This window comes from Ulvibacter litoralis (assembly GCF_900102055.1).
GTDB classification, from domain to species: domain Bacteria; phylum Bacteroidota; class Bacteroidia; order Flavobacteriales; family Flavobacteriaceae; genus Ulvibacter; species Ulvibacter litoralis.
Map to the genome: position 1 here is coordinate 748,743 of NZ_FNBA01000001.1, position 230,686 is coordinate 979,428.

Below are 230,686 nucleotides of genomic sequence, written 5' to 3' on the forward strand. Positions count from 1 at the left end.
TTTGTCTATTTCATCTATCGCTGTTTTAAATTTACGACTCGCCAAGTCATAATTTCTTGCAAAGCCTTCTTTAAACGTATTTATTTTATCTTCAAAATTGGTAATATCAATGTTTTGATTTTTCATCAAATTTAATTCAGCCTTGTATTCCATTGAATTCATAGCAGCATTCCGAAGAAGGGTAATAATAGGAATAAAAAATTGAGGACGTACCACATACATTTTATTGTATTTGTGCGATACATCTACGATGCCAGTGTTGTAGAACTCATTTTCAGCTTCAAGAAGAGACACCAATACCGCGTACTCGCATTTTTTATCATTTCTATCTTTATCCAGTTTAGCGAAAAAATCTTCATTCTTCTTCTTAGTCGCAGTTTCATCATTTTCATTCTTCATTTCAAACATAATTGAAATGATTTCATTCCCTGCGGGATCCGTTTCTTTATAAATAAAATCGCCTTTACTCCCGCCTCTTGAATCATTGTCTTTTTCAAAGTAGGAATGTTGAAAAGCAGTTGCTCTCAGTTTGTTGAATTCCGTTTCACAATGTTGTTCCAGAGTTTCACCCACCATTTTTGTGGAAAGTTTCTGCTTAAAATCTTTTAATCGCGCAATTTCATCATCTTTCATTTTGATGGTTTCATCTTTCACGATTAGTTTATTGGTAAACTGTTCTTTAATAGACTTTTCAAGGAGTTGGGTTTGTGTTTCTTTAATTTTTAGGTCATTTGCGAGATTGTCACGTTCTTTTTCAATTTGTTTTATTGCTTCGGAAACATCTAGCATTTTCTGAATCTTTGCCTGTTGTATTTGAGATTTCATGGTAGCGATTTCTGTTTCTTTTTTGGCTAGTTTTTCAGCAAGATCGGTAGCGTTATTGGCTTTTAATAGACTTAGTTCTCTGTCTTTTTTTGCCAATGCTTCTTGAAATGAATTTTTTGTTTTTGCTTCAGCAAGTTGAACAGCGCTTTGTTTCTCCTTTTCAGCAAGTGCCAGTCTATTGTTTAGTTCTTCCTCAAATTGATGGTCTCTAACTTGTTTCAGGATGTCGGCAAAACCAGCTTCGTCAACTTTAAAAGCTTTTTTACAATTTGGACATATAATCTCGTTCATAATCTGTTTTTCTTAAATGCATTATATAAGGTTCTACGCACATTAAAGGGGCTCTTTTTTCGACTAAGTATTCACTAAAACAAGAGGTTTTCCTTAAAAATCCCCATGCGACAGAGCGTCCAATGGGGATGTATAAAAGTAACTAAATATTTATGGATTAAATACAGAATGGACTGTTTCCTGATTTTAGAATCGTGTTTGTATGGGAAGAGCTAACTCTCTTCATTTGTTTTCTTCTAGACATTAAAAGTACCTCAGATAAACGGATTCATAATATTCCCAACCCTACAAATAAAACACCTTTTCTGGATAATTTGTTACGGATTTCCTCATTCCAAAGAGGCTTCAATCAAAATTGTTTTAAATAAAAAAAACCACTCAAAAATGAGTGGGTTTTTAGTTCCTAGTCTATAGGAAATAAGGTTCGTGGGCTACAACTTAAATCTTAACGGTAGCTCCCATTATTTTTAAAAATTCTCGTATAAAACTTGGGTGTGCTGGCCAAGCAGGAGAGGTGACAAGATTACCATCTACATACACGCCATCTGCAGGGATTGATTGGAATTCTCCTCCAGCTAGGGTTACTTCTGGCCCTACTGCAGGATAGGCTGTTAGCTTTCTTCCTTTTACAACATCTGCAGCGGTTAAAATCTGAATTCCGTGGCAGATGGCAGCGACAGGCTTATTGGTTTTGAAAAAATACTGTACTAATTCAAGCACTTTTTTATTGAGTCTTAAATATTCTGGAGCTCTTCCTCCTGCAATGACCAAACCGTCATAATTTTCAACAATCACCTCATCAAAACTGTAATTCAATATAAAATTATGCCCTGGTTTTTCTGTATATGTTTGGTCTCCTTCAAAATCGTGAATGGCGGTTTTAATGGCATCTCCCTTTTTTTTGTCTGGGCAAACTGTGTGAACTACATACCCTACCATCTCAAGCATTTGAAAGGGAACCATTGTTTCATAATCTTCTGTAAAATCTCCTGTTAAGAATAGAATTTTTTTCATTGTTTTTCTTTTTCGGTTTATTAATTGGTCTGGAAGTACTTCCAACAGTTTGTATAGAAGTACCACCCGATTAAATTACAACTATTTATAGAAAAACAAAAAAGGTCAAAATGATTCAACAAGGTACTGCTCTTAATACAGAAGTAAATCATTTTGGTTTCAACTCTAATTTTAATAAAAACAAGGTGTTTGTAGATTTTATATATAAAGATACAGAAGCATCAAAAGTATTAGAACTTGGAGACCAAGTATTAGAAATAAACACGATTGATTTCACCAACATCACTACTAAAAATAAGTGTACGTTTTTCAACAATGGTATTATACCAAAAGAGGCTGATCAAATAGTAATTAAAGTAGCGAGAGATGGAAAAGAATTTGAATTTGAATTGAAAAAAGCGAGGTTACTTTAAATAAACATAGCGAAATTTTTTATCTATTGGCGTTACAGTTTTAATAAGCACCCTTGTGTTCCTAAATAGTATCATTTCTCTATTTTTTTAATTGGAAACAGCTTTCTAAATACGTTAGCAGTGCCTGCTGGAAATAGAATTCATATTAATTCTGGAACCTTACAGTATTATATATGAGATGAAGAAATGATCGTGCAGAAGCTAGGAGTATTGATTGATGCTTTTGTCTGCTATACTTAAATCAAAAACCCCACTCAAAAATGAGTGGGGTTTGTTTTATTATATTTCAACTTCATTACTCTGGAATTTCTTCCAAGAGGTTCTTCGCTTCTTGATATCCAAAATATTGATTCGATATTACTTCATTTAATTTCTTTTTCGCCTCTGAATAAGCTCCTTTTTTAGTTTGCAGCAATGCTAAATACCAATACGCTCGTTCCGATTCAATAGCATCAAGTTGTTGTAATTTTACAAATGTATTCTCAGCGTCTTCAAACTGATTGAGCTCCAATTGTGAAAGACCTAAATAGATATACAAAACCGCATCAGGATCTGGATGTTGCGTAATAAAACGCTTCAGCGTTTCAGTACTTTTTACAAAATCTCTTGCTTCAAATTGTTGTTGCGCTAATTTATTTAAATTTTGTGCATCGGAATCGCCTCGAACTACAAATGTGGGAAGGTCCTTAAGATTTACATGATTTGCATACAATTCTTCAGGAGTAACATCTCTATTCATTAAAAAATAAATAGGAATTAACAACACCAAAATCATTGCAGCAACTGCCATCCAATTTTTTCTAGATTTTATAGGAATCACAGGTGTTTCAGAAGTGGGTTTTATTGCGCTAGAAATGGTTTCTTTCCAGTCTTCTATAGGTTCTTCTTCAAACCATTTTTCATAGGTATTTACCTTGCTAGAGGATGCTTCAGAAGTGCTTGCCCAACGGTCTTCTTGGAACGTGTCAAACAATTCTTGCTCAAAAGCTAGTTCTTCTTGAAATTCAGAGTCTTGTGCAAGACGTTTTTTGAACTCCATTTCTTCTTCAGGGGTTGAAAATTCATCCCTTAAATAAGCCGCTATAAGATACTCATTTGTCTGTTTCATAACTGTTTTAATACATTAGAGCGCTTATCTCCTAAAATCAATTGTTTTAATTTCGCCTTGCATTTAAAAACACGTTGCCTAGCGACTGTTTCAGAATTATACTCCATGACTTCTACCATATGAGCATACGAAGCTTTATTGAAGAACAATGTTAGAATTTTTCTACAGTTTTCTGAAATCTCAGTCAATTTCTCTTCAAAGAGTTCCCAACGTTTTTGTTCCATCAATGCAAGCGCCATATCTGTGCTCTCTTCATAATGTTCCTCTAAGTTATCTTTTGTTACCCTTCCTTTTGATTTATTTAATTCTCTACGCCATAAATTTCTACAAACGATATACAAATAACCTTCAAAACTTTTCTTGATAATGAATTTTTCCTTTTTATAACGCACTGCAATTTGTAATAATGCTTTCTGAAAAATATCTTCTGCATCATATTCGTTGCCTTTGTTTTTCATGACAAAAGCCCTAATCTTAGGAAAACTAGTTTGATACAAAATACGAATCTCATTAGAATTACCGCTTTCTAAAGCTTTTAGAAAATGTGCACTATCTGTCATAAGCATACTATTGTAATAACAAAAATAAAAGATTATATTAGATTGGGTAACAAAATGAAGGTTTCTTAAACAGTGGGGTATAAACCTTAAAATTGTTTTCTATGAAATTTTTAAAATCTATTAGTATTGTCGTACTTTTAATCACAGCTTTAAGCTGCAGTAAAGAAACCGAAGAAACTTTTTTTGATGAACCCCTAGAAGCAACGGTTACACAAAATAGAGGTGGCGATTCAAGAGAACTCCTCCTAATATGGAGAAAAGGGCTAAGTAATGCCGACAAACATGCCATAAGAACCCGTTACATGGAAATTAAGTTCTTAAAAGATTGGTACGTTTGTGAAAACGAAGATGTTGAAACTTGGGAGTTTTATTGTGGTGAGGAAGGTGTCTGGTGCCAAGGAAAAGAGAGCGATACTCCTGTGGAAACTGGAGATGATGTACAACGTATCGCGCTTGACATGACTTGTGCTGATATCGAATAAAAAAAACATTTTTTATATTTTAGTTTGGCTATATGTACTGCTTATGAACAGCAATACATATAGCCAAACGTATTTTAATGACTATCAAAACTTAGACAGCAAATTAGAAGATGTACATCGAGATTTGTTAACGGATAGCCTTATAAATCTTGCAATTACGAAACAAGCTTATCAAGAAGCCGTAAAAATTGCCCATAAACATTCAATAGAAAAATATAGTGCTAACGACTACGAGGCAGCAATTGCCTACGGATTTGTTGAAATAGAAATCCTTGAAAAAAACAAACTTGACCGCAATGAATATGTTCAGGCATTGTACAATGTAGGGCGCTTCTATTATAAAAATGATGATTTTGAACGTGCAGCATTTATGCATCAAAAAATTGTGGACCTAAATCATTCAAATCAAACTAAGGGTAGATCTTATTGTGAAATTGGACGAAGTTATTTTGCCAAAGGAGATTATTACAAAGCGGTTGATTTCTATCGCTTCGGAATTGCAGCACTGGAGAAAGCCAACGACCCTATAACAACCATCCGTAGCCTTATTCAATTGTCTAACATCTATGAGCAAATAAATACTTCTGAAAGTCTTCAAGAAAAATTCAAAGCCCTTAACCGAGCACTGAAGCTTAGTGAAGAGACTCAGTTGCCAAAATTAGATCAATATGCTTTATACAGTAGTTTAGCTTCTTATTTTCATAATGACGAAACATTCGATTTCCAAAAAGCAAAACTATACTTGGGCAAATCCCTTGAAATTGCCCTTTCGTCTAATGATGATAAAAATGCTGCCAACCTTTATTCCAACTTAGGAAACCTGTATGATTCAGCTAAAAAAGATAGTGCTTATTATTATTATCAAAAAGCCTTAAGATACTTTAAAAATGAGGGAGAAGCAATTCGAACTTTCAACAATTTAGCGTCTTTTCACATCAAAAGAAAGCAATACCAAAAAGCACTTATTGAGAGCCATAAAACAGTCTCTTATGTAAGTAAAATGAACAATTCTTCAGACAGTTTCCCAACCATAGAATCTTTATTGAATACGCCCGATAAATATTCTGTGTTGCGTGCATTGCTTTTAAAATCGACTTCTTATTTAGGGATGAATGATGAATTTAATGATTCTATTGTAGTAAAAAAGGCTTTTAAAAATTTAAAGATTGCCGATGAAGTAATTGATTTTTTACTGAAAGAAAGCACAGAAGTCGCTTCTAAATTTCATTGGCGAAAAACCGCTTCAGATATCTATGCTAAATTAATTCACTGTGCGTATTTAATGGATGACAGAGATTTATTTTTTCATTATGCTGAAAAAAACAAAGCTTTTTTACTCACTACAAGTGTATTAGAAAATGCTAAAAAGAAACAACTCCCCGATTCTATTCTTCCAATTGATCTTCAGTTTCGCAAAAACATTGTAACCGCTCAAAAAGGAATAAACGAACTAACAGATTCAGCAAAAAAAGATTCGATGGAACGGGATTTATTTCAACTTAAAGAAGCATATCGATCTTTTCAAGAAACTTTAGCTGAAAAATTTCCCTCCCATTTCCTATCGAAAAATCAGGCAAAGGTATTCAAGCTTTCTACCATACAAAAAACATTAGACACTACTAAAGTATTCGTTTCAATTACGTGGAATGAAGCGGATGAATTTATGAGTAATGCCTATGTTTTGTTGGTTTCCCAAACTGAAACACGTGCTTATCTCATTAAGGACCTATCTCGTCTAAAAAATCTAGTTTTAAAGTATAGAGAAGCTATCTCAAAACCTTTTGATAAGAAAGAAGATCGCAGTCATTTTATTAATATTTCAAATGAGTTGTATCGCACTCTTTTTCCTTCGGAAGTCATTCAACATTTTATAAAAGATAAGCACTTGATTATTATACCCGATGGTCATATGCAAAGTATTCCTTTTGAATCGCTTATTACAGAAAAAGCCTCACAAACTTATTTAATTGAAAAACACGAAATAAGTTATGTGTATTCCGCCTCCTTTCAGCTTCATAATAATTCGTTGACTCGTTTGGCGACAAAGGGTTTTGTTTCGTTCTCCCCCATCACTTTTCCGAACACTTCGCTGGATAATCTCAGCTATTCAGAACAAGAGATGGAACACATAGAAGAGCATGTTAAAGGAGATTTTTACTTCCGAAGTGAAGCTACAAAAAGCCAATTTTTAAAAGAATATGGACAATATCAAATCGTACACCTAGCCACGCATGCTAATGCTACAAAAAATCCATGGATTGCATTTAACGACTCTATTGTTTCATTAACAGAATTATATACTGCTCCTAACAATGCAGAATTAGTGGTATTAAGCTCTTGTAACACAGCTGTTGGTGAAGTTTCTGAAGGGGAAGGTGTCCTTAGTTTAGAACGAGGTTTCTTTTACTCTGGTGCTCATGCTGTTGTTTCTTCTTTATGGAACGTAAATGATAAAAGTGCAACGACAATTCTTGGCGGTTTTTATAAAAATTTAGAAAAAGGAATGTCTAAATCTCAAGCATTACGAAATGCAAAATTAAATTATCTAACTTCTCACACATTATCCCAAAAATCTCCTTATTACTGGGCTCCATACATCATTGTAGGTAATACAGACCCCGTTTCTTTTCTCCCTCAAAAGTCAAAATTTACATGGCTATGGGGAATTGCATTTTGCGCAATCATTTTTCTTCTCTTCAAAAAAAAATTAAAAAAATAGGGTAACAAACTTTTCCTTCTGGTAACACTAAGATAAATAGTGCGATTACTAGATGGAATTTAACCCTATGTATCACATTCAAATTATACTGATACCCCTACTGGTAATCTCTACTATTTTAAAAACAAGTTAAAGTTTATTAACAAATAGTAAGTGAAAGCAAAACAGGGATCAAAAATGGATTGATCATCCAACGTCGATATGGTTGTACAACGACATTAAAAAAAAAAGACCCGAGTCATTTTATGAGAATATTACCGAAAATCGCAAAGAGTAGGTGTAAAAACTAAAACGCAATTAAACAAAGTAATTATGAAAAAAAATATTCTAAAATTAGCATTAGTAGCAGTAGCAGGTATGGTTTTATACTCATGCTCTAAAGACAACGAATCTCTTCCAATAGAAGCCAATATTGTTCAGACTGTAACTGCAGACAGAACAAATTTAAATGACTGTTTCATCGTTTCTGACAACCCTTATAATTATGTGGGTGAAATACACAACGAAATTATCCAAACTTTCGTGAACGAATATCCAGAAGGAATAAGAGACTTATCTAGACTAGCATTAACGATAGACGATATGGCTCTTAGTAATAACAACTACCGTCAAAAATTTGGAGACTCACATAAGGCTACAAATCCTCAAGTATTAATAGATGGAATGCGTGATTTTGAAAACAACTTCCATGGAATGATTGACAACATAGATACTTCTAGAGAAGTAAAAGACCGTTTAAAGCAATTAATTGACTTTATGCTTCGTGAAGGAAACTCAGAAAAAGAGCCAAACTACACTAATTTTGATTCTGAATTAGCGCGTTTTGAAAGTGGAATTATGAACAGTAATGATTTCAATCAAGAGGAAAAAAAGCTTCTTCTTTATTCTACTTCTGTTGCTCGTAACTCATCTTGTTTTTGGAATAATTACTACAACACAGGTAATAAAGCTTCATCTCAAACACAGGATGGTGTAAGCATGAAAAGAAAATGGTGGCAATGGGTAATTGTTGCAGCAGCTGATGTGGGTGGTACTATGGCTGGCACTGTAGCTACAGGTATTTCAGCAAGTGGAGCAGCACATACATATACTGATCCTGATAAAAAATAAAATTAAAACATAAAAAAAGGAGCGCTATGCCATAGCGCTCCTTTTTTATATTAATATTCTCTATGAAAACAAATAAACTTCTATGGATTATAGCCATTGTGTTGCTTCCGCTTCTAACAGGTTGTGGAAACAATGATGGTTTTGACGGACACCTCTATATCGTTTCTAGAAATACAGATTCTAAAGAGGGTAACTTAGTATTAAAATACAATCTAAGTGACATTAAAATTTCTCACATAGGAGTGGCATTTAGTACAGATAAAGATGCTCCTGTTTATAATGTAAGTTATGGAGAAGTAAATGAAGCTAATTCTGCACTACTGAAAGAAACATTAAGCGAATTTTGGATCTCTCCAAATCCAGAAGACAATCGGTTTTGGGAATTTACAATAAGTAAAGAGGAATATAAAAGAGCCAAGAAATATATTGAGAGCCAAGAAAAAGAAACCATCTATTTCGATTTCTCTCCAGATACTGAATTAGGTATGTATTGTTCCGAATTTGTATATACAGTTTTAAATAAAGCCAATTCTGAGCGATTCAAGAGTGAACCTACTTGCGAAAAGATGAAAGGATTTGAGCGAATGGCTACTAACGAAGATTATCTATGTTACCATCCTGCCGATTTCTTTCTAGCATATAAGCAGAACTCACTCACAACAAACAAAAGGCTTATTGAAGATTAAAAAAACTTCAACACATAGAATCTGCTACTTTTATAACTAACAACTCTTTTTTTTAACTTATCCAACCTGAAGTCTTATTTCTCTACTCACTTAATTCTAAAAACCCCCACTCGTATTGAGTGGGGGTTTTCGTTTTTTCTTTTTCATAAACTTAAACCATTCTTTTGTTAGCCTAGCTTTAGTTTTTAAGAACTCTTTTTATTTGTGTTCCTTCTTCTGTTTTTATTTTTAAAAAGTACACACCCTCATTAAGATCTGCTAAGTTGATAAAAGCATTCTCCTCTGAAACCTCTTTTGCTTTCACAGCCCTTCCTTGAACATCATACACTGTTATTGATTGAATTAAAGCGTCCCCTTTTACAAAAACAATGTCTTTGGTTGGATTCGGAACAACTGTAATTGTTTCCGTTAAATCAAAATCATTCGTTCCTAATACTCTAAACGTCGTTTCAGCATTGTTCGTTTCTATTGGAAAATTAAAGTCGAAATAAATATTTGCTCTCGCTTCAACATTATCTGTTGGCGTTAAATCTCCTTTGGTTATCATTTTCAATAGAATGTTTCCATGGCCTCCTGTATCTAATTGAATATTTTGGAAGTAAAATGTAACTTGGTTATCAATAATACTCACATCCACAGTGTGAGATGCATTTAGAATTTGTAGTGTGTTAATATCAAAATCTGTAGCATCAATTTCGGTAGTTATTACAACATTTTCCGCAGCAGCTGTTCCTATATTTTCAAAATTAATTGCATAATGTAAATACTCCCCTATAAATAGCGTAGGAACCTCATCACCTTCAATACATACTATATTATTAGGATCGTAAGAGCCTACAGCTATCTCGTCATAAATAAATATATTATCATTTGGAGTTTCATCGCCTGTAATTGGGTTTATAGTTGCATTATACGTCAATACATCACCAATATTCACTGGAGGTGTCTCTGTTGGTCCATTTACATTCAAGGTAATAATTGTACTACCATTTTGAAAGGGCTGCAGGTCTGTAAAATTAAACGTAAGAGAGCCAGTGCTCTGATTGTCTGGTGGAGTTGTTGCTGAAATAAAATCCAACACTGTATCATCGTATGAAAACAAAACATCTCCAGATAAGGTTTGGTTTCCTTTGTTTTTATAGACCAACAGGTATCTTGCATTAAAACCTGGCCTTGCGAAGTTGATAGGAGAAATAATTACTTCTAAATCTGGATGCACACCGTTTGCAACTACACAAAAATCTTGCAGGGTCGTACTATTGTCAATTACTGGTACTCCTACATTTGCTGGAGATGGGCTCACAGTAAAGTAACTAGGATTTTCTAAATTAGGAGTAAGAGAATACGTTCCCGTTTGTGCCACATATAAATTATATATTCCCTGACTATTGGTATACACTGTTGAGTTTGTTGAAGTCCCATTTAAATCTACTAAGAAATTCATATAAGGAACATTTAAATCTATAACATCACAACCGTCTGCTGCTGCATCATATTTTGCCGTTCCTGAGATGGTATTATAATCACCTCCCGGAGGTAAAGTACAATAAGAATTTACAGGATAGTCCAATCCCGCAAATGATTGAATCTCGACCACTTGATCTTGGTCTGCACATACATACTTCAAACTCGGATTGTTAGCTGTAATCCAATTTTCAAACCAACTACCTGCTCCCATGTTACTGCTCTCATCGCTTCCATTTTTAAGAAAAACGGTTTCTAACAGTGGGTTATTGATTAAATACAATGCCGTTAAATTGATATTAGCTGTAAAATCTAAAGTAGTAAACAAATTATTCCAACATGCTATTTGTGTTAATAAGGTATTATTAGACAGATCTAAACTCGTTAACGAATTCATACCACAATCTAAATTCGTTAAGCTTGTATTAGCAGAAAGATCTAAAGAACTTAGGTTATTGGTTCCGCATTGCAAATCTTCTAATAAAACATTTGCAGACACATTTAAAGTTGTCAATTCATTTTCGCCACATAATAGTTCTTTTAGCCCCGTACATCCTGAAATATTTAAGGACGTCAAATCATTATTAGCGACCCATAAATCTTCTAAATTCGGATGATTCAGTAAAGACAAAGAGGTCAAGTTATTATTGTTTGCTAGTAAGTTTGTGAGATTAACATTCGCACTTACGTCTAGAGAAGTCAAGTCGTTAGAACTGCAATTCACAAAATTTAGATTTGTGTTACTGCTTACGTCTAATGTACTTAATTGATTGTTGTTACAAATCAAACTTGTAATGTTTGTAAAAAACTGAATTCCCTCTAGATCAGCAATAAGTGAACTGGAAACGTTTAGCATAGGCATTACAGCCGCTGCTTCAGTTTCTTGAATTTCTCCATCTGTATTTGTATCTATTCCTAGTGAAATTAATTTTGCTTTAAAATTGGCATCAGGAATATTCACAATTTGTGCATTTGCAAAACCAGTAACGAGAACTAATAATAATAGTAGTTTTTTCATGGTGTTTAATTTTCAATAAATATAAATGTCTTTTGTTGTTAAAATATCGGTTAATGAGCATATACTAGTTCCCACTTAGAATTCGCTACATGGATTTCAAAATGTGTTGTAGTCGCTCTCTTTTTCTTTGAGAAATAGGCAAATGACTGCCATCTTCCATAACGACATACCCTCCATCTTTTTTAATATAAGACTTCAAATATGTAAGGTTAATTAAATGCGATTGGTGTATACGTTCAAAGTTGTGTTCGGCTAATAGCTCTTCATACTCTTTTAAGGTTTTTGAAATCAAAACCGTTTTATTGTTTTTAATATAGAACTTGGTGTAATTGTCTGTGCTTTCACATCGAATAATATCATTTATATCAAACAAATGAATTCCGTCAGAAGTCGATAAAGCAATGCGTTTAAAATTGTCCACATTTTTTCTAATGTTTTCCAAAAGCAAATCAATGTGAGAAAAATCATTTTTCTTCTCTACCACAGCTTCAATTTTTTTAATTACTTTTTGCAATTCTTCTGGATCTACAGGTTTCAACAAAAAATCAAGTGCGCTAAATCTAAATGCTTTAATAGCATACTGTTCATGAGCTGTAATGAAAACAATATTAGAATTGATGGCATTATTTTTCTCCGCAACTTTTTCCAAAATATCAAAGCCAGTACCATCATTTAATTGAATATCTAAAAAAACAACTTGTGGCTTTAAAGTATCAATCGCTGTAACACCTGTTGCCACACTATCTGCCTCCCCTATAATTTGTATGTTGGGTGCAAACAGTGCAAGAAGTTTTTTCATTCCTTCTCGTAAATTTTTATCATCGTCAATTAAAATAGCATCTATCATATGTTTTTCTGAAATATCCGTGTTCTGTATTATATTAATTTTCTATGTATTGCAATGGCAACGTTAAAACAACTTTAGTCCCAATAATTTTGGCGTCTTTGGTCAGTTCTTCAATCTCTATGGAAGCTTCTTTATCTGTAACCTCAGCAATCATCTCCAACCTCTTTTTTATAATATCTAAAGCCATAGATTTGTGCGCTAGCACAAAATTTTCTTTGTTTTTAAGTGATTGATTTATGCCTACTCCATCGTCAATAATAACACAATTTAAGGCTGTTTTTGTTACTGAAAAATCAATGGAAATAACTCCCTGTGTCTTTTTAGGTATTACACCATGAATAATAGCGTTTTCAATAAAAGGCTGAATTAATAGCGGAGGAAGCGCTACATCATCTTCAATATTTGAGTCTTTTTGAATACTGAAATTGAATTTATTATTAAACCTTAACTGTTCCAACTCTAGGTAATTTTGCAAGCTTTCAATCTCTTTATCAATGGGTATTAAAGATTCTTTTGAATACTCAAGTGTTAATCGCATCAGCTTTGAGAATTTTGATAAATACTTAATTGCAGAATCGGTACCATTTTGAACAATAAAACTTGAAATAGATCCTAAACAGTTAAACACAAAATGAGGGTTCATTTGTAAATGCAATGCTTTTTGTTCATATTCGGCAAGTTCTTTCTGAAGAGTTAACGTCTTTTTAAGCTGGCTTCGGTTATAAATTAAAAATCCAATTCCAGCTAATAGTAACACAATTAAAGCTCCAAAAAGCAATTGGGTCCTTGTTGTTTTTACTTTTTCTTTTAAGAGTAATTCTCTTTTACTATTGGCTTCCTTTTGAAGCAATTCTTTCTTTTCAAACTCATAATTCATAGCGGCTTCAACCGATTTCCGAATGTCACTTTCTTTTGTTAAGCTATCCTTTACAACACTAAACTTTTTGTAATGCAACAATGCTTTTGAAACCTCCCCTTTCTGAGCATAGATATCACTTAGGAGTTTTTCTGAAACTGCTTTTTGTTCTAACACATTTATTTTAGTTGCTAACTTTAATGCGGTTTCAGCCATCCTTAGCGCTTTGTTATCTTCTTTCTGATCTAAGTGAAATTGAGCCAAATGAAGATATGTATCTGCTAAACCGAAGCTGTCATCTATACGTTCAAAAGTAGTAATTGCTTTTTCCCAATTCTCTTGAGCCAATGCAACGTCTTTTCTAAGTACATAATACGCTCCTAAATTATTATACCATTCTCCTAAAGCTCGAGGATTTGGATATTGATCTAAATATTGTTTTGCGGCTGTATAATTTTCAAAGGCTTCATCTAATTTATTTTGTTTCACATAAATATTAGCAATATTGGTCAGGGTGATTCCACTATTAGGATCTTGAAATTTTTCTTGAATGTTCTTAGCTTTTATAAAATAAATAAGCGCTTTCTCATCTAACGATTTAGACTTATAAACAACCCCAATATTATTGTATATTTTAGAAGTTTGGCCTTCATCCTTTAATTCTTCATACAACTTCGCAGAAATTAAATAATATTGTAATGCCTTATCGTAGCTGCTTTGTTCAGAAAAAACGATTCCCATACCACCATAAGCTTTCGCTATACCTTGGGTGATTTCTTTAGCAGGTTGGGAGGTAGTCTCTATCCCTTCAAAAACAGTTTTAGCCCACACAAAGTGGTCTAACGACTTTTCATAATTCCCTAGAATAATATAAGCCGTTCCAATGTTTAAGTATGCTTTTCCTTCTTCAATCTTAAAGGCATTATTTTTAGCTAATTGAAGCGCTTTTTCACCATATTTAAGCATCTCATTAGGGTCACTATATTTGTATTGATCTGAAAGGGCATTCAATAATTCAGCACGTTCAATTACACTGGTGGTTTCATTGATTTTTAACTGAAGACTATCCAATACATTTTGTTGCGCATGAAGATTTATAAAAAAGAAAAAGAGAAGGATAGATTTTAATTTCATAATATTTCAATTGTATAACGAATGTACTATTAAGAATTCTAGCAAATAATGATGAATGAGAATTTGAGGGTTCTCATCGAGAATTTGAAAATAAAAAAAGCGCTACGTTTATATTTTTCCTCTTAGCTTTTAGCTGAAGGATATCTCTCTTTTTTTCAGAAACAAAACTTTTTATTCAAAAAACACAAAATACGTAATTACCCGTATAGCAATTCTTTATTTTTAGACATACATTTAAATAGTTGCTAATCAGTATTTTAATAAATACTCCGTCTGCTTTTTTTTGTATATCCTATTGTTTGTAATATACTAAAAAAGGTGCCGATGGTCCTTAAAAAATTATCATGGAAAATGTAAAAGTAAGTTCTAAAAATCTCCCTACGCTAAATGTACAAACTGAATATATCACTTTATGGAATACAATTCGTAAAGAGGAAGAAGAAGTACAAAGTATTTTTAATCTACAAGGTAATATGTTTCATTTTATAAAACCTACTGCCGATATAAAATCATTTCATATTTATGTCGCTTGTGATGCTTCAAGGAATCTTCATTTTTATTTTATTTCTTCAAGCGATGATGCCAATAAAAAATTTAATTGGGTGTACTCTTCTCAAATTAAGCAGTTAAAATATAGTCTTCCGCAAAGTACTCAACCGCCTACTGAAACGAAGTTTATCGATTGGTCTTCAGCAAATAAATGGGTGAATAATTGGATTGATGATAGCAAAAGAAACGCATGGATTTCAGATAATTTTTCTGTGGATTCTGATAAAAATAATATTGTACAAGCGTTTGAAATTAATGCTAATGATTTCGAAATTAATGACATTCACAATTGTTTTTTAGCTTTAAAAAAAGATGGGTCGGGTAACTACCAAGCAGATTTAGTAGTGTACAACACGGCAACTCAGACCTTAGTGAATACTGTTTCAAAAGTGTTGAATGGTGGCGTGAAGCCTGCATTTTCATTTGAAGATTTAGCGAGACCTGTTCCTCCGTTTGGAGGTGATGGTTTAGAATATAAAAATTTTGGTGTTTTAGTTGATTTAGGAATTGTATGAAAATCTCTAAGCTTGCAGAATCACTAACCTATGCTTCACCCGTTATTCTCTTAATTGGAATTTGTATTGGGGTTTACTATTATAAGTACCTTCAGTACATCTATCGTGTTCTCTTTTTTTTTCTTGCAGTAAACCTAGGCATCGACCTATTGTCAAGATATTTAGCTTCCATGTCGCATAACAACCTATTCTTGTTTATTGTAATAAGTTTGGTAGAACTAGTTACATTTTCATTTATCTATTATCACATTATTGAAAAGAAGAAAATCATTGTACTTCTCACGGTTATTGGACTCGGGTATGTTTTAACGGAAACACTTTCTACTAATTTTCAAAATATCTTTAATTTTCAATCGTACTCAAAAGTGGTTTCTTCTTTTTTAGTTGTACTAATGGTACTCATTTACTTTATAGAAGTGCTGTATCGTGAATATAAAATTTCGATACCCTTAATCAATTTAAACCTATTGATTATGGCTTATTTTACGTTGGAATTAATCCTATTACTTCCTTTAAACTTTTTGATTAATGGAAATCAAGAATCCATATATTATATATGGTTATTGCGGACTTTAATATTGCTCATTTTTTATATAATTATGATACATTTTTTATGGAACCATGGCAAAAACCAGAAACAATTACGTTGTGGGTAATCATAACTGTATTGTTTTTAGTACTTCTTTTAACATTTATTGCGGTATTGGTTCGATTAATTTTTAAAAAAATTATTCGAACTAAAATTGCAGAGGCAGAAGCAGAAACGAAGTATCAAGAAGATTTATTAAAAACAAGTATCACAGTTCAAGAAAATGAACGGAAACGAATTGCTTCAGACATACACGACGCTTTAATAGGAAAACTAATTGCCATAAAAATACATCAAGAAAACAATTCTGATATTACAAAATATTCAGATTTAATTGACACAAGTATTGAACTGGCAAGAAACATTTCTCACGATTTAAGTCCACCAATATTAGAATACACCTCTCTCGTTGACCTTGTCAAAGAAATGATAGACCCATTAAAGTTAAAAACTGCAGTACAATTTAACATTGATCAAAGGGTGCAATATGAATACACTACAGATTTTAAAATTCAAGTGATTCGTATTTTACAAGAGCTATTTAATAACATTATAAAGCACGCAAAGGCATCTCAAGTAATTATTTGCCTAAGGGAAACAAAAAAGCAACTATTTATAAAAATAGCAGATAATGGAGAGGGATTTAGTACAGGTGAAAATGCTAAAGGATTGGGCTTAAAAAACATTAAATCTAGAGTACAATACCTTAAAGGAGCATATAAAGTTAAATCGAAACCACTTAAAGGCACCGTGTCTTTGTTAATATTTAAAGAAGTAGCGATATGAGTTCAATTCTAGTTTCAATTGTTGACGATGATTCTCTAATACTTTCCTTATTAGAGGACTTTGTGAATGCCCAATCTGGGTTCGAAGTGATATTCACTGCCACAAGTGGTGAAGAGTTTTTGTCTAAAATTAAACTGCAGGATCTAAAACCGCAGGTAGTACTTTTAGATTTTAAAATGAAAGAACTAAATGGTGCTGAAGTAACAAGTCTATTAAAACAATCCTATCCGGATATTGAGGTAATTGTGATGTCATCTTTTTACAAATTATCATTTATGGGTTTTATGCTAAAAACGGGAGTTTCAGCATTTATTCCGAAAGGAATTTCACAACAACAATTAATTAATGTGATACGAGAGGTTCACGAAAAAGGAATTTCTTTTATGCCAGATCAAGTGGACATGATGCGAGAACAAATTTCGTCGAAATCTCCAAAACCTCTTGCAGCTCGAAAAAATCCTTTAACAGAAAGAGAAGCCGAAGTATTAAAACTTATTTGCCTTCAAAAAACGGCTAAAGAAATAAGTGATAAACTTTTTATTTCTCCCAGAACTGTTGAAGGTCATAAAAGTAATTTATTATTAAAAACAGAGGCTAAAAATATTGCTGGACTTGTTATTTATGCACTTCAAAATAACTATGTTACCATTGACGAAATTCCGTTGATTTGAAGAATCCTTTTTCTTAATAAGTCATTTGATTATCTTGAATCACTGTTTAAAAAGTAGTTAAAACAAGAAAACACAAAATGTTCTATTTTGTGTTTTCTCATGAATTAAATTTAAAGAAACTAGATTAATCTAGAGTTAGATCCTCCTTGCATCGCTACTTTAGTGGCAACAACACCCATCCCCATTATTTGTAAGCTTCCTGGCTTACAAGTAACCGTTGTAGTGATTGATTTGTCTTCGTTGTGGTGGTGTGATTGAACGGCCAAAGAATGTTTCGATGAAGTATAGAAAGGCCAAACGTTAACATCTCTACTTTTTGATATCATGTGATATTCAGATTCAGAATACGTTGCATGTGACGTAACCGTTATGGTATAGCCATTAACCAAAAAGACTTGATTTGCCAAATTTTGACAAGATCCTTTAGGTCCAAAAACCTTATCCCAAGCCGCTTGACCACTCGTCCATTTGGTTGGGTTTTGATACTGATCTGTAAAAAATCCCTGTGTAAACCAACCTCCAGCACGTACTGGTAAATATGCAAACTTGTCAAAAACAGCATCCACGGTTATTCTAGAAGTAGAAGCTTTTGAATTTAACGATTCAGAAACACTACTAGACTTGACACCCCAAAATCCAACCCCAGCTTCAGAAGCGCTATTTGCCCAAGAATCACTGACATTACTATCGGCTGTAGCAGAATCAAATTTGATTTTACCTCCAGAACCTGCAGCAACTTGTTTCAATAAAGCTGCAAATGGCGGTGTATAAATTGGGTTTACAGCGATATTTCCATCAACCCAATATTTTGGGTTTGAATAATTTTTTTCCGCAAGGGTTACTAAAAACCCAGGTTTAGCATCTCCAATTACAATTTGCATATTTCCATTTAGTCCATTTACAGGATTGCTGGTATACAATGTTGCAACAGATTTTGGTGGAATACCGTCAATAAAATCATACAAACCGGATGCGTCAGATTGTACTGGTAAAACTCCTTGTATGAGTTGAAATTCTTTATTACTTAAATGAAGAGCCTCACACATTGTATTGTAGAATCCTTCTGTCGAACTTTTTAGCGTTGCTGCCATAATTTTATAATTTAACTGGTTAATAATAATCCAAAGTTATACCGCATCACTCCTTATTATTAGCGTATAATTACCTGAAAACCAGTTGTAGTACAATTACCTAATTCGAATTATTAATGAAATATTAAACTTTTTATGAAATGATTATAATCCGTTTCTATATATAGAAGACCTTGTAGAGTGTATCGTAAACCGCTTATTTTAATGAAGAATTTTTCAGAAAAGCGCATAAAAAAAACCACTATTTCTAATGGTTTTTAATACTCTCATTCCTTTTTTAGCATTTACTTCGGAAGGTTTTCTAATACGAACTAAATAAAAGAATTACTTATTTATCAAACTTGGTCAATTCCATGCGGCTTGTTAGCGCTCCATTCTTTTTATAGCTTTCTTGTTTCACCATTCCTACCCCTTCGGCTAACCAGAGCTTGGTCTCCATTTCGATAGTCATCCCCATGGTTTTCGAAATGGAGGTTTCTGTTACTAAAAAGCAGTCAAAAGTACCTGCTTCTACGGTTACACGTTCCTTTTTCTCTACTTTTCGATTTGTTTGATCAACAACCGTATTCATTTTTATACCGCCCATGTTCATAGCTACGGTTAAATTAGCATCCGGAAGCTCTTGACCTACGCTTAAGTCGTTTGGAAGTTCGATATCTGTACCGGTAATATCCATTTCAAGCCCCATTTCTGTGTATTGCTGCATCATTTGCGATGGGAACAATGATTTATAATCGATACGAACCATACCGTTCTCGCAAAGGATATTAAAATTCGTCTCAAAAAGATCTTTCCCTTTTTTATCTAGGTATTTCATATCGTAGGTAGCATTGGTGGCAGAACCTTCTGCAGTCACCTTCGATATCGTATAATCTACAGTCCCTTCTATTTTTCCTTTTTTATTATAGTTGGTGTATTGAAAGGCGGTTCCTTCTTCGATGGGATAAAATTTACTACAATTACTCTGGGAGTATGCGAATGCCGTTGTAAGTACTGCCGCAAGTGTAAGTAAAACACCTTTTTTAAGTTTTTTCAATGTTGTGTTCATCTTTCAATATTTAAATCAATTTATAAATACATTTAATTTATGGAGGTTCCGAAGTAATCGCATTCGCCACCCATATCAGTATGTCACTAAGATACAAATAAATAACATTTAAAATAAAGTTGTTTGGAAACGTACTTAAATGAAGAATCTTTCAAAAAAAGGCATAAAAAAAGCCACTATTTCTAGTGGCTTTTTGTTTTCGCTCCTCTTCTTGGGCTCGAACCAAGGACCCTCTGATTAACAGTCAGATGCTCTAACCAACTGAGCTAAAGAGGAATTTCATATAGAAAATTAAAAGAATTAATCTTTTAGCGGTTGCAAATATAATTTAATTTTAAAATGTCGCAAAACAATTTCGCTTTTTTTTAATTAAAAATTGCGCGATAGATATCGTTCCCATTTGCGAACAGTACCAAAGCAATTAAAATAAAGAATCCAATCATTTGTGCATACTCCATAAACTTATCATTAGGCTTACGTCCTGTTACTATTTCATACAGTAAAAACATTACGTGCCCTCCATCTAATGCTGGGATCGGCAGGATGTTCATAAACGCTAAGATAATCGATATAAGCGCGGTTGTTTCCCAAAAGCTCATCCAATCCCATGTGTCTGGGAAAAGGTTTCCTATGGCTCCAAAACCACCAACTTGTGTCGCTCCTTTTTTGGTAAACACATATTTAAATTGCTTTACGTAATCTTTTAATATGTTGTATCCATAACTTACCCCTCCAGTAATACTTTCGCCTAAACCGTAAGTAAGATGCGTTCCTTTTCCTTGTAGTTCCTTCGCAAAATTTTGAACGCCAATTTGACCTGTTTCAGTTGCTGTAACTTTTAAAGTATCTATCTGACCGTTGCGCGAAACAACAACCGTATTTTCATTTCCTTTATTTTTGGTCACATTCTCTGTAAATTCATGCCAGTATTTTATTGTGCTTCCGTTTACTGCTAGAACCACATCCCCATTTTTAAATCCTGCTGCTGCAGCTGGAAATTCGGGTGCTACCGTATCAATCACGGCTTTTCTAAGTGGCTGGAACGGTTTTAAAACATCGTTTTTAAACATTATTGTTCCTGCATCTTCTGGTACCGAAAGTGTTTCAATAGTACCTTCTTTATGTTTTACTTCAACCGTAGAGACATCTCTTAAAAACAAGTACTTGTTAATTTGAGTTACGTTTTCAAAATCTTCACCATTCACTTTCAGTATATGGTCTCCATCTTTAAAACCGTACTCTTTAAATTGTTGGGCTACTGAAAATCCTTCCGGAATATCAGCATTGGTTGTAATATCTCTTCCGTAGAAGTACAACAATCCCATATAAATAACAAAACCTACTATAATATTTACGGTAACTCCACCCAACATTATAATTAATCGTTGCCAAGCTGGCTTACTTCTAAACTCCCAAGGTTGTGGCGGTTGTGCCATCTGCTCTTTGTCCATACTCTCATCGATCATACCCGAGATTTTTACATAACCTCCAAGTGGCAACCAACCAATTCCGTAAACAGTATCCCCTATTTTCTTTTTGAAAAGTGCAAACTTGACATCAAAAAACAAGAAAAATTTCTCTACACGAGTTTTAAATAATTTAGCGGGAATAAAGTGTCCCAATTCATGAAGGACAATTAAAAGAGATAAGCTTAATAATAGCTGAATTGCTTTAACGGCAAATGGACTCATAGTTTCTTAAAAAAATTAGTAAATACAATACTTGTCATACGATTCGTGAACACACTGTATTCAAAAACTGAACCGAAAACAATTTCTCTGTCAAAGCAACACGCACGACAGAAATTGAACGTGCAAAAGTAACCTTTTAAAGGTTGTGAAAAAAATTTTAAGAATAAGTCACAAATATTGAAATAGGCATTATTCACAGATTCGCAAATTCGCCTCTTCTAATTGGTATTGAAAGCAATAGCTTGTTTGTTATTTTTTTACGACAGACCGATAAACCATTCCCGCACTTGTTTCAAATTTTACAAAATGCATTCCAGAAGGCAGTCCTTCTAAATTCAATGAATTCTGAACATTAGGGACCATAATTGTTCTTCCTAAGGCATCTATAATTTCAATACGATAGATAGTTATATTGTTTGGTTTTTTAATTTGAAGTTCACTTCGGAAAGGATTCGGAAACACTAAAAATTCCGAAGAAATCTGAGAATCACTGAAGCCTAAAACCACCGAATTATTACGAGAGATTACATGTCGATCAGGATCGAATAACACTGAAGTCACTGGAAATGTTACATCCACCAAAAAGTTTTCACCATCGGTCGAATTCTCCAATACCACATCTAAAACCTCACCGTTAGCCCCACGAAGTCGTATAGGAACACCCATCTCGAAATAACTTACCGACGAGTGGCTTTGCGACTGATTAATTGTAATGGAGGCTTGACTCGCTGTGGGTTGATTCCATTCAATGGTATAGCTTGGATACCCTTCATTATAAATCCAATCGTCAAAGAACTCTGTTAAATCCTCTCCACTAACATCCTCCATTTTTGCTATAAAATCGGGTGTTTTGGCGTAATTATACGCAAAATTTGGATCACTTAAATAATTTTGAAGGCCTTGAAAGAAAAGTGCATCTCCTACTTTTTTTCGCAACATATGCAACACCATCGAAGACTTGTTGTAAGTCAGACGACTGCTAAAAATTCTATTTACACTCGTCGTATCATTGTCTGGAATATAAACGACACCATCTGTTTGAGACGTAATGCTTGATATTTTACTCTGCCTCCAAGATCTAAAAGCAGTATCACCATCTAAATTTTCAACAGTTAATCCCGTTAAATACGTAGCAAATCCTTCATTTAACCAAATATCTTTCCAGCTTCCGCAGGTAACTTTATCTCCAAACCATTGATGTGCCAATTCATGTGCAATCAAATCTCTAGAATGACTTCCCATGAACGAAACTGTTGTATGTTCCATTCCACCACCCCAACCAAACTGGGCATGCCCGTACTTTTCGTTGGCGTAAGGGTATTCTTCAAACAAATCGGTGAATAAATTCATAATATCTACCGTAACACCTGAATTAGCTTGCCAAGAGGATAAATCTTCAGGATACACATAGTTTACGATATCAAAAGGGTTCCCATTATTGGCAACCTCATGGGTGTAAACTTCATAATTGGTCACGGCTATGGCAATTAAATAAGCTGGAATAGGGTGCTGATGCTTAAAATGCGTGGTTTTCATACTACCATTTACTACCTGACTTTGCTCCAAACCATTACTCACCGCTATATATTCTTCATTGGAAGGATTAAATTGAGGCGAAGTAATATATACATCTATCATATCTATTTTATCGTTAAGATCTTGTTTGCAAGGCCACCATCCTTTTGCTCCGAAGGGCTCTGAAAGCGTCCAAATAATTGGGTCGCCATTGTGTGTTGTTTGTTCAAAAGAACCAAATCCAGAGCTAATTGGATTTCCCGAATAACGAATGGTCAACGAATCTAATACTCCAGTATTTTGTACTTGTGGTAATGTAATTACAACTTCATCATCTGTATTTTGAACATAACTTAAATTATTTCCTCTCTGAATTACTTCTGAAACGACCATGTTGTTAGTAAGCTCAAAGGTAACTTCACTAAGATTTTCTTTGGCAACAAAATGAGACGTAACATCTCCCGAAATAAAAGCAACATTAGGGTCGACGGTTAATTCAAGTCGGTGGTATTTAAGATCATAATTACCCGTGTTTAGGTTTTTTGAACCTTGTATGCTATTTAGTGCAGCCTTCGTTTCTGCCTCAACAATGGAAGGTAATTTGTCTTGAACCACTTGAGAATGAAGCCCTATAGAAAATAAAACTGCGGCGAGAAAAGTAATTTTTTTCATACTGAACTATTTAAAAAAGAAAAGATTTAAGATTCTTTAAAAATACGATAATGACTTCTGATGTTTTGTGACAAATGTCACATAACTTTGTAATTCTTATAATTATTTTTGCTTAATGCTTCAATTCTTTTCTAAATACAAGTTTTTTGCAGTCGTACTTCTTGTACTTTCAGCAATCATTATTTCTATCATTTATTCGATTCTAAACCCCGTAAAAACACTTCCTATTTTTCAACCCGCACAGGTAAATGTTGAAATGGTAGATAGTACCATTCAACATGTAAAAAAATACCACACAGTTGCCGATTTTTCGCTTCTAAACCAGAATGGAAAAACCATTACACAAGCAGATTATAAAAATAAAATTTACGTTGCCGATTTCTTTTTTACCACCTGTCAAACAATTTGCCCAATCATGACAGGCCACATGGCAGAAATTCAGGAAAAGTTAAAAAACGATACCAACGTTCTATTACTGTCACATACAGTAATGCCCGAAATAGATTCCGTAGCGCAACTTAAAAAATACGCACTAGAAAAAGGTGTTGACGATTCCAAATGGAACCTCGTTACTGGTGATAAAAAACAAATTTATACCCTAGCCCGAAAATCATACTTAGCCGCAAAAGACAATCCATACGATCAATACGACCTCATTCACACCGAAAACTTTGTCTTGGTAGACACCAAAAAAAGGATTCGAGGGTTTTATGACGGTACAGATCCAGTAGCAATTGAGCAACTTTTGGAAGACATTGCGACTTTAAAACAGGAAGACTAACTTTTTAAACGTAAATGTTTTCTTACCTGCACATTTTCACTTACTTTTGCCTTGTTTAAAATCAATCTAAATAACACAAATGTTGACTATAGCATCGTTAAAAAAAGGGCAACGTGCCATTATTAAAGAGTTTTCTATAGATGTAGTTCCTCTTAAATTATTGGAAATGGGATGCCTTCCTGGAAACGAAATTGCATTAGTTCAAACGGCTCCATTTCAGGATCCATTATACCTCAACATTAACGGAAGTCATTTAGCAATAAGAAAAGAAACAGCCGCCCAAATTGAAATAGAATTGATCCCTTAAAGATGGCAAAACAAATAAACGTAGCGCTTATTGGAAACCCGAATACTGGGAAAACCTCTGTTTTTAATAGACTTACCGGTCTAAATCAAAAAGTAGGGAATTATCCAGGGATTACGGTTGAAAAAAAACAAGGAACCTGTACTTTATCTAGATCTCTAAAGGCACATATTATTGATCTTCCAGGTACCTATAGCCTAAACGCTTCTTCTCTAGACGAAAATGTGGTTATTGAACTTTTACTCAATAAAAACGATAAAGATTTTCCAGACGTAGCAATTGTTGTTTCCGAAATTGAAAACTTAAAAAGAAACCTTCTTCTTTTCACTCAAATAAAAGACCTCGGTATTCCTACCATTCTTGCTGTTAACATGGCAGACAGAATGGAACGGAAAGCAATTTCTCTCGATGTTGAACGATTAGAGCAAAAACTGGAAACCAAAATTGCCCTTATTAGTTCTCGAAAAAATACTGGTTTCGACACCCTTAAAGAGCTTATTACAAACCACGCTACAATCTCAACAAAACCGTGTTTAAATGCTTCTGCCATTGCGCCCGAATATTTTGATCGCCTTCGGAAAGTGTTTCCAAACCAAGATTTATACAAATTATGGTTGGTTATTACGCAAGATGTTAACTTCGGAAAGTTAGAGCGTAAAGAACTACAAGGCGTTGCAAGTTTTAAAACAGAGTCGGAAAGCACTCTGAAGCGTTTGCAACAGAAAGAAACCATTGCGCGTTATCAATTTATCAATGGAGTTTTAAAAGAAACGCTTACCATAGATACCGCCAATGCGAAAGACTTACGAAGCAGATTAGACCGCGTACTCATTCATAAAGTATGGGGGTATTTTATTTTCTTCGGAATCTTACTCTTAATGTTCCAAGCTATTTTTGATTGGAGTAGTTATCCAATGGACTTTATAGATAGTACGTTTGCTTCCCTTAGCGAATGGATGAAAACAACGCTTCCTCCTGGTGACTTTACCAATTTGATTGCTGAAGGAATCATTCCAGGACTGGGCGGAATTGTAATTTTTATTCCGCAGATTGCCTTTTTGTTTTTCTTTATCTCCATTTTGGAAGAAAGTGGTTATATGAGTCGTGTCGTCTTTTTAATGGACCGTATCATGCGTCGTTTCGGATTAAGCGGAAAGAGTGTTGTGCCTTTAGTTTCTGGTACTGCTTGTGCTATTCCAGCAATCATGGCAACCCGAAACATTGAAAACTGGAAAGAACGCCTTATCACGATCTTAGTAACACCCTTTACAACCTGTTCGGCAAGATTGCCTGTGTACCTTATCATTATTGCACTTGTAATTCCTGAAGGTCGCGTTCTAGGAATCTTCAGTTACCAAGGATTAACGTTAATGTTTTTATACTTGCTAGGTTTCGGAGCCGCCATATTTTCGGCTTACCTTCTCGATAAAATTCTTAAAATAAAAACCAAAACATTTTTTGTGGTCGAAATGCCCAATTACAAGCTTCCGATGCCTAAAAATGTGCTTATTACCGTGATCGAAAAAACCAAGTCGTTTGTACTCGGTGCTGGAAAAATCATTTTAGCAATTTCTATTATTCTTTGGGTATTAGCTTCTTACGGACCTGGTGACTTCAACAAAGCAGAAGCGATTGTAACCCAAGAAAATGTTACGAATAACCTTTCCGAAGAAGAACTTGAAACCAAAATTGCATCTTTCAAATTAGAAAATTCGTACATCGGTATTCTTGGAAAAGCGATTGAACCTGCTGTACGTCCGTTAGGATACGACTGGAAAATTGGAATTGCACTTATCAGTTCGTTTGCCGCTAGAGAAGTATTTGTAGGGACACTTGCTACCATTTATAGCGTGGGAAGTGAAGATGAAAAAACCATAAAAAATAGAATGGCCGCAGAGGTAAATCCCGTATTAGGAACTCCATTGTTTAATTTTGCAAGCGGAATTTCACTATTACTCTTTTACGCCTTTGCCATGCAATGTATGAGCACGTTAGCCGTTGTAAAAAAGGAAACAAACAGTTGGAAATGGCCTATGTGGCAACTCTTTGCAATGTCTGCCATTGCGTATGTAGTCGCATTAGGTGCGTATCAATTATTAAAATAAAAGTTAAACGTTATGCAAACAATACTTGTATTACTAACATTTTGCCTCGCATTGGGCTATGTTCTTAAAAAATTTGTTTGGAACCCTATTTTTGAAGCCCGTCAAAAAACGACAGGCACTTTAGATGGAGGAAAAACAAAATGTGGGAAATCAGATTGTGGGTGCCATTAATTTCTTATTTCCCTTCGGAAACTAATAACGCATAGTCACGTTCGCCGTTATCTTCAGATGATGGATACGGTGTTACCGACAAACATTTTAGCGTATATCCTTCAGAAGAAATCAAAGTATTCTGAACTTCTTTTCCAAAGACCAATTCAACTTCTTTCGGCTCTTTCCCATCCTCTGTAACCGAGGCTAAGACTTTTACCTCTCCCGCCCAAATACAAGTTGTATTTTTAGGACAACGCGAATCGGCAATTACTTTTATAAAGGTAACCGAGGCTTTCTCAAACTGCACGGTTTGTCCCACAGCTACCTTTACCCCAATTTGAGGCACTTGTATCGGGTCTTCTTGTGAAAAACCAACCGTAACGATTAAAAGTAGGAGTATGATTAATGACTTTTTCATGATAACTTGTTTTTTGTTCTTAAAGATATAGGAAAAAATGATGCCAAACTTTTAAGTTTCAGTAAAGCTTGGGTGCCAAAACAAGAAATGACCTCAACTAATTTGTGATTTATCCCCTAAATAAGAAGAAATCATCCTTAATGTGTTCAATGTGTTCGTCCTTGTTGGTAAGGATGTATTCAATCGCTAAATTGGTAAATTCTTCGCCTTTTTCAGTAAGGGAAACAACATCGTTTTCAATACGAATCATATTGTTTTTTGTCGCAAAATCTAACACTCCCTTAGACCGTAGTTTTTTCCAATTTATGTGTTCGTTTAAGTGATTTATGTGGCGTTCCTCTTCTTCGGAATGGTTGTTTAAATGCAACAAAAAAGTAATTAAAGAAACCTCTTTTCGTTGTTGTTTTTGACGGTACAACACCGCTAAAAGTCCTTTGCTTGGTGCAAACAAATACACCAGTAAAAAAATCAATCCGAGCACCGTGGTCATAGATCCCGAAATTGAAGCATCCAACCAATGCGCTAACCAATAGCCAGCAATAGCTGCAAAAACCCCAAAACAAATGGAGAGTCCGAGCATTTTTTTGAGATCACTCGTAAGCAAATACGATGTCGCTGCGGGTGCAATCATTAAGGCTACGACTAATATCGCTCCCACGGCATCAAAAGCACCCACCACTGTAACCGACGATACCGACATGAGTCCGTAATGAAGTACCAATGGAGAAAAACCCATTGCCGAAGACAAGCCCGTATCAAACGTACTTACTTTTAATTCTTTAAAAAACAGAAATAATAAAACCAATGTAATTAGAAGCACGGTTCCCATGACCCACAATGATTTTGGCCCTAAGTCCACCCCAGAAACAAGTAATCTATCGAAAGGCGCAAAGGCCAGTTCGCCCAACAACACGGCATCCACATCGAGATGCACATCATTTGCGTTTTTAGCAATTAGAATCACCCCAATGCTAAACAACGCTGGAAATACAAGTCCGATGGCGGTATCTTCTTTTACCAGATTCGTCTTTTGAATGGTTTCTACCAAAACAACAGTGATAACACCCGTAATTGCTGCTAGTAAAATTAAAAGTGGTGAATTAAGATCTTGTGTAATAAAAAACCCAATTACAATTCCGGGTAAAATCGCATGACTAATCGCATCGCTAATCAGCGCCATTTTCCGAAGCACTAAAAACACTCCCGGAATCGCACATGCAACCGCCACAAGTGACGCTATTAATTGTATTTCGATTTGTGGATTAGTCATTTTTTAGCTGTTGGTTATACATATCCTTTGCTTCGTCAAACCCCTTTTGGGTAAGTGCCCATTGCTGTCCCGATATTGTGATCCATTCTTTCTCTTCTAAGGTTCTAAGCGAGCCTTTTGTATAACCATGAAAATTATTCAAAATTCGAATGGCGTGTGGATGCGAAATATTTTCGTGAGACTCAACAATCCCGTACATAAACTGAAGCGTTTTTTTAAGCTGTAAATCTTTTCTGTTTTTTCTGAAACGAATTTCACGAAACAACAATCCGCGACCTGGCGAGAAGATAAAAGAGAAAATTACAAACACTGCTGCCACCAAAACAATAACCGGCCCTGTTGAAAGGTTATTCTGTGTTGCACTTATAGCAGTTCCTAATACCCCTGAAAAGGCACCAAAAATAGCCGCAAGAAAAACCATAAATCCTAAACTGTTTGTCCATTGTCGCGCCGCAGCTGCAGGAGCCAATAATAAGGCACTCATTAACACAACCCCAACCGTTTGTAATCCTAAAACAATGGCGAGTACAATAAAAAAGGTGATGAGAACATCTATAAACCGAGTATTAAACCCCAATGTTTTGGTATAATCGGGATCGAATAATAGAATTTTAAATTCTTTCCAAAATAACAAGAGAATAAAAAGACAAACACCCGTTACAATAATCATGATTTTTACGTCACTTTCAACAAGAGTTGCCGCTTGTCCGAAGAGATATTTGTCCAACCCTGCCTGATTTGCATTCGGCATTTTCTGAATAAACGTTAGCAGTAACATTCCGAAGCCAAAAAACAAAGACAAAATCAATCCTAAAGCCGTGTCTGTTTTTAAATGGGTTTTGGTAATCATTCCCCGAATCCAAAACGTTCCAATCAAACCACTTACCAAGGCTCCCAATAACAATACATTACTATCTTTTGTTCCCGTTATTAAAAAGGCAATCGCAATTCCAGGAAGTGCCGCATGCGACACAGCATCGCCCAATAAACTTTGCTTCCGAAGTACGGCAAAACTCCCCAACATACCACAGATAGCCCCCAACACAGCTGTTCCCAACGTAATAGTACGAAGGGTGTAATCTGTAAATAAGAGGTTAAAATATTCTGTGATGGTCATTGCTTATAGTTTATTGCTAAATTATTCTTTTAATTTTCTTTTAAAGCCACTGATCATTTTGGTGATTTGTGATCAAAAATTATGTCTTTTGTTTTTTACAAGCGAAGCGTCCTAAAAGCTACTAACTACTTATTAACGGCAACTTTGTAATTAATTCCGTAGGTTTTAGTTAGGTTATCGTCGTTAAAAATTTCTTTTACAGGACCCGTCGCGATTTTTTTCACGTTTAAAAAAGTCACCCAATCAAAATACTCGGGAACAGTTTGTAAATCGTGATGCACTACAACTACCGTTTTTCCTGCTTTTCGCAATTCTTTTAAAATATTGATAATGGCTATTTCGGTGGTCGCATCTACGCCTTGAAATGGTTCGTCCATAAAATAAATAGAGGCATTTTGCACCAAGGCTCTCGCCAAAAACACCCGCTGCTGTTGTCCGCCGCTTAACTGACTTATTTGTCGGTTTTTGAAGGACAGCATTCCCACTTTTTCCAAGGCTTCCAAGGAGGCTTTCTTTTCCTTTTGTCCCGGACGTTTAATCCATCCTAAGCTTCCGTAGGTTCCCATCATCACCACATCAATGGCCGTGGTTGGAAAATCCCAATCGACACTTCCTTTTTGTGGTACGTAGGCAACTAACTTTCGTTGTTTTTCGTAAGGTTTTCCATAAATAGCAACACTTCCAGCAATGGGTTTGATAATACCCAAAATGGCTTTTATAAGCGTTGATTTTCCTGCGCCGTTAGGACCCACAATTGCCATGAGCACTCCTTCTGGAACGGCTAGATCGATATCCCAAAGCACCGGCTTATAATCGTACGCTACGGTAAGATCATCTACACTTATAGCTAATTTAGTTTCATCCATACTTTTGCTTTTTAACGAAGGGCATTTACAATGATGTTCACATTAGAGGTAAACATTCCTATATAAGTTCCTTCTACTGAATTTGCATCACCCAAAGCATCACTGTAAAGCGAGCCTCCTATGACAACTTCATGATTTTTTGAAAGCACCGCTTGTTGCAAAGCTTCAATCGTTCTACGCGGCACAGAGCTTTCTATAAAGATAGCTTTTACTTTGTTAGTAATGATAAATTCGGAAAGGCGTTGCACATCTTGTACACCTGCTTCCGTTGCAGTCGATATTCCTTGTAAGCCAACAACCACGAATCCGTATTCGTTTCCGAAGTAATTAAAAGCATCGTGTGCAGTCACTAAAATTCTTTTCTCCTTCGGAAGGGTTGCAATTGTCGCTTTTACTTCTTCTTCTAAGGCATCTAACTTCTTCTGAAAGGTAGCGTTATTCGTTTTATAAGCTTCCGCATTGATTGGATCTTCTTCTGAAAGTACCTGTGTTACTTTTTCAGCAAATTGTTTAAAAAACTGAATGTTAAACCACACGTGCGGATCGTAATTGGACGCGAAATATTCCGAAGCAATCAACTCCTTTTTGTTTAAAAAATCACCCAAAGCGACCGTCTTTTTTTGCTGTGCTTCCATTTTTTCAAACACCTCTACAAGTTTACCTTCCAAATGCAACCCATTGTAAAAAATAACATCGGCTTGAAACAATTTAGACACATCACCTTCGCTTGCTTTGTACAAATGCGGATCTACACCAGCACCCATCAAACCTTCTATTTCGATCAAATCACCACCAATATTTTTTACCAAATCGGTCACCATGGTCGTGGTGGTTACTACTTTAAGTTTTCCAGAGGTTTCGGTGGAATTTTTACAACTTATAACCGTAAGAACGAGCAGTATACTGAGTATTTTTTTCATGTTATTTATTTTGGGATTCGGAAACTAACGCCTGCACTCACCAAAAGATCTTGTCCTTCGGTAAAGCTCCTACCTATGGTAGCGTCTAGCTGTATGTTTTTCTTTATTAAATAGGTAATTCCGGCGTCACAAAAGTGATTCGCCTTGCTGTTTTCTAGTAGGTCTCCATAAACTTCGGCATAAAGGCCAATATTGTCGGTAAGGCTATACCCGTACGCCAATGTATATACGTAGGCCGCCTCTGGAGAGTCATTTCCCCATTGTGCCCCTAAGTTATAGCCAATACTCGATGCTTCACTAAGCGTGTGTGCTGCTGAAAATCGAAAATCGACTCCTGTATTTTCAGGGCGAAACGCTGTTGCCGCTAAAAAGGGCATTTGTATATGACCTAACAAAGCAATTTCGGGCATCCACCCATTTTCTTCAAGTAATTCAACCTTCATTCCTAATAAAAGAGGCGAAAAACCACTTGCCACATCCGCTAACTGACTATTAGTAAAAGTGGTTCTTGTTTCTTCTAAATTCCAGCCAACCCGTAGTTCAAAATTTTTAAAGAGTCCGTACCGTAATAAAGTTGTATTGTACCCAATTGTTTCAAAATGAGACTCTGTTTCTTTAAATGACTCGTAAAAAATTCCAGTTTCAACTTGTAACGAATGTAAAGGTACTGCTCGCGACGACTCTGTTGCGTCGGGTCTGTCGGTTACCAAATCTTCAACAGTCTCGTTTTCTTGTGCGACACTTAAGGAGGGAGCTGCTAATAGAAAAATTACCATACACTTTTTCATAGCCTTAATTTGTTTGAACGTATAGGTTTTCTGCTATCTTGTTAGATATAAAAAACTGGTCTCTTCCTACTAGAATCACCATAGAACCGTCAAAAAACTCTTTTCCAAGCACGGTTATTTTGGTTCCGATACTGATTTTCTTTTTGTCCAGATATTGAAGGTATTCTGTCGTAGTTTCTTTTACACCAACACAAATGCCTCGCTGGTTTTTATTTAATTCTGAAAGCAGTTTCTTTTCAGTCCGTTTCATATTTCCATGCTTGTCTGGAATAGGATCTCCATGCGGATCGAAATCTGGATTCCCAAGGAATTTATCAAGGCGGGTTACTAACTCGTCCGATTTTATATGCTCAAGCTGTTCTGCAATTTCGTGCACCTCATCCCAATGAAAGTTCAGCTTTTCAACTAAAAATACTTCCCAAAGCCGATGTTTTCTGATAACGGCTGCAGCCACTTTTTTTCCTTGTGCGGTCAATACGGCTCCTTTGTATTTTTTATAGGAAACCACTTCTTTATCTGCCAATTTCTGAATCATATCGGTTACCGACGATGGTTTCATTTCCATTCGATCGGCAATGGCATTGGTACTCACTTCCCCTTTCAGTTCGTGCTCCAAATGATAAATAGTCTTTAAATAATTTTCTTCTGCATGTGTAAACATACGGCAAAGGTAAATCTATTTAATGCGTTTACAAAAACTTATTTTTAGTCTAACCTAAAAATAGAGCCATAAAAACACCTTATTACATAAAAAACAATACGTTTAAATGGTATTTATCCTAAAACCCGCGTTCCTTTTGAAGCTGTTCGTAGGCTTCTTGCACCTTTCTAAACTTCTCTTCAGCACCTTTTTGGTAGGCTTCATCCATGTGTTGTAGTTTGTCTGGATGGTATTTTTTTGCCATTTCGCGGTACGCTTTCTTTACATCAGCATCGGTAGCAGTCCGTTCTATTTCAAGAATTTTGTAGGCGCTATCTGGATTTTTAAAGAACATGGCTTTAATGCTTTCAAAATCACGGAAATTGATTCCTAAAAAGCCTCCTATTTTATTAATTTCATTTACTTCAATTTCAGTAACCACGCCATCTGCATTGGCTATGCTAAACAAAAAGTGAAGCACTTGCAATCTAGATTCATAGCGCATTCGTTGGCGCAACACATTACAAATATTCACTGCGGAAACCTCTCGCTTCTTAATAACTTCATTAAAAACCTTAAACGTTGCGTTTGCACGTTCCTTTCCGTAGGATTGCACAAAATACTGACGTACAAAATCCAATTCGCTCTGACTCACCGTACCATCTGCTTTAATCACCAAAGAAGCAAGAGAGAGTAGGTTTAATTCAAAATCGGCAGGAGTTACCTCCGCTTTTTGTTGCTGAAACACGTTTTGAAATCCACCACCGTCTTTCTTTCCAAAACTTTCAATAACAGTTCCCACTATAAAGCCAATAACAGCTCCAGGAAATCTATATAGTAAATAGCCTAAAATGGCTCCCACCCAACGAATCATATTTTTTGTAATTTATAGTATGTATTAGCGACCAAAGGTAGGATTTTCAATGTAAACTATACAGCCTTTTGCTAGTGTTCGTTTTTAAAATTAGCACTTATTTAACGTAATTGCTTGCTGTGTAAAGCTGAAAACGCACCTTAAAAACCCTCTAAATAAGTTATCTTTGTAGCAAATTTGTTACATTAATTAAACACTTTTATTATGTATCCACCAGAATTAGTTAAACCAATGCGTGAAGACCTTACCAATATAGGTTTCACAGAATTACATACAGAAGAAGACGTACAGAATGCATTAAGCAAAGAAGGAACAACACTAGTGGTTGTAAATTCTGTTTGTGGTTGTGCTGCTGCTAACGCACGTCCAGGAGCAAGAATGTCATTACAGAATGCAAAAACTCCAGATCATTTAGTGACTGTTTTTGCAGGTGTTGACAAAGAAGCTGTAGATGCTGCTCGTGCACAAATGGTTCCTTTCCCTCCAAGTTCACCGTCTATGGCGTTGTTTAAAAATGGAGAGTTAGTACACATGCTAGAGCGTCATCATATTGAAGGCCGTCAAGCCGGAATGATTGCTGAAAACTTAAAAGGTGCTTTTGACGAGTTTTGTTAATCGCTTTTCCTGTTAAAGGACTTTAAAATAGTTATATCACTTTTCCGTAATCTATTCTATTATAGTATGTCAACCTGAACTTGTTTCAGGTTCGCAACGCAACTATTTTATTATCTTCTTGATGTGATTCCGAACTAAATTCGGAATGACACAAAAATAATCGTCTATGATATACTACGGATATACAAAATTTATAAGACCGTTTCTAATTAATTGGAAACGGTTTTTTATTTTTGACACGCAATGAAACAACTTTCTAAAATACTCTCGTATCCTTTCACCGTTCTATTTTATTTCTTTTTCGGTCTAAGCATGCTCTTTTTTCACGCATTAGAAGTCATCTGTCTGCGTTTATTTGGCTACCATGCCTTTAAAAAAAGTGTCGATTATTTTAATTGGACCATTTTACGGTGTCTAAACGTATTAGGGACCCGTTTTACCATGACAATTCTTGAGCCGCTTCCAGAAGATGCTCCTATTATTTTTGTTTCCAACCACCAAAGTATGTGGGACATTCCGCCCATTATCTGGTACCTGCGAAAATTTAGTCCCAAATTTGTTTCTAAAATTGAATTAGGAAAAGGACTTCCTGGAATTTCCTATAATTTACGCCACGGAGGTGCTGCGTTAATTGATCGGAAGAACCCGAGACAGGCCATTACCGAAATGACGCGTTTTGCTAAATATTTATCAGCAACCAAGTATAGCGGTGTTATTTTTCCTGAAGGAACGAGAAGCCGAAACGGCGTTCCTAAAGAATTTCGGTACAAAGGGTTAGAAATTCTATTTAAATACGCTCCTGAAGCTTATGTAGTGCCTATAACCGTTAATAATTCATGGAAACTACAGCGCTACGGAATGTTTCCGATGCCATTAGGAGTACACTTAAAACACACGGTGCATCCTGCGCTAAAAATTTCAGATTTCGAAAATTCTAAAAGTTGTATTGAAGTGGTAGAAAAAACCATTAAAGATGCGGTAGAAAACTAAGATGGCACAGTCAAACATATCACAACCACTTATTGCTAATACGATTGCCTTTGTAAAAAAGGAACTCAAAGATGCTGAAGGCGGTCACGATTGGTTTCATATTGAACGGGTGTATAAAAATTCTCTTTTAATTGCTTCGGAAGAAAACGTAGATCCTACAATCGTTGCGTTGGGCGCCTTGCTTCACGATATTGCAGATTCTAAGTTTCACGATGGTGACGAAACCGTAGGTCCTAGGAAGGCACGCCAGTTTCTTGAAGACGAAAATGTTTCCGAAGAAATCATCCAACACGTTGTAAAAATTATTGAAAATATCTCGTTTAAAGGCGGTCATAAAAAACAAGTCTTTTTCTCTGACGAACTCTCGGTAGTGCAAGATGCAGATCGCTTAGATGCACTAGGAGCAATTGGTATTGCTCGAACCTTCAATTACGGCGGATTTAAAAACAGGGCTTTATACGATCCTGAAATTAAACCTAATTTACACCAAAGTCCTTCAGAATACAAAGCTTCAGAAGCACCTACACTCAATCATTTTTACGAGAAATTACTGCTCTTAAAAGATAAAATGAACACCCAAACGGGACGTAAAATTGCTGCAAATCGCCATCAATACATGAAAGACTTTTTAGCTCAATTTTACGCAGAATGGAATGGGGAAGCATAAAAAAGCTGTCTAAAAAATACTTTTTAAACAGCTTTAGTTTTTAAAAATTAGGACTTTAAACGTCTACTCCAAAATTGGCGTTACTGTATATCCTTCTTTTTTAAGTAGATTAATTACTCCTTTGTCACCTCCGAGATGGCCGGCTCCTACTCCATAAAACACAGCTTCCTCCTTAGATAATGCTCCAATTTTTGGAATCCAATTGGCATTTCTTTCATGTAACAATCGCTCCATTAATTCAACGTCTCCGTCAAAATACTCGTCCATATACGCATACAAATTTTGGATATCTTCCGCTTTGTAAAGTGCAATCATTTCGGCAAACATGTCTTTCATAAAGGCATCTTCTACAAGTAATTTTACAACATCGTCAATTTGATCTTCGTAGGGTTGCTTATCGAACATTCCCATCTGGAAAGCTACTGTTTCCAGACCTTTTACTTCTTTTTGTTGCGCTGCCGCCATTTCGATAAGTGTGCCTTCATAACTAGCAAATCCCTTTCCCAAATACGTCATCATCACCATAGACGACAATACCATCGGCTTAAACGAGACAAACTTGTCCATTCCCACGCCCATTTTCTCATTAAAATACGCGTCTAACCTTGCGTACTCTTGCTCGTCCATGAAATTTTTCAAGCTATTTCCTTCCGATAGCACCGATTCTTTCATCATTTCAGATTGTAAATTCGGATCGTCCATATCCAGTTCTAATACGATGGTTTCTGAACTTTCAATCGCATTTTTCACTTTTTGTTTTAGCTGAAAGTCTTCTTTTGGCAACATGTGAAACGTTCCGAATACATACGACGTTTTAATTCCGTTGCCTTCTACTTTCCACAATAGACTATTTTCTTGTTGCGCTTTTCCGTTAAAAAACACCATCATACAGATGCATGCTACGAGTACTGATTTAAAATTTTTCATTGTTTTTATGTTTTAAAGATTAGGTTTTATAATTAGCAGAACTGCCCAATTAGTTCTAGTATAAATTGAAATAAAGTTGTCATCTGAGTTAAAAAATTAATTGAACAAATAAGTAAATTGCAACGCCTATTACAATCCCGATTCCAAATTTTATAAGTTGAATTTTGCTAGTTGTTTTGTTTTTTGTTTTCATAAGTTCGTTTTTTAATGATAGTTCGTATGTGTATAGAAAGTGATTATAAAGTAGGCTACAATTGTCCATCCAATTGCTTCATACATTCGTTGGGTTGTTTTGGTTGTTTTCATCGTGATTGATTACAGTTGAAGTATTCCGTTTTTTACCTGAATCGTTTCTTGTTTTTCTTCGGAAAGGAAAGAGAATGAAACAATGTCTATTGTTCCATAAGAAGGAACCTTTTCAGAAAGAATGGCATGCACTCTTTTTGCTTCTGTTTTTACTGAAGTGATTGCACAATCACGTAATAAAAAATGTACATTTTCATTTGAAACACCCTCATCGTTAAACTGAATTCCGTAGCTAGAAATATCGATCGAAACATCTTTACAATAACAATGCTCTTTTAAAACTTGCTCCATACTAGCCGTAGTTCTATCATGCTCTTTCAACCCGCTTACAAACGAGTAGCTTAAAAAAGCGGATCCAAAAAAGATTGCTACGATTGCTGAGATTTTAAGTATGCGATTTTTTGTTTTCATAATAGTTGGTTTTAGTGATTTATTTCTGAAACCAAATTTGCGCTATAAAAACAGTATATAAAAGAGAAGCCACCCCAATTTAGGAAAAATTGGGTGGCAAAAATTAGCATCAATTTATTGATTTACAGTTGTTTACATTAAAAATGTAGTTCTAAAATTACAGGGGATTCACCCAACCCTAAATTTATAAATTTAGGGTGTAAAGGGTGTTTTTAGGTGATATTTTTGATCTCTTTGATATAGAAAGACGGGTTTAATCCAGTGTCTTTTTTGAAGTATTTTGTAAACGAATCGGCACTTTTATACCCTAATTCTTCCGCAATCGATTGTATCGAATACGATCTAAAAATAACATCATCTTTTAATCGGACGATGGCATAATTAATTCGAAGATCATTTATGTAGGTGTTGAAGTTTTTTCCGTAGTGCGCATTGATTACTTTTGAAAGATAGGACGTGTTGGTATTAATTTTTTTCGCAACGTTGTACGAGTTGCATTCTTGCTTTAAGAAATATTCTTTCTCCTCAAGCTTTCGAAGTCCGTCCAAAATTTGTTGTTTGGTTTCCTCTGGGATGTCGTTGGTCGTTTTTTCTTCCAGCACCGCATCTTTAGTGTCTATAATATCTTTTTTCTTTTCAGAAGCCTTCAGTTTGGCAATTAACGCTTCAAATTTTAATTCGTTTTGTTTCTTGGTTCTGTAAAATTTCAGCAACACAAATAACAATCCTAAAATTACGATGGTTGCTGCTAGAGAGACGTATTTCAAATAGCCTTTTTGCGCTTCCTTTTCCGTTTTTAATTCGGCTAATTCTGCCCGAAACTCCTCCAATTCTTTATTCCGAAATGAAGAGTGTATGGTGTCTTTAATCTTATTAAATTCTGTGGTCGTGTTTACATATTTTTCAAAGTAAAAACTTGCCCTTTCCAAGTTTTTCTCTTCTTTATAAGCATTGGCCAATACCTTGTAATAATCATCCATAAAACCTTCTTCTGCTTCAGAAACGGGATAGGCCGCTAAGGCTTCTTCAAGATGAAAAATGGTTTTTTTGTATTGCTTTTTACCTGCATACACCTTGGCATAAAGTCCTCCCACAATTAAACTGTCAAACTTTGATAGTGGCCTGCAATATTGTGTAGAATAATCGAAACTCTTTTTAGCGGCATCAAATTCTTTTAGCAATAGCTCTGCTTTTCCCAATTGCCAATACAAGTTTTTTGTAAAACAAGAATCTTTGTTTTCTAACGATTTTTTTAAAATCAAACTGCTGTAATGATACGCTGAATCTGCTTGTTTGGCTTTAAGATATGAATCTGCAATACTCGCTTGGGCTTTAAACAAAATCGCTTCCTTCTGAGTTTCAGAAAGAGAAGTGTCGTTTGAGCTTAACACCCGTTGAATCAATTCTTTCTGAGTTTGAATTGCAGAAGCGTAATCTCCTCCAATCGATTCAATAAGGTTGATACCAAAATAAGCAGCTTGTATTTCTTCAATATTATTATGAGCCTCCGCAATCGCCAAGCCAGCATTAAACTCATCTAACGATTTGCTTAAAACGCCTTTTTGAAGGTACACACTCGCCAACGTTTGGTGGGTTTTAAAGTAAAAAGCTTCCAATTTATTTTGATACGTATGTTCGCGAAGCTTTTCACCAAAAACTGTCGCTTTATCATACGCTGATGCCTGCAAGTAAACAACCGTGAAAGCATGATACGCTTTCCACTGATTTTCAGCATCTTTTTCTGTCGTTGCTTTTTCTAAATAAGCCCGTGAAGCCTCTAATGATAGCGTTGTGTCTACTGCTGTATTTGCATTGATAATTTCGGTTAATTCTTTGTAGGTTTTAGCAGAAAGGGGGTCTTGCTGTGCCTGACTTAAAAACGCAAAAAATAAACATAGCACGAATAAAAATGGTCTCATAACAAGTTTGTATCGAAAAGATCAAATTAGTAACAGTTTTCAAAGATACTAATTAAAATAAGCGTAGCTGCGGGTCTTTTAGTTGAAGATAATGACTTGTTTCTAGTGGTTTTTGCTTCGGAACATTTAGATATTTTTTCTTTGCAAGTTGCATTGTGTCCATCACTTGTTGTGCAATCGCACCTTCGCCTCGCATTCTTGTTCCAAACCGACTATCGTTTAAGCTTCCGCCGTGCGACTCGGCTATCTGATTTAAAATACGTTCGGCACGATCTGGAAAGGTTTTATACGCCCAATCTTTAAAAATTTCGCCAATCTGCCCATTTAATCGAACCATAATTCCTGTGACATCTATCGCGCCCAATTCTGAAACTTTTTTCACCAAAGGAAGTATTTCGTGACTCGTTAACGAAGGAATGATAGGCGCCATCATCACGCGTACCGGAATGTTATTTTTCGAGAGTATTTCTACAGCTTTTAGTCTGTTTTTAATACTAGCCGTTCTAGGCTCTAGCAGACGTCTTGTTTCTTCGGAAAGTGACGTAATAGAGATATTGACGGTCACTAAATGAAGTGCTGCCATTTCTTTCAATAAGTCTAAATCGCGCAGTAATAATGAATTTTTAGTGATAATCGAAAACGGATGTTTCCATTTATGAAGCACCTCGATGCACTGTCGTGTGATTTGAAGCTTCCGTTCTATAGGTTGGTAACAATCAGTATTTCCAGACAACACAATTGGGTGCGGTTGCCAGGATTTCTTTTTCAGTAAATCGTCTAGCAATTGCGGCGCATTCTTTTTTACTAAAATGGTACGCTCAAAATCAAGTCCGGCACCATACCCCCAATATTCATGACTATTACGCGCATAACAATACACACAGCCGTGTTCACAACCTTGGTACGGATTTGCCGAAAAATTCATTCCCACGTCGGGACTGGTTACTTTATTGACAAAGGTTTTTGGGAACACATCGATGTACTTGGTTTTGTTTTTATCTGCCAATTCGCCTTCCGCTTCGCAAAAGTTTAGATATTCATCCAACACTTCGTGTTCGTGTTCAAAAAAGCGATTGTGGATGGTACGTTGTGCTCCGCGACCTTTGATGGGTTCAGACATAAAAAAAACTTTGAGATAAATGAATATCTCAAAGTTACTTTTAAATTGGACTATTTCCTATAAAACTAGGAATATTTCCAAGTATTTTATTTTCCGGTAAAAGCGGCTTTTCTTTTATCTAAAAAGGCTTGTGTTCCTTCTTTAAAATCGGCAGTTCCAAAGCATTTTCCAAATTCTGAAATTTCAACATCGTATCCGTTTTCTCCAACTTCATAACCTGCATTCACAGCTGAAATTGCTGCTGCAATCGCCATTGGAGAGTTTCTCATAATTTTTTCAGCAAGGGTTCTTGTAAAAGGAAGTAATTCTTCCAAGGCAACCACATGATTTACCAATCCGAAATCCAATGCTTTATTGGCATCTATCATTCCTGCGGTCATAATAAGTTCGAAAGCACGTCCTTTCCCTACTAGTTCTGGCAAACGTTGTGTTCCACCATACCCAGGAATAAGTCCTAAAGACACTTCTGGAAGTCCCATTTTTGCATTTTCGCTAGCGATTCTAAAATGTGCTGCCATCGCAAGTTCAAGTCCGCCACCTAATGCAAATCCGTTTACTGCTGCAATAACAGGTGTAGAAAGCGTTGCTATAAAATCGAATAACACAGCTTGTCCTTGTGCGGCTAATTGCCCACCTTCAGAAACAGAAAAATCTGAAAACTCGCTAATGTCTGCTCCAGCTACAAATGCTTTCTCTCCACTACCGGTAAGTATGATGGCACGTATACTAGCATCCTCATCGGCTTTTTTAACGGCTTGGTGCAGCTCGTTTATGGTGTCTTTATTAAGTGCGTTTAGCTTTTCTGGTCGGTTTATCGTAATAGTAGCAATACCATTGGAAGTTTCCGAAAGAATATTTTTAAAGTTCATGATACTAAGGGTGTTTGGGTTTGTGGTTTCAAAATTACGAAAAAGCTTACAAATGTCTAGGAAATACCACTTTAAAAGTCGCTCCTTGTGCTTCATTGCTCTCTAATGTAATGACACCTTGATAGGTTTCAACGATGTTTTTCACCATGGCAAGTCCCAGTCCCATACCACTCGATTTTGTGGTAAACTTCGGCTCAAATACTTTTTCTCTGTTTTCTTCAGAAATACCGATTCCGTTGTCTGTAATTGTGATAGCTACCAAAGGTCCTTCAGAAGCTACGCGTACTTCAATACGAGGCTCTTCAGGATTTTTCTGTTCAATAGCCTGAATGCTATTTTTAATCAGGTTGGTAATCACCCGAATTAATTGTGTGCGATCAAATTTGGCGATAATTTCATCTTCTTCAGAAAAGAAATAAATGTACTCTTCGTTAAAAATGTCGAGCGACAACTTTGTAATCTTAACAATATTAAGCGTTTCGTCTTTTTGTGCAGGCATAGTCGCATAGGTTGAAAATGCCGAAGCAATAGAACTCATCGTATCTATTTGCTGAATTAATGTATTGCTATATTCCTTTAATTTCTGCTCAATATCTGGCGCCGTGGGATCAAACTTTCGTTGAAAACTTTGCACAGTTAAACGCATTGGTGTCAACGGGTTTTTAATTTCGTGTGCCACTTGCTTTGCCATTTCACGCCAGGCTGCCTCACGCTCGCTTGCTGCTAGTTGTGCGGCACTATTTTCCAACTCATCAATCATCCGATTATAAGCGCTTACAAGGGTTGTGATTTCTTGCGATGTATCGGTAATTAATATTTTTTTGTTCCGTTTGTTTAAACGTGTTTTCGTGATTATTTCACTAATATCATTTAACGAACGTGTAATGTATTTTGATAAAAAATACGCCAACCCAATGGCAATTAACATCATGAAAAAGTAAGCAATCCCTAAGCGCGACAAATTTTCTCGTAACTCTCGCTTTATAAACCCATCGTCTTCAATATAGGGAAGGTTTAAAATGGCTAGCGGCTTAAAATGCATGTCGGTAATATAGGTGTACGACGACCTGTATTCTTTTCCGTCTTCTTCAAATTCTTCTATAAATGATTTCGTAGGAGATTTTTCTAGCGCTTGTAAAGCATACGATTTCATTTTTGTGTCGGTAGAGTCGAAATAAAAAGAAGCCTTTGACGATTTTAAGTAGTTTCCCTCTAAATCGTACAAGTACATTTCTAAATTATGAATGGCTTTTAGTTCGTAAATTTTCTCTTTAAAAATCAACGGAATTTTATCCGTCTCTACAGGATAGGTTGTATTTTTAAGAATGAAATCAATGTTTTTACGGATGTTCTCCTCTTTCCGAAGCAATCGCTCTTTGTGATAATCTTTAGCTTCCTCACGATACTGATAGATAGTAACCATCGCAATTAATATCGATGCTCCCAGCAATAATAACAGCATTGATAAAAAAATTCGAAAGCGAAACGATTTATAAAATCCCATGAAATTCCATTTGTTTAAGGAATATAGCAATAATTACACCAAATGAACGCCTCTTAAAAAATCAATTTTTTTCGCGCAATCGTTTGTAAAATTTAAAGCCTAGCATAATCAATATTGAAAACAACATAATTCCAACAACCCCATAAATCCAATTGACTGCGTTTTTTAAAACCACTAGAAAAACAATTGCAAACAGGATAATAGTCGCTCCTTCATTGAACAAGCGCATAAAATTAGAAGAGTGTTTTACGACGTCCTTCTGAAGCTGTTTAAAAATACTATGACATTTAAGTTGATAGATAATTAGCAGTACTACAAAGCCTAATTTTACTTGCATCCATCCATCTGAAAGATAAAAAGGACGAAGTGCCAATAACCAAATGGCAAAAACAACGGCCAATACCATGGAAGGCCATGTGATGATATACCACAAGCGTTTTGCCATGATTTTGTACTGAGCACTCAATATTTCTTTGTCGGGAGATGGCTTCTGAAAGGCCTCAATTTGATATACAAAAAGACGCACTATGTAAAATAAGCCTGCAAACCAGGTGATGACAAAAATTAAGTGAAGCGATTTAATATATTGATATTCCATATGCTTAAAAATCTACTGAACCATTTTTACAACTTCTTTATTCAAAAAGTATCCTGTGAGTATTGTTGATAACACATCGGCAATCGGGAACGAAATCCAAACACCCCAAACCCCAAAAAACTGTGGTAAGATAATCACTAACGGAATTAAAAAGAAGCCTTGCTTGGTTAAACTTAGCAACAACGCCGGCATTGCTTTCCCGATGGCTTGAAAATAAGAAGCTCCGATTAACTGAATCGCAATAACAGGTGTGGCCGCAAAAACCCAACGCAAAGCAGAAGGTGTTCTACTTAAAATCTCACTGTTATGTGCCATTGTTTCGGCGGAAAGAGTTTTACTATTACTGATAAAAATCGACACAATTTCAGCTGGAAATATCATTATAATCGCAAAAATAAACAACGCCAAAGCACCTGAATATTTTATAGAAGTATTTATACTCTCCCGAACTCTCTGAAACTGATTGGCGCCATAATTATACCCTGCAATTGGCAAAAACCCCTGATTTACGCCAATTACTGGAAACAAAGCAAACATGAGCATTCTACTAATAATTCCGTAGGTAGCCACATCTAAGGCATCTCCTTGTACGATTAGCACATTATTTAGCAATATGGTTAATACACTTACAGTTCCTTGTCGCGCTAAGGTAACAGAGCTTAAACTGGCAATCTCGCCCACAATTTTAGGCTGCAATTTGAAATTGGTGAGGGTAAGTCGCAATTCACTTTTAACTATAAAAAACCACAATACAAAGGCAAAACAAATGGCGTACGATATAAACGTAGCCCACGCAGCACCTTCCATTCCAAAATCGAATACATTTATAAGGATGTAATCCATAAAAATATTCCCGATAGCAGGTAACATCATTGCATACATGGCGAATTTTGGTTTTCCTTCGGCACGAATTACATTGTTCCCCATCATACACATGGAGAGCATCACTATACCATACATTACAATACGGTAATAGGTAAGTGCCAAGTCTTTAAAGGAGTCGTCGGCACCAAAAAATTCGATCAAGTAATTCTGAAAAACCAATCCGAGAATGGCCAATAAACCTGATACTAAAAAAGTAAGCGTCACCTGATTTCCAAACACCTGAAGCGCTTTAGAGTCGTTTCCTGAGCCAAGCGCCCGCGACAACACGGAGCTTCCTCCGATACCAAAAGCCAATCCAATGGCGCCAATAAAAAAGGTAATCGGAATGACCACTGTAATGGCAGAAATCGCTAGCGGACCAATCCATCGGCCCACAAAAATGGTGTCTACAATCATATTTAGGGACATTACCAAAATCCCGATGGACGCTGGTACTGCTTGTCTAACCAATAATTTACTAATAGGATCGGTTCCTAAGGTGGTAGATCTTTTTCCGTTCGCCATTAAGCAATTGCTGTTTTTAAGTCTTTAAGTCGCCATTGGTCAATCCAATCGGCTAAAAGTTGTGCAAAATCGTCTCGATCGTTCAAACACGGAACAACAGTAAAGTCTTTTCCGCCTACTTCGTGAAATATTTCTTCTCCTTCCATCGCAATTTCTTCGAGTGTTTCTAAACAATCACTCACAAATGCAGGTGTAACAATGGCTAATTTTTTAGTTCCAGCCAATCCCATACGTTCTATGGTTCGGTCTGTGTAGGGTTGCAACCATGGATCAAAACCTAATCGTGATTGAAACGATGTTGAAAAGGTTCCTTCTTTCAGGTTTAATTTTTCTGCGACCATTCGCGTGGTGTCTAAACACTGGTGGCGATAGCAATATTTATGTGCTTCGGAAGCAGTTACACAGCAGCTTCCGTCTATTTTACAATGTGATTTTGTAATATCGCTTTTTCTGATGTGACGCTCTGGAACCCCGTGGTAACTGAATAAAACGTGCTCATAGTCTGCATTTTCTAAACCTTCAGCAATACTTCTAGACAACACATCGATATATTCTGGTTTCTTGTAAAAAGCAGGTAATGAACTCACTTCTAATTGCGGAAAAAATTCTTTCCGAAGTTCTTCAACTTTCACATCAATCGTTTCAGTAGTCGCCATTGCAAACTGAGGATACAACGGAATTGTGAGTACTTCTGTCACGCCTTGATCTACTAATTCTTGAAGTCCTTTTTGCAACGTCATGCTTCCGTAGCGCATTGCCAACGCAACAGGAACCGTTGTTTTTTGCTTTACTTTATCTTGCAATCGTTCCGAAAGAACAATTAAAGGAGAACCTTCTTCCCACCAGATTTTTTGATACGCTGCGGCCGATTTTTTGGGCCTTGTATTTAAAATAATTCCTCGAACCAATAAAATTCGTGCCCAACGTGGCACATCGATCACGCGAGGATCCATTAAAAATTCGTCTAAATACTTTTTAACGTCTTTAGGGTTTGTACTGTCTGGCGAGCCAAGATTGACAAGGAGAACTCCTTTCATGTGTTTAAATTTATAGATTTTTAAAGCTCACATGCTGTTCGCTATAAAACATTCCCGTAGGTGTTAAAGTTTTGAACATGCGCGTTTCAAGTATTGTAAAATTATAGAATACAAAACTACCTTTTATAAATTCAATAGTCAAAAGCTTGAATACTATAAAATCAATAGTTCCATATAAATTATTTATGAGGAAAGTCCCATCACATATTTTTTAGGAGTGGTTCCAAATTTTTTTCTAAAAGCCGCTATAAAATGACTCGCTGTGCTATAGCCTACTTTAAGACCGACTTCATTAACATTGTGCGAACCTGTTGCTAGTAATTGACGGGCGACTTCCATTTTATAATCGAACAAAAAACTAAATACGGAATCGCCATAGACTTGTTTAAATCCTTCTTTCAACCGATTTAAGGGTAAATTGATTTCTTCGGAAAGTTCCTGCAGCGTAGGAGGCTCTGCCATCCGATTGATAATTATTTGTTTCGCTTTTTTAATCTTCGCCACATTGTCTTCGTCAATTAAAAACGGACACTGCTCAATATCGACATCGGCAGGTCTGTTAAAATACAAACTCAACAACTCGTAAGCTTTTCCTTTAAAATAAAGGGGCTTTACGGAAGGATGCAAGTTGTAATTCATCAATTGATTCAAAACAATGGCCATAGAAGGCGAAATTTGAGCGTCTTTATAATACTTCCGATCCTTGTTTTCGTCACTTAAAAAAGTAATGTAATTTGCTTCCGAAGAAAACAAACCATGAAATTTTTTTATAGGTAATAATACGGATAGCACCCATGAATTGGGAACTACTGTAAGATGTAAGGGTAAATCGCGCTCTGGATTATACAACAATAACGAACTGTCTTCTTGTAAAGGCAACACGTAATTTCCTTCATTAAAACTAAAGCTTGCATTGCCTTTTATGCAAAAATGAAACTGAACAAAATTAGACCCTACTTCCCGACTAAAAAGCTGGTTTTCATGCGTTTCATTGTTAAATTTTAAGATGTAAAATCCGGTCTCAATAGCAACCTCTTCATAAAAACTTTGAGCGACATTTTTTTCTGAAAACATAACCTCTTTTGATTTTTTTATTTAGAATAGTTCTAAATTATTTTGTGTAAAAGCTATTTTACTAGGCTAAATTAGGGCATTTATATGATAAATGTCATTTTTTAGTAAAAATTAACAGCCTTCGACACTAATGATACCGATAGCGTTACTTTTTAAAATAAAATGCTCCTACATTTGCCCCGTCAGGTATAAAAATGAATAATACACAATCAACTTCTATTCACGAAGGAAATTTTTACGCTATAGGCCTTAACTATAAAAAGGCTGATGCAGAAACTCGCGGGCGCTTTAGTATTAGCGAAACTGCCCAACAGAATATTTTAGCACAAGCGAAACAAGAAAATCTCCCTTCATTAATCGTTATCTCTACGTGTAATCGTACCGAGTTGTATGGTATTGCACAACATCCTTTTCAAATTATAAAGTTGTTATGCGAACACACCAATGGAAGCATTGAAGAGTTTGAAAAAGTAGCCTACATTCATAAAAACAAAGAAGCTGTTTCGCATTTGTTCAGAGTAGGAACAGGTTTAGACAGTCAGATTTTAGGTGATTTTGAGATAATTAGTCAGTTACGTACTGGATTCAGACAATCTAAAAATTTAGGATTGATGAATCCTTATTCTGAGCGTTTGGCCAATGCTGTGATTCAGGCCAGCAAAAAAATTAAAAACGAAACGGAAATTTCTAGCGGAGCAACCTCTGTTAGTTTTGCCGCAGTACAATACATTATGGCGCGAGTGCCGTATGTTTCAGAAAAAAATATCTTGCTCTTCGGAACAGGAAAAATTGGACGAAACACCTGTGAAAACCTAATAAAGCATACCAAAAACGAGCAAATAACGCTTATCAATCGCACCAAGGATAAAGCCGAAAAAATTGCAGGAAAGTTCAATTTGATTGTAAAAGATTATGCCGACATTCAAAGTGAAATCGCCCAAACGGATGTGCTCATTGTTGCAACAGGAGCGCAAAAACCAACGATTTCTAAAGAGTTATTATACTTAAAACGTCCGTTGCTTATTTTGGATTTATCGATTCCAAAAAATGTATCGAACAATGTAACCGAGAACGAATTCGTAACATTGGTTCATTTAGACGATCTTTCAACAGTGACCGATAAAACACTAGAACATAGAGCCTCTCAAATTCCTATGGCTCAAGAAATTATTCATGAAGTAGAGCAAGAGTTTAATACTTGGGCAGAAAACAGAAAATTTGCCCCTACCATTAAGGCGTTAAAAGTGAAGTTGGCAGAGATTAAAAGCAATGAAATTGATTTTCAGCGCAAAAAAATTAATGATTTCAACGAAGAACAAGCCGAAATTCTTAGCAACCGCATCATTCATAAAATTACAACACACTTTGCAAATCATTTAAAAGACGATTCTGTTTCTACTTCCGAAAGTGTCGATTTAATCCACAAAGTGTTTCAACTTTCAACCAAATAATCGTGAAAAAAACTATTCGTATTGGTACTCGCGATAGTCAGTTAGCATTATGGCAAGCCCATACTGTTCAGGACAAATTAGAAGCCTTAGGCTATACAACCGAATTGGTTCCTGTGAAATCTACCGGTGACTTACAGCTTGAAAAACCCTTATACGAATTAGGCATTACAGGTATTTTTACCAAAACCTTAGACATTGCCATGCTCAACGGATCTGTAGATATCGCTGTGCATAGTATGAAAGATGTGCCTACCTTATTACCAACGGGTATTGTACAAACTGCCGTGCTTGAAAGAGCCTCAAGCAACGATATTTTAGTGACAAAAGGAACGTTTGCTCCTGAAAAAGCAGCGACTATTGCTACAGGAAGTCTGCGTCGTAAAGCACAATGGTTGCACAGATATCCAAATCATGAAGTAGTTGGTTTGCGAGGAAACGTGAACTCTCGCTTGCAAAAATTAGAAGACAATCCGTGGGAAGGCGCCATTTTTGCCAAAGCAGGATTGGAACGCATAGAAGTGCTTCCCGAAAATTATATCGATTTAGATTGGATGATTCCTGCACCATCGCAAGGGGCAATGCTTGTTGTCGCTTTAGAAAACGATGCATTTAGTGTGGAGGCTACTTCAAAACTGAATCATACACCTTCCGAAATATGCACTCACGTGGAGCGCGAATTTTTACGTGTATTAGAAGGAGGTTGTACTGCTCCAATTGGCGCTATTGCAACCATTATTGAAGATAAAGTTCAGTTTAAAGGGGTACTTTTTTCACTAGATGGAGTCACTAAAATTGAAGTTGAAAAAACAATTGAAACCTCAAATTACAAAGGCTTCGGAAAGAAATGTGCTGACGAAGTTTTAGCCAACGGCGGAAAAGAATTAATGGCTTTGATTAAAAGTGGTTTGGAGTGATGCACAAAAATATTTTAGCAACGAAAACCCTAACCGCTTCGCAAGAAAAAACAATGCGGAATGCTGGTTTTTCAGTTGTTTCTTATGATGCCATTCAAATTGAATTTAGTGATTTCGAAGTTCCTTCAAATATTGAAAACATTATTTTTACGAGTCAGAATGCTGTCAAATCATTTCTAAAACAGCAGTCATTTCAAGAAACAGCAGCATCAAATTGTTTTTGTGTAGGAGAAAAGACGAAAGCATTTTTAGAAGAAAATGGTCAAAAAGTATTCAAAATGACTCATTATGCTTCAGAATTAGCTGATTTCATTATAAAAAACCACAAAAACGAAGCTTTTCATTTTTTCTGCGGAAACATACGAAGTGATGTTCTTCCTTCAGAATTAAAAAAAGCGAATATTCCTCTTTTTGAGACAGAAACGTATAAAACAACACTAAATTTGAAGCATTTTGACCAAAAATGGGACGGAATCCTGTTTTTTAGTCCCAGTGGCGTTCGTAGTTTTATAGAAGGATTTAAAAATGCAGAAGAAGAAATTCCTTCTTATTCTGAAACCATCGCCTTTTGTATCGGAGCTACAACAGCTTCCGAAGCAAAAAAAAACAACTTACAGACACGTATAGCTGCCACTACAACGGTAGAAAGCGTACTCGAAAAAGCAATAGAAACGCTTACAAAGCGTAACAAAACAGACGAAAAAAGTACTAATTAAAAAACTCCTTTCTTTTTGGAGATAGCGATATGATAAAAAACGATTTATTTTTAAGAGCATTAAAAGGTGAAACTGTAGATAGACCACCCGTTTGGATGATGCGACAAGCAGGAAGATACCTTCCTGAGTTCATGGAAATTAAAGAAAAATACGACTTTTTTACACGTTGTCAAACTCCCGAGTTAGCGAGTGAAATTACCGTACAACCTATTCGTCGCTACGGAATGGATGCCGCGATTTTATTCTGCGACATTCTTGTGATTCCGCAAGCAATGAACATTCACGTTGAAATGAAACCAGGTTTAGGACCTTGGTTGCCAAATCCTATTCGTACGCAAAAGGATTTAGAAAGCGTGATTGTTCCAGATATTCACGATACGTTGGGCTATGTGATGGAAGCGATTAAAATGACCAAGGAAAAACTGAACGATGACATTCCGTTGATTGGTTTTGCTGGAAGTCCGTGGACCATTTTATGCTACTGCGTACAAGGACAAGGAAGTAAAACGTTTGATAAAGCGAAAGAACTTTGTTTTACAAAACCTACGGTAGCACACGAATTGCTTCAGAAAATTACCGACACCACCATTCTATATTTAAAAGAAAAAGTAAAAGCAGGTGTAAATGCTGTGCAACTTTTTGATAGTTGGGGAGGCATGCTTTCGCCTACCGATTACCAAGAATTTAGCTGGCAGTATATGCAACAAATTATCGATGCTTTAAAGGATGAAACTCCTGTAATTGCCTTCGGAAAAGGATGTTGGTTCGCACTCGATACAATGGCTAAAAGTGGTGCTTCGGCTTTAGGAGTAGATTGGACGTGTTCGCCTACAAACGCGCGTTACCTTTCTGGCGGAAAAATTACATTACAAGGAAACTTTGATCCCGTTCGATTGTTGAGTCCGCCGGCTGTTATTAAAAAGATGGTGAAAGAAATGATTGATGACTTCGGAAAAGACAGATATATCGTAAATTTAGGTCACGGTATTTTACCAAATGTACCTGTTGAAAATGCAGCTGCCTTTATTGAAGCTGTAAAAGAATACAAAGCAGACTAATGAATATTTGGTTGCGAATTAAGCGATTAAGCCTTTCGCAATTGACACAATTAGGTTTTTTGTTTCTGAAAAATCCATTGCTCATTTGGCCTACATTTCAGGCGACAAAGCGAACAATGGCGCTTTGCGACGGTTTATTTGGAAAGAGTCACCATAAGAGCAATCAAGCAAACGCTTTTAGACACGCCCTTTGGAATATTTTAATTTGTAAAAATGTACTAAAACGAACCAAAACCACGCAGAAAGCAGTGATTTGGGCTCAAAAAATGACACATTTGTATGAAAAAGTGACTCAAAACCCACTTTTAGACGAAAAAATGGATTTGCACAACAATGAAATCGGACAAATGTTATTTCTGAAGGTTTTTGATAAAAAGGAAGCGGAAATCATTCAAATACTCGAAAAAGAAGTCGAAAAAGCACAAAAAATAGACAAAATTGAAGATTTTGAATTAGCGACAAATAGCTTGGTTTATTTAGAAGATAAGTACACAACAGCAACGAAATGATTAAAAACATCGTAAAAGGAATAAAAGCCTACGCAGGAACTTTTAAACTAATCTCGACATTAGGGCTTTGGAAGTATTTTGGTATTCCAATGTTAATTAGCTTATTCACTGCGACGCTTATCGGGTTTGCGGCTTGGGGCTTTTCAGATAATATTGGAGGCTTTATTGCTAAAATTTGGTTTTGGGAATGGGGATCGCAAACGTTTAGAACAATTAGTGATTTTCTAGGAGGGTTAACTGTTGTAGCATTAGGTTTCATACTTTACAAACACATTATAATGGCGCTGAGTGCCCCATTTATGAGTCCTGTTTCTGAAAAAATTGAACACCATTTATTAGGAGATCTACACATACACAGAGACACTACAAATGCCGCACAGCTTTGGCGTGGTGTTCGAATTAACGTTCGAAACTTGTTGATGGAATTACTCTTTACCATTCCAATTTTACTCCTTAGTTTAATTCCTTTTGTCAATATCTTCTCGTCTGTTCTATTGTTTTTAGTACAATCGTATTATGCTGGTTTTGGAAATATGGACTACACCCTCGAGCGTCATTTTAAGTACGATGAGAGTATTCAATTTGTAAAAAGAAACAAAGGAATCGCCATCGGAAACGGAATTGTATTCATGGCAATGCTTTTAATTCCCGTGGTCGGAATTATTTTAGTACTTCCACTATCGGTGACAGCTTCCACTACCGAAACCGTTCGATTGCTTCAAGAAGCGAAAAAAGTGACTGCTTCAACAACCCCTCAAAAAAATCTTCATGTATAAATCTGATTCAATTTCGATTGTTCCATTTAAAACTGAAGACGCCGAACAATTATGCGGCATGATGTTGTTTAATAAGCTGCGGTTTGAACTGTACTTTCCGAATACATTGGCACAAAACCTATCTGTAAAAGCTTCTGAAGCCTATATTCTAAAAAAGCAAAACGAAATTAAAAACAATATAGAATTCACCTTTGCGATTAAGGAAACGAAATCAGATATTATTGCCGGAATTATTATTTTAAAAGAAATCAATCCTGCTTTAAAAGAAGCAGAATTAGCCTACGCAATAGACCAAACCTTTGGTGGAAAAGGATACACTTCTAAAGCTGTTTCTGTACTATCAGACTATGCGTTTACCACATTGGGCATAGAAACACTTCGAATTATTGTTCATAAAAGCAATGTTGCAAGTGCCAAAGTGGCTCAAAAAAACGGCTACCAATGGGTAAAAACATTGCCGAATGAATACACGCCCAAAAACGGAACGCCGCTAGATATGGAATTGTACGAACTTGAAAAACAGAGCGTTTAAAAAATTTATTATGAAAGAACAATTTGTAGCCTACATTCGAAACTTACAAAATACAATTACAGAAGGCATTGAGAAAATTGACGGTGCCGCAGTATTTAAAGAAGATATTTGGAAACGCCCTGAAGGTGGCGGTGGAAGAAGTCGTGTGATTGAAAACACCACAGATTCAAACGGTGTTTTTGAAAAAGGAGGCGTAAATATTAGTGAGGTTCACGGAAAATTACCCGAATCGATGCAACAGTATTTTGGGGTGACCGATGCTAACTTTTTCGCCTGCGGACTTAGCTTAGTGCTACATCCTATAAATCCGTTTGTGCCCACGGTACACGCAAATTGGCGATATTTTGAATTGTATAATGAGGCAGGAGAGGTTGTAAATAGCTGGTTTGGTGGCGGACAAGATCTTACGCCCTATTATTTATTCGAAGAAGATGCTACCCATTTTCATTCGGTGTGTAAAAGAGCGTGCGATGCACATAATCCTGAGTTTTACCCTAACTACAAGGAAAAATGTGATGCCTATTTTTACAATGCACACCGTGAAGAAGCAAGAGGTATTGGCGGTTTGTTTTTCGATTATTTAAAGGCTTCGGAAAGTATGCAATCGCAAGATTGGTACAACTTTGTAGCGGAAGTTGGAGATAGTTTTCTAGACGCCTATTTGCCTATTGTTGAAAAAAGAAAAGACCTTCCTTTTACGGAAGCGCAACGAAATTGGCAGGAAATTAGACGCGGTCGCTACGTAGAATTTAATTTGGTGCACGATAAAGGAACCCTTTTTGGATTAAAAACCAACGGACGTATTGAAAGTATTTTAATGAGCTTGCCTCCAAAAGTACAATGGATTTACGATCACCATCCTGAAGCGGGAAGTGATGAAGAAAAATTGCTTGAGGTATTAAAAAATCCTAGAGCTTGGGTGTAATTTCTATTTCCAAATAAGCGCCTTTTTTGAAGCGACTGTTGTTTGGTCATTAAAATGTTGGAACCGTGCTTTAAGCAATGTTTTTCTGCCATTTCGGTTTCTAGTGAATAACATCGTGGCTTTTTTTCCGTTGTGTTTTCTCCAATAATACAGAAACAGATTGGCGTCTTTTTTATGTTCGGCAAAAATTCCTGGAATGGCGTAGTAATTGGAATATCCCAACTGTTTCCGAAGCCAATTAGACTGCACAATTAAATACCTCGGATTGTCAATGGTTTGAATAATTTCGTCCAAATACGTTACAAATTGAAGTTCTTCTTGTACCGTTGCACCCAATAAATAACACGAAATCGCCCCTTTTTCAAAGGTTTCAATGCGTATTTTTAACTGTGTTTCAGGTGTGGTTATTATTTTCTTCTGACACATCGCTTGTACTACCGATGTTGCAATATTCCGAAGTTGACGGTCTTTACGACCAAATTTTAAATACAAGCGTATCGCTTTCCACAGTTTTGGTATAAACACAAATGCAAATCCTGAAGCAATGGCGTAGAAAAAGTACAACATTCCTCTGGTTAAAAAAGCACCTATATTTTTTACAAAAAGTTCGGGTATTGTAATCAAAACAAGGGCTACAAGTTCTAAAAAAGCGAATTTCACCACATCTTGATAAAGTAACTTTTTCGGTTTTACAGTTCTTTTTTTAGAGCTGTATTCAATTTTTAATTCCCGCACCAAAACAGCTCCTTCAGTAATGGCTTGATTCCATCGTTTGGATACTGCTTCTCGATGAAGCGCTAAGCTTTTCATCTTCTTATTAAGCGAATCCGCTTGTAAATCCGCGTCTAAAATTCCAAACCGATCCGATCCGTTTTCAATATAAGGAGTGCCTTCTAACGAAACGCCACAAAAAGCATCAAAGCGCCGCAATAAAAGGGCGACATCGACCCCACCTTGCTCGTGGGTTGGGTCTAAACAGGCAATATGCCAAATGTTGGCGACCTTAAAAGGATTGGTTGGGAACACCCGAATAGCACGTCCTCGCATCTGATTGGACATCACGAAAGAACCTACAAACGAAGCCAATATCAAGGTGTTAATTGCCGGTGCATCCCAGCCTTCGCCCAGCAACGATTTGGTTCCGATTAAAATTTCAATATTCCCTGCTTCAAACAGCTGGGTGATTGTGCTTACAATCTCCTTTTTCCCTTGAGTTGTAGGCGTTATTACCGTAAAATTAGTGTCTGGTAAGGGTGTTTGGTTAAAATCTGCTTCGGAAAGAAGTTTTACTAATTCTGAAACGAGTTCTTGATGCACCACAACGAGGCTTCCCGTTAAAACGGCTATTTTCGATTCTTGAACCGCAGGAATTTCACTCAATTGAAGGCGTAAATACTGGAAAATAGGAATTACCCCTAATTTGTTTATTTCTGAAAGTTTCGAAGCTTCATTAATGCTCAGAAACTCACTTCGAATGTAATCTGATAAAATCACCATTCGCAAATTGCGTTGCATGGCATCAGATTCGATGTTGACAATTTCTACAATGCTTTTAAGTTTGTTCGGGCTTTGCGATAACGAACGGTAGAGCTTCTTTTCACCTTCAAGATTTACACGCTTTTTGTCGAACCCTCCAATTTTCCGCAAGTCTTTTTCAATAGAAGAAAGCAAGGATTCATTATCTACATACGTTTCCCTTTCTGTCACTAAAAGCGGTTGTAATAACGCTTCAACCCAGTGGTAATTAAAAGAAGGATATGTTATTTTTTTGGTTGTTATTCCGAGTACGTTCGTTTTCTCTGGTGGAATAATCTTTCCGCAGGAATTTAGATAAATAAGCATTGCAGAATACAATTCTGGCTGACTAAAAATCTCTTCCAACGACGTTTCCGTAGCGCTATAAAAAGGATGCTGTGTTATAAATTGCTGAAGTTCTTCATTCTTCTGAAGGTCCAAAACAAACTGCAATAACTGCTCGCGATAGGTAATAATATCCTGAATTTGCGCTTTGGAAGGTTCTGAAAAATAGATGTAATCTTGATGCGGACATAAATTTCCTTCCTTCACCAATTCGGGCACGCCAATTTCCATATCGATAGGACCGCACAATTCAAAATACTTGGCGATTTCACTGTTTTCACTATCGTAAGGAGGCGTTGCTGTAAGCGAAATTAAGACACATTCTGGCAATTGCTTTAACGAGAAAAGTGGCTTCCACCATTCGTTTTTAAGGTGATGCGCCTCGTCTAATACAATGGTTTCAATATTCGCAGCTTCAAAAAAAGCAAGAAGTTCCGCGTCCGAACTTTCTAGATTATTTTTATAAAAAGAATGCAACGATTGATACGTAGAAAATGTAAGCGTTTCTGGATTTTTAATATCGAAAGAGGTTTCAACAGCAGACTCGTCTTTCACAAAACATTCCAACATACGCTCGTTCCACTGGTTCCGAATGGTAAGTGTAGGCGCCAATACAAGGGTCTTTTTTGAAATTTGACCAATCATTTCCAGCCCTAAAACCGTTTTCCCAGAACCAGGAGGTGCGACTACATGAAGGTGATTGTCATTTTTATGGGTTTCAAAACCTTCTAAAAACCGTTTTTGGTAGGTTCTCCATGAATATTTAAAACGAAATGTGTGTGATAGCGGGCTCAATATGCTTTTGACTCAATTTATAATAGTAAATTTGTAGCTCTAAAAATAGTCATTTCTATGTACCCATTACGAAGAAACCGCAGATTACGTCAAAGCGATGCCATTAGAAGCCTCGTGAGAGAAACCATTATCACTCCAAACGATTTTATAGTCCCTCTTTTTGTTACTGAAGGGAAAGGAATTAAAGAAGAAATTGCTTCTATGCCGAATTACTACAGGTATAGTCTAGATCTATTAGCTGTGGAAGCAAAAGAATTATGGTCGTTAGGCCTTAAATCGGTCTTATTATTTGTGAAAGTATCAGATTCGTTGAAGGATAATTCTGGAACTGAAGCTTTAAATGTAGATGGATTAATGCAACGCGCCATTAAAACGGTTAAAAATGCGGTTCCTGAAATGTTGGTCATGACAGACGTTGCCTTAGATCCGTATTCTATATATGGTCACGACGGAATTGTTTCCGGAGGAAAAATTTTAAACGACGATTCGAGTGCTGTTTTAGCCGAAATGGCCTTATCACACGCAAAAGCGGGCGCCGACATTGTAGCACCGAGTGATATGATGGACGGTCGTATTTTTGAAATGCGTACCCTTCTGGAAGACGAAGGTTTTTACGACACCGGAATTATGAGTTACAGTGCAAAATATGCTTCTGCTTTTTACGGTCCGTTTCGTGATGCTTTAGATTCTGCTCCTGTCGATATTCAAGACATTCCGAAGGACAAACAAACCTATCAAATGGATTATGCCAATCGCGATGAAGCCATTCGTGAAACCCTGATGGATATTGAAGAGGGCGCCGATATTGTCATGGTAAAACCAGGATTGTGCTATTTAGACATTGTTCGAGACATCAAAAACGCTGTCGATGTACCTGTTGCTGTATATCAAGTAAGTGGCGAATACGCGATGCTGAAAGCTGCGGCTGAAAGAGGCTGGTTGAATCACGACGCTGTGATGATGGAACAAGTAACTGCGATTAAAAGAGCGGGTGCTAGCATGATGGCAAGCTATTTCGCGAAAGATGTTGTCAAGCTAATTTCTTGATTGTGAAAAAACTCTTACTAATAACCTTCTTTCTTTTTGCCGTGAACTCATTTGCGCAACAGGCGAATGCAAAAGACGCTTTCTTAGTAAAATGGGAAAATTCTAAGGATTATTTGATTGCAATTTCCGAAGCAATGCCGGAAGACAACTACAGTTTTAAACCTACGGAACGGCAAATGAGTTTTAAAGAACAGCTCATTCACATTAAAGGCAATATGGATTGGCTCAGTACAAGTTACTTCTCTGAGGAAGAATTTAAAAAGGAAGTTTCAGATATACCGGCTACAAAAAAGGAGACTATTGCATTGGTATCTAACGCTTTTGATTTTGTTTCAGAAATAATTAAAAACACTTCCGAAGCAGAACTAAATGAAACTGTTTCGTTTTTTTCTGGCCCTAAAAGCAAGCTTCAAATCTTAAATCTACTACAAGATCATGTGACACATCATAGAGGACAATTGATTGTTTATCTTAATTTAAATGAAATTGAGCCTCCTCAATATGTTGGGTGGTAAAACTGATTTCTTAGTTTAACGCAAAATCTTTAATTATTTTTTTACCGCCAAGGTCGTAGTTTAGTCCGATGGTGGAAACCACATTGCCGTTAATTTCGGTATTTTGATCAAAATTTTGTCCAAACGTATAGGTCAGTAATAGGGTATCGGTTAGTTTATATTCTAGGGTCAACACCGCTTTTAAATCTTCAATGTTTTCTTCGGAATTGGTCGTTTCAAATGCGCTACTTGTAGAAGAAGTTACATTCTGAAAACGGAAAATAGCTTCTCCTGAAAGAGAAAATCGTCCTGTTTGAAAGGCAATTTTAGCACCCGCATCTATATTTTGAGTTTCGCTATTGGTAGCAACGATTCTATTTTCAAGATAGCGTACCACTCCTAAAAATTCGAATTGATCGCTTTTGGTACGGTACGAAGGTGTGAGCCAAACGCCCCATTTGTGAATGTAACTGTTGTTAAATTTACTCTCTTGAAAATCGAGTGCCATCGCAGAAGAAAATTCTAAATAAAAGCCTTTGTAATTTGTTTCTTGTTCAACAATTAATGCCTCCACTTTAGCCGCTTTTTCTTTCAGTTTTTGCTCAATACCGACAGTTTTGTCTGATAGAATTTTACTTAGATTTTTAAAAACTTCTGCTGCAAATGTATTGGGCGCCTGAATTAGATACACCTCTTCAAACAATGAGGGAAGCACTTCTTCGGTATAAATTTTTCGAGCCATTTCTTCTACTTCAGTACTTAGGTCTTGGGTGTCAAAAAACAGTTCTAATTCAGCATTAAATTTTTCTTTTAGTTCATCGGCATCATTGATGGATGGGTTTTCTGCCAACACTTGGAATAAAGGTTGGTAAGCTCCTAAAATGGAACGTTGTGTTTTCTTTAATTCTGAAACCGCAGTCATCAGTTTTGAGCGATTCTCTTTGGAAGGGCTTCCTTTAAAAAGAAAAGTTCTGTACCCAATTCCCATTCTCGTTCCATTAACAATACTATCTAACTCCGAGTTTATATCGATGGTGGCAATAGAAACTGATGAATTCTGCAATACATTACTCGCTATGTTTTTTGAATTAATTAGATCTTCAAATGAAAGTTTTGGATGTGCCGCCAACCAAAAAGGAGTAAACTCTAAGGCGACATTTTGCGGAATTGAAAAGCCTTCAGTATTGCTTAAATTTTCGAACAAACTGGCCTGAAAAGCTTCATACGAAGTGGGACGTGCAATTTCTGCCGGTTGTATTCCCAAAATGGTAAACGCAGGTGAAGACGGCGCTTTCAGCTCGGTTAAGTCAATTTTCTGACTCTGAACCAACGCAGTACAAAACAGAAAGAGTATCGTTACAAAAAATGAAGTCTTTCTCATTATGTAAAATATATTTGAGTTGAATAAAAAATAGTTCCGTTGTCCTCCGCTACTTCTTCCCTATAGGTTGCTACTTCAATATTGTTAATCAAATACGTAATACTCGTGGCATTAGTATGTTGGTTTGTATCTGTTACGATGGAACCAATAAGAATGAATTTTCCCTCCATTTTAGCACCCGTTCCAACTTGAGTGTTTACTAAGTTTCCGGTGTGGTAGTTTCCCTCTATATCTTTAAAAGAAGAACTTCCGTCTTGTCCTTCCCCAAATTTTATAGTCAAATAATATCGTTTCCCTGAGTCTACATTAAAGCTAATGTCGTTTCTAATTAGTTTCATTGGTTTTCGATTTTTATGCTGTTGATTATTGTATCAAAAACAAGCACGTTTGGATACTCAATCACTACAACAAGGAGTAATACCGTTTTTTAATCTTAAATTTCAATTGGGGAAAAGACTAACGATGCGCTAATTTACACCATACAATGTTCAAATATAGGTTTTATATGATCTTTTGAACAGCTATTTAAGCATCTTATTTATAGCGCTTAACACTTTGATATTGAATTAAATGTATGGATTTTTAATTACTTCAGCAATTTTTTATAAATGCAGTCTTAAAAATGAATATCAAACCCAAATCTAAAGTCAATAGAATCGTTAGTACCATCTAGAGTGCTATAACTTAAATCGCTTTGCACCTTAAGTTTATGGCCTACAAGGTATTTTGACCCTCCTAGCGTATATTGTTTTCTTGTAAAATTGGTAGTACTGTAAAGATCTAAGGTTGTACATCGTCCGGCAATTTCGTAGTTATTTTTAAACAAATATCCTGCTTGAAAGTTAAGAGCATTTCCAGTTAACACCCTAGCACCGGTCGGGGTTGTCCCATCTACATCTAGTGCTATAGGCTGGGCTGCTTCTCTGTTAGCATATTCAGCCATAAAAGAGAACCCTTGGTATTTAAACATAGCATCGGCAAAAATAGTGGTAATGTTTGTCTCATATAAGGAGCCATCAGATTTCAACATATAATCTCCTAAACCGCTTCTTTCTCTTACTGCATTTTCATTGAAATTATAGGTAAAGCCAACCATTAATTTGGGATGAGCCTCTCGTTGTAAATCTGCCTGAATATAATCGCCCTTCGATATAAATTCACCGAAAGGCAAAAACTCTAAACGTCCTGTATACTGTAAGCCTCCATTGTTTCCCTCTGTTACATTACGTCCTTCACCTTGGGTGATGGCAAGTTTTTCTCGCATTAAAAATTGATTTCCTAGAGTTGTTTTATGACGTAGTTGAATTCCTAAATCACGATCAATATTAAAACGACTATTCAATAAAGAGCGGTCTATAAGTTGAAGATTGGCAGAAGACACCACACGCTCTATGTTTCCGGGTAACTTAGCTTGCCCTGCCCAAAGCTCAAAGTCTTTAGCAAAATTCCACATAATTACCGCATCAAAAATAATATTTGGGGTGTCTCTGTTATATTGGTTTGCGCCAGCAACATCCCTATTTGATAGGCCTAATTCAAGTTTAAATTTTAGTTTTGGACTATAAGCAAACCCATCAAATTTAAGTCGGGCACGGCGTACCATAAAATTATGTTCTGGACTTTCATATTGTAACCCGTCATGATTCCATGAAGATTCTGATCGGACTTGAAATCTTGGCGCAAATTTTATACTAAAAGAGCTGTCTTTTGCCGTAACGTTTATGAGTCCTTTCCCAAAAGAAGTTGTACTTATTTCTTGTGCGTTTACTGAAATAAATATGCTTATAAGTAAGACAAATGTAACTTTAAATTTCACTTTGATAATGGCTTATTTGTCGCTAAAAGTAGCTAATTAATATGTTAACAAAACGTTTCCTTAATGTTAATATAAAAAACACGAACAAATTCTTAAAAATGAAGCGATAGGGTTTTTCCCTTAAAACAACCATTTCAGAACAAAGACTCAAATAATTAGCAAAATTTTAAACTTTTAAAAAAATTAATGATATACATTTGTCGCGTGAAACATTTAAAAACATTCGGAAGTATCTTTTTCCTTTTAGCCTTTCTTCTGGCTTCAAGTCCGACTGTTTTTGGTTTTTCTGAAACTGTTACTGAAACTTCTTCAAAAAAGACAAATACGTACAAAGCGGCTTCAACCGACAGCACGATTTATTTTGAAGAAATTAATGGTTCTGAAGGGTTTCACCATTTTTTAGAACTTAATTATTCACCTTCTCCTTTCATTTACTCAAAAACCTACGAACTAGGCTTTGAAAAAAGAAAGCGGATTTCTTATATCAATTCTGCCCATGTTCCGGACCAACGGATACGCATAGGGCAACACATTTTTCCATTCCATTTTTTCTGGTAATTACTTGTATATCTTTCGTTTAAATCCTTTTAAACAAAGGTCATTTCCTCGTTTTACGGGATTTGTATGCAATAAAATTATTCAAATTAAAAAACATAGTACCCATGGAAAAAAGTTCAATCATCACAGATATTGTACTAACATTATTAGTTGTAGTACCCATCGCTTATCTTATATTACACATTTCAGGAAGAGATAAAAAAGTACAAAAAACCATTACGAATCTCGCTACTTCAAACGGTTTAAACTTAAGCAATTTTGAAATTAGTGGAAATCTCGTTTTAGGAATTGACGACACTCATAAAAAACTAATTTATTCAAACAGAAAACGACTTGAAGACGATTTTAAAGTAGTCGATTTAGCCGAGTTAAACGAGTGTAGAATTAAAACCACACACCTCACTAAAACAACGCTAGGTTGGGTTGGATTAGAGTTGGTAGGGAAAAATTCTAAACAGGAAATTGTTTTTTATGAAGAAGAAAATGAAGAAGGACCACACATTGAGTCTGGTGCTTGTCTGCAACTTGCAAGAAAATGGGAGAAACTAATTACTCCTTTAACCAAAGCAGCATAAGTAAAAGAAAAGAGCTGTCTAAAAAGTAAAAACAATCCGTTTGTCTAGTCGAACGGACCATAAAACATACTTTCTAGACAGCCTTTTTTTTTGTATTTTGGAGCCTCCTCACAAAGCTTCAAACTATGAAAACCGCTTACTTGGCTACTGTTACCGGAACGCTCGAAATTAAAGGAGACGAAAATGGTCTGGCTTCTGTCTATTTTTTAGATTCTGAAATACCTTCTTCGGAAGAAATCCCTTCAGAATTACAAGCTGCTGTAACACAACTTACCGAATACTTTGAAGGAAACAGAACAATCTTCAACCTACCCTTAGCTCCTGAAGGTACCGAGTTTCAGAATAAAGTTTGGAATCAATTACAAACAATCCCTTTCGGAAAAACAACTTCTTACCAACAAATGGCAAACCAATTAGGCGATCCTAAAGTGATTCGCGCAGCTGCTTCTGCCAATGGAAAAAATCCGATTTCTATTATAATCCCATGTCACAGAGTAATTGGCAGCGATGGTTCTTTAACAGGATACGCAGGAGGATTGCATCGTAAAAAATGGTTACTTGCACACGAAAGCCCCGTAACACAAGGATCTCTCTTTTAAAATTTATAACCTTCTCTTTCTTTATGAAATATCTAAAACGTATTTTTCAATACACCGTTTCCCTCCTTACATTGGCTTTCATTATACTGTACATCGCTGGATATGGGTACATTATCAAAGGGATTCAAGTAGTCTATCTTACAGGACACACCACGGCTTTTATCACCGATCACGTTTATTTTGAAAACGAGATTATTAGACCAAGCAATCAGCCGCAACTATGGAAAAATCATGAAGATTACAACACCGTTCCAGCTACCGAAACGCTTTCAGAAACAAATGAAAAACTTGGAACCGTTGCCTTTCTCATTATAAAAGACGATCGTATTTGGTACGAGAAGTACGCCGATGACTTCGGAAAAGATTCGCACACCAACTCTTTTTCGATGGCTAAAAGTATAACCTCCGCCATGCTAGGAAAAGCCATTCAAGACGGTTTTATTAAAAGTTTAGACCAGCCTGTTGCCGATTTTTATCCTCAATTTGACCCTGCTTTAACGGTGGGCGATCTTTCTTCTATGGCTTCGGGTCTCAATTGGGATGAGTCGTATTCGAGTCCGTTTAGTCTAACAGCGCGCTCCTATTTTGGAAAAGATTTAGCAAAAACAATTCTTTCCTTAGAAGTGACCGAAACTCCTGGACAAGCATTTAAATACCTCAGCGGAAACACTCAATTACTAGGAATGGTGATTGAAAAAGCAACCGATAAAAAACTGGCGACCTATCTTTCTGAAAGTTTTTGGGAACCTATGGGTGCAGTACAAGCTGCTTTTTGGCAAATAGATGACGGTGAAAACCGATTGGTAAAATCGTATTGCTGTATTGCTAGTAATGCACGTGATTTTGCGCGCTTCGGAAAGTTATACAACAACAAAGGCGCTTGGAACGGAAAGCAACTTTTGGACTCCTCATTTGTAGCAACCTCAACCACTCCTCGTTTTGAAAATAGTCCAGAATATGGCTACGGGTTTTGGCTCAGTGATCATTTAGGCAAAAAAATTATTGTGATGCGTGGTATTTTAGGGCAGTATGTAATTAGCATTCCTGAAGACGATGTCATTATAGTTCGTCTCGGACATCAGCGTGGAAAGCGTACCGAAAAGCCATTCTCTAGTGACTTTTATACCTATGTAGAAGAGGCATACGCCATGTTGGAATCGAACTAGACTTTTTTTTGTATTTTTAACCATCACTCCTCTATTTTAGTACGTTCAAACTATGCTTAAGAGAATTTCATTGGAACATATCCTCTTTCTGGATATTGAAACCGTTCCGCTACACGCAAATTTTAACGATCTAGACGATACGGGAAAATTACTTTGGGAATCAAAAACGCAATACCAACGCAAAGATGAATTTACACCAGAGGAGTTTTACGATCGTGCAGGAATCTGGGCCGAATTTGGTAAAATTGTCTGTATTTCGGTGGGCTATTTTAAAATCACAGGAGACACCAGAAATTTTAGAGTTACTAGTTTTCACGGAGCAGAAGACACCATTTTAAAAGAGTTCAAAAACTTACTTGAAATTCATTTTAACAGACCCCATCATTTATTATGTGCTCACAATGGAAAAGAATTCGATTTTCCGTACATCGCACGACGCATGGTAATTCTCGGGATTGATCTTCCTCCTAAATTAAATCTCTTCGGAAAAAAACCCTGGGAAGTTCCCCATTTAGACACCTTAGAATTATGGAAATTTGGCGATTATAAAACCTTTACTTCTCTTAAGCTTATGACTCATGTTTTAGGTATTCCGTCACCAAAAGATGATATTGATGGAAGTCAGGTTCGCGATGTTTTTTACAAAGAAAATGACATAGATCGTATTGTTATCTATTGCGAAAAAGACACCATTGCGGTGGCTCAAGTGTTTCTTCGCCTTCGGAATGAGGACCTCTTAAATGAAGATGAGATTCTTTCCGTTTAACTTTTTTGCAAACGTTCAAATGTAGTTAAAACGGCTTGAATGCTTAGAATTTTGTAAATTTCAAGGTATATTACGTAAAAATTGAAAAAAATGAAATTGAAAAACACAAAAAAACTATCACTAGTATTGTTTTCTGTAGGTGCTCTTTTAGTTTATTCTTGTAAGGAAGACCCGAAAACGAATGATAAAACGACAAAAACCGAGACAACTTCTCCGGCAGAGACTAAAACTAAAACGGCAACTCCAATTAAAACAGTAGATGGTGTGGCGTTAAACCCTGCTCATGGACAACCAGGACATCGTTGCGACATATCGGTTGGAGCGCCTTTAAATGGCTCATCGACACCCGTAAAGACCAACACCCAAACGTCTGACGTTATTTTAAATAATGGTACTAACAATACTACTACATTGCCAAAAGGCACATTAAACCCAGCTCATGGACAACCAGGACATGACTGTGCTGTTAAAGTTGGTGATCCTTTATAATAAAGACCATAAATAACATACATTAAAAAACCCGTAAGCATACTGCTTACGGGTTTTTAACTAAACTATAATTTACAACAATTACTCTCTAACAAAACGTTCGATGAATTTTTCATCACCCGCGTTTACTTGAAGTATATACACTCCTGTTTGTAAAAGAGAGACATCAATTGTATGCTCAAAAGCACTTTTTGCAACAACTTGTCCTACTAAGTTATACACTACATAGTCCGTTGCTGTGGCACCTATTACTTCAACATTTAAAGTGGTTCCTTGTACTGGATTTGGATACAGGTTTAATTTTGCATCCGTAGCTCCTAAAACAGTTGTGTTTGTGCCACCCATAACTCCTTGGTTAAATGGATTGCTTCCGCCAAGAACAACAAGATAGTCCTCAACTTCACCGTAGCTAAACGATTCACATGATGTTGGAATTCCGTTGTATTTCATTGAAACACGCATTCTTGTAGGTCCTGCCGAAGCACTTCCAGGTACTGTAAAGCTTCCTGAAACAGAGGTAGCAGTAGATGCACTTCGAGAGTACACCAATTCACCAGAGTCCCCAAAATCACCATCACGGTTGTAATCAATCCATACTGCATACCCTTCAGAATAAACAGTTCCTGTCCAAGCGGGTGTAATAGTAATGGTATTTGTTCCGCTTAAATTTGTAGAAATTGACGTATAATCACCATATCCACCTGCTGAAGCTCCTGTTGCATTGTTAATGCTTCCAACTTGCACACGTTGAATGTACTCATCTGAGGTATTATTACCATTAGAAGCACAATATCCAGTTGGAGGCGTTCCTCCACCACCACTTCCAGTAGTTACACTTACATTATCAATCGCAATATCTGCTTGCCATGTAGTTCCGGTTACTCTGTTAAAACGCAATTGTACATTTCCTCCTGCATACGCTGAAAGATCGATTGTTGCGCTTAACCAGCTATTTCCTTTGTTTCCAGATTCGCTCCAAAGGCTTGTCCAAGACCCACCGTTATCATCACTTGCTTCAACAGCAATACTTCCCATGTCGTTTGCACCATACATATGGTAGCTAAAATTAAAGTTAGCAGCTGAAACGGCACTTAAGTCTAAACAAGGAGAGTTTAAAATGGCACTCTTACTTGGATAATTTGGAGAAGATGCTTCTACATATAGATACCAAGATCCTGCAGCACCACTAGAAGGTCCTGTGTTACTTGAAGGTGTTCCGCTAGCATCACGTGTCCAATCAATATCATCTGCCGATGATTGTGACCAAGCTCCTAATCCACTTTCAAAACTTTCAGAATAAGGGAAAGAAGAAATTCCTCCCGTACAAGCACTTCCGCCACCACTTCCAGTTGTGGAAATAGTTGCTGTATTACTATACCCAGAAACATTTCCAGCGTCATCTTTTGCACGTACTCTAAATGAATATGCCGTAGAAGCCGTTAAGCCTGTAATTTGAGCTGTGGTTCCTGTAACTGTTCCTAAGTTTGTCGTTCCTTGATACACATCGTACCCTGTCACGCCAACATTATCTGTTGATGCATTCCAAGCAAGGTCTACTGTTGTTTGTGTGGCTCCAGAAGCGGTAAGACTTGCAGGAACTGAAGGTGCTTCTGTATCTGCTGTAGCGCCTCCTAAATTCACTGTATAATCCTCAACTTCACCGTAATTAAAGGTTTCACAAGAAGTTGGAATTCCATTGTATTTCATAGAAACACGCATTCTTGTTGCCGTTCCAACCGTACCAGTAGGTACTGTAAACGTTCCGCTATTTGGTGTGTTTGTGGATGCCGCTTTAGACCAAACTTGCTCTCCCGCATCACTAAAATCATTATCACCGTTATAGTCAATCCATACCGAATATCCTTCAGCATACGTAGAACCTGTCCATGTTGGAGTTACTGTAATTGTATAAGATTCCCCTTCTGTTAAGTCGGTAGAGATACTTGTGAAATCTGAATAAAATTGTGCTCCAGACGCATTATTAATTGTATTTAATTGTACACGACTAATATATTCGTCGTTTACATTGGTACTTGCAGAAGCACAATAATTGCTTCCACCGCCGCCACCGCCATAAGCGGCACCAACACCAACTGCGTGCCATGCATTTGTAACTGCAATTTCTTCAGGGCTATCTGCTCCATATAAATCGATGGCAGATTGTATCGCTCCCGTGCGCGCATTTGCAAAAGTAGAATTCGCAGAAAGGTAGTTGTTAATCGTTCTGTACGATATTGCTGCTGCTTTGGTCATTCCAATTCCTGAAACATTGTAAGCACTTCCAATATCGTTTGTTCCTGATCCACCAACTACACTTAAGTAAAACCAAAAGTTTAACACACCTGAATTGGTATGTACACCACAATAATCATTACTGTTTGTAGGAGTCCCACAATTCGGATTGATCCAATAGGTTCCTCCATAAGTATCTGGCTGACTTCTAGCATTTGGATTGCTCATTGAACGCAACCCAACAGAACCACTTCGTCTGTCAATTTCATCACCAATTAACCAAATGGAAGCATCTGGATTTGCATCGTTCCCATTTCCTTTTGCATAATGCTCAACCGCAGCTCCCCAAATATCTGAAAACCCTTCATTTAATCCACCAGATTCTCTTTGGTAGGCTAAGTTTGCGGTATATTCTGTTACTGCATGTCCTATTTCGTGTGCCGCCACATCGATAGATGTTAACGCATCAAAATATCCATTTCCTTCGTTTCCGTTTGAACTTCCGTCACCATAAGACATTACAGAACCATTCCAAAAGGCATTATCGTAGTTATTATCTACGTGTACATAACTACGTATTTGTGCTCCAGAACCGTTATAACTATTTCTGCTGTGAACATTTAACCAATAATCGTACGTTTTCATAGCACCCCAATGTGCATCCAATGCAGCATTGTCTTTGTTTGCACTGTGCTCTGCGCTTGTCCAATTATTATCGTTGTCTGTAAATTGTTGATAATTGTTTACATACGGATATGACGTATTTGTTGGAGCCTGATTTAAGGCATCACGTGTATATACTTTTCTACTAGCATCGCTTAAAATATAGCTAGAACCACTCAATGCCGTTTCAATGGTTTGCGTGCCGCTATAACGCGTTGCTGCTGTTCCGCTAACCAACATGAATGTGTCTTCTGCGTCAATTCTTTCACAAAACGTTTCTTCTGTTTCAACAGTAGCGCGTACTTCGCCCACATGTCCAAAGGTAGTAGCGTGCTTAATAATAGCATCGTAAAATAACGCTTGTCCGTTGTTGGCGTCTATGTACAAATTACCACGACTCATTGGGTTGACTGCAAAAATGTCAAACTTATAGGCTAGTTTATACGATGTAATATCGGCAACATCTCTTCCACTGTTAAAGTCTGGAAGGATCACCAATTCGCCTGTAGGCTTCTGGTAATTATCCATTTCTAAAGCAGCATCAGGAAACTCCCACATATATTTTTGTGCGCCTGTATGACTAATTGCTCTGTTAAAGGCTTGTATATTACTAATGCCTGGAGAAACGGTAAAATCTTCGTTAATTGGATAGTATTCTGTACTAATGGATTTCACTTTTCCTTCAGCACTATGTAAGTTAACAGTTCCGAATTCTACTTTAACACCTTTAAAGTATTGTTGTAATTTTTTGTGTGTAAATCCTAATTGATCTTGTTCTTGTTTAATGGTTGAGAAGGAAATCTCTGGGGAGGGAGCTAAAACTTCAGCAAGAACAGCGGTAGTGTTTTGGAGTGAGTAATTTTTGGAATCATCAAACACAAGCAGGCTTGGCGGTTGTTTGATGTTCTTTTTCTCATCAGTTTTGTTTTGTGAAATCACTTTTGTCGATGTCGCAGAAAAAATAAATGCAGACAAAGAGAAAAGAAAAATCATTCTCTTAGTTTTTTTCATAATAAATTAGTTAATTATTAATAAATCGGTTTGTTTATTAAACTATCTACTAAATAACTGTAAATTTCTTAAACTATAAAGTTTTTGACGTTAAAATTTTTAACTTTTACTTAACATTCTGGTCGTATTTATCTGTCAATCATCGTTTTTTGGTAGCATTCAAAAGATTTGTAGAAAAATATTCCGCATTGTTTTATCTTTGAACTAATGGCAGAAAAAACTTTATTAGACGTCAATTCTCTTTCAATTTCCTTCGGAAACAAAAAAAACCTTGTTGAAGTAATTCACAACATATCATTTACAATTTCTGAAAATGAAATTCTGGGCATTGTCGGTGAGTCTGGCTCCGGAAAATCTGTAAGTTCGATGGCCATTATGGGCTTGTTACCCAAAAAAACAATTTTAAAAGGGGCAATTCTATTTGAGGGTAAAAATCTTCTGACTGAAAAAGAAAAAAACCTTCAGTTGCTACGAGGCAATGACATTGCCATGATTTTTCAAGAACCGATGAGTGCCTTAAACCCTTCTTTACGTTGCGGTAGTCAAGTCTCTGAAATCCTTCAGCAGCATCTAAAAATATCAGCTTCCGAAGCAAAAAAAGAAACGATTGTACTTTTTGAAAAAGTAAAGCTTCCACGTCCCAACGAAATTTTCCGAAGCTATCCGCACCAAATTAGTGGCGGACAAATGCAGCGGGTTATGATTGCTATGGCCATTGCATGTAAACCCAAATTACTCATCGCCGATGAACCAACAACCGCTTTAGATGTTACGGTTCAGAAAGAAATCATGCTTTTGCTGAAAGAGCTTCAAAAAGAAACAGGAATGAGCCTTCTTTTTATCTCTCACGATTTAGGTTTGGTTTCTGAAATTGCAGATCGCGTTTTGGTCATGTACAAGGGTGATATTGTAGAGTCGGGTACTGTTTCGGCATTATTTAGCACTGAAGGAGTCGGTCCACAAAACGATTACACCAAAGCATTATTAGCCTCTAGGCCTACCATGAAAGAGCGGTTACAAAAACTGCCCACCATAGCCTCTATCGCAGATGCTAGCTTTGTTCCGAAAGTGGTAAGCGCGTTACAACGTTCGTTGCGACACAAAAAAATATACACCAAAGCACCTTTATTGGAGGTTTCCAATCTTAGAAAAGAATACGTTAGCAATCCTAGTTTGTTTCGACCTAAAACAACAGTAGCCGCTGTAAACGGAGTTAGTTTTTCAATTTTTGAAGGCGAAACGGTCGGTTTGGTTGGTGAGTCTGGCTGCGGAAAGTCCACGTTGGGGAAAACAATTTTGCAATTAGAAAAAGCAACTTCGGGAAGTATAAAATACCGCGGAAAAGAAATTACGGCTTTAGCTCCTTCTGAATTAAGAGTGCTTCGGAAAGAGATACAACTCATTTTTCAAGACCCGTATTCATCGTTAAATCCGAGAATTATTATTGGGGAAGCATTGATCGAACCGATGAAGGTTCACAACATCGGTGCTTCTGAAAAAGAACGAAAAGAAAAAGTGCTCACACTACTGAAGCGCGTAGGATTGGATGAAACTTTTTTTTACCGATACCCACACGAACTTTCTGGCGGACAACGACAACGGGTTGGAATTGCACGCACCATTGTTATGGAGCCTAAACTCGTTATTTGTGACGAATCGGTTTCGGCATTAGATATTTCGGTACAAGCGCAAGTTTTAAACCTCTTAAACGAATTAAAAGACGACTTCGGATTTACCTATTTATTTATCTCACACGATTTAGCCGTTGTAAAATACATGGCAGATCAACTATTGGTTATGAATGCGGGTCAGATTGAAGAAATTGGTGACGCGGATGAAATCTATGAAAATCCGACCCAAGAATACACTAAAAAATTAATTGCTGCCATTCCGAAAGGAATGTAAAAAAAAAAGCCCGTTCTAACCTCACAAAGAACGGGCAAACCTTTATCTGTATCGTAAGCAGATTCGGGGGTAAAAAACTCTGAAAAAAATTAAATCAATAAAAACACTTTTTTTGCCACATACAAGACATTTCTTAACAGATGTGCTGTATTTTTCATGGTCTTTAATACATTTTGCATAAGTAGGTTAATTCGTTAGTTTTGGGACTGCTAATATCAAAAAGAAAAGCGTTTATAACGATTAAAAGCCTTAAATTTCGTTGAAATACACATAATTTTAACATTTTGAAATAATTGTACCGTAAATTCCTACTTTTCAAGGCATTGAAGTTAAAAGTTTTTGTAGGTGAAAAGAAGTGATTTTTATCCTTTTCGTTTCTTTTTTGTAGAGAGCACATCCTCAACAGGATAGTAAGAACGTCCGTAATTTGATCGCTTGTCTTCTCCCAATCGTTTAGCAACTTGATTGGTCATTTTAATTACAAATGCTTCTTCAGCATTTGGAAAGGATAAATCGCGACCGTCATGATCCACTTTTTCATTACGAGGAGAGTGATCTTGTTTACGTTCGTGGTAATCTTCTGTTTGGTATAATTCGTTATAGCAATGAATCAATTCGTGGGAAAGTAAAGCAACAGGAGAATTAAACCCCTTGTTACTTTGAAACCATTTTTTTCTGTGGTTTTTTCTAAAAACGGCGCCATGTGTATCTAAAAACATCACACTATTCAATGCTGGATTGTACGCGTTTTTCGGACCTGAAACAATCGAAATTTCATGCGCTGTATCTGCCACCAACACATCAATAATATCGACGTGCTTCATTTCGCCATCATCTTCAAAAGATATGGTAAGCAAACTGTTTTTATATAAATAGTCGATGGCTTTTAACGTATTCCGAAGAAAACGATCATCAATCGCTTCATAGTCTCTTTCTTCTTGATACGCGTAGGTTACAAACTCATTGCTTAAGGTTCCTATTCTCATTTAAAAGGACATCTCTGGAATTTCTCCTTCAACGATTAAATCCCCTTCGGTGGCTGCAATAATTTCTTCTACTGAAACACCTGGCGCACGTTCTAATAACTTAAAAGAGCCATCTTTTACTTCGAGTACAGCAAGGTTAGAAACAATTTTTTTTACACAATTTACCCCTGTTAATGGAAGCGAACATTGTTTTAAAACTTTAGATTCACCGGCTCTATTGGTATGCATCATGGCAACAATGATATTTTCAGCAGAAGCTACCAAATCCATTGCGCCACCCATTCCTTTTACCATTTTTCCAGGAATTTTCCAGTTGGCGATGTCTCCATTTTGAGAAACTTCCATAGCGCCTAAAATAGTAAGGTCTACGTGTTGTCCACGAATCATAGAAAAGCTCATCGCAGAATCGAAGAAAGACGCTCCTGGAAGGGCAGTAATGGTTTGTTTTCCGGCATTAATTAAGTCTGGATCTTCTTCTCCTTCAAAAGGGAAAGGACCCATTCCTAAAATTCCGTTTTCACTTTGAAAATCTACTTCTATATCGTTGCGTACAAAATTCGCCACCAAGGTTGGAATCCCAATTCCTAGGTTTACAAAGTAACCGTCTTTTACTTCTTTCGCGATACGCTGTGCTATTTGTTCTTTACTTAAAGCCATTATCTTTTTCTTACGGTTAATTGTTCGATGCGTTTTTCGTAATTCACTCCTTGAAAAATTCGTTGCACAAAGATTCCTGGAATATGAATTTGATTCGGGTCTAACTCGCCCGCAGGTACCAACTCTTCGACCTCAGCAACGGTAATTTTTGCAGCACCGCACATATTTGGATTAAAGTTTCTAGCGGTTCCTTTAAAAATTAAGTTTCCGGCTTCGTCTCCTTTCCATGCTTTTACAAAGGCAAAATCTGCTTCAAAAGCTTTTTCCATCAAATACATTTTGCCGTTAAATTCGCGCGATTCTTTACCTTCTCCCACTTCGGTTCCGTAGCCTGCTGGAGTATAAAATGCAGGAATTCCACTTTGAGCGGCTAAGCAACGTTGCGCTAAGGTTCCTTGTGGAATAAGCTCAACTTCCAGCTCGCCACTTAACATTTGACGTTCAAACTCGGCATTTTCGCCTACGTATGAAGAAATCATTTTCTTTATTTGATGTTTCTGAAGTAACAATCCAAGACCAAAATTATCAATCCCTGCGTTGTTTGAAATACAGGTTACATTTTTTACATCTTGTCGTACTAATTCGGCAATTGCATTTTCTGGAATTCCGCTTAAACCAAAGCCTCCTAACATAAAAGTCATGCCATCTGCAATTCCTTTACATGCTTCGGAAACATTTGAAACCGTTTTATTAATCATAGTTCGTATTTTTCAGAAGGAACATATCACTTTCAGAAAGCCTTCTAATTTTTTATAAAAATACTGAAATTGATGCGATAAAAAAACCTCGCAACTGTATGAAAGTTGCGAGGTTTGTTCTTTATTTTATTCCGAAGAAATATTAGAAATCAAATTCGTCAGGTATTTCTTCTACATCGTTATTATCGTCTTTCCATTTTGAGCAATCTGTCTCGATAGATAGGTTTGAAGGTTTTTTAAATGCCTTGTCTGACACGTCTAACTCAGGATCTGCGTAACATTTTTTCATGTACAATCCCCAAACAGGCAATGCCATCGTAGCACCTTGTCCGTAAGTTGTCGTTGCAAAGTGTGTCGCACGATCTTCACCACCAACCCATACGCCAGTTACTAAATTAGGAACCATTCCCATAAACCAACCATCACTGTTGTTTTGAGTTGTTCCTGTTTTACCTGCGATCGGGTTTTCGAAACCGTACGGATAGCCTGTAATCACATTTTTATACACTGAATTTCCAGTAGCCCATTTGTGACGTAATCGCGTTCCAGAACCTCCTTGTGTCACACCTTCCATAAGACTTACGGTTACATAGGCCGTTTCGTTGCTAATTACATCTTTCGTTTCGGGTACATTCTGAAACAATACCGTTCCATTTTTATCTTCAATTCGTTGAATCAGTGTTGGCTTTACATACACGCCTTCATTTGCAAACGTACTGTAGGCTCCCACCATTTCGAAAAGTGAAACGTCTGGCGTTCCCAATGCGATTGAAGGCGCTTCTGGCATGTTCTCGGTATCAACACCCATTTTCTTTACCAAATCGATCACAGGTCTTGGTCCAACACGATCAATTAATCGAGCTGTTACAGTGTTTATAGAATTTGCCAATGCATACTTTAAGGTAACCATTCCGCCATAGCTTCCTCCCGCATTTTTAGGACACCATTCTTTCAGTAAACCATATTTTCCCGTCTGAATACAATACGGAGTATTTGGTAAGGTATCGCAAGGCGACATGTGCATTTGATCTATGGCAGTCGCATATACAAAAGGCTTAAAGGTAGAACCTATTTGGCGCTTTCCTGTTTTTACCATGTCGTACTTAAAATGTTTGTAATTGATCCCTCCAACCCAGGCTTTTACTTCTCCTGTTTGAGGCGTCATTGACATTAAAGACGATTGTAAAATAGATTTGTAATACCGAATAGAGTCTAACGGTGTCATGATGGTATCTTTATCGCCAGACCAAGCAAATACACGCATTTCCGATTTTTCCTTAAAACTCGCTATGATGTCTTTTTCAGACTTCCCTTGTTTTTTCATCATTTTCCAACGATCACTTCTACGCATTGCAGTATTGAGGATGCTTTCAGTTTCAGCTTCGGTGATATCTCTAAAAGGTGCTGTTTTATTTTTAACGTTTTGTTTGTCAAATTCTTTTTGAAGATTGGCAAGATGTTCGTCCATAGCTTCTTCGGCATAGGTTTGCATTTTCTTATCAATCGTAGTATAAATTTTTAAACCATCGCTATACACGTTGTAACTAGACCCATCCGATTTTGGATTTTCTTTGATCCAATCGGCCATAAAGGCGCGCGCATATTCTCTAAAATATGTCGCAAGACCTTCATCATGACCTTGAGCTGTATATTTTAATCCTAACGGAAGCGCTTGCAAGGAATCTTTTACCGTTTCAGAAATGTAATCGTACTTTTCCATTTGTGAAAGCACTACGTTACGTCTTTCTAACACACGTTTTGGGCGTCGTAACGGATTATAAAGAGATGAGTTTTTAAACATTCCCACCAACATTGCCGATTCTGAAGTCGTTAACTCAGAAGGGCTTTTGTCAAAGTAAATATGAGAAGCAGATTCAATTCCAACCGCTTGATTCAAGAAATCGTACTCATTAAAGTACATTGTTAAAATTTCTTCTTTGGTATATCTACGCTCCAGACGGGTAGCAATAATCCACTCTTTTATTTTCTGAAACCCTCTTTCTAGTTTACTACTCGAAACTTTTTCAGTAAAAAACAGTTTTGCCAATTGTTGAGAAATGGTACTTGCTCCTCCTTTTGATCCTAAAAAGACAAAAGCACGAACAGTTCCCTTTGCATCAATTCCAGAATGCTCATAAAAACGAGCATCTTCCGTAGCAATTAATGCTTTTATAAGATGGTCTGGCAAGGCTTCATACGGAACAGGCGTTCTGTTCTCTTTGTAAAATTTTCCAATTGTTTGCCCGTCTGAAGAGATAATTTCAGTAGCGAGATTTTTTTCTGGATTTTCAAGGCTCGTTTCGTCTGGTAAACTTCCGAAGACACCCCAAGATGCTAATAAAAATATTAAAACGACAAAGCCAATTGCAGCGGCAAATAATTTCCAAAAGGTTTTTTTATGCCTTGCTGTTTCGTTTTGTGGTTTCTTTTTTTTCTTTGTTTGTTGTTTTGCCATAAAACTATTGTTGTGAGGTTTCTTCAATACTAAAGCCAACGTCTGTAATGCCTTCTAAATTTGTAACGCCTTCAACAGTTCCGTTATTGCGAACAGCATGGCCAATAGATAAGGTATACGTTCCTTCTTCTAAAAAGGAAACTTGTTCTTTATACCAAAGCTTGCTTTCCTTTACACTACCAATTCCCGTGCCTAACCACGTTCCGTCTGGATTTGCCATTCTATATTCTAACGTATCTGTAATGGTTTTTCCGTGCGGAAACTCCATAGAAACTATTAAAAATAGATTGTTAAACTTATACGAATTTGTATTTCGAAGGTGTAAAAACACATCGTATTTTTGCAACGAATCTAACTGCGGAATCTGAAAAGACACTACATTATCTTTATTCCAAACATCTGGCATAGCTTGCATTTCGCTCACCACTGTTTTAGAATCGCAAGAAACAAGAACTACTAAAAAAAATATAATAGCAATACTACTTCGCATCATTGGGCGGTTTTCTATTTCTACTTTTTGGTTTATTGGTGCGTTGAGGCTTCTTTGCTCCTTCTGCTTTTGGTTTCCCTTCTGCTTTGTTTTGACCTTGATTTTTAGGACGATTTTGCGCCTTTCTAGGTGGTCTACTTTTCGTCTTAGTGGCCGTTCCGCCTTGCTTAGTATTCTCAGCCGTTTTTGCTCCTTTTGGAGGGTTGGTACCTTTTGGCTTGTTAGATCGCTGTGGTCTTCCTTGCTTTTGTGCTTGGTTTTTAGAACGACGTTTGTTATTGCTCCTTTTTTGTTTAGGACGATCAAAACGTGTTAAACTATCTTGCCCAACAACATTGCTAAACAACTCTTTATCGGGAACGATTGTTTCTTCAATAAACTCTTCAAGACTGGCTACTTTATTCCCTTTTTTATTGATGGCAATAATTTCGTTTACCTTTTCAAGACTTAACTGGTGCCAGTTCATACCTTCTCTCTCGTAAGCGTACCAAAGCAATCCTTTAAAAATATCTGTTTTCTGACAAACAGCCATTCCTTTTTCAGTTGCTAATTTTACATCGCTCTTCGGAAAGCCTTCCAATGCATCTAAATAGGTGTCTAATTCAAAATTTAGGCAGCATTTCAGTTTTCCACATTGTCCTGCTAATTTCTGAGGATTTAATGACAATTGTTGGTAGCGTGCTGCGGAAGTATTTACAGATCTGAAATCTGTTAACCATGTAGAACAACACAATTCACGCCCACAAGACCCAATACCTCCTAAACGAGCTGCTTCTTGACGGAAGCCTACTTGTTTCATTTCGATACGCGTGCTAAATGTTCGTGCAAATTCTTTAATAAGCTCTCTAAAATCTACGCGTTCTTCGGCAGTGTAATAAAAAACGACTTTAGACGCATCTCCTTGAAATTCGACATCGCTAATTTTCATTTGCAATCCTAAACGAATCGCAATTTCTCTAGATCTTTTTTGAACGTCGGCCTCACGGTCGCGCACTTTTTGCCAGATATCGATGTCTTTTTGAGAGGCTTTTCTATATATTTTGGGAAGGAGCTCCGGATTTGGATTTTCCTTCTTCTTTTTCATTTGTACACGAACGAGTTCTCCCGTTAGGGTAACAATACCTATATCGTGACCCGACTCGGCTTCTGTAGCAACCGTATCGCCAATACTTAGTGTTAAATTTTCAGAATTATAATAGAAATGTTTTCTTCCATTTTTAAAACGCACTTCTACCCCTTTAAAAGGTTCCATGTTTGCAGGAAGCGACATATTTGAAAGCCAGTCGAATACCGTTAATTTATTACAGCCATCAGTTCCGCAAGTACCATTGTTCTTGCATCCTTTTGGCTGTCCGTCAGTACCTGTGGCACAGCTTGTACAGCCCATATTTTTATATATATAAAGGAGGAGTTTTAAAAAACAGTTAGGTTACAAAGGTTTTACTCAATCGCATAACAAACTAAAAAACAATCTATTGCGCTTTTTAGTTGCTCAAAATTTCTTTGAAACTTATTTAGTTAACATCCTCACGAAAAATTAAACAATTTATTTAATCCGTAAAGATACCAAATTTAATGGAACGCTACTTTTTAAATTTCAGCTTTTCTGAACGGCCTTTTTTGAAAATTTTGTTGCTATTTGGAATGCCTTGTCGCAGTCTTTTTTGCTCTTCTTGAGGAAGTTGTATAATCTCTAAACACTCATCACTACACGTATTTTGCATTTTTGAAGCACAGCTTTCACATTGAATAAAAAGCAAATGACACGCTTCGTTTTCACAATTTACGTGGGTATCGCAAGGAGCACCACATTGATGACAATTGGCAATGACATCATTGGTAATCCGTTCGCCACGACGGTGATCGAAGACGAAATTCTTTCCTATAAATTTATTTTCTAAGCCTTTATTCTCCACCTGTCTTGCGTATTCAATAATACCGCCTTCCAATTGGTAGACTTGCTTAAACCCTTTGTGTTTGTAATACGCACTGGCTTTTTCACAACGAATCCCACCCGTACAATACATCACTAATTTTTTATCTTCTTTATGGTCTTTTAGGTCTTCCTCAATAATATCGAGCGAGTCTCTAAACGTATCTACATCGGGCGTAATAGCACCTTTAAAATGCCCTATTTCACTTTCGTAGTGATTGCGCATATCGACCAAAATGGTGTCGGGATCTTCCAACAATTGATTAAAATCTTCAGCCGCAACGTGAACCCCTTTGTTGGTAACATCGAACGTATCATCGTTTAAACCGTCGGCAACAATTTTGTTTCTAATTTTTACTTTCAGCTTCAGAAAAGATTTTAAATCATGCTCGATAGCGATGTTCAATCTGACGTCTTTCAGAAATGAAATTCCGTCCAAAAACTCTTTAAACTCATTAAATCTAGTTGCAGGAACGGAAAGCTGCGCATTAATCCCTTCGGATGCGACATAAATTCGACCTAGGACTTCCATTTGGTCCCACGCAATAAACAAATGATTTCTGAAAATTGTGGTGTTGCCTATTTTGGCATATTGATAAAAAGAGAGTGTAAGGCGTTCTTCGCCAGCGTTTTCTAATAGTTCCGCTCTCTCTTTTGCACTTAAGGTATTGTACAGTTGCATGCTATACTTTTTTTAGTGAAAAGAATGAATAAATATTTTAAATCGCTGCAAAAATAGTGTTTTATGCGTTGTTGACAAAAAAACCGATTAACCCATTTTTACTTTTGCTGTAAACGCAAAGAAATAGTATTTTAGCCTATCGACTCCTTCACTAAAAATTGGAATTCATGAGCAACGAAAAAGACGCAAAATTAAAGGCTTTAAAGCTAACTTTAGATAAATTAGACAAAACATACGGTAAAGGAACTGTAATGAAAATGGGCGACAAAGCCGTTATTGAGGTGGAAACCATTTCGACAGGATCTTTGGGCTTAGATGTCGCATTGGGTGTAGGCGGATATCCTAGAGGTAGAGTTATTGAAATTTACGGACCAGAATCGTCTGGTAAAACAACTTTAACGCTTCATGCAATCGCAGAAGCTCAGAAAAAAGGTGGAATTGCTGCGTTTATTGATGCAGAACACGCTTTCGATAGAAATTACGCAGAAGCATTGGGTGTAGATATTGAAAACCTTATTATTTCGCAACCAGACAATGGAGAGCAAGCATTAGAAATTGCCGACAACTTAATTCGAAGTGGTGCCATAGACATTGTGGTTATTGACTCGGTAGCTGCCTTAACACCTAAAAGTGAAATTGAAGGTGAAATGGGTGATAGTAAAATGGGACTGCACGCACGTTTAATGTCGCAAGCGCTTCGTAAACTAACGGGTTCTATTAGCAAAACAAACTGTACCGTAATATTTATCAACCAATTACGTGAAAAAATTGGAGTAATGTTCGGAAACCCAGAAACGACAACTGGTGGTAATGCACTTAAGTTTTATGCTTCGGTACGTTTAGACATTAGAAGATCTACTCAAATTAAAGATACAAATAGCGAAGTACAAGGAAACAAAACTCGTGTAAAAGTGGTAAAAAACAAAGTAGCACCACCTTTCAAAACAGTTGAGTTTGATATTATGTACGGAAAAGGTATTTCGAAAGTAGGAGAAATTATTGACTTAGGTGTCGATTTTGAAATCGTTAAAAAGAGCGGTTCATGGTTTAGTTACGACGACACCAAATTAGGACAAGGACGCGATGCTGTAAAAAACTTACTGCTTGACAATCCAGAACTTATGGATGAGTTAGAGCAAAAAATTAAGGCCTCTATCGCGGCTCTTAATAGTTAAAAAATAATTTCCCCAACGCAACCCTTTTAATTAAGTTGCATCTACTCAGCGTAGAACCTTGATTAAAATGGTTGCCACTTACCAAATAATGTAAGTAGCTACAAATTAATATTAATTCACGGGACTGCACTTGACTTTAAACGAGCTCATCATACAATGTAAGAAGCAGGATATTAAGGCGCAAGGGGAGCTGTACAAGAAATATTCGGGTACATTACTTTCTATCTGCCTTCGATATTCTCCTAATTATGCTGAAGCTGAAGACAGTTTGCAGGATTCATTCCTTACTATTTTCAAAAAAATTGATCAGTTTAAAGACAAAGGTTCTTTTGAAGGCTGGATGAAACGGATTACCGTGAATACCGTGCTTCAGAAATACCGAAAACAACGTGTTTTTGACATTAATAGAGAAGATCAAATTGAAGAGGAAGCCGATGTTGAGATTGAAGATGAAGGCATTCCATTAGATTTCTTACTGAAAATTATTCAGGAATTACCAGATCGCTATCGCTTGGTCTTTACGATGTATGTCATGGACGATTATTCGCATAAAGAGATTGCCGAATTGTTAGGAATCTCAGATGGTACGTCTAAATCAAACCTAGCAAGAGCACGAATGATATTGAAAACAAAAATTGAAGATTATAAAACTCTTAACAGACAGTAATAAAATTTAGTTTTAACTTAGTAAACTGCCTTTAAGGCATCTAATAAAAAAGAAACCTACAATAAGTAGGGAAACAATGAAAAACAAAAAGCACATAGACCAGCTTTTTAAAGATCGCTTCGAAAATTTTGAGCCGACGCCTTCTCCACATGTTTGGGGAAATATTGAGGCGCAACTTACAAACGAGAAGAAAGATCGCAAAGTAATTCCGCTGTGGTGGAAATTTGCTGGTGTCGCTGCGCTTGTTGCATTGCTATTTACCATTGGAAACTCTGTTTTTACTACTTCTAAGGTAGATACAACGATTGTTACTGAAGAAAAAACGATTCCTGGAACTCAAGAGCAAGACGTATTAGACACAAACACTTTACAGAATACCAACGATAAGGGTTCTAATAGTTCTATTGCTTCGGAAAATGACGCGGTTCCACTAAATGGAGATGACGCAAATGAAGTTGAAAACGCTTCAAACCCAAAAGCAGAAACTCCTTCAAACACCAAAGAAGCTGTTTATAAAAAATCAAGTCAGTACAATACAACCGTTGCTTCTGAAACAAACGCTTCCGAAGAAAAAAAGAACACTACTACAAAAAGTTCCAATAAAGCTTTCAATACTGTGTACGGCATCGACCCTACAAAAGATGTTGCTGTAAACACTTCCGAAGGAAAGAAAAACACGACACTTGTTCCTGCTTCAGAAACAGGAAATGAAACCATACTTAATTCAGAAAAAAATAACTCATTAATCAATAAAGAGCTAGGAATTTCTGAAACCATTTCGACCGAAATTGCACAAAACAATTCAACCGAAGAAACTAAAGAAGCAGCAGCAGCTTCAGAAAAGAAATCAATTCTAGACGAAATTAAAGAACAAGAAACTTTAAAAGAAGATGCCGCCGTTGCAGAAAGTAAAACCATCGATAATCGTTGGGATGTTGCGCCAAACTTTGCACCTGTGTATTACAACACATTAAGTAGTGGATCGTCAATTGACCCTTCTTTTGCAGATAATTCGCAATCGGGAGATGTAAATTTCAGTTACGGAGTGCAAATAAGTTACGCGCTTAGTGAGCGCCTTAGTATTCGTTCTGGAGTAAGCAATGTAGATCTTAGTTATGCTACCGGTGGTGTAGAACTTGGAACAGGTCCTGTTGCTGTAGCTTTAAAAAGTATTAATTATAATGGAACAGGAACAGTTGTTACCGCTTTAGACGCAGGAACTATTCGCGAAGCCAACGCAGCTCTTAATGGAGGTTTTGGAGAGATTATGCCAAAATCAACCAATGGAGAAGCTCAGATTGTTCAGAGTCTTTCGTATTATGAAGTTCCATTAGAATTAAAATACGCCGTGTTTACCAAAAAATTTGGTGTCAATCTTATTGGTGGACTTAGTACCTTATTCTTAGGAAACAATGAGGTTTCTGTAACGGCAGCCGATTTTAATAGCTCTCTTGGAGAAGCAAACAACCTATCGTCCGTTAGTTTTTCAACCAACGTCGGATTAGGATTTGATTATAAAATTTCAAAAAAGTTTAAGTTTAATGTTGAGCCTATGTTTAAATATCAACTAAATCCATATACAGACGCGTCTGTCGACTTTAAACCCTATTATTTAGGAGTTTATACAGGGTTTAGCTATAAATTTTAGGTTAGTTTTTTAGTTGGTTTGGTTATACCAAGCATTTAATTAAAACCGTTCTTCGCCATAGGACGGTTTTTTTATGCCGAATTTTAAACCGTTGGATGTTCTAACTCGTTCAAGATAATCTCACGTGTTTTCTGTTTCAACATTCTTCGGTCGTCTGCAGCTAAAATTTCTGTAGGAATCACTTCATGCACTTTTACACGCATCTTCCCTGGAGTACCACTAAAAAAAGTATATGAAAAACGCTTTTTGTTATCGTGAAACGTTAAGGGCGCAATAGGAATGTTATGTTCTATCGCTAATCTAAAAGCGCCATCTTTAAATTCGTCTAATACTACAGATTCGTCGTCTGGAACGCCGCCTTCAGGAAAAATACAAACACTTAGTCCCATATTAATTTTACGTTGCGCACTTTCAAAAACATCGCGACGGCTTTTCGGACTGTGCCTATCTACCAAAATACACGTTCTTTTGTAAAAGAATCCAAACAGAGGGATTTTAGAAAGTTCCTTCTTCCCCACAAAAACAAATGGATTTTTGGTTACATACAACATCAACATAATATCTGCCATAGAAGTATGGTTGGAGACAAACATATAACTTGCTTTCTTTTTATAGGTAGTTTCTCTTTTTATAACAGGGAGGAACCCCATTCCGAAGAGAATAATGGTTGCCCAAAGGCGTGCCAATTTAAAAAAGAGTGGGTACCACTGCTCTCTCAAGATACTAATGACTAAAAACGGAAATAATACAACGATAGGTACGGTTACTAAAATATAGAACCAAATTCTATACAGGGTATACCAAAAATACTTGATTACTTTCATGGAAGACCAAAAATAACGATTTGAAGAATGCAAATACACTAAAAAAAGTAACTTTGCTAAAAAAATTACTACCATGTCAAGAATACTTACTGGGATACAAAGTACAGGAACTCCACATTTAGGAAATATACTAGGAGCCTTAATACCTGCAATTGAAATGGCGAACGATCCTAAAAACGAATCGTTTCTATTTATTGCCGATATGCATTCACTTACGCAAATAAAAAATGCAGAAACATTACGAAACAATACTTACAGTACTGCTGCAACATGGCTGGCTTTAGGATTGGACATTTCAAAAACTGTTTTTTATCGTCAAAGTGCCATTCCACAAGTAACAGAACTTTCTTGGTATTTAAGCTGTTTTTTTCCATACCAACGTCTCACACTCGCACATTCATTTAAAGACAAAGCAGGTCGTTTAGAAGATGTAAACGCTGGTTTATTTACGTACCCAATACTGATGGCTGCCGATATTTTATTATACGACGCCGAAATTGTACCCGTAGGAAAAGACCAATTGCAACATTTAGAAATAACGCGTGATGTTGCAGCTCGTTTTCATGCGCAATTAGGAGAAACTTTTGTCATGCCAGATGCTAAAATTCAAGAAAACAGCAAGCTTATCCCTGGAACTGACGGTTCAAAAATGAGCAAGTCTAAAAACAACATTATTAATATCTTTTTAGCAGACAAAGCTCTTCGGAAACAAATCATGACGATTGAAACCGACAGTACTCCAATGGAAGATCCGAAAGACCCAGAAACGTGCAATGTTTTTGCACTTTATAAATTATTAGGCTCGGATGAAGCGATTGCAACCATGCGAAAAAATTACGAAGGTGGAAATTATGGCTACGGTCATGCCAAACAAGCGCTGTTCGAATTAATCGTAGAACGTTTCGCAGAAGAACGCAAACGCTACACCTACTATATGGAGAACCAACATGAAATTGAGAAAGCGCTAGAAGTTGGAGCTGCAAAAGCATCTTTGGTAGCTAACGACGTACTAAAAAGAGTTCGTAAAAAGCTAGGGTACTAAACCACTTGAAATAATTTACCCGGTATAGGTCGCACCACCCCTTTAAGTTCTAAACTTAACAGTAGTGTTGCGACCTTATACGTAGGCATGGTACAATGTTGCGAAATTTCATCTAATAATACTTTTTCGTGTTGGTTTAGATACTCGTAAACAATCGTTTCTTCGTCGGTAAGCGCCACAAATAGTTCAGCTTGTACTGACTTTACTGGCGTTTTATCAAGTTTCCATCCTAACATATACACAATATCGGCAGCACAGGTAAGCAATCGGGCTTGCTGACTTTTTATTAAATCGTTGCAACCTTCACTCTGACTATCGGAGGTTCTTCCGGGAACCGCAAATACTTCTCGATTGTAGGAGTTTGCAATATCGGCAGTTACCAAACTCCCTCCTTTTTCGGCAGATTCGATCACAATTGTTGCTTCGCTCATTCCAGCAATAATTCTATTTCTACGCAAGAAATTAGTGCGATCAAAGGCGTCGTTGCTCCAAAATTCGGTTAGAAACCCACCATTTTCTTCAATACTAGGGATGTACTTTTTATGAACTTTAGGATATACTTGTTCAAATCCATGGGCCAAACAAGCAATCGTTTGCAATCCATGTTCCATCGCTGCTTTATGTGCGACAATATCGACCCCATAGGCAAATCCAGAAACGATTATAGGGTCAAGGGGCGCTAACTCTTCAATTAACTGTTCGCAAAAGGCTTTTCCGTAGGTGGTGATTTTTCGGGTTCCTACAATGCTTAGTATTTTTCTCTTCGGAAGGTCAATTCTTCCTTTCTGAAAGAGTAGCATGGGACCATCTATACAATGCTTCAATTTTTCTGGGTAGTTGCTGTCTTTAAAATAACTGAAGCTAATATCATTCGCTTTCATATAAGAAAGTTCTGCTTCAGCTTCCTCTAAAAAACGGTCTGAAGACAGGTCTTTTATTTTTGAAGCACCAATGCCATCAATTTTGAGTAAATTTTGTTTCTTTTCTTTAAAAACTCCTTCCGCAGAACCTATGTGTTGGAGTAATTTTTTGGCTGAAGCATCCCCAAGATTTGGTACACGTTGTAAGGCGAGGGTAAAAACCAATTCGTTTTCTGAAATCATAAAATTCCTAACTAATTGGGGAGCAATTAAATGTACAACTTTTTTAGAGTTGTTAATAAGTTCGAGGCTTCAAAAGTGAAAAAAAGTGAAAAAAAAGTATCTTTGTTTCAATGCAAATGACCACTTACATAAACGATTTATTGTACCGATACGAATGTGTAATTATCCCTGGTTTCGGGGCTTTTTTAACACAATATCGATCTGCAAAAATTGACGAGACGTCGCATACGTTCTACCCTCCTGGAAAAGTTGTAACTTTTAACAGACAGTTACAAACTAACGATGGATTGTTGGCAAATTATGTTGCTTCAGTTGAAAATTGCAGTTATGAATCTGCGCTTCAAAACATTAGAAGCTTTACTGGGAAATTGCAATCACAATTAGCGAATAAAGAAGTCGTTTCTTTTAAAAATATTGGTGATTTTGCCTTAAATGAAGAACGTGCCATTCAGTTTACACCTTCAGAAAAAGAAAACTTTAGCACCACTTCTTTCGGACTAACTCCTTTTGTATCACAACAAGTAGTACGTGAAGAGAAAACGGAGAAAGTTGTAGAAAAAACACCGCTGTTATTCACTCCTGGAAAACGAGAGCGTTACCCATATCTAAAATATGCCGCTGTAGCTGTTGTCGCTTTATCGGTTGCGGGAATTGGAGCTTTAAAATTATATGAAGGAGAAGTTCAGAAATATAATTTTGCTGAAAAACAAAAAGCAGATACCCGATTAGAAAACAAGATACAAGAAGCTACGTTTGTAATTGAGAATCCGTTACCCACTTTAAATCTTACACTTCCGAAGCTAACTGGAAAATACCATATCGTTGCAGGCGCATTTAGAGTTGAAGAAAATGCTGCTAAAAAACGCAACGAATTACTTTCCAAAGGCTACCAGGCAAAATTGATTGGAGAAAACCAATATGGCTTGCACATGGTTGTATACAGCAGTCACCAAGACCGCTTAGAAGCTCGTAAAAGCTTGCATACTATTAAGCTTTCTGAAAATAAGGATGCTTGGTTATTGGTGCGTGATTTAAACAACTAAATTTTACTCTTTTAAAATATTTCCGCTTAGACGGTTTTGGTATCTTTGCAAAAAATTTGTGATGATTTCAAAAACCCCTAAAGAATCTAGAACTGTCGTAACCGATTTGGTACTTCCTAGTGAGACAAATCCTATTGGCAACATGTTTGGAGGTGAACTACTGGCTAGAATGGATCGAGCGGCTAGTATTGCTGCCCGAAGACATAGCCGTAGAATTGTAGTGACTGTTTCTGTAAACCACGTAGCGTTTAATAAAATGATTCCGTTGGGAAGTGTTGTTACTGTGGAAGCAAAAGTATCTAGAGCTTTTAAAACATCGATGGAGATTTTTATGGATGTTTGGATTGAAGACCGTGAAAGTGGAATGCGTTCTAAGGCAAATGAAGCCATTTATACCTTTGTTGCGGTAGATGAAATGGGAACTCCTGTGGTAGTTCCAGCACTTGTTCCTGAAACTGAGCTTGAAATAGAGCGCCATATAGCTGCCTTACGTAGAAAACAATTAAGTTTAGTTATTGCAGGAAAAATGAAGCCAAATGAAGCCACAGAACTAAAGGCTTTGTTTGAATAATTTAACCCGTTTTTGCCAAACTAAAAATACTTTAACCTACTGGTTTCATAGGGTTTACCGTTAGTATTATATTTTACTTTTTAGTTAATTTTCTGTTGGTTTTTATATCTAAATGAATATATTTGAAACTCTTTGTCTTTTTTTTAAGACTTCAAAGAGAAACTACACTATTCTAAATTAAAAAAATTAGCATGAAAAAAACTACCTTTTACAATTCAATGAAACGTAAAAGTGTATTGTTTTTTGCGATGACATTTATCTTTTCTATGTCGTTTGCCCAAAACAGTTACACCATTAAGTTTCAAGACGAAACAATTGACATTCCTGAAAACATTTCTACGTTTCAATGGAGCCAAATGCCAGAATCTTCAAAATTAGAAGAGGGGTATTATGGTTGGGTTCAATTTTATGAAACTCCAACACAAGACATTCAGAATGCATTTAAGTCTCGTAATCTAGAGCTTATAAACTACATTCCACAGAAAACATACTTGTTCTATTTTCCTGAAACAACTTCAGTATCATTTTTAGCACAAAGTGGTGTTCGTGGAATTATTGGTGTTCCTGGAACTGTAAAATTATCTACAGCACTTCAAAACCCTCCTTATGAGGATTACGCTATTGATGGTTCAAACATATTGGTAACGCTTCAACATTATAAAAACGTAAACACACAATATGTTATAAATGAATTAGCTGCAAAACAAATTTCAGTTGTTGAGCAATATGATAACTCTAATAACCTTTTACTTTCTATTCCGAACAATTGTTTAACTGATTTATCAAACTTACCGTTTGTAAAATGGGTGGAATTAATTACGGCTCCTTCTATTAAAGATGACACTCGAGGAAGAAGTTTACACAGATCAAGCAACCTTGATACACAAACAACTGCTGGTAGAAATTACACAGGTGAAGGTATTGGTGTTTTAGTTCGTGATGATGGTCGTGTAGGTCCACATATCGATTTTGAAGGACGTTTAACAAACCTAACTGGAGTTACAGGACAAAGTCATGGAGATGGTGTAGCTGGAATTATGTCTGGAGCTGGAAACTTAAACCCAGACAATCGTGGAATGGCAGCAGGAGCAACAACTTATGCTGTAAACTACATCGCTAGCTTTTTAGATAGTTTAACATTAGGGTTAATTAATGATGGAGATGTTCAAATTACAAATTCATCGTACAGTAATGGTTGTAATGATGGATATACTACTGTAACACAAACTGTAGATACACAAACTAAAGATATACCAACATTATTACACGTATTTTCTGCAGGAAACTCTAACGGAAGCAACTGTGGTTATGGTGCAGGAAGTCAATGGGGAAATATTACAGGAGGTCATAAACAAGGTAAAAATGTAATTGCAACAGCAAATGTGTTTTTTGATGGATCCTTAGTTACTTCAAGTAGCCGCGGACCTGCTCATGATGGAAGAATTAAGCCAGACATCTCTGCAAATGGACAAAACCAAATTTCGACAAACGAAAACAATACCTACCAAACATTTGGAGGTACTTCAGGTGCTGCTCCAGGAATCGCAGGTGTTTCTGCTCAATTATACCAAGCGTATGGTGAATTAAACGGAGGTGATTTTCCTCAATCTGCTTTAATTAAAGCTACGTTAATGAATACCGCTAATGAAGCTGGTAATATTGGTCCTGATTACAAATTTGGATACGGTATTGTAAACGGATTAAGAGCTGCACAGTTAATTGAAGATGGTCGTTATTTATCTGATGATATTTCACAAGGTGAAGCAAATACACATACAATAAATGTACCTGCAGGAACTACTCAAGTACGTTTTATGACCTATTGGAGTGATACTCCTGCTGCACCAAGTGCGAACCCAGCACTAGTAAACGATTTAGATATGGTTGTTACTGATCCAGCATCTGGAGCACATTTACCTTATATTTTAGATCCAACACCAAATGCAACAACTTTAGATTTACCAGCAACAAACGGTGTAGATCGTTTAAACAATGTTGAGCAGGTTGTAATTAATAACCCTGCCGCTGGAGCCTATGACGTTGATATTTCAGGATTTAACGTGCCTTTTGGACCACAAGAGTATTTTATTGTGTATGAAATTATTACTGAAAACCTTACGTTAACATATCCAAATGGTGGAGAGTCTTTCACACCTTTCGGAGCACAATCTCTTCATTGGGATGCAATTAACACAACTGAAGATTTCGATTTAGAGTACTCTACAGACAACGGAACAACTTGGTCTGCTATTACTACTGTTGCAGGAACAGTTACAAACTATGCTTGGAGTGTTCCTAATGAAGTAGGATCTCAAGTTAAAGTACGAATTACAAGTGGTGCTTTTCAGGATGAGAGTGATGATGTCTTCCACATCGCAAGATACCCAGCCGTATTACAATATGATATGGTTTGTCCAACCGAAGCTACTGTTAGCTGGAATGCAATAGACGATGCTGAATCATACGATGTATATACCTTAGGTGAGAAATACATGGAAGTTATAACCACCACTACAACAGAAGAAGCTATTATTCCAATTACAGATGTTAATGAACCTATTTGGTTTGCTGTTGTAGCTAAAAATGCTACTGAAGGTTGGGCTAGTAGAAGATCTATTGCTAAATTACATGCAGGAGGCCTTTTAAACTGTAATCTTGGTCTTGAAGAGTCTGTTTTATCTGAAGGGATTGTATTATATCCAAATCCTGCTTCAGACCAAGTAATGGTGTCTACTAAGAATAACGCATTCGAAACGTTAAACGTTAGTATCATTAACAGCTTAGGACAAAAACTATTCACAAATACATTTACAAATGTAAGTGGAACAAACCCAATAGCGGTAGATGTTTCTTCTTACGCAACAGGAATGTATTTTATGACGATTGAATCTGATGGTGTTGCTACAACTAAAAAATTGGTTGTTCAGTAAATCACCTTTCAAATTACATACTAAAAGCCATCAAAACAAAACTGTTTTGATGGCTTTTTTTTTACACATACTCTACTGAACACCTAGGATATAGCTGTGTTTTTAACAGTTACTTTCCCTTGTTTTAGACTGTAAATCAATATATTTGGTATTGTTGTGATTTTTTATCATTCATAAAAACTACTACTCTTTAATAATTTAAAAAAACGAATATGAAAAAATTTACTTTTCCTTTTTCAATAAGGCGCAAAGAAGTCTTATTTTTAGCTATGGTATTGGTGTTTTCAATATCGTATTCACAAACGAATTATGCCATACAGTTTCAAGATGAAACAATTGAAATTCCTGAAAACATTTCCACTTTTGAATGGAACCAATTACCAGAGTCTTCAAAACTAGATGCTGGTTATTTTGGTTGGGTTCAATTTTACGAAACCCCTACACAAGACGTACAAGATTTATTTAAAACACGAAACCTTCAGTTATTAGAATATATTCCTAACAAAACGTATTTGTTTTATTTTCCTGAAACTACTTCTGTCAATTTCTTAAGAAACAACGGTGTTAGGTCTATTGTCCCAGTGGATGGGACTTATAAATTATCTTCAGAATTAAAAAATCCACCCTATGCACATTGGGCTACTGATGGAGATAATATTCTAGTAACACTTCAGCACCACAAAAATGTAAACACTCAGTTTGTAATTGATGATTTGGCAAACCAACAAATTAGCGTTCGCCATCAATACAAAGGGTCTAATAACATAGATCTTTCAATCCCAAACAACTGCTTAGAGACGCTTTCAAATTTACCGTATGTGAAGTGGGTTGAATTAATTGTTGCCCCTTCAGTTAAAGATGACACCAGAGGAAGAAGTTTACATAGATCCAATGGGCTAGACACACAAACAAGTGCGGGTAGAAACTACACAGGAAGTGGAATTGGTGTTATGGTACGAGATGATGGAATTGTAGGGCCTCATATCGATTTTCAAGGCAGAATCGACAATAGCACAGCTAGTGGTTCTGGACAAACACACGGTGATGGTGTTGGAGGAATTATGGCTGGAGCAGGAAACCTTGACCCTTCTATGCGAGGAATGGCAGCTGGATCTGATGTGTATGTAGTTAATTATCAAGCAAACTTCTTAGACAGCCAAACAGTAGGCTTAATAACAAGTGGCGATGTTCAAGTAACCAATTCTTCATACAGTAACGGTTGTAATGATGGATATACTACTATTACACAAACAGTAGATACACAAACTAAGGATATTCCAACCTTATTACATGTATTCTCTGCGGGTAACTCAAACAATAGTAATTGTGGGTATGGTGCTGGAAACCAATGGGGAAATATTACAGGAGGCCACAAACAAGGAAAAAATGTTATTGCTACTGCAAATGTATTTTTTGATGGCTCTTTAGTGAATTCAAGTAGCCGTGGACCTGCACATGATGGAAGAATAAAACCAGACATCGCTGCAAATGGACAAAATCAAAACTCTACTAATGAAAATAACACATACCAAGTTTTTGGAGGAACTTCAGGAGCTGCGCCAGGTATTGCAGGAATTTCTGCTCAATTATACCAAGCGTATGGTGAATTAAACGGTGGTGATTTTCCACAATCGGCACTTATTAAAGCAACTTTAATGAATACTGCTAATGAAGCAGGAAACATTGGCCCTGATTATAAATTTGGATACGGTATTGTAAATGGATTGCGGGCTGCCAAATTAATTGAAGACGGACGTTATTTTTCTGATGATATATCGCAAGGGGAAACCAACGGACATACTATAAATGTACCTACCGGAACCACCCAAGTACGTATTATGGTGTATTGGAGTGATGTTCCTGGCTCTCCGGGAGCCAATCCTGCGCTTGTAAATGATTTAGACATGATGGTAACAGATCCTTCAAGCACAAATCACTTACCCTGGATATTAGACCCTACTCCTAATGCTACAACCTTAGATTTGCCTGCAACTAATGGTGTAGATCGTTTAAACAATGTAGAGCAAGTTTTAATTAACAATCCTGCTGCTGGAGGGTATAATCTTGAAGTTACTGGATTTAATGTTCCTGTGGGACCTCAAGAGTATTTTGTTGTTTACGAATTGATTTCTGAAAATCTTGTCGTAACCTACCCTAATGCGGGTGAAAGTTTTGCTCCAGGGGAAACAGAATCTATTCATTGGGATGCTACCAATACTACAAACGATTTCTTACTAGAATACTCAACAGACAATGGAACTAGCTGGAATACAATCACCACTGTTGCCAATGACGTAACCAATTACGGATGGACTGTTCCTACCTCTATTACTGGAGATGCTTTAATTCGAGTTACTAGCGGCGCTTTTTCTGATACTAGTGACGAAACTTTCTCAATTGCTCGTTTGGCAACCAATGTTCAAGTAACACAAGTATGTCCAGACAATGCAACTTTTGTTTGGAATGCCGTTACAGATGCTGAATCTTACGATTTCTACATGCTAGGAACTACGTATATGGACCTTGTTGGAACGTCAACAACTCCTACTATAAATGTACCTATTACAGATCCTTCAACACCTATTTGGGCCGCTGTAGTTGCTAAAAATGATACGGAAGGTTGGAAGAGCAGAAGAACCATCGCGATTAATCATCCTGGTGGATTGCTAAATTGCTCATTGGCAAACGATGTCTCTACTGTTTCTATTGATAATACACCGAGTGATTTTGCACTTGTATGTGCAGGCTCTAACGATGTCGTGATTTCTGCATCATTTAGAAATTCAGGAATGGATCCACAAAGTAATTTTACCGTTTCGTATCAATTGGATAGCAATCCGGCTGTGGAAGAAACCTATACTGCCACTTTAAATCCTGGGCAACAAGTAGCTTATAATTTTACCACGCCATTAACTATAACTACTTCTGGAGAATATACATTAACGGTAAGTGTAGCACTTGCTGGCGATGAAAACGCAAGTAATGATACAGAAACATTAGATTTTTATGCGGTTACGGAAGCGACCCCAATGGATTTGGTTGAAAGTTTTGAACCAAATGGATTTCCCCCTCCAGCTTGGGTCATTACCAATCCTGACAATGTTGATACTTGGGAAGAAAGTACTGGCGTTATAGGTCGTAATGGAACTCCAACAACCACAGCATTTGTAGATAACTACAATTACAATGCAGCAGGCGAAGAAGATGCATTTATCACAGAGATTGTAGATTTAACAACAAGTCCTACTGATGCAGCGTTGCTTTTTGACCTTGCAAAAGCACAATATTCATCTTCTCTATTTGATGGTTTACGTGTTGAAGTTTCTACCGATTGTGGGGTTACCTATACCACTGTCTATGAGAAGACTAATTTAGAGTTGTCGACTGTTTCGGGCTATGTAACCTCTAATTGGTCACCTTCTACCAGTTCAGATTGGAGAACCGAAGTGATTGACTTAAATGCATTCATTGATGATAATGTTCAAATTAAGTTTGTAAATATTAATGGATATGGGAATAGTACATTTATCGACAATATTAACATCACATCAATACTTGGAGTTTCAGAAAATAAACTAGAGGATACTGTTTCTGTATATCCTAACCCGACATCAGATACTGTATTTGTCACCTTTAAAAACAATGATTTTGAAGCTGTTTCAATAACAATCACAAACAGTTTAGGACAGCAATTACAAAACATCAATACTACAAACACAGACACTATGGCGCTAGAAGTTTCTGGCTATGCGAGTGGCTTGTATTTTGTAACTATTGAAGCTGCTGGAAGTTCAATTACGAAAAAGCTTTTAGTAAAGTAAAGCAACACTTAGTTTAAACAAAAAAGGGAGCCTAAAGAGCTCCCTTTTTTTATTTATCTGTTTAAGGAAAGTCGAGAATTTTAAAATTTCAACTTACCTTGACTCGATACTTATAATTTACATTTTATATACCCAATCTGCAGGATTCATTTTAGCATCGTTTCTATAGATGTAAAACTTTAATATTGTCTTTCCTGTGGTTGGATTGTTATAAATGGTTCCTATTTCTTGTTTGGTACTTACCTTGTCGCCTTTTTTAACGGACACTTTGGCCAGATTTCTATAAATCGTTATATAATCCCCATGACGAATATAAATGGCCTGATTTGCCCCTTTTATTTGCTGAACCTGCATGACCTCACCTTTAAAAACAGCTCTTGCTTTTGCATTTGGCTCTGTGGTAATATCGACTCCATTATTATTGGTGGTCACATTTGGAAATTGTGGATGTTGATGTTTTCCAAAATTTTCGGTAACCACTCCTTTTTCAACAGGCCAGATTAATTTTCCTTTGTTACTAGTAAAATTAGCCGCCAGTGCTTTTGCTTCTGGCGTTAACGCAAAGGTTGTCGATTTTGTAGTGGTGGTTGTAGTAGTATTGTTATTGTTTTCACTATTCGATTTTGCAATGGCAGCTCGAATTAAATCTTCAATTTGCTTCTCAATAGCATCCGCTTCTTTCTTCTTCTGTTTAATCTGTGATGCGAATGTTCCTTCGTCTTTCTTCAGGGAAGCCACCAAACGTTCTTGGTCTAATTTCTCTTTTTTCAGTTTTGCCTTTTCAGCTTGATTCTCTTTAATGAGGACTTCTTTTTTCTTTTTCTGAACAATTAAATCGTTGTTCAACTGCTTCAGTAATTCCGCTTTTTCTTTAATACTTTCACCTTGCTTCTTGCGTTGCTTTGCATATTGCTTCATATACTGAAGACGCTTGTACGCTTGTAAAAAGTTTTCCGAAGAGAATAAAAACATAATTCTACTTTGCTCCGATTTACTTTTATACGACTTGGTAATCATTCCTGCATAATCCTCTTTCAACTCCTTCAGCTCTTTTCGCAATTGGTCCATTTTCTGAAGGTTGTCATTAATGGTTCGCGTAAGTAAATTGGCCTGCTGATTGGTGACTTTTATTAAATTTTCACGCGCATTAATGCGTTGTGAAATGTCTTCCACTTGCGTTAAAATCGATTTTGCTTGGCCTCGTGTTTTAAATAATAGCGCATTAATTTGTTTAATCTCACTCAAAATAGCCACACGCCTTTCTTCCAGCTCTTTTTGCTTGTTAGGCTGTGAAAAAGCGATAGAAGTCGTTAAAAGACTAAGGAGTATAAAAAGATAAAGTTGAATCTTTTTCATGAATTATAATTGAATTTCTTCGTATCCATCTGGAATCGTAAACGGAAAACTTAGCGAAACATTGAGGTCAATTTTTTTATAGGTAAGCTGAATTTTTGTTTTCGAATCGTTCTCTGTCGCGTCAATTTCTATTTCTGAAGGATATACGGCTCCTTCAATGGTTTGGTAATCGCTGTAACGCACCGTTAACAAACGCTTTTCATTCGGTTGCGAAAGAGTTTCGTTATTTACTTTGAAATTTTCAGCGTTTAAAACAATTGAATGTATATAATCTTGATGTTGCTTTTTAGGCAATAATTTGAATGTATTTAACAACGCACTTGCATTATATGTTGAAGGTGACAAACTAAAAATGGACTGACCTAACAATATGTTCTGAGCCTTTTCAAAATCGATGTCGGTTCCTAAAACATCACTTAGCAACGCAAAATCGCCATCAAAATAAGTTCCCGTAATGGTTTCGTAATACTTTACTTCGTTGGGTGTAATAAGAACTTTTGCAAGTGTAATTCCTAAAAAAGATGCTTTAATCCAAATTATTTTGTCTTTTTCCATTCGCAAACTAGCCACAATACTCTGTTGCTTTTTCTCGTCTTGATATACTACTTGTACTCTAGAAGCAAGCGTTGTAAACGTAGGCGCTGCATTTTCATGCGATTGGATAATGTCTTTGGCTACTGCAGTTCCTGTGGTAGTACTAGTAGCTTTTTTACTGGTTCCGCAGGCACTTAAAACGGTAATAGCAACTACTAAAATAAGCGATCGTATAGTCATAGAATTAGTTCGTGTCTTTAACTTCTAACGCTTTTTTTGCGTATAAATTGGATTTCTGTGTATCTCCTTTTAACGAATAGGAAACTGAAAGTTGCTCGTAAAAGTCGCGTTCCATTTTTGGGGTGTCTAAGAGGTAGTCAATCCCAGTTTCTAAACTTTCAATAGCAGCATCTGTATTCTGAAGCTTGTTATTAGCCACACCATTTAATAAATAAATAAGTGGCTGTGCTGGGAAAATTTCCAAAGCACTATTGCTTAAAGTTAGTGCCGATTCGAATTTTTTCAAATCAATTTGCAGCAACAAGGTGTTTTTAAGCAAACTATAATTATCGGAGTCTAAAGCGATGCCTTTTTCATAAAGTGTTAATGCTTCGTCTTTACGCCCTTTGGTAACGTAATAGTCACCAAGCTTTTCATACACAGCTCCATTGTCATCGTTGGCAAATGTGGTAACGATGGTGGTAAGTTCGTTTTCGTATTGCGGATTCGCATTTACAAATTGAATAAAATCGCCTAATACTTTATACTTGCTGGGCTTATCAACACTTTCAGAAGTCATTACTTTTTTCATAGAAGCCAAGCCATTTTCAACATCGCCTTCAGTTAAGTAAAATTTATACAATGCCAAATGAGCCAATTCAGATTTCGGATTGTTTTTCAGCAATTCTTTCGCTGTTTCAAAAGCCTTTTGGGTATTTCCCTCTTCGCTGTATAAGTAAATTAAGTTCAGGTAATCTTGTTCTTTTTTAGGATTGGTATCTATTTTAGATTCCAGTTTCGTGATTTGTCCTGCTGTGTTTCCTGTATGGCGATATATCTGCTTGCGCAATGCATCTCGATAATCACTTTCACCTTTACTATCGTCCAAATCGTCCAATACTTCAATGGCTTTATCGTATTGTTTTGTTCTAGAATATAAATTGGCAAGATCTTCCTTATAATCGTCGTCAACAGCGATTAATTTAATCACCAAAGGAATGGCAGCATCGTAGTCTCGTTCTTGGTAATACACATCGTACAACGCCTCTAAAACTTCAACTTTATCCCCTTCGGTAGCTGTAACTTTCTTGAAACTTTCTTCAGCTTCTTTGTATTTTTTTAAAAACGCTTGGTTTTTACCCATTTCAAAATACACAACCGCTTTTGCTTTGGCATCCTCTTTTGCAGCGCGTTCCGCTTTTTCCAAAGCAACTAAAGCCAACTCGTAATTTTCGATTCCTTTTTGTTTTAAAGCTTCAAAAAAACTCTCCTGAAAAGCATCACTTACATCTCCTAAATCATCTGTAGGACCTTCAATTTCTTGTGCCCCTAATTGCTTCGGAAAGAGAAGTATTCCGAAGAAAAACAGGAAGTAATAGGTGTATTTCATTTTCATAAAAGTTGATAATCAAAGCCTTAGACTACGTCTGGAATAACCAATTATTTATTTTAACGATGAATAATCGCCAATACTAATGTTTGTGAAGTTTCCATCAAATGTGGCGTAATTCCCAATCATAGCATTGTCTAAAGTAGCGTTTTTAATTAGAGTGTTGGTTTGTATTATGCTATTTTTAACGGTACTGTTTTCAATAACTGTGCCGTCTCCAATAGAAGCAAATGGTCCTATCTGACTGTTTTTTAAAACCACACCTTCCCCAATAAAACAAGGTTCGATAATATTCGAATTTTCATTGCTAATACTACTCGAGATTAAAGGTTCGTTCGCTTCTGCTAAAAACCCTAACATTCTACGATTGGTTTCAATCGTCACCTCTTTGTTTCCGCAGTCCATCCACTCATCTACGGTTCCAGTTTTAAATATTTTTCCGTCGGCCATCATTCGCTTAATACCATCGTTAATTTGGTATTCACCTCCGTTAATAATATTGTGATCTAGCACATATTGAAGCTCTTTTTTAAGCACGCCAACATCTTTAAAGTAGTAAATCCCAATCACAGCTTGATCGCTTACAAACTCGGTTGGTTTTTCTACCAATTCTGTGATTTCCTCTTTTTCGTTCAGATTTACAACTCCGTACGCTTCTGGATTCTCAACTCGTTTGGTCCAAATAACACTATCGGCATCTTTGTCTAAATTAAAATCTGCTTTAATCAAGGTGTCGGCATACGCAATAACTGCAGGTCCAGAAAGAGACGGTTCGGCACACATAATGGCGTGACCTGTTCCTTTAGGGTCTAACTGACGGTAAATACTTGCTTTGGCTCCTAAATCGGAAGCTAATTGCTCTAAATGCTTAACCACATCGTCCCCAAAAAAGGCTGGATCGCCTAAAATGAACGCGATTTCTTCGATGTCTTCATTTAAAACACGTACAATATCTGCCACCAAACGGTGCACAATAGGTTTTCCTGCAACAGGAATTAGCGGTTTAGGAACGGTTAAACTATGTGGGCGAAGACGTGAACCACGACCTGCCATTGGTACAATTATTTTCATATTACATCACCCGCACAGGCGGATGTCTATTTTAATTAAACTCTATTTTTTGTGGTGTACATTCAAAAAACTTGAATATACGAACCTAATCTCTTTTTGTTGGTAAAGGATTCCTGCTTTCGCAGTAATTTTTACTTTACGCCTGTGCTTCCGAAACCTCCAGCACCGCGTTCGGTTTCTCCAAGCTCTTGTACTTCTTCCCAAACAGCGCGTTCATGTTTTGCGATGACTAATTGCGCAATACGCTCACCGTTTTCGATGGTAAAATCTTCGTTAGAAAGGTTTACTAAAATCACTCCTATTTCGCCTCTATAATCTGCATCAATGGTTCCTGGCGCATTTAATACTGTAATTCCTTTTTTGGCTGCCAATCCGCTACGAGGACGCACTTGTGCTTCGTACCCAATAGGAAGCTCTATAAACAATCCTGTTTTTACAATCGCGCGTTGTAACGGTTTTAATGTGGATGGTTCTGCAACATTGGCACGTAAATCCATTCCAGCAGAATACATCGTTTCGTACGAAGGCGTTGGATGTGCTGAAGTATTAATTATTTTAATAGTCGTTGACATATGTAACTAATTCAGTGAACTGTTAGAACTATTTGTATTTATCTTTTGATAATTCTGAGAATCTCTCTTCTTTCAGAAATATAAATAAGTAACAAAAATACCAATAATAATAGAGTTCCTATTAATAAATTTCCTGGGTATCCATAAAAGCAAATCATAGAAAAACCAATTGAGAGTAGTAAATACCCTACTATTTTCTTAATGTCGTAAGGAACGGGGTAGTATTTTCTTCCGAAGTAATACGACAAAAACATCATGCTTCCATAGGCTGCCAAGGTAGCAATCGCAGAGCCCATATAACTTATATGCTTAATCAATAGAAAATTGACGACCAACGTAACTATGGCTCCAAAAATTGAAATGTACGCTCCAAACTTCGTGCGATCGGTGACTTTATACCAAACGGAAAGATTGTGGTAAATACCCAAACACAGATTTGCTAATAAAATAATAGGAACCACTGGTAACGCTTCCCAATACGCACTGTCTTTAATCAGTAACACTTTAAAAAAGTCGATATACACAATAACAAATAGCAGTATAAAACTTCCTAAAATGGTAAAGTATTTGGTGATTGTTGCATAGGTATTTTTCGCATTTTTATGCTTGGCGTGATTAAAGAAAAAAGGCTCAATACCCAATCTGAAGGCCGTTGCGAAAAGTGTCATAAAAACACCCAGCTTGTAACAGGCTGCATAAATTCCCACTTGCGAGGCCGCTATATCTGGTGGCAAAAGGTACTTCAGTAAAATTTTATCAAATGCCTCGTTGATAGAAAAGGCGATTCCAGCGATTAGCACAGGAAAAGCATATTTTAGCATTTGTTTCCAAATCTCCCTGTCGAATGCAAAACCAATTTTAATGTATAAAGGCATCACGATCAAGAGTGTGATTCCGCTAGCGATTAAGTTTGAAATAAAGACATAAGCTATTTTATTTTCTTCGGAATAAATGGTGCTCCAAAACGAATTTGGTGCATCAGCAACAAGAATTGGAAGCAATAAAAAGAAAAACAAATTGAATCCTAGGTTGATGCAAACATTCAAAATTTTTAGCACTGCATATCGCATTGGACGTTCGTTGGCGCGAAGCCAAACAAAAGGTAAAACAACCAAAGCGTCTAAGGCTAGAATAAGTAAGGCGTAGGTTACATATTCAGTTTTAAATTCTAGTACACTTGAAAGGGACTCCCTAAAAAATAATAAAACCACTACAAAAATAAGCGTCGAAACGGTGAGCGATCGAAGTGCTGTAGACTGTACTATTGCTTTTTTATCGGCGTGTTTGTTTACGAATCTAAAAAAAGCCGTTTCCATTCCGTAGGAAAGTAATACGTTTCCTAAAATGAGGTAACTCATTAAAGTAGCGTAAACTCCGAAGGCCGAAGGGGCTAATTCTAAAGTGTAAAGCGGTACTAAAACAATACTCAACGCACGAGGAAGCACTGTTGCTAGTCCGTAAATAAAAGTTTGCTGAAAGAGTTTTTTAAAAACGCTCAAAGGGATGTGGATTTAGTGCGTAAATGTATTGAAATAAGGAATGTAACGCATTATGTTGAGGCCTTCATTCTTTGAAAGCAACGGCTAATCTCTTGTCGGTTTATTTGAGGAAGGATATGCGATCGCTTCTCTGTTTTCAATGTCACTAATTTTATAATAGTACAAAGCTCCTGAAATAGTATAACTAAGTACAGCTTCTGTATCACTTAATTGAAACGGAAATGCCGCTGGAGGTGTGTTTTGCGCTTCTTTAACAGGATTGCTGTCCATGATTACCCTTTCGTTGTTTTTCCCTTTAAAATAGCCTGTAATTTGCAAAGGAACGTTGGGTTTTGTTTTGGTGTCTTCTATTTTGTTTCTGAAAAATAATTGCTTCATTTCAACATCTTCATTGATAGAACTAAAGGTAACAAAAAGGTTGGTTCCAGAACCTCCTCCTTGAACGCCAGCTACCCAATCTTGTGCGTAAACTTCAGAAATAATAAAGGGTGGATTTTTTTCAAACACAATGGCTGTATTAGTTGTTGAACTTCCGCAGTTAGAAACACTCAATACTAAAAAAGCGAGTGCACAAATACTTACTATAAATTTTAATTGCTTCATACGTCTAAAATTACGATTTTAATTTGAATGAATAAAGGTCAAAAAAAAACCTTCAGAAATATCTGAAGGTTTTTTTTATAAATTGAAAGCTATTACCCTGCCAATGCCTCTGCACCACCAACAATCTCAAGGATTTCGTTCGTAATAGATGCTTGACGTGCTTTGTTATACTGTAATTTAAGTGCATCACGTAATTCGGTAGCGTTATCGGTTGCTTTGTGCATGGCTGTCATACGAGCACCGTGTTCACTTGCTACAGAATCGCGAAGGGCTTTAAATAATTGTGTTTTTAAACTCTTCGGAATTAAACCTTCTACGATTTCTAATTTTGAAGGTTCGAAGATATAATCTGGTGTTGCTGTAACTTCTGTTGCTTTTGGCGGAAGAATTGGTAAAAATTGTTCCGTTATTACAATTTGAGTTGCTGCATTTTTAAAGTTGTTATACACCAAGATAATCTTATCGTAGGTTCCTTTAGCGTACAGATCCATTAACTTTTCAGCAATTTCAGCAGTAGCATTAAAAGACAGCTCATCAAAAATAGCATTGTTATTTTCAATAACGTTTCCAGTCTTTTTAAGAATATCGTTTCCTTTTTTCCCTAGCGTTAAAAAATCTACTTGTTTTCCTGCATATGCTTCTTCAAGTAACACTTTTGAAGCTTTTACAATATTACTATTGAAAGCTCCTGCAAGTCCACGATTAGATGTGATAGAGACTACTAGTACTTTGTTTACCTCACGTTGTTCTGAGTATTTACTTCCCGTATCACTATCTAAGGTTGCACTTAAATTCTGTAATAACTCGGAAAGCTTTTCAGAGTAAGGACGCATTGCTGTAATAGCGTCTTGGGCTTTTTTCAATTTTGCAGCCGATACCATTTTCATGGCAGAGGTAATCTGCATCGTTGATCCAACCGATGATATTCTATTTCTAATTTCCTTAAGATTCGCCATTCTTCTTTGTTATGGTCATTCCGCATTAATTGCGGAATCATTATAATTGAACCTCTAATTTTGAGTTTGCACATCCTGCAAATACAGGATGTGCAAACTCTGTACTATTTTTTATATTTAGCAGATAAGTCTGCAGCAACAGTAGTAATTACATCAATCGTTTCGTCAGTAAGTTTCCCTGCTTTCAACGTGTCTAATGTACCTCTGTGCTTTGCATTCATCATCTCTAAGAAATCTCTTTCAAATTCTTTTACTTTCGCAACAGGAACGTCACGTAATAAGTTTTTAGAACCTGCATAGATAATTGCAACTTGATCTTCTACTGTAAAAGGATCATTTTGAGCTTGCTTTAAGATCTCAACGTTACGTTTTCCTTTTTCAATTACATTTAAAGTAGCTGCATCTAAGTCAGAACCAAACTTTGCAAACGCTTCTAATTCACGGAAGGCTGCTTGATCTAATTTTAACGTACCAGATACTTTTTTCATGGATTTAATCTGTGCGTTACCCCCAACACGAGATACCGAGATACCTACGTTAATTGCTGGACGAACCCCAGAGTTAAATAAATCTCCATCTAAGAAGATTTGACCATCTGTAATCGAAATTACGTTGGTTGGAATATATGCAGAAACGTCACCTGCTTGTGTTTCAATAATAGGTAATGCTGTTAATGAACCACCTCCTTTTACAATAGGACGTAAACTTTCTGGAAGATCGTTCATTTCTGCAGCGATTTTATCATCTGCAATCACTTTTGCTGCACGCTCTAATAATCTTGAGTGTAAGAAGAATACATCTCCAGGATACGCTTCACGTCCCGGTGGGCGACGTAATAATAAAGATACCTCACGGTATGCAACTGCTTGCTTTGATAAATCATCAAATACAATTAATGCAGGACGACCTGTATCTCTAAAGTACTCACCAATTGCTGCACCAGCGAATGGAGCATATACTTGCATTGGTGCTGGATCTGATGCATTTGCTGCTACGATTGTAGTATATGCAAGTGCTCCTTTTTCTTCTAATGTTTTTGCAATTAATGCAACTGTTGAAGCCTTTTGACCCACAGCAACATAAATACAATATACTGGCTCGCCAGCATCGTAAAATTCTTTTTGATTTAGGATGGTATCAATACAAACAGCCGTTTTTCCTGTTTGACGGTCACCAATTACCAACTCACGTTGTCCTCTACCTACAGGAATCATTGCATCAATAGATTTGATACCTGTTTGTAATGGTTCTGTTACTGGTTGACGATAGATAACCCCTGGTGCTTTACGCTCCAATGGCATTTCGAAAGTTTCGCCAGTGATGGGTCCTTTACCATCAATTGGAAGTCCAAGTGTGTTTACTACACGACCAACAATTCCTTCACCTACATTAAGTGAAGCAATACGCTGTGTACGTTTTGCTGTAGCTCCCTCTTTAATTCCTTTTGAAGGTCCTAACAATACTACCCCAACATTATCTTCCTCAAGGTTAAGTACAATTCCTTCCAAACCACCTTCGAATTCTACTAATTCTCCGTATTGTGCATTTGCAAGTCCATATACGCGGGCAATACCATCACCTACGGTTAATACAGTTCCTACTTCGTCTAATGAAGCTGTTGCTTCGAAACCCGAAAGTTGTTGCTTTAAAATTGCTGAAACTTCAGCTGGTTTAACTTCTGCCATTTTTATAATGATTTACTAAATTCTCTTTTAATTTTTCCAAGTTTGTTTGCAATACTCGCATCGTATTGAAGATCGCCTACGCGAAGGATAAATCCTCCTAATATGCTTTCGTCAATTGTGTTGTGGATAGTTACTTGGCTACTTCCAGTAAGTTGTTTCACTTTTGCAAGAACTTCAGTTTCTAATTCAGAAGACAATGCTACGGCGGTTGTAACGTTTGCTACTTTTACACCTTGTGATTCGTTGTATAAACTGATATAACTTTCAGCAACACCACCTAACAAGTTAATACGTTTGTTAGTTGTTAGGATTTGAATTAATCCTTTGGTTACTTCAGAGTTGTTTTCAAATATTTTTACAAGTGCTTCTTTTTTGTCTTCTGCTTTTACAACAGGACTTTTAAGCACTGAACGCAATTCTTTGCTGCCTTCAATAGTGGCATAAACCGATTGCATATCGTCAAACACAACGTTTGCAATATTACCTTGGTTGGCCTGCTCTAAAACTGCTTTTGCATATCGTATGGCTGCTCTGCTGCTCATTGTGGGCTTAGTTTAAAGTTGCGTCGTTTAATAAGTCTTTTACCAATTTCAATTGCTTATCGCTGTTAGACAATTCGTCTTTAACAACTTTAGTGGCAATCTCTAAAGATAGGCTAGCTACTTGATCTTTCAATTCAGCAACAGCTGCTTTCTTTTCACTTTCAATAGCTATTTGTGCGTTAGCGATAATTTTGTTTGCTTCCGCTTGTGCTTCTTCTTTAGCATCAGAAACCATTTTGGATTTGATTTCACGAGCTTCCTTCATCATAGACTCACGCTCTGCACGTGCTTCTTGCAACAATTTTTCATTATCAGACTGCAAATTAAGCATTTCTAATTTTGCTTTTTCTGCTGAGTCAAGTGCTCCTTTAATACCGTCTTCACGAGTTTCGATTGCTTCTAAAATTGGCTTCCAAGCAAATTTTCTTAGTAATATTACTAATAAAATAAAGATAAGAAGCATCCAGAAAAAGAGGCCAAATGAAAATTCGTTTATTAATTTATCCATGATATACTTTTTAAAATCTGTTTAATTTAACAACAGTTATAACCAACCGTTATAACTGTTGTTAGTAGTTTTAAGCTGCAAATAAAGCAGCAAATCCAATACCTTCAATAAGTGCAGCTGCAATAAGCATAGCTGTTTGGATTTTTCCTGAAGCTTCTGGTTGACGTGCAATTGCGTCCATTGCTGAACCACCAATTTTACCAATACCTAATCCGGCACCAATAACGATTAAACCTGCTCCTACAATACTTGGAATAGTCATAATATATATATTAAAAAATTAAACATTCAATTTATTAATGAGCGTCGTGATGTTCTTCCACGGCTGCCCCAAAATACAATGCAGATAACATCGTAAAGATGTATGCCTGCAATGCAGCAACTAATAATTCTAGTAATGACAATGCAAATGCCAATAAAAATGACAGTGAACTACCTAACCAGTTTTCAAAAATAAACATAAGACCAATAATACTCATCAATACAATGTGTCCTGCAGTAATGTTTGCATACAGACGAATCATTAATGAAAATGGCTTAATAATAGTACCTAATAATTCAATTGGCGCAAGAATAATTTTCATTGGCCATGGCACTCCTGGCATCCAAAAAACGTGTTTCCAGTAATTCTTATTTGCTGTAAACGTCGTTAATAAATACGTAATTAATGCTAATCCTAAAGTAACAGCAATGTTGTTGGTTACGTTAATTCCTAAAGGTGTTAAACCAAGTAAGTTTATAATCCACACAAAGAAAAATACCGTTAACAAATACGGCATGTATCTTTTGTATTTCTTTTCTCCAATATTTGGAATTGCAATATCGTTTCTTATGTATAGAATTATCGGTTCTAGTGCACGTCCAAAACCTTTAGGCATTGGTCCTTTCTTGTAATGTTTTGCCATGTTGCTAAACATTAAAAAGATTAAGAGACTTACAACAAGAATTGTAAATACGTTTTTAGTGATAGAAAAGTCTGCGTGTATTCTTCCTTCAGGGTGGTGATCTTCATCATAAGTAAGTTCACCCGCTGCATTTGTCTTGTAAAGTTTTCCGTGGTATGATTTGTAGTAATTACCATCTACCTCAGCAACTCCTTTATCGTGCTTTAATTTTGAAGAAGAAAAAACTTTTAAGCCATCATCATAAATAATAACAGGCAAAGGAAACCCTATATATTGATGTTCGCCATTTTCATCATCATGAGAGTACAGATTAAAGTCGTAAGAATCTAATAAGTGATGTGAAATATATTCTTTAATTTCGGTCTTAAGGTCCTTAGAACCTTCGCCTTCAGTTGTAACTTCTGCCGTCATGTTAAATGATACAACAAATAAAAAAACTGATAGTAATCTTGTAAGTGTTTTTTTCTGCATTTCGGAACAGATTTATAGCGTCCTTAAAATCGGTGCAAAAATACAGTTCTTTTCTATAATGAGAAAACAATTTTATTTCTTTTTTTCTTCGGAATCTATGTCGGAATAGCTCTGATTATTAAGCAGTTTAGAAAGATAGGCAACCTCAAGGGTCAAACAGACCGCGTAGGGTATGAAAAAGGCAGCAAATTCGGCACCTGCCATCACACCATCTTCTTTATACGAAGGATAGAAAAAGAGGAAGAAAATTAAAAACTTTAATCCACTGCCTGCCATGAAAATAAAGCCAGATTGTGAACTTTTTTTCTTCAGATTGACTTTTACAATGATTAAAACGACTACAGCTAGCAGATAATTGAGAAAATACGAGAGTACTATTTTATGCTCAAAAAGTGGTTTTTCTAGACTTTTCAGAATTAAAACATGAATTCCGAAAACAAGAAGTAATGTACCTAACAGCAGTAGTAAAAAAAGAATACTCTTTCTATTCATTCCTATTTCGAATTGAGTCGATTGGTTTGATTTACTACCAAATAAAGAGAAACGGCAACTCCTATTAATGTACAAACCACAGTAAAAAGTTTTCCGCCTGTGTAGGTTAAATCGAGCCATTTGCCCAATTGAACAAACGCGTAGATAACAACTCCCATTTCAATGGCAATAGCTGAAAGAATAGCCCAACGCTTGACTCCGTTTTTGCCTTTGTTACTCATAGAAGTCAGTTTATTTGCTATTTATATGGTAGCTTTTCTATTTCTGTTTGATCTGTCGAAGTGATTTTGCGACTTGTTTTTGTCATTATTAGATGGAGAAGCAGTATTGTTTGATTTAGAATCGGAAGACTTAGATCCCTTCATAGCACAAGAAGCATTAAACGTTGCTCCTGGCTCAACGGCCAATTTCCCTACAATTACTTCACCTTCAATTTTAGCGGTAGATTTAAGACTTAATGTTCCTGAAACATCTAACCTTCCTTCAAATGTACCTTCAATATCAGCATTTTCACAAGTAAGCGTTCCTTTAATAACTCCAGACTTTCCTAAAACAACCTTAGAAGGCGTTGTTACATTTCCTTCTATATGACCATCAATCCTAAAAAACCCTTTTGAATGAATATCTCCATTGATATTGGTTCCTTCATTAATCCTGTTCTGTCCAGTTCCAGGTTCAACAGTTTGTTTTACTTTTTTGTCTGAAAACATAGTCACTTATTTTTTGGGAGTTAGTCTTATTACAATTACGCCTTTGTATTTAAATACGCATCAAGGTTTTTATGAATCTGAATTGTTTTATAGTTAGGCGTAGAAATTTCAAAATGCTCTTTTAAAATCTTATAATCTTTGTGGTCTTTTAACTGTTCTCCAAAACCACGAGCGCCAAGCTTGGTGTTGAGTCCGTGAACAACTACAAATACTACTCCTGGTGTATAAAAATCTAAAGAAACGTCCATGTTAGTATACTTGTAAAATGCAATTGCTTTCTCTAACTTCTTCTCTAAATCGGTCGCTGCTTGTTGCTCATCGGCTCTAAATTGGTAAACTAATTTAAAACTACTACTCTCTTCATCGTTTACAAAAGCTGTATCTGCTAATTTCGGCAATACATTGGTATATATATCCTGTGCTTGTTTTCCTTCGTCATCATTTGGATAGGTTAACGAAATAAAGTTCAATGCCTTTTTGTAAGCTTCAAAACCTTGTTGTCTTCCTATCGCAGTAGCTTTTAGTAATTCTAATTTTGGAACGATGTCATTTCCGTTATAAATAGTTATGTATTCGTCTGCTTTGTCTATTACCTGTTGGTAACGTGACGCTTCAAAATCTTTGTACAATGCCTTGTATTTAAACTCCGGACTAGATTCATCGGTTGCCAATGAAGAGTTCGGATTCCGAAGAATTTCAGCATAACGAGAATCGCTATGATTGTTTAATACGTCATTTTTATATTGAGTTGCTAAAGCGTTGTTTTCTAAGATTTCGTAAATCTTATACAAATTGTACTTAGAAGGAAGTACCAAACGCTCTTCAGGCTGATATCCTAATAAGGTTTCTAAGCGATTTGCCGCCAAGTTGTATTCTTTAAACTTCTCCTTATATATAAGCCCTAATTGGTAGTATGCAAAGTTTCGGTCTTTTACAATACTATCTATCACAACTTTTTCCTTCGGAATACGTGACAAATATGATTCTACATTATAGATTTCATTTTTAGAAATTGGATTCTCTGTGGCCACAACGATATCATCAATGTTCTCCAATGAACTTTGCTTGCTTGAACGTCTCCAGTTATCTTCTAACTTACGTTCTCCCCAAATTTTACGAAACTCTTGTTTTCCGTACGATACTGTTGAAGCTGTGTAGAAATAAAACTTGCCACCTGGCTTCGTTGTTCCTGTTTCTTTCTTGTTATAAAATTCTTGGTTAGCAATACCTTCAGCAGTTTCAGCATTTGCAATCGAATCTTTTATCGCTTGCGCTTTTAATTTTTCTGTATATTCAGTAAAAAAGGTACGTTGCTCTGTTTCACTCATATTCGCAATACGAATAATACTATCGTTCGTTGTTGCAATATCTTCGTACTTAATAACATCGTCTAAGTTTTCACGCTTCTTTTTAATACGACGCCATGGACGAGATTTCTCTTCTAAGTTTGTCAACGTACTATCGTAATAAGCTCCTGCTATTTTGTACTCGGCATGGTCAAAATTGATTTCAGCAAGTGTTTGGTAGTTTTTAGATTGTAGAACGCGATCTTCTTTGTACGATTGTATTGACTTATTGTAATACGTTACCGCTGTGTCAATACTTTTATTAACTCTGTAGTACTCTCCTATTTGATGGTAAATTTTATCTAAAAATGGACGGTTCTCTCTGTCTTCCTCTAAGTCTTGAAGCAATTCTAAAAATGCAACACGGTCTTCTTTATCATAATCGAAGTTCTTTGCTTTTTCTATGTATGCATTAATCATATACACACGAGGAGACTTACGATTTAAGTCGATAACCTCATCAAATGCCATGTTAGCACTGTCTTTTAGGCCTAGCTGATTGTATAACTGCCCTTTAATATATAGGTAACGTCCTTTAAGCTCTTTGTCTCTGCTATTTGAAGCCGCCATTTTCATGTAGGGCAACGCTTCTGCAATAGAATCTAAATTAATATACGCCTGCGCCATCATTGCTGCGGCATCTCCTACAACGTCTTCCTCTAACGCTTCTTCTTTAAACATTTTCTGAAGACTCTCTAACGCACCTTCTTCATTACTTAATCGAATGTTTGTTTTTGCCTTCCAAACCTTCGCGTTGTTAATATTATTACTTGTAGGATACTTGTCTAAAATGAAATTGAATGCATCTAAAGCTGGAATAAATCGAGAATCGTAATAACGAGATTTTCCTAATAGCATATACGCCTCGTCTATTTGTGGGTTGTATTCTTTCCCGTCAATATACATTGCGTGTTTCTGAATGGCCTTTACGGCTTTCTCTTCTGCCTTATTAAAATTAGCATCTTTCGATTGTCCCGGAAGTGCGTTTTCTTCATTTAACTCGATACGCTCCACAGGGAGAATTTCCCAGAAGTTGTCACGGTAGGTCAACGATAATGTTTCTTTTCCTTGGTCATACGCGACACCACCATTGTACAAGGCATTATACTCTGCCGAAACAGCATGAGCATTCCTATTTAAAAAGGTGTTTTTTTTGCGTGAACAAGCAGCTAAAACGATGACTGCCAGTAGAAATATTGTGATTTTATAGATGCTCTTCAAAATTGTTTCAATTTATATGTTATAGTAACTTAAAAGCTTTGCTTTTAGTATATAAACCGCCATTAGAACGGTAAAAATACATTTCTTTTTAATAACACACTTGCTAATGCTCTAAAATTTGAATGGGATTGCGCCTCATATTCCCTAAAAAATATATTTTTGGTTGTACTTTTGCAAAAAAATAACGCTTTGAATACTTTTTATACCCTTACTGTTTCAGAAGTAAAAAGAGAAACTCCTAATGCCGTTTCTATTACACTTCAAATTCCAAATGACTTAAAAGAGAAATTTTCTTTTAAAGCTGGTCAGTACATCACGATGAAACACCAAGCTAACGGAACCGAAATACGTAGGGCGTATTCTATTTGTAGCGCACCCAACAGCGGTGTTCTTAAAGTGGGTGTGAAAAAAGTAGAAAACGGTCTTTTTTCAACCTTTGCTAATAATGATCTTAAGGCTGGAGATACGCTCGAAGTACTTCCTCCAGCGGGTAAGTTTACCGTTAGTCCAGAGCTTGGTACCGTTAAAAATTATGCTGCGTTTGTAGCAGGAAGCGGAATTACACCGGTACTTTCAATCGTTCAAACAGTATTGGAAGAAGCGCCAAACAGTACTTTTCTATTGGTCTACGGAAACCAATCGCCTTCCGAAACCATGTTTTTTTCTAATATTAAAAAATTGCAAGAAGATTATCCAAATCGCCTTTCAGTACAATATGTTTTTAGTCGAGAGGATGCTGAAAATGCACACTTCGGAAGAATTGACAGATCGGTTGTGAATTTAATGCTGAGAAATAAGTATAAAGACACCCAATTTGATGATTTCTACCTCTGCGGACCGGAAACCATGATTGATGAAGTTTCTTCTACCTTGAAAGAAAATCACGTCAATACCAAACAAATTCACTTCGAACTTTTCACTACTTCTGAAGGTGATTTACTTGTAGAAGCGCACGACGGAAACACCAAAGTAACCGTCACACTAGACGATGAAACTGAAACGTTTACAATGCCACAAAACAAATCAGTTTTGGAAGCAGCCTTAGAAAATAAACTAGACGCTCCTTTTTCATGTCAAGGCGGAATTTGCAGTACATGTATTGCACGTGTTATAGAAGGAAAAGCAGAAATGCGTAAAAACCAAATTTTAACCGACGGCGAAATTGCCGAAGGTTTAATTTTAACCTGTCAAGCGCATCCTACAACGCCAACGTTAGTAATAGACTACGACGACGTTTAATCTGAGTCTTTTTTAAAACGTTATTTATCTGAAATTTTGAGTGTTATAAGGGGCAATTCCTTTACAATTAATCTTGAGGTATAAATCACGCTCTTCGCTTATACTCTAAAAATTTCGTAAAGGGATTCGTGTCTTTATTTTTACTTGCATGAAGCAAACTGCTAATAATCAATACCCCCGCAGCAGCAAAAGCAACATACGCTATCGTATTTTCAACATCTTGATTTGCCACACCAATCGCAATTAAAGCCCAAGCACCCACCAAAGCAAATTCACGCATATTACGTGTCCAAGTAACCAGAAGGTTAATGAGCGTTGCAACGACAATCATAAGAAGTGTCCATGTAATGGCAGAAACACCAAAACCATCCCAGTTTATTTTAACTAAATACGCGGCTACGTTGGCAATACTAGCTACAGTTACCCAACCACTATACACAACAAAGGGCCACCATAAAAATAAAATTACAGAAAATGGGGCGTCCCATAACTCCATGCGGTTGTTCCATACAATTTTGAGAAGGGACGCCAATTGAATAAAAATAATGATACACGACAGCCCTGTGTACCCGTAAATCCAACTGATAACCCAAAAGCTATTTGCAATACAGGACAAAATAAACCATCCACCTATTTGCAACACGAAATCATCATCGCGTACTTTTACAAAAAGGCTTCTTCCTTGATAAATTCCGAACGCTAAAAGCAGAAGATATATAATTCCCCAAATTGAAAATGCGTAGCCTGCTGGTGTGAATAGTGTTTGGAATCCTCCCGAAACCTCGCCAATCGTAGTGCCGTTCATCAAACCCGTGTTGGATAGGTAATTCATAATTATCGTTGCGATTAAAGCAACTCCATTTCCTATTTGCAGTGTCTTCTTCATATTTATGCGTTCTTCAAATTAAGGACGTGCTACTTTTTTTTACATTTGATTGTTTTTGAAAGCGTAGCGATATCCCAACATTTATTAACGAAAACAAGTTAAAGAATTAAGCGAAACTAACGAACAGTGAACATCCTAAAATAATCATAACTTTTTTATACTGAACCAAATGAACACAGACACATTACTAACATTTTTTGAAAGAGACCTGAACAAGTTAATTACTGAACTAGAGAGTTATAAAAATGAAAAGAACATTTGGCGCGTAGAAAAAAGCATCTCTAATTCGGCAGGGAATTTAACGCTACATCTCATTGGAAACTTGCACACCTTCATTGGAAAGGAAATTGGAAAAACAAACTATATTCGGAATAGAGAACTCGAATTTACTCAGAAAAATGTGCCACGAAACGAATTGATAGATCGTATAAATAACACCATTACTATGGTTAAGGAGTCTCTCAATTCTATTACAAACGAAGATTTAAAAAAAGAGTATCCTGTTATGAAGTTTTCTAAAATAGAAACAACGGAATATTTATTAGTCCACTTGGCGATTCATTTAACGTATCATCTTGGACAAATAAATTACCATAGACGGCTACTAGACGAATAAATTTTCAAGCATATTATCGTAATTTAAACCACAGCAAGTAGCTTCGTTACAATAGCTTCCGTAGAAATAGATGCAATTGCTTTTTCGTAACCTTCAGGAAACTTATTTCCATAAATAGACGTAGGCACTAACGGAAACTGTTCTCTATTGGCACATAATTGATGCTCCATGGGCTGATTAAATGGAACAAAGCCAGCATAGGGATGCGTTACACCCCAAAGTGTGATTGTTGGCACGCCGAACATCGCTGCCAAATGCCCGTTCCCACTGTCCATCGCCAACATTGCATCTAAATTAGAAAGCAACGCCAGTTCTTCTTCAAAAGAAAGCGTTCCTGCCACCGAACTTACATTTTCAAACGGTTTTGCAAGTGCTTTTAAAGTGGCCACTTCTTTCTTTCCGCCGCCAAACAGGAAAATTCGATATTTATTTAAAGTGTTTAATTTGGCAATCACTTCGTGCATCTGTTCTAATGGATACATTTTACTTTCAAAAGCTGCGAAAGGAGCAATTCCTATCAGCTTTTTAGGTTCTACTCCAATAAGCGCATTCAGTTTCGGAATTAGTCTTTTTTGCTGCGGAAAAACATGTGTATCCAACGCAATTGGAAGTCCGAGAGCTGTAAACACATCAGCATAGCGTTGGTGGGTGGTTTTTAACGGATGAAACAGTTTGTTTTCAGCGCGTGTTAAGGCTTTTTTCTCAGTGCGCCCTTTATCAATGGTACTTGTCGGAATGCCTTTAAAAGAAAGCGCTTTCGTAAGGATCTTAGACCGAATCACATTGTGCAAATCGGCAACGGCATCGACACCAATTTTTTTGGCTTCTTTAGATAATTTCAGTAACCCAAGTCCTTTGTGCTTTCCGTAGACATCTGCTTCCAGAAAGGTAAGGTTCGGAATTCCGTCGAACAAGGGTTTAAAAAACGCTCTCGAAACAACGGTGAGTTTAACTTCTGGATAGGTTTGAGCCACCACACGTAACACCGGAATGGTCATCGCTACGTCGCCAAGGGCAGAAAGCCGAATGACCAGTATATGTGTGGGTTTTTTCATACTAGAAGAAACTAAGTGCAACTAAAAAAAAGCTTCAGAAAAATCTATTTTTCGCCGCGTAGCACTGGATTTAACTCGTCGTCGTTGTACATTTTCATTTGCTTGTACACCTTCATGTATTTTCTACCTTCAGAAATATCTGCCAACAATTGGTCAATCGCAGTACTTAAATCAACACGTTGTTCTAGTAAAATATCCAATTTTGTCTGACACGCATTTCGGTGTGCTTCCGAAGCATTTTCGCGTGTTGCTTCTTCGTGCATATGATATACTTTCAACGCCAAAATAGACAATCGATCTACGCCCCAAGCAGGACTTTCAGTATTAATCGTAGCGTTTTCATTTGCTTTTGCATCCTTGTATTTTTCAAGAAAATAACTATCAATATACTCTACCATATCGGTACGATCTTGATTGGAAGCATCAATTTTACGTTTTAAGGTAAGTGCTGCTACCGGATCAATATTAGGATCGCGAATAATGTCTTCGTAATGCCATTGTACCGTATCAATCCAACATTTTCGGTATAACAAATGCTCCAATAATTGACTGTCTTTATCGTACGGATTTGTAAACGATTGATCTACAGTGTTAATAATGTGATACGTATCAATCACTTCGGCAAAAATTTTATTGGCTGTGGTACTGAACATTGTTTTTAGTATTTGTTATGTTTCAAAAAGATACAAAGGTATCATATTTTGCGATAGTACGAACTATCTGAGAGGTGTCTAACAAGTGAGTGATATAAAGTTTTCAGAAGGCGTACGTTATTTTTCACAATCATGTAAACCCCATTGGTCTAAACTTCTTAAAATAGTCTCCAAAGACCTCCCTCTGTCACTTAATTTATATTCTACTTTAGGAGGGACTACTGGGTACACTTTTCTAGAAAGAAGCCCGTCTTTTTCTAACTCTCTTACGGTTTGCGTAAACATTTTATTAGAAATTCCTGGAATTTTCTTTTGGAGCATTCCAGAACGCAATTCGCCATCCAATAAATGAAATAAAATCAAAGGTTTCCATTTTGTTCCAATAAGATTCATGGCATAATGTAAAGGACAATGTATTTCTTTTTTCAAAATAATAGCTTTTAACTAATTGATTTTCTTATTTTTACTCGTTTAGGTAACTATACTACTTTTTAGTAAGTTATTGCCTATAGTGCAAATATAAATTAAATTTGCAGTCTTAAATTACAACGCATGACAAATCATAAAAATTATCCGAAATCATTTTCACATATTGGAATTACAGTTCCAGACATCAACAAAGCCATAACATTCTATTCGGAAGTAATGGGTTGGTATGTCATAATGGAACCTTCTACTGTGAAAAAAGAAAAGGAAACCGCTATTGGTAAAATGTGTATTGATGTTTTTGGTGATGACTGGGAAGAATTTGAAATAGCGCATTTAGCAACCTCTGACGGAATTGGAATCGAACTTTTCTCATTTCCTAATGGAGTAAAAGAAGCTCCCGAATTTAATCCTTTCAACACAGGATTGTTTCATTTTTGCGTGCAAGACCCAAATATTGAAGAACTCATTGATAAAATTTTGGCGTACGGCGGAAAGCAAAGAATGCCAATTAGAGAATACTATCCAAACGACAAGCCTTTTAAAATGTGTTATGTTGAAGATCCCTTCGGAATTGTTTTTGAAATCTACACACATAGTTATGAACTAACCTATTCCTCTGGGGCCTATGCGAAATAACAAGTTTTAGTAGTAGTTCGTCTGAAGGTTCTGTTTCTGAAGGTTGCTTATTTTCACGTAACTTTCCGAAGAAATAGCCTCATTTATTTTAAGAAAAACACCAAAACAGGAAGCAATACGGCAAGCCATAAAAGCACTTCTTTAAACCAGAATTCTTTCGTGTTTTCTAGATAATTTGTGATGATTATTGCCAACGGACTAATAATTAAAAACACCTCAGCACCTGTTTTTTCAGGACTTGCCAACGCCATTACCATACAAACTACTAAGGTTAATACGATTAGTGCTGCGTTGGGACGTTCTTTTTTTTGCATACGTGCAATTTTGAAAAAGAACCACAATCCGGTCCAAACCAAGAAAGTGAGCAACACTGCTACAGGAATTAACAATTGCGGCTGATTATAAGCGCTAAAGTCGAGACTTATGGTCGGTTTCCATGTAAAAAACCACGCAAACGAATCAGTAGTGATAAAATAATACACGGTTCCGAGAGTAAATAAGGCACAAAAACCCACAAAAGGAATGAGTACTTCCTTATAATTATCGCCTGGTTTGCGAAATAAGCCTACAAAAAGCACAATGAAAAACAACAAGCTCCAAAAGTAGAAAAACGAAGCAAGGGTAATCCAAAGTGAGGCGTCTAGTATTTTCTTTTCAGAATTTTTATCACTTCGGAAACTTAATATTCTCCGAAACGAAAGCAGGATAAAAATAGAAGCTACCAGCAGTTTTCCTTCTGAAAATACCGTCGGCAAGGCTAGTAAAAACAGGGTAAAAAAGAGAATTCCGTAGGTATTATTTTTTGTTAAATGATTCTTCCGAATGATAAAATCTAACAACAACATTGCAAAAACGGCAATCAATCCTAACCCAATTCTTTTACCAATAATAGGGGCTGTTAAAACCATTTCCGTTTCAGAAAAAAAGACAATAAAATAGCTGGCAAAAATTAAAATACCGAGAATTAGGTAATTTATAGGATTAGATTTGCTAAAAAAGCTTGTAAGCATTGCGGTTAATTTATACTTTTGCGTTGTAAATATAAAAATATGAGTTGGAAAGCAGTTTTTGAAAGCGTACAATCTTTGACCGAAGATGTATTATTAACTCCATACAATGCATTACGCACTATGGAATTGGATAATTGGTGGATGGCTAATTTCGTATCTTGGATTTTAATGGCAATTGGATTTGTTGCCTTTATCTACTGGATGGGCGAATTGAAAAAATACGACGATAACGATGAAGAGGACAAAACGTCTACTTCTCACTCCTTTTTAGGAAAATAAAAATATTAAAAAAGCCTTTTAACAAGGCCTTTTTAACACCTTACAAATCGAAACCGATATCGGTTCTATAATACATCCTGTCAAAAGATAGTTTTTCTATGTTTTTATAGGATTTTTTTAGTGCCTTTTTGTAATCAACATCCAGCGACGTCACTGCAATAACACGTCCGCCGTTTGTGACAACTTTCCCTTCTTTTTCAGTCGTTCCTGCGTGAAAAACAATCGAATCTTCGATCGTTTCGATTCCTTTAATCTCTTTTCCTTTTTCGTAGGCTTCTGGATAACCTCCCGATACAAGCATCACTGTTGTTGCTGCGCGAGGGTCTAACTTTAATGAAACTTCATTTAATTTCTGAAGTGATGTTGCTTCAAATAATTCGACCAAGTCACTTTCAATTCTAGGTAATACCACTTCTGTTTCTGGATCGCCCATACGCACATTGTATTCAATAACCAACGGTTCGTCCCCCACTTTTATCAATCCGATAAACACAAACCCTTTGTAATCGATATTTTCTTTTTGAAGTCCGTTAACCGTAGGTTTTACAATCCGTTCTTCTATTTTCTGCATCAATACCTCATCTGCAAATGGAACTGGAGAAATCGCTCCCATTCCGCCGGTATTTAAACCTTTATCGCCTTCACCAATACGCTTGTAATCTTTCGCTGTGGGAAGTACTTTGTAATTTTTTCCGTCCGTAAGCACAAACACACTCAGTTCAATTCCGTCCAAAAACTCTTCAATCACCACCTTCGAACTCGCTACACCAAACTTGCTGTGCGACAACATATTTTCTAATTCCTGTTGTGCTTCCGCAAGATCATTCAGAATTAAAACTCCTTTTCCTGCTGCCAAACCATCTGCCTTTAATACATACGGTGGTTTTAAAGTTTCGAGAAATTGCTTTCCTTCTGCTAAGGTTTCGTCTGTAAAACTTTGATACGCTGCGGTCGGAATTTTATGGGCAACCATAAACTCTTTGGCACGTTCTTTACTTCCTTCTAAAGCAGCTCCTTCTTTCGACGGACCAATAAGATGTACATTTTTTAAGGCTTCGGAAGCTTTAAAGTAATCGGCAATTCCTAGAACTAAAGGATCTTCAGGACCTACGACTACCATTTCAATTTTGTTTGAAACTACAAATGCTTCGATTGCTGGAAAATCGGTTACAGAAAGTGCTACGTTCGTTGCAATTGTGGCAGTTCCTGCGTTTCCTGGTGCTACAAATAAAGCATCACAACGCTTACTTTGAGCTATTTTATATGCAAATGTATGTTCGCGGCCACCGGATCCTAAAATTAAAATGTTCATTGAGGTACGTTTTGTTTGAAGTGCAAAAATAATTGTTTGTAAATTGACCTACTAATTTTTTATAGATTGAATTTATTTGAAAGTACATTAAAACTGAACGGTTTTCCAATTTCGGAAGCGAAAAAGAGACTGCAAGAGATTCAGGAAATTTCGGAAGCCGACTATGAAGCCTATGTAACTAAGGCTAGAATGGACATTGTTATGTTTCACCTGAACGAGAATCCGTTCTACCAATCGTTTGTGGGAAGCAAAACTGTTCCGCAATGGAAGGACCTTCCGATACTTCAAAAAAAGGACCTTCAGAAGCCTTTAAAAGAGCGTCTTTCTAAGGGATACGCCGAAAAAAACTGTTATCAAAATAAAACGTCCGGATCGAGCGGACATCCTTTTGTGTTTGCAAAAGATAAAATGTGCCATGCGCTTACGTGGGCCGAAATTTTAGATCGTTTTGGATGGTATAATATCAATTTCAACACTTCGCTACAGGCGCGTTTTTACGGAATTCCGTTAGATACTGTGGGCTATCAAAAAGAACGATTTAAAGATCGTTTAAGCAGCAGATATCGGTTTCCTATCTTTGATCTTTCAGAAGAAAAACTGGAACTTTTTTTAGAAAAATTCCGAAGTAAAAAATTTGATTACATCAATGGATATACCAGCTCAATTGTGTTGTTTGCTAAGTTTCTAAAGAAAAAAAATATAGTATTAACCACCATTTGCCCTAGCTTAAAACAATGCATCGTTACGAGTGAAATGTTGTACGATTCGGATAAAAAACTGCTTGAAACTACTTTTGGTGTGCCTGTGATTAACGAATACGGTGCGAGCGAATTGGACTTGATTGCTTTTACCAATGCGCAAGATGAATTTGTGGTGAATAGCGAGACTTTGTTTGTTGAAATTGTTGATGAAAACAATCAGCCAGTTCTACACGGAGAATCGGGACGTATTATCATCACCTCCCTTTACAACAAAGCACATCCCTTGATTCGGTATGATGTTGGTGATACTGGAATTTTATCGCCAGCGAGTACCTTCAAAAAACCTATTTTACAGCAACTTGTTGGGAGAACGAACGACGTGGCAACGCTTCCAAGTGGGAAAACAGTTCCTGGTTTGACGTTTTATTACGTGACGAAAAGTGTGATTGAAGACGACGGAAATGTGAGTGAATTTGTAATTGAACAAACGGCTTTAGACACCTTTAAAATTACCTATGTTTCTGAAAAAGCATTGACTTCGGAAGAAATTTCAACGATTAAAAAGGCGCTCTACACCTATTTGGAAGAAGGTCTTACCCTTACTTTTGAAAGAGTATCGGTGCTCAACCGAAACAATCGCGGAAAACTGAAGCAGTTTATTTCGAACCTATAATTTTTCTATTTGTTTGGGTCTTTCAACAAAGTATTCCCAGAAAAACAAGCCTAAATAATACACAGAAGCTATTTTAGAATGGCCTGCGTAGGTTCGGTAAAAATTATAATTATGCTTTATCAGCTTAAATTTATTGGCGCTCATCGAATTGGGGTGTACGCGATAAAAAGCCAGATCTTCCTGAAGCCCAAGCGCGGGTTTACCGCTTCTTTTAATGGCTTCTAACCAAACCGCCCAATCTTGTCGTTTTCGGATGTTAGGCGCGAGTATTTTGCCTAAAACGGACGCATTGTAGATTCCTGTTAAGTTTCCGACGTAATTATTACTATGCTGCTTTTTATACGACAGTGAAGGCAATGCGATAACGCGTTTGTACAAAGAATTTCCAACCTCATCAACATGTACGTAGCTTGTATACGAGACATCGCAAGAGTTGTTTTGCATAAACTGAAGTTGTTTTTCCAGTTTTTGAGGGTGCCACATATCATCTGAGTCTAAAAATGCAATGTAGGTTCCTGTTGCTAGTTCTGTAGCGTGGTTTCTACACACAGCTGCACCACGGTTTTCGGAAGAGGGTATTACTTTAATTCGGTCATCGGTACGCGCAAAATCATTCACAAGTACTAAAGAGTTGTCTGTAGACAGATCGTCCACTACAATAAGCTCCCAATGCGCGTACGTTTGTTTTTGAATACTAGTAATGGTTTCAGAAATATAATCTGCTGCATTATACAGCGGGGTGATAATGGAAACAAGGGGGTTCCCTTTTAGATTAATATGCTTTTTCTTCTCCTCGTATGGCATTGTAAACGGTCTGAAAAACAATTTTTATATCTAATAATAACGACCAGTTTTCTAAATAGAAAATATCGTATTTCACACGGTTAATAATATCGTCGTCATTTTCTACTTCCCCTCTATAACCACTCACTTGCGCAAGACCTGTGATTCCTGGTTTGATAAAATGACGCACCATAAATTTGTCAATACGTCCCGCATACATTTCTGTGTGACTCACCATATGCGGTCGAGGCCCCACAACAGACATTTCGCCTTTTAACACATTAATAAACTGTGGCAGTTCGTCTATACTCGTCTTTCTTATAATTCTACCTACCCTAGTAACTCGTGCATCTCCCTTAACTGCTTGAAATAAATGCGCTGTTGGACTCGGCTTCATAGACCTAAACTTATAACAAAAAAACTCTTTGTAATCTAAGCCGTTTCTCTTTTGCTTAAAAAACACGGGGCCTTTAGATTCTAGTTTAATGGCAAGCGCAAGTAAGGGCGTTAACCAAGATAAAAGTCCGACAATAATTGTTAATGATAAGAGAATATCAAACGTTCTTTTTATGAACTTATTTAGAGGTTCATCAATCGGAATCTTCCGAAGAGACAAAATAGGTAAAACACCGTAGTAAGTGAAATCGAGTTTTTTAGTATAGATGTCTTTATTATCGGGTAAAAACTTTAATATTTTAAGGTTATTATCTGTGAAATCGATGAGTTTATTTAAGTTTTCGTTGTTCAATTCTGCTACGGAAGAATATATTTCATCAATATTATTTTCCATCACATAATCAAAACAATCTTGCAACGTACTCTTATTGTTTCCTTTTAAATCAAATGTTTTTTGAAGCTGATACCCTAATTCTGGACGATCTAAAAACAATTTACGCAATTGCTCTGTTTTCTGATTTAAACCAATGATAACTACTTTTCTAGTATTCCCTCCTAGAAAAAGGCGGTATTTTTTAAGTAGGTAATAAATAGCAAATTTTATGACCCCTATTAATAACATCGTTGTAAAAACATACCGTATTATATCGTATGAATCTACTTGAAGTTCATTGTAAAAACCGAAAAAAGCAAATACAACTAAAAAGAACACGATCGCTTGCTTTCCAACTAACGAGAATAACCTTGAAACATGCGTAAATCTATAAATTTCGTAAAAGCTCGATTTCAAAGAAACAACAACCCAAGCAATTGAAATAAAAAAAATATAATTAAAGAAAAGAAAGTCTTGAAGAAAAAAATTATACGCTAAAATATGAATGATAGATAGATCTATTCCATATGAAATGGGTCTTAAAAATCCCGAATATCTCCCACTTCTAAATATCATTCCTGTTTAAATTCTATTTTAGTTAATTCTTATCTTTTTTATTCGCGTGCAAAAGTACAATATGTATTGTTTCCTTTAAGCTTTTATATCATTGTTTCTTAATGGATGGTATTGTGTCAATAAAATGATAAATACAAACCCAGCATAATAAGCTCCTAACTGTCTATGAAAAACGTTTTCCATTAAAAAATAGGACGTCACTACAACTAGTAAAGCAGTTAAGAAAAAGTCTTTTCTATTTTTAATGAATAAGGAAATTAAAAATGCTGTAAAGAGTATAATTGCAAACAAGCCTGCGCTTAAATAAAAATCTATAAATTGGTTGTGTGTATTATAGCGCTCAGAAACAAATGTATTTCTTTTAACTTCATTATCAATTTCGGTGGTATAACAGTTTGCTAAGTTATCTTTTGTTCCTGCAAAACCTAGTCCTTTTAAGTTTAGCCCTTTTTCCTTTATCACAATATTAGAACAATGCCAAACAACGGTTCTAACGTCCCAAGTGAGTGAGTTTTTGATGAAATCTGTTTTGGTTATTAAAACAGATTTAACAAAACCTTCTTTCTTCAAATCTTTTGTAAAAACAGTATATACAACACAAGAGACTGTTATTAATACAAGAGTCGCTATAACTTTACGGCTTTTGTGCTTCCCATAAAATTGCCTAAGTATTATAAGAACTAGCAGTATTAATAGGGCTATTTTTGAGACAATTAGGATTAAGAAAAGTACATTGATAATAATGTTGGCTAAGTAATACCGATTATTAGGATGAAACTTTGGTTTAAAAGAATTATATGAAATTAAAATACTTAAAACTGCTAAAAAACCTAAATAGATTCTATCTATTAAAAGAGACTCTATAAGCATTGGATAATCATTAAAAATGACACTCTCCAGTTTGTTATTTACTATTATGATGTTTATTATCGAAAAAAGTATGGTCGCCAAAGATGAAAAAATAATTACTTTTTTAAGCTTGACAATATCATTTATAGGAATGTACAGAACAAATAAGCCAAGACCTACAAAGACTTTTTTAATGATATTAAAATCTGTTTCAAATCTCCCAAAAACTAGAGAATTTAAAATCAGAAAGAGAAAAAAAGAAGAGAAAAAAAGTGCTGGAGTGGTTGTGAGCTTCTTCAAATCTGATTTTGAAACCACAAAAGGAAACGCTACAACCAATATTCCTAATAAGATATTTGGCAATACCCGTAAATAATTATCAAAGGGAAGCACCAAATACATCAAAAGGAAGGCATACGGGTAAATGGCTCCAAGAAGTATTTTCATAGGGGGTTGTTAAATTTTACCGAAAGATAAAAAACTAAGCTGTAACAGCACTTACGAAGTACCGCTATTTTTTTATTTACTTAATATGTTTCGAAAAATCTTTATGCTCACTCTTTTGTAAGTCTTCTTTAGAAAGATTTTTGAAATAATTATAAGTAAGCTTCATTCCTTCTGCCCTAGACACTTCAGGCTCCCAATTAAGAATTTCTTTCGCTTTTGAAATATCTGGTTGTCGTTGTAATGGATCGTCTTTTGGTAAAGGTTCAAATACAATTTTTTGTGTGGTACCTGTAAGTTTAATGACCTCCTTCGCAAAATCTAAAATGGTGATTTCGTTCGGGTTTCCAATATTTACGGGTAAAGAATAATCACTAAGTAATAAATTATACAATCCTCTAATTTGATCATCAACATAACAAAAAGAGCGTGTTTGCAGTCCATCACCAAAAACGGTTAAATCTTCTCCACGTAGTGCTTGTCCAATAAAGGCAGGTATTACTCTACCGTCATTGAGGCGCATTCTAGGACCGTAGGTGTTAAATATTCGGGCAATTCGAGTTTCTATGCCATGAAAACGGTGGTATGCCATCGTAATGGATTCTTGAAAACGTTTTGCTTCATCGTAAACGCCTCTTGGTCCGATAGTATTTACGTTTCCGTAGTATTCTTCTGTTTGCGGATGTACCAACGGATCTCCATATACTTCCGAAGTAGAAGCTATTAAAATTCGGGCATTTTTTTCCTTCGCCAATCCTAATAAATTATGCGTCCCTAACGAGCCTACTTTCAAAGTCTGAATTGGTATTTTAAGATAATCTATTGGGCTTGCTGGAGAGGCGAAATGAAGAATATAATCAACCTTTCCTGGCACGTGTACAAACTTGGTAATATCGTGATGGTGAAATTCAAAGAATTCATTTTTAAAAAGGTGTGCGATATTTTTTAAATCACCCGTAATGAGATTGTCCATCGCGATTACCTCATACCCTTCTTTTATAAACTTATCGCAAAGATGAGATCCTAAAAACCCAGCAGCACCTGTAATTAAAACTCTCTTATTCATTAATTTATTTCTTTTCTCCCTATAGAAATATACGTAAACCCTTCGGCCTGCAAATCTTCAGTATTGTATAAGTTTCTTCCATCAAAAATTGCAGGTTGATTTAATAACCCTTTAAGTTTCTGAAAGTTGGGGGTTCTAAATATACTCCATTCGGTACAAATAAGGAGAGCATCTGCTCCTTCAGTAGCACCATACATAGAATCTGCATAAGTCAATGTGTTTCCAAATGACTTTTTAATATTAGGCATTGCTTCTGGATCAAAAACAGTTAGTTCTGCACCCTTTTCAAGTAATGCTTTCATCATATAAATTGAAGGAGCCTCTCGTATATCGTCCGTTTCTGGCTTAAACGCAAGACCCCAAACTGCAATTTTTTTACCTGTAAGATTGTTTCCTAAATAAGCTTCTATTTTTGGAAGTAACACTGTTTTTTGAGCATCATTCACCTTGATTACCGATTCTAATATTTTAAAATCATAGTCCTTGTCTTTTCCTGCTTTCCGAAGTGCTTTCACATCTTTTGGAAAACAAGAACCTCCATATCCTATTCCTGGAAACAAGAAACGTTTTCCTATTCGTGAGTCTGATCCCATACCAGCTCTAACTTTATCTACATCGGCACCTACTTTCTCACAATAGTTAGCAATCTCGTTCATAAACGTGATTTTAGTGGCTAAAAATGAATTTGCAGCATATTTTGTTAACTCTGCCGATTTCTCATCCATCACAATAATTGGATTGCCAGAACGAACAAACGGACTGTAAAGGCGCTGCATTAGTTTCGTTGCTTTATCACTACTAGAGCCAATAATAATACGCTCGGGTTTTAAAAAGTCATCGACTGCAAATCCTTCTCTTAAAAATTCAGGGTTAGACACAACATCGAAATCGCAGCTTGCATTTGCTGCAATAACAGCATGTACTTTTTCAGCAGTTCCCACAGGAACTGTACTCTTATCTACAATCACTTTATACGATTGTATTTTCTTTCCAATTTCTTCAGAAACATTTAAAACATACGACAAGTCTGCCGATCCATCTTCGTCTTCAGGTGTTGGTAGTGCTAAAAAAATAATTTCACCAAAAACCAACCCTTCATCCAAAGATGTGGTGAATTTTAAACGATCTGCTTTAATATTTCTTTCAAACAAAACATCTAAGTGTGGTTCGTAAATTGGAACAACCCCGTTTTGCATTTTTGAAACTTTTTCAGCATCAATATCAACACAAATCACTTCATTTCCGGTTTCTGCCAGACATGTTCCTGTAACTAAGCCTACATATCCTGTTCCTACAACTGTTATTTTCATTATTTCTTGTAGAATTTTTCTTTAAGTACTAAAAGTATGAATTTCGTATTACCTACTAAATACCGCTTCCACATACGTTTGGGTTCTTGTAAAAATCGATAAAACCATTCGAGTCCAGAATTTTGCATCCATTGTGGAGCACGTTTAATTTTACCTGCAAAGACATCGAAACTTCCACCAACGCCCATGATAAAATTGACCTTAGAAAGTGATTTTTTATGTTTGTGAAGAAAGTTTTCTTTTTTAGGGGAGGTTATGGCTACAAAAAGCATTTGAGCATCAGAATTAACAATATCATTAATAATATCACATTCATCTTCTTCGTTAAAATAGCCGTTTCTATAGCCTGCAATAATAGATGATCTGTATTTTTTTTTGTAAATATCCACCAGTTTTAAAACAACCTCCTCTTTTGCACCAAGAAGGTAAATTTTATAGTTTTTTTTATGGGCCAATTCCACTAAGTTAGTCATTAAATCAGGCCCAGCGACACGTTCTTTTAAGGGCACACCTAAAAAATTTGATGCCCAGACTACTGCCTGTCCATCTACATTAACAATATCAGCGTTGTTAATGCTTTCTCGAAGCTCATTATCTTTTTGCAAACTGACCAGTACAGAGGCATTAACTGCCGCATGGTGCAGCTGCCTCTTTTCAGTAATGGCTTGCTCCACCAATACCAATGTATCCTGCATGGAAAGGTTATGAATATTGGAATTTAAAAAACTGATTTGAGAACCCATGTACATTAAGAAAACTAAGTGGCAAAAGTAGAGCTAATTGTAAATATATAAAAGAAACTTTTAATTTCTCTTTTTTAAAATAATGTATGCATAGCTAGTTAGTGCAGGGATGGGATTTTTAACAAGCCAATGTGCTTTTTTTTGTTCCAAATTATCTAAAAGGGGCATTTTTTTTCTATAGTATCCATGTCCAAAAAAACCAACATATTCTATGACTTCAAAACCAAGTGCTTCAAATTTTTTAATCGATTTCATTGAAGGCCCGCGACTCCAGCTATAATATGCCGGGAATTTTTCATGTTGGTAACGATCTCTGGGATTGAAAAAATTTAATAGCGTATCCGTAAATTTTTCCGGAAACATGCGATTTACTAAAAAGGGGAGTGCATATAATGTAGAAAAACAATGAACAGTAATACCCTCTGGTTCTAACAGATCATAAAGGTTTTTATAGTAAGTTTCTCCGTCTTTTATATGTTCATTAACCATTCTGCTGAAAATAAGTTGATATTTTTCTGAATGTGTTTTAGCAATGTTAGGTGTACATAAATCTGCCTCCCAAGTTGAATATATCGTTGAAGCCTTTAAAAGTTCTTCACCCGACAAGTCATTTGTAGTATATTGGATTCCTAAACTTGAGACAGTCTTTGGTGTGAGAGTAGGGTTTGCGCCAGATCCAATTTCCAACATCTTTTTGGAGTTGTATTTTTGCATCAATTGCAGTAAAAATTCTGGGGCTTTCTCCCATCCGGGAAATTCAGATGTATATCTATACTTTATGTTCATACTGTAAAAATACTCTTATTTAAAGAAAAATAATTTTTGTATTGACAGAGAATTTGAGCAATTAAAAAATTGCTCAAATTCTACTTCATTAAATTTATTTATAATGATTTTTTTTGTCATCAATATTAATTTTATAAAGGTAAAATGCCAATGTAAAATATATAAGCCAAAAGTATGTAGAAGAATGTGGCAATTCTAAAATGACATTAAAACTTGCCCAAATCGACACTCCCACTAATGATAATAGTAAAAATTTAAGTAAATTATTTTTAACCGGCTGGGCTCCATAAAAAATCCTTCTAATTGGATAAAAAAGCAGTAAGACCCATCCTCCTAAATGGTATAACATAGTTATAAATGAATTGTGAGGAGGGACAAGGTAAATACTTTCCGGTTTTTTAAATACTAAAACAAAATCGTTTGCTTGTTTAGCGACATCTGCAGAAAGATAAGGAATACCAAAGCCATTACCATACATAATACTGAAGTTTTCCGTAATTTTTGTTAGTAATTTATTCCAATAAAATAGCCTTGCATCAGCATTTCCATCTGTAAATGACGCAACGAAAAACCATAACCCGATACAACTCAATATTGCAAATGTTGATACTAAAATCTTGATTTTTAAAGATGCGCTAATAAAAAAATAAAAAAATAAAACTATTATCACAGCCAAATAGGCAGAGTCATGACCGAAACTAAATGAAGTTATCAATAACAATAAAAAGACCCCTATTTTTTTATACCTTTTTAGAAACACAAGACCTAAAGCTGTTGCCGTTATGACTGATGGTACAGTTAAGGGCGAAAAATAATTGCGCCTTGAAAAGGGGTTTGCATCAATATCAAAAAAAATATAGAAGATATATCCCAGTTGTAAGATAGTTGCTAAAATTGCTATCGCTGCTATTATTTGTACTAAAATTTGCAATCCGTTTTTAAGCCCTGCAACAGCCTTAAATATAAAATAAGATTGAATAAGGTATCCAAACACCATAAATTGCCTAAGGTAAATATATAAATTACCTTCTGGATGGAACTTAAATATAATTGAGATTCCCAAATAAATTAATGAGATCAAACCCACTATCTCTATAGCCTTTACTCTAAAATCTGATTTAAAGGTTAAGGAAAACAAAAATGTAATTAATAAAACTACATCATGGCAATACAGGTTTGGGTAAAATGCGCTTTTAGTATATGCCCTGCCTAAAAACAAGAGAAGCAGTAAATCGAGGACGATAAGCCCAACAAAAGTTTTTTCTTTTAAAGTTAAAGAAAGATAATTAGCTTTAAAAGAATCTAAATTAAACATACATTGTTTCATTGTTTGCAAAGACCCTTTATTCAATCAAATATTTCGCAAAATTAAGGATTAAATACGCTTTTGCCTTCATGAAAAAGATTAAAATGATGTTTGAAAAAATATAATGAGAAATTTTGTTCCGAAACTAAATCCATCTTTATTAGATTAGTTTAAAAAATAAAGCTTGATTTTTACATATTAAATACTACAATTACCATCAATTATATCTTGTTGAGTAGGATTGTAACCGTTATAAGAGACATCATAGGCTCCAACATTACCATTGGTTATGAGGTTGGTAATTCCACAAAAATCCTTTAAATGATCGTTATTAAAGATTATTAGTTCCTCTACACTAAATAAGCTTGTAAATCCATCAAGATTAGTAAGATTACTGTTAGTTCCAAAATCACGTATTGTCAACTTGTCTGTAACAACACCTAAATTGTCCATACTTATTGTGGTAAGGTCATAATTACTCCCGTCAATTTCAAATACTCCTACCTGGGTAATATTATCTGCGATAAACGTTTCTAAATTAAAATTTCCACTTATACGCATATCAGCTACTTCGGTTAGATTTTCAAAATTAATATCACTAATTAAATCAGAATTAACAATATATAAGGACCCTTCTATTTTTGATAAATTACCTAAATCTAGATTAGTTAAGCTTTGGTTATCATCAAACCTCACATCTTTCGCTATAGTCATATTGCCAAAGTTTACATCTGTTAAGGAATAATTTATTTTGATAAAAAGTGATGTGGGCTCTGCTCTATTCTGTAGGCTCTCTAAATTTAAAACAGGAACTCGTGATCCCCTAAGTGTTAAGCTCTTTAAATTTGAAAGATTAGAAAACTCTATAGCAGTAAGTTGATAATTTTCGTCAATGACTAAATCTTCTGCTTTTACAAGATTATTTGCCTCAAAAGTCTCTAAACTTGGGTTTTGCTTTATTTTGCTATAGCCATTTAACTCGGTTAAATTGTTGAAGGCAATTGAAGTAATTTTAGAACAATTCTCTATTGTAAAATTATCTTCAATTTTTGTAAGTTCTTCTAATTGTATATTTAATAAGTCTCGATTTCTAGAAAACTCTAACGAAAAAAGGTGAGTAAGATTGTTAAGATTAATACTTTCAAGTATGGGATTACCAATTATTGTAACGGATGGAGGTACTTCGGGTGTACGCAAACTCTCTAAGTTAATGTGTAATAGTCTAGTATTTATAATTTCTAAGGTTTTAAAGCTCTCTAAACTATCAAATATATCTATGTTATTTAGCAATGAGTTCCCACTTATTAGTAAATTATCAACGTCAGTAAGATTATCAAGGCCTTCGAGACTCGTTAAAACGGTATTATATTGGATTTCTAAGGTTTTTACATTTCTAAGGTTTTTTAAGGAACTTAGGTCATCGATGTCATTTTCCGCAACGCAGCCAATACAGATTGTGCCCTCTACACTTGAGTATCCCATTTTGCCAAAGTCTTCTACTTCTTTTTGAGTACGCAACCATACATCACCCACATAATTACTTGTAGCGTTTGTGGAATCATCGTCTTTATTACAACCGATAATGAAGAATAGAAATAGTGAGAATAAGAAGGCTTTTTTCATTGGAAATAGTTTTTAATACAGCAGTATTAATCTTAAATATACAATTGTTAATTGTTAATTGTTAATTGTTAATTAAATTTAGTTATATTTAATTGAAATAGCAACTTTTATAATTTTGTGACATGAAAAAACTTACCTATTTATTTTTAGCCTTTGTAATCGTTAGTTGTAGTAGTGATGATACTTCACCCATTATTACATTATTAGGAGAACCTAGCGTTAATATTGCTCAACACACAAGTTATACAGATGCGGGCGCAACCGCTACAGATAATGAAGATGGAGACTTAACTTCAAGTATAGTTACCACTGGAACTGTAGATGTCGACTCAAAAGGCTCTTATATCATTAAGTATAGCGTTTCTGATGCAGCCGGTAATGCAACTTCAACTTCAAGACTAATAACTGTAGTTGAAAACGAGAAGCCTGTTTATTTGGACACAAACGGCATCACCATAAAGGCGAGAGAATGGGCGGATGTAGGTGCTATCGGCGAAATAAATGGCGTCACCTATACAGTAGTTAATAAAGCAATGTTGTCTAATATGATTGAAAATGGTGATAATGTTACCAAAGTAGCAACTACTAAAGTGACTGATATGAGCGCTATGTTTTATGAAGCTTTTACATTTAATCAAGACATTGGAAATTGGGATGTGAGTAATGTGACAACTATGAGGGGTATGTTTTATCGAGCTAATACATTTAATCAAGATATTGGAAATTGGGATGTGAGTAATGTGACAAGTATGAGGGAAATGTTTGTTTACGCTGATGCATTTAATCAAGACATTGGAAATTGGGATGTGAGTAATGTGACAAGTATGAGGGAAATGTTTGTTTCCGCTGATGCATTTAATCAAGACATTGGAAATTGGGATGTGAGTAATGTGACAGATATGAGCGAAATGTTTCATTACGCTGATGCATTTAATCAAGGCATCGGAAATTGGGATGTGAATAATGTGACTAATATGAGTTATATGTTTCTTAACGCTGATGCATTTAATCAAGACATTGGAAATTGGGATGTGAGTAATGTGACTAATATGGAGAATATGTTTAAAGACTCTGATGTATTTAATCAAGACATTGGAAACTGGGATGTAAGTAATGTGACTAATATGGTGGGTATGTTTAAAGACTCTGATGTATTTAATCAACACATTGGAAATTGGAATGTGAGTAGTGTGACTAATATGGGTTATATGTTTAATAACGCTGATGCATTTAATCAAGACATTGGAAATTGGAATGTGAGTAGTGTGACTAATATGAGTTATATGTTTAATAACGCTGATGCATTTAATCAACACATTGGTAATTGGAATGTGGGTAACGTGAATAAGATGGAGAGAATGTTTGATGACGCTGATGCATTTAATCAAGACATTGGAAATTGGAATGTGAGTAATGTGACAAATATGAGGTATATGTTTGTTTCCGCTGATGCATTTAATCAAAACATTGGCAACTGGGATGTGGGTAACGTGACTAATATGGAGGGTATTTTTAATGACGCTGATGCATTTAATCAAGACATTGGAAATTGGAATGTGGGTAACGTAACTAATATGAAGACAATGTTTTATAACGCTGATTCATTTAATCAAGATATTGGAAATTGGAATGTGAGTAATGTGACAACTATGAACGCTATGTTTGGTGGTGATTTTGGCGGTAGCTATCCATTTAATCAGGATATTGGAAATTGGGATGTGAGTAATGTGACAAATATGTGGGCTATGTTTGGTAATGCCAATGCGTTTAATCAAGACATTGGAAGTTGGGATGTGAGTAATGTAACAAATATGCGTGGGATGTTTGCTGACGTTATTTCATTTAATCAAGATTTAAGTTCTTGGAACGTAAGTTCTGTTATTGATTGTTATAGGTTTTATACTAGTAACAGCACCCAATGGACATTGCCAAGACCTATTTTTACTAATAATTGTTGGTATTAATCCATAAAAACACTTCTTTATCAGGCACTATGTTTTTATTGAATTCCAAGGAATTAATTAGAAAATGGATTTAATTAAAAAACGCTATCAAATATACGGGAGAAATCACTTAGAAGTGGATCAATTTAATTGATCCAGAATGCCCTCCAGCTTAAAGTTTCGTACATTTTCTTTTACATCTTAGAAACATGGTAAGTGGTTAAAGCAGATTTAACTAGAGCGTCTTTTGTATAAGCTATAGCCTCTTTATTATTATAAACCTTGGTTAAGTCTTGATATTTAACGGCTAATGTTTAGCCAAGACGTCATCAATTATAGTTTCGAAGTTTTTAATTAAAATTTCTTCAGTATATTTTTCATTGAATTCTTTCTTGTTGTTCTCTTTAATAATTTCTAGTTTTTGTGGGTTTTTAATTAAGTATTTCATCCTCTCTGCTAAAGCCTCTACATCCTTTTGAGGCACTAAGAAACCATTTTTATTTTCTTGCACCATACTAGGTATAGCACCATTATCTGTAGATAAAACCACCAAACCTGTTTGGTATGCTTCGAGAATGGACAATGGAAAGCATTCATTTTTATAAAAGGTGGGAAGTACAAATACATCAGATTTTAGTAAATGTTTATACTTTTTCTGGTTGAATGCTGGGCCAAATAATTTAACATTTGTTAACCCGTTTTGACTGATGTATTCTTCAAGCTGTTCTATAGTAACATCAGAGGATGGGCCTACGATATGAACTTTAAATTGATTGTCGTATTTTTTTAAATTTCGGACTGCTTCGAGGAACACCAAAATGCCTTTGTCTTTCATTAAGTTTGACAAATAGATAAAAGTAGGAATGCTGTTGGTCCTTTTAGTGTCAATTGTAGTCACATCAATTTGCTTGACTCCATTGGGTAAAAAATATGGAGTTTTAGGGTAGATATCTTTTATATCGTTCTTAAGGGCTTCAGCTAGCTGTATAACCTCAACGTTTTTAAAAACGAATTTATAGATTTTCCTTTTCAGTTTGTTCTGTATTTCATTCTTAATGCCTTTTCCGTGTAGATGAAATACGATATTTTTTCTGAAAATTTTTAAGATGCATACCGAAATTGCGTCTTTATAAAATGCGAAGCCAAGTGGTGAAAGCGTAAAATAAACAAGGTCATACTTATTTGACAGAAGTTTAACTATCAATTTAAAATATATTGAAAATGCTCCAAAAATTTTACCTAGTGAGAAGTTTCCCAGTCCTTCCATTTTATTTGACAATTGGATAGGGATGGTATCTATAGTGTATTTGTTGTTCAAAAGTTCACTTTCTGCCAACAGTTTGTTCATCAAAGAAGCTCCGTGAACTGGTGGAGGCAATTGAACCAAAAATAAAATCTTACTCTTTTTCATATCTAAGCAAAATTAAATAATAGATACTTGTAAAAAACACAATTCCTTTGTTAAGACCAAAGATGTTTTCAGTAACACTACAAATAGTGATCATGGCTATGATAGCGAATAATAAAAAATCATTGGTAGTAAGGCTTTTATAGAGTCCTGCAATTAAAAAAATTAAATATGCAAGTACTCCCAGTATTCCTAGTGTCACTAAATAATGTAAATACTGGTTATGGGTGTTGAATCGTTTATTAATACCAATTGTAAAGTTTTTCTTTTGGTACATTTCATCTAACTTATCTTGTGTGCAACCAACTCCGCTTCCAATAAGTATGTTGTTTTCTTTAAAAACTTCAAGAGCACATTCCCACTTTGCTAATCTAATATTTAATGAATTCCAATTTCTACTATGAACATCTTCTTCAATACTATAATTAAACACTTCTCCGTCAAAAACTTTTGCCTTTTGGTAAAAAATTGTGGCTGGCATTAAAATAATTATTAGGAGTACACCAAGTTTTTTAAAATTAATTTTCCTTCTACTCAATGTCGTTAAAAAGAATAGAAGCACTATAAAATAAACTGAAAGTACTGCAAATGATTGTAATAAATATATTCCAACTGCGAAAAGTATAAGGATAAGACCTCTTATTATTTTTATCTTTTTACGCTGATCCTTGAAATTATATAAGAGAATACAAGAGGAAAAAACCAGATACATTCCAAAGTAAACAGCATGAATGTCGAACGGCTTAGTAAACCTATGGTAAAAAAAATAGTTTTCATTTACTAAGTTTTCAGGGTTAAATATATATAATGATCCTGTAGACCAAAAGTTATAAGATGCTGTTGCTAAAAAGAAGAATAAAACTATTAAACACCCATAAACAAACAAATTTAATATCTTATTTATCTGCTCATTAGATATATTCAGGGTAGGCACAAAAAGAAAAAATATAATAAATGAGAGTGTTTTCTCAATCATTTTCAATCCACTCTCTAGATTACAGGTGTATGTTAATGAAAAGACAGATAAAAGAAAAAGAATGAAAAAGAAGTAATTAATGAAGTTCTGATTCAATGTCACTCTTCTTATATTCAGTAAGCTAAAAAAAATGAAAATGAAAATAGCAATATTATTTAATAACATTGGAAAAGGAATGGTGAAGATTACTAACCCAAATGAAAAATAATGAAGTTTATCAATTAGACTCTTGGACAGCATTATTTTCTTTTATATTAAGATTAATAAATAATTCCAAAAACATAATAACCGTAAAATAATCAAACCAATAATCTAAAACAAAAAAGCCAAGTGTTGTTAGTATGAGTATTCTCCCATAAGTCATTCTATTCCAATTTCTTATTGTATAAAACAAGTATATGATAAATAGAATTATTCCGAAGAAGCCAAACTCTCCTAGTATTTGATTATAAAAAGAGAAGGGCTGATTGTGCGTTCCATCCTTATAGCTGATAGCTAGTATCTTATTGTTCCACAATTGAAAGTGATTATCCTCAAATGCTTGAGATTTATATCTCATTTTCTTTGGAAACCATGCCGTGTAATCTCCAGCGGTTAAAAAAGCAGTTCTAGAAGAAAATTTTCCTGCTCCCTCTCCAAAAAAGAAACTTTTCGGACTACTTATCGCATTTTCTATGGTTTCTTCAAAAGAAATCATTTTTCTTGGAGGATCTACTTTGCTGTTAAGGTTATCAGTAAGGATAAATTTAACATAACTTAGATTGTTAGGCGTTACAATGGCCAATGTGAAAACCATTGCAGCCATAGCTCCTACTATCTTTAGTTTGGTTTTTATTCCTAACATAAAAAACACATACAGTGTTGCTATAATCGCGAATATGAAAACACCGCTCATATAAGTAGCACAAAGCATCGATATGATTGCAAGAATAACTTTCCAGTCTTTTTTATATGCATAGAACACAGTGTAAAAAGACATAATTATCATAGAAATTGAAGAGTTTGAAAACACTCCTTTTAGGTGATCTCCAGTTGATTGTCCGTATGAGAACATTGTACTTGAAAATGGATTCAATGTTTTTGTCTCTAACACCACAATTATAAACTGATACACTAACATTACTAAGTTTATAATAAAAAAGGAGTCCAAAAATTTCTTTGTGTATTCTATACTAAAATTTACTGTTATGCTTTTTATAACCAAAAAAGCCAGAAAGGCTAAAAGCCAAAAAAGGAGTGCAATTCCAGAATTTAATACATAGTTAAAAGAATAATCACTCCGAAAAAATAAGAAAAATTGAATAAAAGACATTATACTCAATCCTAAATAAAAAAATGCACGTTCATCAATTATTAATTTCTTTTTACTTAAAACTAAGATAACGACCCCGAAGAGAGCTAAGAAAAATAATTGAAATACGAGGTTTCCTGATAATAAAAATATTATCAGGAGTAAGAAATATATTATTTTCTCTTTTTTAATCATTTAATATTTACACTTGAAATTACTTTATTGTATCAAAGTCGATTTCATCAAACTCATGAATAAAACTAGTTGTTCTTTTTTCTAACTGTTCTTTTATATTTTTTTTATTATTCATAATATTATCAATATTATCAATTAGTTCTTTTTCAGAAAGGTTATGAATATCTAACAATAAGTTCTCTTGATTCAACTCTTTAACTATTCCTTGCGTCTTAAATCCTTGATAGCGGATAGGCAATATAGGAGTAGCAACGTTAGCCGCCAAAATACAAGAGTGTAATCTTGTTCCAATTAAAAACTCGCAACCTTTGTATAAATCCATCATTTCAAAAACAGATAAGTCCTTTTCGTAAAAGTGAGAAACTATATTCTGTTGTTTCAAAAGCGCTATTGTTTCATGTATTATATCGTTATCGCTTTTTCCATGATGTCTTACGGTTACTTGAGGAATAAACAAGGGGGAAAGTCCATGGTTTTGTTTTGCATGAATACAAGCAGATACAATAGATTTTATATAATTTATTTTAGCTTGCTTTGGGTTTTTGGATTCTGGAAAATGCCAATTAACCATTGTAACTCCCATATATTTCTCATTTGACGGTAAAGAGACTGAGGGAGTGTTGTTTACTTTCTTTTTTAAATAAAAAGCTAAGTCTGGAATAGTTTCAGCTTTATGTGCTAGATTGTGTTTTTCTAAAAAAGCGTAACTGACTTTCTCTCTAGCATAAATTCTACTACAATAATTTAAATATTTAGCTGCTACTTTCTCGCTTTTTTCACTTGCGAATCCACCAAAACTTTGGCCAAATATTATAACTTTCTTATTTAATTGAAAAGCTGTTTTTATTGGCTGTAATGTCCTCCATAAAAACAAGTTTCCTCTTAAATCTTCCTCTTCATTATATATAAATTGTCCTCCTTTAATTAAAATTAAATCTGCGGACTTTACATCTTGTACTGCTTTATATTGTTTTCCGCCTAAAAGCTTTCCTAATAAAGGAACAAACAATGTTAGCTTTAATTGTATGGTTTCTTTTAGTAAACGATATACAGCTAAAAGATCATAAAAAACCGACTTATCATCAGATGAATATGGGGTTGGTAATATCCCTTGCTTTATTTCAATATTATAATTAGACATAAATCTATTATGGTATTGAAATTCTGCTTTGTTTTTGTTTCTGAAAGTTGAATGCAGTGTTATTTTAGCATTTGGATACTTACTTCTCACATATTCATAACATGCCAAAGTAATGGCTAAATCACCTTTGTTAGAATCAGAATAGCCATGTGTTATTAAAATATTCATTCGGTTGTGGTTAATTTTTTTTTACTGAAAAATATTACTGAAGCTCCTATTGTTATTAAAAAAGTTATATATGTTATCATACTCTCTTCATACAAATAGTTTATTAGAAGGAATAATAACGAAATAAGAACAAATGGCAAGATTGCTTTAATTCGTTTAATTAGAAAATTATTTTCTTTAACTGAAAAAGTATTCAAACCTGAAAGAACTAACTCTCCTATGAGTATACTCAATGCTATTAACGATAGTTTATTTCCAAAGACATAATAAAACACAATGCTAGAAATAATTGTTATTCCAGCTGCCAAAATTATGTTCCTAGTATATTCTTTATCCTTGCTTAATAATAAGAGCCTTGCTCCTGTGCTCGTTGTAAAAGAAGAAACAAATCCAGCCAAACCAATAAGAAAAAATGTTGAATGGTAATTAATAAACTCTTCACTAAAAAAAACTGGAGCCATAACATTTAAAAAAAAGCCTAAAGAAATAAAAAACACCAGACCAGTTATTGATGCTATTTGATCTACTTTAAAAGCAATTTTTTCTTCTATTAATTCTTTATAGAAACTCTGAACTATGATTTGTCTAATCCCCTTAAATATCATATAAAATTTTAAGATTAAATAAATAATCGCAACTATAGATGTTGTATAAATAAGAGATACAATATTTATTAAACTTATACCAATAAATAAAAATAACACACTAGCGATTCCAAGTCCTAAATGGATCCAGTATTTTTTTAGGTTTTTTACATTAGGCTTTACAAAATAGTCTACTTGAAGACTCGAAGATACAATGAGCCCCGCCAAAATATATGCTCCTAAAATAGTTAGTCCATATATGGTAACTAAATACTCATTCCAATAAATTGAAGCAAGAAACAAAGCCATCGCTGGTATTATAACTCGAAGCATTGATACAAAAGCACCTAGTTTTGGTTTCCCTCTTGCGTATAACGCATAATCTCCATTGAGCCCAAATATTGGAGAAAAAAGGAATAATACATTCTTTGTTATTAAAAAACCGCTTAATCCAACAACAATTAAAAAAAGACTTAAAGTAAATCTAGCAGATTGGGTTGAATAGTACTCCTCTTTCCAATCATCTAATATTGCTATTTTTCTAGTAGCAGATAGCTGTAAGCCAAAAGAAATTATAGAAACAATTAAAATCACTAAGCTATCAATTTCACCAATAATTGAAATGGTTTCCTTTGGAATGTTTATTGACAAATATTTTAAAATTAAAATATTTGTCAAATGACCTATTCCTGTAAAAGCCCCAACTATAAGTAATCTTTTAATCATTTTATTCCACAGAAATCCAAGATTATTTTATTCTCCTCAATAACTAAATTTTTAAATTCACTATGAGCCACTAAAAACACAATGATATCTGCTTTTTCAATTGCCTCATCAAAAGGGGTTAGCTTTCGTGAAGGTTCATTAGTAAGATTTGGTTCTACCTCTAATGTTAAAAAACCATCCTTTTGCAAAGCATCAGAAACATGTAAGGCCGGAGACTCTCTTAAGTCGTCAATGTTAGGTTTAAACGCCAATCCCATACAAGCTATTGTTGCGTTTCTTCCTGTATCAATTTTAAACTGAAGCGCTGTGTTTTTTACTTTTTCAACAGCCCAGTCTGTTTTGTAATTATTTATCTCGCGGGCCAAACGAATAATTTTTGCTTCCTCTGGAAATTCGGAGACTATAAACCAAGGATCTACCGCAATACAATGACCTCCAACACCTGTTCCTGGCTGAAGGACATTAACACGTGGATGTTTGTTTGCTAAACGTATTAATTCCCATACATTGATATTTGCCTTGTCACAAATCATTGATAATTCGTTGGCGAAAGCAATTTGTACATCTCGGGATGAGTTTTCAACCAATTTGCACATTTCAGCCGTTTGCGAATTGGTTTTGTGCAACTCTCCTTTTACAAAAAACTTGTAAAAACGGACTGCTTTTTCAGTAGAAGCCTCGTCAATTCCGCCAATGGCACGGTCATTTTGCTCTAATTCGTAAATTACATTTCCGGGCAATACACGCTCTGGACAATACGCTATAAATATTTTATCTTTTAAATCTGGACGTGCTTCAAAAATCAGTTCTTGCACTTTTTGAGTGGTTCCGACAGGACTCGTAGATTCTAAAATAACCAAAGCGCCTGTTTTTAACGTTGGAATGATTTTAGAAACCGCAGACATCACATATGAAAGATCGGGCACGTAATCGCCTTTAAAAGGCGTTGGAACTGCAATTAAATACACATCTGCTTCTACTAAAACTGTAGAAGCCTTTAAATAGCCTTCCTTAACAACATGATGAACCAATCCGTCAAGCTCTGGCTCTACGATATGGATTTTACCTTTGTTTATCGTATCAACAACTTGCTGATTTATATCCACACCTGTTACATATATTCCTCTACTTGCAATTAAAGCTGCGGTGGGTAGACCAATATATCCTAACCCCATCAGAACCACACTGGGTTTGCTCTCCATAATTTAAAGTTTTGTTATAAAATCTATTATTCTCGAAGTAGAATTACCATCTCCATACGGATTATGAAGCATACTCATCGAATTATAATAGTTTATATCTTGAAGTAATTTTTGTGTTTCGCTGCTTATTTTTTGAGAATCGGTTCCGACCAATAAAACCGTACCTTCTTCAACTGCTTCTGGACGTTCGGTTGTGTCTCTCGTAACCAATACTGGTTTTCCTAAGCTAGGTGCCTCTTCTTGGATTCCGCCGCTATCGGTAATAATTAGATATGATTTTTCCATTAACCATATAAAAGCTGGATATGCTAAAGGCTCGACCAATAGAATAGAGTCTCTACCTCCCAAAAGTTCATGAACAGGTCCTTTAACATTTGGGTTTAGGTGTACTGGGTAAATTATCTGAACCTCTTCAGAAGTTTCAGAAATTTCTTTTAGGGCATTGCAAATATTCAATAAGCCTTCACCATGATTTTCTCTTCTATGTCCTGTAACTAGAATAATTTTTTTTGAAAAATCTACTTTCTCCTTTAAAGCTTCAATTTCAGCATCTTTAAAATTTGTAGAATTTACCTTTTCAATTCCATATAGTAAAGCATCTATGACAGTGTTTCCTGTAACTAAGATGTTTTCAGACTGCGTATTTTCTTTTAATAGATTTTCTTTTGAAAGTACTGTAGGGGCGAAATGATAATCGGCTATTTTACCCGTAAGTTGACGGTTAAATTCTTCCGGAAAAGGATATTGTCTGTCAAACGTTCGAAGTCCAGCTTCTACATGACAAACTTTTGCCCCACTATAAAAAGCAGCGATTCCTACTGCCATAGAGGTTGTTGTATCTCCATGTACATAGACATAATCTGGTAGTACTTCTTCTAACACAGACTTCATGTTTTCAATGATAGCTGCTGTTAATGAATATAAATTCTGATTAGGTCGCATTAAGTTTAAATCAAAGTCAGGAGTGATTTCGAAAAAATCTAAGACCTGATCTAGCATTTCTCTATGCTGAGCGGTTACACAAACCTTCGTGATAAAATTGTCTTTTTTCAGAAAACCTCTAACAAGGGGTGCCATTTTAATAGCCTCTGGTCGAGTTCCAAATACAATTAGGTTTGTAATCATGTTGGTTTTTCTTTTAAATATTTATCTTAAAGATTTACTGTCGATAGCCGCTTTCTCCTTTAGGTTCATGTATACATGAAGCAACCCAGAAATAAATAGAAAAAGAAATATAAATAGAATAGGAAATAAAATATATTTTTTTGTTAATATGCTTGGTTTTACTTTGTAAACATCTGGTTTACTAACCAAAACAACAATGTCTTTAGCATATGATAAATCTTCAGTTAACTCATCGTTTTCTTCAAGTAACAAAACTTTTTTATCTAACAGTCCTGAAACACTAAAGTTTTTATCCACAATAAACAATTCTTTTGAAGGAGAGGTTAGAGATTCATTAGTATTATAATTTTTAATAACCTCATCTATTTGCCCAATAATATTTAAATTATTTTCTACTCTATTTTTTAAGTTATTTATGGTTACTTCTTTAACGTCTTCAAAAAGCTCATTTTTATTTATGTAATCAAGGATTTTTTGTGGAGTTTGATTCGTAGCAACACCCGATAATTCTAAATCTAAAGTATGATATTTATATTGAGCATTGAAAGTTTCTGTGATTGAAACATCATTATCAAAATCTAAGTTTTTCATCAAAGCCTCTAAATTTCTATCGTTAGGCTCGTAATTATCTATAATATCTCGAATATCAACTACAGGATTTATTTCTATTGTATTTATTTCCATTGTATCTGAACGGAAGCCATTTTGTGTAAAAAAGATAGAGTCCCTTTCTAGCACTTTTTGCTTTAACAATGTTATTGTATTATAAACATAATTTGTAGCATTAAAATTAACTCTAACCAAAGCTTTTGTTTCAAAGCTCTGGTCGTTTTTTCTCTCTAAATAAACTCCTAGAGAAACGCCAATTACAAATAAAACTAAAATCACTATCCATTGTCGGAATATAAACTGAAGTGCAGCAAAAATTAAAACATTTAATTTTCTTAATGCCTTATTAAAAACATTAAGAATATAAAACATATTGATTTCATCATTATTGTGCTTTGGTTCCATGTTAAATTCCTTTATGGTTAAAACTATTTTTTTAGGATTATAGAAAGGCTCACTTTCCAATCCAATGGCTTTAATTTAAAAACTTGTTGTGCTTTGCTTATATCTAATAAACTATAAACGGGCCTCGCTGCAAAAGTAGAATAATGATCGGTCTTGGCAAGATTTGTCGTCTCTAATTGATTTGAATATTCTAGTATGGCTTCTGCAAAATCGAACCAAGTAGCTTCTCCTTTATTACTGAAATGATACAATCCATATGCTTCTGAATTAGACACAATCACTTCTAATAAAAGGGAAGCAAGATCATTTGCATTGGTAGGAGTTCCTGTTTGTTCTGTGGTTATAGTAAGGGCTTTGCCTTCCTTGGCGTATTTTAATATTGTATTCAAAAAATTATGCCCATATTGAGAATACAACCAAGACGTTCTGAAAATAAAATAGTTACCTCCTATTTCTTCAATGTACTCTTCGCCTTTTAACTTTGAAGCACCATACACATTTATCGGATTTGTAGCATCTGTTTCTAAATAAGGAGTTCCTTTCTTTCCATCAAAAACATAATCGGTAGACACATGTAGTAAAACAACATTGTTTTCTTTACAAACTGTAGCTAAATTCTTAACTGCTTCAGCATTGGTCGCAAAAGCAGCATCCGATTCACTTTCAGCTTTTTCAACATTGGTATATGCTGCCGTATTTATACAATAATCAAAATTGTTTTTTCTGAAATATTCTAAAACCGCCTGATTGTTTTCAATAGACAATTCTTTCCGCGTAGCGAAAGTAAAATCTAAGTCTGGGTGGGCTAAAGAAGCGTCTTTTATACATTGCCCCAACTGACCATTTGCTCCTGTAACTAGTATTTTCTTCATGAAGTGACTTCCTTGAATGTAGGAAGTTGTTTGTCTTTTTCTGAAACGATAAAATCCTTTGGAGAAAGATGCCAATCTATCGATAAGGTTGCGTCATTGTATATAATTCCACCTTCTGAAGCTGCATCGTAATAATTATCACACTTATACGCAAAAATAGCATCGTCCGTCAAAGTTATAAATCCGTGCGCAAAGCCTCTCGGCACAAACAATTGCTTATTATCTATGGCGTCTAAAATAATTGAAAACTGTTTTCCAAAGGTTTCAGAGTCTTTTCTTAAATCAACCACAATATCCAATACTTTCCCTTTTACGACGCGAACTAATTTCGCTTGTGCCATCGCTCCTTTTTGAAAGTGTAATCCTCGTAACACACCATAAGATGATTGTGACTGATTATCTTGAATAAAAGCAACATCTATTCCTGTTACTGTCTTGAATAATTTTGCGTTGAAAGTCTCAAAAAATGAACCTCTTTCGTCTTTAAAAACGCGAGGTTGGAGTATAAAACAGTCTTTTAAAGGGGTTTCTTCTATTTGTAACACTAGTATAATTATAGTAAATGCTTCTAGTACATACTTTTAAAGTAAAATACCGTTAAAGCGATTAATTATTATTTTGAAATATATTCTATTTTATAAATACCCTCAAGAATACTCATATTCGATCTTCTTTGTTATAAATACACGTTATTCATTTCAGGTACATGATTTAATGTTTTCAGAAACGTCAACCATACTACTGTCAGAAAAAAATTCTATAACAGAAAAATCTGATTTTAAAACTTCCGTTTTTTCTACCATTTAAACCTTATAAATCAAAAATTTATCACAAGCATTTTTTTCAATAAAAGTGTAGTTTGGAAGGCTTGAAATAGACGCCAAATTCTTTAAATCACCTGCATATGTAAGCTTATCTAACACAAAAATTTCATCTTGACTAGTTTCAAGAATGTATTGTACATAATTGGAACCAATGAACCCTGCACCGCCTGTTATTAATACTTTATTGTTCTTCAAAATATATTTTTAGTTTAGTCTAAAATCAATTTTAACATTTTTTCAGTGATTAAGTACGTCGGTTTTACACCGCTTGTTCCCAATCCGCCAGAAGCTAAAGTACTTCCTGTTTCTAATGGATTATCTGAGGCATAATACGCATACATTACTTTCACTTTCGGGCTAATACTCTTTCTAATTTTTGCTGCCGACTGAATGGCTTTTTGATAATGTGCTCCTTCCATTTCCAACCCAATTACATCCCAAGTTGACTTATGGAAAAATCGTAATACATCTCTATTTTGTAATGAAGTTCCTAAAACGGTAATCATCGCTCCATCACAAACATGTACATCATCATTTTCAAAATGCTTCTTTTTTAGTTTATTTTTAAACGGATAGTTATCTGCTGTCCCTTCAAAAACATGTGCCGACGGAATCATAATATCTCCCTTGCCACCTTCCAAGATTCCTGCTTTCCCCATAATCGAAACGGAAACAACATTTAAAAAATGTTTCTTTTCACTTTCATAAGGCTTCAGTAATTCGTCCATTGTTTCATACGCTTGTTCACCAAACGCATAATCCATCACTATGATTACTGGTTTTTCTTCATCTGTAAGTTCTTTATTTTCAAAAGAATACACACTTTCATCTAATTTATTAGTGTCGAATATCTGAACATCTATATTTGTACCACTAGTATCATTTATAAATGTCATTCCGTTCTTTTGCGCAAGCTTCAATACCTTGTCTCTGTGTTTACTATTAGCTGGTTTGCTTAACAGCTCATACAAAGCCATTTGACTAGAGTTTTTTGCTTCTGTAGGAAGTGCTTTTTTAGCAAATAACGTATTCATTACACTATGCATATTGGCACTAATAATGTGTATGGGACGTTCTAAAAGCCCTTGTTCTTCTAAGCTTTTCTTAATAGTTAACGCCCAACGCTCCCCATGGATGTGATGCCCCAAACGCTCTCTTAATACAGGACTAAACGTGATAATACGTTTGTTATCCGCTACAATTTCTTCAATGGCACCTTTTCCTAAGTAATAAATAATACTTAAAAAACGATGTTCATTCTTGCTATCTGCAAACGATGCATATACATCACTCACTTCTTCAAAAGTTCTTCCTAAAAAGTTAGCCGTATGCGTTAATGCAATTTCTTTTTCTTCTTTGGTAAGCTTTCCTTTCTTTAAAACTGCATTCTCAAGCTTTTTCCAATCTCGTATCACACCGCCTTTATCGTCGATCATCACCTTTTTCATAATCTTGTGAGATTCGATATATAAGAAGGTTAGGTGGGTTAAAATATCATAGATTTCTGAACGTCCTCGCGTAATCTCAATGTTCATCTGCTCTTCATCTATTCGATAGCAGTTTCTACGTCGTTTCGCAGGAATAATCGCTTCAAAATGTGAGTTTTTATACCCTTCATCACTGGTAAGATTGATAAAACGACACTCTTCAATTCCTACGGGAAGCCTATCTATAACATACAACAACCCTTGCAATTCTACTTTTTCTTCAGCAATAGAACCGTAAATTTCGGGACGTAAAATCAATAAGGATTCTCGAAGTGTTTCACCCGATACTCCCATCGGTTTGTAAAACCCTCTGTTGTACAAATGGCGCATCGTAATGTACAAGCGCTCTATGGCTCCTGTACTCTCTTGTGCGCGTGTGCGTTTGTGTGATTTATGTTGACTCATTGAAACAAAGATACTATTATTTTAATGTTGAATTTTAAGGAGTGCATCAGCAATCTTTCGATCGTTTGCCAATCGCGGAATCTTGTTCTGTCCCCCTAATTTTCCTTGTGACTTCATATAGGCCTGAAAACTATCTTTTACAAGGGGTTTTATTTTTAATTGCTGCAAAACTTTTCCTTCAATCAAGTCCTTGTAATAACTGTTTTGTTGTTGCATTAATACATCTAAAACATCTGTTACTTTCTGAAGATTTTCAGGAGCAGTTTCAAACTCTACCAACCATTCGTGATGCGGTAATTCTCCTTGCTTCGGAAGAATTTGCGGTGCCACGGTAAATTCAGAAATAGAGAAATTAAACTGTTGCATCACCTCGTTCATAGCCTGTTCTACCTCTTTCCCAATCACATGTTCTCCAAAGGCCGAAATAAAATGTTTTATTCTTCCTGAAACAATCACACGATACGGACTCGTAGACGTAAACTGAACAGTATCGCCAATATTATAACCCCAAAGTCCGGCGTTGGAAGAAATAATCATCACGTAGTTTACATCTTTCTCAACCTCACCAATGGTAAGGCGTTTCGCATCTGCATCAAAAAAAGTGGAGGCTTCTATAAATTCGTAAAAAATACCGCTGTTTAGCTGAAGCAGCATTCCTTTTTCATCTTGTTTGTCTTGAAACGCAAAAAAACCTTCACTCGCAGGATACAGCTCAATACTCGGAACTTTTCGTCCAATTAATGCTTCAAATTTTGCGCGATACGGTTCAAAATTAACACCACCGTAAATAAACAGATTGAAATTTTTAAACAAGTCTCCCACGTCTTTTCCCGTGGAAGCACGCAACCGCTCAAAATACATCTGTACCCACGACGGAATCCCACTAATCACGGTCATATCTTCGTTTTTAGTTTCTTCAACAATGGCATCTACTTTGGTTTCCCAATCGGCAATGCAATTGGTTTTCAAACTTGGCAATCTATTTTTCTGAAGGTAACTAGGCACATAATGCGCTACAATCCCAGACAAGCGCCCTAACTGAATGCCGTTTTTTTCCACCATTTCTGGACTTCCTTGTAAAAAGATCATCTTTCCGTTTACAAAATCGGCTTTTCCCGTTTCATGAACGTAGCAAAGAATAGCGTTTCGAGCCGCTTGAATGTGCGAAGGCATCGACGCTTTGGTTAACGGAATGTACTTAGCTCCCGAAGTGGTTCCCGAAGTCTTGGCAAAATACAACGGTTTTCCTGGCCATAAAATATCTTCTTCACCTGCAACCACACGATCTACATAGTTTCGTAAGGCTTCATAATCGCGCATAGGAACTTGCTTGGCAAAGTCGCTATACGAGTTGATGGTATCAAAACCGTGGTCCTTTCCGAAGTGCGTATTTTTAGCCTCCTTCAACAACGATTTAAACACTTTTTGTTGCGTCTCAACAGGGTTATTCGCCCATTTATTAATGCGACTTACAGCCGTTTTTGCGAAAATTTTAGCGCCAATAGATTTTAGTGACATAGGTACTTAATCAAAATCGATGAAATTTGTTGGGTTTGTTGGGTATCCGTTGCTCCAAAGCTCAAAATGCAAGTGAGGACCAGTCGTAAATTCGCCAGTGCTTCCCACGGTCGCAATGACTTCCCCTTCCTTTACCAATTCTCCTTGTTCTTTATTCAACGAAGCGTTGTGTTTATATACCGACAGTAAATTGTCTTTGTGTTCTAGAATCATCACATAGCCTGTATCTGCAGTCCATTCGGCAAAAATCACGGTTCCGTCCGCCGTGGCTTTTACAGGAGCATCCTTAATGGTTACCACATCTACTGCGAAATGCTTCTTTTTAGGGTCGTACCCTTCAGAAATGGTTCCTTTTACGGGAGCAAATAATACGTAACTTACTTCGGAAGCACCCGTAAGCGGATTGTATTTGTCTTCCTGAGCCACTTGCTCGCGAAGCAATGAATCTTCCTTTGAAGGCGTTAAGTTTACTTCTGAAACATCTATTTGCGCGGCTTTAATGATCGAATCTTTATTAAAATTAACCGTTTTAACGTCTCCTGTGAGCACTTTTCGAATTGAGGTAACATATTGGTCGTTTATATGAAGTGCGCGCTGTAGCGAGTCTGTTTTAAAGGTTAACTCGGTCGCTTTTTTCTTTAAAGACGTAGACGAATAACCAGGGATGTATTCTCGCAAGGGTGTAAAGGCTATTAAAAGCGTGGTAAAAGCAATCAGAAACACTGCAAAAAGACTGCTAAATACAAATACATTCAGTCGGTTTAATTTAAATGAAAACCGCTCTTCAAACGTGTCTTCATTTAAAACTACCAAACGGTACTTGTGCAGTAACTTCTTTCTTATCTTTTTAGATCGTTTCTCTTTTTTTTCCATTTTACGTGGTTGCGGACTACAAATATAAAATAAACTGTGTGCCTTAATGCTAAACTTACCTTGAAAACGTTCTATATTAGTATTTCTTATTACCTTTGTTTCCTAAATTTATTTAAAATGAGCTTAGTAATTTTACCTTTAGTTATTGGTTGGCCTCAAATTGTTTTAATAGCGGTTGTTATTTTATTATTATTTGGAGGTAGAAAAATACCAGAATTAATGCGCGGCTTAGGAAGCGGTATTAAAGAATTTAAAGACGCTTCAAAAGATGAAGACGCTGATAAAAAAATAGATGAAAAAAATTAATGTAGCTCTTATTTAACGAGCCTTCTTATTTTCTTCGGAATAAAAAACCCTGCAGATCTACGGATTTGCAGGGTTTTTTAGTTTACTGTTATTTTAGTCTTACTCTAATTTCGCCGTACGCAAAATAGATTCTAACTCAAACTGAAGGTCGCGCTTTTCTACTGAAGGTGCGTGCGTAAATCCTTCTAAAATTAGATAACGGTTATGTGCTTCATCGCGGACTGCATAATTAACAAAAGGCCCTGCCATGTATTCGTTTTTCACTTCCCAAGTTCCTTTGGTTTCAAAGGCTGGTTTGCCGTCAATTTCAGTTGTAAATAAATACGGAGCATACGCCGCTTCGGTAACAAACTGCCCGTCGTCTTCCACAGGAAGGAATTTACTTCCTATCGAATCTCTAATTTTGATAATATCGCCCACAACTTCTGTTGTATCGGTACGTATCATATCCATAGGCACTTGATAAATAAGAATATTGGTGCTTCCCGATTTCAAATCTTTCCGAATCCAATACGAATCGCTTGTTGCCTTCGCAATACGATATGCCGACGGAATTTTAAGCGTAACGCCCATGTCTTTTTGCAAAGAGTCTAATTTCATTAAGGAAACTCTTGTGCGGCGTTGTCGTTCAGAAATTTCAGAAGCGTGGTATGCTTTTATAATACGTTCTTGATTTGCTTCAAGTAATGCAATGATACCTTCTTCCGAAGTAGCGGTAATAAATGCAATGGTTTGCGGTTTAGAATACGCATCTTTTTTGATCGCTATCTTGTCTTCATCACCAATGGTAACGTACAATGCAAGTCTGTATTTTCGTGCGAATCCTGTGTAGGTTTCTGGCGGCATCTGGTTCATAGAAAACAACGGCTCGTCTTGTGGCAGTCCGTCGGTTGGTGCTGCAAAGTACTTTCTAATTTCTTCTCCAACGCTTCCGTTCCATAAATCATTAGGCGTGACAACTTGAAGGGTATTAATATTTCCAAGTGATTTTGGAAGATAGGAAGTGTCTTTTTTCCCGCTTTCATTGCAGGATACTAGCATAAAAAGCGAAATTAAACAAAGGTATATTGGTTTCATTGGTGTGGTTCTTTAAAAACTAGCCTTTTAAAATTTTAAGCTTCGTTCCTGGTTTTAATTTAGTCCCACTAATATCGTTCCAATTTTTAATATTCTGAATGCTAACTCCTGGAAATTTTTGTGAGATGCTCCAAAGTGAATCTCCGTTTTTCACGGTATACACTCTAGTATTCTCATCTGCAATAGGTTCTGGCTTCGGTTTTTTAGAAACTACTTTTCGTGGATGAATGGTAAGTCGTTGCCCTATTTTAAGATTATTACTTCGCAACCCATTCCATCGTTTTATTTGTGAAACCGTCACGCCATGTCTGCTTGCAATTTTCCCTAAATAATCACCACTTCGCACTCTATATCGAATGCGATCCGACTCTACTAATAGTTCTGGTAAAGGTTGTTCTTTCTTATTAAATTCAGTTTCAGCATAGGCATAGATTGCTTCTTCATTGGTAATAAACTTCCCAACGACGTCTACAGGCAATCGAAGCATGTATTTTTCCGAAGCAACTACAGGAATAATTCCCAATTTATACGACGGATTTAAAAACTGAAGCTCTTCAAGGTCAATATCGGCAACCTCTGCAACTTGCTCCAACGAAATTCTTTTCTTTACTTGAATGGTATCTGTTGCAATGTAAGGTATTCTTGGACCGTTACTTTTAAAACCGTGCTCTTCGGCATATTCAAAAATATACATGGTTGCTAAAAAAGCAGGCACATACCCCGCTGTTTCACGTGGAAGATACGATCTAATATTCCAGTAATTGGTGCGTCCTCCAGAACGACGAATGGCTTTTGAAACATTTCCAGGACCCGAATTATAGGCAGCCAAGGCTAAATCCCAATCTTCCAAGCTTTCGTATAAACTTTTTAAATATTTACAAGCAGCTTCCGTGGCAAGTACAGGGTCTGAGCGATCGTCTACATACGAACTCACATCCAAGTTAAACATTTTACCTGTAGCATACATAAATTGCCACAATCCAGTAGCTCCTACTCTTGAGGTCGCTCTCGGATTAAGTGCAGATTCAACAATAGCAAGGTATTTCATCTCTAACGGCAATCCGTGTTTGTCTAATTCTTGCTCGAACATCGGAAAGTAATAATCGCTCAACGCCATTAAATCTGCCATAGATCGTCTGCGATTTTTCAAATAGCCTTTAATTACACTCTCTAGCGATGGATTATATTCTACGTTAAAAGGCGTGCGCGCATTTAAAGCTTCCAAGCGTTCTTTTAAAAGTTCAGTAGGAAGTTCTTCATAGTCGACAGGCGTATAATCTTGGTTAGAAACCGCGCCATACACTTCTTCAAAAAGCTCTAAACTGTATAATTTTTGCAACCAAATGCTATCGTGTTTACGCGCCATGGCCATGTCTTCTAATGCAAAAACAGCGGTGTCCTTGATTTTAGTCGCAACAACAGTTTTTGGAAGGTCATTCGAAATTGCCTGAACCTTAATAGAATCAACAATTTGAATGTGTTTTTTCTGAAGGGAATCAACAGGTTTAATAACTTCTTCTTGTGCAACACAAAGTCCTGCCCCTAAAAAGAAAACAATAAATAAGTTCTTTAAATTCATAGTATGAAGAACGGAGCTACGCCCGTAAAATTTTGCTAAAAATAATGAAATAGCTTGTAAAATCAATAATTTAACAAAACTACTTGATAATCAAGTGAATAAAACGAAGTTTCTAGTCTAAAATAGCTTGAATCCCAGGAAGTGTTTTTCCTTCTAACATTTCAAGCATCGCGCCACCACCTGTTGAAACGTAGCTTACTTTTTTGCTAAAACCAAATTGTTTCACAGCAGCCACAGAATCGCCTCCACCTACTAATGAAAACGCCCCGTTGGCTGTAGCATCAGCAATTGCATTCCCTAAGGCAATGGTTCCAGATGCAAAGGCTTCCATTTCGAAAACACCTACAGGACCGTTCCACAAGATTGTTTTAGATTCGGAAACTACTTCTGCAAATATTTTATTGGTCTTAGGTCCAGCGTCTAAGCCCATCCAACCGTCTGATATGGTGTCTATTGACTCCACCATTGTATTGGCTTCTGCTGAAAAACTATCGGCTACAATCGCATCGACAGGTAAATGAACGTGAACATTTTTCTCTTTGGCAAGTTTCAGAATATCTAATGCCAATTCTTGTTTGTCTTCTTCAACCAAAGAGCTTCCAATTGCACCTCCTTGTGCCTTCACAAAGGTAAATGCCATTCCGCCGCCAATAATAAGGTGGTCTATTTTATCTAAAATATTTTCAATAATCGTTATTTTTGAAGACACTTTTGCACCACCAATAATCGCGGTAACAGGCTTCACACTTGAATTTAGCACTTTGTTAATGCTTTCTATTTCTGAAGCCAATAACAATCCAAAACACTTATTTTCTGGAAAAAATTGAGCAATTACAGCCGTAGATGCGTGTGCTCTATGCGCGGTACCGAAGGCATCATTTACATAGATATCTCCAAGTTTAGAAAGTTTTTCAGCAAAATCTTTATCGCCTGCAGTTTCTTCTGGATAATACCGAAGATTTTCTAACAAAATAATTTCTCCAGGCTTACAGTTTTCCACCCCATTTTCAGCAATCGACCCTATACAATCGTCTACAAACCGAACGTTTACACCTAATATATCACTTGTTTTATCCACAATATGACGCAATGAAAATTCACTTTCTTTATTCTTAGGACGCCCTAAATGAGACATCAAAATACATGAGCCTCCATCTTCAAGAATCTTAATGATAGTAGGCTTTGCAGCTTCAATTCTGCTCGCATCAGTTACTTCAAATTGATCGTTCAATGGAACATTAAAATCAACACGAATGAGTGCTTTTTTATCCTTAAAATTAAAGTCGTTTACTGTTTTCATAGAAGTGGTTTTGAGCTACAAATATAGGTTTTTTTTAGACCACAAATTACGTAGTTTTGTGTATGGATTTTTCGGAAGTATTAGGTCAAAAACATTTGAAAGCACATCTCTTAAAAAGCGTGGAAAACGGAAGGATTCCGCATGCGCAGCTATTTGTTGGTGCTACGGGAAGTGGTTTATTACCTATGGCTATCGCTTATGCCAGTGCTATTTTGTGTAGCACGCACGAAAAAGATTCGCAAGCCTACCATAATTGTGTGCAAAAAACGGCCAAGCTAACACATCCAGATTTACATTTTATTTATCCTGTAAATACCAACGACTCTGTTAAAAAGAATGCGGTTTCAGCAAATTTCACGGAAGAATGGCGAAATTTCGTAAATCAAAATCCGTACGCATCTTTATTCGATTGGTTGCAATCCTTAGGTATTGAAAACAAACAAGGGAATATTAGTGTAAACGAAGCTCAAGATCTTTTAAAAACGCTAGCGTTAAAATCGTACGAAGGGGGTTATAAGATTATGATCATTTGGATGGCCGATAAAATGAACGTTGAATGTTCAAACAAAATCCTGAAAATTGTTGAAGAGCCACCAAAAAACACCTTGTTGTTATTGTTAACTGAAAACGAAGAACACATATTAACAACCATCACTTCAAGATGTCAAAAACTACAATTTCCATTGCTTTCGGAAGAGGACATTGCAACGCAATTACAAAACAAAAAGGGCGTTGCCGAAACCACCGCTAAAAAAATAAGTAGACAAGCTACAGGCGATTTTAATAAAGCGCTCCACATTTTAGAAAACGATAGTGACGACCTTATTTTTGAAGAATGGTTTGTGTCTTGGGTACGAACTGCATTTCGCGCCAAAGGAAATAAAAAAGCCATTAATGAACTTTTAACTTGGAGTGAAAATATTGCGGGGAAAGGACGCGAAACTCAGAAAAAATTCCTCTCCTATTGTATGGAAGTTTTTAGACAAGCGCTTTTAAAAAATTACAAAGCCGATTCTCTTATTTTCTTTGAAGCAAACGATTCAAAATTCTCTTTAGAAAAATTTGCACCGTTTATACATCAAAATAATATTTTTGAAATTACAAAAGCATTAGAAGAAGCATCCTATCACATCGAGAGAAATGGAAATGGTAAAATTATTCTTACCGATCTTTCCATTCAGTTAACACGACTGATTCACAAAAAAGAGCTTGTATAGGTTTTTCTTATCATGTTCTTCTATTTTATAAACACTTTTTATAAAAAACAACCTTAAAATAAGGGGTTTTAAGCGGTTTTCTAAAATTTCCCACCCAAACACCTGTCTTTTTAATTTTCATTTCTGAAAAGAGCTACATTTGGTTATTTCGCCTTTTTGAAGCAGTAAATGTGCGAAGAATAATCTTTTGTACGTAATCCAACCAAATTTGACCACAATCCGACAAATAATGCTTTGATTGAAAAATTGGTTCCGCTTTTATATTTTTCTGAAAGTAAACTCACATAAAACGAATCGAACCACATGGGTTTTATTTTTTGAAGGGTAACTTCGGAAGAAAATAATGTCTTCATAGAAGCTTTTGAAAAATGCCAAAGGTGTCTCGGGACATCAAAAGCGGCCCAATAATTTTTATAAAACGTAGCATCATACGATTTAAAATTAGGGACGGCTATAATTAAAACGCCGCCAGGTTTTACAAAAGCTTCAATTTTCTGAAGCGTATTTTCTAAATCTGGAAGGTGTTCTAAAACGTGCCAAAGGGTAACCACATCATATACGTTTCCCTGAAGATCATCAATAGAGTTTTCCAAATCGATTCCTTTTTCCGAAGCAATTCCTCTTGCTTTTTCATTGGGCTCAATTCCAGAAACGGTCCAATTATTTTCTTTGGCTACTTTTAAAAACTCCCCTGTTCCTGCTCCAATATCTAATAAGGTTCCTGTGCTTCCCAACAATGATTTTATCAATTTTGTTTTCGAAGCCAATGAATATTTTTTGACACTTTGATACAGATTTGCCGTCAATCCTTTGTTAGTATCCGTATGCGAAATGTAAGCTTCGCTTTCGTAATACTTCGCCAATTGATCTTCTTTTGGCTGCGGAAATGTAACCAACAAATCTCTTGTCTCGTCGTGTACCAAATCAAAAGACTCCCCAGAAACAAGGAAGTCTTTTACGGTGTGTTTTATGTTTTTTTGATTGTTTTCCAAAAGTAATTTTTAATCGTTCCACGTGGAACATACATGCTAACGTCCCATATAAACTAACAACACTGAAATATCGTTTGGTGAAACCCCACTAATTCGTGAAGCTTGCGAAACGGTTGCCGGTTGAATGGCGGTTAGTTTTTCTTTAGCTTCATACGATAAGGACTTCAGCTTTGAATAATCAAAATTAGCAGGAATTTTTAACCCTTCTAATCGATTCAACTTATCAGCATTGTTCTTTTCTTTGTTAATATACCCTGCGTACTTCACTTGAATTTCGGCTTGCTGAAGTACCTCGTGATCTAATTCGTTTTCAGAAATAAATGCTTCAACAGTGTCAATAGTACGCATATCATCCATCGTAATATTTGGTCGTGAAAACACCTTAAACATTTTATCACTCTGACCCACTACGGCAGAATCTTTCGATTCTAAAATAGGATTTATCACTTCTGGAGCGACACTTGTATCTTTAAAAAACTTCACAAAAGCATCCGATTTTTTCTCCTTTTTCTCCATCATTCGCAAACGCTCATCACTAGCCAAACCAATTTTATGCGACATAGGTGTCAGTCTAAAATCGGCATTATCTTGACGTAATAAGGTTCTATATTCTGCACGAGATGTAAACATTCGATACGGCTCTTCAGTTCCTTTTGTAATTAAATCGTCTATCAAAACTCCGATATACGCCTCATTACGTTGAATGATAAATGGATCTTTTTCTTGCACTTTTAAACTGGCATTAATTCCTGCCATCAATCCTTGAGAAGCTGCTTCTTCGTATCCTGTGGTTCCGTTTATTTGTCCCGCAAAAAACAATCCTGAAACTAATTTTGTCTCTAACGTATGTTTCAATTGTGTCGGCGGAAAGTAATCGTATTCGATTGCATAACCTGGTCTAAAGAATTTCACATTTTCAAATCCTGCTACTTGACGCATGGCTTTAAATTGAACATCTTCTGGAAGCGATGTAGAAAATCCATTGATATAATATTCTACTGTATTCCAACCTTCAGGTTCTACAAATAATTGATGTCTGTCTTTATCTGCAAATCGGTTTATTTTATCTTCAATAGAAGGACAATATCTCGGACCAATACTTTTAATGGAACCATTAAACATTGGTGAACGATCGAATCCTTCTTTCAATAAATCATGAACGAGCGGACTCGTATAACTCATGTGACAAGGACGCTGTTCGGTTAATGGTTTTGTGGCATTCGAATAAGAGAATTTTTCAGGATGTTCGTCACCAGGTTGGATAATCATTTTAGAAAAATCTAACGATCGGCCATCCACTCGTGGAGGTGTTCCCGTTTTCATTCTACCCGATTCAAAACCTAAATCGACCAATTCTTTTGTAATTCCGAAGGAAGCAGATTCACCTGCTCTTCCTCCACCAAATTGTTTTTCTCCAATATGAATTAATCCATTTAGAAAAGTACCGTTGGTAAGCACCACCGTTTTTCCTCGAACTTCCAACCCTAACGAAGTACGAACTCCCACAATTTTATCTCCTTTTACAATAATTCCGGCCACCATTTCTTGATAGAAATCGAGGTTCGGTGTTTGCTCTAACATCAATCGCCAGGTTTCAGAAAAACGCATTCGATCACTCTGAACTCTTGGACTCCACATTGCAGGTCCCTTCGATTTGTTAAGCATCTTAAACTGAATGGCGGTCTTATCAGAAATAATTCCACTATACCCACCTAACGCATCTATCTCACGAACAATTTGTCCTTTTGCAATTCCTCCCATCGCAGGGTTGCAAGACATTTGTCCAATATTTTGAAGGTTCATTGTGATAAGCAATGTACTAGACCCCATATTCGCGGCCGCAGCGGCTGCTTCTGAACCTGCGTGACCCGCGCCAACTACAATAACATCATACTCTTTTCCAAACATAGCTATAAAATTGTTCCACGTGGAACATTGAATTAAATTTTGAGGGCGCAAAGATACGCTAAATAACTTAAAATCAGTAAGTTAAAAATATAAAAGGTTGATTTTCAGTGTTCTACACGAAATTACGCTTCAATAACGCTGCTTCTTCTTTAGAACGCATTAAAGCCGCTTCCGATTCCGTTTTATCCTTGTAGCCACAGTAGTGAAGTATTCCGTGAATAATAACACGATGCAATTCATTTAAAAAGCCAGTTTCAAAAGCTTCCGCATTTTCAGCAACACGATCTACAGAAATATAAATTTCTCCATGAATTTGAGTTCCCATCGAATAATCAAAACTGATGATATCGGTGAGCGTATCGTGATCTAAAAATTCTTTATTGAGATTGTGTAAGTAGTCATCGTCACAAAAAACGTAACTAATGTCCCCTTCTGCAAAATCTTCCGAAGAAATAATACTAGAAATCCATGAAGCAACGGCGGCTTCATTTTCTAACTTAAAATCGTTTTGGTAAGCAAAATCAATCATTCTTTGTCTTAAAATACGTCTGTACCTTTTGTTTATATTCTTGCCGCAAAGGTAGTGCCTCTCTATTTAAAATTTCGGTGGTATTGAAGTATTTTTTCACATCCTCGGGAGACAATCGCAACGTGTTGTCATAAGATTTACGATTGGTTCTAGATTCACGCTTTGTTTCTTGCCCTTGCTCAAAATCTGCTTTGTCTAATTTAAGTAGTTCGTATTTTAAATTAAGCATTTTCTCAAGCGTACGCTCATTAAATCCTTTATCAAGCAACTGTTGCTCTATTCCTTCCATTTCGCGCAGCAAATCACCTCCTTTGCCGTCTAAACCTTCTTTGCTTAATCGATCTTCAAGCTGCTGACGCAATTGTTGTTGTTGTTTGTAAATTTCGAACAATTCGCCATTCATGTCTTCACTATCTCCTTCGCCTTTACCTTCTCCTTTTTTACCGTCCTTCCCATCACGCCCGTTTTCGCCGCCTTCACCATTCCCTTCACCTTCACCGCCACCTTGTTCTCCTTTTCCTTTTCCTTCTTTTCCACCTTCACCCTCTTTACCTTCGCCTTCTTTCCCTTTTTCCATTCCTTCTTTCATTTTTTCTGAAAGACTTTCCTGCTTTTCAATAATATCGGGTAATTGAAAACCTTGTCCTTGACCCTGACCTTCTCCAGGTTTTGGTTGTCCCTTTCCTGAACCAGACCCCATACCGGGCATCTGCATTTGCATGTTTTTTAATAAATCACTTAATAAAATGGCTAATTCGTTCGCTCCTGTAACGGTATATTGCTGATTCGATATTCCTTGACGGAATTGATTTTGAGCCAGACGATCTAACGATTTCTCCATATTGAATTCTACCTCTGTAAGCGACTCATTAATTTTACTGCTAATTATTGGCTGACGTAAAGAGAGTGCAAATAAACTATCGTCTATATGCTGAAAGTTAAGTTTTAAATCGTTTTGCTTGGTTAGACGTTTTCCGAAGAGCGGGTTTCCATAATCCGTCTTTTTAAACTCTTCCATCAATTCTTCTTGTTCAAAAGAAAACACAACCAAGTTGTCTAAAATTTGACGCAACATTTCTACATCTTCTTCCATCGCTTCTCCTTCTCCGCTTTTCATTTGGGCTTGCATTTGTTGCCCCATTTGCTTCATCTTTTTTCCCGCTTTTTTCTGACTCGACTTAGCGCCTTCTTTGTCTTGTTTCTCTAAACTTTCGGAAGCATTTTGTTGTTCTTGTTCAATTTGTTCTTCTTCCTTTTTTTCCTCTGGAATGTCCATCGGCTTTTTTAAATCTTTATTTTCTTTGTCAAGTTTTTCTTTCTCTTCCTGATATTTTTTGAAAGCTTCATTTAATTTTTCTTGTTCTTCTTTGGTGTTTTCATCCTCTGGTTTATCGGCAAGCTTTTCTTGCTTTTCACCTAATTTGTATAATTCGTCCGCTAATTTTTCAGCTTTCTTACTTACATAATATCGTTTCGTAAGCTCTAACAATTGCTCTAAATTTTTCTCTTGATTTTTATTTTGTTTTGAAAGATTCTCAAGTTTTTCGCTTAGCTCTTCTTTATTAATTTTCTCTTGAAGCTTTTCTAACTCTTCTAATAACTTTTCGTTTTCTTTCAGCTTCTCTTGGTTCTCTTCCAAGCGTTTTTCTAATTGTTCCTTGAAAGGATCTTTCTCTTCATTTTCTGGTTGAAAATTCTCTAAATTCTCTTTTAACTCTTTGGAAAAATTCTTCATCATTTCTTCTTGCTGCTTCTGACGCTGAATGAAATTTTCTAACTTTTTCTTATCGTTCCAATTGAGTTCGTTCTTCTCTTTTTGCGTTTTAGAAATTTCCTCTAACGCTTTGTCTTGTTCTTTAAATTGCTCTAAGGTTTTGTCTAGTCCCTTAATAGAGTTGTCCTGATTCTCTAATTGTTCATTCTCCAATTCTTCTTTAGTCAACTTTCGGAAGGAATAAATGGTAGACTTGCTCGACTTAAATTTATGAATCGCATCATTGTCGAAAACCTCAAAATAATATTCGTACGCTACCCCTTCAGCCAAAGGAAGGTTTCCAGGAAACGTATATACAAATTGATCAAAATTGGTTTTGTTTAACGGTAAGACTTCCGTTTTTAGCTGTGCTTCTTGTCCTTCAGGAAAATACACCAAACGCAATTTTGTAAGTCCGTAATCATCACTCACCCGTCCTAAAAAGTACACCAATTGACTGTCGGTACTGTCTTGCTTGGTTTGTACGTCTATTTCTGGATATTCATCTTTAATAACACCCAATGCAAATGAAAGATTTTCATATTCTTTCAGTTTCTCGTTGGAGGTTGTAATGGCATAATCTAATTTTGAATAAATTCCTTTTCCGTAGCTAAATGCCTGAGATTTTTCAGAAAAAAGAAAGGTGGTATCTTTTGTTTTTAATCCAACAGAAGTGGTGTTTTTGGTTTTAACATTCCAAGTAACACGAGTCCCTTCAGGAATGGTCGCGTTTCCAGTACTTTTTAACACTTCGTCCTTTTTACCAATGTAATTCGGATAGTTTAAAACCATCTCGAAAGCTACTAAAGACGGGGTTTTCAGCACTTCCAATCGATAGGGCTGCGAGGTGACTTTATTCGCTTTAAACTGAAAATCAATTGCTTCCGAAGGTTGTAAAAAGGTATATTCAAACTGCCCTGGCGCGGTTTGTTGTAAATAATAGGTTTCGTTATTGTAGCTGATACTTGCATTTTCTGGAAATACAGTTCCTTTGGTTTCCACTTTTAAGGTAAAGCTTTTGTTTTCTATGGCATTTAAGTCATCATTTACTACGGAAAATGTAAAGGGTGCCGGCGCTTCATAGGCAGTATCGTAATTCACAACACGTTTGTAACTGCTTGAAAAAGTATCTTTCTCTCCCAACAAACTGACCAACACGAAAATAATCACGGGAATCGCAGCATATTTTAGGTATTTGGCGTTTTTTCTGAAATTAATAGCGCTTTTGAAGGGAACTGGCTGAATTTCTTCCGCTTTTTGATCAATACTGGCCAATAATAGTTCAGATTCTCTTTGATTTTGATTTAGCTGAATAACATTTAGTAGTTTATCGCTTACCTGCGGAAAATGACTTCCAATAATTGCGGAAGCTTCTTCGTGTGAAATCCCTTGCTGAAGGTTGAATAACTTCGCCAATGGAAAGGCGATAAATCGAACAAACAATCCTAACTCTACTGCGACAAAAAGCCAAAATAAAATGGTTCTGCCTGTCGGATTAAGCCATAAAAAGTACTCCACCAACAATGTAATTAATAGGTATAGGAGTCCGATGGCAAAAAAGAGAATTGCTCCCTTTATCAGCTCATTGGTGTAGTATTTTCTAATAAATTGCTCCAGCTTCTGCTGAATGATATTGAATGTACTCATTTAAATTCCTGCGAAGACAGGAATCTCTTCCTGATCTTCTTTCTAGATTATTAATACAATGTCTTCTCCTCCTTCTTTTCTGTATAGACAGAACTCCTAAATTACAATTAAATTTTAACAGCAAAAATTACTCCACAACAAATAAATTTTCAGAAAAGATAAAATCCGATGCTTTTGAAAACGAAAGATAGCGATTCCTATAAAACAATCTCTTAGTTAATTGTTACCTTTGCCCCTTCAAATAAGTTTCATCTTTTAAACCCTTTGCTTGTTTTTATAAAGTAAGAGGTTTAAAATAAAAAGATTCCCGCCTGCGCGGGGAATGTTATGTCTCAAAAAGTACGTGTACGTTTTGCTCCAAGTCCAACGGGGCCGCTTCATATTGGTGGTGTTAGAACCGCTTTATTTAATTATTTATTCGCTAAAAAACACGGAGGTGATTTTCTATTGCGCATCGAAGATACCGATCAAAATAGATATGTTCCTGGTGCCGAAGATTATATAATTGAAGCCTTAAATTGGTTAAACATTCCGTACGATGAAGGTCCCGGAAAAGAAGGAGATTGTGGTCCGTACCGTCAAAGTGAACGTAAAGAATTATACAAACAATACGCAGATCAATTATTAGCCTCTGAAAATGCTTATTACGCTTTTGATACTGCTGAAGAGCTTGACGCACACCGTAAAGATCATGAAGCGAAAAAGAAAACGTTTATTTATAATTGGCACAATCGCTTAAAATTAAAGAATTCGTTATCTCTTTCTAAGGAAGAAGTACAAGCTAAAATTGCTGCTGGAGATGCGTATGTCATTCGTTTTAAGTCGCCAGAGGCTGAAACTTTACACTTAAAAGACATTATTCGTGGTGGCGTTCAAATTGACACCAACGTTTTAGACGATAAAGTTTTGTTTAAAAGCGATGGAATGCCAACCTACCACTTAGCAAATATTGTGGACGACCATTTAATGAACATTACGCACGTTATTCGTGGGGAAGAATGGTTACCATCTATGGCATTACACGTATTATTATATCGTGCTTTTGGTTGGGATGCGCCTAAATTTGCGCACTTACCTTTAATTATGAAGCCAGAAGGAAAAGGAAAATTAAGTAAACGTGATGGTGATAAAATGGGCTTTCCTGTATTTCCGCTCCAATGGAAAACGGCTGAAGGAGATCTTTTTGCTGGATACAGAGAAGACGGTTATTTACCAGAAGCGGTTGTTAATATGTTAGCGTTTTTAGGATGGAATCCTGGAACCGAACAAGAAATTTTCAGTTTAGAAGCCCTTGTACAAGCGTTTGAGTTAGAGCGTGTACACAAAGGAGGTGCTAAATTTGATCCTGAAAAAACAAAATGGTTTCAACATCAATACCTTCAAGAGGTTGATAATGCTACTCTTGCTGAACAGTTTTCTTCCCTTCTGAAAGAGAAGAACATCACCACAACTTTAGACCTTCCGTTTATTGTTTCTTTGTTGAAAGAACGCAGTACTTTTCTGAATGATGTATGGGACCAAGGAAGCTTCTTCTTTCAAACCCCATCATCGTACGACGAAAAGGCTTCCGCAAAAGCATTTAAGCCAGAAACGCCTGAGTTATTGTCTGAAGTAGTTACTTTAATGAAAGGTGCCAGTGACTTTTCAGCAGCAACTCTTTCCGAAGTAATAAAAGGATGGATTACAGCACAAGGAATTGGTTTCGGAAAAGTAATGATGCCACTTCGATTGGCGTTAGTTGGTGAAATGAAAGGACCAGATGTGTTTGATATTGCGGCTATACTTGGTAAAGAAGAAACTATTCTTCGTATCGAAAATGCAGTTCAAAAACTTGCTTAAAAATAAATAGTAGCTGCGAGTGTAATCGTACTGCTATGCCCTTCAAAATCGGTGTTTTCAATATTTTTGTCATTAAACTTGTCAAAAATATTGGTGACACCGTATTGATATAATGCACTTAGTCTAAACGACTTTAATCCTGCCGTAATACCTCCTGCAACGTGAAAGTTGATGCGATTAATGTCTTGTATATCATTTGCAGTAAGCGTGGTATATCCGTCTAAAATGTAATCGCTGTACCGTTCGTTGTCGAGATTCATTTTACCATTTACATTTAAAATGGGACCAAATTCTAGACTGAAATGATGCTTTACAATGTTTAAACTTCCAAGCAATCCTATTTGTGCAGACTGAATTTGATATTTTATAGATTGCGGATCGGTTTTAAGAAGATCATTTCCTCGAATTCCAATTTTATTGTTGTAAAAACTAATTCCGTAAATTAAATCGAAACTTCCACGAAAGGAACCTCTTGTGGTAAATCCACCTTCAAACCCTTGGCCTTGTTCTGTTTCAAAATTAGAAGTGCTAATATCAAAAAACGTAAAACCTCCTGTTAACCCAAGTCGGTTGTACTCTTCAAAATTTCGTTGTGCGTCCATTTGCTGAAAACTGAACACTAAAAAAGTAACAAAAATCGCTTTTTTAAGACTCATAAGGGGATATTGGGTAAGGTTCATAGACAAAGCTTTATTTTTGTATCTTCAACAAACGTAACTAATTTAATTTTTATATACTATGGGTTGGTCTATTCTTCTAATTCCTTTTTTACTTTTTGGGTTTTTTATATTAATCTCAAGTTTCTTCACTGTAAAACAACAAACTGCCGCTATTATTGAGCGCTTCGGAAGGTTTTTAGGTGTTCGAAACTCTGGTCTTCGGTTTAAAATTCCGATGGTAGATCGTATTGCAGGACGTATTAATTTAAAAATTCAACAATTGGATGTACTGGTTGAAACAAAAACGAAAGATGATGTGTTTGTTCGCCTCAAAATTTCTGTTCAGTTTCAAGTATTGAAAGAAAAAGTGTACGATGCTTTTTACAAACTTGAGAATCCGCACGATCAAATTACGTCCTATGTTTTTGATGTAGTTCGTGCTGAAGTTCCTAAAATGAAATTGGATGATGTTTTTGAACGTAAAGACGATATTGCAATTGCAGTAAAACAAGAACTAAATGAAGCAATGGTGAACTATGGGTATGATATTATTAAAACTTTAGTCACCGATATTGATCCTGACGTACAGGTAAAAGCAGCTATGAACCGTATTAACGCTGCCGAACGTGAAAAAGTAGCTGCAGAGTATGAAGCGGAAGCAGAACGTATTAAAATTGTTGCCAAAGCACGTGCGGAAGCAGAAAGTAAACGTTTGCAAGGACAGGGTATTGCCGATCAACGACGAGAAATTGCTCGTGGTTTGGAAGAAAGTGTGGATGTTTTAAATAATGTAGGGATTAATTCTCAAGAAGCTTCAGCATTAATTGTGGTAACCCAGCATTATGATACCTTACAATCGATTGGTGAAGAAACAAATACCAATCTTATTTTATTACCAAATTCACCACAAGCAGGAAGTAATATGCTAAATGATATGATTGCATCTTTTGTTGCGAGCAATCAAATAGGTGAGGAAATGAAAAAGACAAATGCTGCGAAAGGCATTACAAACAAAAGAAGAAAAAAGCCTACACCTCCACCACCTCCAACAGATTCGTTTGATGACGATGATAGTGATGGTATGGATGATGTTATTATTTAATTAGCTATTGCGCTTTTATAAAAGATGACTTGTATTAAAAAAGGCCTCCAAATTGGAAGCCTTTTTTAATTTATACTCGTTTTGTTTTTACAACAATGCTTTCGCTTCTGCAGCTAACAATTCATTTTTATCTTCTGCTGCATTCGTAATAAATTCGGATGCTTCTGCGGTTTTTTCTAGTCCATTTTTAAGTAATACCCCCAATGTTAACATGGCTGCAATTCGAGTTCCTGCCTTTTTAGCGGCCGTTGCAAATAAAGGCTCTAAATCGCTATATGGAACTTTAGTTGCCAACGCTTGAATTTCAGCTTTTACCTTTGCTTGCTTCTCTTCAGGTAAATTGGTGTATTTTTTACCAAATTGTTTGATAACCTCAATCGCTGCTCGCTGTGGCGGTGCTTGTTGTTTGGTAGGTTGTTTTTGCGCTGCTGGTTTTTGTTTTGCCCAAGAATCGCGTAACCCAACGGTTCTATTAAACACTAAATGTTCTGGAGTGCTATCTAGATCTACATTAAAATAGCCCAAACGTTGAAATTGGTAATTATCTCCCGGTTTTGTGGTGGCTAGAAAAGGTTCTACAAACGCTTCTGTAACAACCAAAGAGTTGGGATTGATAAAGTCCATAAAACTTTTGTCTTTATGACTGTCTGGCGCTTCATCGTTAAACAAACGGTCGTAAATTCGAACTTCTGCTTTAATCGCATGTGCAATAGAAACCCAATGCAAGGTTCCTTTTACTTTTCGTAGACTTGCTTCTGATCCGCTTCCGCTTAAACTATCTGGATCGTAGGTACAGTGAATTTCTGTGATGTTTCCGTCAGCATCTTTTACCACGCTTTCCCCTTTGATAATGTATCCATTTTTAAGTCTGACTTCAGAACCTAAGGTCAGTCTAAAAAACTTTCCGCTAGCTTCTTCTTTAAAATCTTCCTTTTCGATGTATAATTCGCCCGAAAAAGGTACTTCATGACTTCCCGAGTTCGTGTCTTCTGGATTATTTTCCGCAGTAAAAAACTCTTCTTTACCTTTAGGATAGTTTGTAATAATCAACTTTACAGGATCTAAAACCGCCATGACACGCGTGGCTGTCGCATTTAAATCTTGACGAACACAAAATTCTAATAAAGAAACGTCGATGATGTTTTCACGTTTGGCAACACCAACTGTTTCTACAAACTTTCTAATTGAATTTGGAGTATACCCTCTTCGCCGCAATGCTGAAATTGTAGGCAACCTTGGATCGTCCCATCCATTTACAACACCTTCCTCAACCAATTGAAGCAACTTTCGTTTGCTCATAATGGTATAACTTAAATTTAAACGCGCAAATTCGGTCTGATTAGGGATGTTTGGATAGGTTGCTTTACTATATTCATAAACATGGTCTCTAAACCAATTGTAAAGCTTTCTGTGAGGTTTAAACTCTAAGGAGCACAAAGAGTGTGAAACTTGTTCGATATAGTCGCTCTCGCCATGTGTCCAATCGTACATCGGATAAATACACCAATCGTTGCCTGTACGGTGGTGTGCTTTTTTAAGAATACGATACATAATTGGGTCCCTCATCAGCATATTTGGGTCTTCCATGTCAATTTTTGCGCGCAACACATGTGCTCCTTGCTCAAATTTACCGGCTTTCATCGCTTCAAAAAGTTCCAAATTTTCTTCTACAGATCTATCGCGAAACGGACTATTGGTACCAACAGAAGTTGGTGTTCCTTTTTGTTCGGCCATGGCTTCACTCGATTGAGAGTCTACATAAGCCTTACCGTCTTTAATTAGTAAGACAGCCCAATCGTATAATTGTTGAAAATAATCGGAGGAGTACAATTCGTTTGCCCATTGGTATCCCAGCCAAGAAATGTCTTCTTTAATAGCATCTACATATTCTTGCTCTTCTTTGGCAGGATTGGTATCGTCAAAACGAAGGTTTACAGGTGCATTGTATTTTTCACCCAAACCAAAACTAATACCAATGGCTTTTGTATGTCCAATGTGCAGGTATCCATTCGGTTCTGGTGGAAAACGAAAACGCAACGACTTAGGGTCCATTCCGTTTTTTAAATCGTTCTCAATACTATGTTCAATAAAATTAAGAGGTTCTTTTTCTTCTGACATTCTAATTACTGTCGCCTCGAGCGCAGTCGAGAGGTTATTGATGTCCTAAACAAATTGTTCTCGACTGCGCTCGAACGGACACTCAATATGTTGGTAAAGGTACATAATTCGTTAAAAAAAGTATCTTTACAAAAATAGTTGAAATGAGTACAATTCGGTTAAAAAATATTAAGATATATGCCTTTCATGGTTGTTTGGTGGAAGAAGGTAAAATAGGTTCGGATTATTTGGTGAATCTTACAGTGGAAGCTGACTTAACTAAAGCGGCAAAGACGGATGAATTGAAGGATACTGTTGATTATGTGCACCTTCAAAAAATTGTGAGAGCGCAAATGCGAGTGCGTTCAAAATTATTAGAACATGTTGGACAACGAATCATTGATGCTGTTTTTTCTGAAATTCCGTTGGTACATTTGGTAAAAGTAACGGTAGCAAAAGTAAATCCGCCTATTGGTGGTGATGTTGCTGAAGTAAGCGTTACTATGAAATCGGAACGGTAATTGAAATTAAAGTGCGTTAATTCTATTACTTTTTTTATATTTGTCACCCGTTAATTAGGGCATCATGGCCGAGTGGCTAGGCAGAGGTCTGCAAAACCTTCTACAGCGGTTCGAATCCGCTTGATGCCTCAACGAAAACCTTCAGTGAAAACTGAGGGTTTTTTGTTTGATAGAAGTTCCTAAAATCTAGTATCTTAGAGTTTAATTTCAACCCAATTCAGAAATAATGACAACTAGCAATAGTCTATTTTATTTAGAAAAAGAAGAGCCTATTAAGGGTTGTTTATTAGCCATGCGGGATTGTATTCTTGCGTGTGATGAAGCAGTTTCAGAAACAAAAAAATATGGAATGCCTTGCTTTTGTTTTAAAGGAAAAGCTTTTTGTTACCTCTGGACTGATAAAAAAACAGAAGAACCCTATTATTTATTTGTAGAAGGAAAACATCTGGTTCATCCAAATTTAGAAAGTGGTGATCGTGCTCGAATGAAGGTTTTTAGAATTAATCCAATACAAGATTTACCTGTTACCACTTTAAATGCAGTGTTTCAACAAGCATTAAATTTGTATAAAAATGGCACTATAAAAATTAAAAAATAGAACTTTTATTCAGGAAGTGGATGTACATCTTCAACGGGGGGAATTGGTTTCTCTAAAGGGTTATTTTGTCCTGGAATTCGTTCCAATCCTGCTTGAACTTCTTTTGGAAAAATTCCTTGAAGTAACATTAAAACACCAAAACCAATAATTAAAATACTCACCCATTTCTTAGTTTTAAAAGTAAATCGAGGTGTCATTTTATTTTTAAGTTTCTTAGCCAAAGTAATTTTTAATAAATCGGTAAGAAAAAAGGTTATTAAAACCGTTGCTAAAAACCAAAATACACCATTTTTAGAAGTGGTTAACGCATTCGCCATAATAATGGTTCCTATCCATCCCGCTAATACTCCAAAGTTTACAAAATTGAGTAAGAATCCTTTCAGAAATAATCCTCCTAAATTCTTTTTCACTTCAACTGCGTAATGTTCTCTCGCAATTTTTATAAATGATTTTGCGGTTCGGATGTAGGATATGACTCCGTAGGCTATTAAAACCGCACCACCAAAGATGAGTAATCCTGGATCGTCTTTAACTTTTTCTAAAATTTTACTCGTACTAAAAAAGGCAATTAGAATGAAAATAATATCGGCAACCATGGCGCCTAAATCGAAGAACACACCCGCTTTAAAACCTTTGGTTATACTCGTTTCTATGAGGGTAAAAAACACAGGACCGACAGCAAATGCCAGTAAAAATCCATAAAAAGCTGCATATAATAAACCATCAAACATACCTGTAAAAGTACAAATTAATTTACTCCATAACTTGTATTACAGCGATATGTTTACTCTACCACTTTGATCTTTCCACCGGCAAATTTCTTTTTACGAAGAGTTTCAGGTTTTCCATACAAATACACCTTACCTCCTGCTGTAACTTTCACATTGGCGTTTTCTGATGTTTTTAATTCTGCAAGTCCGCCTGCTGTTACTGAAACGGTAGCATTTGTATTTTGAAGCTCTTTTCCTAAATATTGACCGCCAGTATTTATCGTAATATCTTGATTTTTAGCAGTTCCTGTGGTACTAATAATTCCGCCGCTCACACTTTTTGCTATAAGATCTTCTACAGCGACAGGAATTTCAATATGTCCACCCTCTTGTACACGTAACTCAATATTATTTTGAGTAATTGCTTCGGAAGCTGTAATATAAGCACCTTCATTTGCGTCTAAAATAGAAACTTCTGTATAAAAAACTTCCACTTTTGTGAGCGCACCATCAAAACGTTCGTTTAATTCCATACGAATTTTTAATGTTCCGTCGTCATTAATGAATTTAACAGCTGTAGCATTTTCTCCAGTAACTACTACTTTATTTTCGGTAGATTTACGAAGGTTCACATCTATTAAATCAAATACTTTCAATTCATTAAAAGTACCTACATCTTTGGTTGTTTCTTGTCCCCAAGTGAGAGATGATAAACATAAAAAAATGCATACAGTAAGATGTTTTATATTCATTTTATAAAATTTTGAGGTTAAAATTATTGTTACCAGTTTTCTCTCCAATCAATATTTTCCTTTATTATTTTGGCAGGATTTCCAGCTATTATATTTTTTGAAGAAGAAATTGATTGTGTTACTACACTTCCTAAGCCTATTAAATTAAGGCTTTCTATGGTTACTCCAGGAGCTATAGAACAGTTTGAAGCCATATAAATGTTATCACCAATTTTTATGGATAAATCTTTTTTTCCTGTTTTGGTGTAAATAGATCCATGCGTCCATAGTTGACTTGCTTTTCCTGCTAGCCATGTATTATTTCCTATTTCTACAGAATTCCATACATCAATAAAGTGATCATTAATAATTCTTGAGTTGTTTCCTATAGAGAAAGAAGCTTTCCCCATAATTACATTTCCACTATGAATCGATGTGTTGTTTCCTATAGTAACATTACCTGCGGTGATGATGCAATTATTTTTAATAACTACATTATTTCCAATAGTTACTTTTTTAGAATTTAAAATACTTTTTCCTATAAATACATTGGTACCAATGGTATACTTAAAAAAATTTCGATAAATAAATAAGCGAACACTATTAAAAGGGCACAGCTTAATTATTTTAAAGAGAATCTTTTTTAATATTTTATTTTTCATAGGTATCTCGTAATCCGAGCATGGTAAAATCTAAATGCTTTTTAACTAAATCTGCATTTTTAACTTTTACATACACTTCATCTCCAAGAACATAGGTATTCCCAGATTTTTGTCCCACAACAGCATATTGGTCTTTATCAAAGGTATAATGGTCGTCACGTAAATCTTGCAAACGAACCATTCCTTCACATTTATTAGACATAATTTCTACGTAGATTCCCCATTCGGTCACTCCAGAAATTACACCCACAAATTCTTCCTTTTGATGGTCTTGCATGTACTTTACCTGCATGTATTTTATACTATCACGTTCGGCACTTGAAGCAAGGCCTTCCATATCGCTAGAATGTCTACATTTATCTTCGTACGTATCTTGTTTGGCCGAATCTTTTCCATCTAAATAGCGTTGTAACAATCGATGAACCATGACATCGGGATACCTTCTAATAGGCGATGTAAAATGTGTATAATAATCAAAAGCTAATCCGTAGTGTCCAATATTATTTGTAGTATACACTGCTTTACTCATACTTCTAATTGCAAGAGTATCTACTAAATTTTGTTCTCTTTTACCGTTTACATCTTTCAATAATTTATTTAACGATTGAGAAGTAGATTTTTTATCTCTTGTATCTAATTTGTATCCAAAACGTTTGATGATATTTTCTAAAGCTGCGATTTTCTCATCATCTGGCTCATCGTGAACACGATATACAAATGTTTTTTTCTGAGACTGTTTTCCAATAAATTCAGCTACACTTCGATTGGCAAGGAGCATAAACTCCTCAATCATCTTGTTAGCGTCTTTACTTTCTTTAAAGTACACGCCTTCCGGATTTGCATTTTCGTCTAGAATAAATTTTACTTCCAATTTATCGAACGAAATTGCGCCTTCATGCATTCTTTTTTTCCGAAGAATTTTAGCCAAACGATCCATTTCGATAATGGCATCTGCAATAGGTTTTTCAACCGTATATTCTGAATCTTGTATTGAAATATCTGAAGGAATGGTATGTATTTCTTCTGAAGGATTTTCTATAATATGCTGTGCTTCTTCATAGGCAAAACGAGCATCACTATACGTAACTGTTCTTCCAAACCATTTGTTCACAACTTGGGCTTTCGAGTTCATTTCAAACACAGCAGAAAAAGTGTATTTCTCTTCATGTGGTCGTAATGAACACGCACCATTTGAAAGTATTTCTGGCAACATTGGCACTACTCTATCTACTAAATATACAGAGGTAGCACGCTCATAGGCTTCATCGTCTAAAATTGTTCCTGGTTGTAAGTAATGTGAAACATCGGCAATGTGAATTCCTACTTCATAATTTCCATTGGGAAGCGTTTCAAACGACAACGCATCATCAAAATCTTTCGCATCTTTTGGATCTATGGTAAAGGTTAAATCCTTCCGCATATCCCGACGTTTTTTAATTTCTTCAGGATGAATGCTAGTATCAATTTTATTTGCAAATTCTTCTACTTCTGGTGGAAACTCATACGGCAATCCATACTGTGCTAAAATAGAATGAATTTCAGTATTGTGTTCTCCCGGCATTCCTAGCACTTTCAGAACAGATCCAAAGGGTGAATCTGCCTTTTCGGGCCAATCTTCCATTAAAACCAATACTTTTTCGCCATTTTTAGCACCGTTAATTTTATTCTTTGGAACAAAAATATCGGTGTGCATTTTATGGTCGGCCATTTCAACAAAAGCAAATTTATCTTGAATTTGAATGGTTCCAACAAATTCTGTTTTTTTACGCTCTATGATTTTAGTAACCTCTCCTTCCGTTTTTCCGCCTCGTTTTCTTTTAAAAACGTAGACTTCAACGATATCACCATTTAAGGCTTTGTTTAGGTTTTTACTACTTACATAAATATCGTCTTCTAAATCTTCAACGATAATGTATCCTTGTCCGCGGCCAGCAATATCAACTTTTCCGGTGTAGTAATTTTGAGAAGGGGTAATAATGTATTTACCACGTTCAATTTCTTGAATGGTACCTTCAATTTGGAAGGCTTTTAATTTTTTTATAATCTGATTGCGGCTGCTAGCATCGTCTACGCCTAGTTTCGCGGCAATTTGTTTGTAGTTATAAGGTTTTGAATGATCTTTTCGAAGAATAGCTAATATGCTTTGTGAAAGTCCTTCAATTTTTTGTTTTTTATTCTTTTTATGTCTTTTCGGCATTGTTTATTATTATGTATTGTAAAAGTACACTTTCTAACCCAATAGTAATAGGCTTATTAAGAAAGATTTAGTACATTGGTGCGGCTTCAAAACCACGTTATGGAAGACTTTAAAACCATTGCTATCTTTACTTTTCCTAGTGAATATGCAGTACTTAAATTGTTGTTTGATCAGGAAAATATTCAGTATGTTTTTTTACATGAAACTACCATAAGTGTGCTTCCCTTTCACTCGAACGCTTTTGGCGGAATTAGATTGCAAGTTCACAAACACGATATCGAGAAAGCGAAAAAAATCATGGAACGCTTAGACGGATCTCCCAACCTAAAAATAGTTTAATTTCTACTTATCAACAGTAATAACATATTCATCTTTTTCTTTTTTAAAATTTAAATAAAATAATGATGGTTATTATAGCTTGTTAATATGTGGTATAACTTTTTAGAATTTATCGTTGGATTTAAGTTGTCGCTATTTTTAGTACGGTTATGAACATGTTTTCAGTGGTTTTTTCTTCTGAAATATAAGAACTTATAGGTTGCTATTAACAACTGTTAATAACCCTGTCTAACAACTCATTTTTAATAAGATTTTGTGGTTTTATTGTTTAATAACTCAAATTTATACTTCATAAGTTTCGTAAAATTGATTGCTTAAAAAATTGGTTTCTATTTTAATTAAATGATATTGTAAAATCAATTGACTATTGCAACTTTATTTCTAAAAATCGCACCATTAAATATCAACATAGTTGTTAACTAAATTATCAACCTAAGGTTAAGAAATAGCTATCAATTACTTAGCTATTATTAGTTGATATGCCTTATACATTATTGTTATCTTTGTGAAAAACTACGACCATGAAAATTGCAATTGGAAACGATCACGCCGGAACAGAATACAAAAACACCATTGTTGCTTACCTTGAAAAAGAAGGACATCAAGTAACAAATTATGGTACCAACACTAATGATAGTGTGGATTACCCAGACTTTGTACATCCTGTAGCAACCGATGTTGAAAACAATGCTGTAGATTTCGGTATCATTATCTGCGGAAGCGGAAATGGAGCCAATATGACAGCCAACAAACATCAAAAAGTGCGTTCAGCTCTTTGTTGGACAAAAGAAATTACAGCGCTAGCAAGACAACACAACGATGCAAATATATTAAGTATTCCTGCACGTTTTACAAGCGAACCACAAGCCTTAGAAATGGTGAAAACATTCTTAGCAACTCCTTTTGAAGGCGGTCGTCACCAACTTCGTGTGGACAAAATAGCTTGTTCATAACCTTATAGTATGTCACATTCTCACGGACATGATCATTCCCACAATGATTTAAAAGGTAGAAACTTATTATTTACTATCTTTTTAAACGTTGTAATTACTGTTGCGCAAGTAATAGGTGGAATCATTTCTGGGAGTTTATCATTACTATCCGACGCATTACACAATTTTAGTGATGTTCTTTCTTTGGTTGTGAGTTATGTGGCCGATTTATATTCTAAGAAAGAAGCTTCTACAAAACGAACTTTTGGTTACAAACGTGCCGAAATTATTGCTGCTTTTGTAAATGCTGCTTCTTTATTAATTGTTGCTATTTACTTAGTGTACGAAGCAATTATTCGCTTTTTTAATCCACAGTCTATTGAAAGTAGCATTGTTATTTGGTTGGCGTTACTCGGAATTGTAGCCAACGGTTTTTCAGTTTTATTACTTCGGAAAGATGCGAAGGAAAATATGAATATGCGTTCTGCCTATTTGCACTTATTCACTGATATGACGGCTTCAATCGCTGTGTTAATTGGTGGTTTGTTAATGAAATATTACAGCTGGTTTTGGGTCGATAGTTTATTAACAATTTTAATCGCAATTTACTTATTAATAGTCGGTTACGATTTATTAAAACAATCGTTTAAAGTGCTTATGTTGTTCACTCCTGAAGATTTAAATATTGAAAAAATATGTGCTGCTATTTCTACCGTTTCAGAAATAAAAAACACACATCACGTTCACGTATGGCAATTGAATGAAAAAGAAACACATTTAGAAGCACACGTCGAGTTACATAAGGACATTACGATTTCAGAATTTGATATTGTTTCAGAAAAAGTAGAAGAATTATTATTCCATGACTTCGGAATAAATCACGTGAACATTCAACCAGAATACAACAAACCAGATCCTAAAGATATTATCATTCAAGATTAATTTTCTTCGGAAGCAACACCAAAACCTATGAAAATTACGGTAAAAACATTCGATCAGTTTACAATCCACGAATTACACGATGTATTTCAATTGCGAAGTGAAGTATTTGTGGTTGAGCAACATTGTGTGTATCAAGATATCGACGGAAAGGATCCAAAAGCCCTTCATGTAATTGGTACCAAAGACGGGAAAGTAGTTGCGTACACCCGTTGTTTTCAACCCGGGTTTTATTTTGAACAAGCTTCCATTGGGCGTGTTGTAGTTGCTAAAGAAACTCGAAAATTTAAATACGGTCATGATATTATGCGCGCTTCAAAAGAAACGATTAAAACACATTACAACACAACTCACATTAAAATTTCGGCACAAACCTACTTATTGAAATTCTATCAATCGCATGGTTTTCAGCAAATAGGAGAAGGATATTTAGAAGATGGAATTCCGCATATTGCGATGATTACAGCTTAATTAATTTTTTCTGAAGATTTAAATCTTCTAACATGTCATTGGTAAATTTATAATGTCCTTTCCGTGTAATTATTTTGAAACGTTGGTTTCGCATGCGCGTAATTACATCTAAAAAGCGCCACTTCGATTTTAATAACATTGGTTTTTTAGACTTTAAACTTAGTTCGAAGTAGTGTTTTATCCCGGCTCTTTCTGCAACAATATCGGGAGTTATAGTAACATCGTTGTCTTTTTTAACGTACGATTTTGGAGTTTCATACCCTTCTACATCGGCTTTAATATTTTCAAAACCTCGGTTTTCTAAATACGTAACCGATTCCTTTAAAAATGCTTCGTTTTCTTCTCTGTCTATCTGTATCATACCCTACAGTATACTGAAAATAAAGGCGAAACCCTGTTAAAAGGCTGTTAACTCTCTTTTGAAGTCACTTTTTTACTGAAAGGAATACGTAATTGTTGGGTAAAATTATCGGCATCCAAATGATCTGAAATATCCAAACCGTATTGAATTTTGTGAACATAGTCATATACAAATGTTCCGAAGAGATGATCCCAAATAGAAAACATATTTCCATAATTTGAATCTGTCCAAGGCAATTGGTAGTGATGGTGAAACTTGTGCATTACAGGCGTTACAATAATGTAACTAAGCGCTTTATCAAGCTTTGGAGGTAGCTGAAGGTTGGCATGCGTAAAATAAGTGAATAACACACTTAAAATACGGTAAAAGAAATAATACGAAATAGGCATTCCCATGACAACCACAGCTAGTAATGCAAAACTCTCCCGAATCAAAAAATCGAACGGATGATGCCGTGTACCCGTGCTAGCATCTACATTTTTATCACTGTGATGTACAATGTGTAAGCGCCACATCCATTTTACTTTATGCAGTAAATAATGTACGCCAAACTGAGCTATAAAATCGAGAACTAAAATAGAAAGTAAGAGTCCCAACCAAGTTGGAACTGTAACAAGGTGTAAGAGTCCAAACTTTGTGGTTTCTAGCCAAACAAAAATACCCACGGTGGCAATTCCAAAGAGAGCATTAATTAGCATAACGAAAAACAAGAGACCAAAGTTGGTTTTTGCATGTTTCCACTTGTTATAAGGTGTGATAACAAGCTTATAATACCCTTCTAAAATCCAAAAAAAGGCTAAACTAACAAAGACCCAACCCGCTTTCATCCAAATAGGCATTTCTTCAAAAAAGGCTAAAAAGGAGTCCAAAAAGGGTTTTGTTTAGGTTAAAACGAATATTATTTTAATATTTTCTGATAGCGTTTTGCGTCGTCTAATACTTCAATTGCAGCTAAAATTTCTGGATTGTGATCAACATGATACTCATACATTCCTTCACGGTAAAAATAACGCTTTAAAATTTCGTCACTAATAAGCGACATAATTTCAGCCTTTTTAGAAAGTACAGCTTTATCTTTCGCTTCATCTATCGACGCCATAAGTTGATTGTAACTTGCCGAAATACTTTTATCTAAATCATCATCTTCGGCTCTGCGAAGGGCTTCTGCAAACTCTTTTTCTGTTTCCGTTTCGTATTCAAAATTGTTCTTTTTCAGAAAATCGATGAACTTTTGAAAATCAGCATCCGTTAACCTAAACGAATTCAAATCTGAAATTTGATGCGAGTAATGATACTCAGTAGCAAAGTCGAAAATAGCGTCATCTTTCAGTAAAGCAGTTGTAATCGGACTAAATTTAGCTGTTTCTAACTCGATATCTGGTAATATTCCGCCGCCATCATAAACCGTTCTTCCACCCTTGGTTTTAAATGAATTGTACTCTTTAGCATCCTTTCTAACAGGATCACCATTTTCATCTCTATTCCAATAATCCAATGCCTGAATACAGCGTCCGCTAGGCGTATAATACCTAGAAATAGTTACTTTTAATTGGGTTCCGTAGGTCAGTTTTTTAGGGCGTTGCACCAATCCTTTTCCGAAGCTACGGGCTCCTACAACCACAGCGCGGTCTAAATCTTGTAAACTTCCTGAAACAATTTCACTTGCAGAAGCACTGCGACCGTTTACCAAAACCACTAACGGAATTTCAGTGTCTACAGGCTCTTTACGCGTTTTATAAGTTTTATTGTATTTTTCAATGACCGATTTAGTAGTTGTAATTACTTCTCCCTTCGGAACAAATAAATTTACCACATCAATTGCTTCGTTCAATAAACCACCAGGATTTCCACGAAGGTCTAAAACAATTTTTGTAGCTCCTTGCGATTTTAAATCTTCTAAAGCGGCTTTGGTTTCAACCGTTGTTTTACGATTAAACTTTGTAAGTACAATGTACCCAACATCGTTGTGAATAAGCTTGTAAAAAGGAACGGCATGAATGTCGATCGCTTCGCGGGTTAATGTTGTGGTGTTTGTTTTTCCTTGACGAATATAAGTTAACTCTATTTTCGAATTTGGAGCTCCTTTTAAAAGTTCGTTGGCATCTTCTTTAAAATCGGAAACATTAATAGCTCCAATTTTTATGACTTGATCTCCCGCTTTTAACCCTGCTTTATCGGCTGGATAGCCTTTAAAAGGCTCCATAATAATGATTTTATCGTCTTTTGTTCGTGCGGTGGCGCCAATCCCTGTATACACGCCAGAACTGCTTATACGAGCGTCCTCAACCTGTTGTTCGTTCCAATACATGGTGTAGGGATCTAAATCTTTCAACATCCCCTTAATGGCTTTATCCATAAGAGTTGCAGGCGTCACCTCGTCCACATAATTCATGTTAAGTTCTTTGTAGAGCGTGGTAAAGATTTCAATTTGTTTTGCAATTTCAAAAAAGTCGCTTTTAAAACTTACGGTTGTAAATAGAATACCTAAGGCGAGTATGGGAATTAGTATTTTCTTTTTCATAGTTTGTTTTTATGCGATTACAGAACCTTAAATAGGAAATGATATGTGATTTAAATTTTATTTCTTCAGCAGAAAAGATGTTTGTTTTGCTTCGGAAGGATTTACGAACCCGACGTTGTTTTCTTTTTACGCAACAGTTTCCGAAGTATAATTACACCAACTAAAACAATAACTAACAATGGCCAGAGGTATAAAATACCCAAGAAAAAGACGGAAATTCCATCCCATCCTCCTTTTAAGGAATTGATCATTTTTTGTCCGTACGATTGTGTAACGCCCGTTTCAGCAGTTAAAGTATAAAATTCTAAGGTAATAGTACTCATAGAAACTCTATTTTGAAGAAACTGTAGGCGTCCTTGCTTGGCTTCAATCTCTTCACGAATGTTTGAAAGCTCTCGTTCTATTTCGAGCATTTCTTTTACATTTCTTGCTTGTTTCAGCAATTCTAAATAGCGTTTTTCTAACTCTCTCTTTGCCTTTAATCGTGCTTCTAGATCTACAAATTCTTCCGAAACATCTTGTCTTGAAATGTCTTTTTGATCAAAATAGGAAACACCTTCAGAAACACCATTAATAAAATCCATAAAGCGTTCGGTAGGGACTCTAACCATCATATTTCTAGAAATACGGTTGTAGCCTTTCCCACTATTATCACTCTGTATAAAACCTTTGTATTGGGAAGCGAGTTGAAGTACGTTTGCGTGTGTAGCATTCACATCTTTGGTTTCGAAGACCAAGCGTGCGGTTTTGATTATTTTTTGTTCTTGAACTTCAACATCTTCCGAAATATCTGCAACTTGAATTTCTTCGCTCATCACATAGCCAGCATCTTCCATTACATCTGGGCTATATGCTTTGTTAGAACTCCCATTGGAACAGGCCAATGCAAAACCAAATAAAAAAATAATGCTAAACTTCATCCTTTAATTTTTTAAGCAATGCCTTTGTTGCTTTTTCTAGCTGGGCATATTGCGGTTTGTCTTTACTAAGATATAAAAAAAGGAGTGCAAATTTCTTGCCGTTATTTTCTGTTACTTCTTCTCTCTGAATTCGATAGGCTTCTCTTAATTGCCTTTTGATGCGGTTTCGAGTTACCGCTAATTTAAATTTCCGCTTTGGGACTGCAAATGCAGCTTGTGTTACTTGATCGGTATCTATTTCAATAAAAAGAAGTTTTAGTGGGTATTTGGTATACGACTTTCCGCTTTCAAATAACTTTTTAATAGTTTTTGAACTTTTAAGTTTTTCAGATTTTGGAAAGGAGAGACTCATGGCGTAAAAGTACAACAATAGGGTATAAAAAAAGAGGTTGTCTAAAAAAGTAGATTTTGTTGTCTGTTCGAGCGCAGTCGAGAACTTTAGTTCCTTAACTCTCGAATTGGTCTTGACTTTAATCGACCTAACAAACTACTGAATCATTACTTTTAGACAACCTCTTTACATGGTAAAAGAGAATTGTTTATTACTCTCCGTAAATATTATTTTCTGGCTTTATATCTGCCATTCTTTGGCTGGCATCAATCATCATGTTTTTCACTTTTTTACCATTGTTAATTTCGAAAACATATTCAGGATACGCCCAAGCCCAATCGGTTAATACAACACGCGTTAAGGTTGGCACTGGATTTGGTTTTTCACCACGCATCATTTGTAATGGAATATAAAACGACTCTTGTGAACCATCTTCATACGTTACATACAAATCGATAGGCATTGGCATTAATCCATTTCTTGCCAAAGTAACTTGCGTTTTAGTACCATCAAAAGCTACGTTTTTAATCTCGTAGTCAATGGTATTGGTTGTTTGTGTCCAATCGGTTAAATACCATTCTAATTCAAGTCCAGAAACCTTTTCTGCTACACGAATAAAATCGTTTGGTGTTGGGTGTTTGAAGGCGAATTCGTTGTAATAACGCTTTAAGGTTTTTTCTAAATTTTCATTACCAATCACATAGGCTAGTTGTGCTAAAAACACAGCTCCTTTACTGTACGAGCTAATACCATACCCACGATTTGTGCTGTAACGATCGGCTTGTGTAGATTGTGGTTGTTCTTTCCCACTCGTAGCAAGGTATAAATACCCTCTATACGAACCAGAATGCGGATTTGGCTTTTGTTCGTCCATGATCTCGTTCATTGCTTTATCCGAAATGTACGAGGTGAACCCTTCGTCCATCCATTCGTGTTTCAGCTCATTGGTAGCCAATAAAAATTGAAACCAGCTATGTGCTAATTCATGCGCAGTTACTCCTACTAAACTACCAAATTTTCTATTTCCAGTAATAAGCGTACACATGGCATATTCCATACCACCATCACCTCCTTGAATTACAGAGTATTGTTTGTACGGATATTGTCCAATATGTTTATTGAAATACTCCATCAGTTCAGCTGTTTTTGGCTGAAGATTTTTCCAGTTTTCAATAATATCAGGGTTGTCTTTATAGAAAAAATGAAGTGTTACTCCATTCGGTCCTGGATAGGTATCGTGAATGTATTCAGGATCTGCCGCCCACGTAAAATCGTGCACATTAGGCGCCACAAAATGCCATGTATATTTCCCTTTTTTAGGTTTCATGGTTTTTTGATTCTCGGCTTGATATCCGTGACCTACTTCTGCAGGGTTTTGAAGATATCCTGTACCTCCAATAGTATAGTCTTTATCAATGGTAATTTCTACATCAAAATCACCCCACACCCCGTGAAACTCACGACCAATGTATGGATCGGCATGCCAGCCTTCAAAATCATATTCGGCTAATTTAGGATACCACTGCGTCATCGATAAAGCAACACCTTCAGCATTGTTACGACCACTTCTACGAATTTGTAACGGCACTTGTGCGTCCCAAACCATATCGAAAGAAGTACTACTTCCTGGTAAAATAGGTGTGTTTAAAGCTACCTCTAATACCGTTCCTACAACTTCATATTGCAATGGAGTTCCATCTTGTGTTAAAGATGTTGGTTTAATGTATCCAATTTCCGAAGGTGCTAATTTTGAGATACGATCGGTTACACGACTGTCTGGATCTTCAATAGAACGTGAACGTACGTCCATTTCACTTCCAGGCTGAAAAGCATTAAAATACAAATGGTAAAAGACTCTGTTTAAGGTGTCTGGTGAGTTGTTGGTATAAACAAGCTCTTGTTTTCCTTTGTACTGATAGGTGTTTACATCCATGTCAATTTCCATCTTGTAATCGACTTTTTGTTGCCAATACGAAGTGTTATTTTGCGCAGATGTAGTTGCTACCAGAACAAGGGTTAGAATACTACTTAAAAATAATTTCATGCGTTGTTTTTTTACATTTTAGACGCCATAATAAGCGCATTGTATAAATTCACCATTTTCCCCGACTTAGAGATATTTGCAAATTTATCTTGATTAGAAGGATCTCCTCCTAAAATTACAGGAGTGTTAGAAGTAAGACCACTATCCATTATGATGTGTTTTACTTGTTTTGCTGAAAGTTTAGGGTAATGTGAACGAATTATCGCTGCTACTCCTGCAACTTCCGGAGATGCCATAGACGTACCTTGAAGGTATTCGTAAGTGTTTAAAGGTGTTGTAGACCAAATTTTAACCCCAGGAGAAAATACATCAACGCTTGACTTTCCAAAGTTAGAGAAATTTGCAACCATTTCACTTCCATACTTATAGTTTAAGGCTCCAATTGTGATAAAAGTATCACCCATTTCAGCTCCAGTTCCTTTTTGATCGTTTGGATATACTTGTTTTGTATCTAAGTTGATTCCTTCATTTCCAGCTGCATTTACAATTAATACATCTTTAGAAGCTGCATATTTAATTGCATCCCAAACCCATTCTGGATGGGTAGAATAGTACTTTCCGAAGCTAGTATTGATCACTTTTGCTCCATTATCTACTGCGTAACGAATTGCCAAAGCAACATCTTTATCGTACTCATCACCATCTGGCACAGCACGAACAACCATTATTTCAACGTTGTTAGCAACACCGTCCATACCAATACCATTGTTGCGTTGTGCTGCAATAATACCTGCTACGTGTGTTCCGTGTTTCGCATCTTCTTTTTTAGGATCTGGACCATCAACATCGTTGTTTCCGTAGTACTTGTCTGTAATGTCATCAGGATTATCTCCCAACACTCCTCTAAAGTCTTCTGTCATGTTGAAGTGTGTATCTAAACGACCTCCAAAATAATCGATTCCTCCAGTTAATTGTTTTACAACAGCTGGAACCGTACTTCCAAAGTTTAGCATTTGCGTAAGCGTTGCTATTTGTTGTTGTTCTGCTTCGGAAGGATTTGCGATAGCCGCTAAATCTTTCTTCGTATAGTCTTCTTTCCCTAATTTTTTAGTCATTGCAGCATGTGCAGGAGTTACTTGAGAAAGGATTTGTTCGTATTGAGTTTTATTCGCTAATGCTTCTTGAGAATCTTTTTCGAATTCAGCTTTTGCTTGTTGAAACATTGCAAATTCTTCACGATCTGCAGCACTAATTGAAGCTTCTGTTTTTCCGTCGTATTTCGGACTTAATTTTCTGATGATACGAACGTATTCCATATTTTCAGCAACAATATCACCTAAAAAGTTCCACCCGTGAATATCGTCTACATATCCGTTTTTATCGTCGTCAATATTGTTTCCAGGAATTTCTTTAGGGTTGGTCCAAATGACATTTTTTAAATCTTCGTGTTCAATGTCAATTCCACTATCGATAACAGCAACAATTACTTTTTGACCTTTGTTGTTTTTAATTATTTCTGAATACGCTCTAGTAACACTCATTCCAGGAACAGTGTCATTTGCCAAATCGTACATAGGCCAGTCTTTAGTCTGGTCGTCTGTTAAAGGCGTAATTTTTAGTGGAAGCGTATCTATATTAGCTATAGGAGTTGAAATAATTGGGGCGCTACCACCACCACAACTAGCCATGATGGCTGCTGAAGCTACTAAAAGTGAAGTTTTAAAAATTTTCATGTGTTTTTTGAATTAATTAAAGAGTTCGTTAAAAGTAAAGCTTTCGTTAAGGCGTACACCTTTTTCGGTATGCTTTACGGTAATTATTTGGTTGTGAGCATCGTGCTCTAAAAATAAATAGTAATTGTGGTCTGCTGCAGCCTTTAAAAATTGTTCTTTTTCGGGCATTGTTAGCAAGGGTCTGGTATCGTAGCCCATTACATACGGAATAGGCAAATGTCCAGCTGTAGGCAATAAATCGGCAGCAAAAACAATGGTTTTCCCTTTGTAATTAATATGCGGAATCATTTGTTTTTCAGTATGACCATCCACAAAAAGAAGGCTAAAATCGAGTTCGTTGGCTTCTGCAAAATCGTTCTTTTTAGAAATGGCTTCCGAAGAACTTAAGCGATTAGGACCTGCTACAAATTTTAATTGTCCACTCTCTTCCATAGGAAGGATGTTTTCTTTTAAGAAAGATGCTTTTTCACGTTGATTAGGCTGTGTCGCCCATTGCCAGTGATTTTCGTTGGTCCAAAAAGAGGCATTTTTAAAAGCTGTTTCGTATCCAGTTCTGTCTTTATTCCATTGAACACTACCTCCACAATGATCAAAATGAAGGTGTGTCATAAACACATCGGTAATATCATCGCGGTGAAATCCGTGTTTTTTTAAAGAAGAATCAATGTCAAAATCGCCCCATTGATAGTAATAATTAAAAAACTTTTCAGATTGTTTATCGCCCATTCCGGTATCGATAAGCGTAAGTCTGTCCCCGTTTTCAATAAGCAAGCAGCGTGTTGCCATATCGATCATATTATTGCTATCGGCTGGATTGGTTCTGGACCAAAGTGATTTTGGCACGACACCAAACATTGCACCACCGTCAAGTTTAAAGTTTCCGGCTTCAATAGGATATAATTTCATAGTCTGTATTATATCGTTGCAAATTACTAAAAGCGTTACAGTATGTTAAATACAACATCAATTAATTATATTATTTTTAACAAATAGGAATCAATTTTATGAAAAATACAGTCCTAAGGGAAAGCTTTAAAAACGAAAACATAAAATTTTTAAGCTTTTCTTGGTATTTAATTAGAATTGCTATTATTACATTGCCAAACTATAAGATGTACAGAAATGATTCATTTTTATTTATTAATTACTAAAAACGAGTTGTTTACAAATAAATAGATGTGTTTTATAGCACGATTCCAACTTTTTGATATTTAATACTCGTCAAAACTTACTATTTTTAATCAAAATTTAAAGAATGCTCGAACTCGCCGGAATTATTATTTTAGGAATTATAGCGCAATGGGTCGCTTGGAAATTTAAAATTCCTGCCATTTTACCGCTCATTCTTATTGGACTATTGGTTGGCCCTATTTCAACATTAATTTCTGAAGACGGTTCACAGTGGATTCGCCCAATTTGGAATGGTGAAAGTGGATTGTTTCCCGGAGAAAACCTATTCTATTTTGTGTCGCTAGCGATTGGAATCATTCTATTTGAAGGAGGACTAACATTAAAACGCGGTGAAATTTCAAAAGTCGGACCTGTTATTGGAAAACTAATTAGTATTGGAGCTGCAATCACATTTGTAGGCGCAGGACTTGCTGCTCATTACGTCTTTGGTCTTAGTTGGAAAATTTCATTGTTATTTTCATCTTTAATTATAGTTACTGGACCGACCGTAATTACGCCTATTTTACGGAATATTCCTCTAAAGAAAGATGTTTCCGCAGTATTAAAATGGGAAGGAATTTTAATAGATCCCATCGGCGCATTAGTAGCCGTTCTTATTTTTGAATTTATCGGTATCGGGGGAGGAGCAGGGTACACTAAGCAGGCATTATTAGACTTCGGAACGATTTTGCTAATCGGTTTTGCTTTTGGGTTAACGGGAGGTTTTGCATTGTATCAAGCTGTGAAAAGAAAAGTGATTCCACATTATTTACTAAATGTTGTATCCCTATCTATTGTATTATCTGTTTTTGTATTGAGCGATCAATTTGCACACGAATCGGGGCTTTTAGCAGTTGTGGTAATGGGAATGTTTTTAGGAAATAGTGATCTTCCAAGTTTGAAGGAGTTGCTTTATTTTAAAGAGTCATTAAGTGTTTTGTTAATTTCTATCCTCTTTATTTTATTGGCGGCAAATATTAGTATCGATGATTTAATGTTAATATACAACTGGAAAACAGCAGTTTTACTTGCTATTATCATTTTTGTACTTCGTCCGTTAAGTGTGTTTATGAGTACCATAGGATCTTCCTTAAAAGTTAATGAGAAACTCTTTATAAGTTGGGTAGGACCAAGAGGTATTGTCGCTGCTGGGATCGCTTCTTTATTTGGAACAAAGTTGGTAATTTTAGGAGAGCCAGGAGCCGAATACATTACCCCTTTGGTATTTTCGGTGGTGTTAATTACGGTGCTGTTAAACGCAACAACTGCGCGTTTATTTGCTAGAATTGTAGGGGTCTTCTTAGAGACTTCGGAAGGAATACTAATGGTAGGAGCTTCCAAAGTATCACGAATTATTGCGAAGTACCTTCAAAAAAGCAAACGACATGTTGTTTTGGTCGATACGAATGAGTTTAATATTAATAAAGCGAAAGAGTTGGGACTAGAAGCCATTAATGCTAATATTTATTCAGATGACTTAACCGATAATATCGAATTAAATGATGTAGGTTATTTGTTAGCAATGACTGGAAACGACGAAATTAATAAACAGGCGATTAGGCGCTTCGGAAAGCAATTTGGAGAAACAGGAACCTTTCGTTTAATCACACCAGAAGAACTTAAAAACAATGAAAATCTTTCGTCTAAAGAACTGTTTTCACATACGCATGATTATGTGAAATTTACACAAGTAGCGAGTAACTTCCCATCCATTCAAGAAATCCCTGTCGAATCTCATAACGATTTTATGCACTTATTACAGATTATTGAACAGGATGAAAATGCCATTGCCTTATTTTTGAAAAGATCGGACGGATTTTTAGATATTATTAATACACCTTCCGAAATGGAGGTTACCGAAAATTGCAACCTAGTCTACATTGGAAAGCCGATGGATTTTGAAGATTTAATGAATACCAAAAAGGAACAGGAACTGAAAGAAAAATAAAAACGAGTTCAATACGTTTTCTTTATTCAAAAGTACATCTATGACTACATTAAAAGCTTTCTTTCTCATTTGTGGTGTCTCTATCCTATTATTTTCTTGTAAAAGTGACGATGGACCTTCATGTGTAAGCTGTAGTTCACCACAAACAAGTGTTTTTCAAGTTTGCCAAGAGAGTGACGGAAACGCCTCTGTAAATGGAGAAAATACAGGTACTTCGTATGAAGTTTATATGGCAGATTTAGTAGAAGTGGGCGTAAGCTGTGGTGAGAATTAGTGAAAAGGAAAAACCCTTTTTTTGGCTTCAATTTTTGTGTAAGTGCTTTATTATACTGATATTTAAAGACTTAACACAAAAACCACACACATGAAAAAATTAGTACTTAGCACCCTTGTTGTAATAGCAATGGTCGTCACCTCTTGTAAAAGTGATGATGATACCGTAGAGGCATTAGATTGTGCTGCATTAACGATTGAAGCAGATAATGCCTCAGATGCTTACGCAGATAATCCTTCAAACGATAACTGTATCTCTTTAAGAAATTCGCTTCAGGCATTAATTAATGCCGATTGTTTTGATGCCCAAACCCAAGCATCTACCGAATTAGCAATTAGTATTTTACCTTGTAATTAAGTTGAAGCACTAGAAATTGGAGTCTAAAAAGTAAAATTTAGTGTCCGTTCGAGAGCAGTTGAGAACTTCAAGTTTTTCATTGTTAACTAGGTCTCGACTGCGCTCGACTAGACAAAATGATTAAATAATGCCTTTTTAGACTCCGTCTTTTAATCATTCAATTTAAGAACCGCCATAAACGCTTCTTGTGGAATTTCTACGTTACCCACTTGGCGCATCCGTTTCTTTCCTTTTTTCTGTTTCTCTAACAGCTTACGTTTACGAGAAATATCTCCTCCGTAACATTTAGCCGTTACATCTTTCCGAAGTGCTTTTACCGTTTCTCTAGAAATAATTTTGGCTCCAATCGCTGCTTGTATTGGAATATCAAATTGTTGTCTTGGGATTAACTGACGTAATTTTTCACACATTTTCTTCCCAATATCGTAGGCATTGTCTTTGTGTAATAATGCTGAAAGCGCATCGACAATGTTACCATTAAGTAATACATCTACTTTCACTAAGTGTGAAGCACGCATTCCAATGGGCGAATAATCAAATGAAGCATATCCTTTTGAAACTGTTTTTAAACGATCGTAAAAGTCGAAAACAATTTCAGCCAACGGCATATCAAAGCTTAATTCTACACGCTCGGTGGTTAAATAAGTTTGATTGGTTATTTCACCACGTTTTTCAATACACAGTGACATTACGTTCCCAACAAAGTCGGATTTTGTAATGATGGTTGCTTTTATATACGGTTCTTCCACTCGATTTAACGAAGAGGGCTCCGGTAAATCTGAAGGGTTGTTTACTAATATAACGGTGTCTGGGTTTTTATGTGTGTACGCTTGATACGAAACGTTAGGAACCGTAGTAATTACAGTCATATCGAATTCTCGCTCCAAACGCTCTTGAATAATTTCAAGGTGAAGCATTCCTAAAAATCCACAGCGGAACCCAAAACCAAGTGCCGCCGAACTCTCTGGTTGAAATACCAAAGAAGCATCGTTTAGTTGTAGTTTTTCCATCGAATTTCGAAGCTCTTCGTAATCTTCGGTATCTACAGGGTAAATCCCTGCGAAAACCATCGGTTTTACGTCTTCAAACCCTTCAATCATATTGGTGGTTGGCGTTTTAGAATCGGTAATCGTATCACCTACTTTTACTTCTTTCGCTTCTTTAATTCCAGTAATTAAATACCCAACATCTCCTGTTTTAATAACATCTTTAGGCGCTTGTTTCAGTTTTAAGGTTCCAACTTCGTCTGCAAAATAAGACTTTCCGGTAGCCATGAATTTAATATGCTGTCCTTTTCTAATTTCACCATTTAAGACTCTAAAATACGTTTCAACACCTCTAAAGGGATTGTAAACAGAGTCAAAAATTAAAGCTTGTAACGGCTGATCTGCATTTCCTTTTGGTGGCGGAACACGTGCAATAATGGCGTGTAGAATTTCTTCAATACCAATACCTGTTTTTGCACTTGCAGGAATTACTTCGTCTGGGCTACATCCTAATAAATCTACAATATCATCTGTAACCTCTTCAACATTCGCAGAAGGTAAATCTACTTTGTTTAATACAGGAATAATTTCTAAATCGTTTTCTAAGGCTAAGTATAAATTAGAAATTGTTTGCGCCTGAATGCTTTGTGCGGCATCTACAATAAGTAAAGCACCTTCACAAGCAGCAATAGAACGAGACACTTCGTATGAAAAATCTACGTGTCCCGGAGTATCGATTAGGTTTAAAATATAGTTTTCACCTTCAAAGGTATATTCCATTTGAATGGCGTGACTTTTTATTGTAATTCCGCGTTCTCGCTCAAGATCCATGCTGTCTAACAATTGAGCTTGTTTTTCACGAGAAGTTACAGTTCCTGTTGCATCTAAAAGTCGATCGGCCAACGTACTTTTTCCGTGGTCAATATGTGCTATAATGCAAAAATTTCTAATATTCTTCATATGCTTTTACCTCGTACCTATTAACTTGCAAATATAGTTTAAAAACGTAGGTTTTTACTATTCTTGTAAAAAATGAAAAAAACTGAAATTTATTTTCTTCAATTTTAAATAATACCCTAATTTTATCGTGAAGTTTTTTGGCAAGAAATTTCTTTCAATTCCCCGTGAAATAAACACTTAAAAAAGCTTTTATAACAAACCATACAAATTTACTTTGTTCGGCATTAACCTCACACCTGGACTTGAAAAAAAATGTTTATTATATCCTCTTATTCCTTGTAAGCACTGCCTTTTCGCAAGAAACTTCAATTAGTGGGACTGTTTTAGATTCAGAGAGTTTGCCGTTATCGTTTGTTAATGTTTTGTTGTTTGAACAAGATGCTACTGAACCTTTTAAGGGAGTTACGACCGAAGAAGATGGAACCTTTCAATTAACAAATGTTGCGCCCGCTACTTATAAAATCACCTTCAGTTTTATTGGTTTTACTACCAAAGAGCAACTAATTGAGGTTGTTTCAGAAAAAAAAGTCGGAAAAATTAAATTGGAAGCGTCGGCTGAAGCTTTAGATGAAGCTGTAGTGGTAGCAAAAAAACCAACGCTTCAAAAAACGGCTGGGAAACTAATTTTTAATGTTGAAAACACAGCACTTTCCGTAGGAAGTACTTTCGATTTATTGAAAAAAACACCCGGCGTATTGGTTGTGGGAGATGAAATTAAAATTAAATTTTCGCACCCTGTAATTTATATAAATGGGAAAAGAGTGTACCTTTCTTCTTCGGAAGTAATCTCGTTGTTAGAAAACTTAGATGCTTCCGCAATTAAATCGGTTGAAGTAATTACAAACCCCTCTGCTAAATACGACGCTGACGCTGGGGCTGTTTTAAATATTATTACGTCTAGAGCAGTTTCCGTAGGGTATAAAGGAAGCGTTACGAGTAGATACGAACAGGCGGTTTATGCAAAGTATAATTTAGGAACCTCCCATTTTTATAAAAACAATTGGGTAAATTTCTACGGAAGCTATAATTTTAGTCCTCGGAAAGAATTTAAAGACGACGATAATCACATTCGGTATTTTAACCCAGACGGAAGCACAAACTCTTTTTGGGAATCTAATTTTAATCGTACCACTCGTTCAAAAGCGCATCAAGCCACAATTATTGCAGACTTTAACCTTGCAAAAAACCAGACGTTAGGCGTTACAGCAAATATGTTTGTTTCGCCAAATATGACCTTTCATAATACAGGTCTTGCAGAAATTTATAATGGAGCCCGTGCGTTAGACTCTACCTTTACAACCTTGAGTGCTGTAGAGAATGATAAATCGAATCTAGCATTTAATGTAGATTATAAAATTGAGTTAGATAAAGAAGGCAGTACTTTAAAAGTACAAGCTAATTACATTGATTATGATAGTGATCAGGTTCAAGATGTCGCTACTGATTATTTTTTACCCAATGGAGATTTTCTTCGGAATAGTACGTTTTTAAACAATTCGTCACAAAAAACAAATATTATAACCAGTCAGGCAGATCTTACGACAAACTTGGTTGGAGGTACTTTTGAAGCTGGAATGAAATTTACAGATACAGACACCAAAAATGTTTTAGACTTTTTAGCGGGCGAAAATAGCAGCCAACAGTTTAACGAATCACTTTCTGACGATTTTGACTACCATGAAAATGTGTATGCAGAGTATGTAAATTATGCCAAAGACTGGGATAAGTGGAGTTTTTCTGCAGGTCTAAGAGGCGAGTACACCCATATTGACGCTGTTTCTAAATCGTTGGGCGAAGTGGAAACACAAAAGTATTTTGAGCTGTTTCCTACTGTAAATTTAACCCGTATTCTTAACAAAAACAGTAATCTAGGCGTAAGTTATAAGAGAGCAATTTCCAGACCTCACTATTCGAGTTTAAACCCGTTTAAATATTTTATTACTGAAAATAATTACAATGGAGGGAATCCAAACTTGGTGCCTTCCATTGAAAGTACAATTACCATTAGCTACGATTATAAAAGCAAATGGTTTTTCGAACTGTATTATCAAAATCTTAAAAATAGCTTGAGTCAGCTCACTTTTCAAGACAACGATAGTAGGCTTATTAGAAACTTAGAGTCTAATTTAATTAAAGACTTTCAATACAGCCTTGACATCGTATTTGCAGATTCATTAAAACCTTGGTGGTATTTTCATTTCACAACTTCGAGTTTTTACATGCAAAACGAATTCTATTCCGAAGCAAGTGTTGAAGAAACCTATTCGAATAATACATTGGGTTTTTATGGGTCATTATATAATAGTTTTACGCTTTCAAAAAAACAGAATCTAACAGCAAATCTAACAAGTGTGTATGTTTCAAACCTTATTTTTGGAGCCTATAATTATAAAAATCAGTTCAATACTTCTATTTCGTTTCGAAAATCTTTTTGGGATAAAAGAGCGAGCATAACCGTGGGTGTTGATGATATTTTTGACACCAATAATGCGCCTGTAATTTCAAACTATTATAACCAAGACAATGGATATTTTGCTAGAGCAGAATCTCGTTTGTTCCGACTTGGCTTTACTTATAACTTCGGAAACGCCCGCCTTCGCGACAACAACAGGTCTTCAAATATAGAAGAGGGTAATCGCCTATAATCACACACTTTTTTTTCTTTTTTAAAACCAAACAGATTATTCGCTATTTTTGCAGCAATTATGGCAAAGATTGGTAACATAGACGTTGGAGATTTCCCGTTATTATTAGCTCCTATGGAGGACGTAAGCGATCCACCTTTTCGTGCATTGTGTAAAGAACAAGGTGCAGATGTGGTATATACTGAGTTTATCTCTTCGGAAGGACTTATTCGAGACGCGGCAAAAAGTGTGATGAAACTAGACATCTACGAAAAAGAGCGTCCGGTCGGAATTCAGATTTTTGGTGCTGTATTAGAATCTATGTTGCGATCTATCGAAATTGTAGAAGCCAGCGGACCTGATATTATTGATATTAATTTTGGTTGCCCAGTGAAAAAAGTAGTTTCAAAAGGGGCAGGCGCCGGAATTTTAAAAGACATCGATTTAATGGTTTCTCTAACGGAAGCAATGGTAAAACACACCAACTTGCCTATTACTGTAAAAACAAGATTAGGATGGGATCACGATTCCATAAAAATTGTGGAGGTTGCAGAACGATTGCAAGATGTGGGTTGTAAAGCGATTTCTATTCACGGGCGTACGCGTGCACAATTATATAAAGGAAATGCCGATTGGGCACCTATTGCCGACGTAAAAAACAACCAACGTATGCACATTCCCGTTTTTGGAAACGGCGACGTAGATACGCCAGAAAGAGCTATGGAGATGCGCGACAAATATGGATTGGATGGCGCGATGATTGGTCGTGCAAGTATTGGATATCCTTGGTTTTTTAGAGAAGTAAAGCACTTTTTTGAAACCGGAACACATTGTGCTCCACCTACCATGACCGAGCGTGTAGAAGCGGCAAAACGTCACCTTCAGATGTCTATAGATTGGAAGGGAGAAAAATTAGGCGTTTTTGAAACCAGACGTCATTATACCAACTACTTTAAAGGCATTCCAGATTTTAAACAATACCGAATGAAGATGGTAACCAGCGATGAATCGGTAGATGTATTTGCTGCTTTCGATGAGGTTTTAGAAAAATTTGGAGACTTTCAGTTTAGTTAAAGCAATAACTTTTCTCTAACCCTACTTGACGCAATTTTTGAAGCCACCAAACCTAAAATTGAAATGGTGGCAAACACAATAACAATATTTATAGGCTCTAACTTTACGGGATACGGCAAAGAGGCTGTGATATTAATGAACTTAAATTTTAATTGTGCGGCAACCACTAACACACCAATTACGATTCCCAACAACCCTCCTAAGACAGTCATAAGCGTACCTTGAAGAAAGAAAATTTTCCGAATATCTTTCAAATCAGCTCCCATGTTATAGAGTGTTTTAATGTTTTTCCGCTTGTCTAAAATCATCATAATAATAGAGCCAATAACATTAAAAAGCGCGATGATGAGCACTAAGGTAAAGATGAGGTATACCGCGATATTTTCAGTATTCAGCATTTTATAAAGCGCATCGTTTTGCTGTATTCTATTTTTGAGTAGGATATCTTCAGAAAAGAGCACTTCAATTTCTTTTCTAATGTCTTTTTCTGAAACTCCTGGTGCTAGTTTTAACTCAATAGCCGAAATACTTGTAGAGTCTACTTTCAGCAAATTTCTAGCAAAATCAATATCTGAAAAAATGTATTTATTATTTAAATCTAGATTTACATCGTAAATACCTGTTACTACAACTTGTTGTTTGTTAAATACTTGAGTAGGATCTAGTTTCTGACCTTCATACGGTTTGGGTACGTATATTTCTAATAAATTACCGTAATCTCGGGTTCCTAATGACAGTTTTTGAGAAGTTCCAATGCCAATAACCACTTCATTTTGTCCGGGAATAAACCAGTAATCGTAGGCTAAAATACTATCGGTCTGAATAACATTCCCAAAGTTTTGATCGACTCCTTTTATATAAGTGATTTCATTTTTGTCTTTAAAATGCAAAAAGACACGCTCTTCAATTATTTTTGAAAACGCTTCAATGCCTTCAATATTTTTTAATTTTTCCTCAGAATTTTTGGTAAACTGAAGTGTTTTGCCATTGGCAGGAGTGATTTTAAGATCACTATCAAATACAGAAGAAAACTGAAGGCTAAAATCTTTCAGTCCTGCAAATCCTGAGAGCACAATAAATAACGCCACAGCTCCTACTACAACACCAATAGCTGCAATAATTGTTATGATGTTAATTGCATTATTGCTGCTTTTTGAAAACAAATAGCGTTTTGCAATGTACAGCGGGAAATTCACGTTAAGACCTTTTTCTTTTTTCCAGTAAGTCTGGATTTTTGATTGGATTTTCTTCTCCCTTTACGGCTTTATCAATAGTTTCGATATAATCTAATGAATCGTCGTTGTAGAACGTTAAATCAGGCATTTTACGAAGTTGATGCTTTGTTAATTGCGCGATTTGATGCTTAATTTTAGGTTTTACCTCGTTCAGTTCGGCAACAATTGGGTTTGCTTTTTCTGAAGGGAATACACTTACATATACTTTTGCTATGGAAAGGTCTACGGTAACTCCTACTTTACTTACGGAAATAAGAATTCCCTGTTGCCCCATTTCACGAAGCATGTTTTGTAATACTATGGCAAGGTCGTTTTGTAATACGCCCGCGATCTTTTTCTGTCTGTTGCTTTCTTCCATGTTGCAAAAGTAGTACAATAATTACTTTCCAAGCATATTTATAACATTGTTATGTGTTTAGAGGCTTCATTTCGCAGTTTTTTAAACAATTCTTAACATTAGAAGGGTATTTCAGTAGGAAGTTTTACTATTTTTGAAAGAGATACGATACAATATAGAATGAATAAAATTGAACATATAGGTATTGCAGTTGCGAATATTGAGGAAGCAAATAAAGTGTATAAAAGTCTTCTAGGATATGAGCATTACAAAACCGAAACGGTAGAAGGTGAAGGTGTGAAGACTTCCTTTTTTAAATGTGGCGATAGTAAAATAGAATTATTAGAAGCGACTAACGAGAATAGTCCTATCGCTAAATTTATTGAAAAGAAAGGGGAGGGTATTCATCACATCGCTTTTGCAGTTACAGATATTGAAGCAGAAGTAAAAAGATTACAAAAGGAAGGGTTTAGAGTCTTGAATGAAACGCCCAAACAAGGGGCAGATGGCAAGATTGTTGTTTTTTTACACCCTAAATCATCTCACGGAGTTTTAGTCGAACTTTGTCAAGATGCAAATATTAACGATAAATAGTTTGCAGGATTTGTAAAGAGTTTTACATTTGCAAACTGTTTTCGGTCCCATAGCTCAGCTGGTTAGAGCACCTGACTCATAATCAGGGGGTCCATGGTTCGAGCCCATGTGGGACCACTTTTTAAGTTAGTGATAAAGAGATTTAAAAATAAAAACATTTTTTTTGATGTTTTTAAGCAATTTTTACGAAAAAACAGAGTTAATAAGTTTTTAATAACTTAATTTTTTCTTTGTAATTTAAAATTAATCATTACTTTAGCCGATATATGCGACCCCAAATCGTTAAAAACATAGCTACTACAGTCCTTAGCATTCTTGCAAGCACTGTCATGCTTGGACAAGCCAGAGACGCTAGTTCAGGCCCACCCACTCCTGGAAGAGGGCCACTGCCTCCAATTGATTTATCTTTACCAATTGATTCTAATATTTTAATACTTGTCGTTTTAGGTTTAGCTTTTGGTATTTATTCTCTAGTGAAGTCAAAATTTAAGAATACTGCTTCGTAAGCCTTTTCAGGTATTTCCCTATAACATCAAACTCTAAGTTTATTTCATCACCCACACAAAACGTGTTAAAATTTGTGTGCTCATAAGTGTAGGGTATAATCGCAACACTAAATTCAGTATCCTTAGAATTTACTACTGTTAAGCTTACACCATTTACCGTTATCGATCCTTTTTCAATCGTCACATTTCCAAGCGAACTATCGTATTGAAATGTAAAATACCAACTTCCATCCGCTTCTTTAATTTTAGTACAAACCCCAATTCCATCTACGTGTCCTTGTACTAAGTGACCATCTAGACGATCTCCAAGCTTCATGGCACGTTCTAAATTTACTTTAGAACCCACGACTAAATTTTTAAGATTTGTTTTGTCAAGCGTCTCTTTAATGGCTGTAACCACATAGTTTGTGTCGTTCAGTGCCACGACTGTCAAGCAAACACCATTGTGAGATACACTTTGGTCTATTTTTAATTCTGAAGTTAATTCGCTCGCAACAGTAATGTGAAGATTTTCTCCTTCTTGACGAAGCGCACTAATTTCACCAATCGATTCTATTATTCCTGTAAACATGGATACATTTAATTACATTTGTAGTACAAAAGTAATAATTAAATAGCGTTATCGTACGAATGAGCAAGCGGGATAAAATAATAGTTGGGATTTCAATAGGAGACCTAAACGGAATTGGAAGTGAAATTGTTCTTAAGACATTTCAAGATGTTAGAATGCTAGAGTTTTGCACTCCTGTTATATTTGCTTCAGTAAAGTTACTTTCTTATTTTAAGAAAGAATATAACTTAGACGTTAATCTTCACGGAATAGACCGATTAAGTGATGTTGTTCATAAAAAGATAAATGTACTCAACGTTTGGAAAGAACCTGTTTCTATTAACTTCGGAAAAGAAGACACTGAAATTGGAGCCTATGCCATTAAATCATTAACAGCGGCAGTTTCAGCATTAAAAACTTCAGAAATAGATGTATTGGTAACTGCACCTATCAATAAATCAAACATTCAATCTGAAACGTTTAATTTTCCAGGGCATACAGATTACCTTGCACAAGAACTTGAAGGCGATAGTTTGATGCTCATGATTTCTGAAACAATGCGTGTCGGACTCTTAACAGATCACGTTGCAGTTAAGGATATTTCAAAAACAATTACTAGAGAATTAATTGATAAAAAGATTAATACTATTAACCAATCTTTGATTCAAGACTTTGGTATTGAAAAACCAAAAATTGCAGTGTTGGGTATAAATCCTCATAATGGCGATAACGGTGTGATTGGAAATGAAGATGATACCGTTTTAAAGCCAGCTTTGGACAATATTCGAAACAATGGAAAGGTAGTTTTTGGTCCATATGCAGCAGATAGTTTCTTTGGGTCGGGTAATTACAAAAATTTTGACGCCATTATTGCTTCGTACCACGATCAAGGTTTAGTCCCTTTTAAAACACTCGCTTTTGGGTCGGGAGTAAATTATACGGCAGGACTTAACAAAGTGCGTACATCCCCAGACCATGGGACTGCATACGACATTGCAGGAAAAAATATTGCAAATTACGACTCTTTTAAAGAGGCTGTTTATAGCGCAATTAAGATCTTTGAAACAAGAGAAGAATACCTTGAAATTTCAAAAAATCCCTTAAAAATAAGTCGCAAAAAAGGCTATGTAAAAAAGAATTGATAAATTAATTTGCTTTTAAAATAATTTTTTATCTTTGCACCCGCCTTATTTGTAAGGTGGTGAAGTAAAACAAGGTGGGATTATGAAGGAAATGAAAGAATTTACCATTCCTTTTGTAGGATTAAAACTAGGAGAACACCGGTTTGATTTTGAAATTAAAAAACCGTTCTTTGAGCATTTTGAGTATGACGAATTTAATGATGCAAACATTAATCTCGATGTACTGTTGGACAAAAAAACAACACTGTTAGAGTTTACGCTTTCGTATACGGGAACTGTAAATGTTAATTGTGATACCACTAACGAACCCTACAATCAGGGTGTTTCTGGAGAGTATCACTTTATTGTTAAGTTTGGTGATGTTTTTAATAATGAAAATGAAGACTTATTAATACTTCCTCACGGAAGTTATGAGGTTAACATTCAACAATACATTTATGAATCTATTATACTAGGCTTACCTAGTCGTAGAATTCATCCAGGAGTATTAGACGGCACCTTAAAAAGTGACATACTTGACAAACTTGAAGAATTAAGTCCTAACGGAAGCAATACCAATAAAGATGCAACCAAAGGCGAAACAACAGACCCGCGTTGGGACACATTAAAGAAACTATTAACGGACAAATAATATATAGTAATGGCACATCCTAAAAGAAAAATCTCGAAAACAAGAAGAGATAAAAGAAGAACACATTACAAGGCAGTTGCTCCACAAATTGCTACAGATCCTACAACAGGTGAAGCGCATTTATATCACAGAGCACACTGGCACGAAGGTAAACTTTACTATCGTGGACAAATTGTAATTGATGCTGTTGAAACAGTAGAGGCATAAATTCAATTTCTTGTTAGAAATAGACTCTCACTACCTATGTGAGAGTTTTTTTGTTTTTTTACTTTTTAAAAGTTAAAAACAATCCAATATGCAACAGTTTTTGATTAAATTTTAGTAATTTTCCTTCCTTTTAGAGGGTTTTTGCCCTCTTTTTGATGAATTTTAATTCAAATTTATGAGTACTATCACAGCAGCAATTACCGCTGTAGGGGGCTATGTTCCAGACTACGTTTTATCCAATCAGATTCTGGAAACCATGATGGATACCAATGATGAGTGGATCACTTCTCGTACCGGTATTAAGGAGCGTAGGATTTTAAAAGATAAAGACAAAGGCACTTCTTTTCTTGCTATTGAAGCAGCGAAAGATTTACTTAAGAAAAGCAATACAGACCCGAAGGATATTGATATGGTGATTATGGCAACTGCCACGCCAGATATGCCAGTCGCAGCAACAGGCGTTTACGTAGCTACTCAAATTGGAGCCGTAAACGCTTTTTCTTTTGACCTAGTCGCAGCATGCTCTAGTTTTCTTTTCGGAATGTCTACCGCAGCCAGATATATTGAATCTGGAAAATATAAAAAAGTTTTACTACTAGGTGCCGATAAAATGTCTTCTATTATTGACTATGAAGACAGAACCACTTGCATCATCTTTGGCGATGGAGGAGGAGCGGTCCTTTTTGAACCGAACCATGAAGGTTTGGGGGTTCAAGACGAATACTTGCGTACAGATGGTATCGGAAGACCACATCTTAAAATAGATGCTGGAGGTTCTTTATTACCTGCATCTGCAGAAACAGTAGCTAATAAGCAACATTACGTATTTCAAGATGGAAAAACCGTTTTCAAATTTGCGGTTTCTAATATGGCAGATGTTTGTGAAAAAGTAATGACTAAAAACAACCTTTCTGGAGAAGATGTACAATGGCTGGTACCACATCAAGCAAACAAACGTATTATTGATGCCGCAGCAAACCGCATGAAACTCCCCGAAGATAAAGTGATGATGAACATCCATAAATATGGAAATACTACATCTGCCACATTACCTTTATGCCTTTGGGATTACGAGAAAAAACTTAAAAAAGGAGATAACTTAATTTTTGCTGCCTTCGGAGGCGGCTTTACTTGGGGTGCCGTTTACGTAAAATGGGCCTACGATTCAAAATAAAAAAATAAGAACACCAACTAAACCAAATAATATGGAGTTAAAAGATATTCAAAATTTAATAAAGTTTGTGGCGAAATCTGGCGCTAGCGAAGTAAAGTTAGAAATGGAAGATATAAAAATCACCATTAAAACGGGAAGCGAAGATCAAAAAGGTGAAACAACATACATTCAACAATTGCCTGCAATGACTGCTCCACAGCAACAAATGATGGCACAACCAGTTGAAACATCTGCACCCACTGTAGCTGTAGAAGCTGCCGAAGACTCAAAATTCATTACCATTAAGTCTCCAATTATTGGAACGTTCTATAGAAAACCATCACCAGATAAACCAATGTTTGTTGAAGTAGGAGCTTCTATAGGAACTGGAGATGTTTTATGTGTTATTGAAGCCATGAAACTTTTCAACGAGATTGAAAGTGAAGTGTCGGGTAAAATTGTGAAAGTTCTTGTAGACGACGCGTCTCCAGTAGAATTTGATCAACCACTATTTTTAGTAGACCCTTCATAATATTCAAATCCCTCCTGCTTCGAACTGTCGAAATCAGGGAACAACATTCAAAAGACCTCTTTCGAATGTTGAAACTATAGAGAAATATGTTTAAAAAGATATTAATAGCCAATAGGGGAGAAATTGCGTTACGTATTATTCGTACCTGCAAAGAGATGGGAATTAAAACAGTCGCGGTTTATTCAAAAGCTGACGAAGAAAGTTTACACGTTCGTTTTGCTGATGAAGCCGTTTGTATTGGCCCACCCCCAAGTAGTGAAAGTTACTTAAAGATTTCTAATATTATTGCTGCTGCAGAAATTACAAATGCAGATGCCATTCACCCAGGATATGGTTTTTTAGCTGAAAACTCTAAGTTTTCTAAAATTTGTGCCGAACACAATATCAAATTTATCGGTGCCTCTCCAGATATGATTGATAAAATGGGAGATAAGGCAACTGCTAAAGAAACCATGAAAGCTGCAGGAGTACCGTGTATTCCAGGAAGTGAAGGAATTATAAAAGATTTTGCCGAATGCCAACAACTTGCAAAAGAAGCAGGTTACCCAGTAATGTTAAAAGCAACTGCCGGAGGTGGAGGTAAAGGAATGCGTGCCGTTTGGAAAAAAGAAGAGCTTAAAAAAGCATGGGATGATGCGAGACAAGAAGCTGGCGCTGCTTTCGGAAATGACGGAATGTACCTTGAAAAATTGATTGAAGAGCCTCGTCATATTGAAATACAAATTGTAGGAGACAGCACAGGAAAAGCATGTCATTTAAGTGAACGTGATTGTTCTATTCAAAGACGTCATCAAAAACTGACAGAGGAAACTCCAAGTCCGTTTATGACCGATAAACTTCGTAACGATATGGGGCTAGCTGCTGTTAAAGCGGCAGAATATATTAAATATGAAGGTGCTGGAACCGTAGAGTTTTTGGTAGATAAGCATCGTAACTTCTACTTCATGGAAATGAATACACGTATCCAAGTAGAACACCCTATTACCGAGCAAGTAATCGATTTCGATTTAATTAGAGAACAAATTATGGTCGCTGCAGGAATTCCAATTTCTGGAAAAAACTACACTCCAAAATTACACTCAATCGAATGTCGTATCAACGCCGAAGATCCATATAATGATTTCCGTCCATCACCAGGGAAAATACAAGTATTACACGCCCCAGGAGGTCACGGAGTTCGTTTAGATACACATGTGTATGCAGGATATACCATTCCGCCAAACTACGATTCTATGATCGCAAAACTAATTACCACAGCACAAACACGTGAAGAGGCAATTAGCAAAATGAAAAGAGCATTGGACGAGTTTGTAATCGAAGGTGTAAAAACGACCATTCCTTTTCACCGTCAGTTAATGGATCATCCAGACTATGTTGCAGGTAATTACACCACAGCATTTATGAATACATGGCACATGAATCCGCCAGAAGAAGAGTAAAAACGGTTACCGTATATAACAAACACCAAATCCAAGACAAGATTTTTCTTTTTGGTTTGGTGTTTTTTTATGAAATTTAGTCAACAAAACGCCTATGAATTTATCTTATTGGGAACGAAAAACATGGCTTACAGATATCGATTATGCAATTGTAGGCAGTGGAATTGTTGGATTAAATTGTGCATTAGCACTTCGGAAAAAACATCCTAAAAGTAAAATTGTCGTTTTTGAAAGAGGCATTTTACCTAGCGGTGCAAGCACCAAGAATGCTGGTTTTGCTTGCTTCGGAAGTTTGTCTGAAATATTAGACGATCTAAAAACGCATTCTGAAGAAGAAGTAGTACAATTGGTTCGCGCCAGAGTTGAAGGACTTCAGTTGTTACGAAAAACACTGGGAGACACCCAACTTAACTATCTAGAATACGGCGGCTACGAATTGTTTTCAGAAAACGATAACTCCCTTTTTAACACCTGTTCTTCTAAAATCAATACCATAAACAAATTACTGAAACCCGTTTTTCAAGCTCCTGTTTTTTCAACCGTAAAGAATCCTTTTGGATTCCAAAACATCCATCCAACGCTAATTTTCAGTCAGTTTGAAGGTCAAATAGACACGGGAAGCATGATGCAAGGGCTCTTAAAAAAAGCTTCAGAAGCATCTATTTTGATTCTAAATGGGGTGGAAGTCACGCAAATTTCAGAACACACCAATTCCGTTTCTATACAACTGAATCATTCCGAAGAACTTTCAGTAAAAAACCTCAGCATTGCAACCAATGGCTTTGCAAAACAATTTTTAAACGAAGATGTAACTCCAGCGAGAGCACAAGTACTCATCACCAAACCCATCAAAAATCTCGCGATAAAAGGAACGTTTCATTTAGAAGAAGGTTATTATTATTTCCGAAATATCAACGACAGAATCCTCTTTGGAGGCGGTCGAAATCTTGATTTTTCTGCGGAAGAAACCATGCAAATGGAACTCACTTCGTTGGTTCAAAACAAGCTAGAATCGCTGCTAAACACAACAATTTTGCCCAATACATCGTTTGAAATAGACCATAGATGGAGTGGCATTATGGGCGTTGGAAAACAAAAAAAGCCCATTGTAAAACGCATTTCTGATCACGTAACCTGTGGGGTCCGAATGGGCGGAATGGGGGTTGCCATAGGAAGCTCTGTGGGGCAACAGTTGGCAAATCTAACAGCAGAATGAAACGACTTTTTCACTTTCTCTTTAAAATAGTACTTCTCTTTTTGGGTATCACGGTATTGTGGGTGGTGGCCTATAAATATGTGCCTGTACCGTACACGTCTCTAATGATCATACGCTCTTTTGAAAGTGACGATTCTTTCGACTTAAAACACCAATGGAAACCGATGGATGAGATTTCAAAGCAGTTACAACTGGCGGTGATTTGTGCGGAAGACCAATCGTTTTTAAAGCACAACGGGTTCGATTATAAAGCCATTGAAAAAGCCTACAAAGGCAATCAGGAAGGGAAAAGGATAAAAGGCGGAAGTACCATCTCACAGCAAACCGCTAAAAATGTTTTTTTATGGCCAGAACGCAGTTGGCTTCGGAAAGGGTTGGAAGTGTATTTCACCTTTCTCATTGAACAGCTTTGGAGCAAAGAACGCATTTTAGAAGTGTATCTTAATAGTATTGAAATGGGTAATGGTGTTTTTGGTGCCGAAGCCGCCTCGGAGTTTTGGTTTCATAAAAAGGCGAAACATTTAACACAATACGAAGCAGCATCGATCGCCGCAATTTTACCAAACCCTCGTAAATTCAGGGCTGCACCACGTACAAATTATATTGAGTCAAGAAAGACGTGGATTGTAAAACAGATGCGTAATTATGGTACTTTTGCGTTAAAAGAACTAGAAACCAAATGACCGTTAAAGAACTGAAAGCAGCTTTGTTGGAACAGTGTTCGCAAGTAGCGGCACATCGATACCAAAAGATTAAGGAAACCATCGCAGGCATCGTAGAATCATTAGAAGAAGAGTCTAAAAGTAGTGCGGGCGATAAGCACGAAACGGGCAGAGCCATGCTCCAAATTGATCGTGAAAATGCCGGAAAGCAATTGCAAGAAATAGAAAACCTATTGGCAATTGTTCGTAAAATAGATATTTCGTCAAGTTCCGATTATACGCGTTTGGGAAGCCTAGTGTATACCAATCAAGCGACTTATTTTATCGGAATCTCAATCGGTGCAGTGGTAATTAGCAAAACAACCTATTACTGTGTGGCATTGCACTCGCCAATAGGAGCGATGCTTTCGGGTAAGAAAAAAGGAGACAGTTTTGTGTTTAATGAAAAAGAGTATAAAGTAACGAGTGTAAAGTAGGTTACAACCACACTTTTTCAGTTTCTGTTGCGTCTAAAATATCAATAGTTAATGCTAGTGCTATGTGTTTTGCTACTTTAAAAGCATCTTCCTTATCATCTGTGACGTAGGTTTCAATGTGCTTATTTTTGTTGTAAAAAAGATTTAATTTATAGACTTCAAAACCAAGATTTGCTTCAGCAGCAATAACCCTAGCTCTACTTTTTTTAATAGTTTTAAACACAGAAACATATTCTATTTCGGGAAGCTTTTTCCACGAACCAAAATTTATGGCAAACACGGAGTAAATATTACGATATCTTTTTTCTTGTAAATCTAATTCAAAACCTTCTCTAAGTGCTAGTTTTAAAGCAGCTCCTAATAAAACAAGTCCAAATAAAGTACCTTGAAAAAATAAATACACAGCAAACAACGACAAGACAATAGCAAAAATCACTTTGATTGTAGGTATAGGCTGTAAATGACGGATGTTGTAGTTCATATTTAAAAAACTAGAAGCAACACCAATGTAATAAGTGCAGGAAGGGCTTGTACAAAGAATATTTTTTTGTCGGCGGTAAGCGATCCGTAGATTCCAGCAATAGCGACGCAGCTTACAAAAAACAAGGCAATGTTGGTGTACCAAATAGGATCGGTGATAAAGAACGTCCATATAAGTCCGGCAGCTAAAAACCCATTGTACAATCCTTGATTTCCAGCCATGACTTTGGTGGGTTCAAAAAGGTCTTTAGGGAATGAGCTAAATACTTTACGTCCTTTTGTAGTCCATGCAAACATTTCAAACCACATAATATAGCAGTGTAAAAAGGCGATAATTCCAATTAATATTTTGATAGTTAGTTGCATAATTTATTGTTTTTGAAGAAAAAGAGTAGTGTTTGGTTCTAGTTCTTCGGAATGTATAAAAAACACTACTTGCGTGTTCCAAGTAGCTTCAATTAAGTAATAATGTCCTCGAAAATACGCTTTTTTTACGGTTACCTCTAGTTTTGTTGTTGCTTTTGAAGGTACAAGTTGGTGCGGAAGCAATACCAATTCTTCCGAAGCAGTTTCCGAAGAAAACAAGTCTGAAGGCAGTATAGTCACCTCACCGAAAAACCCTTTTTGATAAGCTGTTTTTAAGTTAGAGAACACCGTTTCTGGCGTTCCGCAAAGCTCTTCTTGTCCGTTCCGAAGCAATAGGATGCGATCTGCAAAAGCAAGGGCTTCATCACTATCATGTGTTGCCGTGATACACATTATTTTGTTTTCTTTTAAATAATTGAAAAGGTTTCGACGTAATTTGTTTTTTCGAAAAGTGTCTATATTACTAAAGGGCTCATCAAGTAACAACAGCTTAGGCTCATTTGCAAGTGCTTTTGCAAGCGCCACGCGTTGTTTTTGACCGCCACTAAGGTTTTTCACCAAAGTGTTTTCAAAAGGAATTAAATCGACCACAGTAAGCAATTCTTGTACACGAACGGCATCTTTATCACTATCCAAACGTGAAAGATGGGTTGCAATATTTTCAGCAACAGTAATAAAAGGCATCACATTAAATTCTTGTGCGACGAGCTTCATAAAAGTTTCGCCCGGAATTAAATGATGTGTCGGTCCCAATAGTAGCGTATTGTCCCAGTGAATGCTTCCACGATTAAGGTGTAGCAATCCGTAAACAAGATGTAAAACGGTCGATTTTCCGCAGCCACTTTCGCCTAAAATAGCAAGATGTTCTCCTGCATTTAGTTTAAAATGAATGTCTTTTAGAATTTCCTTTTCAGAATATCCAAAAGAGTCGATGCTAACATTGAGCATAAAAGCGCCTCAGTTTTAATGGTAGAATAGGAATTTCTAACGATTGTTTGTTATTCTTTAACTCCTTTAGTTACTTTTTCGGGTAATACTTCGTAGCCCATATTGTAAAGCGTAAATCCAAAAATATCGGCATATTGCTCAATTGTTTTGCTTACAGGCGTTCCAGCACCGTGTCCGGCATCTGTTTCAATACGAATTAACACAGGATTGTTTCCAGTTTGTTTTTCTTGTAGTTCGGCCGCAAATTTAAAACTATGCGCTGGCACCACACGATCGTCATGATCTCCCGTAGTAATAAGTGTCGCTGGATATTCAACCCCTTCTTTAACATTGTGCACAGGCGAGTATCCTTTTAGGTATTCGAACATTTCTTTATTGTCTTCCGAAGTACCATAATCATACGCCCATCCTGCACCTGCAGTAAATGTATGGTAACGTAACATGTCTAATACTCCCACAGCGGGCAATGCTACTTTCATTAAGTCGGGACGTTGTGTCATGGTAGCACCAACCAATAAACCACCGTTTGAACCACCTCTAATAGCAAGGTAGTCTTTAGAAGTATATTTATTGTCGATAAGGTATTCTGCAGCAGCGATAAAGTCGTCAAAAACGTTTTGCTTTTTTAATTGTGTTCCTGCATCGTGCCATTGTTTACCATATTCGCCACCACCACGTAAATTTGGAACGGCATACACGCCGCCTTGTTCCATCCATACCGCATTGGTAATACTAAAACTAGGCGTTAAGCTAATGTTGAAACCACCATATCCGTATAAAATAGTTGGGTTTTTACCGTCTAGTTTTAACCCTTTTTTGTGGGTGATTATCATAGGTACTTTTGTACCATCTTTAGAGGTGTAAAATACTTGATTGCTTTCATAGTTTTCTGGATTGAAATCTATTTTTGGCTTTCGGTATAATTCTGAAGTCCCTGAAGCAATATCGTATTTGTAAATACTTCCTGGCGTTACATAGTTGGTAAAACTGTAGTATAGTTCAGTATCTTCTTTTTTAGCACCAAATCCACCCACACTTCCTACACCTGGTAAAGCAACATCTCTCACGAGTTTTCCGTCGTAATCGTATTGTTTTACTTTGGAAACAGCATCTACCATGTATTCTGAGAAGAAATAACCTCCCGCAGTTGACGGACTCAACACATGCTCCGTTTCAGGAATAAAGTCAACCCAATTTTCAGGCGACGGGTTGGAAGCGTCTACCGTTACAATTTTCTTGTTTGGTGCGTTTAAGTTGGTAACAATAAACAATTTTGAACCCACATTTTCAATGATGTACGAATCAGAATTTGTATGGTCTAAAATCGTTACAAACTTACTGTCTGGCTTGGTTAAATCTTTCAGAAATAACTTGTTTCCAGAGGTAGAAACACTTGCCGATACTTGTAAATAATGATTGTCTTCACTTACATTTCCACCAACATACCGATGTTTTTCAGAAGGAATTCCGCCAAAAACTAATACGTCCTCTTTTTGAGAAGTTCCTAATTTATGATAGTACAATTTATGCTGATCTGTTTTTGCTGAAAGCTCACTTCCTTTAGGTTTGTCGTAACTTGAATAGTAAAACCCATCATTAGCTTTCCAAGAAAGGCCTCCAAATTTTACATCTACAAGGGTATCTTCAACAATGGTTTTAGTTTCGGTTTGCATCACCAATACTTTTCGCCAGTCGCTACCGCCTTCAGAAATACTATAGGCCAAATACCCACCATCTTCAGAAAAGCTAATGTTTCCTAACGAAATTGTTCCATCTTCTTTAAACGTATTAGGGTCTAAAAAGACTTCCGCAGTGCTAGGATCCTCACCTGTTTTATACCGATAAATGACATACTGGTTTTGAAGTCCGTCGTTTTTATAGAAATACGTATAGTCACCCTCTTTAAAAGGTGCCCCTACTTTTTCATAATTCCACAGTGAAGAAAGGCGTTCTTTCAGCTCTTCACGAAACGGAATTTTATCTAAATAGCCATAGGTAACTTCATTAACATCTTTTACCCAAGCTTCAGTTTCTGCGCTTTTATCGTCTTCTAACCAGCGATATGGGTCTTTAACGTCTACCCCAAAATAAGTATCTACAGTGTCAACTTTTTTTGTTTCTATATATTTCACAGTGGACATTTCTTTTTTAGGTTCTTCAGTTTTACAGCCAAAAATAGTAAAGACCAATATAAAAGGAGTAAGTGTTTTTATCATATCTGAGTGTTTAATCCTTGTAAATGTAAGTAAAACTACCTTTTCAAGATGTTATAAAAATGTTAGAGCCGTTTAGTTTTTCTGAAAATTTAGAACAGAGGTTTGTATACTTTCCAGTGTTTGTAGATTAAAATTACATTGATAACTGCAATTACCAAGGCTCCTCCAATGGCAGGAAGATCTAGAAACAGATGAAACAAAACAATATTTACTGAAATTGGTGCGAGCAATAACAACGCAAACGGTACGGCTTTATTAAATAAAAGCAAAAGTCCTATAATAACTTCGAGTGCACCTACAATCGGTAATACGTATCCTGTGGCTTGTAATGAGGACATAAAATTGTCAGCATCTACAGGGAGTTCTGGCATGGGCATAAAGCCGATAAATTTATTTAGTCCAAAAACGATTAATCCTAACGCTAATATAAAACGAAGGATTTTAGTAAAAGTTGAATTCATATGAGATGGTTTTAAGTGTTCCCCTTAAAGATACTTAAAAAAACAAAACTCAGCTCCAATTATTTGAAACTGAGTTTATCCTATAAAATCACTATACTTTTAATCGGTTTTAGACAAGCTTATGTGCCACTAAATATTCGGCAATTTGAACCGCGTTGGTTGCAGCACCTTTCCGAAGGTTGTCACTCACAATCCACATGTTTAAAGTGTTCGGTTGCGTTTCGTCGCGACGCAATCTCCCTACAAAAACCTCATCCTTATCGTTAGCATACAAAGGCATTGGATAGGTATTGGTGTCTGGATTGTCTTGTACTGTAATTCCTGGAGTGTCGTGTAATAATTTACGAACATCACTTAAGTCAAAGTCGTTTAAAAACTCCACATTAACCGATTCACTGTGTCCTCCTGCGGTTGGAATTCGAACTGCCGTTGCAGAAACAGAAAAAGTACGATCGTCAAGAATTTTTTGAGGCTCGCGCGCTAATTTCATTTCTTCTTTGGTGTATCCGTTCTCTTCAAACACATCACAATGAGGGATGGCATTTCTGTGAATTGGATAATGATAGGCCATTTCTCCTTTTACGCCTGCCATTTCATTTTCCATTTGTTGTACGGCTTTAACCCCTGTTCCAGAAACAGATTGATAGGTAGAAACAACAACACGCTTCATTTTATATTTTTTGTGAAGTGGAAACAATGCCAATACCATCTGAATGGTCGAGCAGTTTGGATTTGCAATAATTTTATCGGCTGCGGTTAATGACGAAGCATTAATTTCTGGAACCACTAATTTTTTGGTAGGATCCATTCGCCATGCCGATGAGTTATCGATAACGGTGGTTCCTGCTTCCGCAAATTTAGGCGCCCATTCTAGAGACGTCGATCCTCCTGCTGAAAAAATTGCGATTTCAGGTTTTGCTTCAACAGCGGTTTTCAAGCCAATCACGGTATGTGGTTTGCCCTTAAATGTAAGTTGCTTTCCTACAGAAGCTTCAGAAGCAACTAACAGTAGTTCAGAAATTGGAAAATTACGTTCTTCAAGAACTCTCAACATCACGGCTCCCACCATTCCAGTGGCACCAATAAGGGCTATTTTCATACGATTATATTATTTAAAAATTCAAAAATAGTTCAAACGAGTTTATTTCTTCAGAATAAAAGCATAAAAAAACCCTCCTGAAAACAGAAGGGTTTGGTTAAAATAAATAGTGTAGCGGTATACTACGTCTTATTTTTTAAGAGCGTCTCTTATTTCTTTCAATAAATCATTGTCTGAAGGACCTGCTGGAGCTGCTGGAGCTGGAGGTGTTTTAGTTTTGTTGTATGCTTTTACAATCATAAACAATACAAATCCAACAATAATTAAATTAATAATCGCATTAATCCATTTTCCGTACATGATTGCATTTTCTGCTTTCGTTACAGTTCCGTCTGCTGCAACTACAGCTTCGTCAAGTACTACTTTCATATCTGCAAAATCTACTCCTCCAGAGAAGTGACCTACAAGTGGCATCATAATATCGTTAACAAATCCGCTAACTACAAGGCCCATGGCGCCTGCAAGTAAAACCGCTACCGCTAAATCGATAACGTTTCCGGTCATAATGAAATTCTTAAATTCTTTTAACATGTTTGATAGGTTTATGAGTTAATAAGTTTCAAAACTACATAAAAAAGTAGTGTTTTTAACAAACAGTAGTGCATGAGGTCACTATTTTCGACATACCACACGTTTTACACGCTGAGAAACCGCTGTAAGCAACTCATAAGGGATGGAATTGATTGATTCTGAAAGCTTTTCGGCAGTTGGGTTCTTCCCAAACACAATCACTTCATCGCCTTCTTCACAGGTAATTTCGCTAATATCTACCATGATCATGTCCATACATACATTTCCAACAATAGGGGCTTTTCTGCCATGTATGGTTACCCATCCTTTTCCATTTCCAAAGGCACGACTAATTCCGTCGGCATGACCAATAGGAAGCGTTGCCGTTTTGGTTACTTCGGAAGCACTAAAGGCCCTGTTGTAGCCTACCGTTTCGCCAGCTTCAATGGTATGAATTTGAGAAATAACCGTTTTTAACGTAGCAATAGGAATAAGATGTTTGTTTTCTTCGTCGCTATTTCCAAAACCTTGCAATCCAATTCCTGTTCGAACCATGTCGTATTGTGCTTCAGGATAATTTACAATTCCGGAAGTGTTAAGGGTATGTAACAAAGGTTTGTAGCCTAGTTTTGCTGAAAGTTTTTCTGAAATACTTCGGAAACGGTCTAGTTGCTGTTGTGTAAACGGTTTTTCTGAAAGATCTTCGCTGGCTGCCAAATGTGAAAACGCCGATTTTACCACAACACTATTTGTTTTTGCAACTGTTTCAGCAATAAAAGAAATATCACTTTCTGTGAAGCCTAGTCGGTTTAGTCCCGTGTTAAATTTTAAGTGAATAGGATACTGCTTTTGTTGCTTACCTTCCGCGAATGCGATAAAATCGGTTAGCATTTTCCGAGAATAAATACTCGGCTCCAAACATCTATTAATAATGGGTTCAAAGTTGGCAGGCAACGGGTGCAGCACCAAAATAGGTGTTTCGATAGCTGCGTTTCGTAAAACCTCTCCTTCCGAAGCATAGGCAACAGCAAAGTAATCGACGCCTAATGGCACTAATTCTTTCGCCATAGCAACGGCATCACTTCCGTAGCCATAGGCTTTTACAACCGCCAAAACCTTCGTGGTTGGTTTTAATTTTGCAGTTAGATAGCGATAGTTATGAGCCAATGCCGTTAGATCGATCTCAAGGAGGGTTTCGGTAGCTTTCGACATGAATTAGTCTTTCTTTTTTGAAGATAAATCTTCAGAATCTTTAACGTCTAACTTATTTATTTTTTCACGAAGCATAGCTTTGTAGTATGCAGCTCTGCTTAAAGGTTCGTATTCTTCGGTTTCACCCAGAAGCACCAAGTCTTCACTTTTTGCTTTTCGATAGCTGTAATGTGCAAGATTTCCAGTTCGGGTACACACCGCGTGCACTTTGGTTACATACTCTGCCGTTGCCATTAACGCAGGCATTGGTCCAAACGGGTTTCCTTTAAAATCCATATCCAATCCAGCAACAATAACACGTACGCCACGATTGGCAAGGTCGTTACAGACTTTTACAATCTCGTCATCAAAAAATTGTGCTTCATCAATTCCAACGACATCACAATTATCGGCTAAAATAGGAATGTTCGCCGCGGCGGGAACAGGTGTCGATCTAATTTCATTGCTATCGTGTGATACTACATTTTCTTCGTCGTATCGAACATCGACCGCAGGTTTGAAAATTTCGACGCGTTGTCTCGCAAATTGGGCGCGTTTCAGTCTTCGTATCAATTCTTCTGTTTTTCCAGAAAACATAGAACCACAAATCACTTCAATCCAACCAAACTGCTCTTTTTGATTTACTGTATTTTCGAGAAACATATATTCATTTTAGGCAAAATATCCATTATTGAACTGCTTTTAGTCGCGAAAAGTCTGTTAAGAATGCCTCTTGTAGTAATTAATAGATTGTGTTACACAAGAAAACAAAAATAGTTGACGTTTACATAAAGGATGCGTAAATTTATAAAAACAAAATAGAGAAAAAGAGAATAATTTCAAAAGTTATGAAATGAGCCTTACGAGAAGGGTTCGTGTATTTTATTTTTTTATATCCCATTAATTTTTGAAGAAAAAACAACCCGTTTAATGAAAAATAAAATTCGTTTAGAGATTGTTGAATTAGCGAAGCAATTAATTGAAGAAGAGAAAACCTTCGATGCGACTGTCGCAAAGAAGCGTTTGGCAAAACTTCAAGAAAAAGTCACTATTTTAAGTTATTTAGAAGCGCAAATTGGAGATAGTACACCTATACCTCAGCTTTCAGAACAACCACAATCTTTAGACTCTAAAAGTTTTAGAGAAGAAAATTGGTTTAAAGAACCTGAACCTTTGCCGCAAGCTACCCATAAAGAGGATTTGGTTGAACCGTTGATTGAAAAAATTAAAGACTTGGTGGCGCAGATGCCAGAGGAGTCGCAACGCGTTGACGATTTGTTAGAAGAGGTGCTTCCGCAGAAAAAATTTGTAAAAAACGATTTGGAAGAGTTTGCTGCAACGTACCAACAAACTCCTACGTTTGAGCGTAAAGAAAAGGAAGTTCCTTCGGAAACACCAAAGGCGCCGACAAACAATACCGTTGAAGGAAAACCGAGGTCTATTAATGATACTGTTAACAAAGGCTTGCAAATTGGATTGAACGATCGCCTTGCTTTTGTGAAGCATTTATTTAATGATAGCATAGAGGATTACACTCGCGTTTTGTCGCAAATCAATACCATGGATACCTTTGACCAAGCTTCAGAATTTATTAAAGGTCAAGTAAAACCAGACTATAATTATTGGCTTAAAAAAGAAGAATATTCGGAACGGTTTATGCAAATTATAGAGAAAAGCTTTAATTAAGTGTATGGGGAAATTATACCTTGTTCCAACGCCTATTGGAAACTTGAAAGACATGACTTTTAGGGCTGTTGAAGTATTACAAGAAGTAGATCTTATTTTAGCTGAAGACACACGTACCAGCGCGAAATTATTGAAGCATTTTGAAATCACAACGCATATGCACTCGCACCATATGCACAACGAACACAAAACAACCGAATCAATCGTTCAACGCTTAATTGCTGGCGAAAATATTGCTCTTATTAGTGATGCAGGAACTCCTGCTATAAGCGACCCTGGGTTTTTGTTAACGCGCGCTTGTGTAGAAGCAGGCATTGAAGTTGATTGTTTGCCTGGAGCGACAGCATTTGTGCCAGCCTTGGTAAATAGCGGACTCCCAAACGACAAATTTGTATTTGAGGGATTTTTGCCCGTTAAAAAAGGACGTCAGACACGATTGTTGCTTCTTGCTGAAGAAACAAGAACCATTATTTTATACGAATCGCCACACAAACTTCTGAAAACACTCGGTCAATTGGTTGAATTTTTTGGAGCCGACAGAAGTATTTCGGTGTCTAGAGAGCTTACCAAATTACACGAAGAAACGGTTCGAGGTACGGCTGAAGCTGTTTTAAAACATTATGAAGCAAAGCCTCCCAAAGGTGAGATTGTGATTATTGTAGGCGGAAAAAAATGAAACAACTCTTAGCAAATATTCGAGCCTGCGAAGTTTGCAAAGAACACCTTCCGTTAGGACCAAGACCTATTGTAGCGGCGCACAAAAACGCACGAGTTATAATTATTGGCCAAGCGCCAGGAACAAAAGTGCATGAAACTGGAATTCCGTGGGACGATCCTAGTGGAAAACAACTTCGGAGGTGGTTAAACGTAACCGATCAAACTTTTTACGATGCTTCAAAAATAGCGTTGGTGCCTATGGGATTCTGTTATCCTGGAAAAGGGAAAAGTGGTGACTTACCACCAAGACCTGAATGTGCTCCACTATGGCATGAGGATTTACTTAACGAAATGCCACATGTAAAACTCGTTATTTTAATTGGAATGTACGCGCAGAAATATTACTTAGGAAAGACTGCGGAAAAAAATCTTACCGCAACCGTTAAAAATTACAAAGCATACCTTCCGAAGTATTTTCCATTGCCACATCCGTCACCTAGAAATAGATTCTGGCTAACTAAAAATCCGTGGTTTACTGAAACTGTTGTACCCGAACTTCAGAAAAAAACAAAAGAGGCACTCTCTTAAAGTACCTCTTTTAGTCTCGTGCGTTTTTTTAAAACGTACTTATTATGATTGTATTTATGATAAGACAGTATGAAGGTCACGCTTTGTAAAAGCGTACCAAGTTAAAAATCTTATTTGTGTTTTCCTTCGTTCCAGCCTGTTTTGCCAAGGTATTGGTTTCCACTTTCAACAGCGCCATCTTCAATTGTGGTTCCCATAGAGTCGTTCCATCTATTTAGGTATCCAAACAAAGAAATAACCCCTAACATTTCTACAATTTCACCTTCATTCCAGTGTTCGTACAAGCGTTTTTTAATGGTTTCATCAACTTGATTTGGCACTTGAGAAGCTTGCAACGAAAAATCTAAGGCAGCGCGTTCTGCTTCAGAAAAAGCAGGATGTGTTCGGTACTCCCAAATATTATCTAATTGTTCTTGTTCAGCTCCGTATCGTTCCGCAGCACGAATGGCATGTGCCTGGCAATAGCGACACCCTGTTGCATTACTACTTACCCAAGCAATCATTCTTTTTAACGCTGAGGTTACCCGACCTTCATTTGCCATAACGGCTTTGTTGAGATTGATAAACGCTTTACTTATAGCAGGGCGATGCTGCATGGTAAGTACGCTATTGGGACAAAATCCTAAGGTTTCATTAAAAAATTCGGCTAATTGTTTTGTGTCGTTGTCGTGATCTGCTGAGAGCGGTGTTACTAAAGGCATGGGTTTTTTTTAAAGTTTCAGAAAACCGAAAATACAAATATCAAAATGTAAAAACGAACTAGTTTAGATTTAATTTTTAAATAGAAACGGCTGCTAGAAAAATTAAATTTCTAACAGCCGTTTTTAGGATTCGTTATTTTCTTTAAAGATTATCTACAGAACAAAACTCTGTCCCAAATACCTTGGTGTTGGTCTTCACCATCGGTAAGGTTTAATTCTACGTTTAAGAGAATTTCATAAGCACAAGGCTTCAAGTCGCCAAATTCTCCTATATAACTTACCGTCCCATAAGCTTCTTCTCCGGGCGATGGAAATACAATAGGGTCGAAGGTGTTGGTCGCTCCTTGTCCTGTGAATTTTAACCAAACAGACCCTAAGTTTGGATTCGCAGCGGTATATTTTACATGAATATCATTCACAATTTTATTACAACCTCCTCCAATTAATTCTTGAAGATCGATAGAGGCAATACCTAATTCGTTACTAGCACTTGGTAACCAAGACCCTCCTTGTGGCACATTTTGATATTCGGTATTAAAAATGGCTAAGGCTCTAGAAAATCCAGCTTGTATTTCTGTAGCACTGTTTCCTTTTTCGCGCTTTAACATGCGTAGTATAAAGTACTTATTTTTTTGTAAGCTATCAGAAGGACTAGGTGCAGGAAGAACAGATGTCTCTCCAGGTTTCATTCCAGCCACGTCTATGGTATCATTTAGAACTAATGAATTTGAAATGAGTTTAATTAAAGAGCCATTGAAGCTAAAAGGAAATCCACCGGTATATTGAGGCACCTCTATCCAATTGTCTGCAGTAACCTCAACTTTAATTTCATTACCGTAAATGGTAGGAGAAGTGGTTCCGCCAATTTTAAAAGAATTATACTTTACCACAGGAAAGATCTGTGTTGTTTGTGTTGCAATTTCTGTTTTTGCAATTTGTCCAGCAACAACATCATTCCAAATTAAACCAGGAGAATTTACATCAAATGAAGGGTCGTCTACCTTTGCATATTGAAATTTGTACTCTACTGGTTGTCCGTTCAATGTTTGAGATAACGAACCTCTTAGGTCTAAAGTGTTATAAAATGCTTGGTCATTCCAACTTGCTTCTGCTTTTCCTGTAGTTCTTCCCGTAGCGGGATCTATATTTAATACAGGATGGTACTTTCTATTGTATCCAATTTGATAAAATAAAGCTGGCGGATCTTGTTGTGTCGTTGGAGCTTCTTTTAAGCAAAGGGCTACACACAGGCAATTCCCCACATTTTTTCGACTTGGTTTTTGTGCTTCGGAAGGATTTTCAGCAAAAAACTCGGAACCACTAATGGCAAATTTGAAATAAACATCTGGACCATTGTCAAAACTGAAAACAGGCGTTGTTTCCATATTAATCCAAGGCGATAAAAATGTTTTCTTGAAGTCGATAGAGCGATAGAAAATACAAAATTGTCCGTTGTTTTTAGTTGTAGCACTTCCCAAACGATCGTCGGTAATGATGTCGTCGTCCATGGCAATAACTTCAATTCCGGAGAGCGGTTGTTGCGATTCACAATTTGTTACTGTTCCGCAGATTACCCAAATGTCTAATCGTTTTAAAATATAACACCAAACACGAGAGGTTAGTTTAAAACTCCAACCTGCTTCCAAACCATTATTGGTTTCACGCCATTTAGGATGAATAATATCTATTAATACTTCAAAAGTGCTGAAGTTTTTTGGTGCTGAAGTATCGCCTTGTCCGTAGTCTGGTACTTCGTCATAAAACAAGGATACTGCAACAGCGCTGCCCGAATACTTTGTTCGATCTCCGTCTATCTTAAACTCGTAGTTTCCGTTTGCATCTGTTGTTGTTTCCGCAATAAGTTGGGCTTTTCGGTTTTTAATTTCTTTGGCTTCAAATATTTGAATAAGCTCTTTACTTTGCGCAGATGTATATGCTGTAGCTGCATTTATGTCGTCTTTTAGGCTATACAATCGTACTTTCGTATGAGCGATAGCGTTTTCATGTGCATCACAAATTGCTGTAAACAATTTGCCCTTTAGTCTGTAAATCATAACAATAGTTTTTAATGAATAAATAAATGAGTAATGTATTGATTGTGAGGTGCTAAATTAATACAGAGATGCATCTTAAGCAGTAGGTAATTAGCTGATTATTAGCGGTTAACACCTATAAATTTTTGAAGGAAAAGAACTCTTTTTATATAAGTGTATTTCCTTTTATTCTGAAAAATGAAAGATTGTAGATGGATTTCGTACTTTTAAACCTTCTACTTCCCTTATTTAAAATGACCATAACATATGCGTTGGACTTTGTATCCGAAACCCGATCCTCAAAAAATAAATGAGTTAACTGAAGCCCTTGGTATAGACTCTAATATTGCTTCTTTATTATTGCAACGAGGGATTGAAACCTTTGAAGAGGCAAAAGATTTTTTCCGTCCGAGTTTAGACAATTTGCACGATCCTTTTTTAATGAAGGATATGGATAAGGCAGTTGCTCGAATTGAAAAAGCGATTGCAAACCAAGAAAACATTTTAGTGTATGGCGATTACGATGTAGATGGTACTACAAGTGTAGCTTTAGTTGCTTCCTATTTAAAAACTTATTATCCAAAAGTTCACACCTATATTCCCGATCGCTATGACGAAGGATATGGAGTTTCATACCTCGGAATCGATTTTGCTGCCGATAATGATTTTTCGCTCATTATTGCTTTAGATTGCGGTATAAAAGCCATAGAAAAGGTGGCGTATGCTTCAGAAAAAGGGGTAGATTTCATTATTTGTGATCACCATAGACCGGGTCCAGAAATTCCAAAAGCGATTGCCGTCTTAGATCCGAAACGTGAAGATTGTGCGTATCCGTACAAGGAACTTTGTGGGTGTGGTGTTGGGTTTAAACTAATTCAAGCACTTTCAGAAAAGAGAGGTTTAGTCCTCGATGATTTGCTATTGTATTTAGATTTAGTTGCTACTGCTATTGGTGCTGATATTGTTCCAATAACGGGTGAAAATAGAATTTTGGCGTATTACGGACTTAAAGTGATTAATTCGAACCCTCGTAATGGGTTTAAGGCCATTCTAAAGCAATTAAAAAAAGAAACACTGACCATTACCGATGTTGTTTTTACCATTGCGCCTCGTATTAATGCGGCGGGAAGAATGAAACATGGAAATTATGCCGTTACCTTACTTACAGAAACCGATTTAAAATTGGCAGAAACCTACGCTGCAGAAATTGAAGTTTTTAATACCGATAGGAGGTCGGCCGATAAAGAAATTACAGAAGCTGCCTTGCTTCAAATCAAAAATAATAAAGAAGAAGACCGAAATACAACAGTTGTGTACGACCCAAGTTGGCACAAAGGAGTGATTGGGATTGTAGCGTCTCGTCTTACTGAAACGTATTACCGACCAACACTTGTGTTTACAAAAAGTGGCGACCGGCTTGCCGCGTCTGCTCGATCTGTAAAAGGGTTTGATGTGTATAATGCACTCGAGAGTTGTTCGGAACATATTGAACAATTTGGAGGGCATATGTATGCGGCAGGACTTACATTGCTTGAAAAGGATTTTGAAAATTTTAAAGCGGCTTTTGAACGTGTTGTTTCTGAAACGATAGAACCAAATATGCTTGTTCCAGAGATAAAAATTAATGAAGAGATCCATTTAAATGCGATTACGCCTAAATTCTACCGAATATTAAAGCAGTTTGCCCCTTTTGGTCCAGGAAATATGACACCTGTGTTTATGAGTCGTAATTTGAAGGATACGGGATGGGGAAAATGTGTAGGTGATGAAAAAAGTCATTTACGAATTACCGTACAACAAGATAATTCGCCACAGTTTGCATGTATTGGTTTCGGAATGGGAGATAAGCTAGCCATTGCAACAGGAGCAGAGCCTTTTAAAGCAGCGTATGTTATTGATGAGAATGAATGGCAAGGAACAATAAGTTTGCAGCTTCGGCTAAAAGATATTACGTTATAAATTAAAATTCTGTATTTTTAAGTATCCTAACAGAACCAACCTATGAAACAAATTATTATTTTTCTGCTTGTTGTTATTGTGGCCCTTATTGGATTTGGGCAATACAAAAAATACAAGCGTTTTTCAATGACGGAATATGAGTATAAAATTCCTGAAACAGTAGACATTGCAAATGCAGATAAAGGCTTGTTGTTAGATTATTACGAAGCTATTGAAGCGGTAAATGGATATGTAATTACACAATGGAGTGCCGAAAGTATTGATGTTCGTAATCCAAGTGATGATGATGATGATGTTGTCGCTGCAGTTTCAGAATATCGAAAAAAGCTCGCCAATGTAAAGTATTATGAAGGTTTACTTTCCGCTCCTGTCGCTAAAGAAGAAGTACAAACGCAAGAAGAACTTTCCGAAGTACAAAAGAAAAACAATCTCTTAAAGAAGATATTTTACGACAATCCGCAAGCAAATAGTTTGCGTTTAGGAGAGCGAAGTCCTGTCGTATATGAAGTACAACGGTTGTTGAATGAAAAAGGGGATTCTATCGTACACGATGGGTATTTTAACACACAAACATATAATGCATTACGCAATTTTGAAGAAAAAAGTAAATTATACGTTGACGGGAAATTAGATGCAATTACGTTAGAGTATTTACTGAAATAACTAGTCGTATTTTTTAAGCTGAAAGTTTTCACCATCAAACACACCGTAGGTATATTGTGAAATCCAATCGCCTAAATTGAAGTAGGTAGATTTTTCTCCAACTTTAATTTCCATAGATAAGTGACGGTGTCCAAAAACAAAATAATCGTAATGTTTGGTTTCTAATTTTCGTTTGGCGTATTGTGCCAACCATTCGTTTTCTTCGCCTAAAAAAATGGCGTCATCATCGCCTGAAATTAATTTGTTTTTTACAGAAAGATACTGCGCCAATCGCATTCCTAGTTCGGGGTGAAACCATCGAAACAACCATTTAAAGACGGGGTTTGTAAAGACTTTTTTCATTCGCTTGTAGCCTTTGTCTCCAGGGCCTTTACCATCTCCGTGACCAATTAAAAACACTTTATCATTAAAAGTGAATTCTTTTACATCGCGATAGGTTGGAATATGCAGTTCTTTTTCAAAATAATCTTGCATCCACAAATCGTGATTTCCCACAAAGAAATAAATCGGAATACCACTATCACTAATTTCGGCGAGTTTTCCTAAAACACGAACAAATCCTTTTGGGACAACGGTTCTATACTCAAACCAAAAATCGAATAAGTCTCCCAATAAAAAAATAGCGCCTGCGTCTTCTTTTACTTCGTCTAGCCACTTTACAAACTTTTTTTCGCGAGGCAGACTCTCAGCTTGCGTAGGTGCGCCTAAGTGATTGTCGCTCGAGAAATATACTTTTTTGCCTTTGGGTAGTTGCATTCGGTAAAGATAGTGAAAAGGATAAGTGTTTAGTTATCTGACGCAAACCATTGCGCATAACTTGAATCTGTTTCTTGAAGTTTTAACGAATGTAATTGAATGGTATTTGGAAGTCTGTTTTTGATTTTTTCAGCAAAATCGATTACCATCATTTCGCTAGTTGGCTGATAATCGACCAATAATACATTGTGTCCACGATCGCTTAATTCTTTCGCAAGTTCTACGTGAGGAGTGTTTTTATTGAAAACAGTTGCGTGATCAAAAACGTCTACAATTTCTTCTTTCACTATTTTTTTGAGGTCACTAAAGTCGATTACCATGCCAAATTTAGCATGTGTAGTATCATTGTTAGGCGTTCCAATTACTGTTACTGAAAGCTTATAACTATGTCCGTGAACATTTCTACATTTTCCGTCATACCCGTAAAGAGCGTGACCAGTTTCGAAAGAAAATTGTTTTGTAATACGAATGTTGCTCATTTGCAATTCTCGTGTAGACGAGTGGTATTTAATTAGTATGCGTGTAAATTTACTAGGTTTGTGCTGTAAATCAGCTTACTTCCCTTTCTTTTTTCTGCGCTTTTCGATATCCTTGAAATAGCGGTAGCTTTTATATTTTTTATAAAGGACTGCAATGATAACTATTAAACCAAGGAGCATTAGCCCATCCTTGCCGTTGAGGAATTCAAAAAATTTCATCTGTTCGTTTTCCGCAATGGCGGATGTTTTAGTATTAATGGTACAAAACTAGACGTAAAAAAAATAAAAAATTACTATCTGCGCCCTTTATATTTGTTGTAAACAACAACTACAATCACCAAAATGGCCAGAATAAGAAATAATCCTGGGCCTCCAATAAATTCTAATACTTTCATAGTTTATGATATTTCAGAAGCAAAAATACAATTATTTTATAGCTTCAAGTGCTGCGATTTTTTCTGTTGCTGAAATTTTAAAGGCTTTATAAATTGCTCGTTTTTCTTCTAGGCTGAATGTTTTTTGTTCAAACCAGTCGTGAATTGCAATTTTTTCATTTTCAATTTGTGCCTTTCTTATCACGTCGACCGTCATTAAATGCCAGTGTGTACCTTTGTCTTTATTAACAGAATATCCTATAGGTTCTACAAAAGAAGTTCTAGGTTGATTGATTAATCGCACTCCATTTTTTAAAACGGCAAGTGTTTTTGTGAGTTCTACTACTTCAGAAAAACTATAACGCATAAAGTCGTTAAAGCCTTTTTGCTTGACATTGTACATTTTATCACCTATTTGTAGTTGTCTCATAGAACGAGGTAATTTTCAAAAAAAATATGGGGAACGCAAACACTTTTTTAGAATGTTTTTAACAAAAAATCCGTGCTGTACTTCCCCAAGACAACACGGATTTAAAACTGCTATATTCTCACAAAAACAGCCTGTTTTATTTTCTTGTTTTTCAGGAATAAATAGAATTCCTTAAACACCTTTTTGGCAACAAACCTCTCTGAGTTTACTTTCGAGATTTAAAAATTTGGTTAATTAGTTGATTTTTTAAAGACATAAAAAACAGTTTTATACTTATTTATAATTTCTGTTTCTTTTTTTAGGAGTTACAAATCTACAAGGAGAACGAATTAGTATGTTATTGAAACTTCTAAAAAGAGGTTTTGGGTTGCTGAAATCTAATTCTTAGTTTTTGATTTTTTTAAAGAAGAAATTATATGAGGGATGTTTCCGAAGAAAACAGCTATTTATAAATGTTTATATTTAAATAATTTAAAAAGGTGTATGCTTTTCAGAAACTCAAAAGGATGTTTCAGCAAATAGTAATATAAAAAGAGGACATTATTTACATTTTTGTAAAGCGCAACTATATTTTATGAAAAACCTACCGTACGTATTACTCTTCACCAGCTTCTTTTTAATAAGTATTGGGCATGCACAACAAAAAGAAATTGATAGTATAAAACAATTATTAGAACTAGAGCCTGCGAAAGATTCTCTGCGGGTACGACGATTATTAGATATTTCGTATTTAAAAAGAACTTCTACTTCTAAAAACAGTGGACCTATTTTAGAAGAAGCCATTGCGCTTTCGAAAGACTTAAAAAACACTTTTTTGGAAGGAACCTCAAGGAGGTATCTAGCGCAACACTATAGGCGTTTGGGTAATTTTGAAGAGTCCTTACGAGAATCTATAGAATCGGTTAAGCTGTTAGATGCTTCAAAAGCACCTAAGGCGGATCGAATGTTATCGTACAGTGATCTTGCCATTTCGTACCAGAATACAAATTTTTTAGAAGAGGCGTTGGCAATGACCTTAAAAAATTTAGAAGAAGTAAAAGATGATCCTGTAACACCAGGAAAAGGGCGTTTTTATTTTGATGTAGGTAATGCATACAATCACCTAGCAGATTATAAAAATGCTGAAATTTATTACAATCAAGCCATAGCTATTTGTGAACAGACCGATTTTACCTACGGAAAAATGTTAATGACAGGTACGTTAGCTGCCATGTTTCGAGTTCAGAAAAAGTATGAACTTTCTAAACAGAAATTTAACGAGTCATTACCCTTTTTTAAAAAAATAGGGGATAATCGTTCTGTGGCATCTTCTACGTATCAATTAGCTCAGATTGAGACAATGCAAGGCAATCATTTAGCGGCATTGCCATTGTTAGAAGAGGCGTTAGCGCTTTATGAAGAGTTAGGGTCACTACTTTACAGACAAGAAATTAATCAGCAATTATATATTACACATAGTATTTTAGGGCAACAAGAAAAAGCAGACGCTGCAAACCAGTTGTATTCTGCCGCACGAGATTCTATTAACTCTCAAGAGGACAAAAAACGGATTGTAGAAATGCAAACCAAATACGAAACCGAAAAAATAGAAGCGGAAAAAGAAACGGCTGAAGCCACTGCGGCCCTCGCAGAAGAAAAAAGCATTAGAAATAGAAATTTATTAATAGGAACGGCACTAATAGCCGGACTAATATTATTGAGCTCGGCACTCTATTTTAGTAGAATAAAAGCGAAAAAAAATGCTGAAATTATAACGTTAGAATTACACGAAACCCAAAAACGATTGGCGCTAGAAAAACAATATAGAGACAGTGAGCTAAAAGCGCTAAAAGCACAAATGAATCCGCATTTTATTTTTAATGCATTAAATAGCATTCAGGAGTACATCATTCTTAATAAAAAGAACTTGGCTGGAGATTACTTGGGCAAATTTGCAGATTTAATACGCACTTATTTAAAACATAGCGACGCGGGAACACTCTCAATTCACGACGAAATAGACAGTTTACAAATGTATTTAGACTTGGAGGCATTACGTTTTGAAGACACATTTACATATATGTTTACTGTTTCAGAAAAGATAGATAAAGAACAGTTGCATATCCCAACAATGCTAATTCAACCGTATGTAGAAAATGCTATAAAACACGGACTTTTACACAGAAAAACGGATCGAAAACTATCAATTTGCTTTACAAAAGAAACAGAGGGTTCAATCACGTGCAGTATAGAAGATAATGGGGTAGGGCGTGAAAGAGCTTCAGAAATACAAGCACAAAACAAAAACTTACACACACCATTTGCTACAAAGGCTACAGAAAATAGACTCAACTTATTAAATTATAATAAGCAACGAAAAATAGGAGTTGAAATTATAGATTTATTTGAAGAAGATGTTAGTGCAAAAGGTACGCGTGTACTATTAAATATCCCTACTACAACGAACCAATTATGAAAGTAATAATTATAGACGACGAACCCAAAGCGAGAAATCTGTTACGCATTTTAGTAGAAGAAAATTGCTCAAAGATTACACAAATTTTCGAAGCTGGAGACCTTTTAACAGGCGTGGAAATTATTAAAAAAGAGGAACCTAGTATTGTTTTTCTTGATATAGAAATGCCAGAACATTCTGGCTTAGAGATTTTAAATTTTATTGAAAAAGATGTTGTAAATTTTGAAATTATCTTCACAACTGCTTATAGTGAATACGCAATTCAGGCTTTTCAATTATCGGCAATCGATTATTTATTAAAACCGGTGCGTCCCAATCAAGTAAAAGAAGCTGTAGATAAAGCGATAGATTTTTTAGGAAAAAGCAGGTTGAACCATAAACTAGATGAGTTAAAACAAAGTTTATCAAATAATAATTTCGAGAAAATTGGACTACCCGTCACAGATGGGATTAAATTTGTAAACTTTAAAGATATTGTCATGTTTACAGCGGATGGAATGTACACAAGTATCACTACGCTAGAAGATGAAAATCTGTGTATAAGCAAGCCATTAAAGCATTTTGTAGACCTTTTACAAAACATTCCTATTTTTTATAGGCCTCATCGATCTCACCTTATTAATTTAAAACATATTAAAAAATATGTGAAAAGTGATGGAGGCTATATTGTAATGGATACTAATAAAACAGTTTCTATTTCTAAAGAAAAACGAGAGGAATTTCTACAAATAGTAAGCAGTATTTAATAGGAATTTCAGCAAACAGAATAATTCCTTCGGAAAGTTTTTTACCCCAATTCCAGTTTTCGAAAAAGAACAAAAAATTAATTTAAAAAACTGTTTCCGTGTGGAGCAGTTTTTTTATGGGTTGTTAGGGAGTTTAGAAAATTGGTGACCCAATCATTTTGAAGCTCTTACGCCTAAAAATTGTCACTGTGTTTTCAGAAGTTAAAAGAGGTGTTTCAGAAACTAGATCAAAAACAGCCTATGTAAAAACCTTAGTTTTGACCCACTAACTAATAACAAACACAATGAAATTTTTTAACACACTTATTATTATTTTACTGATTTCCCTAACTTCTTGCGAAAAGGATTCACTTGTTGTTACTGCGAATGAAACAAATTTAACGACACATACTGCCGTTACACAATCTAGAGGGGATTTTACAGGTAAAATTAAAAGGGTAAAAATTAGAAGGAGAAGAATTGGTGGCTATAATATCACATCAAAAGCAGATGGAACAGGTGGGATTAACCATTATGAAGTGACTATAAACGAGCGGGAAGGGATTACTCCAATTCCATCAAAATTTGACCTTAATTTAAATGGGGAATTAGATGAAGATGGATTTGCATCTTTTAACTTTAAAGCACTTCGTTTTGAAGGGGATAATCCAGAAGGAAAACCATTTTTAATTGCTATGACACCAATGGATAAAAACAATAACCCTCTAGGAGATACCGAAAAAGTATGGGCTACAGTACAAGATGATGACGGGGTTGATATTAATAATGTATTAATAAAACAAACCAATGTATATGGAATTTATAAATACAAAGTGAATCTAGGCGGTGAAAACGTGGAAGACATAGCTAATGTAAGTCTTTCTGTTGAAGGATTAGATAATGAAATTAAGTTCCCAGTAGACGGAGGCGCTCTAGCTTTAGAAGCAGATCCAGATGGAACAAATGTATGGGCTACTATTGCTGTTACCTATGAAAGTGCTAGTGAACAAACAGCATTATTAGTAACTCCAGGGAATACTGTAGGTGTCTCCATTTTTTTAACCAACACTATGGGCGAACTCATAGATGAAGAGGTGCATCATATTGTAGTTACTGAAAAACCACAAGAAGAAGGAATTGTTTCTCAACCCGTAACAATCAAGTTAAAAAATAATGGAAATGGTTTTAAAATAAGAACGAAAGTAAAAGGGACAGATAAAGACAAAGTGAAGGAAGTACGTATCATTTTTGAAGAACCTTTTGAAGGACCAGCTCCCTTAGAGACTGAATATACTCTCGAATTTACTAATGAAAATGTTACTACAAGAACTTTTGTAAGTGAAACAATGAACTTTGAACACTTAGAGGAAGCAATTGGTAGTGAATACCTAGTACTTATAGATTATATTGATGAAAATGGCAACCCTGTTTCCTTTCAAACCGAACAACTAGTAATTATTGAAGGTAACCAAAATGAAGAGTTTACCATTACCGATGTAAAAGTAGAACAGCAAGAAGGAGATATTCTTTACAAAGCAAAAGCTTTTATTGACGGTCCAGAAATAGGAACCCTAGAAAATGCTACGATTACGCTTGAGCCATTAGGCGATGGAAGTCCGATAGACACCGATTTTTTAGAATTACAACTGCAAGAACAAGCGGACGAAATCTTATATTTTGGATCTCATGACTTTAAATTTGAAAACTACGATGTAGTAGATGGACAAGAATATTTAGCCACATTTAAAGCGGACAATAATGGTACCGAAACAATTGAATTAACGGCAACCATAACGGTAACCTACGAAAATGCTTCAGAGCAATAATAGTATTTATTTTACTAAAAAGGTTTTCTAAAAATAGAGTGTAAGTGTATTTGAGCGTTGTAGCTACTTGTAAGTTGTTAACGAAAAATAAGATCTCAACTCCGCTTGATCAGACAAACTAGAACGTTTTATTTTTAGAGAGCCTCTTTTTTATAATGTATCAACCTTCAATTAAGGGTATGTACTTTCTGTAGTATTTGATAACTAGCGCAATTCCTCGCCAGGCAATCCAAACTAATATCGCTGTCCATATACCAATAAGACCCCAATCCATATATTTTCCTAAATAGAGCATTGGGATAAATCCAAACAAGGTTGCTCCCAACAAGACATTCCGAAGGTATTTCATTTCTCCGAGTCCTTTAAAAATAGCATCTAATGTAAACGCAATGGCATTGATGGGCTGACTTATCAATACCATGAAAAACATTCCGTAGAACAAAACCAACACTTCTGGGTCTTTGTTAAAGAGAAGCCCTAAGGGTTTGTACAAAAGTACCCCAACGATGACTAAGAATACGGAAACGATAATATTGTAGGAAGTTACTTTTTTGGTAAGATTCCACAATGAGGTGTAGTTTTTTTCACCCAATAACTTTCCACTTAAGATGTTTCCCGCTGCGCCATAACCATCTATAAAAAAGGCGGAAAACAGCCAAATATTGATGGCAATAGCGTGTGCTGCAATAAAATTTGTACCTAAACCAGTAGCTTCTCGAACAGCCAATAACAAAGCGGTATTAAGAGCAATAGAACGGACAAACAAGTTAAAACTCATACTCACCAACCTGTTTATTTCTGGATGCAATGGAAAACGTAACCTTAAAGAAACTTCGGTCTTTTTCAATAAAAAGAGCAACGCTAATAACGCCATTAACCCTTGCGAGATAAGACTTGCCCACGCGGCACCTTTAATTCCCATTGCGGGAATATAGTCTTCAACTCCGTAGACAAAAGCGAAGTCTAGGCCGATATTGGTCAAAGCGCCAATACCCGCAATAATCATAGGCCAAAAAGTATTTTGAAGCCCTCTAAAAAGTCCGAACACTGCAAAAGTGAACAGTGTCAAAGGAAATCCCCAAACGCGAATGTTGTAATATTCGATACTGTAGGTTAGTACAAGGCCTTTCGCATTGAGAAGTTTAAAAATTTCGTCCACAAAAAAGTAGGTCGAGAGCAATACCAAGATGCTCAATCCGATGTTAAAATAGATGGCTTGGGCTGGAAAGTTGTTGAGGTCTTTGAGTTTTCCTGCGCCTAAATTTTGAGAAACGATGGCTGAAATTGCTGATCTGGTTTGTCCAAGAATCCAAATCAGCATCGATAAAAATGAACCTACTATTCCGACAGCTGCGAGCGACTCGGTTCCGTATTCTGCGATATTTCCAACAATGGCAGCATCGGTACTAGAGAGTACAGGCTCGGCGATTCCTGAGATAATTGCAGGAATAGCAAGTTGCTGAATTCGTTTAAAAGAAACTGTTGTTTTTTGCATTTTGAAGGCGCAAAGTTACGGAACAAAACGACAAGACCTTCCTTGTTTTGGATTCAAAATAGATCACAATACCTTCTCGTAGCAATAAAAAGGATGTTCACTTTGTTTGGGGAAGTAAATGTTTCCTAAACGCGTATATGCTCTTGCTTCATAGAACTTTTGATTGCGTTTGTTTTGGCTAAATGTGTCCAAACGCACCGAAACGGCTTGCTGCGCTTCCGCAAAATCTTCCGCAAAATCCATAAGTTTTTTGGCGTAGCCTTTCTTCTGAAAGTTGGGATCAATGGCCACACGGTGTATGTAATAGTGGTGCGAATCTTCCGTTAGCCAGTCTATTTGGTTGTATTCTGAATCTTTTTCCGAAGAAATAACAATACTGCCAATAATGGTGTCTTCAATCAATAGAACATATAATTCTTGGCGTGCCACATCTTTCTGAAAGGCTTGTATGGAAGGATAGTGTTCATTCCATTGAAGGATTCCTTCCGAAGTCATTTTGTCCGCACAAGCTCTAGTTATTGTTAGAATTTGTTCAATTTCTGAAAGTTTTGCCTTCCGAATCATATTTAAAAATTAATTTTGCCTAGTTTTAAATGTAAGAGAAAATATACGACTATGAAAAATATATTGGTTCCGATTGGGTCTTCAGAAAATGCAGTAAGTAATTTACAATACGCAATCGATTTGGCGCAAGAGATGGATGCGTATGTATATGTAATTTCGGTATTTCAAGAATTATCGAAGGTTGGAGGACTTACTAAGGTAAACGCGATTATGAAAGAAGATACCGTAAACCGTTTGGATGAGGTACTTTCAAAAGTAAATAAAAGAGATGTTACGGTTATTTCACATCCTATAAAAGGAGGTATTTTAGAAAGTGTGAATCGTGTAAGTAAGCATGTCGATATAGATTTATTGGTGCTTTCGCCTCGAAGTAATTCAATTCGAGAAGAGGTTTATTTAGGAAATGTTTCAGGAAAAATTTTAAAAGGAACCAATATTCCAATATTGATTGTTCCTGAAGGCGCTGTATTTGAGCAACCAACATCGATGTTAATGGCGTTTAAAAATGGAAATTTTGACAAGAAGAAAATGCTCGATCCTGTTCGCCAATATGTAAAGCATTTTGGAACGGAATTGCATTTACTTCATGTAGAAACACCAGATTCTACAGATAAAATGCTTGAAATAAGCAAGAAACTTAAAAAATTAAAAACAACGTATACCAAAGCAGAAAGCGGCACAACCTATCAAGCGGTATTGGCACATTATAAAGACCACAATCCTGATATGCTTTGTGTCGTGCGCAGAAAGCGTGGGTTTTTCAAAAAACTATGGGAGAAAAATGTGATTCTAAAAAAAGAGTTTTTTACAACGAAACCTTTGTTGGTTTTACAAGTGCAAGAATAGTTTTTTGTTTAATTTCGCTCAAATTATTGGGGGATTAGCTCAGTTGGCTAGAGCGTTTGGCTGGCAGCCAAAAGGTCATCGGTTCGACTCCGATATTCTCCACAAAACCCACAGAATTATAACTGTGGGTTTTTTTATACTTCCTAAAAAAGTAGTGTTTTTATTGCTTTTTTCTTAAGGCTTTGTTAATCGTATGCTATTTTCATTTTTTCTTTGTTTGTTTGCGCATAAATTCGTACTATGCCAAAATTGATAGTTCCTATTAATTTTCTATATACGAGAATACTTATGTAATTAAATTTACATAACTTGAAGTAGTTACACTTAAAACCTATAAAAACAAATGGAAATCTTAGAAAAAGCTCGTGAGTTTGAGCAAAGAAAGTTTTCTTTCCAAAACACAAGCGATAGAATTATAGCCTCTAGGGAAGCAAAAGAACTTATACTTAGCCTTAACGACATCTATAAAACCAATAAGGATCCAAAAATTATGGATTTAATGAAAAGTCTTACGGTTGTTAAGCGAAAAATCGAAGTGCGTTTAAAAGGCCGCACCTAATTTAATTTGTAGCGGAAAGAATTACTTTATAAAAGTACTACTTTCCGCTACTACTTTTTTCAAAGCTGTAGGGAGCTCTTCCTCAGTCCACGGGTGTGTACCACCAAAAACGTGATCTCCATTTTCAATAATTTTCAAGGTACTCTTCGGATTCCAAAAATGTAATGCTTCGGCTTCTTTGATAGTTACCGTAGGGTCATCATCTCCTTGTATGATAAGTTGTGGTTTGCTTAAGTTTTGAACCGCTCTTTTTATCGTGAAGCGTTCTTCGTTGGCTATGAAATCTTCGTAAAACTGAATGTAATGTGGCAACTGCTGTTTGGTACGTGTATTTTCAATGTATGTTATCCCCTTTTTTTGCCATTCTTTAAAGCTATCCGTGCCTTCTTGAAATCTAAGTTTGAAATCGCAAACACCTGCCCAAGTAACTACTTTTTGAACACGCTCGTCTTCTTCCGCTTTAATCAGTACAATTCCGCCGCCTCTACTGTGACCAATTAAGGATATTTTCTCTGAATTAAGTTGGGGAGAGAATTCATTTTCCGAAGAAATAAAATGTAGAATACGATCTAAATCGTCTAATTCTTTACTGAAGTTATTGTTTGCAAATGCTTCTAAATCTGGAAAATCGATAGGATCTTCTACCGTTCCTCCATTGTGAGAAAAATTAAACTTTAAAAAGAAAAAGCCTGCCTCAGCAAAGGCTTCTGCAACTAAGTCCCACGTTCCCCAATCCTTGAATCCCTTATACCCATGGCAAAAAAGAACAATGGGCTTTGGTGTTTCGTCTTCTCGATAGCAAACGTCGTAACAGATTGGTTTTTTCGCTTCTGCGGTAAGGATGTTTTGTTTTTTCAATAGCATTGTTTACATAATTTCTTTTTCAGTAAATGGAATAGAAGGATCGCAAATCTCTAAAATGAGCTTTTTTAGTTCTTCGGAATAGGTCGCCAACGTTTCTTGAGTGATTTGATGGTTTTTAGGGCCTCTAACGCCTGTTTTGGTTGCGAACTTAAGAAATCCACTCTGAAGGTTTTTAAATGATATAATACCCGCTTCTACGTCTTGAATTGGCATCTGCGCATTCATCATGAGTGTGTACGCCAAAACTTGCACCACTTTACTGTATTTATAATCGTCGGTAAGTACTTCCCAATCTATAATTTCTAGGTGGGTTTGTTCCACTTTACCTGTTTTGTAATCTATAATTCGCAATTGACCATTGTACTCATCTACCCGATCTACTTTTCCGGCAACTTTAACAGGAAAGTCTAGCTCCGGAATGGGAACGTCGACATCAAGGTTGTTTTCAATTTGTACAATTTTAATCGTGTTTCCTGCTTTTAATTCTGAAAGTTCGTAGTCTATAAAGTTAGTGACGTAGCGTTTTGCAACTTCAAAAATTAGCAAGTTTTTTCCTTTATCGAAGGTTCCGCCTTTGAAGGTTTTGATAAACTGTTTTGTGACTTCTTTCGGACTCTCTTTTTTCATGTTCAGAAGTATTTCTGAAGTTAAAAAAGAACCTTCATATGGTTTGTAAAAAGCTTCTAATGTATCGTGAACAATTGTTCCTAATGTGTTAGCTGCCACTGTTTCTTCAACTTCTTCAACTTCATTAATTTTAATGATTTTCTGATAATAAAAATCTAGCGGATTTCGAATGTAGCTTGTCAATGCCGAAGGAGAAAACCCTCTAGCAGCAATTTCTTTAATTCTAGTGAGTACCGCTTTTGTTTTTTCAATGGATCTTAATTCACTTTGTTTAATTTCAATTGAAGGAGCCAATACCACCTTTTCAATTGTGTGGTTTGGAATGTTTTCAACTTCTAATTGCAGTAAAAACCTACTTTTTTCTCCAACGTTCATTCCGTCACTAAAATTATTATAGAGTAGGGTTACATTTTTAGAACGATGTAAAAGGTGGTAGAAGTGATAGGTATAAATAGCGTCTTTCTCGGTAAATTTTGGCAATCCGAACTCTTGTTTTAAATCGAACGTAATAAAAGAAGCATTCGATTTTCCAGCAGGAAGAATCCCTTCGTTTACGGATGTTAGAATTATATTCTCAAAATCTAACACACGTGTTTCTAGAATTCCCATAATTTGCAATCCATTATAAGCGTCACCTTTAAAGTCTAAGGTTGCAGTCGCGCAGAAATCTACAAATAGGTCGTGTACTGTTTTTATACTTTTTAAATGAGCGAAGGAGCTATTTAGCGCCTCAATTTTTGAAAACACTTGATATATTTGATGTAGTACCGCGTATTCGATGGGTTTTTCTGAAAAATTATTTTTTAAACGTGACAAAATTTCTAAACATTGCCGAATGGCAGTATTGCTATTTTCTTTCCAGTCACCAAATAATACCGTTAATATGTCTCTATTCTCAGTGGTTGCAGCCTCAAGGAGTGTTTCTAAAGAAATGTGCGATTTATTCTGAGTTGTGATTGAAGCTTCAATCACATTATTATCAGGAATAAGAACAGCCGCTAACGGGTGATTTATTAAAGACAATACATCTTTATAATACCATAACTTTTTTTGACGAAGGTGAAAGTTTAAAAGCAATTCAAAAAAGGTCGTAACAGGGAATGATTTTAAAGTAACTCCCATCGTAATATTAACGGTATTGCAGTTTTGTGGTAACGAATGTAGTATGGGAATAAGTAATTTTTCGTCGGCTAATACAATCGCGGTTTTGTTTAATTCTTCTTCTGAAAGTTTAGAGAGAAGCTC

Annotated in this window: 215 protein-coding genes and 4 tRNA genes (2 of these 219 only partly in view); 86 read left to right on the top strand and 133 right to left on the bottom strand. The window is 36.0% G+C overall.

The window, feature by feature from the left end; all coding sequences use genetic code 11:
* Together BLQ00_RS03460 and BLQ00_RS03465 are read right to left on the bottom strand one after the other, a co-directional pair.
* Positions 1–1,116, bottom strand: the 5' portion of a protein-coding gene (locus BLQ00_RS03460) for a DUF2130 domain-containing protein (RefSeq protein ID WP_093140553.1). The gene continues 162 nt to the left of window position 1, outside the view; the window shows 1,116 of its 1,278 coding nt (coding positions 1–1,116); it begins with the start codon at positions 1,114–1,116; its stop codon lies off the left edge, out of view.
* A gap of 438 nt (positions 1,117–1,554) precedes the next feature.
* The gene (locus tag BLQ00_RS03465) at positions 1,555–2,130 is read right to left on the bottom strand and encodes a DJ-1/PfpI family protein (RefSeq protein WP_093141898.1); all 576 of its coding nucleotides are present in this window, start codon (positions 2,128–2,130) and stop codon (positions 1,555–1,557) included.
* A 110-nt stretch (positions 2,131–2,240) separates the two neighbouring features.
* Between BLQ00_RS03465 and BLQ00_RS03470 the strand changes: the two genes are divergently transcribed.
* Positions 2,241–2,543, top strand: a complete 303-nt coding sequence (locus BLQ00_RS03470) for a PDZ domain-containing protein (protein ID WP_093140555.1) — start codon at positions 2,241–2,243, stop codon at positions 2,541–2,543.
* Positions 2,544–2,838: 295 nt separating this feature from the next.
* On the opposite strand, the gene BLQ00_RS03475 is transcribed toward BLQ00_RS03470, so the two are convergent.
* Complete coding sequence (locus BLQ00_RS03475) at positions 2,839–3,651, bottom strand: tetratricopeptide repeat protein (protein ID WP_093140557.1); 813 nt, start codon at positions 3,649–3,651, stop codon at positions 2,839–2,841.
* Positions 3,648–4,211 carry an RNA polymerase sigma factor gene (locus BLQ00_RS03480; protein WP_093140559.1) on the bottom strand — a complete coding sequence of 188 codons (564 nt, stop codon included), beginning with the start codon at positions 4,209–4,211 and terminating at the stop codon, positions 3,648–3,650. Before BLQ00_RS03480 ends, BLQ00_RS03475 begins: the two co-directional genes overlap by 4 nt.
* A 101-nt stretch (positions 4,212–4,312) precedes the next feature.
* Between BLQ00_RS03480 and BLQ00_RS03485 the strand changes: the two genes are divergently transcribed.
* The 4 genes from BLQ00_RS03485 to BLQ00_RS03500 all read left to right on the top strand — a co-directional run bounded on the left by BLQ00_RS03485 (position 4,313) and on the right by BLQ00_RS03500 (position 9,208).
* Positions 4,313–4,693, top strand: coding sequence for a hypothetical protein (locus tag BLQ00_RS03485; RefSeq protein ID WP_093140561.1), 381 nt, complete (start codon positions 4,313–4,315; stop codon positions 4,691–4,693).
* A 43-nt stretch (positions 4,694–4,736) separates the two neighbouring features.
* Complete coding sequence (locus BLQ00_RS03490) at positions 4,737–7,412, top strand: CHAT domain-containing protein (RefSeq protein WP_093140563.1); 2,676 nt, start codon at positions 4,737–4,739, stop codon at positions 7,410–7,412.
* Between the two features lie 312 nt (positions 7,413–7,724).
* Positions 7,725–8,522, top strand: a complete 798-nt coding sequence (locus BLQ00_RS03495) for a hypothetical protein (protein WP_093140565.1) — start codon at positions 7,725–7,727, stop codon at positions 8,520–8,522.
* A 62-nt stretch (positions 8,523–8,584) separates the two neighbouring features.
* Positions 8,585–9,208, top strand: a complete 624-nt coding sequence (locus tag BLQ00_RS03500; protein WP_093140567.1) for a hypothetical protein — start codon at positions 8,585–8,587, stop codon at positions 9,206–9,208.
* 178 nt (positions 9,209–9,386) lie between these two features.
* On the opposite strand, the gene BLQ00_RS03505 is transcribed toward BLQ00_RS03500, so the two are convergent.
* The 3 genes from BLQ00_RS03505 to BLQ00_RS03515 all read right to left on the bottom strand — a co-directional run bounded on the left by BLQ00_RS03505 (position 9,387) and on the right by BLQ00_RS03515 (position 14,527).
* Positions 9,387–11,690, bottom strand: a complete 2,304-nt coding sequence (locus BLQ00_RS03505) for a T9SS type A sorting domain-containing protein (protein ID WP_093140569.1) — start codon at positions 11,688–11,690, stop codon at positions 9,387–9,389.
* Positions 11,691–11,775: 85 nt separating this feature from the next.
* On the bottom strand, positions 11,776–12,537 hold the full coding sequence (locus BLQ00_RS03510; RefSeq protein WP_093140571.1) for a LytR/AlgR family response regulator transcription factor: 762 nt from the start codon (positions 12,535–12,537) through the stop codon (positions 11,776–11,778).
* Positions 12,538–12,571: 34 nt separating this feature from the next.
* The gene (locus BLQ00_RS03515) at positions 12,572–14,527 is read right to left on the bottom strand and encodes a tetratricopeptide repeat-containing sensor histidine kinase (RefSeq protein ID WP_093140573.1); all 1,956 of its coding nucleotides are present in this window, start codon (positions 14,525–14,527) and stop codon (positions 12,572–12,574) included.
* A gap of 344 nt (positions 14,528–14,871) precedes the next feature.
* Between BLQ00_RS03515 and BLQ00_RS03520 the strand changes: the two genes are divergently transcribed.
* From BLQ00_RS03520 to BLQ00_RS03535, 4 genes are read left to right on the top strand one after another with little or no spacing between them, the layout of a single operon-like run.
* Entirely contained in the window at positions 14,872–15,591 is a 720-nt protein-coding gene (locus tag BLQ00_RS03520) for a hypothetical protein (RefSeq protein ID WP_093140574.1), read from the top strand.
* Positions 15,588–16,247 (top strand): hypothetical protein, encoded by a 660-nt coding sequence (locus BLQ00_RS17530; protein ID WP_093140576.1) that lies wholly within the window; start codon positions 15,588–15,590, stop codon positions 16,245–16,247. The genes BLQ00_RS03520 and BLQ00_RS17530 overlap by 4 nt, the downstream gene beginning before the upstream one ends.
* Positions 16,205–16,966, top strand: coding sequence for a sensor histidine kinase (locus BLQ00_RS03530; RefSeq protein ID WP_093140579.1), 762 nt, complete (start codon positions 16,205–16,207; stop codon positions 16,964–16,966). Before BLQ00_RS17530 ends, BLQ00_RS03530 begins: the two co-directional genes overlap by 43 nt.
* Positions 16,963–17,637 carry a response regulator transcription factor gene (locus BLQ00_RS03535; protein WP_093140581.1) on the top strand — a complete coding sequence of 225 codons (675 nt, stop codon included), beginning with the start codon at positions 16,963–16,965 and terminating at the stop codon, positions 17,635–17,637. Before BLQ00_RS03530 ends, BLQ00_RS03535 begins: the two co-directional genes overlap by 4 nt.
* 119 nt (positions 17,638–17,756) lie before the next feature.
* Here the strand turns inward: BLQ00_RS03535 and BLQ00_RS03540 are convergent, their stop codons facing one another.
* The 5 genes from BLQ00_RS03540 to BLQ00_RS03560 form a co-directional block, all read right to left on the bottom strand.
* The gene (locus BLQ00_RS03540; protein ID WP_093140583.1) at positions 17,757–18,728 is read right to left on the bottom strand and encodes a hypothetical protein; all 972 of its coding nucleotides are present in this window, start codon (positions 18,726–18,728) and stop codon (positions 17,757–17,759) included.
* Positions 18,729–19,056: 328 nt separating this feature from the next.
* Positions 19,057–19,776: a TapB family protein gene (locus BLQ00_RS03545; RefSeq protein WP_093140585.1), complete on the bottom strand. Its 720-nt coding sequence runs from the start codon at positions 19,774–19,776 to the stop codon at positions 19,057–19,059.
* Positions 19,777–19,978: 202 nt separating this feature from the next.
* A tRNA-Asn gene (locus BLQ00_RS03550) sits at positions 19,979–20,052 on the bottom strand.
* Positions 20,053–20,141: 89 nt separating this feature from the next.
* Positions 20,142–21,467 (bottom strand): RIP metalloprotease RseP, encoded by a 1,326-nt coding sequence (gene rseP / locus BLQ00_RS03555; RefSeq protein ID WP_093140587.1) that lies wholly within the window; start codon positions 21,465–21,467, stop codon positions 20,142–20,144.
* 249 nt (positions 21,468–21,716) lie between these two features.
* Positions 21,717–23,654 carry a M1 family metallopeptidase gene (locus BLQ00_RS03560; RefSeq protein WP_093140589.1) on the bottom strand — a complete coding sequence of 646 codons (1,938 nt, stop codon included), beginning with the start codon at positions 23,652–23,654 and terminating at the stop codon, positions 21,717–21,719.
* 115 nt (positions 23,655–23,769) lie between these two features.
* Between BLQ00_RS03560 and BLQ00_RS03565 the strand changes: the two genes are divergently transcribed.
* The 4 genes from BLQ00_RS03565 to BLQ00_RS17535 all read left to right on the top strand — a co-directional run bounded on the left by BLQ00_RS03565 (position 23,770) and on the right by BLQ00_RS17535 (position 27,015).
* Positions 23,770–24,435 (top strand): SCO family protein, encoded by a 666-nt coding sequence (locus BLQ00_RS03565; protein ID WP_093140591.1) that lies wholly within the window; start codon positions 23,770–23,772, stop codon positions 24,433–24,435.
* A gap of 79 nt (positions 24,436–24,514) precedes the next feature.
* Positions 24,515–24,742 (top strand): FeoA family protein, encoded by a 228-nt coding sequence (locus tag BLQ00_RS03570; protein WP_093140593.1) that lies wholly within the window; start codon positions 24,515–24,517, stop codon positions 24,740–24,742.
* Positions 24,743–24,744: 2 nt separating this feature from the next.
* The gene (gene feoB, locus BLQ00_RS03575) at positions 24,745–26,844 is read left to right on the top strand and encodes a ferrous iron transport protein B (protein WP_093140595.1); all 2,100 of its coding nucleotides are present in this window, start codon (positions 24,745–24,747) and stop codon (positions 26,842–26,844) included.
* A 12-nt stretch (positions 26,845–26,856) separates the two neighbouring features.
* Complete coding sequence (locus BLQ00_RS17535; RefSeq protein WP_175445405.1) at positions 26,857–27,015, top strand: hypothetical protein; 159 nt, start codon at positions 26,857–26,859, stop codon at positions 27,013–27,015.
* A gap of 4 nt (positions 27,016–27,019) precedes the next feature.
* On the opposite strand, the gene BLQ00_RS03580 is transcribed toward BLQ00_RS17535, so the two are convergent.
* The 8 genes from BLQ00_RS03580 to BLQ00_RS03615 form a co-directional block, all read right to left on the bottom strand.
* On the bottom strand, positions 27,020–27,415 hold the full coding sequence (locus tag BLQ00_RS03580; protein ID WP_093140597.1) for a hypothetical protein: 396 nt from the start codon (positions 27,413–27,415) through the stop codon (positions 27,020–27,022).
* A 109-nt stretch (positions 27,416–27,524) separates the two neighbouring features.
* Positions 27,525–28,685, bottom strand: coding sequence for a metal ABC transporter permease (locus BLQ00_RS03585; RefSeq protein WP_093140599.1), 1,161 nt, complete (start codon positions 28,683–28,685; stop codon positions 27,525–27,527).
* A complete protein-coding gene (locus BLQ00_RS03590) occupies positions 28,678–29,802 on the bottom strand; it encodes a metal ABC transporter permease (RefSeq protein WP_093140602.1) in 1,125 nt (374 codons plus the stop codon). Before BLQ00_RS03590 ends, BLQ00_RS03585 begins: the two co-directional genes overlap by 8 nt.
* Before the next feature lie 125 nt (positions 29,803–29,927).
* The gene (locus tag BLQ00_RS03595; RefSeq protein WP_093140604.1) at positions 29,928–30,668 is read right to left on the bottom strand and encodes a metal ABC transporter ATP-binding protein; all 741 of its coding nucleotides are present in this window, start codon (positions 30,666–30,668) and stop codon (positions 29,928–29,930) included.
* 11 nt (positions 30,669–30,679) lie between these two features.
* Complete coding sequence (locus tag BLQ00_RS03600) at positions 30,680–31,588, bottom strand: metal ABC transporter solute-binding protein, Zn/Mn family (protein WP_093140607.1); 909 nt, start codon at positions 31,586–31,588, stop codon at positions 30,680–30,682.
* A gap of 5 nt (positions 31,589–31,593) precedes the next feature.
* Positions 31,594–32,376, bottom strand: coding sequence for a transporter (locus tag BLQ00_RS03605; protein ID WP_093140610.1), 783 nt, complete (start codon positions 32,374–32,376; stop codon positions 31,594–31,596).
* 4 nt (positions 32,377–32,380) lie between these two features.
* A complete protein-coding gene (locus BLQ00_RS03610; RefSeq protein ID WP_093140612.1) occupies positions 32,381–33,037 on the bottom strand; it encodes a metal-dependent transcriptional regulator in 657 nt (218 codons plus the stop codon).
* Positions 33,038–33,155: 118 nt separating this feature from the next.
* Entirely contained in the window at positions 33,156–33,890 is a 735-nt protein-coding gene (locus tag BLQ00_RS03615) for a TerB family tellurite resistance protein (protein WP_093140615.1), read from the bottom strand.
* Between the two features lie 204 nt (positions 33,891–34,094).
* On the opposite strand from BLQ00_RS03615, the gene BLQ00_RS03620 reads away from it, so the two are divergent.
* The 3 genes from BLQ00_RS03620 to BLQ00_RS03630 all read left to right on the top strand — a co-directional run bounded on the left by BLQ00_RS03620 (position 34,095) and on the right by BLQ00_RS03630 (position 36,162).
* Entirely contained in the window at positions 34,095–34,505 is a 411-nt protein-coding gene (locus BLQ00_RS03620; RefSeq protein ID WP_093140618.1) for a BrxA/BrxB family bacilliredoxin, read from the top strand.
* Between the two features lie 243 nt (positions 34,506–34,748).
* Positions 34,749–35,495: a lysophospholipid acyltransferase family protein gene (locus BLQ00_RS03625; RefSeq protein ID WP_093140620.1), complete on the top strand. Its 747-nt coding sequence runs from the start codon at positions 34,749–34,751 to the stop codon at positions 35,493–35,495.
* 1 nt (position 35,496) lies between these two features.
* Complete coding sequence (locus BLQ00_RS03630) at positions 35,497–36,162, top strand: HD domain-containing protein (RefSeq protein ID WP_093140623.1); 666 nt, start codon at positions 35,497–35,499, stop codon at positions 36,160–36,162.
* Positions 36,163–36,225: 63 nt separating this feature from the next.
* Here BLQ00_RS03630 and BLQ00_RS03635 read toward each other — a convergent pair whose 3' ends face one another.
* The 10 genes from BLQ00_RS03635 to BLQ00_RS03680 form a co-directional block, all read right to left on the bottom strand.
* Positions 36,226–37,089: a TraB/GumN family protein gene (locus tag BLQ00_RS03635; protein ID WP_093140626.1), complete on the bottom strand. Its 864-nt coding sequence runs from the start codon at positions 37,087–37,089 to the stop codon at positions 36,226–36,228.
* Positions 37,090–37,404: 315 nt separating this feature from the next.
* Positions 37,405–37,806, bottom strand: a complete 402-nt coding sequence (locus BLQ00_RS03640; protein WP_093140628.1) for a hypothetical protein — start codon at positions 37,804–37,806, stop codon at positions 37,405–37,407.
* Between the two features lie 212 nt (positions 37,807–38,018).
* Positions 38,019–39,725, bottom strand: a complete 1,707-nt coding sequence (locus tag BLQ00_RS03645) for a helix-turn-helix domain-containing protein (RefSeq protein ID WP_093140631.1) — start codon at positions 39,723–39,725, stop codon at positions 38,019–38,021.
* A 52-nt stretch (positions 39,726–39,777) separates the two neighbouring features.
* The gene (locus tag BLQ00_RS03650; protein WP_093140633.1) at positions 39,778–40,845 is read right to left on the bottom strand and encodes a PA0069 family radical SAM protein; all 1,068 of its coding nucleotides are present in this window, start codon (positions 40,843–40,845) and stop codon (positions 39,778–39,780) included.
* A gap of 86 nt (positions 40,846–40,931) precedes the next feature.
* Positions 40,932–41,714, bottom strand: coding sequence for an enoyl-CoA hydratase/isomerase family protein (locus tag BLQ00_RS03655; RefSeq protein WP_093140636.1), 783 nt, complete (start codon positions 41,712–41,714; stop codon positions 40,932–40,934).
* Between the two features lie 46 nt (positions 41,715–41,760).
* On the bottom strand, positions 41,761–43,218 hold the full coding sequence (locus BLQ00_RS03660) for a sensor histidine kinase (protein ID WP_093140638.1): 1,458 nt from the start codon (positions 43,216–43,218) through the stop codon (positions 41,761–41,763).
* 61 nt (positions 43,219–43,279) lie between these two features.
* Positions 43,280–43,816: a CopD family protein gene (locus BLQ00_RS03665; protein WP_093140641.1), complete on the bottom strand. Its 537-nt coding sequence runs from the start codon at positions 43,814–43,816 to the stop codon at positions 43,280–43,282.
* Positions 43,817–43,828: 12 nt separating this feature from the next.
* Complete coding sequence (locus BLQ00_RS03670) at positions 43,829–45,205, bottom strand: MATE family efflux transporter (protein WP_093140643.1); 1,377 nt, start codon at positions 45,203–45,205, stop codon at positions 43,829–43,831.
* Positions 45,205–46,242 (bottom strand): ferrochelatase, encoded by a 1,038-nt coding sequence (gene hemH, locus BLQ00_RS03675; RefSeq protein ID WP_093140646.1) that lies wholly within the window; start codon positions 46,240–46,242, stop codon positions 45,205–45,207. Before hemH ends, BLQ00_RS03670 begins: the two co-directional genes overlap by 1 nt.
* Before the next feature lie 183 nt (positions 46,243–46,425).
* Positions 46,426–47,316 (bottom strand): AraC family transcriptional regulator, encoded by an 891-nt coding sequence (locus BLQ00_RS03680; protein ID WP_093140649.1) that lies wholly within the window; start codon positions 47,314–47,316, stop codon positions 46,426–46,428.
* Positions 47,317–47,510: 194 nt separating this feature from the next.
* On the opposite strand from BLQ00_RS03680, the gene hemA reads away from it, so the two are divergent.
* The 8 genes from hemA to hemF are packed head-to-tail and all read left to right on the top strand — an operon-like array spanning position 47,511 to position 54,197.
* Positions 47,511–48,767 carry a glutamyl-tRNA reductase gene (gene hemA / locus BLQ00_RS03685; protein WP_093140652.1) on the top strand — a complete coding sequence of 419 codons (1,257 nt, stop codon included), beginning with the start codon at positions 47,511–47,513 and terminating at the stop codon, positions 48,765–48,767.
* 2 nt (positions 48,768–48,769) lie between these two features.
* Positions 48,770–49,681: a hydroxymethylbilane synthase gene (gene hemC, locus BLQ00_RS03690; RefSeq protein WP_175445406.1), complete on the top strand. Its 912-nt coding sequence runs from the start codon at positions 48,770–48,772 to the stop codon at positions 49,679–49,681.
* The gene (locus tag BLQ00_RS03695) at positions 49,681–50,397 is read left to right on the top strand and encodes a uroporphyrinogen-III synthase (RefSeq protein WP_093140657.1); all 717 of its coding nucleotides are present in this window, start codon (positions 49,681–49,683) and stop codon (positions 50,395–50,397) included. The genes hemC and BLQ00_RS03695 overlap by 1 nt, the downstream gene beginning before the upstream one ends.
* A gap of 29 nt (positions 50,398–50,426) precedes the next feature.
* A complete protein-coding gene (hemE, locus tag BLQ00_RS03700; protein WP_093140659.1) occupies positions 50,427–51,455 on the top strand; it encodes a uroporphyrinogen decarboxylase in 1,029 nt (342 codons plus the stop codon).
* Positions 51,455–51,964, top strand: a complete 510-nt coding sequence (locus BLQ00_RS03705; RefSeq protein WP_093140661.1) for a DUF6973 domain-containing protein — start codon at positions 51,455–51,457, stop codon at positions 51,962–51,964. The genes hemE and BLQ00_RS03705 overlap by 1 nt, the downstream gene beginning before the upstream one ends.
* Complete coding sequence (locus BLQ00_RS03710; protein ID WP_093140663.1) at positions 51,961–52,740, top strand: EI24 domain-containing protein; 780 nt, start codon at positions 51,961–51,963, stop codon at positions 52,738–52,740. The genes BLQ00_RS03705 and BLQ00_RS03710 overlap by 4 nt, the downstream gene beginning before the upstream one ends.
* Entirely contained in the window at positions 52,733–53,272 is a 540-nt protein-coding gene (locus BLQ00_RS03715; protein ID WP_093140666.1) for a GNAT family N-acetyltransferase, read from the top strand. The genes BLQ00_RS03710 and BLQ00_RS03715 overlap by 8 nt, the downstream gene beginning before the upstream one ends.
* A gap of 10 nt (positions 53,273–53,282) precedes the next feature.
* On the top strand, positions 53,283–54,197 hold the full coding sequence (hemF, locus tag BLQ00_RS03720; RefSeq protein WP_093140669.1) for an oxygen-dependent coproporphyrinogen oxidase: 915 nt from the start codon (positions 53,283–53,285) through the stop codon (positions 54,195–54,197).
* Between the two features lie 3 nt (positions 54,198–54,200).
* Here the strand turns inward: hemF and BLQ00_RS03725 are convergent, their stop codons facing one another.
* Complete coding sequence (locus tag BLQ00_RS03725; protein ID WP_093140671.1) at positions 54,201–56,852, bottom strand: DEAD/DEAH box helicase family protein; 2,652 nt, start codon at positions 56,850–56,852, stop codon at positions 54,201–54,203.
* 57 nt (positions 56,853–56,909) lie between these two features.
* Between BLQ00_RS03725 and hemB the strand changes: the two genes are divergently transcribed.
* Together hemB and BLQ00_RS03735 are read left to right on the top strand one after the other, a co-directional pair.
* Positions 56,910–57,899, top strand: a complete 990-nt coding sequence (hemB, locus tag BLQ00_RS03730; protein ID WP_093140674.1) for a porphobilinogen synthase — start codon at positions 56,910–56,912, stop codon at positions 57,897–57,899.
* 2 nt (positions 57,900–57,901) lie between these two features.
* Positions 57,902–58,414, top strand: coding sequence for a DinB family protein (locus BLQ00_RS03735; RefSeq protein WP_093141900.1), 513 nt, complete (start codon positions 57,902–57,904; stop codon positions 58,412–58,414).
* 10 nt (positions 58,415–58,424) lie between these two features.
* Here the strand turns inward: BLQ00_RS03735 and BLQ00_RS03740 are convergent, their stop codons facing one another.
* The 3 genes from BLQ00_RS03740 to BLQ00_RS03750 all read right to left on the bottom strand — a co-directional run bounded on the left by BLQ00_RS03740 (position 58,425) and on the right by BLQ00_RS03750 (position 61,590).
* A complete protein-coding gene (locus tag BLQ00_RS03740) occupies positions 58,425–59,774 on the bottom strand; it encodes a hypothetical protein (protein ID WP_093140676.1) in 1,350 nt (449 codons plus the stop codon).
* Positions 59,774–60,112, bottom strand: coding sequence for a hypothetical protein (locus tag BLQ00_RS03745; protein WP_093140679.1), 339 nt, complete (start codon positions 60,110–60,112; stop codon positions 59,774–59,776). The genes BLQ00_RS03740 and BLQ00_RS03745 overlap by 1 nt, the downstream gene beginning before the upstream one ends.
* Positions 60,113–60,390: 278 nt before the next feature.
* Complete coding sequence (locus tag BLQ00_RS03750) at positions 60,391–61,590, bottom strand: porin (protein ID WP_373287745.1); 1,200 nt, start codon at positions 61,588–61,590, stop codon at positions 60,391–60,393.
* A 186-nt stretch (positions 61,591–61,776) separates the two neighbouring features.
* On the opposite strand from BLQ00_RS03750, the gene BLQ00_RS03755 reads away from it, so the two are divergent.
* From BLQ00_RS03755 to BLQ00_RS03780, 6 genes are all read left to right on the top strand, one after another.
* Positions 61,777–62,148 carry a hypothetical protein gene (locus BLQ00_RS03755; protein WP_093140684.1) on the top strand — a complete coding sequence of 124 codons (372 nt, stop codon included), beginning with the start codon at positions 61,777–61,779 and terminating at the stop codon, positions 62,146–62,148.
* A 104-nt stretch (positions 62,149–62,252) separates the two neighbouring features.
* Positions 62,253–62,723 carry a hypothetical protein gene (locus BLQ00_RS03760; protein ID WP_093140687.1) on the top strand — a complete coding sequence of 157 codons (471 nt, stop codon included), beginning with the start codon at positions 62,253–62,255 and terminating at the stop codon, positions 62,721–62,723.
* A 125-nt stretch (positions 62,724–62,848) separates the two neighbouring features.
* On the top strand, positions 62,849–63,322 hold the full coding sequence (locus BLQ00_RS03765) for a methylated-DNA--[protein]-cysteine S-methyltransferase (RefSeq protein ID WP_093140689.1): 474 nt from the start codon (positions 62,849–62,851) through the stop codon (positions 63,320–63,322).
* Between the two features lie 23 nt (positions 63,323–63,345).
* A complete protein-coding gene (locus BLQ00_RS03770; RefSeq protein WP_093140692.1) occupies positions 63,346–64,488 on the top strand; it encodes a serine hydrolase domain-containing protein in 1,143 nt (380 codons plus the stop codon).
* 52 nt (positions 64,489–64,540) lie between these two features.
* Entirely contained in the window at positions 64,541–65,254 is a 714-nt protein-coding gene (locus BLQ00_RS03775) for a 3'-5' exonuclease (RefSeq protein WP_093140694.1), read from the top strand.
* A 90-nt stretch (positions 65,255–65,344) separates the two neighbouring features.
* Positions 65,345–65,743 (top strand): hypothetical protein, encoded by a 399-nt coding sequence (locus BLQ00_RS03780; protein WP_093140697.1) that lies wholly within the window; start codon positions 65,345–65,347, stop codon positions 65,741–65,743.
* Positions 65,744–65,824: 81 nt separating this feature from the next.
* Here BLQ00_RS03780 and BLQ00_RS03785 read toward each other — a convergent pair whose 3' ends face one another.
* Positions 65,825–69,649: a M4 family metallopeptidase gene (locus tag BLQ00_RS03785; protein WP_093140700.1), complete on the bottom strand. Its 3,825-nt coding sequence runs from the start codon at positions 69,647–69,649 to the stop codon at positions 65,825–65,827.
* Between the two features lie 207 nt (positions 69,650–69,856).
* Between BLQ00_RS03785 and BLQ00_RS03790 the strand changes: the two genes are divergently transcribed.
* Entirely contained in the window at positions 69,857–71,554 is a 1,698-nt protein-coding gene (locus BLQ00_RS03790; RefSeq protein WP_093140702.1) for an ABC transporter ATP-binding protein, read from the top strand.
* 362 nt (positions 71,555–71,916) lie between these two features.
* On the opposite strand, the gene BLQ00_RS03795 is transcribed toward BLQ00_RS03790, so the two are convergent.
* The 7 genes from BLQ00_RS03795 to trhO form a co-directional block, all read right to left on the bottom strand.
* Positions 71,917–72,540: a hypothetical protein gene (locus BLQ00_RS03795; protein ID WP_093140705.1), complete on the bottom strand. Its 624-nt coding sequence runs from the start codon at positions 72,538–72,540 to the stop codon at positions 71,917–71,919.
* Complete coding sequence (locus BLQ00_RS03800; protein ID WP_093140707.1) at positions 72,541–73,197, bottom strand: CoA transferase subunit B; 657 nt, start codon at positions 73,195–73,197, stop codon at positions 72,541–72,543.
* The gene (locus BLQ00_RS03805; RefSeq protein WP_093140710.1) at positions 73,197–73,895 is read right to left on the bottom strand and encodes a CoA transferase subunit A; all 699 of its coding nucleotides are present in this window, start codon (positions 73,893–73,895) and stop codon (positions 73,197–73,199) included. Before BLQ00_RS03805 ends, BLQ00_RS03800 begins: the two co-directional genes overlap by 1 nt.
* A 142-nt stretch (positions 73,896–74,037) precedes the next feature.
* Positions 74,038–76,350, bottom strand: a complete 2,313-nt coding sequence (locus BLQ00_RS03810; RefSeq protein ID WP_093140712.1) for a penicillin-binding protein 1A — start codon at positions 76,348–76,350, stop codon at positions 74,038–74,040.
* A 4-nt stretch (positions 76,351–76,354) separates the two neighbouring features.
* Entirely contained in the window at positions 76,355–76,840 is a 486-nt protein-coding gene (locus tag BLQ00_RS03815; protein ID WP_093140715.1) for a gliding motility lipoprotein GldH, read from the bottom strand.
* Complete coding sequence (locus tag BLQ00_RS03820) at positions 76,830–78,227, bottom strand: PSP1 domain-containing protein (RefSeq protein ID WP_093140717.1); 1,398 nt, start codon at positions 78,225–78,227, stop codon at positions 76,830–76,832. The genes BLQ00_RS03815 and BLQ00_RS03820 overlap by 11 nt, the downstream gene beginning before the upstream one ends.
* 196 nt (positions 78,228–78,423) lie before the next feature.
* The gene (gene trhO / locus BLQ00_RS03825) at positions 78,424–79,455 is read right to left on the bottom strand and encodes an oxygen-dependent tRNA uridine(34) hydroxylase TrhO (protein ID WP_093140720.1); all 1,032 of its coding nucleotides are present in this window, start codon (positions 79,453–79,455) and stop codon (positions 78,424–78,426) included.
* A 167-nt stretch (positions 79,456–79,622) separates the two neighbouring features.
* Here trhO and recA point away from each other — a divergent pair, with 167 nt between their 5' ends.
* The 3 genes from recA (at position 79,623) to BLQ00_RS03840 (ending at position 82,945) form a co-directional block, all read left to right on the top strand.
* A complete protein-coding gene (recA, locus tag BLQ00_RS03830; protein WP_093140722.1) occupies positions 79,623–80,630 on the top strand; it encodes a recombinase RecA in 1,008 nt (335 codons plus the stop codon).
* 130 nt (positions 80,631–80,760) lie between these two features.
* Complete coding sequence (locus BLQ00_RS03835; protein ID WP_093140725.1) at positions 80,761–81,297, top strand: RNA polymerase sigma factor; 537 nt, start codon at positions 80,761–80,763, stop codon at positions 81,295–81,297.
* A 76-nt stretch (positions 81,298–81,373) separates the two neighbouring features.
* Positions 81,374–82,945, top strand: a complete 1,572-nt coding sequence (locus BLQ00_RS03840) for an outer membrane beta-barrel protein (RefSeq protein ID WP_093140727.1) — start codon at positions 81,374–81,376, stop codon at positions 82,943–82,945.
* Between the two features lie 83 nt (positions 82,946–83,028).
* Here BLQ00_RS03840 and BLQ00_RS03845 read toward each other — a convergent pair whose 3' ends face one another.
* Positions 83,029–83,769 (bottom strand): lysophospholipid acyltransferase family protein, encoded by a 741-nt coding sequence (locus BLQ00_RS03845; protein ID WP_093141903.1) that lies wholly within the window; start codon positions 83,767–83,769, stop codon positions 83,029–83,031.
* A 73-nt stretch (positions 83,770–83,842) separates the two neighbouring features.
* On the opposite strand from BLQ00_RS03845, the gene trpS reads away from it, so the two are divergent.
* Positions 83,843–84,811 carry a tryptophan--tRNA ligase gene (gene trpS / locus BLQ00_RS03850; RefSeq protein WP_093140730.1) on the top strand — a complete coding sequence of 323 codons (969 nt, stop codon included), beginning with the start codon at positions 83,843–83,845 and terminating at the stop codon, positions 84,809–84,811.
* Here trpS and dprA read toward each other — a convergent pair.
* Positions 84,808–85,911 carry a DNA-processing protein DprA gene (gene dprA, locus BLQ00_RS03855; RefSeq protein ID WP_093141905.1) on the bottom strand — a complete coding sequence of 368 codons (1,104 nt, stop codon included), beginning with the start codon at positions 85,909–85,911 and terminating at the stop codon, positions 84,808–84,810. The genes trpS and dprA overlap by 4 nt on opposite strands.
* 113 nt (positions 85,912–86,024) lie before the next feature.
* Here dprA and BLQ00_RS03860 point away from each other — a divergent pair, with 113 nt between their 5' ends.
* The 4 genes from BLQ00_RS03860 (at position 86,025) to BLQ00_RS03875 (ending at position 94,279) form a co-directional block, all read left to right on the top strand.
* Positions 86,025–86,957, top strand: coding sequence for an HU domain-containing protein (locus BLQ00_RS03860; protein ID WP_093140732.1), 933 nt, complete (start codon positions 86,025–86,027; stop codon positions 86,955–86,957).
* 61 nt (positions 86,958–87,018) lie between these two features.
* The gene (locus BLQ00_RS03865) at positions 87,019–87,528 is read left to right on the top strand and encodes an acyl-CoA thioesterase (protein WP_093140735.1); all 510 of its coding nucleotides are present in this window, start codon (positions 87,019–87,021) and stop codon (positions 87,526–87,528) included.
* Between the two features lie 191 nt (positions 87,529–87,719).
* Complete coding sequence (locus tag BLQ00_RS03870) at positions 87,720–90,458, top strand: S8/S53 family peptidase (RefSeq protein ID WP_093140738.1); 2,739 nt, start codon at positions 87,720–87,722, stop codon at positions 90,456–90,458.
* A gap of 212 nt (positions 90,459–90,670) precedes the next feature.
* Complete coding sequence (locus BLQ00_RS03875) at positions 90,671–94,279, top strand: S8 family serine peptidase (protein ID WP_093140741.1); 3,609 nt, start codon at positions 90,671–90,673, stop codon at positions 94,277–94,279.
* 117 nt (positions 94,280–94,396) lie between these two features.
* Here the strand turns inward: BLQ00_RS03875 and BLQ00_RS03880 are convergent, their stop codons facing one another.
* From BLQ00_RS03880 to porW, 17 genes are all read right to left on the bottom strand, one after another.
* Positions 94,397–95,635, bottom strand: coding sequence for a murein hydrolase activator EnvC family protein (locus BLQ00_RS03880; protein WP_093140743.1), 1,239 nt, complete (start codon positions 95,633–95,635; stop codon positions 94,397–94,399).
* A 3-nt stretch (positions 95,636–95,638) separates the two neighbouring features.
* Positions 95,639–96,409 carry a lipoprotein insertase outer membrane protein LolB1 gene (gene lolB1 / locus BLQ00_RS03885; protein WP_093140746.1) on the bottom strand — a complete coding sequence of 257 codons (771 nt, stop codon included), beginning with the start codon at positions 96,407–96,409 and terminating at the stop codon, positions 95,639–95,641.
* 4 nt (positions 96,410–96,413) lie between these two features.
* Positions 96,414–97,778, bottom strand: coding sequence for a tetratricopeptide repeat protein (locus BLQ00_RS03890; protein WP_175445407.1), 1,365 nt, complete (start codon positions 97,776–97,778; stop codon positions 96,414–96,416).
* A 54-nt stretch (positions 97,779–97,832) separates the two neighbouring features.
* The gene (locus tag BLQ00_RS03895; protein WP_093140751.1) at positions 97,833–98,849 is read right to left on the bottom strand and encodes a sugar phosphate nucleotidyltransferase; all 1,017 of its coding nucleotides are present in this window, start codon (positions 98,847–98,849) and stop codon (positions 97,833–97,835) included.
* Positions 98,850–98,980: 131 nt separating this feature from the next.
* The gene (dut, locus tag BLQ00_RS03900) at positions 98,981–99,421 is read right to left on the bottom strand and encodes a dUTP diphosphatase (RefSeq protein WP_093140753.1); all 441 of its coding nucleotides are present in this window, start codon (positions 99,419–99,421) and stop codon (positions 98,981–98,983) included.
* Between the two features lie 38 nt (positions 99,422–99,459).
* The gene (locus BLQ00_RS03905) at positions 99,460–100,920 is read right to left on the bottom strand and encodes a lipopolysaccharide biosynthesis protein (protein ID WP_093140756.1); all 1,461 of its coding nucleotides are present in this window, start codon (positions 100,918–100,920) and stop codon (positions 99,460–99,462) included.
* An 84-nt stretch (positions 100,921–101,004) separates the two neighbouring features.
* Positions 101,005–101,523 (bottom strand): hypothetical protein, encoded by a 519-nt coding sequence (locus tag BLQ00_RS03910; protein ID WP_093140759.1) that lies wholly within the window; start codon positions 101,521–101,523, stop codon positions 101,005–101,007.
* A gap of 92 nt (positions 101,524–101,615) precedes the next feature.
* Complete coding sequence (gene atpG / locus BLQ00_RS03915; RefSeq protein WP_093140761.1) at positions 101,616–102,479, bottom strand: ATP synthase F1 subunit gamma; 864 nt, start codon at positions 102,477–102,479, stop codon at positions 101,616–101,618.
* A gap of 104 nt (positions 102,480–102,583) precedes the next feature.
* Entirely contained in the window at positions 102,584–104,164 is a 1,581-nt protein-coding gene (gene atpA / locus BLQ00_RS03920; RefSeq protein WP_093140764.1) for a F0F1 ATP synthase subunit alpha, read from the bottom strand.
* A 2-nt stretch (positions 104,165–104,166) separates the two neighbouring features.
* Positions 104,167–104,706 carry an ATP synthase F1 subunit delta gene (atpH, locus tag BLQ00_RS03925; RefSeq protein WP_093140766.1) on the bottom strand — a complete coding sequence of 180 codons (540 nt, stop codon included), beginning with the start codon at positions 104,704–104,706 and terminating at the stop codon, positions 104,167–104,169.
* Positions 104,707–104,713: 7 nt separating this feature from the next.
* The gene (locus BLQ00_RS03930; protein WP_093140769.1) at positions 104,714–105,214 is read right to left on the bottom strand and encodes a F0F1 ATP synthase subunit B; all 501 of its coding nucleotides are present in this window, start codon (positions 105,212–105,214) and stop codon (positions 104,714–104,716) included.
* 70 nt (positions 105,215–105,284) lie between these two features.
* The gene (gene atpE, locus BLQ00_RS03935) at positions 105,285–105,476 is read right to left on the bottom strand and encodes an ATP synthase F0 subunit C (RefSeq protein ID WP_175445408.1); all 192 of its coding nucleotides are present in this window, start codon (positions 105,474–105,476) and stop codon (positions 105,285–105,287) included.
* Between the two features lie 34 nt (positions 105,477–105,510).
* Entirely contained in the window at positions 105,511–106,590 is a 1,080-nt protein-coding gene (gene atpB, locus BLQ00_RS03940; protein ID WP_093140774.1) for a F0F1 ATP synthase subunit A, read from the bottom strand.
* Between the two features lie 72 nt (positions 106,591–106,662).
* Entirely contained in the window at positions 106,663–107,082 is a 420-nt protein-coding gene (locus tag BLQ00_RS03945) for a DUF6168 family protein (protein ID WP_093140777.1), read from the bottom strand.
* A gap of 2 nt (positions 107,083–107,084) precedes the next feature.
* Complete coding sequence (locus BLQ00_RS03950; RefSeq protein WP_093140779.1) at positions 107,085–107,303, bottom strand: AtpZ/AtpI family protein; 219 nt, start codon at positions 107,301–107,303, stop codon at positions 107,085–107,087.
* A 21-nt stretch (positions 107,304–107,324) separates the two neighbouring features.
* The gene (locus BLQ00_RS03955) at positions 107,325–107,792 is read right to left on the bottom strand and encodes a bactofilin family protein (protein WP_093140782.1); all 468 of its coding nucleotides are present in this window, start codon (positions 107,790–107,792) and stop codon (positions 107,325–107,327) included.
* A gap of 35 nt (positions 107,793–107,827) precedes the next feature.
* Positions 107,828–110,359: a type IX secretion system periplasmic lipoprotein PorW/SprE gene (gene porW, locus BLQ00_RS03960; protein ID WP_093140784.1), complete on the bottom strand. Its 2,532-nt coding sequence runs from the start codon at positions 110,357–110,359 to the stop codon at positions 107,828–107,830.
* Between the two features lie 189 nt (positions 110,360–110,548).
* Between porW and BLQ00_RS03965 the strand changes: the two genes are divergently transcribed.
* Positions 110,549–111,598: a 2Fe-2S iron-sulfur cluster-binding protein gene (locus BLQ00_RS03965; RefSeq protein WP_093141908.1), complete on the top strand. Its 1,050-nt coding sequence runs from the start codon at positions 110,549–110,551 to the stop codon at positions 111,596–111,598.
* An 85-nt stretch (positions 111,599–111,683) separates the two neighbouring features.
* Here the strand turns inward: BLQ00_RS03965 and BLQ00_RS03970 are convergent, their stop codons facing one another.
* On the bottom strand, positions 111,684–112,484 hold the full coding sequence (locus tag BLQ00_RS03970) for a hypothetical protein (RefSeq protein ID WP_093140787.1): 801 nt from the start codon (positions 112,482–112,484) through the stop codon (positions 111,684–111,686).
* A 169-nt stretch (positions 112,485–112,653) separates the two neighbouring features.
* On the opposite strand from BLQ00_RS03970, the gene BLQ00_RS03975 reads away from it, so the two are divergent.
* The gene (locus BLQ00_RS03975) at positions 112,654–113,100 is read left to right on the top strand and encodes a DinB family protein (RefSeq protein ID WP_093140789.1); all 447 of its coding nucleotides are present in this window, start codon (positions 112,654–112,656) and stop codon (positions 113,098–113,100) included.
* 23 nt (positions 113,101–113,123) lie between these two features.
* Here the strand turns inward: BLQ00_RS03975 and BLQ00_RS03980 are convergent, their stop codons facing one another.
* The 3 genes from BLQ00_RS03980 to BLQ00_RS03990 all read right to left on the bottom strand — a co-directional run bounded on the left by BLQ00_RS03980 (position 113,124) and on the right by BLQ00_RS03990 (position 115,201).
* Positions 113,124–114,155 carry a glycosyltransferase family 9 protein gene (locus tag BLQ00_RS03980; RefSeq protein ID WP_093140792.1) on the bottom strand — a complete coding sequence of 344 codons (1,032 nt, stop codon included), beginning with the start codon at positions 114,153–114,155 and terminating at the stop codon, positions 113,124–113,126.
* Between the two features lie 44 nt (positions 114,156–114,199).
* Positions 114,200–114,808 carry a DUF4254 domain-containing protein gene (locus BLQ00_RS03985; protein WP_093140796.1) on the bottom strand — a complete coding sequence of 203 codons (609 nt, stop codon included), beginning with the start codon at positions 114,806–114,808 and terminating at the stop codon, positions 114,200–114,202.
* 117 nt (positions 114,809–114,925) lie between these two features.
* Positions 114,926–115,201 (bottom strand): winged helix-turn-helix transcriptional regulator, encoded by a 276-nt coding sequence (locus BLQ00_RS03990; protein ID WP_093140799.1) that lies wholly within the window; start codon positions 115,199–115,201, stop codon positions 114,926–114,928.
* 159 nt (positions 115,202–115,360) lie between these two features.
* Here BLQ00_RS03990 and BLQ00_RS03995 point away from each other — a divergent pair, with 159 nt between their 5' ends.
* Positions 115,361–115,873: a VOC family protein gene (locus BLQ00_RS03995; protein WP_093140801.1), complete on the top strand. Its 513-nt coding sequence runs from the start codon at positions 115,361–115,363 to the stop codon at positions 115,871–115,873.
* 83 nt (positions 115,874–115,956) lie between these two features.
* On the opposite strand, the gene BLQ00_RS04000 is transcribed toward BLQ00_RS03995, so the two are convergent.
* Positions 115,957–116,883, bottom strand: coding sequence for a DUF6427 family protein (locus BLQ00_RS04000; protein ID WP_093140804.1), 927 nt, complete (start codon positions 116,881–116,883; stop codon positions 115,957–115,959).
* A 39-nt stretch (positions 116,884–116,922) separates the two neighbouring features.
* Here BLQ00_RS04000 and BLQ00_RS04005 point away from each other — a divergent pair, with 39 nt between their 5' ends.
* Complete coding sequence (locus tag BLQ00_RS04005; protein ID WP_093140806.1) at positions 116,923–117,162, top strand: DUF6341 family protein; 240 nt, start codon at positions 116,923–116,925, stop codon at positions 117,160–117,162.
* 40 nt (positions 117,163–117,202) lie between these two features.
* Here the strand turns inward: BLQ00_RS04005 and purD are convergent, their stop codons facing one another.
* The gene (gene purD / locus BLQ00_RS04010) at positions 117,203–118,474 is read right to left on the bottom strand and encodes a phosphoribosylamine--glycine ligase (protein WP_093140809.1); all 1,272 of its coding nucleotides are present in this window, start codon (positions 118,472–118,474) and stop codon (positions 117,203–117,205) included.
* Between the two features lie 66 nt (positions 118,475–118,540).
* On the opposite strand from purD, the gene BLQ00_RS04015 reads away from it, so the two are divergent.
* On the top strand, positions 118,541–119,848 hold the full coding sequence (locus tag BLQ00_RS04015) for a phenylacetate--CoA ligase family protein (RefSeq protein ID WP_093140811.1): 1,308 nt from the start codon (positions 118,541–118,543) through the stop codon (positions 119,846–119,848).
* Here BLQ00_RS04015 and BLQ00_RS04020 read toward each other — a convergent pair.
* The 3 genes from BLQ00_RS04020 to BLQ00_RS17700 form a co-directional block, all read right to left on the bottom strand.
* On the bottom strand, positions 119,843–120,652 hold the full coding sequence (locus BLQ00_RS04020) for a glycosyltransferase family 2 protein (protein WP_093140813.1): 810 nt from the start codon (positions 120,650–120,652) through the stop codon (positions 119,843–119,845). The genes BLQ00_RS04015 and BLQ00_RS04020 overlap by 6 nt on opposite strands.
* Positions 120,621–121,976 (bottom strand): exopolysaccharide biosynthesis polyprenyl glycosylphosphotransferase, encoded by a 1,356-nt coding sequence (locus BLQ00_RS04025; protein ID WP_093140816.1) that lies wholly within the window; start codon positions 121,974–121,976, stop codon positions 120,621–120,623. Before BLQ00_RS04025 ends, BLQ00_RS04020 begins: the two co-directional genes overlap by 32 nt.
* Positions 121,977–122,051: 75 nt before the next feature.
* Entirely contained in the window at positions 122,052–122,546 is a 495-nt protein-coding gene (locus BLQ00_RS17700) for a hypothetical protein (RefSeq protein ID WP_139149357.1), read from the bottom strand.
* 370 nt (positions 122,547–122,916) lie between these two features.
* Here BLQ00_RS17700 and BLQ00_RS17705 point away from each other — a divergent pair, with 370 nt between their 5' ends.
* Entirely contained in the window at positions 122,917–123,201 is a 285-nt protein-coding gene (locus BLQ00_RS17705; RefSeq protein WP_139149358.1) for a hypothetical protein, read from the top strand.
* A gap of 147 nt (positions 123,202–123,348) precedes the next feature.
* On the opposite strand, the gene BLQ00_RS04035 is transcribed toward BLQ00_RS17705, so the two are convergent.
* The 6 genes from BLQ00_RS04035 to BLQ00_RS04060 all read right to left on the bottom strand — a co-directional run bounded on the left by BLQ00_RS04035 (position 123,349) and on the right by BLQ00_RS04060 (position 130,103).
* A complete protein-coding gene (locus BLQ00_RS04035) occupies positions 123,349–124,335 on the bottom strand; it encodes a UDP-glucuronic acid decarboxylase family protein (protein WP_093140822.1) in 987 nt (328 codons plus the stop codon).
* Positions 124,335–125,645 (bottom strand): UDP-glucose dehydrogenase family protein, encoded by a 1,311-nt coding sequence (locus BLQ00_RS04040; protein ID WP_093140824.1) that lies wholly within the window; start codon positions 125,643–125,645, stop codon positions 124,335–124,337. Before BLQ00_RS04040 ends, BLQ00_RS04035 begins: the two co-directional genes overlap by 1 nt.
* Positions 125,645–126,340, bottom strand: a complete 696-nt coding sequence (locus BLQ00_RS04045) for a WecB/TagA/CpsF family glycosyltransferase (protein WP_229792576.1) — start codon at positions 126,338–126,340, stop codon at positions 125,645–125,647. Before BLQ00_RS04045 ends, BLQ00_RS04040 begins: the two co-directional genes overlap by 1 nt.
* 108 nt (positions 126,341–126,448) lie before the next feature.
* The gene (locus tag BLQ00_RS04050; RefSeq protein ID WP_093140829.1) at positions 126,449–127,174 is read right to left on the bottom strand and encodes a class I SAM-dependent methyltransferase; all 726 of its coding nucleotides are present in this window, start codon (positions 127,172–127,174) and stop codon (positions 126,449–126,451) included.
* Positions 127,175–127,268: 94 nt separating this feature from the next.
* Positions 127,269–128,489 carry a hypothetical protein gene (locus BLQ00_RS04055; protein WP_139149359.1) on the bottom strand — a complete coding sequence of 407 codons (1,221 nt, stop codon included), beginning with the start codon at positions 128,487–128,489 and terminating at the stop codon, positions 127,269–127,271.
* A gap of 189 nt (positions 128,490–128,678) precedes the next feature.
* Positions 128,679–130,103: a leucine-rich repeat domain-containing protein gene (locus BLQ00_RS04060; RefSeq protein ID WP_093140834.1), complete on the bottom strand. Its 1,425-nt coding sequence runs from the start codon at positions 130,101–130,103 to the stop codon at positions 128,679–128,681.
* A gap of 122 nt (positions 130,104–130,225) precedes the next feature.
* Here BLQ00_RS04060 and BLQ00_RS04065 point away from each other — a divergent pair, with 122 nt between their 5' ends.
* Positions 130,226–132,067, top strand: a complete 1,842-nt coding sequence (locus BLQ00_RS04065) for a BspA family leucine-rich repeat surface protein (RefSeq protein WP_093140837.1) — start codon at positions 130,226–130,228, stop codon at positions 132,065–132,067.
* A 286-nt stretch (positions 132,068–132,353) separates the two neighbouring features.
* On the opposite strand, the gene BLQ00_RS04070 is transcribed toward BLQ00_RS04065, so the two are convergent.
* From BLQ00_RS04070 to BLQ00_RS04135, 14 genes are all read right to left on the bottom strand, one after another.
* Positions 132,354–133,457: a glycosyltransferase family 4 protein gene (locus BLQ00_RS04070; RefSeq protein ID WP_093140840.1), complete on the bottom strand. Its 1,104-nt coding sequence runs from the start codon at positions 133,455–133,457 to the stop codon at positions 132,354–132,356.
* A complete protein-coding gene (locus BLQ00_RS17890; RefSeq protein ID WP_093140842.1) occupies positions 133,444–134,670 on the bottom strand; it encodes an O-antigen ligase family protein in 1,227 nt (408 codons plus the stop codon). The genes BLQ00_RS04070 and BLQ00_RS17890 overlap by 14 nt, the downstream gene beginning before the upstream one ends.
* Positions 134,648–135,580 (bottom strand): hypothetical protein, encoded by a 933-nt coding sequence (locus BLQ00_RS04080; RefSeq protein WP_189342858.1) that lies wholly within the window; start codon positions 135,578–135,580, stop codon positions 134,648–134,650. Before BLQ00_RS04080 ends, BLQ00_RS17890 begins: the two co-directional genes overlap by 23 nt.
* Positions 135,581–135,935: 355 nt before the next feature.
* A complete protein-coding gene (locus BLQ00_RS04085) occupies positions 135,936–137,225 on the bottom strand; it encodes a polysaccharide pyruvyl transferase family protein (protein WP_093140848.1) in 1,290 nt (429 codons plus the stop codon).
* Positions 137,222–138,535 (bottom strand): hypothetical protein, encoded by a 1,314-nt coding sequence (locus BLQ00_RS04090; protein ID WP_093140851.1) that lies wholly within the window; start codon positions 138,533–138,535, stop codon positions 137,222–137,224. The genes BLQ00_RS04085 and BLQ00_RS04090 overlap by 4 nt, the downstream gene beginning before the upstream one ends.
* On the bottom strand, positions 138,532–139,737 hold the full coding sequence (gene wecC, locus BLQ00_RS04095) for a UDP-N-acetyl-D-mannosamine dehydrogenase (protein WP_093140853.1): 1,206 nt from the start codon (positions 139,735–139,737) through the stop codon (positions 138,532–138,534). The genes BLQ00_RS04090 and wecC overlap by 4 nt, the downstream gene beginning before the upstream one ends.
* A 3-nt stretch (positions 139,738–139,740) precedes the next feature.
* Complete coding sequence (gene wecB, locus BLQ00_RS04100) at positions 139,741–140,862, bottom strand: non-hydrolyzing UDP-N-acetylglucosamine 2-epimerase (RefSeq protein WP_093140856.1); 1,122 nt, start codon at positions 140,860–140,862, stop codon at positions 139,741–139,743.
* Between the two features lie 21 nt (positions 140,863–140,883).
* Positions 140,884–141,936 carry a hypothetical protein gene (locus BLQ00_RS04105; RefSeq protein WP_093140858.1) on the bottom strand — a complete coding sequence of 351 codons (1,053 nt, stop codon included), beginning with the start codon at positions 141,934–141,936 and terminating at the stop codon, positions 140,884–140,886.
* Positions 141,900–142,748 (bottom strand): dTDP-4-dehydrorhamnose reductase, encoded by an 849-nt coding sequence (gene rfbD, locus BLQ00_RS04110; RefSeq protein ID WP_093140860.1) that lies wholly within the window; start codon positions 142,746–142,748, stop codon positions 141,900–141,902. Before rfbD ends, BLQ00_RS04105 begins: the two co-directional genes overlap by 37 nt.
* On the bottom strand, positions 142,745–143,293 hold the full coding sequence (gene rfbC / locus BLQ00_RS04115; RefSeq protein WP_093140862.1) for a dTDP-4-dehydrorhamnose 3,5-epimerase: 549 nt from the start codon (positions 143,291–143,293) through the stop codon (positions 142,745–142,747). Before rfbC ends, rfbD begins: the two co-directional genes overlap by 4 nt.
* A 258-nt stretch (positions 143,294–143,551) precedes the next feature.
* Positions 143,552–143,767 (bottom strand): GDP-mannose 4,6-dehydratase, encoded by a 216-nt coding sequence (locus BLQ00_RS04120; RefSeq protein WP_175445411.1) that lies wholly within the window; start codon positions 143,765–143,767, stop codon positions 143,552–143,554.
* Positions 143,768–143,781: 14 nt separating this feature from the next.
* Positions 143,782–145,464, bottom strand: coding sequence for a DUF6909 family protein (locus BLQ00_RS04125; protein ID WP_093140867.1), 1,683 nt, complete (start codon positions 145,462–145,464; stop codon positions 143,782–143,784).
* 21 nt (positions 145,465–145,485) lie between these two features.
* Positions 145,486–146,982 carry a GH3 auxin-responsive promoter family protein gene (locus BLQ00_RS04130; protein ID WP_093140869.1) on the bottom strand — a complete coding sequence of 499 codons (1,497 nt, stop codon included), beginning with the start codon at positions 146,980–146,982 and terminating at the stop codon, positions 145,486–145,488.
* Positions 146,983–146,988: 6 nt separating this feature from the next.
* Positions 146,989–147,855 carry a M23 family metallopeptidase gene (locus tag BLQ00_RS04135; protein ID WP_093140872.1) on the bottom strand — a complete coding sequence of 289 codons (867 nt, stop codon included), beginning with the start codon at positions 147,853–147,855 and terminating at the stop codon, positions 146,989–146,991.
* A gap of 117 nt (positions 147,856–147,972) precedes the next feature.
* Here BLQ00_RS04135 and BLQ00_RS04140 point away from each other — a divergent pair, with 117 nt between their 5' ends.
* A complete protein-coding gene (locus BLQ00_RS04140; RefSeq protein WP_093140874.1) occupies positions 147,973–148,161 on the top strand; it encodes a Sec-independent protein translocase subunit TatA/TatB in 189 nt (62 codons plus the stop codon).
* 99 nt (positions 148,162–148,260) lie between these two features.
* Here the strand turns inward: BLQ00_RS04140 and BLQ00_RS04145 are convergent, their stop codons facing one another.
* From BLQ00_RS04145 to BLQ00_RS04155, 3 genes are all read right to left on the bottom strand, one after another.
* A complete protein-coding gene (locus BLQ00_RS04145) occupies positions 148,261–149,238 on the bottom strand; it encodes a DUF4837 family protein (protein WP_093140877.1) in 978 nt (325 codons plus the stop codon).
* Positions 149,239–149,257: 19 nt separating this feature from the next.
* Positions 149,258–150,817, bottom strand: a complete 1,560-nt coding sequence (locus tag BLQ00_RS04150) for a LysM peptidoglycan-binding domain-containing protein (RefSeq protein ID WP_093140879.1) — start codon at positions 150,815–150,817, stop codon at positions 149,258–149,260.
* A gap of 112 nt (positions 150,818–150,929) precedes the next feature.
* A complete protein-coding gene (locus BLQ00_RS04155) occupies positions 150,930–152,117 on the bottom strand; it encodes a phosphoglycerate kinase (RefSeq protein ID WP_093140882.1) in 1,188 nt (395 codons plus the stop codon).
* A gap of 62 nt (positions 152,118–152,179) precedes the next feature.
* Here BLQ00_RS04155 and BLQ00_RS04160 point away from each other — a divergent pair, with 62 nt between their 5' ends.
* Entirely contained in the window at positions 152,180–153,334 is a 1,155-nt protein-coding gene (locus tag BLQ00_RS04160) for a DNA polymerase III subunit (protein ID WP_093140885.1), read from the top strand.
* Between the two features lie 143 nt (positions 153,335–153,477).
* On the opposite strand, the gene BLQ00_RS04165 is transcribed toward BLQ00_RS04160, so the two are convergent.
* The 4 genes from BLQ00_RS04165 to BLQ00_RS04180 form a co-directional block, all read right to left on the bottom strand.
* Positions 153,478–154,326 carry a class I SAM-dependent methyltransferase gene (locus BLQ00_RS04165; RefSeq protein WP_093140891.1) on the bottom strand — a complete coding sequence of 283 codons (849 nt, stop codon included), beginning with the start codon at positions 154,324–154,326 and terminating at the stop codon, positions 153,478–153,480.
* A 36-nt stretch (positions 154,327–154,362) separates the two neighbouring features.
* The gene (gene mnmG / locus BLQ00_RS04170; RefSeq protein WP_093140894.1) at positions 154,363–156,234 is read right to left on the bottom strand and encodes a tRNA uridine-5-carboxymethylaminomethyl(34) synthesis enzyme MnmG; all 1,872 of its coding nucleotides are present in this window, start codon (positions 156,232–156,234) and stop codon (positions 154,363–154,365) included.
* A gap of 112 nt (positions 156,235–156,346) precedes the next feature.
* Entirely contained in the window at positions 156,347–156,763 is a 417-nt protein-coding gene (gene ybeY, locus BLQ00_RS04175) for an rRNA maturation RNase YbeY (protein ID WP_093140897.1), read from the bottom strand.
* Complete coding sequence (locus BLQ00_RS04180) at positions 156,756–160,163, bottom strand: DUF4175 family protein (RefSeq protein WP_093140899.1); 3,408 nt, start codon at positions 160,161–160,163, stop codon at positions 156,756–156,758. Before BLQ00_RS04180 ends, ybeY begins: the two co-directional genes overlap by 8 nt.
* A gap of 327 nt (positions 160,164–160,490) precedes the next feature.
* Between BLQ00_RS04180 and gltX the strand changes: the two genes are divergently transcribed.
* Positions 160,491–162,002 carry a glutamate--tRNA ligase gene (gene gltX / locus BLQ00_RS04185; protein ID WP_093140902.1) on the top strand — a complete coding sequence of 504 codons (1,512 nt, stop codon included), beginning with the start codon at positions 160,491–160,493 and terminating at the stop codon, positions 162,000–162,002.
* On the opposite strand, the gene BLQ00_RS04190 is transcribed toward gltX, so the two are convergent.
* Complete coding sequence (locus tag BLQ00_RS04190; RefSeq protein WP_093140905.1) at positions 161,999–162,682, bottom strand: outer membrane beta-barrel protein; 684 nt, start codon at positions 162,680–162,682, stop codon at positions 161,999–162,001. The genes gltX and BLQ00_RS04190 overlap by 4 nt on opposite strands.
* 58 nt (positions 162,683–162,740) lie before the next feature.
* Here BLQ00_RS04190 and BLQ00_RS04195 point away from each other — a divergent pair, with 58 nt between their 5' ends.
* Complete coding sequence (locus BLQ00_RS04195) at positions 162,741–163,763, top strand: SPFH domain-containing protein (RefSeq protein ID WP_093140907.1); 1,023 nt, start codon at positions 162,741–162,743, stop codon at positions 163,761–163,763.
* An 87-nt stretch (positions 163,764–163,850) separates the two neighbouring features.
* Here the strand turns inward: BLQ00_RS04195 and BLQ00_RS04200 are convergent, their stop codons facing one another.
* On the bottom strand, positions 163,851–165,881 hold the full coding sequence (locus BLQ00_RS04200) for a glutamine--tRNA ligase/YqeY domain fusion protein (RefSeq protein WP_093140909.1): 2,031 nt from the start codon (positions 165,879–165,881) through the stop codon (positions 163,851–163,853).
* A 143-nt stretch (positions 165,882–166,024) separates the two neighbouring features.
* On the opposite strand from BLQ00_RS04200, the gene folB reads away from it, so the two are divergent.
* The 3 genes from folB (at position 166,025) to BLQ00_RS04215 (ending at position 166,979) form a co-directional block, all read left to right on the top strand.
* The gene (gene folB / locus BLQ00_RS04205) at positions 166,025–166,381 is read left to right on the top strand and encodes a dihydroneopterin aldolase (RefSeq protein WP_093140911.1); all 357 of its coding nucleotides are present in this window, start codon (positions 166,025–166,027) and stop codon (positions 166,379–166,381) included.
* 58 nt (positions 166,382–166,439) lie between these two features.
* Positions 166,440–166,510, top strand: a tRNA-Cys gene (locus BLQ00_RS04210).
* 97 nt (positions 166,511–166,607) lie between these two features.
* Entirely contained in the window at positions 166,608–166,979 is a 372-nt protein-coding gene (locus BLQ00_RS04215) for a DUF1801 domain-containing protein (RefSeq protein WP_093140914.1), read from the top strand.
* Between the two features lie 5 nt (positions 166,980–166,984).
* On the opposite strand, the gene BLQ00_RS04220 is transcribed toward BLQ00_RS04215, so the two are convergent.
* From BLQ00_RS04220 to rnr, 4 genes are read right to left on the bottom strand one after another with little or no spacing between them, the layout of a single operon-like run.
* Positions 166,985–167,710 carry a LysE family translocator gene (locus tag BLQ00_RS04220; protein ID WP_093140916.1) on the bottom strand — a complete coding sequence of 242 codons (726 nt, stop codon included), beginning with the start codon at positions 167,708–167,710 and terminating at the stop codon, positions 166,985–166,987.
* Positions 167,711–167,763: 53 nt separating this feature from the next.
* On the bottom strand, positions 167,764–168,441 hold the full coding sequence (locus BLQ00_RS04225) for a head GIN domain-containing protein (protein ID WP_093140919.1): 678 nt from the start codon (positions 168,439–168,441) through the stop codon (positions 167,764–167,766).
* Positions 168,442–168,470: 29 nt separating this feature from the next.
* A complete protein-coding gene (locus BLQ00_RS04230) occupies positions 168,471–169,082 on the bottom strand; it encodes an acyltransferase (RefSeq protein ID WP_093140922.1) in 612 nt (203 codons plus the stop codon).
* Positions 169,072–171,279: a ribonuclease R gene (rnr, locus tag BLQ00_RS04235; RefSeq protein ID WP_093140924.1), complete on the bottom strand. Its 2,208-nt coding sequence runs from the start codon at positions 171,277–171,279 to the stop codon at positions 169,072–169,074. Before rnr ends, BLQ00_RS04230 begins: the two co-directional genes overlap by 11 nt.
* Positions 171,280–171,378: 99 nt before the next feature.
* Between rnr and BLQ00_RS04240 the strand changes: the two genes are divergently transcribed.
* The 4 genes from BLQ00_RS04240 (at position 171,379) to BLQ00_RS04255 (ending at position 173,960) form a co-directional block, all read left to right on the top strand.
* The gene (locus tag BLQ00_RS04240; RefSeq protein WP_093140927.1) at positions 171,379–171,618 is read left to right on the top strand and encodes a hypothetical protein; all 240 of its coding nucleotides are present in this window, start codon (positions 171,379–171,381) and stop codon (positions 171,616–171,618) included.
* Between the two features lie 521 nt (positions 171,619–172,139).
* Positions 172,140–172,571 carry a ribose 5-phosphate isomerase B gene (gene rpiB, locus BLQ00_RS04245; protein ID WP_093140929.1) on the top strand — a complete coding sequence of 144 codons (432 nt, stop codon included), beginning with the start codon at positions 172,140–172,142 and terminating at the stop codon, positions 172,569–172,571.
* A gap of 9 nt (positions 172,572–172,580) precedes the next feature.
* A complete protein-coding gene (locus BLQ00_RS04250; RefSeq protein WP_093140932.1) occupies positions 172,581–173,492 on the top strand; it encodes a cation diffusion facilitator family transporter in 912 nt (303 codons plus the stop codon).
* Between the two features lie 27 nt (positions 173,493–173,519).
* Entirely contained in the window at positions 173,520–173,960 is a 441-nt protein-coding gene (locus BLQ00_RS04255) for a GNAT family N-acetyltransferase (protein ID WP_093140934.1), read from the top strand.
* On the opposite strand, the gene BLQ00_RS04260 is transcribed toward BLQ00_RS04255, so the two are convergent.
* From BLQ00_RS04260 to BLQ00_RS04295, 8 genes are all read right to left on the bottom strand, one after another.
* Positions 173,950–174,321, bottom strand: a complete 372-nt coding sequence (locus BLQ00_RS04260; protein ID WP_093140937.1) for a hypothetical protein — start codon at positions 174,319–174,321, stop codon at positions 173,950–173,952. The genes BLQ00_RS04255 and BLQ00_RS04260 overlap by 11 nt on opposite strands.
* Positions 174,322–174,368: 47 nt before the next feature.
* Positions 174,369–175,190, bottom strand: a complete 822-nt coding sequence (locus BLQ00_RS04265) for a sterol desaturase family protein (RefSeq protein WP_093140939.1) — start codon at positions 175,188–175,190, stop codon at positions 174,369–174,371.
* Between the two features lie 29 nt (positions 175,191–175,219).
* On the bottom strand, positions 175,220–176,842 hold the full coding sequence (locus BLQ00_RS04270; RefSeq protein WP_093140942.1) for a S41 family peptidase: 1,623 nt from the start codon (positions 176,840–176,842) through the stop codon (positions 175,220–175,222).
* A 101-nt stretch (positions 176,843–176,943) separates the two neighbouring features.
* On the bottom strand, positions 176,944–177,762 hold the full coding sequence (locus BLQ00_RS04275; protein ID WP_093140944.1) for a DUF4349 domain-containing protein: 819 nt from the start codon (positions 177,760–177,762) through the stop codon (positions 176,944–176,946).
* Complete coding sequence (gene rnpA / locus BLQ00_RS04280; protein ID WP_093140947.1) at positions 177,752–178,114, bottom strand: ribonuclease P protein component; 363 nt, start codon at positions 178,112–178,114, stop codon at positions 177,752–177,754. Before rnpA ends, BLQ00_RS04275 begins: the two co-directional genes overlap by 11 nt.
* Before the next feature lie 190 nt (positions 178,115–178,304).
* Positions 178,305–180,137: a M1 family metallopeptidase gene (locus BLQ00_RS04285; protein WP_093140950.1), complete on the bottom strand. Its 1,833-nt coding sequence runs from the start codon at positions 180,135–180,137 to the stop codon at positions 178,305–178,307.
* Positions 180,138–180,148: 11 nt separating this feature from the next.
* Positions 180,149–181,810, bottom strand: coding sequence for a S8 family peptidase (locus BLQ00_RS04290; RefSeq protein ID WP_093140952.1), 1,662 nt, complete (start codon positions 181,808–181,810; stop codon positions 180,149–180,151).
* 12 nt (positions 181,811–181,822) lie between these two features.
* Complete coding sequence (locus BLQ00_RS04295) at positions 181,823–182,716, bottom strand: MBL fold metallo-hydrolase (protein WP_093140955.1); 894 nt, start codon at positions 182,714–182,716, stop codon at positions 181,823–181,825.
* A gap of 349 nt (positions 182,717–183,065) precedes the next feature.
* Between BLQ00_RS04295 and BLQ00_RS04300 the strand changes: the two genes are divergently transcribed.
* The 3 genes from BLQ00_RS04300 (at position 183,066) to BLQ00_RS04310 (ending at position 185,559) form a co-directional block, all read left to right on the top strand.
* Positions 183,066–184,928 carry a cation:proton antiporter gene (locus BLQ00_RS04300; protein WP_093140957.1) on the top strand — a complete coding sequence of 621 codons (1,863 nt, stop codon included), beginning with the start codon at positions 183,066–183,068 and terminating at the stop codon, positions 184,926–184,928.
* A 40-nt stretch (positions 184,929–184,968) separates the two neighbouring features.
* Entirely contained in the window at positions 184,969–185,202 is a 234-nt protein-coding gene (locus BLQ00_RS04305; protein ID WP_093140960.1) for a hypothetical protein, read from the top strand.
* A gap of 90 nt (positions 185,203–185,292) precedes the next feature.
* Positions 185,293–185,559: a hypothetical protein gene (locus BLQ00_RS04310; protein WP_093140962.1), complete on the top strand. Its 267-nt coding sequence runs from the start codon at positions 185,293–185,295 to the stop codon at positions 185,557–185,559.
* A 149-nt stretch (positions 185,560–185,708) separates the two neighbouring features.
* On the opposite strand, the gene lepA is transcribed toward BLQ00_RS04310, so the two are convergent.
* Positions 185,709–187,505, bottom strand: coding sequence for a translation elongation factor 4 (gene lepA / locus BLQ00_RS04315; protein ID WP_093140965.1), 1,797 nt, complete (start codon positions 187,503–187,505; stop codon positions 185,709–185,711).
* A 242-nt stretch (positions 187,506–187,747) separates the two neighbouring features.
* On the opposite strand from lepA, the gene BLQ00_RS04320 reads away from it, so the two are divergent.
* Together BLQ00_RS04320 and dusB are read left to right on the top strand one after the other, a co-directional pair.
* Positions 187,748–190,150, top strand: a complete 2,403-nt coding sequence (locus BLQ00_RS04320; RefSeq protein ID WP_093140968.1) for an outer membrane beta-barrel protein — start codon at positions 187,748–187,750, stop codon at positions 190,148–190,150.
* 60 nt (positions 190,151–190,210) lie between these two features.
* Positions 190,211–191,203: a tRNA dihydrouridine synthase DusB gene (gene dusB / locus BLQ00_RS04325; protein ID WP_093140970.1), complete on the top strand. Its 993-nt coding sequence runs from the start codon at positions 190,211–190,213 to the stop codon at positions 191,201–191,203.
* On the opposite strand, the gene BLQ00_RS04330 is transcribed toward dusB, so the two are convergent.
* Together BLQ00_RS04330 and rbfA are read right to left on the bottom strand one after the other, a co-directional pair.
* On the bottom strand, positions 191,200–192,399 hold the full coding sequence (locus tag BLQ00_RS04330) for an ABC transporter permease (RefSeq protein WP_093140972.1): 1,200 nt from the start codon (positions 192,397–192,399) through the stop codon (positions 191,200–191,202). The genes dusB and BLQ00_RS04330 overlap by 4 nt on opposite strands.
* 1 nt (position 192,400) lies before the next feature.
* On the bottom strand, positions 192,401–192,796 hold the full coding sequence (rbfA, locus tag BLQ00_RS04335) for a 30S ribosome-binding factor RbfA (protein ID WP_093140975.1): 396 nt from the start codon (positions 192,794–192,796) through the stop codon (positions 192,401–192,403).
* Positions 192,797–192,955: 159 nt separating this feature from the next.
* Here rbfA and mce point away from each other — a divergent pair, with 159 nt between their 5' ends.
* Positions 192,956–193,369: a methylmalonyl-CoA epimerase gene (mce, locus tag BLQ00_RS04340; protein ID WP_093140978.1), complete on the top strand. Its 414-nt coding sequence runs from the start codon at positions 192,956–192,958 to the stop codon at positions 193,367–193,369.
* Between the two features lie 43 nt (positions 193,370–193,412).
* A tRNA-Ile gene (locus tag BLQ00_RS04345) sits at positions 193,413–193,486 on the top strand.
* Positions 193,487–193,855: 369 nt separating this feature from the next.
* Here BLQ00_RS04345 and BLQ00_RS04355 read toward each other — a convergent pair.
* On the bottom strand, positions 193,856–194,446 hold the full coding sequence (locus BLQ00_RS04355) for a riboflavin synthase (protein WP_093140982.1): 591 nt from the start codon (positions 194,444–194,446) through the stop codon (positions 193,856–193,858).
* Positions 194,447–194,505: 59 nt separating this feature from the next.
* Here BLQ00_RS04355 and pdxA point away from each other — a divergent pair, with 59 nt between their 5' ends.
* The 9 genes from pdxA to BLQ00_RS04400 all read left to right on the top strand — a co-directional run bounded on the left by pdxA (position 194,506) and on the right by BLQ00_RS04400 (position 201,883).
* Positions 194,506–195,567 (top strand): 4-hydroxythreonine-4-phosphate dehydrogenase PdxA, encoded by a 1,062-nt coding sequence (gene pdxA / locus BLQ00_RS04360; RefSeq protein WP_093140985.1) that lies wholly within the window; start codon positions 194,506–194,508, stop codon positions 195,565–195,567.
* Between the two features lie 82 nt (positions 195,568–195,649).
* The gene (locus tag BLQ00_RS04365; RefSeq protein ID WP_093140987.1) at positions 195,650–196,198 is read left to right on the top strand and encodes a YceD family protein; all 549 of its coding nucleotides are present in this window, start codon (positions 195,650–195,652) and stop codon (positions 196,196–196,198) included.
* Between the two features lie 9 nt (positions 196,199–196,207).
* Positions 196,208–196,405, top strand: a complete 198-nt coding sequence (gene rpmF / locus BLQ00_RS04370; protein ID WP_093140990.1) for a 50S ribosomal protein L32 — start codon at positions 196,208–196,210, stop codon at positions 196,403–196,405.
* A gap of 175 nt (positions 196,406–196,580) precedes the next feature.
* Positions 196,581–197,579 carry a beta-ketoacyl-ACP synthase III gene (locus tag BLQ00_RS04375; RefSeq protein WP_093140993.1) on the top strand — a complete coding sequence of 333 codons (999 nt, stop codon included), beginning with the start codon at positions 196,581–196,583 and terminating at the stop codon, positions 197,577–197,579.
* Positions 197,580–197,610: 31 nt separating this feature from the next.
* Positions 197,611–198,090 carry an acetyl-CoA carboxylase biotin carboxyl carrier protein gene (accB, locus tag BLQ00_RS04380; protein WP_093140995.1) on the top strand — a complete coding sequence of 160 codons (480 nt, stop codon included), beginning with the start codon at positions 197,611–197,613 and terminating at the stop codon, positions 198,088–198,090.
* An 86-nt stretch (positions 198,091–198,176) separates the two neighbouring features.
* Complete coding sequence (gene accC, locus BLQ00_RS04385; protein WP_093140998.1) at positions 198,177–199,529, top strand: acetyl-CoA carboxylase biotin carboxylase subunit; 1,353 nt, start codon at positions 198,177–198,179, stop codon at positions 199,527–199,529.
* A gap of 94 nt (positions 199,530–199,623) precedes the next feature.
* Positions 199,624–200,745, top strand: coding sequence for an NAD(P)/FAD-dependent oxidoreductase (locus tag BLQ00_RS04390; protein WP_093141000.1), 1,122 nt, complete (start codon positions 199,624–199,626; stop codon positions 200,743–200,745).
* Complete coding sequence (gene mtgA / locus BLQ00_RS04395) at positions 200,742–201,428, top strand: monofunctional biosynthetic peptidoglycan transglycosylase (RefSeq protein WP_093141003.1); 687 nt, start codon at positions 200,742–200,744, stop codon at positions 201,426–201,428. The genes BLQ00_RS04390 and mtgA overlap by 4 nt, the downstream gene beginning before the upstream one ends.
* The gene (locus tag BLQ00_RS04400) at positions 201,425–201,883 is read left to right on the top strand and encodes a GreA/GreB family elongation factor (protein WP_093141006.1); all 459 of its coding nucleotides are present in this window, start codon (positions 201,425–201,427) and stop codon (positions 201,881–201,883) included. The genes mtgA and BLQ00_RS04400 overlap by 4 nt, the downstream gene beginning before the upstream one ends.
* A gap of 1 nt (position 201,884) precedes the next feature.
* Here the strand turns inward: BLQ00_RS04400 and BLQ00_RS04405 are convergent, their stop codons facing one another.
* From BLQ00_RS04405 to BLQ00_RS04445, 9 genes are all read right to left on the bottom strand, one after another.
* The gene (locus BLQ00_RS04405; protein ID WP_093141009.1) at positions 201,885–202,364 is read right to left on the bottom strand and encodes a hypothetical protein; all 480 of its coding nucleotides are present in this window, start codon (positions 202,362–202,364) and stop codon (positions 201,885–201,887) included.
* Positions 202,365–202,366: 2 nt separating this feature from the next.
* Entirely contained in the window at positions 202,367–202,729 is a 363-nt protein-coding gene (locus BLQ00_RS04410) for a DUF1304 domain-containing protein (RefSeq protein ID WP_093141012.1), read from the bottom strand.
* Between the two features lie 3 nt (positions 202,730–202,732).
* The gene (locus BLQ00_RS04415) at positions 202,733–203,677 is read right to left on the bottom strand and encodes an ABC transporter ATP-binding protein (RefSeq protein WP_093141015.1); all 945 of its coding nucleotides are present in this window, start codon (positions 203,675–203,677) and stop codon (positions 202,733–202,735) included.
* Positions 203,678–203,727: 50 nt separating this feature from the next.
* Complete coding sequence (locus BLQ00_RS04420; protein WP_093141018.1) at positions 203,728–205,893, bottom strand: prolyl oligopeptidase family serine peptidase; 2,166 nt, start codon at positions 205,891–205,893, stop codon at positions 203,728–203,730.
* An 89-nt stretch (positions 205,894–205,982) separates the two neighbouring features.
* Positions 205,983–206,354, bottom strand: a complete 372-nt coding sequence (locus BLQ00_RS04425; protein WP_093141020.1) for a DoxX family membrane protein — start codon at positions 206,352–206,354, stop codon at positions 205,983–205,985.
* A 109-nt stretch (positions 206,355–206,463) separates the two neighbouring features.
* Positions 206,464–207,453 carry an aspartate-semialdehyde dehydrogenase gene (locus BLQ00_RS04430; RefSeq protein WP_093141023.1) on the bottom strand — a complete coding sequence of 330 codons (990 nt, stop codon included), beginning with the start codon at positions 207,451–207,453 and terminating at the stop codon, positions 206,464–206,466.
* A gap of 129 nt (positions 207,454–207,582) precedes the next feature.
* The gene (mscL, locus tag BLQ00_RS04435) at positions 207,583–207,984 is read right to left on the bottom strand and encodes a large conductance mechanosensitive channel protein MscL (protein ID WP_093141025.1); all 402 of its coding nucleotides are present in this window, start codon (positions 207,982–207,984) and stop codon (positions 207,583–207,585) included.
* An 81-nt stretch (positions 207,985–208,065) separates the two neighbouring features.
* Positions 208,066–209,175, bottom strand: coding sequence for an alanine racemase (gene alr, locus BLQ00_RS04440; RefSeq protein WP_093141028.1), 1,110 nt, complete (start codon positions 209,173–209,175; stop codon positions 208,066–208,068).
* Positions 209,176–209,178: 3 nt separating this feature from the next.
* Entirely contained in the window at positions 209,179–209,817 is a 639-nt protein-coding gene (locus tag BLQ00_RS04445; protein ID WP_093141030.1) for a thymidine kinase, read from the bottom strand.
* A 267-nt stretch (positions 209,818–210,084) separates the two neighbouring features.
* Between BLQ00_RS04445 and BLQ00_RS04450 the strand changes: the two genes are divergently transcribed.
* From BLQ00_RS04450 to BLQ00_RS04460, 3 genes are read left to right on the top strand one after another with little or no spacing between them, the layout of a single operon-like run.
* Positions 210,085–210,840 carry a hypothetical protein gene (locus BLQ00_RS04450; RefSeq protein WP_093141033.1) on the top strand — a complete coding sequence of 252 codons (756 nt, stop codon included), beginning with the start codon at positions 210,085–210,087 and terminating at the stop codon, positions 210,838–210,840.
* Positions 210,841–210,844: 4 nt separating this feature from the next.
* Positions 210,845–211,516, top strand: coding sequence for a 16S rRNA (cytidine(1402)-2'-O)-methyltransferase (gene rsmI / locus BLQ00_RS04455; RefSeq protein WP_093141034.1), 672 nt, complete (start codon positions 210,845–210,847; stop codon positions 211,514–211,516).
* Positions 211,513–212,085 carry a uracil-DNA glycosylase family protein gene (locus BLQ00_RS04460; RefSeq protein WP_093141037.1) on the top strand — a complete coding sequence of 191 codons (573 nt, stop codon included), beginning with the start codon at positions 211,513–211,515 and terminating at the stop codon, positions 212,083–212,085. Before rsmI ends, BLQ00_RS04460 begins: the two co-directional genes overlap by 4 nt.
* Positions 212,086–212,195: 110 nt before the next feature.
* On the opposite strand, the gene BLQ00_RS04465 is transcribed toward BLQ00_RS04460, so the two are convergent.
* Together BLQ00_RS04465 and BLQ00_RS04470 are read right to left on the bottom strand one after the other, a co-directional pair.
* Complete coding sequence (locus BLQ00_RS04465) at positions 212,196–212,786, bottom strand: carboxymuconolactone decarboxylase family protein (RefSeq protein WP_093141040.1); 591 nt, start codon at positions 212,784–212,786, stop codon at positions 212,196–212,198.
* A 149-nt stretch (positions 212,787–212,935) separates the two neighbouring features.
* The gene (locus BLQ00_RS04470) at positions 212,936–214,840 is read right to left on the bottom strand and encodes a hypothetical protein (protein ID WP_093141043.1); all 1,905 of its coding nucleotides are present in this window, start codon (positions 214,838–214,840) and stop codon (positions 212,936–212,938) included.
* A 246-nt stretch (positions 214,841–215,086) separates the two neighbouring features.
* On the opposite strand from BLQ00_RS04470, the gene recJ reads away from it, so the two are divergent.
* On the top strand, positions 215,087–216,778 hold the full coding sequence (gene recJ, locus BLQ00_RS04475) for a single-stranded-DNA-specific exonuclease RecJ (RefSeq protein WP_093141046.1): 1,692 nt from the start codon (positions 215,087–215,089) through the stop codon (positions 216,776–216,778).
* A 42-nt stretch (positions 216,779–216,820) separates the two neighbouring features.
* On the top strand, positions 216,821–217,441 hold the full coding sequence (locus BLQ00_RS04480; protein WP_093141048.1) for a peptidoglycan-binding domain-containing protein: 621 nt from the start codon (positions 216,821–216,823) through the stop codon (positions 217,439–217,441).
* On the opposite strand, the gene BLQ00_RS04485 is transcribed toward BLQ00_RS04480, so the two are convergent.
* The 3 genes from BLQ00_RS04485 to BLQ00_RS04495 form a co-directional block, all read right to left on the bottom strand.
* Positions 217,442–218,197 (bottom strand): UDP-2,3-diacylglucosamine diphosphatase, encoded by a 756-nt coding sequence (locus BLQ00_RS04485; protein ID WP_093141050.1) that lies wholly within the window; start codon positions 218,195–218,197, stop codon positions 217,442–217,444. It lies immediately after the preceding gene.
* 29 nt (positions 218,198–218,226) lie between these two features.
* On the bottom strand, positions 218,227–218,676 hold the full coding sequence (locus BLQ00_RS04490; protein WP_093141052.1) for a 6-pyruvoyl trahydropterin synthase family protein: 450 nt from the start codon (positions 218,674–218,676) through the stop codon (positions 218,227–218,229).
* Between the two features lie 426 nt (positions 218,677–219,102).
* The gene (locus BLQ00_RS04495; RefSeq protein ID WP_093141054.1) at positions 219,103–219,480 is read right to left on the bottom strand and encodes a pyruvate kinase; all 378 of its coding nucleotides are present in this window, start codon (positions 219,478–219,480) and stop codon (positions 219,103–219,105) included.
* A 574-nt stretch (positions 219,481–220,054) separates the two neighbouring features.
* On the opposite strand from BLQ00_RS04495, the gene BLQ00_RS04500 reads away from it, so the two are divergent.
* From BLQ00_RS04500 to BLQ00_RS04510, 3 genes are all read left to right on the top strand, one after another.
* Positions 220,055–221,935, top strand: coding sequence for a histidine kinase (locus BLQ00_RS04500; protein ID WP_093141057.1), 1,881 nt, complete (start codon positions 220,055–220,057; stop codon positions 221,933–221,935).
* Positions 221,932–222,681, top strand: a complete 750-nt coding sequence (locus BLQ00_RS04505; RefSeq protein ID WP_093141060.1) for a LytR/AlgR family response regulator transcription factor — start codon at positions 221,932–221,934, stop codon at positions 222,679–222,681. Before BLQ00_RS04500 ends, BLQ00_RS04505 begins: the two co-directional genes overlap by 4 nt.
* A gap of 284 nt (positions 222,682–222,965) precedes the next feature.
* Positions 222,966–224,486 carry a hypothetical protein gene (locus BLQ00_RS04510; protein ID WP_093141063.1) on the top strand — a complete coding sequence of 507 codons (1,521 nt, stop codon included), beginning with the start codon at positions 222,966–222,968 and terminating at the stop codon, positions 224,484–224,486.
* A gap of 160 nt (positions 224,487–224,646) precedes the next feature.
* On the opposite strand, the gene BLQ00_RS04515 is transcribed toward BLQ00_RS04510, so the two are convergent.
* Complete coding sequence (locus BLQ00_RS04515; RefSeq protein WP_093141065.1) at positions 224,647–225,981, bottom strand: MATE family efflux transporter; 1,335 nt, start codon at positions 225,979–225,981, stop codon at positions 224,647–224,649.
* A gap of 63 nt (positions 225,982–226,044) precedes the next feature.
* Positions 226,045–226,545, bottom strand: coding sequence for a GNAT family N-acetyltransferase (locus BLQ00_RS04520; RefSeq protein WP_093141068.1), 501 nt, complete (start codon positions 226,543–226,545; stop codon positions 226,045–226,047).
* A gap of 51 nt (positions 226,546–226,596) precedes the next feature.
* On the opposite strand from BLQ00_RS04520, the gene BLQ00_RS04525 reads away from it, so the two are divergent.
* From BLQ00_RS04525 to BLQ00_RS04535, 3 genes are all read left to right on the top strand, one after another.
* A complete protein-coding gene (locus BLQ00_RS04525; RefSeq protein WP_093141070.1) occupies positions 226,597–227,391 on the top strand; it encodes a universal stress protein in 795 nt (264 codons plus the stop codon).
* Positions 227,392–227,419: 28 nt separating this feature from the next.
* A tRNA-Ala gene (locus BLQ00_RS04530) sits at positions 227,420–227,493 on the top strand.
* A gap of 241 nt (positions 227,494–227,734) precedes the next feature.
* Positions 227,735–227,950, top strand: coding sequence for a hypothetical protein (locus BLQ00_RS04535; RefSeq protein WP_093141073.1), 216 nt, complete (start codon positions 227,735–227,737; stop codon positions 227,948–227,950).
* A 21-nt stretch (positions 227,951–227,971) separates the two neighbouring features.
* On the opposite strand, the gene BLQ00_RS04540 is transcribed toward BLQ00_RS04535, so the two are convergent.
* Positions 227,972–228,814, bottom strand: a complete 843-nt coding sequence (locus BLQ00_RS04540) for an alpha/beta hydrolase family protein (protein ID WP_093141076.1) — start codon at positions 228,812–228,814, stop codon at positions 227,972–227,974.
* A gap of 3 nt (positions 228,815–228,817) precedes the next feature.
* Positions 228,818–230,686 carry the 3' portion of a PD-(D/E)XK nuclease family protein gene (locus BLQ00_RS04545; RefSeq protein WP_093141079.1) on the bottom strand. It continues 858 nt past the right edge of the window, so 1,869 of the gene's 2,727 nt are visible here — the last part of the coding sequence; its start codon lies beyond the right edge, outside the window — the gene reads right to left on this strand; its stop codon occupies positions 228,818–228,820.

Coding starts and splice junctions, on each gene's coding strand:
- BLQ00_RS04490 (WP_093141052.1), bottom strand. CDS start 218,676: ATGAGCAACATTCGTATTACAAAACAATTTTCTTTCGAAACTGGTCAC.
- BLQ00_RS03865 (WP_093140735.1), top strand. CDS start 87,019: ATGATTTCAAAAACCCCTAAAGAATCTAGAACTGTCGTAACCGATTTG.
- BLQ00_RS04060 (WP_093140834.1), bottom strand. CDS start 130,103: ATGAAAAAAGCCTTCTTATTCTCACTATTTCTATTCTTCATTATCGGT.
- BLQ00_RS04190 (WP_093140905.1), bottom strand. CDS start 162,682: ATGAACCTTACCCAATATCCCCTTATGAGTCTTAAAAAAGCGATTTTT.
- BLQ00_RS04025 (WP_093140816.1), bottom strand. CDS start 121,976: ATGATATTTAGAAGTGGGAGATATTCGGGATTTTTAAGACCCATTTCA.
- BLQ00_RS03795 (WP_093140705.1), bottom strand. CDS start 72,540: ATGAGAATAGGAACCTTAAGCAATGAGTTTGTAACCTACGCGTATCAA.
- accC (WP_093140998.1), top strand. CDS start 198,177: ATGTTTAAAAAGATATTAATAGCCAATAGGGGAGAAATTGCGTTACGT.
- BLQ00_RS03480 (WP_093140559.1), bottom strand. CDS start 4,211: ATGACAGATAGTGCACATTTTCTAAAAGCTTTAGAAAGCGGTAATTCT.
- BLQ00_RS04540 (WP_093141076.1), bottom strand. CDS start 228,814: ATGCTATTGAAAAAACAAAACATCCTTACCGCAGAAGCGAAAAAACCA.
- atpE (WP_175445408.1), bottom strand. CDS start 105,476: ATGACTATTCCAAGTATTGTAGGAGCAGGTTTAATCGTTATTGGTGCC.
- BLQ00_RS03980 (WP_093140792.1), bottom strand. CDS start 114,155: ATGAAAAAACCCACACATATACTGGTCATTCGGCTTTCTGCCCTTGGC.
- BLQ00_RS17890 (WP_093140842.1), bottom strand. CDS start 134,670: ATGCTGTCCAAGAGTCTAATTGATAAACTTCATTATTTTTCATTTGGG.
- BLQ00_RS03695 (WP_093140657.1), top strand. CDS start 49,681: ATGCACAAAAATATTTTAGCAACGAAAACCCTAACCGCTTCGCAAGAA.
- BLQ00_RS04005 (WP_093140806.1), top strand. CDS start 116,923: ATGAGTTGGAAAGCAGTTTTTGAAAGCGTACAATCTTTGACCGAAGAT.
- BLQ00_RS04090 (WP_093140851.1), bottom strand. CDS start 138,535: ATGATTAAAAGATTACTTATAGTTGGGGCTTTTACAGGAATAGGTCAT.
- BLQ00_RS04480 (WP_093141048.1), top strand. CDS start 216,821: ATGAAACAAATTATTATTTTTCTGCTTGTTGTTATTGTGGCCCTTATT.
- BLQ00_RS04000 (WP_093140804.1), bottom strand. CDS start 116,883: ATGCTTACAAGCTTTTTTAGCAAATCTAATCCTATAAATTACCTAATT.
- BLQ00_RS03715 (WP_093140666.1), top strand. CDS start 52,733: ATGTATAAATCTGATTCAATTTCGATTGTTCCATTTAAAACTGAAGAC.
- hemA (WP_093140652.1), top strand. CDS start 47,511: ATGAATAATACACAATCAACTTCTATTCACGAAGGAAATTTTTACGCT.
- BLQ00_RS03810 (WP_093140712.1), bottom strand. CDS start 76,350: ATGGCAAAACAACAAACAAAGAAAAAAAAGAAACCACAAAACGAAACA.
- rsmI (WP_093141034.1), top strand. CDS start 210,845: ATGGGGAAATTATACCTTGTTCCAACGCCTATTGGAAACTTGAAAGAC.
- BLQ00_RS04230 (WP_093140922.1), bottom strand. CDS start 169,082: ATGAAAAATAAAATATTAAAAAAGATTCTCTTTAAAATAATTAAGCTG.
- BLQ00_RS04460 (WP_093141037.1), top strand. CDS start 211,513: ATGAAACAACTCTTAGCAAATATTCGAGCCTGCGAAGTTTGCAAAGAA.
- BLQ00_RS03680 (WP_093140649.1), bottom strand. CDS start 47,316: ATGTTTTCAGAAAAAAATGTCGCTCAAAGTTTTTATGAAGAGGTTGCT.
- rnpA (WP_093140947.1), bottom strand. CDS start 178,114: ATGAGTCTCTCCTTTCCAAAATCTGAAAAACTTAAAAGTTCAAAAACT.
- BLQ00_RS04375 (WP_093140993.1), top strand. CDS start 196,581: ATGAGTACTATCACAGCAGCAATTACCGCTGTAGGGGGCTATGTTCCA.
- mscL (WP_093141025.1), bottom strand. CDS start 207,984: ATGTTAAAAGAATTTAAGAATTTCATTATGACCGGAAACGTTATCGAT.
- BLQ00_RS04405 (WP_093141009.1), bottom strand. CDS start 202,364: ATGAACTACAACATCCGTCATTTACAGCCTATACCTACAATCAAAGTG.
- BLQ00_RS04050 (WP_093140829.1), bottom strand. CDS start 127,174: ATGAACATAAAGTATAGATATACATCTGAATTTCCCGGATGGGAGAAA.
- rseP (WP_093140587.1), bottom strand. CDS start 21,467: ATGAGTCCATTTGCCGTTAAAGCAATTCAGCTATTATTAAGCTTATCT.
- BLQ00_RS03515 (WP_093140573.1), bottom strand. CDS start 14,527: ATGAAATTAAAATCTATCCTTCTCTTTTTCTTTTTTATAAATCTTCAT.
- BLQ00_RS03880 (WP_093140743.1), bottom strand. CDS start 95,635: ATGAAAAAGATTCAACTTTATCTTTTTATACTCCTTAGTCTTTTAACG.
- BLQ00_RS04140 (WP_093140874.1), top strand. CDS start 147,973: ATGAGCTTAGTAATTTTACCTTTAGTTATTGGTTGGCCTCAAATTGTT.
- BLQ00_RS04145 (WP_093140877.1), bottom strand. CDS start 149,238: ATGAAACCAATATACCTTTGTTTAATTTCGCTTTTTATGCTAGTATCC.
- ybeY (WP_093140897.1), bottom strand. CDS start 156,763: ATGATTGATTTTGCTTACCAAAACGATTTTAAGTTAGAAAATGAAGCC.
- BLQ00_RS03875 (WP_093140741.1), top strand. CDS start 90,671: ATGAAAAAATTTACTTTTCCTTTTTCAATAAGGCGCAAAGAAGTCTTA.
- BLQ00_RS03530 (WP_093140579.1), top strand. CDS start 16,205: ATGGAACCATGGCAAAAACCAGAAACAATTACGTTGTGGGTAATCATA.
- BLQ00_RS04305 (WP_093140960.1), top strand. CDS start 184,969: ATGACTACATTAAAAGCTTTCTTTCTCATTTGTGGTGTCTCTATCCTA.
- BLQ00_RS04035 (WP_093140822.1), bottom strand. CDS start 124,335: ATGAATAAGAGAGTTTTAATTACAGGTGCTGCTGGGTTTTTAGGATCT.
- BLQ00_RS03870 (WP_093140738.1), top strand. CDS start 87,720: ATGAAAAAAACTACCTTTTACAATTCAATGAAACGTAAAAGTGTATTG.
- BLQ00_RS04290 (WP_093140952.1), bottom strand. CDS start 181,810: ATGAAAATTTTTAAAACTTCACTTTTAGTAGCTTCAGCAGCCATCATG.
- BLQ00_RS04430 (WP_093141023.1), bottom strand. CDS start 207,453: ATGAAAATAGCCCTTATTGGTGCCACTGGAATGGTGGGAGCCGTGATG.
- BLQ00_RS04150 (WP_093140879.1), bottom strand. CDS start 150,817: ATGAATTTAAAGAACTTATTTATTGTTTTCTTTTTAGGGGCAGGACTT.
- BLQ00_RS03745 (WP_093140679.1), bottom strand. CDS start 60,112: ATGAAACTAATTAGAAACGACATTAGCTTTAATGTAGACTCAGGGAAA.
- BLQ00_RS03755 (WP_093140684.1), top strand. CDS start 61,777: ATGATATACATTTGTCGCGTGAAACATTTAAAAACATTCGGAAGTATC.
- BLQ00_RS04535 (WP_093141073.1), top strand. CDS start 227,735: ATGGAAATCTTAGAAAAAGCTCGTGAGTTTGAGCAAAGAAAGTTTTCT.
- BLQ00_RS04410 (WP_093141012.1), bottom strand. CDS start 202,729: ATGCAACTAACTATCAAAATATTAATTGGAATTATCGCCTTTTTACAC.
- gltX (WP_093140902.1), top strand. CDS start 160,491: ATGTCTCAAAAAGTACGTGTACGTTTTGCTCCAAGTCCAACGGGGCCG.
- BLQ00_RS04525 (WP_093141070.1), top strand. CDS start 226,597: ATGAAAAATATATTGGTTCCGATTGGGTCTTCAGAAAATGCAGTAAGT.
- BLQ00_RS03585 (WP_093140599.1), bottom strand. CDS start 28,685: ATGACTAATCCACAAATCGAAATACAATTAATAGCGTCACTTGTGGCG.
- BLQ00_RS04220 (WP_093140916.1), bottom strand. CDS start 167,710: ATGTTTGATGGTTTATTATATGCAGCTTTTTATGGATTTTTACTGGCA.
- wecB (WP_093140856.1), bottom strand. CDS start 140,862: ATGATTACAAACCTAATTGTATTTGGAACTCGACCAGAGGCTATTAAA.
- purD (WP_093140809.1), bottom strand. CDS start 118,474: ATGAACATTTTAATTTTAGGATCCGGTGGCCGCGAACATACATTTGCA.
- BLQ00_RS03800 (WP_093140707.1), bottom strand. CDS start 73,197: ATGGCTTTAAGTAAAGAACAAATAGCACAGCGTATCGCGAAAGAAGTA.
- BLQ00_RS04160 (WP_093140885.1), top strand. CDS start 152,180: ATGGATTTTTCGGAAGTATTAGGTCAAAAACATTTGAAAGCACATCTC.
- BLQ00_RS03615 (WP_093140615.1), bottom strand. CDS start 33,890: ATGATTCGTTGGGTGGGAGCCATTTTAGGCTATTTACTATATAGATTT.
- BLQ00_RS03510 (WP_093140571.1), bottom strand. CDS start 12,537: ATGATAGATGCTATTTTAATTGACGATGATAAAAATTTACGAGAAGGA.
- BLQ00_RS04125 (WP_093140867.1), bottom strand. CDS start 145,464: ATGAGTCAACATAAATCACACAAACGCACACGCGCACAAGAGAGTACA.
- BLQ00_RS03895 (WP_093140751.1), bottom strand. CDS start 98,849: ATGAAAATAATTGTACCAATGGCAGGTCGTGGTTCACGTCTTCGCCCA.
- BLQ00_RS03630 (WP_093140623.1), top strand. CDS start 35,497: ATGGCACAGTCAAACATATCACAACCACTTATTGCTAATACGATTGCC.
- BLQ00_RS04450 (WP_093141033.1), top strand. CDS start 210,085: ATGAAAAATAAAATTCGTTTAGAGATTGTTGAATTAGCGAAGCAATTA.
- BLQ00_RS03540 (WP_093140583.1), bottom strand. CDS start 18,728: ATGGCAGCAACGCTAAAAAGTTCGACAGAAGGATTCTACAATACAATG.
- hemB (WP_093140674.1), top strand. CDS start 56,910: ATGTACCCATTACGAAGAAACCGCAGATTACGTCAAAGCGATGCCATT.
- BLQ00_RS04200 (WP_093140909.1), bottom strand. CDS start 165,881: ATGTCAGAAGAAAAAGAACCTCTTAATTTTATTGAACATAGTATTGAG.
- BLQ00_RS03985 (WP_093140796.1), bottom strand. CDS start 114,808: ATGTTCAGTACCACAGCCAATAAAATTTTTGCCGAAGTGATTGATACG.
- BLQ00_RS03770 (WP_093140692.1), top strand. CDS start 63,346: ATGAAATATCTAAAACGTATTTTTCAATACACCGTTTCCCTCCTTACA.
- atpA (WP_093140764.1), bottom strand. CDS start 104,164: ATGGCAGAAGTTAAACCAGCTGAAGTTTCAGCAATTTTAAAGCAACAA.
- BLQ00_RS04500 (WP_093141057.1), top strand. CDS start 220,055: ATGAAAAACCTACCGTACGTATTACTCTTCACCAGCTTCTTTTTAATA.
- BLQ00_RS04300 (WP_093140957.1), top strand. CDS start 183,066: ATGCTCGAACTCGCCGGAATTATTATTTTAGGAATTATAGCGCAATGG.
- BLQ00_RS04045 (WP_229792576.1), bottom strand. CDS start 126,340: ATGCAGGATACATTGGTATTGGTGGAGCAAGCCATTACTGAAAAGAGG.
- BLQ00_RS03495 (WP_093140565.1), top strand. CDS start 7,725: ATGAAAAAAAATATTCTAAAATTAGCATTAGTAGCAGTAGCAGGTATG.
- dut (WP_093140753.1), bottom strand. CDS start 99,421: ATGTCAACGACTATTAAAATAATTAATACTTCAGCACATCCAACGCCT.
- BLQ00_RS03485 (WP_093140561.1), top strand. CDS start 4,313: ATGAAATTTTTAAAATCTATTAGTATTGTCGTACTTTTAATCACAGCT.
- BLQ00_RS03490 (WP_093140563.1), top strand. CDS start 4,737: ATGAACAGCAATACATATAGCCAAACGTATTTTAATGACTATCAAAAC.
- BLQ00_RS04365 (WP_093140987.1), top strand. CDS start 195,650: ATGAAGGAAATGAAAGAATTTACCATTCCTTTTGTAGGATTAAAACTA.
- atpG (WP_093140761.1), bottom strand. CDS start 102,479: ATGGCGAATCTTAAGGAAATTAGAAATAGAATATCATCGGTTGGATCA.
- BLQ00_RS03710 (WP_093140663.1), top strand. CDS start 51,961: ATGATTAAAAACATCGTAAAAGGAATAAAAGCCTACGCAGGAACTTTT.
- BLQ00_RS17530 (WP_093140576.1), top strand. CDS start 15,588: ATGAAAATCTCTAAGCTTGCAGAATCACTAACCTATGCTTCACCCGTT.
- BLQ00_RS03845 (WP_093141903.1), bottom strand. CDS start 83,769: ATGAAAGTAATCAAGTATTTTTGGTATACCCTGTATAGAATTTGGTTC.
- BLQ00_RS03620 (WP_093140618.1), top strand. CDS start 34,095: ATGTATCCACCAGAATTAGTTAAACCAATGCGTGAAGACCTTACCAAT.
- BLQ00_RS17705 (WP_139149358.1), top strand. CDS start 122,917: ATGGTCGCCAAAGATGAAAAAATAATTACTTTTTTAAGCTTGACAATA.
- BLQ00_RS04130 (WP_093140869.1), bottom strand. CDS start 146,982: ATGTCACTAAAATCTATTGGCGCTAAAATTTTCGCAAAAACGGCTGTA.
- BLQ00_RS03580 (WP_093140597.1), bottom strand. CDS start 27,415: ATGAAAAAGTCATTAATCATACTCCTACTTTTAATCGTTACGGTTGGT.
- hemE (WP_093140659.1), top strand. CDS start 50,427: ATGATAAAAAACGATTTATTTTTAAGAGCATTAAAAGGTGAAACTGTA.
- recA (WP_093140722.1), top strand. CDS start 79,623: ATGAGCAACGAAAAAGACGCAAAATTAAAGGCTTTAAAGCTAACTTTA.
- BLQ00_RS04065 (WP_093140837.1), top strand. CDS start 130,226: ATGAAAAAACTTACCTATTTATTTTTAGCCTTTGTAATCGTTAGTTGT.
- BLQ00_RS03805 (WP_093140710.1), bottom strand. CDS start 73,895: ATGATTAATAAAACGGTTTCAAATGTTTCCGAAGCATGTAAAGGAATT.
- BLQ00_RS03500 (WP_093140567.1), top strand. CDS start 8,585: ATGAAAACAAATAAACTTCTATGGATTATAGCCATTGTGTTGCTTCCG.
- BLQ00_RS03930 (WP_093140769.1), bottom strand. CDS start 105,214: ATGGATAAATTAATAAACGAATTTTCATTTGGCCTCTTTTTCTGGATG.
- BLQ00_RS04275 (WP_093140944.1), bottom strand. CDS start 177,762: ATGAAGTTTAGCATTATTTTTTTATTTGGTTTTGCATTGGCCTGTTCC.
- dusB (WP_093140970.1), top strand. CDS start 190,211: ATGGCAAAGATTGGTAACATAGACGTTGGAGATTTCCCGTTATTATTA.
- BLQ00_RS04310 (WP_093140962.1), top strand. CDS start 185,293: ATGAAAAAATTAGTACTTAGCACCCTTGTTGTAATAGCAATGGTCGTC.
- BLQ00_RS03890 (WP_175445407.1), bottom strand. CDS start 97,778: ATGAAATACACCTATTACTTCCTGTTTTTCTTCGGAATACTTCTCTTT.
- BLQ00_RS03520 (WP_093140574.1), top strand. CDS start 14,872: ATGGAAAATGTAAAAGTAAGTTCTAAAAATCTCCCTACGCTAAATGTA.
- atpB (WP_093140774.1), bottom strand. CDS start 106,590: ATGCAGAAAAAAACACTTACAAGATTACTATCAGTTTTTTTATTTGTT.
- BLQ00_RS03840 (WP_093140727.1), top strand. CDS start 81,374: ATGAAAAACAAAAAGCACATAGACCAGCTTTTTAAAGATCGCTTCGAA.
- BLQ00_RS03705 (WP_093140661.1), top strand. CDS start 51,455: ATGAATATTTGGTTGCGAATTAAGCGATTAAGCCTTTCGCAATTGACA.
- BLQ00_RS03590 (WP_093140602.1), bottom strand. CDS start 29,802: ATGACCATCACAGAATATTTTAACCTCTTATTTACAGATTACACCCTT.
- BLQ00_RS04225 (WP_093140919.1), bottom strand. CDS start 168,441: ATGAATATAAAACATCTTACTGTATGCATTTTTTTATGTTTATCATCT.
- BLQ00_RS03645 (WP_093140631.1), bottom strand. CDS start 39,725: ATGAGACCATTTTTATTCGTGCTATGTTTATTTTTTGCGTTTTTAAGT.
- hemF (WP_093140669.1), top strand. CDS start 53,283: ATGAAAGAACAATTTGTAGCCTACATTCGAAACTTACAAAATACAATT.
- BLQ00_RS03775 (WP_093140694.1), top strand. CDS start 64,541: ATGCTTAAGAGAATTTCATTGGAACATATCCTCTTTCTGGATATTGAA.
- BLQ00_RS04400 (WP_093141006.1), top strand. CDS start 201,425: ATGACCGTTAAAGAACTGAAAGCAGCTTTGTTGGAACAGTGTTCGCAA.
- BLQ00_RS03570 (WP_093140593.1), top strand. CDS start 24,515: ATGTTGACTATAGCATCGTTAAAAAAAGGGCAACGTGCCATTATTAAA.
- BLQ00_RS04495 (WP_093141054.1), bottom strand. CDS start 219,480: ATGAGACAACTACAAATAGGTGATAAAATGTACAATGTCAAGCAAAAA.
- BLQ00_RS04390 (WP_093141000.1), top strand. CDS start 199,624: ATGAATTTATCTTATTGGGAACGAAAAACATGGCTTACAGATATCGAT.
- trpS (WP_093140730.1), top strand. CDS start 83,843: ATGTCAAGAATACTTACTGGGATACAAAGTACAGGAACTCCACATTTA.
- BLQ00_RS03475 (WP_093140557.1), bottom strand. CDS start 3,651: ATGAAACAGACAAATGAGTATCTTATAGCGGCTTATTTAAGGGATGAA.
- BLQ00_RS04180 (WP_093140899.1), bottom strand. CDS start 160,163: ATGAGTACATTCAATATCATTCAGCAGAAGCTGGAGCAATTTATTAGA.
- BLQ00_RS03820 (WP_093140717.1), bottom strand. CDS start 78,227: ATGGGCTGTACAAGCTGTGCCACAGGTACTGACGGACAGCCAAAAGGA.
- BLQ00_RS04250 (WP_093140932.1), top strand. CDS start 172,581: ATGTCACATTCTCACGGACATGATCATTCCCACAATGATTTAAAAGGT.
- BLQ00_RS03635 (WP_093140626.1), bottom strand. CDS start 37,089: ATGAAAAATTTTAAATCAGTACTCGTAGCATGCATCTGTATGATGGTG.
- rfbD (WP_093140860.1), bottom strand. CDS start 142,748: ATGAAGAAAATACTAGTTACAGGAGCAAATGGTCAGTTGGGGCAATGT.
- BLQ00_RS03665 (WP_093140641.1), bottom strand. CDS start 43,816: ATGGAATATCAATATATTAAATCGCTTCACTTAATTTTTGTCATCACC.
- BLQ00_RS04055 (WP_139149359.1), bottom strand. CDS start 128,489: ATGTTTAATTTAGATTCTTTTAAAGCTAATTATCTTTCTTTAACTTTA.
- rnr (WP_093140924.1), bottom strand. CDS start 171,279: ATGCCGAAAAGACATAAAAAGAATAAAAAACAAAAAATTGAAGGACTT.
- alr (WP_093141028.1), bottom strand. CDS start 209,175: ATGTCGAAAGCTACCGAAACCCTCCTTGAGATCGATCTAACGGCATTG.
- BLQ00_RS03670 (WP_093140643.1), bottom strand. CDS start 45,205: ATGGCGAACGGAAAAAGATCTACCACCTTAGGAACCGATCCTATTAGT.
- BLQ00_RS04240 (WP_093140927.1), top strand. CDS start 171,379: ATGGAAGACTTTAAAACCATTGCTATCTTTACTTTTCCTAGTGAATAT.
- BLQ00_RS04040 (WP_093140824.1), bottom strand. CDS start 125,645: ATGAAAATAACAGTTGTAGGAACAGGATATGTAGGCTTAGTTACAGGA.
- BLQ00_RS03740 (WP_093140676.1), bottom strand. CDS start 59,774: ATGAGAAAGACTTCATTTTTTGTAACGATACTCTTTCTGTTTTGTACT.
- BLQ00_RS04485 (WP_093141050.1), bottom strand. CDS start 218,197: ATGCAACTACCCAAAGGCAAAAAAGTATATTTCTCGAGCGACAATCAC.
- BLQ00_RS03955 (WP_093140782.1), bottom strand. CDS start 107,792: ATGTTTTCAGACAAAAAAGTAAAACAAACTGTTGAACCTGGAACTGGA.
- BLQ00_RS03945 (WP_093140777.1), bottom strand. CDS start 107,082: ATGAATAGAAAGAGTATTCTTTTTTTACTACTGCTGTTAGGTACATTA.
- BLQ00_RS03595 (WP_093140604.1), bottom strand. CDS start 30,668: ATGGATGAAACTAAATTAGCTATAAGTGTAGATGATCTTACCGTAGCG.
- BLQ00_RS04355 (WP_093140982.1), bottom strand. CDS start 194,446: ATGTTTACAGGAATAATAGAATCGATTGGTGAAATTAGTGCGCTTCGT.
- atpH (WP_093140766.1), bottom strand. CDS start 104,706: ATGAGCAGCAGAGCAGCCATACGATATGCAAAAGCAGTTTTAGAGCAG.
- BLQ00_RS03815 (WP_093140715.1), bottom strand. CDS start 76,840: ATGCGAAGTAGTATTGCTATTATATTTTTTTTAGTAGTTCTTGTTTCT.
- BLQ00_RS03470 (WP_093140555.1), top strand. CDS start 2,241: ATGATTCAACAAGGTACTGCTCTTAATACAGAAGTAAATCATTTTGGT.
- BLQ00_RS03785 (WP_093140700.1), bottom strand. CDS start 69,649: ATGAAAAAAACTAAGAGAATGATTTTTCTTTTCTCTTTGTCTGCATTT.
- BLQ00_RS03560 (WP_093140589.1), bottom strand. CDS start 23,654: ATGAAAAAAATTACTTTTCTCGCCGCAGTTTTATTTTCTATAGGGCTT.
- BLQ00_RS03860 (WP_093140732.1), top strand. CDS start 86,025: ATGCAAATGACCACTTACATAAACGATTTATTGTACCGATACGAATGT.
- BLQ00_RS04195 (WP_093140907.1), top strand. CDS start 162,741: ATGGGTTGGTCTATTCTTCTAATTCCTTTTTTACTTTTTGGGTTTTTT.
- BLQ00_RS03975 (WP_093140789.1), top strand. CDS start 112,654: ATGAACACAGACACATTACTAACATTTTTTGAAAGAGACCTGAACAAG.
- accB (WP_093140995.1), top strand. CDS start 197,611: ATGGAGTTAAAAGATATTCAAAATTTAATAAAGTTTGTGGCGAAATCT.
- pdxA (WP_093140985.1), top strand. CDS start 194,506: ATGAGCAAGCGGGATAAAATAATAGTTGGGATTTCAATAGGAGACCTA.
- BLQ00_RS03535 (WP_093140581.1), top strand. CDS start 16,963: ATGAGTTCAATTCTAGTTTCAATTGTTGACGATGATTCTCTAATACTT.
- BLQ00_RS03600 (WP_093140607.1), bottom strand. CDS start 31,588: ATGAAAAAAATACTCAGTATACTGCTCGTTCTTACGGTTATAAGTTGT.
- BLQ00_RS04510 (WP_093141063.1), top strand. CDS start 222,966: ATGAAATTTTTTAACACACTTATTATTATTTTACTGATTTCCCTAACT.
- BLQ00_RS04260 (WP_093140937.1), bottom strand. CDS start 174,321: ATGATACAGATAGACAGAGAAGAAAACGAAGCATTTTTAAAGGAATCG.
- BLQ00_RS04505 (WP_093141060.1), top strand. CDS start 221,932: ATGAAAGTAATAATTATAGACGACGAACCCAAAGCGAGAAATCTGTTA.
- BLQ00_RS03605 (WP_093140610.1), bottom strand. CDS start 32,376: ATGAAAAAGTGTATGGTAATTTTTCTATTAGCAGCTCCCTCCTTAAGT.
- recJ (WP_093141046.1), top strand. CDS start 215,087: ATGCGTTGGACTTTGTATCCGAAACCCGATCCTCAAAAAATAAATGAG.
- BLQ00_RS03910 (WP_093140759.1), bottom strand. CDS start 101,523: ATGAAGCAATTAAAATTTATAGTAAGTATTTGTGCACTCGCTTTTTTA.
- BLQ00_RS03655 (WP_093140636.1), bottom strand. CDS start 41,714: ATGAACTTTAAAAATATTCTTTCGGAAACTTCCAATGGTATTGCTACT.
- rpmF (WP_093140990.1), top strand. CDS start 196,208: ATGGCACATCCTAAAAGAAAAATCTCGAAAACAAGAAGAGATAAAAGA.
- feoB (WP_093140595.1), top strand. CDS start 24,745: ATGGCAAAACAAATAAACGTAGCGCTTATTGGAAACCCGAATACTGGG.
- rbfA (WP_093140975.1), bottom strand. CDS start 192,796: ATGGAAGAAAGCAACAGACAGAAAAAGATCGCGGGCGTATTACAAAAC.
- BLQ00_RS04135 (WP_093140872.1), bottom strand. CDS start 147,855: ATGGAAAAAAAAGAGAAACGATCTAAAAAGATAAGAAAGAAGTTACTG.
- BLQ00_RS04445 (WP_093141030.1), bottom strand. CDS start 209,817: ATGTTTCTCGAAAATACAGTAAATCAAAAAGAGCAGTTTGGTTGGATT.
- BLQ00_RS03610 (WP_093140612.1), bottom strand. CDS start 33,037: ATGTTTACACATGCAGAAGAAAATTATTTAAAGACTATTTATCATTTG.
- BLQ00_RS03790 (WP_093140702.1), top strand. CDS start 69,857: ATGGCAGAAAAAACTTTATTAGACGTCAATTCTCTTTCAATTTCCTTC.
- BLQ00_RS03780 (WP_093140697.1), top strand. CDS start 65,345: ATGAAATTGAAAAACACAAAAAAACTATCACTAGTATTGTTTTCTGTA.
- BLQ00_RS04465 (WP_093141040.1), bottom strand. CDS start 212,786: ATGCCTTTAGTAACACCGCTCTCAGCAGATCACGACAACGACACAAAA.
- BLQ00_RS04085 (WP_093140848.1), bottom strand. CDS start 137,225: ATGAATATTTTAATAACACATGGCTATTCTGATTCTAACAAAGGTGAT.
- BLQ00_RS03995 (WP_093140801.1), top strand. CDS start 115,361: ATGACAAATCATAAAAATTATCCGAAATCATTTTCACATATTGGAATT.
- BLQ00_RS03660 (WP_093140638.1), bottom strand. CDS start 43,218: ATGGGATTTTATAAATCGTTTCGCTTTCGAATTTTTTTATCAATGCTG.
- BLQ00_RS03950 (WP_093140779.1), bottom strand. CDS start 107,303: ATGAGTAACAAAGGCAAAAACGGAGTCAAGCGTTGGGCTATTCTTTCA.
- mnmG (WP_093140894.1), bottom strand. CDS start 156,234: ATGTTTGGAAAAGAGTATGATGTTATTGTAGTTGGCGCGGGTCACGCA.
- BLQ00_RS04285 (WP_093140950.1), bottom strand. CDS start 180,137: ATGAAATTATTTTTAAGTAGTATTCTAACCCTTGTTCTGGTAGCAACT.
- BLQ00_RS04425 (WP_093141020.1), bottom strand. CDS start 206,354: ATGAATTCAACTTTTACTAAAATCCTTCGTTTTATATTAGCGTTAGGA.
- trhO (WP_093140720.1), bottom strand. CDS start 79,455: ATGCAACTGTACAATACCTTAAGTGCAAAAGAGAGAGCGGAACTATTA.
- BLQ00_RS04295 (WP_093140955.1), bottom strand. CDS start 182,716: ATGAAATTATATCCTATTGAAGCCGGAAACTTTAAACTTGACGGTGGT.
- BLQ00_RS03990 (WP_093140799.1), bottom strand. CDS start 115,201: ATGAATCTTATTGGAACAAAATGGAAACCTTTGATTTTATTTCATTTA.
- BLQ00_RS04070 (WP_093140840.1), bottom strand. CDS start 133,457: ATGAAAAAGAGTAAGATTTTATTTTTGGTTCAATTGCCTCCACCAGTT.
- BLQ00_RS03465 (WP_093141898.1), bottom strand. CDS start 2,130: ATGAAAAAAATTCTATTCTTAACAGGAGATTTTACAGAAGATTATGAA.
- BLQ00_RS04255 (WP_093140934.1), top strand. CDS start 173,520: ATGAAAATTACGGTAAAAACATTCGATCAGTTTACAATCCACGAATTA.
- BLQ00_RS04020 (WP_093140813.1), bottom strand. CDS start 120,652: ATGCCATACGAGGAGAAGAAAAAGCATATTAATCTAAAAGGGAACCCC.
- folB (WP_093140911.1), top strand. CDS start 166,025: ATGAGTACAATTCGGTTAAAAAATATTAAGATATATGCCTTTCATGGT.
- BLQ00_RS03545 (WP_093140585.1), bottom strand. CDS start 19,776: ATGAACACAACATTGAAAAAACTTAAAAAAGGTGTTTTACTTACACTT.
- lolB1 (WP_093140746.1), bottom strand. CDS start 96,409: ATGACTATACGATCGCTTATTTTAGTAGTTGCTATTACCGTTTTAAGT.
- hemH (WP_093140646.1), bottom strand. CDS start 46,242: ATGAAAGGAGTTCTCCTTGTCAATCTTGGCTCGCCAGACAGTACAAAC.
- BLQ00_RS04215 (WP_093140914.1), top strand. CDS start 166,608: ATGACAACTAGCAATAGTCTATTTTATTTAGAAAAAGAAGAGCCTATT.
- BLQ00_RS03760 (WP_093140687.1), top strand. CDS start 62,253: ATGGAAAAAAGTTCAATCATCACAGATATTGTACTAACATTATTAGTT.
- BLQ00_RS03505 (WP_093140569.1), bottom strand. CDS start 11,690: ATGAAAAAACTACTATTATTATTAGTTCTCGTTACTGGTTTTGCAAAT.
- BLQ00_RS04420 (WP_093141018.1), bottom strand. CDS start 205,893: ATGATAAAAACACTTACTCCTTTTATATTGGTCTTTACTATTTTTGGC.
- BLQ00_RS04520 (WP_093141068.1), bottom strand. CDS start 226,545: ATGATTCGGAAGGCAAAACTTTCAGAAATTGAACAAATTCTAACAATA.
- mce (WP_093140978.1), top strand. CDS start 192,956: ATGAATAAAATTGAACATATAGGTATTGCAGTTGCGAATATTGAGGAA.
- BLQ00_RS04155 (WP_093140882.1), bottom strand. CDS start 152,117: ATGAAAACAGTAAACGACTTTAATTTTAAGGATAAAAAAGCACTCATT.
- BLQ00_RS04515 (WP_093141065.1), bottom strand. CDS start 225,981: ATGCAAAAAACAACAGTTTCTTTTAAACGAATTCAGCAACTTGCTATT.
- BLQ00_RS04470 (WP_093141043.1), bottom strand. CDS start 214,840: ATGATTTACAGACTAAAGGGCAAATTGTTTACAGCAATTTGTGATGCA.
- BLQ00_RS17535 (WP_175445405.1), top strand. CDS start 26,857: ATGCAAACAATACTTGTATTACTAACATTTTGCCTCGCATTGGGCTAT.
- BLQ00_RS04415 (WP_093141015.1), bottom strand. CDS start 203,677: ATGCTCAATGTTAGCATCGACTCTTTTGGATATTCTGAAAAGGAAATT.
- lepA (WP_093140965.1), bottom strand. CDS start 187,505: ATGAAGAATATTAGAAATTTTTGCATTATAGCACATATTGACCACGGA.
- wecC (WP_093140853.1), bottom strand. CDS start 139,737: ATGGAGAGCAAACCCAGTGTGGTTCTGATGGGGTTAGGATATATTGGT.
- BLQ00_RS03625 (WP_093140620.1), top strand. CDS start 34,749: ATGAAACAACTTTCTAAAATACTCTCGTATCCTTTCACCGTTCTATTT.
- BLQ00_RS03650 (WP_093140633.1), bottom strand. CDS start 40,845: ATGTCTGAACCCATCAAAGGTCGCGGAGCACAACGTACCATCCACAAT.
- BLQ00_RS03970 (WP_093140787.1), bottom strand. CDS start 112,484: ATGAAGAAGACACTGCAAATAGGAAATGGAGTTGCTTTAATCGCAACG.
- mtgA (WP_093141003.1), top strand. CDS start 200,742: ATGAAACGACTTTTTCACTTTCTCTTTAAAATAGTACTTCTCTTTTTG.
- BLQ00_RS03765 (WP_093140689.1), top strand. CDS start 62,849: ATGAAAACCGCTTACTTGGCTACTGTTACCGGAACGCTCGAAATTAAA.
- BLQ00_RS03640 (WP_093140628.1), bottom strand. CDS start 37,806: ATGAAAACAAAAAATCGCATACTTAAAATCTCAGCAATCGTAGCAATC.
- BLQ00_RS03565 (WP_093140591.1), top strand. CDS start 23,770: ATGCTTCAATTCTTTTCTAAATACAAGTTTTTTGCAGTCGTACTTCTT.
- rpiB (WP_093140929.1), top strand. CDS start 172,140: ATGAAAATTGCAATTGGAAACGATCACGCCGGAACAGAATACAAAAAC.
- BLQ00_RS04270 (WP_093140942.1), bottom strand. CDS start 176,842: ATGAAAAAGAAAATACTAATTCCCATACTCGCCTTAGGTATTCTATTT.